182 protein-coding genes, 3 tRNA genes, 2 rRNA genes, 31 pseudogenes and 1 riboswitch (1 of these 219 only partly in view) are annotated in these 230,686 nt (G+C 62.4%); of the genes and pseudogenes, 98 read left to right on the top strand and 120 right to left on the bottom strand.

The annotated features are described in order from the left end of the window. A protein-coding gene (locus tag ACQB61_RS01105) for a DUF4164 domain-containing protein (RefSeq protein ID WP_019965114.1) crosses the window boundary here: on the bottom strand, positions 1-43 show its 5' portion. The gene continues 254 nt to the left of window position 1, outside the view; 43 of the gene's 297 nt are visible here — the first part of the coding sequence; the start codon lies at positions 41-43; the stop codon falls past the left edge of the window. Positions 44-484: 441 nt separating this feature from the next. Here ACQB61_RS01105 and tkt point away from each other — a divergent pair, with 441 nt between their 5' ends. The 11 genes from tkt to ACQB61_RS01050 all read left to right on the top strand — a co-directional run bounded on the left by tkt (position 485) and on the right by ACQB61_RS01050 (position 12,583). Continuing rightward, positions 485-2,473 (top strand): transketolase, encoded by a 1,989-nt coding sequence (gene tkt / locus ACQB61_RS01100; RefSeq protein ID WP_430511136.1) that lies wholly within the window; start codon positions 485-487, stop codon positions 2,471-2,473. 185 nt (positions 2,474-2,658) lie between these two features. Then, positions 2,659-3,669 (top strand): type I glyceraldehyde-3-phosphate dehydrogenase, encoded by a 1,011-nt coding sequence (gap, locus tag ACQB61_RS01095; protein ID WP_019965116.1) that lies wholly within the window; start codon positions 2,659-2,661, stop codon positions 3,667-3,669. A 175-nt stretch (positions 3,670-3,844) separates the two neighbouring features. Next, entirely contained in the window at positions 3,845-5,038 is a 1,194-nt protein-coding gene (locus ACQB61_RS01090) for a phosphoglycerate kinase (RefSeq protein ID WP_430511135.1), read from the top strand. Between the two features lie 380 nt (positions 5,039-5,418). Next, the gene (gene fba / locus ACQB61_RS01085) at positions 5,419-6,486 is read left to right on the top strand and encodes a class II fructose-bisphosphate aldolase (protein ID WP_050472462.1); all 1,068 of its coding nucleotides are present in this window, start codon (positions 5,419-5,421) and stop codon (positions 6,484-6,486) included. Positions 6,487-6,803: 317 nt separating this feature from the next. Further along, positions 6,804-7,448 (top strand): thiamine phosphate synthase, encoded by a 645-nt coding sequence (locus ACQB61_RS01080; RefSeq protein WP_430511134.1) that lies wholly within the window; start codon positions 6,804-6,806, stop codon positions 7,446-7,448. Beyond that, positions 7,445-8,041, top strand: coding sequence for a hypothetical protein (locus ACQB61_RS01075; protein WP_430511133.1), 597 nt, complete (start codon positions 7,445-7,447; stop codon positions 8,039-8,041). Before ACQB61_RS01080 ends, ACQB61_RS01075 begins: the two co-directional genes overlap by 4 nt. Continuing rightward, a complete protein-coding gene (locus tag ACQB61_RS01070; protein WP_430511132.1) occupies positions 8,041-8,799 on the top strand; it encodes a tetratricopeptide repeat protein in 759 nt (252 codons plus the stop codon). Before ACQB61_RS01075 ends, ACQB61_RS01070 begins: the two co-directional genes overlap by 1 nt. Positions 8,800-8,935: 136 nt before the next feature. Continuing rightward, the gene (efp, locus tag ACQB61_RS01065) at positions 8,936-9,499 is read left to right on the top strand and encodes an elongation factor P (RefSeq protein WP_019965123.1); all 564 of its coding nucleotides are present in this window, start codon (positions 8,936-8,938) and stop codon (positions 9,497-9,499) included. 80 nt (positions 9,500-9,579) lie between these two features. After that, positions 9,580-10,374 (top strand): inositol monophosphatase family protein, encoded by a 795-nt coding sequence (locus tag ACQB61_RS01060; RefSeq protein WP_430511131.1) that lies wholly within the window; start codon positions 9,580-9,582, stop codon positions 10,372-10,374. A gap of 181 nt (positions 10,375-10,555) precedes the next feature. Continuing rightward, positions 10,556-11,548: a flagellar motor protein MotA gene (locus tag ACQB61_RS01055; protein WP_430511130.1), complete on the top strand. Its 993-nt coding sequence runs from the start codon at positions 10,556-10,558 to the stop codon at positions 11,546-11,548. A gap of 3 nt (positions 11,549-11,551) precedes the next feature. Beyond that, positions 11,552-12,583: a peptidoglycan -binding protein gene (locus ACQB61_RS01050; protein ID WP_430511129.1), complete on the top strand. Its 1,032-nt coding sequence runs from the start codon at positions 11,552-11,554 to the stop codon at positions 12,581-12,583. Positions 12,584-12,784: 201 nt separating this feature from the next. On the opposite strand, the gene ACQB61_RS01045 is transcribed toward ACQB61_RS01050, so the two are convergent. Next, positions 12,785-13,519, bottom strand: coding sequence for a DUF1013 domain-containing protein (locus ACQB61_RS01045; RefSeq protein ID WP_430511128.1), 735 nt, complete (start codon positions 13,517-13,519; stop codon positions 12,785-12,787). Positions 13,520-13,705: 186 nt separating this feature from the next. Continuing rightward, a pseudogene (locus ACQB61_RS01040) lies at positions 13,706-14,684 on the bottom strand (NAD(P)H-quinone oxidoreductase). Between the two features lie 334 nt (positions 14,685-15,018). Between ACQB61_RS01040 and ACQB61_RS01035 the strand changes: the two are divergent. After that, the gene (locus ACQB61_RS01035; protein WP_430511127.1) at positions 15,019-15,225 is read left to right on the top strand and encodes a DUF1192 domain-containing protein; all 207 of its coding nucleotides are present in this window, start codon (positions 15,019-15,021) and stop codon (positions 15,223-15,225) included. A 375-nt stretch (positions 15,226-15,600) separates the two neighbouring features. Further along, a complete protein-coding gene (locus ACQB61_RS01030) occupies positions 15,601-16,140 on the top strand; it encodes a DUF1465 family protein (RefSeq protein WP_430511126.1) in 540 nt (179 codons plus the stop codon). Positions 16,141-16,224: 84 nt separating this feature from the next. On the opposite strand, the gene ACQB61_RS01025 is transcribed toward ACQB61_RS01030, so the two are convergent. Further along, positions 16,225-17,001, bottom strand: a complete 777-nt coding sequence (locus ACQB61_RS01025; protein ID WP_430511125.1) for a sulfite exporter TauE/SafE family protein — start codon at positions 16,999-17,001, stop codon at positions 16,225-16,227. Positions 17,002-17,216: 215 nt separating this feature from the next. On the opposite strand from ACQB61_RS01025, the pseudogene ACQB61_RS01020 reads away from it, so the two are divergent. Together ACQB61_RS01020 and ACQB61_RS01015 are read left to right on the top strand one after the other, a co-directional pair. Further along, a pseudogene (locus ACQB61_RS01020) lies at positions 17,217-19,132 on the top strand (propionyl-CoA synthetase). 112 nt (positions 19,133-19,244) lie between these two features. Continuing rightward, positions 19,245-20,036 (top strand): SDR family NAD(P)-dependent oxidoreductase, encoded by a 792-nt coding sequence (locus ACQB61_RS01015; protein WP_430511124.1) that lies wholly within the window; start codon positions 19,245-19,247, stop codon positions 20,034-20,036. 63 nt (positions 20,037-20,099) lie between these two features. Here the strand turns inward: ACQB61_RS01015 and ACQB61_RS01010 are convergent, their stop codons facing one another. Next, a complete protein-coding gene (locus tag ACQB61_RS01010) occupies positions 20,100-21,899 on the bottom strand; it encodes an ABC transporter transmembrane domain-containing protein (RefSeq protein WP_430514255.1) in 1,800 nt (599 codons plus the stop codon). A gap of 290 nt (positions 21,900-22,189) precedes the next feature. Here ACQB61_RS01010 and rpmE point away from each other — a divergent pair, with 290 nt between their 5' ends. After that, positions 22,190-22,414 (top strand): 50S ribosomal protein L31, encoded by a 225-nt coding sequence (rpmE, locus tag ACQB61_RS01005; protein WP_430511123.1) that lies wholly within the window; start codon positions 22,190-22,192, stop codon positions 22,412-22,414. Positions 22,415-22,596: 182 nt separating this feature from the next. On the opposite strand, the gene ACQB61_RS01000 is transcribed toward rpmE, so the two are convergent. Then, on the bottom strand, positions 22,597-22,776 hold the full coding sequence (locus tag ACQB61_RS01000; RefSeq protein ID WP_430511122.1) for a YdcH family protein: 180 nt from the start codon (positions 22,774-22,776) through the stop codon (positions 22,597-22,599). Between the two features lie 376 nt (positions 22,777-23,152). On the opposite strand from ACQB61_RS01000, the gene ACQB61_RS00995 reads away from it, so the two are divergent. The 3 genes from ACQB61_RS00995 (at position 23,153) to ACQB61_RS00985 (ending at position 25,150) form a co-directional block, all read left to right on the top strand. Then, complete coding sequence (locus ACQB61_RS00995) at positions 23,153-23,359, top strand: YdcH family protein (protein WP_430511121.1); 207 nt, start codon at positions 23,153-23,155, stop codon at positions 23,357-23,359. Positions 23,360-23,536: 177 nt separating this feature from the next. Next, a complete protein-coding gene (gene purE / locus ACQB61_RS00990; RefSeq protein WP_430511120.1) occupies positions 23,537-24,034 on the top strand; it encodes a 5-(carboxyamino)imidazole ribonucleotide mutase in 498 nt (165 codons plus the stop codon). A gap of 6 nt (positions 24,035-24,040) precedes the next feature. Beyond that, complete coding sequence (locus ACQB61_RS00985) at positions 24,041-25,150, top strand: 5-(carboxyamino)imidazole ribonucleotide synthase (protein WP_430511119.1); 1,110 nt, start codon at positions 24,041-24,043, stop codon at positions 25,148-25,150. 82 nt (positions 25,151-25,232) lie between these two features. Here ACQB61_RS00985 and ACQB61_RS00980 read toward each other — a convergent pair whose 3' ends face one another. Continuing rightward, positions 25,233-26,633, bottom strand: a complete 1,401-nt coding sequence (locus ACQB61_RS00980; RefSeq protein ID WP_430511118.1) for an MATE family efflux transporter — start codon at positions 26,631-26,633, stop codon at positions 25,233-25,235. 394 nt (positions 26,634-27,027) lie between these two features. On the opposite strand from ACQB61_RS00980, the gene rpsU reads away from it, so the two are divergent. Both rpsU and ACQB61_RS00970 read left to right on the top strand, forming a co-directional pair. Beyond that, positions 27,028-27,252 (top strand): 30S ribosomal protein S21, encoded by a 225-nt coding sequence (gene rpsU, locus ACQB61_RS00975; protein ID WP_040678867.1) that lies wholly within the window; start codon positions 27,028-27,030, stop codon positions 27,250-27,252. 215 nt (positions 27,253-27,467) lie between these two features. Continuing rightward, a complete protein-coding gene (locus tag ACQB61_RS00970) occupies positions 27,468-28,349 on the top strand; it encodes a tetratricopeptide repeat protein (protein ID WP_430511117.1) in 882 nt (293 codons plus the stop codon). Positions 28,350-28,359: 10 nt separating this feature from the next. On the opposite strand, the gene ACQB61_RS00965 is transcribed toward ACQB61_RS00970, so the two are convergent. From ACQB61_RS00965 to ACQB61_RS00945, 5 genes are all read right to left on the bottom strand, one after another. Next, entirely contained in the window at positions 28,360-28,977 is a 618-nt protein-coding gene (locus ACQB61_RS00965; protein WP_430511116.1) for a pseudouridine synthase, read from the bottom strand. A 169-nt stretch (positions 28,978-29,146) separates the two neighbouring features. Beyond that, complete coding sequence (locus tag ACQB61_RS00960) at positions 29,147-29,428, bottom strand: aa3-type cytochrome c oxidase subunit IV (RefSeq protein ID WP_430511115.1); 282 nt, start codon at positions 29,426-29,428, stop codon at positions 29,147-29,149. Between the two features lie 134 nt (positions 29,429-29,562). After that, positions 29,563-30,933 carry an ABC1 kinase family protein gene (locus ACQB61_RS00955; protein ID WP_430511114.1) on the bottom strand — a complete coding sequence of 457 codons (1,371 nt, stop codon included), beginning with the start codon at positions 30,931-30,933 and terminating at the stop codon, positions 29,563-29,565. A 101-nt stretch (positions 30,934-31,034) separates the two neighbouring features. After that, complete coding sequence (locus ACQB61_RS00950; protein ID WP_430511113.1) at positions 31,035-31,919, bottom strand: heme-dependent oxidative N-demethylase family protein; 885 nt, start codon at positions 31,917-31,919, stop codon at positions 31,035-31,037. 36 nt (positions 31,920-31,955) lie between these two features. Beyond that, entirely contained in the window at positions 31,956-33,773 is a 1,818-nt protein-coding gene (locus tag ACQB61_RS00945; protein ID WP_430511112.1) for a M3 family oligoendopeptidase, read from the bottom strand. A 189-nt stretch (positions 33,774-33,962) separates the two neighbouring features. On the opposite strand from ACQB61_RS00945, the pseudogene ACQB61_RS00940 reads away from it, so the two are divergent. The 3 genes and pseudogenes from ACQB61_RS00940 (at position 33,963) to ACQB61_RS00930 (ending at position 37,525) form a co-directional block, all read left to right on the top strand. Further along, positions 33,963-35,505: pseudogene (locus ACQB61_RS00940) on the top strand (sigma-54-dependent transcriptional regulator). A gap of 326 nt (positions 35,506-35,831) precedes the next feature. Continuing rightward, positions 35,832-36,722: pseudogene (locus ACQB61_RS00935) on the top strand (DUF882 domain-containing protein); the annotation flags it as partial. 194 nt (positions 36,723-36,916) lie between these two features. Beyond that, complete coding sequence (locus ACQB61_RS00930) at positions 36,917-37,525, top strand: hypothetical protein (RefSeq protein WP_430511111.1); 609 nt, start codon at positions 36,917-36,919, stop codon at positions 37,523-37,525. Positions 37,526-37,649: 124 nt separating this feature from the next. Here the strand turns inward: ACQB61_RS00930 and ACQB61_RS00925 are convergent, their stop codons facing one another. From ACQB61_RS00925 to ACQB61_RS00915, 3 genes and pseudogenes are all read right to left on the bottom strand, one after another. Beyond that, entirely contained in the window at positions 37,650-37,913 is a 264-nt protein-coding gene (locus tag ACQB61_RS00925; protein ID WP_019964827.1) for a DUF2312 domain-containing protein, read from the bottom strand. 98 nt (positions 37,914-38,011) lie between these two features. Next, positions 38,012-38,314, bottom strand: a complete 303-nt coding sequence (locus tag ACQB61_RS00920; RefSeq protein WP_430511110.1) for a DUF1244 domain-containing protein — start codon at positions 38,312-38,314, stop codon at positions 38,012-38,014. Positions 38,315-38,333: 19 nt separating this feature from the next. Then, positions 38,334-39,123, bottom strand: a pseudogene (locus ACQB61_RS00915) (N-formylglutamate amidohydrolase). A gap of 102 nt (positions 39,124-39,225) precedes the next feature. On the opposite strand from ACQB61_RS00915, the pseudogene ACQB61_RS00910 reads away from it, so the two are divergent. The 3 genes and pseudogenes from ACQB61_RS00910 to pyk all read left to right on the top strand — a co-directional run bounded on the left by ACQB61_RS00910 (position 39,226) and on the right by pyk (position 42,495). Then, a pseudogene (locus tag ACQB61_RS00910) lies at positions 39,226-40,528 on the top strand (glycerate kinase type-2 family protein). A gap of 72 nt (positions 40,529-40,600) precedes the next feature. Beyond that, the gene (locus tag ACQB61_RS00905) at positions 40,601-41,062 is read left to right on the top strand and encodes a DUF1036 domain-containing protein (RefSeq protein WP_050472437.1); all 462 of its coding nucleotides are present in this window, start codon (positions 40,601-40,603) and stop codon (positions 41,060-41,062) included. Next, positions 41,059-42,495, top strand: coding sequence for a pyruvate kinase (pyk, locus tag ACQB61_RS00900; protein WP_430511109.1), 1,437 nt, complete (start codon positions 41,059-41,061; stop codon positions 42,493-42,495). The genes ACQB61_RS00905 and pyk overlap by 4 nt, the downstream gene beginning before the upstream one ends. Before the next feature lie 101 nt (positions 42,496-42,596). Here the strand turns inward: pyk and ACQB61_RS00895 are convergent, their stop codons facing one another. The 5 genes from ACQB61_RS00895 to cpdR all read right to left on the bottom strand — a co-directional run bounded on the left by ACQB61_RS00895 (position 42,597) and on the right by cpdR (position 45,198). Next, positions 42,597-43,529 (bottom strand): alpha/beta fold hydrolase, encoded by a 933-nt coding sequence (locus ACQB61_RS00895; RefSeq protein WP_430511108.1) that lies wholly within the window; start codon positions 43,527-43,529, stop codon positions 42,597-42,599. 51 nt (positions 43,530-43,580) lie between these two features. Next, positions 43,581-44,258: a tetratricopeptide repeat protein gene (locus ACQB61_RS00890; RefSeq protein WP_430511107.1), complete on the bottom strand. Its 678-nt coding sequence runs from the start codon at positions 44,256-44,258 to the stop codon at positions 43,581-43,583. Positions 44,259-44,315: 57 nt separating this feature from the next. Then, complete coding sequence (ykgO, locus tag ACQB61_RS00885) at positions 44,316-44,441, bottom strand: type B 50S ribosomal protein L36 (RefSeq protein ID WP_019964836.1); 126 nt, start codon at positions 44,439-44,441, stop codon at positions 44,316-44,318. A gap of 163 nt (positions 44,442-44,604) precedes the next feature. Then, a tRNA-Val gene (locus ACQB61_RS00880) sits at positions 44,605-44,679 on the bottom strand. A 159-nt stretch (positions 44,680-44,838) separates the two neighbouring features. After that, positions 44,839-45,198, bottom strand: coding sequence for a cell cycle two-component system response regulator CpdR (cpdR, locus tag ACQB61_RS00875; RefSeq protein ID WP_019964837.1), 360 nt, complete (start codon positions 45,196-45,198; stop codon positions 44,839-44,841). A 221-nt stretch (positions 45,199-45,419) separates the two neighbouring features. On the opposite strand from cpdR, the pseudogene ACQB61_RS00870 reads away from it, so the two are divergent. Both ACQB61_RS00870 and hisN read left to right on the top strand, forming a co-directional pair. Further along, positions 45,420-46,321 (top strand): annotated as a pseudogene (locus ACQB61_RS00870) (N-formylglutamate amidohydrolase). A 338-nt stretch (positions 46,322-46,659) separates the two neighbouring features. Then, the gene (gene hisN / locus ACQB61_RS00865) at positions 46,660-47,454 is read left to right on the top strand and encodes a histidinol-phosphatase (protein ID WP_430511106.1); all 795 of its coding nucleotides are present in this window, start codon (positions 46,660-46,662) and stop codon (positions 47,452-47,454) included. Between the two features lie 18 nt (positions 47,455-47,472). Here hisN and ACQB61_RS00860 read toward each other — a convergent pair whose 3' ends face one another. Then, positions 47,473-48,411, bottom strand: coding sequence for an alpha/beta fold hydrolase (locus ACQB61_RS00860; RefSeq protein WP_430511105.1), 939 nt, complete (start codon positions 48,409-48,411; stop codon positions 47,473-47,475). 145 nt (positions 48,412-48,556) lie between these two features. Beyond that, positions 48,557-48,949, bottom strand: coding sequence for a hypothetical protein (locus tag ACQB61_RS00855; RefSeq protein WP_430511104.1), 393 nt, complete (start codon positions 48,947-48,949; stop codon positions 48,557-48,559). 280 nt (positions 48,950-49,229) lie between these two features. Here ACQB61_RS00855 and ACQB61_RS00850 point away from each other — a divergent pair, with 280 nt between their 5' ends. Beyond that, positions 49,230-49,679, top strand: a complete 450-nt coding sequence (locus ACQB61_RS00850; RefSeq protein ID WP_430511103.1) for an Hsp20 family protein — start codon at positions 49,230-49,232, stop codon at positions 49,677-49,679. Between the two features lie 183 nt (positions 49,680-49,862). On the opposite strand, the gene ACQB61_RS00845 is transcribed toward ACQB61_RS00850, so the two are convergent. From ACQB61_RS00845 to ACQB61_RS00820, 6 genes are all read right to left on the bottom strand, one after another. Continuing rightward, entirely contained in the window at positions 49,863-50,321 is a 459-nt protein-coding gene (locus ACQB61_RS00845) for a hypothetical protein (RefSeq protein ID WP_430511102.1), read from the bottom strand. 186 nt (positions 50,322-50,507) lie between these two features. Continuing rightward, positions 50,508-51,563: a threonine aldolase family protein gene (locus ACQB61_RS00840; RefSeq protein ID WP_430511101.1), complete on the bottom strand. Its 1,056-nt coding sequence runs from the start codon at positions 51,561-51,563 to the stop codon at positions 50,508-50,510. A 42-nt stretch (positions 51,564-51,605) separates the two neighbouring features. After that, on the bottom strand, positions 51,606-52,181 hold the full coding sequence (locus tag ACQB61_RS00835) for a hypothetical protein (RefSeq protein ID WP_430511100.1): 576 nt from the start codon (positions 52,179-52,181) through the stop codon (positions 51,606-51,608). Positions 52,182-52,298: 117 nt separating this feature from the next. Beyond that, positions 52,299-53,081 carry an HvfC/BufC family peptide modification chaperone gene (locus tag ACQB61_RS00830; RefSeq protein WP_430511099.1) on the bottom strand — a complete coding sequence of 261 codons (783 nt, stop codon included), beginning with the start codon at positions 53,079-53,081 and terminating at the stop codon, positions 52,299-52,301. Continuing rightward, on the bottom strand, positions 53,074-53,973 hold the full coding sequence (gene bufB, locus ACQB61_RS00825; protein ID WP_430514254.1) for an MNIO family bufferin maturase: 900 nt from the start codon (positions 53,971-53,973) through the stop codon (positions 53,074-53,076). The genes ACQB61_RS00830 and bufB overlap by 8 nt, the downstream gene beginning before the upstream one ends. Positions 53,974-54,051: 78 nt before the next feature. Continuing rightward, complete coding sequence (locus tag ACQB61_RS00820) at positions 54,052-54,351, bottom strand: BufA1 family periplasmic bufferin-type metallophore (RefSeq protein ID WP_430511098.1); 300 nt, start codon at positions 54,349-54,351, stop codon at positions 54,052-54,054. 647 nt (positions 54,352-54,998) lie between these two features. Here ACQB61_RS00820 and gltB point away from each other — a divergent pair. Further along, entirely contained in the window at positions 54,999-59,735 is a 4,737-nt protein-coding gene (gene gltB / locus ACQB61_RS00815) for a glutamate synthase large subunit (RefSeq protein WP_430511097.1), read from the top strand. A 123-nt stretch (positions 59,736-59,858) separates the two neighbouring features. After that, positions 59,859-61,288 (top strand): annotated as a pseudogene (locus ACQB61_RS00810) (glutamate synthase subunit beta). 251 nt (positions 61,289-61,539) lie between these two features. On the opposite strand, the gene ACQB61_RS00805 reads toward ACQB61_RS00810, so the two are convergent. Then, the gene (locus ACQB61_RS00805; RefSeq protein WP_430511096.1) at positions 61,540-61,905 is read right to left on the bottom strand and encodes a winged helix-turn-helix transcriptional regulator; all 366 of its coding nucleotides are present in this window, start codon (positions 61,903-61,905) and stop codon (positions 61,540-61,542) included. A 107-nt stretch (positions 61,906-62,012) separates the two neighbouring features. Here ACQB61_RS00805 and ACQB61_RS00800 point away from each other — a divergent pair, with 107 nt between their 5' ends. Continuing rightward, a complete protein-coding gene (locus tag ACQB61_RS00800; protein WP_430511095.1) occupies positions 62,013-62,825 on the top strand; it encodes an SDR family NAD(P)-dependent oxidoreductase in 813 nt (270 codons plus the stop codon). A gap of 127 nt (positions 62,826-62,952) precedes the next feature. Here ACQB61_RS00800 and ACQB61_RS00795 read toward each other — a convergent pair whose 3' ends face one another. The 3 genes from ACQB61_RS00795 to ACQB61_RS00785 form a co-directional block, all read right to left on the bottom strand. Further along, positions 62,953-64,113, bottom strand: coding sequence for an SGNH/GDSL hydrolase family protein (locus tag ACQB61_RS00795; RefSeq protein WP_430511094.1), 1,161 nt, complete (start codon positions 64,111-64,113; stop codon positions 62,953-62,955). A 97-nt stretch (positions 64,114-64,210) separates the two neighbouring features. Further along, positions 64,211-65,473, bottom strand: a complete 1,263-nt coding sequence (locus ACQB61_RS00790) for a lytic murein transglycosylase (protein WP_430511093.1) — start codon at positions 65,471-65,473, stop codon at positions 64,211-64,213. Positions 65,474-65,543: 70 nt separating this feature from the next. Further along, the gene (locus tag ACQB61_RS00785) at positions 65,544-67,058 is read right to left on the bottom strand and encodes an outer membrane beta-barrel protein (protein WP_430511092.1); all 1,515 of its coding nucleotides are present in this window, start codon (positions 67,056-67,058) and stop codon (positions 65,544-65,546) included. Between the two features lie 238 nt (positions 67,059-67,296). On the opposite strand from ACQB61_RS00785, the gene ACQB61_RS00780 reads away from it, so the two are divergent. From ACQB61_RS00780 to ACQB61_RS00770, 3 genes are all read left to right on the top strand, one after another. Then, positions 67,297-68,313, top strand: coding sequence for a KpsF/GutQ family sugar-phosphate isomerase (locus tag ACQB61_RS00780; protein ID WP_430511091.1), 1,017 nt, complete (start codon positions 67,297-67,299; stop codon positions 68,311-68,313). A gap of 123 nt (positions 68,314-68,436) precedes the next feature. Continuing rightward, positions 68,437-69,204 carry a motility protein A gene (locus ACQB61_RS00775; protein ID WP_430511090.1) on the top strand — a complete coding sequence of 256 codons (768 nt, stop codon included), beginning with the start codon at positions 68,437-68,439 and terminating at the stop codon, positions 69,202-69,204. A gap of 27 nt (positions 69,205-69,231) precedes the next feature. Continuing rightward, positions 69,232-70,083 carry a flagellar motor protein MotB gene (locus ACQB61_RS00770; RefSeq protein ID WP_430511089.1) on the top strand — a complete coding sequence of 284 codons (852 nt, stop codon included), beginning with the start codon at positions 69,232-69,234 and terminating at the stop codon, positions 70,081-70,083. A 36-nt stretch (positions 70,084-70,119) separates the two neighbouring features. Here the strand turns inward: ACQB61_RS00770 and ACQB61_RS00765 are convergent, their stop codons facing one another. From ACQB61_RS00765 to ACQB61_RS00720, 10 genes and pseudogenes are all read right to left on the bottom strand, one after another. Next, complete coding sequence (locus ACQB61_RS00765) at positions 70,120-70,575, bottom strand: NfeD family protein (RefSeq protein ID WP_430511088.1); 456 nt, start codon at positions 70,573-70,575, stop codon at positions 70,120-70,122. Continuing rightward, positions 70,572-71,573, bottom strand: a complete 1,002-nt coding sequence (locus ACQB61_RS00760; RefSeq protein ID WP_430511087.1) for an SPFH domain-containing protein — start codon at positions 71,571-71,573, stop codon at positions 70,572-70,574. Before ACQB61_RS00760 ends, ACQB61_RS00765 begins: the two co-directional genes overlap by 4 nt. 130 nt (positions 71,574-71,703) lie before the next feature. After that, positions 71,704-72,783, bottom strand: coding sequence for a ferrochelatase (hemH, locus tag ACQB61_RS00755; RefSeq protein ID WP_430511086.1), 1,080 nt, complete (start codon positions 72,781-72,783; stop codon positions 71,704-71,706). Between the two features lie 129 nt (positions 72,784-72,912). Further along, positions 72,913-74,073: a phenylacetate--CoA ligase family protein gene (locus tag ACQB61_RS00750; RefSeq protein ID WP_430511085.1), complete on the bottom strand. Its 1,161-nt coding sequence runs from the start codon at positions 74,071-74,073 to the stop codon at positions 72,913-72,915. Between the two features lie 124 nt (positions 74,074-74,197). Continuing rightward, a pseudogene (locus tag ACQB61_RS00745) lies at positions 74,198-75,074 on the bottom strand (ABC transporter ATP-binding protein). A gap of 31 nt (positions 75,075-75,105) precedes the next feature. Further along, entirely contained in the window at positions 75,106-76,431 is a 1,326-nt protein-coding gene (locus ACQB61_RS00740) for an ABC transporter substrate-binding protein (protein WP_430511084.1), read from the bottom strand. A gap of 97 nt (positions 76,432-76,528) precedes the next feature. Continuing rightward, entirely contained in the window at positions 76,529-77,605 is a 1,077-nt protein-coding gene (locus tag ACQB61_RS00735) for a branched-chain amino acid ABC transporter permease (protein WP_430511083.1), read from the bottom strand. A gap of 6 nt (positions 77,606-77,611) precedes the next feature. Beyond that, positions 77,612-78,564: pseudogene (locus ACQB61_RS00730) on the bottom strand (branched-chain amino acid ABC transporter permease). Between the two features lie 10 nt (positions 78,565-78,574). Beyond that, a complete protein-coding gene (locus ACQB61_RS00725; protein WP_430514253.1) occupies positions 78,575-79,396 on the bottom strand; it encodes an ABC transporter ATP-binding protein in 822 nt (273 codons plus the stop codon). A gap of 5 nt (positions 79,397-79,401) precedes the next feature. Further along, positions 79,402-81,386, bottom strand: a pseudogene (locus tag ACQB61_RS00720) (AMP-binding protein). 253 nt (positions 81,387-81,639) lie between these two features. Here ACQB61_RS00720 and ACQB61_RS00715 point away from each other — a divergent pair. After that, a complete protein-coding gene (locus tag ACQB61_RS00715) occupies positions 81,640-83,601 on the top strand; it encodes a PAS-domain containing protein (RefSeq protein ID WP_430511082.1) in 1,962 nt (653 codons plus the stop codon). Positions 83,602-83,658: 57 nt separating this feature from the next. Next, entirely contained in the window at positions 83,659-84,360 is a 702-nt protein-coding gene (locus ACQB61_RS00710; RefSeq protein WP_430511081.1) for a response regulator transcription factor, read from the top strand. A gap of 15 nt (positions 84,361-84,375) precedes the next feature. Here ACQB61_RS00710 and ACQB61_RS00705 read toward each other — a convergent pair whose 3' ends face one another. From ACQB61_RS00705 to ACQB61_RS00675, 7 genes are all read right to left on the bottom strand, one after another. Further along, positions 84,376-85,962, bottom strand: coding sequence for a TRAP transporter large permease (locus ACQB61_RS00705; protein ID WP_430511080.1), 1,587 nt, complete (start codon positions 85,960-85,962; stop codon positions 84,376-84,378). 7 nt (positions 85,963-85,969) lie between these two features. Then, positions 85,970-86,503 (bottom strand): TRAP transporter small permease subunit, encoded by a 534-nt coding sequence (locus ACQB61_RS00700; protein ID WP_430511079.1) that lies wholly within the window; start codon positions 86,501-86,503, stop codon positions 85,970-85,972. A 79-nt stretch (positions 86,504-86,582) separates the two neighbouring features. Then, positions 86,583-87,635: a hypothetical protein gene (locus ACQB61_RS00695; RefSeq protein ID WP_430511078.1), complete on the bottom strand. Its 1,053-nt coding sequence runs from the start codon at positions 87,633-87,635 to the stop codon at positions 86,583-86,585. Next, a complete protein-coding gene (locus ACQB61_RS00690; RefSeq protein ID WP_430511077.1) occupies positions 87,635-89,251 on the bottom strand; it encodes a TRAP transporter large permease in 1,617 nt (538 codons plus the stop codon). Before ACQB61_RS00690 ends, ACQB61_RS00695 begins: the two co-directional genes overlap by 1 nt. 20 nt (positions 89,252-89,271) lie before the next feature. Continuing rightward, positions 89,272-89,601, bottom strand: coding sequence for a hypothetical protein (locus ACQB61_RS00685; RefSeq protein WP_430511076.1), 330 nt, complete (start codon positions 89,599-89,601; stop codon positions 89,272-89,274). 205 nt (positions 89,602-89,806) lie between these two features. Beyond that, the gene (locus ACQB61_RS00680; RefSeq protein WP_430511075.1) at positions 89,807-90,280 is read right to left on the bottom strand and encodes a hypothetical protein; all 474 of its coding nucleotides are present in this window, start codon (positions 90,278-90,280) and stop codon (positions 89,807-89,809) included. A gap of 149 nt (positions 90,281-90,429) precedes the next feature. Next, positions 90,430-91,530 (bottom strand): TRAP transporter substrate-binding protein, encoded by a 1,101-nt coding sequence (locus tag ACQB61_RS00675; protein ID WP_430511074.1) that lies wholly within the window; start codon positions 91,528-91,530, stop codon positions 90,430-90,432. Positions 91,531-91,729: 199 nt separating this feature from the next. On the opposite strand from ACQB61_RS00675, the gene ACQB61_RS00670 reads away from it, so the two are divergent. Both ACQB61_RS00670 and ACQB61_RS00665 read left to right on the top strand, forming a co-directional pair. After that, a complete protein-coding gene (locus ACQB61_RS00670) occupies positions 91,730-92,989 on the top strand; it encodes a cache domain-containing protein (RefSeq protein WP_430511073.1) in 1,260 nt (419 codons plus the stop codon). A gap of 138 nt (positions 92,990-93,127) precedes the next feature. Further along, complete coding sequence (locus tag ACQB61_RS00665; RefSeq protein ID WP_430511072.1) at positions 93,128-93,793, top strand: response regulator; 666 nt, start codon at positions 93,128-93,130, stop codon at positions 93,791-93,793. A 23-nt stretch (positions 93,794-93,816) separates the two neighbouring features. Here the strand turns inward: ACQB61_RS00665 and ACQB61_RS00660 are convergent, their stop codons facing one another. Further along, positions 93,817-94,998: a pyridoxal phosphate-dependent aminotransferase gene (locus tag ACQB61_RS00660; protein WP_430511071.1), complete on the bottom strand. Its 1,182-nt coding sequence runs from the start codon at positions 94,996-94,998 to the stop codon at positions 93,817-93,819. A gap of 243 nt (positions 94,999-95,241) precedes the next feature. Between ACQB61_RS00660 and ACQB61_RS00655 the strand changes: the two genes are divergently transcribed. Genes ACQB61_RS00655 through ACQB61_RS00635 form a run of 5 tightly spaced genes read left to right on the top strand, consistent with a single transcriptional unit; the run spans position 95,242 to position 100,547 of the window. Then, positions 95,242-96,402: a CobW family GTP-binding protein gene (locus tag ACQB61_RS00655; RefSeq protein ID WP_430511070.1), complete on the top strand. Its 1,161-nt coding sequence runs from the start codon at positions 95,242-95,244 to the stop codon at positions 96,400-96,402. 33 nt (positions 96,403-96,435) lie between these two features. Next, positions 96,436-97,422, top strand: coding sequence for a WD40 repeat domain-containing protein (locus ACQB61_RS00650; protein ID WP_430511069.1), 987 nt, complete (start codon positions 96,436-96,438; stop codon positions 97,420-97,422). 33 nt (positions 97,423-97,455) lie between these two features. Then, positions 97,456-97,974 carry a DUF2937 family protein gene (locus ACQB61_RS00645; protein ID WP_430511068.1) on the top strand — a complete coding sequence of 173 codons (519 nt, stop codon included), beginning with the start codon at positions 97,456-97,458 and terminating at the stop codon, positions 97,972-97,974. Positions 97,975-97,994: 20 nt separating this feature from the next. After that, positions 97,995-99,584 carry a gamma-glutamyltransferase family protein gene (locus ACQB61_RS00640; RefSeq protein ID WP_430511067.1) on the top strand — a complete coding sequence of 530 codons (1,590 nt, stop codon included), beginning with the start codon at positions 97,995-97,997 and terminating at the stop codon, positions 99,582-99,584. 27 nt (positions 99,585-99,611) lie between these two features. After that, on the top strand, positions 99,612-100,547 hold the full coding sequence (locus tag ACQB61_RS00635) for a LysR family transcriptional regulator (protein ID WP_430511066.1): 936 nt from the start codon (positions 99,612-99,614) through the stop codon (positions 100,545-100,547). A 16-nt stretch (positions 100,548-100,563) separates the two neighbouring features. Here the strand turns inward: ACQB61_RS00635 and ACQB61_RS00630 are convergent, their stop codons facing one another. Both ACQB61_RS00630 and ACQB61_RS00625 read right to left on the bottom strand, forming a co-directional pair. Beyond that, entirely contained in the window at positions 100,564-101,646 is a 1,083-nt protein-coding gene (locus tag ACQB61_RS00630) for a Glu/Leu/Phe/Val family dehydrogenase (RefSeq protein WP_430511065.1), read from the bottom strand. Continuing rightward, positions 101,627-101,947 carry a hypothetical protein gene (locus ACQB61_RS00625; RefSeq protein WP_430511064.1) on the bottom strand — a complete coding sequence of 107 codons (321 nt, stop codon included), beginning with the start codon at positions 101,945-101,947 and terminating at the stop codon, positions 101,627-101,629. The genes ACQB61_RS00630 and ACQB61_RS00625 overlap by 20 nt, the downstream gene beginning before the upstream one ends. Between ACQB61_RS00625 and ACQB61_RS00620 the strand changes: the two genes are divergently transcribed. Next, a complete protein-coding gene (locus ACQB61_RS00620; RefSeq protein WP_430511063.1) occupies positions 101,940-103,829 on the top strand; it encodes a DUF1007 family protein in 1,890 nt (629 codons plus the stop codon). The two genes, ACQB61_RS00625 and ACQB61_RS00620, sit on opposite strands and share 8 nt — an antisense overlap. On the opposite strand, the pseudogene ACQB61_RS00615 reads toward ACQB61_RS00620, so the two are convergent. The 11 genes and pseudogenes from ACQB61_RS00615 to ACQB61_RS00565 form a co-directional block, all read right to left on the bottom strand. Beyond that, positions 103,830-104,587: pseudogene (locus ACQB61_RS00615) on the bottom strand (gamma-glutamyl-gamma-aminobutyrate hydrolase family protein). 161 nt (positions 104,588-104,748) lie between these two features. Beyond that, positions 104,749-105,783: pseudogene (locus ACQB61_RS00610) on the bottom strand (LacI family DNA-binding transcriptional regulator); the annotation flags it as partial. 176 nt (positions 105,784-105,959) lie between these two features. After that, positions 105,960-106,511 (bottom strand): OmpA family protein, encoded by a 552-nt coding sequence (locus tag ACQB61_RS00605; RefSeq protein WP_430511062.1) that lies wholly within the window; start codon positions 106,509-106,511, stop codon positions 105,960-105,962. A 77-nt stretch (positions 106,512-106,588) separates the two neighbouring features. Next, entirely contained in the window at positions 106,589-107,497 is a 909-nt protein-coding gene (locus tag ACQB61_RS00600) for a DMT family transporter (RefSeq protein ID WP_430511061.1), read from the bottom strand. A 182-nt stretch (positions 107,498-107,679) separates the two neighbouring features. Continuing rightward, positions 107,680-108,204, bottom strand: a complete 525-nt coding sequence (locus tag ACQB61_RS00595; RefSeq protein ID WP_430511060.1) for a MarR family winged helix-turn-helix transcriptional regulator — start codon at positions 108,202-108,204, stop codon at positions 107,680-107,682. 112 nt (positions 108,205-108,316) lie between these two features. Beyond that, positions 108,317-108,904 carry an NAD(P)H-dependent oxidoreductase gene (locus tag ACQB61_RS00590; RefSeq protein WP_430511059.1) on the bottom strand — a complete coding sequence of 196 codons (588 nt, stop codon included), beginning with the start codon at positions 108,902-108,904 and terminating at the stop codon, positions 108,317-108,319. Between the two features lie 84 nt (positions 108,905-108,988). Next, positions 108,989-110,394, bottom strand: a pseudogene (locus ACQB61_RS00585) (FAD-binding oxidoreductase). Beyond that, positions 110,391-111,743, bottom strand: a complete 1,353-nt coding sequence (locus ACQB61_RS00580; protein WP_430511058.1) for a cytosine deaminase — start codon at positions 111,741-111,743, stop codon at positions 110,391-110,393. Before ACQB61_RS00580 ends, ACQB61_RS00585 begins: the two are co-directional and overlap by 4 nt. A gap of 1 nt (position 111,744) precedes the next feature. Next, positions 111,745-112,491: an ABC transporter permease gene (locus tag ACQB61_RS00575; RefSeq protein WP_430514252.1), complete on the bottom strand. Its 747-nt coding sequence runs from the start codon at positions 112,489-112,491 to the stop codon at positions 111,745-111,747. A gap of 118 nt (positions 112,492-112,609) precedes the next feature. Next, positions 112,610-113,444 (bottom strand): annotated as a pseudogene (locus tag ACQB61_RS00570) (ABC transporter ATP-binding protein). A 123-nt stretch (positions 113,445-113,567) separates the two neighbouring features. Beyond that, positions 113,568-114,572, bottom strand: a complete 1,005-nt coding sequence (locus tag ACQB61_RS00565) for an ABC transporter substrate-binding protein (protein ID WP_430511057.1) — start codon at positions 114,570-114,572, stop codon at positions 113,568-113,570. Between the two features lie 350 nt (positions 114,573-114,922). On the opposite strand from ACQB61_RS00565, the gene ACQB61_RS00560 reads away from it, so the two are divergent. After that, entirely contained in the window at positions 114,923-115,312 is a 390-nt protein-coding gene (locus ACQB61_RS00560; RefSeq protein WP_430511056.1) for a RidA family protein, read from the top strand. Positions 115,313-115,572: 260 nt separating this feature from the next. After that, a complete protein-coding gene (locus tag ACQB61_RS00555) occupies positions 115,573-116,916 on the top strand; it encodes an 8-oxoguanine deaminase (RefSeq protein WP_430511055.1) in 1,344 nt (447 codons plus the stop codon). A gap of 247 nt (positions 116,917-117,163) precedes the next feature. Here ACQB61_RS00555 and ACQB61_RS00550 read toward each other — a convergent pair whose 3' ends face one another. The 3 genes from ACQB61_RS00550 to ACQB61_RS00540 form a co-directional block, all read right to left on the bottom strand. Further along, on the bottom strand, positions 117,164-118,309 hold the full coding sequence (locus ACQB61_RS00550) for an MFS transporter (RefSeq protein WP_430511054.1): 1,146 nt from the start codon (positions 118,307-118,309) through the stop codon (positions 117,164-117,166). A gap of 108 nt (positions 118,310-118,417) precedes the next feature. After that, the gene (locus ACQB61_RS00545; RefSeq protein ID WP_430514251.1) at positions 118,418-119,020 is read right to left on the bottom strand and encodes a putative metalloprotease CJM1_0395 family protein; all 603 of its coding nucleotides are present in this window, start codon (positions 119,018-119,020) and stop codon (positions 118,418-118,420) included. Between the two features lie 226 nt (positions 119,021-119,246). Next, complete coding sequence (locus tag ACQB61_RS00540) at positions 119,247-119,456, bottom strand: hypothetical protein (RefSeq protein WP_430511053.1); 210 nt, start codon at positions 119,454-119,456, stop codon at positions 119,247-119,249. A gap of 181 nt (positions 119,457-119,637) precedes the next feature. Between ACQB61_RS00540 and ACQB61_RS00535 the strand changes: the two genes are divergently transcribed. The 4 genes from ACQB61_RS00535 (at position 119,638) to ACQB61_RS00520 (ending at position 122,724) form a co-directional block, all read left to right on the top strand. Then, positions 119,638-120,447, top strand: a complete 810-nt coding sequence (locus ACQB61_RS00535) for a creatininase family protein (protein WP_430511052.1) — start codon at positions 119,638-119,640, stop codon at positions 120,445-120,447. Positions 120,448-120,493: 46 nt separating this feature from the next. Next, complete coding sequence (locus ACQB61_RS00530; protein ID WP_430511051.1) at positions 120,494-121,459, top strand: 2-hydroxyacid dehydrogenase; 966 nt, start codon at positions 120,494-120,496, stop codon at positions 121,457-121,459. Positions 121,460-121,532: 73 nt separating this feature from the next. Further along, positions 121,533-121,877 carry a PilZ domain-containing protein gene (locus ACQB61_RS00525; protein WP_430511050.1) on the top strand — a complete coding sequence of 115 codons (345 nt, stop codon included), beginning with the start codon at positions 121,533-121,535 and terminating at the stop codon, positions 121,875-121,877. A 97-nt stretch (positions 121,878-121,974) separates the two neighbouring features. Beyond that, positions 121,975-122,724 (top strand): FKBP-type peptidyl-prolyl cis-trans isomerase, encoded by a 750-nt coding sequence (locus ACQB61_RS00520; RefSeq protein ID WP_430511049.1) that lies wholly within the window; start codon positions 121,975-121,977, stop codon positions 122,722-122,724. 146 nt (positions 122,725-122,870) lie between these two features. Here the strand turns inward: ACQB61_RS00520 and ACQB61_RS00515 are convergent, their stop codons facing one another. Continuing rightward, positions 122,871-123,584 carry a DUF4272 domain-containing protein gene (locus ACQB61_RS00515; RefSeq protein ID WP_430511048.1) on the bottom strand — a complete coding sequence of 238 codons (714 nt, stop codon included), beginning with the start codon at positions 123,582-123,584 and terminating at the stop codon, positions 122,871-122,873. 249 nt (positions 123,585-123,833) lie between these two features. On the opposite strand from ACQB61_RS00515, the gene ACQB61_RS00510 reads away from it, so the two are divergent. Further along, positions 123,834-124,250, top strand: coding sequence for a YcbK family protein (locus ACQB61_RS00510; protein WP_430511047.1), 417 nt, complete (start codon positions 123,834-123,836; stop codon positions 124,248-124,250). Between the two features lie 37 nt (positions 124,251-124,287). Here the strand turns inward: ACQB61_RS00510 and ACQB61_RS00505 are convergent, their stop codons facing one another. Continuing rightward, a complete protein-coding gene (locus ACQB61_RS00505) occupies positions 124,288-124,647 on the bottom strand; it encodes an ArsC family reductase (protein ID WP_430511046.1) in 360 nt (119 codons plus the stop codon). 195 nt (positions 124,648-124,842) lie between these two features. Here ACQB61_RS00505 and ACQB61_RS00500 point away from each other — a divergent pair, with 195 nt between their 5' ends. From ACQB61_RS00500 to ACQB61_RS00470, 7 genes are all read left to right on the top strand, one after another. Continuing rightward, on the top strand, positions 124,843-126,540 hold the full coding sequence (locus tag ACQB61_RS00500) for an adenylate/guanylate cyclase domain-containing protein (RefSeq protein WP_430511045.1): 1,698 nt from the start codon (positions 124,843-124,845) through the stop codon (positions 126,538-126,540). Between the two features lie 108 nt (positions 126,541-126,648). Next, positions 126,649-128,355 carry an adenylate/guanylate cyclase domain-containing protein gene (locus ACQB61_RS00495; protein ID WP_430511044.1) on the top strand — a complete coding sequence of 569 codons (1,707 nt, stop codon included), beginning with the start codon at positions 126,649-126,651 and terminating at the stop codon, positions 128,353-128,355. Between the two features lie 212 nt (positions 128,356-128,567). Continuing rightward, positions 128,568-130,151, top strand: coding sequence for an ABC transporter substrate-binding protein (locus tag ACQB61_RS00490; protein ID WP_430511043.1), 1,584 nt, complete (start codon positions 128,568-128,570; stop codon positions 130,149-130,151). 348 nt (positions 130,152-130,499) lie between these two features. Beyond that, positions 130,500-130,739 carry a heavy-metal-associated domain-containing protein gene (locus ACQB61_RS00485; RefSeq protein WP_430511042.1) on the top strand — a complete coding sequence of 80 codons (240 nt, stop codon included), beginning with the start codon at positions 130,500-130,502 and terminating at the stop codon, positions 130,737-130,739. A gap of 6 nt (positions 130,740-130,745) precedes the next feature. Then, positions 130,746-132,959, top strand: coding sequence for a heavy metal translocating P-type ATPase (locus ACQB61_RS00480; protein WP_430511041.1), 2,214 nt, complete (start codon positions 130,746-130,748; stop codon positions 132,957-132,959). Between the two features lie 159 nt (positions 132,960-133,118). Further along, the gene (locus ACQB61_RS00475; protein WP_430511040.1) at positions 133,119-133,400 is read left to right on the top strand and encodes an SCP2 sterol-binding domain-containing protein; all 282 of its coding nucleotides are present in this window, start codon (positions 133,119-133,121) and stop codon (positions 133,398-133,400) included. 203 nt (positions 133,401-133,603) lie between these two features. Continuing rightward, positions 133,604-134,011: a GFA family protein gene (locus ACQB61_RS00470; protein ID WP_430511039.1), complete on the top strand. Its 408-nt coding sequence runs from the start codon at positions 133,604-133,606 to the stop codon at positions 134,009-134,011. A 74-nt stretch (positions 134,012-134,085) separates the two neighbouring features. Here the strand turns inward: ACQB61_RS00470 and ACQB61_RS00465 are convergent, their stop codons facing one another. Further along, entirely contained in the window at positions 134,086-134,307 is a 222-nt protein-coding gene (locus tag ACQB61_RS00465) for a citrate/2-methylcitrate synthase (protein ID WP_430511038.1), read from the bottom strand. Between the two features lie 95 nt (positions 134,308-134,402). Further along, a pseudogene (locus ACQB61_RS00460) lies at positions 134,403-135,293 on the bottom strand (citrate/2-methylcitrate synthase); the annotation flags it as partial. Positions 135,294-135,375: 82 nt separating this feature from the next. Between ACQB61_RS00460 and ACQB61_RS00455 the strand changes: the two are divergent. Beyond that, positions 135,376-136,482, top strand: coding sequence for a citrate synthase/methylcitrate synthase (locus ACQB61_RS00455; protein ID WP_430511037.1), 1,107 nt, complete (start codon positions 135,376-135,378; stop codon positions 136,480-136,482). A gap of 19 nt (positions 136,483-136,501) precedes the next feature. On the opposite strand, the gene ACQB61_RS00450 is transcribed toward ACQB61_RS00455, so the two are convergent. The 4 genes from ACQB61_RS00450 to ACQB61_RS00435 form a co-directional block, all read right to left on the bottom strand. After that, positions 136,502-138,130, bottom strand: a complete 1,629-nt coding sequence (locus ACQB61_RS00450) for a GMC family oxidoreductase (RefSeq protein WP_430514250.1) — start codon at positions 138,128-138,130, stop codon at positions 136,502-136,504. 79 nt (positions 138,131-138,209) lie between these two features. Beyond that, positions 138,210-138,677: a DUF1203 domain-containing protein gene (locus tag ACQB61_RS00445; RefSeq protein ID WP_430511036.1), complete on the bottom strand. Its 468-nt coding sequence runs from the start codon at positions 138,675-138,677 to the stop codon at positions 138,210-138,212. An 82-nt stretch (positions 138,678-138,759) separates the two neighbouring features. After that, complete coding sequence (locus ACQB61_RS00440; RefSeq protein WP_430511035.1) at positions 138,760-139,497, bottom strand: tellurite resistance TerB family protein; 738 nt, start codon at positions 139,495-139,497, stop codon at positions 138,760-138,762. Between the two features lie 65 nt (positions 139,498-139,562). After that, positions 139,563-140,042 (bottom strand): Lrp/AsnC family transcriptional regulator, encoded by a 480-nt coding sequence (locus ACQB61_RS00435; protein ID WP_430511034.1) that lies wholly within the window; start codon positions 140,040-140,042, stop codon positions 139,563-139,565. A 124-nt stretch (positions 140,043-140,166) separates the two neighbouring features. Here ACQB61_RS00435 and hppD point away from each other — a divergent pair, with 124 nt between their 5' ends. Next, positions 140,167-141,279, top strand: a complete 1,113-nt coding sequence (hppD, locus tag ACQB61_RS00430) for a 4-hydroxyphenylpyruvate dioxygenase (protein ID WP_430511033.1) — start codon at positions 140,167-140,169, stop codon at positions 141,277-141,279. A 51-nt stretch (positions 141,280-141,330) separates the two neighbouring features. Here hppD and ACQB61_RS00425 read toward each other — a convergent pair whose 3' ends face one another. The 3 genes and pseudogenes from ACQB61_RS00425 to otsB all read right to left on the bottom strand — a co-directional run bounded on the left by ACQB61_RS00425 (position 141,331) and on the right by otsB (position 143,551). Then, complete coding sequence (locus ACQB61_RS00425) at positions 141,331-142,089, bottom strand: alpha,alpha-trehalose-phosphate synthase (UDP-forming) (protein ID WP_430511032.1); 759 nt, start codon at positions 142,087-142,089, stop codon at positions 141,331-141,333. A gap of 107 nt (positions 142,090-142,196) precedes the next feature. Continuing rightward, positions 142,197-142,859 (bottom strand): annotated as a pseudogene (locus tag ACQB61_RS00420) (trehalose-6-phosphate synthase); the annotation flags it as partial. A 92-nt stretch (positions 142,860-142,951) separates the two neighbouring features. After that, positions 142,952-143,551 carry a trehalose-phosphatase gene (gene otsB, locus ACQB61_RS00415; RefSeq protein ID WP_430511031.1) on the bottom strand — a complete coding sequence of 200 codons (600 nt, stop codon included), beginning with the start codon at positions 143,549-143,551 and terminating at the stop codon, positions 142,952-142,954. Here otsB and ACQB61_RS00410 point away from each other — a divergent pair. Further along, positions 143,485-143,787, top strand: a complete 303-nt coding sequence (locus ACQB61_RS00410) for a hypothetical protein (RefSeq protein ID WP_430514446.1) — start codon at positions 143,485-143,487, stop codon at positions 143,785-143,787. The two genes, otsB and ACQB61_RS00410, sit on opposite strands and share 67 nt — an antisense overlap. Here ACQB61_RS00410 and xylA read toward each other — a convergent pair. From xylA to xylF, 5 genes are all read right to left on the bottom strand, one after another. Further along, positions 143,771-145,063: a xylose isomerase gene (gene xylA / locus ACQB61_RS00405; RefSeq protein WP_430514249.1), complete on the bottom strand. Its 1,293-nt coding sequence runs from the start codon at positions 145,061-145,063 to the stop codon at positions 143,771-143,773. The genes ACQB61_RS00410 and xylA overlap by 17 nt on opposite strands. Before the next feature lie 24 nt (positions 145,064-145,087). Continuing rightward, entirely contained in the window at positions 145,088-146,533 is a 1,446-nt protein-coding gene (gene xylB, locus ACQB61_RS00400; protein ID WP_430511030.1) for a xylulokinase, read from the bottom strand. A gap of 146 nt (positions 146,534-146,679) precedes the next feature. Beyond that, complete coding sequence (locus tag ACQB61_RS00395) at positions 146,680-147,462, bottom strand: ATP-binding cassette domain-containing protein (RefSeq protein ID WP_334251781.1); 783 nt, start codon at positions 147,460-147,462, stop codon at positions 146,680-146,682. A 3-nt stretch (positions 147,463-147,465) separates the two neighbouring features. Continuing rightward, on the bottom strand, positions 147,466-148,755 hold the full coding sequence (locus ACQB61_RS00390) for a sugar ABC transporter permease (protein WP_430511029.1): 1,290 nt from the start codon (positions 148,753-148,755) through the stop codon (positions 147,466-147,468). Positions 148,756-148,900: 145 nt separating this feature from the next. Then, a complete protein-coding gene (gene xylF / locus ACQB61_RS00385; protein WP_430511028.1) occupies positions 148,901-149,935 on the bottom strand; it encodes a D-xylose ABC transporter substrate-binding protein in 1,035 nt (344 codons plus the stop codon). 247 nt (positions 149,936-150,182) lie between these two features. On the opposite strand from xylF, the gene ACQB61_RS00380 reads away from it, so the two are divergent. The 10 genes and pseudogenes from ACQB61_RS00380 to ACQB61_RS00335 all read left to right on the top strand — a co-directional run bounded on the left by ACQB61_RS00380 (position 150,183) and on the right by ACQB61_RS00335 (position 161,375). Next, positions 150,183-151,451, top strand: coding sequence for an ROK family protein (locus tag ACQB61_RS00380; protein WP_430511027.1), 1,269 nt, complete (start codon positions 150,183-150,185; stop codon positions 151,449-151,451). A 95-nt stretch (positions 151,452-151,546) separates the two neighbouring features. After that, positions 151,547-152,968, top strand: a complete 1,422-nt coding sequence (locus ACQB61_RS00375) for a di-heme oxidoredictase family protein (RefSeq protein WP_430511026.1) — start codon at positions 151,547-151,549, stop codon at positions 152,966-152,968. Further along, positions 152,965-153,312: pseudogene (locus ACQB61_RS00370) on the top strand (hypothetical protein); the annotation flags it as partial. The gene ACQB61_RS00375 and the pseudogene ACQB61_RS00370, both read left to right, overlap by 4 nt. Positions 153,313-153,424: 112 nt before the next feature. Then, complete coding sequence (locus ACQB61_RS00365; protein ID WP_430511025.1) at positions 153,425-154,627, top strand: CRTAC1 family protein; 1,203 nt, start codon at positions 153,425-153,427, stop codon at positions 154,625-154,627. 290 nt (positions 154,628-154,917) lie between these two features. Beyond that, the gene (locus ACQB61_RS00360; protein ID WP_430511024.1) at positions 154,918-156,276 is read left to right on the top strand and encodes an NAD(P)-dependent oxidoreductase; all 1,359 of its coding nucleotides are present in this window, start codon (positions 154,918-154,920) and stop codon (positions 156,274-156,276) included. A 28-nt stretch (positions 156,277-156,304) separates the two neighbouring features. Beyond that, complete coding sequence (preA, locus tag ACQB61_RS00355; protein WP_430511023.1) at positions 156,305-157,615, top strand: NAD-dependent dihydropyrimidine dehydrogenase subunit PreA; 1,311 nt, start codon at positions 156,305-156,307, stop codon at positions 157,613-157,615. Between the two features lie 285 nt (positions 157,616-157,900). Then, positions 157,901-158,117: riboswitch (cobalamin riboswitch) on the top strand. 35 nt (positions 158,118-158,152) lie between these two features. After that, positions 158,153-158,605 (top strand): DUF1636 family protein, encoded by a 453-nt coding sequence (locus tag ACQB61_RS00350; protein ID WP_430511022.1) that lies wholly within the window; start codon positions 158,153-158,155, stop codon positions 158,603-158,605. Beyond that, positions 158,602-159,369, top strand: coding sequence for an ABC transporter ATP-binding protein (locus ACQB61_RS00345; protein WP_430511021.1), 768 nt, complete (start codon positions 158,602-158,604; stop codon positions 159,367-159,369). The genes ACQB61_RS00350 and ACQB61_RS00345 overlap by 4 nt, the downstream gene beginning before the upstream one ends. 10 nt (positions 159,370-159,379) lie before the next feature. Then, a complete protein-coding gene (locus ACQB61_RS00340) occupies positions 159,380-160,321 on the top strand; it encodes an ABC transporter substrate-binding protein (RefSeq protein WP_430511020.1) in 942 nt (313 codons plus the stop codon). Further along, the gene (locus tag ACQB61_RS00335; RefSeq protein WP_430511019.1) at positions 160,299-161,375 is read left to right on the top strand and encodes a FecCD family ABC transporter permease; all 1,077 of its coding nucleotides are present in this window, start codon (positions 160,299-160,301) and stop codon (positions 161,373-161,375) included. The genes ACQB61_RS00340 and ACQB61_RS00335 overlap by 23 nt, the downstream gene beginning before the upstream one ends. A gap of 32 nt (positions 161,376-161,407) precedes the next feature. On the opposite strand, the gene ACQB61_RS00330 is transcribed toward ACQB61_RS00335, so the two are convergent. The 4 genes and pseudogenes from ACQB61_RS00330 to ACQB61_RS00315 form a co-directional block, all read right to left on the bottom strand. Further along, the gene (locus ACQB61_RS00330; protein WP_430511018.1) at positions 161,408-162,571 is read right to left on the bottom strand and encodes a DUF1513 domain-containing protein; all 1,164 of its coding nucleotides are present in this window, start codon (positions 162,569-162,571) and stop codon (positions 161,408-161,410) included. Next, a complete protein-coding gene (locus ACQB61_RS00325) occupies positions 162,552-163,637 on the bottom strand; it encodes an imelysin family protein (protein WP_430511017.1) in 1,086 nt (361 codons plus the stop codon). The genes ACQB61_RS00330 and ACQB61_RS00325 overlap by 20 nt, the downstream gene beginning before the upstream one ends. Further along, a pseudogene (locus ACQB61_RS00320) lies at positions 163,637-165,180 on the bottom strand (di-heme oxidoredictase family protein). The gene ACQB61_RS00325 and the pseudogene ACQB61_RS00320 overlap by 1 nt, the downstream one beginning before the upstream one ends. Before the next feature lie 95 nt (positions 165,181-165,275). After that, positions 165,276-166,559 carry an imelysin family protein gene (locus ACQB61_RS00315; protein WP_430511016.1) on the bottom strand — a complete coding sequence of 428 codons (1,284 nt, stop codon included), beginning with the start codon at positions 166,557-166,559 and terminating at the stop codon, positions 165,276-165,278. A gap of 332 nt (positions 166,560-166,891) precedes the next feature. Here ACQB61_RS00315 and ACQB61_RS00310 point away from each other — a divergent pair, with 332 nt between their 5' ends. Beyond that, positions 166,892-167,374, top strand: coding sequence for a TerB family tellurite resistance protein (locus ACQB61_RS00310; protein WP_430511015.1), 483 nt, complete (start codon positions 166,892-166,894; stop codon positions 167,372-167,374). A gap of 81 nt (positions 167,375-167,455) precedes the next feature. Next, complete coding sequence (locus ACQB61_RS00305) at positions 167,456-168,172, top strand: glutamine amidotransferase (RefSeq protein ID WP_430511014.1); 717 nt, start codon at positions 167,456-167,458, stop codon at positions 168,170-168,172. A 4-nt stretch (positions 168,173-168,176) separates the two neighbouring features. Here ACQB61_RS00305 and ACQB61_RS00300 read toward each other — a convergent pair. Together ACQB61_RS00300 and pyc are read right to left on the bottom strand one after the other, a co-directional pair. Continuing rightward, a pseudogene (locus ACQB61_RS00300) lies at positions 168,177-168,889 on the bottom strand (TSUP family transporter). A 239-nt stretch (positions 168,890-169,128) separates the two neighbouring features. Further along, positions 169,129-172,571: pseudogene (gene pyc / locus ACQB61_RS00295) on the bottom strand (pyruvate carboxylase). Positions 172,572-173,271: 700 nt separating this feature from the next. Here pyc and ACQB61_RS00290 point away from each other — a divergent pair. The 6 genes and pseudogenes from ACQB61_RS00290 (at position 173,272) to ACQB61_RS00265 (ending at position 179,572) form a co-directional block, all read left to right on the top strand. Continuing rightward, positions 173,272-176,342 (top strand): annotated as a pseudogene (locus ACQB61_RS00290) (helicase-related protein). Then, entirely contained in the window at positions 176,339-176,767 is a 429-nt protein-coding gene (locus ACQB61_RS00285; RefSeq protein WP_430514248.1) for an RNA-binding S4 domain-containing protein, read from the top strand. Before ACQB61_RS00290 ends, ACQB61_RS00285 begins: the two are co-directional and overlap by 4 nt. A gap of 197 nt (positions 176,768-176,964) precedes the next feature. After that, positions 176,965-177,303, top strand: coding sequence for a ferredoxin FdxA (gene fdxA, locus ACQB61_RS00280; protein ID WP_334251758.1), 339 nt, complete (start codon positions 176,965-176,967; stop codon positions 177,301-177,303). A gap of 469 nt (positions 177,304-177,772) precedes the next feature. Then, positions 177,773-178,348: a CarD family transcriptional regulator gene (locus ACQB61_RS00275; protein ID WP_334251757.1), complete on the top strand. Its 576-nt coding sequence runs from the start codon at positions 177,773-177,775 to the stop codon at positions 178,346-178,348. Beyond that, positions 178,311-178,985: pseudogene (locus tag ACQB61_RS00270) on the top strand (sigma factor); the annotation flags it as partial. The gene ACQB61_RS00275 and the pseudogene ACQB61_RS00270, both read left to right, overlap by 38 nt. 14 nt (positions 178,986-178,999) lie before the next feature. Next, entirely contained in the window at positions 179,000-179,572 is a 573-nt protein-coding gene (locus ACQB61_RS00265) for a sigma-70 family RNA polymerase sigma factor (RefSeq protein ID WP_430514247.1), read from the top strand. A 250-nt stretch (positions 179,573-179,822) separates the two neighbouring features. On the opposite strand, the gene ACQB61_RS00260 is transcribed toward ACQB61_RS00265, so the two are convergent. Further along, on the bottom strand, positions 179,823-181,232 hold the full coding sequence (locus tag ACQB61_RS00260; protein WP_430514246.1) for a M48 family metalloprotease: 1,410 nt from the start codon (positions 181,230-181,232) through the stop codon (positions 179,823-179,825). Positions 181,233-181,314: 82 nt separating this feature from the next. Next, complete coding sequence (locus ACQB61_RS00255; protein ID WP_430511013.1) at positions 181,315-182,181, bottom strand: hypothetical protein; 867 nt, start codon at positions 182,179-182,181, stop codon at positions 181,315-181,317. 342 nt (positions 182,182-182,523) lie between these two features. On the opposite strand from ACQB61_RS00255, the gene ACQB61_RS00250 reads away from it, so the two are divergent. Continuing rightward, positions 182,524-182,600, top strand: a tRNA-Arg gene (locus tag ACQB61_RS00250). Between the two features lie 158 nt (positions 182,601-182,758). Here the strand turns inward: ACQB61_RS00250 and ACQB61_RS00245 are convergent. The 3 genes from ACQB61_RS00245 to ACQB61_RS00235 all read right to left on the bottom strand — a co-directional run bounded on the left by ACQB61_RS00245 (position 182,759) and on the right by ACQB61_RS00235 (position 185,978). After that, positions 182,759-183,772, bottom strand: a complete 1,014-nt coding sequence (locus ACQB61_RS00245) for a Gfo/Idh/MocA family protein (RefSeq protein WP_430511012.1) — start codon at positions 183,770-183,772, stop codon at positions 182,759-182,761. 141 nt (positions 183,773-183,913) lie between these two features. After that, positions 183,914-184,834: a polyphosphate kinase 2 gene (gene ppk2, locus ACQB61_RS00240; RefSeq protein WP_430511011.1), complete on the bottom strand. Its 921-nt coding sequence runs from the start codon at positions 184,832-184,834 to the stop codon at positions 183,914-183,916. A gap of 187 nt (positions 184,835-185,021) precedes the next feature. Continuing rightward, complete coding sequence (locus ACQB61_RS00235) at positions 185,022-185,978, bottom strand: ABC transporter substrate-binding protein (protein WP_430514245.1); 957 nt, start codon at positions 185,976-185,978, stop codon at positions 185,022-185,024. Between the two features lie 512 nt (positions 185,979-186,490). Between ACQB61_RS00235 and ACQB61_RS00230 the strand changes: the two genes are divergently transcribed. Next, complete coding sequence (locus ACQB61_RS00230) at positions 186,491-187,276, top strand: DeoR/GlpR family DNA-binding transcription regulator (RefSeq protein WP_430511010.1); 786 nt, start codon at positions 186,491-186,493, stop codon at positions 187,274-187,276. Between the two features lie 47 nt (positions 187,277-187,323). Here ACQB61_RS00230 and modC read toward each other — a convergent pair whose 3' ends face one another. The 5 genes from modC to ACQB61_RS00205 form a co-directional block, all read right to left on the bottom strand. Continuing rightward, positions 187,324-188,445 carry a molybdenum ABC transporter ATP-binding protein gene (gene modC, locus ACQB61_RS00225; RefSeq protein ID WP_430511009.1) on the bottom strand — a complete coding sequence of 374 codons (1,122 nt, stop codon included), beginning with the start codon at positions 188,443-188,445 and terminating at the stop codon, positions 187,324-187,326. Further along, positions 188,442-189,140: a molybdate ABC transporter permease subunit gene (gene modB / locus ACQB61_RS00220; RefSeq protein ID WP_430511008.1), complete on the bottom strand. Its 699-nt coding sequence runs from the start codon at positions 189,138-189,140 to the stop codon at positions 188,442-188,444. Before modB ends, modC begins: the two co-directional genes overlap by 4 nt. Before the next feature lie 46 nt (positions 189,141-189,186). Further along, entirely contained in the window at positions 189,187-189,987 is an 801-nt protein-coding gene (gene modA / locus ACQB61_RS00215; protein WP_430511007.1) for a molybdate ABC transporter substrate-binding protein, read from the bottom strand. A 92-nt stretch (positions 189,988-190,079) separates the two neighbouring features. Further along, complete coding sequence (locus tag ACQB61_RS00210; protein WP_430511006.1) at positions 190,080-190,496, bottom strand: winged helix-turn-helix domain-containing protein; 417 nt, start codon at positions 190,494-190,496, stop codon at positions 190,080-190,082. A 50-nt stretch (positions 190,497-190,546) separates the two neighbouring features. Next, positions 190,547-191,218, bottom strand: coding sequence for a DJ-1/PfpI family protein (locus ACQB61_RS00205; RefSeq protein ID WP_430511005.1), 672 nt, complete (start codon positions 191,216-191,218; stop codon positions 190,547-190,549). A gap of 87 nt (positions 191,219-191,305) precedes the next feature. Between ACQB61_RS00205 and ACQB61_RS00200 the strand changes: the two are divergent. From ACQB61_RS00200 to ACQB61_RS00185, 4 genes and pseudogenes are all read left to right on the top strand, one after another. Next, a pseudogene (locus ACQB61_RS00200) lies at positions 191,306-192,297 on the top strand (GlxA family transcriptional regulator). Positions 192,298-192,427: 130 nt separating this feature from the next. Continuing rightward, entirely contained in the window at positions 192,428-192,874 is a 447-nt protein-coding gene (gene msrB, locus ACQB61_RS00195; protein ID WP_430511004.1) for a peptide-methionine (R)-S-oxide reductase MsrB, read from the top strand. A 2-nt stretch (positions 192,875-192,876) separates the two neighbouring features. After that, positions 192,877-193,383, top strand: a complete 507-nt coding sequence (gene msrA / locus ACQB61_RS00190) for a peptide-methionine (S)-S-oxide reductase MsrA (RefSeq protein ID WP_430511003.1) — start codon at positions 192,877-192,879, stop codon at positions 193,381-193,383. A gap of 63 nt (positions 193,384-193,446) precedes the next feature. Beyond that, positions 193,447-194,951: pseudogene (locus tag ACQB61_RS00185) on the top strand (protein adenylyltransferase SelO). 30 nt (positions 194,952-194,981) lie between these two features. Here ACQB61_RS00185 and ACQB61_RS00180 read toward each other — a convergent pair. Next, positions 194,982-197,417: a YbcC family protein gene (locus tag ACQB61_RS00180; protein WP_430511002.1), complete on the bottom strand. Its 2,436-nt coding sequence runs from the start codon at positions 197,415-197,417 to the stop codon at positions 194,982-194,984. A gap of 44 nt (positions 197,418-197,461) precedes the next feature. Next, complete coding sequence (locus tag ACQB61_RS00175; RefSeq protein ID WP_430511001.1) at positions 197,462-199,093, bottom strand: proton-conducting transporter membrane subunit; 1,632 nt, start codon at positions 199,091-199,093, stop codon at positions 197,462-197,464. Between the two features lie 98 nt (positions 199,094-199,191). Between ACQB61_RS00175 and ACQB61_RS00170 the strand changes: the two genes are divergently transcribed. After that, positions 199,192-200,097, top strand: coding sequence for a LysR family transcriptional regulator (locus ACQB61_RS00170; RefSeq protein ID WP_430511000.1), 906 nt, complete (start codon positions 199,192-199,194; stop codon positions 200,095-200,097). A 2-nt stretch (positions 200,098-200,099) separates the two neighbouring features. Here the strand turns inward: ACQB61_RS00170 and nikR are convergent, their stop codons facing one another. Beyond that, a complete protein-coding gene (gene nikR, locus ACQB61_RS00165; protein ID WP_430510999.1) occupies positions 200,100-200,567 on the bottom strand; it encodes a nickel-responsive transcriptional regulator NikR in 468 nt (155 codons plus the stop codon). 139 nt (positions 200,568-200,706) lie between these two features. Between nikR and ACQB61_RS00160 the strand changes: the two genes are divergently transcribed. The 9 genes and pseudogenes from ACQB61_RS00160 (at position 200,707) to ACQB61_RS00120 (ending at position 205,735) form a co-directional block, all read left to right on the top strand. Then, complete coding sequence (locus ACQB61_RS00160; protein ID WP_430510998.1) at positions 200,707-202,299, top strand: ABC transporter substrate-binding protein; 1,593 nt, start codon at positions 200,707-200,709, stop codon at positions 202,297-202,299. A gap of 199 nt (positions 202,300-202,498) precedes the next feature. After that, a complete protein-coding gene (locus tag ACQB61_RS00155; RefSeq protein ID WP_430510997.1) occupies positions 202,499-203,488 on the top strand; it encodes an ABC transporter permease in 990 nt (329 codons plus the stop codon). Next, positions 203,485-204,360 carry an ABC transporter permease gene (locus tag ACQB61_RS00150; protein WP_430510996.1) on the top strand — a complete coding sequence of 292 codons (876 nt, stop codon included), beginning with the start codon at positions 203,485-203,487 and terminating at the stop codon, positions 204,358-204,360. Before ACQB61_RS00155 ends, ACQB61_RS00150 begins: the two co-directional genes overlap by 4 nt. After that, positions 204,357-204,593 (top strand): annotated as a pseudogene (locus ACQB61_RS00145) (ATP-binding cassette domain-containing protein); the annotation flags it as partial. The gene ACQB61_RS00150 and the pseudogene ACQB61_RS00145, both read left to right, overlap by 4 nt. An 89-nt stretch (positions 204,594-204,682) precedes the next feature. Next, positions 204,683-204,778: pseudogene (locus ACQB61_RS00140) on the top strand (ATP-binding cassette domain-containing protein); the annotation flags it as partial. A gap of 90 nt (positions 204,779-204,868) precedes the next feature. Beyond that, on the top strand, positions 204,869-205,090 hold the full coding sequence (locus ACQB61_RS00135; protein WP_430514445.1) for a hypothetical protein: 222 nt from the start codon (positions 204,869-204,871) through the stop codon (positions 205,088-205,090). After that, positions 205,006-205,224: pseudogene (locus ACQB61_RS00130) on the top strand (hypothetical protein); the annotation flags it as partial. The gene ACQB61_RS00135 and the pseudogene ACQB61_RS00130, both read left to right, overlap by 85 nt. Before the next feature lie 101 nt (positions 205,225-205,325). Further along, positions 205,326-205,472: a hypothetical protein gene (locus ACQB61_RS00125; RefSeq protein ID WP_430514444.1), complete on the top strand. Its 147-nt coding sequence runs from the start codon at positions 205,326-205,328 to the stop codon at positions 205,470-205,472. 41 nt (positions 205,473-205,513) lie between these two features. Next, positions 205,514-205,735, top strand: a complete 222-nt coding sequence (locus tag ACQB61_RS00120) for a hypothetical protein (protein ID WP_430514443.1) — start codon at positions 205,514-205,516, stop codon at positions 205,733-205,735. On the opposite strand, the gene ACQB61_RS00115 is transcribed toward ACQB61_RS00120, so the two are convergent. The 16 genes and pseudogenes from ACQB61_RS00115 to ACQB61_RS00040 all read right to left on the bottom strand — a co-directional run bounded on the left by ACQB61_RS00115 (position 205,693) and on the right by ACQB61_RS00040 (position 224,911). Next, complete coding sequence (locus tag ACQB61_RS00115; RefSeq protein WP_430510995.1) at positions 205,693-206,649, bottom strand: NAD-dependent epimerase/dehydratase family protein; 957 nt, start codon at positions 206,647-206,649, stop codon at positions 205,693-205,695. The two genes, ACQB61_RS00120 and ACQB61_RS00115, sit on opposite strands and share 43 nt — an antisense overlap. 102 nt (positions 206,650-206,751) lie before the next feature. Then, complete coding sequence (locus ACQB61_RS00110; protein ID WP_430514244.1) at positions 206,752-207,828, bottom strand: glycoside hydrolase family 88/105 protein; 1,077 nt, start codon at positions 207,826-207,828, stop codon at positions 206,752-206,754. Positions 207,829-207,863: 35 nt separating this feature from the next. Next, entirely contained in the window at positions 207,864-208,172 is a 309-nt protein-coding gene (locus ACQB61_RS00105) for a hypothetical protein (protein WP_430510994.1), read from the bottom strand. Beyond that, complete coding sequence (locus ACQB61_RS00100) at positions 208,169-210,373, bottom strand: hypothetical protein (protein WP_430510993.1); 2,205 nt, start codon at positions 210,371-210,373, stop codon at positions 208,169-208,171. Before ACQB61_RS00100 ends, ACQB61_RS00105 begins: the two co-directional genes overlap by 4 nt. Continuing rightward, positions 210,370-211,545, bottom strand: coding sequence for an HAD family hydrolase (locus ACQB61_RS00095; protein ID WP_430514243.1), 1,176 nt, complete (start codon positions 211,543-211,545; stop codon positions 210,370-210,372). Before ACQB61_RS00095 ends, ACQB61_RS00100 begins: the two co-directional genes overlap by 4 nt. Positions 211,546-211,646: 101 nt before the next feature. Continuing rightward, positions 211,647-212,688: pseudogene (locus tag ACQB61_RS00090) on the bottom strand (ABC transporter ATP-binding protein). Then, positions 212,685-213,749, bottom strand: coding sequence for an ABC transporter ATP-binding protein (locus tag ACQB61_RS00085; RefSeq protein WP_430510992.1), 1,065 nt, complete (start codon positions 213,747-213,749; stop codon positions 212,685-212,687). The pseudogene ACQB61_RS00090 and the gene ACQB61_RS00085 overlap by 4 nt, the downstream one beginning before the upstream one ends. A gap of 14 nt (positions 213,750-213,763) precedes the next feature. After that, complete coding sequence (locus ACQB61_RS00080) at positions 213,764-214,852, bottom strand: ABC transporter permease (RefSeq protein ID WP_430510991.1); 1,089 nt, start codon at positions 214,850-214,852, stop codon at positions 213,764-213,766. A 96-nt stretch (positions 214,853-214,948) separates the two neighbouring features. Then, positions 214,949-215,934 (bottom strand): annotated as a pseudogene (locus ACQB61_RS00075) (ABC transporter permease). A 149-nt stretch (positions 215,935-216,083) separates the two neighbouring features. Then, positions 216,084-217,895 (bottom strand): ABC transporter substrate-binding protein, encoded by a 1,812-nt coding sequence (locus ACQB61_RS00070; RefSeq protein WP_430510990.1) that lies wholly within the window; start codon positions 217,893-217,895, stop codon positions 216,084-216,086. A gap of 213 nt (positions 217,896-218,108) precedes the next feature. Next, positions 218,109-218,894 (bottom strand): LacI family DNA-binding transcriptional regulator, encoded by a 786-nt coding sequence (locus ACQB61_RS00065; protein WP_430510989.1) that lies wholly within the window; start codon positions 218,892-218,894, stop codon positions 218,109-218,111. A 22-nt stretch (positions 218,895-218,916) separates the two neighbouring features. Then, positions 218,917-219,156 carry a LacI family DNA-binding transcriptional regulator gene (locus ACQB61_RS00060; protein ID WP_430510988.1) on the bottom strand — a complete coding sequence of 80 codons (240 nt, stop codon included), beginning with the start codon at positions 219,154-219,156 and terminating at the stop codon, positions 218,917-218,919. A 39-nt stretch (positions 219,157-219,195) separates the two neighbouring features. Next, positions 219,196-220,431, bottom strand: a complete 1,236-nt coding sequence (locus ACQB61_RS00055; protein WP_430510987.1) for a CehA/McbA family metallohydrolase — start codon at positions 220,429-220,431, stop codon at positions 219,196-219,198. Further along, on the bottom strand, positions 220,428-220,721 hold the full coding sequence (locus tag ACQB61_RS00050) for a glycosyl hydrolase-related protein (RefSeq protein WP_430514242.1): 294 nt from the start codon (positions 220,719-220,721) through the stop codon (positions 220,428-220,430). Before ACQB61_RS00050 ends, ACQB61_RS00055 begins: the two co-directional genes overlap by 4 nt. Before the next feature lie 207 nt (positions 220,722-220,928). Further along, positions 220,929-223,249: pseudogene (locus tag ACQB61_RS00045) on the bottom strand (alpha-mannosidase); the annotation flags it as partial. Between the two features lie 291 nt (positions 223,250-223,540). Then, positions 223,541-224,911, bottom strand: a complete 1,371-nt coding sequence (locus ACQB61_RS00040; protein ID WP_430510986.1) for a glycoside hydrolase family 28 protein — start codon at positions 224,909-224,911, stop codon at positions 223,541-223,543. A gap of 653 nt (positions 224,912-225,564) precedes the next feature. Here ACQB61_RS00040 and prmB point away from each other — a divergent pair. Further along, a complete protein-coding gene (gene prmB, locus ACQB61_RS00035; RefSeq protein WP_430510985.1) occupies positions 225,565-226,536 on the top strand; it encodes a 50S ribosomal protein L3 N(5)-glutamine methyltransferase in 972 nt (323 codons plus the stop codon). A gap of 796 nt (positions 226,537-227,332) precedes the next feature. Here prmB and ACQB61_RS00030 read toward each other — a convergent pair. The 3 genes from ACQB61_RS00030 to ACQB61_RS00020 all read right to left on the bottom strand — a co-directional run bounded on the left by ACQB61_RS00030 (position 227,333) and on the right by ACQB61_RS00020 (position 230,523). Continuing rightward, positions 227,333-227,409 (bottom strand) — tRNA-Met (locus ACQB61_RS00030). Positions 227,410-227,476: 67 nt separating this feature from the next. Further along, positions 227,477-227,589 (bottom strand): 5S ribosomal RNA (gene rrf, locus ACQB61_RS00025). A gap of 212 nt (positions 227,590-227,801) precedes the next feature. Next, a 23S ribosomal RNA gene (locus ACQB61_RS00020) occupies positions 227,802-230,523 on the bottom strand. Positions 230,524-230,686: the final 163 nt, after the last annotated feature.

Below are 230,686 nucleotides of genomic sequence, written 5' to 3'. Positions count from 1 at the left end.
CAGCATCCAGAGACTGGCTATGACCTGAGCCCAATTCTGCCATCAAACCGCATCCACTTTCAAAATCCGCCTTCAGGACCCCGGCAAAGGGGTATTACCTGAGCGTAGACCACCAGCGCCCGCTGGCGTGACACATATGGCCCGCCGCAAAAACTAAAGCAAATTGCGAGCATGCGGCAATAACCGGATGACCACACTTAACGGAATTCGCCCGGACCGCCTTCGCGGCATAAAGATTAAGCAATCGTTAAAAGCGCCGTCAATGGCGGCATTCGGCTCTGTAGCGTTTCTCCCCCGCCATCCCGTCATTTCATGCAAGTGCGGCCTTTGTTGACACCACTAGGGTTCCTGTTATTTGTCGGGCTCCCTGCGGGGCTGGTGAAGGCATTCGAGATGGCAAAGGGCCAATCTTCATCTCCTTGGCAGCAGGAAAACAGATTCTCAGATAGCCCTGCGGCGTGCCGCATGCAGCAACGGGATGAACATGACTGATCTTGAAAAGCATCACCGCATGGCGAATGCGATCCGCTTCCTCTCCATGGACGCGGTCGAAAAGGCCAAATCGGGCCATCCCGGCCTGCCGATGGGCACTGCCGACATCGCCACGGTTCTGTTCACACAGTTCCTGAAGTTCAACCCCACCGCCCCGCACTGGGCCGACCGCGACCGCTTCGTGCTGTCCGCCGGTCACGGCTCCATGCTGCTCTATTCCGCGCTCTACCTGCTCGGATATGAGGATTTCTCACTCGATCAGCTGAAGAATTTCCGTCAGATCGGCGCCCGCACGGCAGGCCATCCGGAATTCGGCCACGGCGCCGGCATCGAAACGACGACCGGTCCGCTGGGCCAGGGCCTCGCAAACGCTGTCGGCATGGCCATTGCCGAGAAGCTGCAGGCAGCCCGTTTCGGCGAGGATATCGTCGACCACTACACCTATGTGCTGGCCGGTGACGGCTGCCTCATGGAAGGCATCAGCCAGGAAGCCCTGACGCTGGCAGGCCACCTGAAGCTGAACAAGCTGATCGTCATCTGGGATGACAACAACATCTCCATCGACGGCAAGATCGATGTGACCGATTCCACCGACCAGATCGCCCGCTTCGAGGCCTCCGGCTGGGCCACCAGCCGCGTCGATGGCCACGATCCGGAAGCCATCGCCAATGCCCTGCGCAAGGCGCAGGAAAGCGACAAGCCGACGCTGATCGCTGCCAAGACCGTGATCGGTTTCGGCGCACCGACCAAGGCCGGCACCAACAAGGTGCATGGCTCGCCGCTGGGCGCTGACGAAATTGCGGCCACCCGCAAGGCACTGAACTGGAGCCACGAGCCCTTCGTCGTGCCGAGCGACGTTCTGGACGCATGGCGCATCGCCGGTCTGCGTTCTGCCCATGCGCATAAGAGCTGGGAAAAGCGCTTCGCCGCCAAGGACGCGGAGACCCGTGCCGAGTTCGAGCGCCGCAACCGTGGCGATCTGCCGGCCGGCTTCGACGAAGCGATGCTGACCTACAAGCGCAAGCTGTTCGAGGAGCAGCCGTCTCTCGCCACCCGTCAGGCTTCCGAGCATGTGCTGAACGTGGTCAACGAGGTGATTCCGGAGACGATCGGCGGCTCTGCCGACCTGACCGGCTCCAACAACACCAAGACCGCCCAGACCAAGGCCGTCACGCCGGATGACTTCTCCGGCCGCTACATGCACTGGGGCATCCGCGAGCACGGCATGGCCGCTGCCATGAACGGCATGGCGCTGCACGGCGGTTTCATTCCCTATTCCGGCACCTTCCTGGTGTTCTCGGACTACTGCCGTCCGGCCCTGCGCCTTGCTGCCCTGATGGAACAGCGCGTCATCCACGTGATGACCCACGATTCCATCGGCCTTGGCGAAGACGGCCCGACCCACCAGCCGGTGGAGCATTACGCCGCTCTGCGCGCTATTCCGAACCTCTACTTCCTGCGCCCGGCCGATGTGACCGAGACGCTGGAGTGCTGGCAGATTGCGCTGACCGCCGCCAAGACCCCGTCGGTTCTGGCTCTTACCCGTCAGGCCCTGCCCTCGCAGCGCAAGACCTTCGAGGAGCAGAACCTCTCCGCACGCGGTGCCTATGAGCTGGCGGGCAGCGAAGAAGCTGCGGATGTGACGATCTTCGCTTCCGGCTCGGAAGTGGAAATTGCCATGAATGCCCGCGAGAAGCTGCAGGCCGAAGGCATTGCCGCCCGTGTCGTCTCCGTACCGTGCTTCGAACTGTTCGAAGCCCAGTCGGACGACTACAAGGCCTCCGTGATCGGCGATTCCAAGGTGAAGATCGCGGTCGAAAGCGGCATCCGCCTCGGCTGGGACCGCTTCATCGGCAACGACGGTATCTTCGTCGGCATGCACGGCTTCGGCGCATCGGGCCCCTACAAGGAGCTTTATGCCCACTTCGGCATCACCGATACGGCCGTTGTTGACGCTGCCAAGGCCCGCCTCGGCGCCTGATCCGGCCTTGCGGACACAGGCCCTGCGCCTGCCGCGTCGGAAGACACCAGAACTCTCGCCTCCGCCGTGCGGCGGGGCTCCTGAGCCCGGGCAGGCCCTCTCCTGCCCTTTCGCAAGGCCGGCCCGGTCTGGGCTGGCGAAAGGCGCCTCCATAACGGCGCCACGCATGTATGGGAGTTATTCACATGGTGACCAAGGTTTCGATCAATGGATTTGGCCGCATCGGCCGCAACGTGCTGCGCGCGATCGTCGAGTCCGGCCGCACCGACATCGAAGTCGTGTCCATCAACGACCTCGGCCCGGTGGAAACCAACGCACATCTGCTGCGTCATGATTCGGTGCACGGCAAGTTCCCGGCGACCGTCGCCGTGGAAGGCGACAGCATCCGCATCAACGGCGGCAAGCCGATCAAGGTGACCGCGATCCGCGACCCGAAGGAGCTGCCGCACGGCGAGCTGGGTGTCGATGTTGCCATGGAGTGCACCGGCATCTTCACCGACAAGCCGAAGGCCGAAGCGCATCTGGCCGCTGGCGCCAAGCGCGTTCTCGTCTCTGCTCCGTCCAATGGCGCTGACAAGACCATCGTTTACGGCGTGAACCACGATGCCCTGACGGCTGCCGACCTGGTCGTTTCCAACGCATCCTGCACCACGAACTGCCTGGCTCCGGTTGCTTACGTTCTCAATGCCGCTATCGGCATCGAGAAGGGCTTCATGACCACGATCCACTCCTACACCGGCGACCAGCCGACGCTGGACACCATGCACAAGGACCTGTACCGCGCCCGCGCTGCAGCCATGTCCATGATCCCGACCTCGACCGGTGCTGCCAAGGCCGTGGGCCTCGTGCTGCCGGAGCTGAATGGCAAGCTGGACGGCGTGTCCGTGCGCGTACCCACCCCGAACGTTTCCGTGGTGGATTTCAAGTTCATCGCCAAGCGCTCCACCACTGTGGAAGAGATCAACAGCGCCATCCGTGACGCTGCCAACGGCAAGCTGAAGGGCATCCTCGGCTTCACCGACGAGCCGCTGGTGTCCATGGACTTCAACCATGACAGCCACTCCTCGATCTTCCACATGGACCAGACCAAGGTCATGGACGGCACGCTGGTGCGCATCATGAGCTGGTACGACAACGAGTGGGGCTTCTCCAACCGCATGTCGGACACCGCAGTGGCACTCGCCAAGCATATCTGATGCACCACTGACTGAAGGGCGGGCCCGGTGCCCGCCCTTTTCCTTCTGCCGGGGCAAGTCCCCGATGGCCCGCCGTGATCCGGCCTCCTCCGTGATCCGAAGGCCAGCGCTTCCAGTTCGGGCGCCCCGCATTACGGCGGCGCAGCTTTCAAGCCAGCTCTCAAGGATGAGATCCATGTCCTTCAAGACCATCGACGATATTCAGGAACCTGCAGGCAAGCGCGCCCTTGTGCGTGTGGACCTCAACGTCCCCATGAAGGACGGCAAGATCACCGACGACACCCGCATCCGCGCCGTCGCCCCCACCATCCGCGAACTGTCGGACAAGGGTGCCAAGGTCATCCTGCTCGCCCATTTCGGCCGTCCGAAGGGTGAGGTCGTGGCAGACATGAGCCTCTCGCCGGTCGCCCCGGCGGTTGCTGCCGTGATCGGCCGCCCGGTTGCCTTCTGCGCCGATTGCATCGGCGAAGCTGCGGCCGGTGCCGTCGCCGCCATGCAGGACGGCGATGTGCTGCTGTTGGAAAACACACGCTTCCACAAGGACGAGGAAAAGAACGGCGCCGACTTCGCTGCCGCTCTGGCCGCCAACGGCGACCTCTATGTGAATGACGCCTTCTCTGCCGCGCACCGCGCCCATGCCTCCACCGAGGGGCTTGCCCGCCTGCTGCCGGCCTATGCCGGCCGTTCCATGCAGGCTGAGCTGGAAGCTCTGGGTGCGGCCCTTGGCTCGCCCAAGCGCCCGGTTCTGGCCGTTGTCGGCGGTGCGAAGGTCTCCTCCAAGATCGACCTCCTGGAAAACCTCGTCACCCGCGTGGACATGCTCGTCATCGGCGGCGGCATGGCCAATACGTTCCTCGCTGCCAAGGGCGTCAATGTCGGCAAGTCCCTGTGCGAGCATGACTTGGCTCCGACCGCGCTGAAGATCATGGCTGCCGCCGAAAAGGCCGGCTGTGAGATCGTGCTGCCGGTGGATGCAGTCGTTGCCCGCGAGTTCAAGGCAGGCGCTGACAACGAGACCGTTGCCCTGGATGCGATCCCGGCTGATGCCATGATGCTGGACGTGGGTGCGGCCTCCATCAAGACCGTGAAGGCCAAGATCGACGGCGCTTCCACGCTCGTGTGGAACGGCCCGCTCGGCGCCTTCGAAATCGAGCCCTTCGACACGGCAACCGTTGCCGCTGCCCAGCATGCAGCCAGCCGCACCAGGGAAGGCAAGCTGCTTTCCGTCGCAGGTGGTGGTGACACGGTGGCTGCCCTCAACCATGCAGGCGCAGCCGGTGACTTCTCCTACGTCTCCACCGCTGGCGGGGCCTTCCTCGAATGGCTGGAAGGCAAGGACCTGCCGGGCGTGACCGCGCTTCAGGCCTGAGCCTGACATCCCTTGAAGTCTTGCGGCGCGCCAGTCCAGTATTGGCGCGCCGCATTTCGGCCAAAAGCCCTGCAGGCGGCTTATTTAATTCGACCATCAAATTAAAAATGATCGAATTTTCCTGCGTTTACCGGCATTTAAATTGATTTATGGGCTCCAGCCCCATCTTCCCAAACCGCTGAATTTTGCTAGAACGGCCACGGTTTTGTCGCAGTGCGAAACTTATCTGCGGCCCACGCTGCCTTTGCACGGCCAGCGCGGGAAAACGCTTCGTTCAATTGGCAAGGCCAATGGAACGAACAATCCACGCGCAGTGTTTGAGCAGGCAGGTCTGGAGCCGGGTCAGGGCTTCGCATGGATCTGGAACAGGAGAGATTTCGATGGCACGCATTACACTTCGTCAATTGCTCGATCATGCCGCGGAACACGACTACGGCGTTCCGGCCTTCAACATCAACAATATGGAACAGGCGCTTTCCATCATGGAAGCCGCTGATGCGACCGATTCCCCGGTCATCATCCAGGCCTCGCGCGGCGCCCGTTCCTATGCCCATGACGTCATGCTGAAGCACATGATGGACGCGGTGACGGAGATCTATCCGCACATTCCCGTCTGTGTGCATCTCGACCATGGCAACGAACCGGCCACCTGCATGACTGCCATCCAGGCAGGTTTCACCTCGGTGATGATGGACGGCTCGCTGAAGGCTGACGGCAAGACCCCAGCCGACTGGGCCTATAACGTTGGCGTCACCAAGGCCGTCACCGACATGTCCCATCTGGGCGGCATCTCCGTCGAAGGCGAGCTGGGCGTGCTTGGCAGTCTCGAAAGCGGCATGGGCGAAGCGGAAGACGGCCACGGCGCCGAAGGCCAGCTGAGCCACGACCAGCTGCTGACCGATCCGGAAGAAGCGGTGAAGTTCGTGCGCGAGACCAAGGTTGACGCGCTGGCCATCGCCATGGGCACCAGCCACGGCGCCTACAAGTTCACCCGCAAGCCGGACGGCGCGATCCTTGCCATGCACGTGATCGAGGAAATCCACCGCCGCCTGCCGGAAACCCATCTGGTGATGCACGGGTCTTCCTCGGTGCCGCAGGACCTGCAGGACATCATCAACCAGTACGGCGGCAAGATGCCCCAGACCTGGGGCGTGCCGGTGGAAGAAATCCAGCGCGGCATCAAGAACGGCGTGCGCAAGATCAACATTGACACCGACAACCGCATGGCGATGACCGGCCAGATCCGCAAGATCCTTGCCGAGAACCCGGGCGAGTTCGACCCGCGCAAGTATCTCAAGCCCGCCCGCGATGCCATGACCAAGCTCTGCAAGGAGCGTCTGGAAGCCTTCAACACCGCTGGTCAGGCCTCGAAGATCAAGCGCGTCCTCACCCTCACGGAAATGGCCGCCCGCTACAAGTCCGGCGCGCTGGACCCGAAGATCTCGTAAGGCCTTCAGCCTTCACGAAGAAAGATATCAAGAGGCCGGGGCACTGCTCCGGCTTTTTTGCTACCGGTAAATCCGCACCTCACCGCCCTTCAAAGCGGTCGCCCCATGTCTGCACTGCGTTCCGCCCGGGGGCGACCGCCTGAGCAATTGGCGCGGCAGCGCGCTACTCTCCTGCAGGTATCGTCCCTTCAGCCGCAACATTCCGCAGCCGGAAGCTTCTGCATCCATCTCTGCGCTTGCGTCGTGCTTTTGCCGTCTTTAGGGACATAGGTATGTTCCATGCGCCCGCATACCGGGCCCAACAGACGGATACCGCCTTGAACCGCCCGCGCCTTTATCTGGTTACGCCGCCCGTTTTCGATCTCGAAGCCTTTGCCCCGCGCCTTGAAGCGGCGCTGTCGGGCGGAGATGTGGCCTGCGTGCTCATCTTTCAGCCCGAGGCAACCGCCAAGGCCCTGCAGGAAACGGCTGCAAAGCTGGTGCCCATGATCCAGAAGGCGGAAGCCGCCGCGCTGATCTACCGCGACACGCAGGTGACCGGCCGCACGGGTGCCGACGGCGCCCATGTGGATACCTCGTTCGAAGACATCAAGCTGGCGATGGAAAGCCTGCAGCCGGCACGCATTGTCGGCGCAGGCGGCACCAAGATGAAGCACGAGGAAATGGAGATCGCCGAAAGCGGCGTGGACTATCTGTTCTTCGGCCGGCTGGACCTTGAAGAGCAGCCCGGCGCCCATGCAAAAACACTGGAGCGCGCTGAATGGTGGGCGGAGCTGTTCTCCACGCCTTGCGTTGCCCTGGGCGGCAATGATCTGGCGACCCTCGGCGAAACCGCAGATACGAAGGCGGACTTCGTTGCCCTGAAGGACGCCATCTGGCAGCATCCGGAAGGCCCGGCAGAAGCCGTGCGCCTTGCCAATGAAATTCTCGATCAGCACCCGTTTGAAGAGGATGAGGAATGACCCTCCCGCGCCGGACCATGACCGGAAGCCAGTTTCCCGAAACGGCGGAGGCAATTGCCCGCCCGCCCCTGCGCCGCGGTCTGAGGCCCGGCGCACCGGGTCTGGCTTTGGCAGGTCTGGCGCTGGCTGCGCTTTGCGCAGCCTCGGGCGGCAGCCTCGCGCAAACGGCCGCCCCCGCAACGCCTGCACCCGCCGAAGCGCCCGCCGCATCTCCAGCACCGGCACCGGCAACGGCAACTGAGCAGGCCGCCCCGCCAGCCGCAGAAGCCAAACCTGGCGAAACCCCGGCAGCGCAAGCGCCAGCGGGCGAGGCAGCCGTGAGCCAGCCTCCTGCCACACAGGATGCCGCTGAAGGCACGGCAGCCGAAACGGCGGGCGAGGCCGATGCAGCCGCACGTGCCCTTGCGCGCTATGAACCGGAGCCGCTTGTCAGCCTGCTTGAGGCTGGACCGCCGCTGATGGAGCCGGGTGAGCCGATTGACGCCAACTTCGCTTATGGCGTCTTCCAGCGCGGCTGGTATCTGACGGCTGTTGCCGTTGCCACGCCGCTGGCCGAGGAGGAGACCGTGCTGCCCAGACTCTGCTGGGTGTGATGCATGAAACAGGCCTGGGCGTCGCCAGGGACTGGAAGAAGGCTGCGGAGTGGTATCAGGTCGCAAGCACTTCCGGCGACCCCAACGCAGCCTATCGCCTGGGGCAAATGTATCTGCTGGGCGACGGTGTAGAGGCTGACAAGAAAAAGGCGGCCGATCTCTTCCAGAAGGCCGCTGACGCAGGCATTCCGGGCGCCATGTACAATCTGGCTATCCTCTATCAGGAGGGCGAAGGCCGCCCTTATGACGAGGAGCGCGCTTCCCAGCTGCTGCTGGAGGCCGCCGAAAAGGATGACGTGGAAGCGCAATACGCCCTCGGCCTTCAGTTTCTCGAAGGCGGCGAGAAGGTGCGCGATCCGATCAAGGGCGCGAACTGGCTGGGCCGTGCCGCACGGCGGGGCCATACCTCGGCACAGGTCTACTACGGCATCCTGCGCTTTCAGGGGCGCGGCGTCGAACCGGATGAGGCAGAAGCCGCAAACTGGTTCGAGCGGGCTGCCCGGGCCGGAAATCCGGTGGGCATGAACCGGCTCGCCCGCATCTATGCTTTCGGCCGAGGCCGCCCGGTTGATCAGGTCGAGGCTGCCGCATGGCACTATGTGGCGCGCGCGCTTGGCCTTTCGGATCTGGAGCTGGATGGCTACGTGGGCTCGCTGGACCAGGAAACAGTGACCAAGGCCATGGAGCGGGCAGGCGCCTTGACCGCCACGTTGATCCCCAAACCGCTGGATCCGGCCAATTCCACCCCTGACAAGTAACCGCTTTGCAGGTTTTTCCTTGAATTTGTGCCCGTTTTGTGTTGGACAGGCGCGTCATTGGTGCCCGCTCGCCGCCCTTACACCGCAGAGCGCGGATGCACCGTCAGGTTTCACGCCCTAATCAATCGGTCGTTTCATGAAGATCAACGGTAACGAGATCAAGCCCGGCAATGTTCTCCAGCATCAGGAGACGCTCTGGGCGGTCGTCAAGGTGGACCACGTCAAGCCCGGCAAGGGTGGCGCGTTCGCCCAGGTGGAAATGAAGAACCTCATCGACGGCCGCAAGCTGAATGAGCGCTTCCGCTCGGAAGACAAGGTCGAGCGCGTCCGCCTGGAGCAGAAGGACTTCCAGTTCCTCTACATCCAGGAAGACGTCCTAATTTTCATGGACACCGAAACCTACGAGCAGCTTGAGCTGCAGAAGGACTTCGTTGGTGACCGCGCTGCCTTCCTTCAGGACGGCATGATGGTGACCGTGGAACTGCATGAGGAAAAGCCGATCGGCATCACCCTGCCGCAGTTCGTCACCCTGCAGATCACCGAGGCCGATGCCGTGGTGAAGGGCCAGACCCAGTCCTCGTCCTACAAGCCGGCCATTCTGGAAAACGGCGTGCGCGTCCTCGTGCCCCCGTTCATCACCGCTGGCGAGAAGATCATCGTCGACACCGGCACGGTCGAATACGTCCGCCGCGCAGACTGATCTTTACTCTGAATATCCTTCCGCCCGGCGCTCCCCTGGGGTGCCGGGCTCCCCATTCTAAAGACCCGGCAAGACAGATCATGGCACGTACAGCAATCCTCAACGTAATGGTCCAGGCGGCAATGAAGGCCGGACGTTCGCTCGTGCGTGACTTCGGCGAAGTCGAAAACCTCCAGGTCTCGCGCAAGGGCCCCGGTGACTTCGTGTCAGCCGCCGACCGCCGCGCAGAAGACATCATCCGCACAGAACTGACCAAGGCGCGCCCGACCTATGGCCTGCTGATGGAAGAGTCCGGCGAAATTGCGGGCGAGGATGGCCAGCACCGCTGGATCGTCGATCCGCTCGACGGCACCACCAATTTCCTGCACGGCATCCCGGTCTTTGCGATCTCCATTGCACTGGAACGTCAGGGCCAGATCGTTGCAGGCGTGATTTTCAATCCTGTCATGGACGAACTTTACACGGCCGAGCGCGGCCGTGGCGCCTTCGTCAATGACCGCCGCCTGCGCGTTGCCGCCCGCACCGCCCTGCCGGACAGCCTGATTGGCACCGGCCTGCCGTTCCTCGGCCGCGGCGACCATGGCCGTGCCCTCAAGGAACTGCGCTATGTGATGCCGGAAGTCGCCGGCGTCCGCCGCATCGGCGCAGCCGCACTTGACCTTGCCTATGTCGCTTCGGGCCGTCTCGACGGCTTCTGGGAGCACAGCCTGAACCCCTGGGACATCGCAGCCGGCATCCTGATGATCCGCGAAGCTGGCGGTTATGTCAGCGACATCGACGGCAAGGACACGATGCTGGAGACCGGCACAGTGGTCGCCGGCAACGAGTTCATCAAGGCCCAGCTGCAGAAGCTGCTGAAGAGCGCAGCCGAGTAAGATGACGGACTCCTGAGGGCCGAAACCCTTGGATTTTTCTACAGAAGGCCGGAGAGCGAAGCCGCTCTCCGGCCTTCTGCTTTTCAATTAAGCTTTTGCTAATGCGCGATTAACGGTTTTCAACAAACGGTAAATCGCGCTATCACTGGTGCAGTTGCAACAGGCGGAAGCTCGACGGTTCATGGCACGCGATTTCGATCCCTACAGCCTGTCCAGTCCCAAGGCGTATCTCTCGTTCATGATCATCTTCCTGGTGATCGTTGCCTTCGTCGCCTTCATCCTGAACCAGCAGATCGTCACGGCCTTCATGAGCAACCCCGGCCTCAACGGGATGATCGTGCTGACGGGCCTGTTCGGCATCATGCTGACTTTTGCCCGCGTTGTGCGGCTGTTTCCCGAAATCGCCTGGGTGAACAGCTTCCGCATCGGCGACCCTGGCATTGAAGTGCGCCGCCCGCCGGTGCTGCTGGCGCCGATGGCGTCCCTGCTCGGCAACAAGGTGGGTGAAATGGCGCTGACGCCGACCACCTCACGCTCCATTCTCGATTCGATCGGCATGCGTCTTGATGAGTCGCGTGAGATTGCCCGTTACATGACCGGCCTGCTCGTGTTCCTCGGCCTGCTGGGCACCTTCTGGGGCCTGTTGCAGACCGTGAGCGCAGTCGGCTCCACCATTCAGTCACTGGACGTGGTGTCCGGCGACACGGGTGTGATCTTCGAGGATCTGAAAGCAGGGCTGCAGGCGCCGCTTTCGGGCATGGGCACGGCCTTCTCGTCCTCGCTCTTCGGTCTCACCGGTTCGCTGATTCTCGGTTTCCTCGATCTTCAGGCCGGACAGGCGCAGAACCGCTTCTACACGGAGCTGGAAGACTGGCTGTCCACCGTCACCGAAATCGAGCAGGAAGAAACGCGTGCGCCCGTTGCCGCTGCCCCTGATACGGACAAGCTGCAACTGGCCATCGAGCGGCTGCAGCGCGCCGTCGAGGAAGGCGGCAGCAAGGCCGCCAATCAGGCCATGGCAAACCTTGCAGAAGGCATTCAGGGCCTCGTCAAGCACGTGCGCTCCGAGCAGCAGATGATGCGCGAATGGGCCGATGCCCAGAGCGCCCAGCAGAAGCGGGTGGAGAATCTCCTCTCCTCCATCGCGGCGGCCTTCGACCGCGCCAAGGAGTGATCCATGGCGGGGTTTCGCGGCCGCAGGCGCAATCAGGACATCGACTACTGGCCGAGCTTCGTGGATGCGCTGACCACGCTGCTTCTGGTGCTCATCTTTCTGCTGTCGATCTTTGTCATCGCCCAGTTCGTGCTCAGCCAGCAGCTTTCGGGCCGCGACTCGGTGCTGAGCCGCCTGAATGCGCAGATCAGCGAGCTGACCGAGCTGCTGTCGCTGGAACGGGCTTCCAAGCGCGATCTGGAGTCCACCGTCGCTACCCTGCAGGCCAGCCTCGGCGCGGCTACCAGCGAGCGCGATAGGCTGTCTGGCTTGCTATCCGACAAGGAAGGGGCCGCAGCAAGCGCTGGCGGCGAACTGGCGGCCTTGCAAGGCACCCTCAATGAGGAACGGCAGGTCAGCCAGCGGGCGCTGGCACAGGTGGAATTGCTGAACCAGCAGATCGCCGCCCTGCGCCGCCAGCTTGCGGCTGCCAATGCAGCGCTGGAGGCCTCTGAGGCCAAGGAAAGCGAAAGCCAGGCCCGCATCGCCAGCCTCGGCCAGCGGCTCAATGCGGCGCTGGTGCAGCGCGTGCAGGAGCTGAACCGCTACCGCTCCGACTTCTTCGGCCGGCTGCGCGAGCTTCTGTCCCAGCGCTCTGACATCCGTGTGGTGGGCGACCGCTTCGTCTTCCAGTCGGAAGTGCTGTTCCCCTCGGGCTCCGACGAAATCAATCCGAGTGGCCGGGTAGAGCTGGACAAGCTGGCCGAGGCGTTGCTGGAACTTGAGGGACAGATCCCGGCTGAAATTCAGTGGGTGTTGCGCGTTGACGGGCATACAGACGCCGTGCCCCTGTCCGGAACGGGGCGCCTGCGCGACAACTGGGAGCTATCCTCCGCCCGCGCCACCTCGGTGGTGCGCTACCTGATCAGCAAGGGCGTGGACCCCAAGCATCTGGTTGCAGCGGGCTTTGGCGAGTTCCAGCCTCTGGAACCAGGCAACACCCCGGAAATCAACGCCCGCAACCGCCGTATCGAGCTGAAGCTGACGGAACGGTGAGAGAGCCCTGCCGCGTCGGCACCGTGGACGCAATCAGGCACTAAGTCGCCCCGGCCAAGCGCAGCGCGAGCCGGGGCGACGCCGGGATTGCAGTGTCATCCGGCACCGCGTTGCTACAGACATTTGTTATCCGGTCTTTTCCGCCAAAAACAAAGGCCGCCCCAATGGGACGGCCTTGTCTGATCATGCAGCGATGACGGCTCAGAAGCGGAAGTCGTCTTCTTCCTCGTCCTCGTTCTTCTTCGAGCTCTTAAGCGCATTGAGCTTGGCGAAGACCGCGTCGGCGTCGATCTCTTCTTCCACTTCGCGCTGCGGGCGGTCGCGGGTGAAGGCGGCGGCGATGGCTTCCTCGCTCGTGGTGTCTTCCACAGGCGCCAGCAGCTCGGTGTAGTCGGTCTCGGGACGCGGCGGAGCGTTCTTCGCGGCCTTTTCCACTTCCATGTCCAGCTCAAGCTGGCTGCACAGGCCCAGCGTCACCGGGTCGGATGCGGTCAGGTTGGCGGAGTTCCAGTGGGTGCGTTCGCGGATAGCGGCAATGGTCGGCTTTGTGGTGCCGACAAGGCGCATGATCTGCGCATCCTTGAGTTCCGGATGGTTGCGCACCAGCCAGAGAATGGCGTTCGGGCGGTCCTGGCGGCGTGACACCGGGGTGTAACGCGGGCCGCGGCGCTTGTTTTCCGGCACAACGACCTTCGAGCCCTGCAGCTTCAGCTGATAGTTCGGATCACGCTGCGCACGCTCGATTTCTTCGCGGCTGAGCTGACCGGTCATCACCGGATCCAGGCCCTTGATGCCCTGTGCGGCTTCACCGTCGGCGATCGCCTTCACTTCCAGCGGATGCAGTTTGCAGAAGGCGGCAATCTGAGTGAAGCTCAGCGCCGTGTTGTCCACGAGCCAGACGGCAGTGGCCTTCGGCATAAGGGGCGTGTTCGACATCGGTGTAAAATCCTCCTGTCGGCTTCCTCGCCCGGCAAGGCGAAAAAGCGGTATTCCATGTTCGAATGAATGGGAGATTGACCTCAATATAGGCTGAGACGGCTTAAAAGGCAAACGCGCAAGCACGCCTGCCTCAAAGAATCTCGAGATTTCCTGCCGTAACGTCAAACCGCATCGCGATCCCGCCTAGACCGTCAGGACAATCTTGCCGATATGGCCGGAGCTTTCCATCCTGCGATGCGCCTCCGCCGCCTGCGTCAGCGGGAAGGTCGAGATCCATGACCGGCCGGATCGTGCCATTTGCGATCAGCGGCCACACATGCGTCTCCAGAGCTACCGCAATCGCTGCCTTGAAGTCATTGTCACGCGGGCGCAAGGTCGAGCCGGTGTGAATGAGGCGCTTCATCATCAACCGGTTGAAGTTCACCTCGGTGGCCACGCCATTGAGATTGGCGATCTGGCAGATGCGCCCTTCAACCGCAGCCACCTGCCAGTTCTTCTCGACATAATCGCCGCCCACCATATCGAGGATGACGTGGATGCCCGCCCCGCCCGTGATGCGGCCGATCTCCTCGACGAAGTCCTGGGTGTTGTAATTGATGGCGTGATCTGCCCCAAGCTTCAGTACGGCCTGGCGCTTGTCCTCGGAGCCCACGGTGGTGAAGACTTCGGCGCCGAAGGCCTTGGCCAGCTGGATCGCCGTGGTGCCGATGCCGGAGGTGCCGCCATGCACCAGGAACCGTTCCCCGGCCTTCAGCCCCACCCGGTCGAACACATTGCTCCAGACGGTGAAGAAGGTCTCAGGCAAGGCCGCTGCCTCTACGATGGAGAGGCCCGAAGGCACCGGCAGCGCATGACGCTCGTCCACCTTGCAATATTCAGCGTAGCCGCCGCCTGCCACCAGCGCCGTCACCTTATCGCCGATGTTGAACCGCTCGGCGCCCGGCCCCCGGTCCACCACCGTACCGGCCACTTCCAGGCCCGGCAGGTCCGATGCACCTTTCGGGGCCGGATAAAGCCCCATGCGCTGCATCACATCTGGCCGGTTGACGCCTGCCGCCTCGACCTTGATGAGGATTTCGCCCTTTTGCGCCACCGGCAGATGCCGTTTTTCCGGCGCCAGCACGTCAGGCCCGCCGGGAACCGGAATCGCCATCACGGTCATGTCCTGCGGCAGGCCGGGCGGAATGCTGGACGGAATGGCGGACATGGCAATTCTCCCTGTATCTGTCTGAAGCGGTTCACACTCTCGCCCGGCACTTTAAAGATTGTCCGGTGAAAGTGGAAACCGCTTTTCCCGAAAATCGCACGCGAGGCGCCCCTCCCCCAGCCTGGTCCTTCCCGAGAGACTGACAGACGCAACGCTCTGTCCTATTCTTGTCCGCAGGCACAGGCGGAGCGGGTCTCAGATCGGGACCTGTTCCGGAATGGGCCACACCATTCGTGCCAGCCTGTGCCACTGTGCCCGCAGGCGCAGCAGAATGAGGAGGAGAAGGCAGATGAGTGACGACAATATCTGGGCTACCCCAAAGGCAGCTTCGGCGGTCTTTGTTCCGGGCAGTGATCTCTCGCGCCTGTCCGTGGCCGAGCTGCAGATAGAGATCACGAACCTGCAAGCAGAGATCGTCCGTCTTCAGCGCGAAATTGACGCCAGAAGCGGTGTTCGCGCAGCAGCCGACGCGCTGTTCAAGGCATCATCATCATGACACGAGAAAAAATCTCAGCATCACCAGACTGTTGAAGGTGGATAACGGAACGGCATCATTAAAATTTTATTCATTTACGCGATATTAAGCCTTCCAGACGATAACTGTGTATGTCCAGTTATCTGGATTCCTGAGTGGCTCCTGTCCACTCTGTTTGACGCCTCCCTGTTAATGACTTCGAGCCGCGCGCGCGCGCTCTTTTTTCGCCTTCGTGACATTGTAAGCATGGATTCGGTTCACCGCAGCGCCATGGGCACCGCGGCTGGCACGGCAGTTGCTCTTCATCCTGTCAAGAAATCCGCGCGTTTCAAATCGGAACAGAAGCGGATGGCTGGTCCGGACAAGGACCGGGGTCAAATGAGAAGGCGTTAACCCATGACGGACGAAACCAGGAAGCTCAGCATCGTGCCGGAAACGGTCAGCTTCGCAGACCGCCTTGCCGCATCCCAGCAGTTCCAGGCGCTGTTTCACGAGGGCATGGCTCTCGTCGAAGAGACGGCATCCTATCTGGATGGCGACGGCCGCAGCGAATCCAAGCGTCTGGAGCGTCCCGCCTCGCTCGCCTATGCCACCGAATCCATGCGCCTGACGACGCGCCTCATGCAACTTGCCTCATGGCTGCTGCTGCAGCGCGCAGTCAATGAAGGCGAGATGTCGTCCGATCAGGCCAGCACCGACAAGAACCGCGTGCGCCTTGACCGGCTGAGCAGCGCCAACTCGGGCAATTCCTTTGACGCCCTGCCGCTGCGGCTGCAGGACCTGATCCTGCGCTCCGTGCGCCTGCAGGAGCGGGTACAGCATCTGGATGCCATGCTCTATCCGGTCGAAGAAAAGCCGCAGGAGCCGGTCCCGGCGGAAAACCCGGTGGCTCAGCAGATCGACCGCATTTTCGCGGCTTTCGGCAAGGCTGGCTGACAGTCAGCTTTACACCTCCCCTTCTCAGGCCCGTTCCGGGACGGACACCGTGCCATTCCGGAACAGCGGCTTAGTCAGACCGTGTCAGCCTGCACCCAGAAGTGCAGACATTCCATCCCAGACCAGCTTGGTGCCGACAACAGCCATCACGGCATAGACCACGCCGTAGAAGAGCTGAGGGCGGACAATGCGCGTCAGCCGCCACCCGGCAAGCGTTGCCAGAGGTGCCAGCGGCAATAGCACTGCTGCGGTCGCCAGATTGGTGGTGTCGAACTGGCCTAGCAGAAAATAGGGAACCAGCTTCGCCAGATTGACGGTGGTGAAGAAGATAACGGCCGTGCCCGCAAAGAGCGCCGGAGCAAGGCCACGCGGTACCATGTAGATCTGATAGGGTGGGCCACCCGTGTGGCTGACGAAGCTTGTAAAGCCGGAAAGCGTGCCCCAGAAAATCCCCGAGGGAACACGATGCGGCAGCGCCCCGCCGCCCCCGCGCCCGGGACGGAACCTATCGGCCACAAAAGCCAGCGAGATGACGCCGACCAGCAGCGTCACATGTGCGTCTTCGACGAAAGCCGCTGTCAGCCACCCCAGCCCAACGCCCAGAATACCCGCAGGCAGCAGGATTGCGATGGCCTTGCGGTCAAACGTGCCCCGGTAGGCGGCAAGCCCCACAGCGTCCATGACCAGCAGAACCGGCAGCATGATGCCGGCGGCCTGGATGGGCGGAATGACCAGCGCCATCAGCGGCACGGCAAGCATGCCGATGGGACCGCCAAAGCCGCCCTTGCCAAGCCCGGCCAGAATCACAGCCGGAATGGCCACGGCATAGAACAGCGGGTCGGAAATCGGTGACAGGAGCATGATGGAATATCCGGCGGGAGGGAGGACCAGAACTGGACCTGTCTCTTTGAAGCATAGCCGAAGAGGCTAAGTAAACCCACGCCCCTGCGAATGTCTAAGCCATCGCCCTCTTGCTTGTGCAGCGCAAGCTGCGACATTCTCCACGCGGCCAGCGAGGTACAAGCCGGACATGGCCGCAAGGGATGGAACCGCCGAACTGTCTGGGAGGACAAACAATGGCCGCCAGCCGCTATCATGAAACCTATGATGCCTGGAAACGCGATCCGGAAGCCTTCTGGGCGCAGGCGGCGGCGGAGATCGACTGGTTCCGTCCCTGGGACAAGGTCTTCGATGCGCAGGAAGGTGCCTATGGCCGCTGGTTTGCCGGGGCCGAAACGAACACCTGCTATAACTGCCTCGACCGGCACGTGGCCAAAGGCCGCGCCGGACAGACCGCTCTGATTTACGACAGCCCCATCACCGGGACGCAGGCCGCCTATACATATCAGGAAATGCTCGACCAGGTTCAGGCCATGGCAGCCGTGCTGCAGGACCATGGGATCGGCAAGGGCGACCGCGTCATTCTCTACATGCCGATGATCCCCCAGGCCGCAATGGCCATGCTGGCCTGCGCACGCCTGGGGGCCATTCATTCCGTTGTTTTTGGCGGTTTTGCCGCCCACGAACTGGCCACGCGCATTGATGACGCTGCGCCCAAGGCCATCATCTGCGCCTCCTGCGGCATCGAGCCCGGCCGCGTGATAGCCTACAAGCCGCTGGTGGATGCGGCCATCGCCCAGTCGGCGCACAAGCCGGAGTTCTGCTTCGTCATCCAGCGCGCGCAGCATGCTGCGGAACTCTCACAGGAGCGCGACCGCGACTTCGGCGCTCTGACGGAGGCGGCATTTCTTGCGGCGCGTCAGGTGCCTTGCGTGCCGGTGAAAGCCACTGATCCGCTTTATGTGCTCTACACCTCCGGCACCACCGGCCAGCCCAAGGGCGTGGTGCGTGACACCGGCGGCCACATGGTGGCGCTGAAATGGACCATGTCCAACCTCTATGGCATCGAGCCCGGCGAAGTGTTCTGGGCTGCCTCCGATGTGGGCTGGGTCGTTGGCCATTCCTACATCGTCTACGGCCCGCTGCTGCAGGGCTGCACCACGTTGCTCTATGAAGGCAAGCCCGTGGGCACGCCGGACGCTGGCGCCTTCTGGCGGGTCATTTCAGACAATTCTGTCGCTGCGCTTTTCACCGCGCCGACGGCCTTCCGCGCCATCAAGAAGGAAGACCCTTACGGCAAGCTGATGGAGGATTATGATCTCAGCGGCTTCCGCACCCTTTTCCTCGCCGGTGAACGCGCCGATCCGGACACGGTGCAATGGGCGGAAGAAAAGCTCGGCGTGCCTGTGATCGACCACTGGTGGCAGACGGAAACCGGCTGGGCCATAGCGGGCAATCCGGTCGGTCTTGGCATTCTGCCGGTCAAGCGCGGCTCGCCCACAGTGCCCATGCCTGGCTATGACGTGCAGGTTCTGGATGACGCAGGCCACCCGGTGCCGCACGGCACACTGGGCAATATCGTCATCAAGCTGCCCCTGCCCCCGGCTGCCTGCCCACCCTGTGGAACGCAGACGCCCGCTTCCGCAGCGCCTATCTCGACGAATTCCCGGGCTACTACAAGACGGCTGACGCCGGCATCATCGACGAGGACGGCTATCTGTCGATCATGTCGCGCACGGATGACATCATCAACGTGGCCGGACACCGCCTGTCCACGGGCGCGATGGAAGAAGTGCTGGCCGGACACCCGGATGTCGCCGAATGCGCGGTCATCGGGATCAACGATCAGCTCAAGGGCCAGCTGCCCTGCGGCTTTGTCGTGCTGAAGGCAGGTGTCAACCGGCCACATGATGAGGTCGAGACGGAGCTTGTCCGGCGTGTGCGGGACGTGATCGGCCCGGTCGCCGCCTTCAAGATCGCCGTCACCGTCGACCGCCTGCCCAAGACCCGTTCGGGCAAGATCCTGCGCGGCACCATGCGGCAGATCGCGGACGGACAGGAGTTCCGCATTCCTGCGACGATTGATGATCCGGCCATCCTTGACGAGATCGAGTCTGCTCTCAGGGAATATGGCGTTCTGGCAAGAGCCTGAGCCACAGGGCAGCGGTCAGCCATCGACAGGCTGACCGCAAGGCCCTATTGTTGCGCGCAGAACCGCCCCTTCCCGGGCGGTTCACCCCTTGCACAACAACGAGGATTTTCCCTTGTCCCTCACCAACAAGGTTGCCATCGTCACCGGCGCCTCGCGCGGTATCGGTCTTGCTATTGCACGGCGCTTTCTGAGCGACGGCGCCAGGGTCGTCATCGCAGATATCGACGACGAAGCCGGTGAAGCCGCAGCCGAAGAGCTGAAACCGCTGGGCGATGTGCTCTATGTCAACTGCAACGTCGCCGAAGCACTGGACGTGCGGAACCTGGTGGCCGAAACGCTGAACGCCTTCGGCGACATCGACATTCTGGTCAATAACGCAGGCATCGTCGCCGGCACCGATTTCCTCAACCTTGAGGAAGCCGACTTTGACCGGGTCATTCAGGTCAATCTGAAGGGCTCTTTCCTGGTGTCGCAGGCCGTTGCCCGCCACATGGTGGAGCGCGTTGAGGCAGGCGGTACGCCGGGCTGCATCATCAACATGTCGTCGATCAACGCGGTTCTGGCGATTCCCTCGCAGATTCCCTACTGCGTATCGAAGGGCGGCCTTGCCCAGTTGACCCGCGCCACGGCGCTTTCGCTCGCGCCCTATGGCATCCGTGTCAATGCAATCGGCCCCGGCTCGATCATGACCGACATGCTGGCGGCAGTGAATTCCGACAAGGCTGCAAAGAACCGCATCCTGTCGCGCACGCCGCTCGGCCGTATCGGAGAGGCTTCGGAAATTGCCTCCGTCGCCGCTTTCCTCGCTTCGGATGACTCTTCGTACATGACCGGCCAGACCCTCTACGTCGACGGTGGCCGCATGCCGCTCAACTACACGGTCGCCGTTCCCGACAGCGACTGAGCGCTTCCGCATCAAGACAAGGCAAGCGGCGGACGTTTCGTGAACGTGCCGCCGCAGTCATTTTCAGGCACCGGCCAGCGCATCCGCGCGGCTGGCGTCGAACTGCAGGCGGGCAAGGCGCGCATAGAGCCCGCCTTCGGCGACGAGATCCGCATGTGTGCCCATCTCGACGATGCGGCCGTCTTCCATGACAATGATCCGGTCAGCCTTCAGCACGGTGGCAAGGCGGTGGGCGATGACAAGCGTGGTACGGCCCTCCATCAGCTGCTCAAGCGCCTTCTGCACCTGCACTTCGCTCTCCGCATCAAGCGCGCTCGTCGCCTCGTCCAGCAGCAGCACCGGCGCATCCTTGAGGATGGCACGGGCAATGGCAATGCGCTGGCGCTGGCCGCCGGAGAGCGTCACCCCGCGCTCACCGATGACCGTGTCATAGCCTTGCGGCATGGCGCTGATGAAATCGTGCGCGCGGGCGGCACGGGCAGCGGCATGGATTTCCTCCAGAGAGGCACCAGGACGGCCATAGGCGATGTTCTCCGCCGCTGTCGTGCCAAACACCACTGTGTCCTGCGGCACCAGCGCGATGCGCGCGCGCAGGACCTGCGGGCTGACATCCCGCAGATCGACGCCATCCAGGCACACGCGGCCAGACACCGGGTCATAGAAGCGCATCAGCAGATGGAAGAGCGTGGATTTACCTGCGCCTGACGGACCGACAATAGCGACCGTTTCGCCCGCCTTCACGTCAAGGCTCACCTCCCGCACGACGGGCCCGCCGCCGGTGTGGCCATAGGCGAAGCTGACACCCTCGAAGCTGACCTCGCCGCGCGCAGGGCTTGGCAGGGGCTTCGGATGTGCGGGCGCCTTGATCACCGGTTCGATGCGCAGGATCTCACCAAGGCGCTCCGCAGCGCCTGCTGCCTGCGAAATCTCGCCCCAGACCTGCGACAGCTCTCCCAGAGCTCCGGCGGCAAGGATCGAATAGAGCAGGAACTGGCCCAGTTCTCCGCCGCTCATCCGCCCTTCGAACACATCGCCTGCGCCAATCCACAAGACCGCCACCACGCTGGAGGCGATGATGAAGATGGCAAAGCCGGTGAGAACCGCCCTTGCACCCATGGCGCTGCGTGCTGCACCGAAGGCTTCTTCCACCGCCTTGCGGAACTTGCCTGCCGCGACACTCTCGCTGGTGAAGGCCTGCAATGCCCGGATGGCACCCAGCATTTCCGAAGCATAGGCGGACGCACCGGCCAGCGTGTCCTGCGCCCGGCGCGAGCGCTTGCGCACCGAGCGGCCGAAACCGATGAGCGGCAGAACGATCACCGGAATGGCAGCCAGAACGATGACGGAAAGGCGCGGACTGGTGAAGACCATCAGCGACACAGCGCCGATGAACATCACCAGATTGCGCATGGCGATGGAGGCGCTGGCGCCGCAGGCAGACTTGATCTGGGTGGTGTCCGCCGTCAGCCGCGACAGGATCTCGCCCGAGCGGGCGCTGTCATAGAATGACGGGCTTAGAGCTGTCAGATGCGCGAAGACATCCGCCCGCACATCGGCGACGATGCGCTCGCCAATCCACATGACGAGAAAATACCGGCAGGAACTGGCAAGTGCCAGAGCCGCCGCCACGCCGATCAGCATCAGGAAGTAGGAGTTGACCAGTGCCGGATCGTCTGCGGTGAAGCCATTGTCGATCATCCGCCGCACGGCCACGGGCAGAATCAGCGTGACGGAGGCAGCTGCAAACAGCGCCGCCATCGCTCCGGCCACCATCCAGCGGTAACGCAGCACATAGGGAAGGAGCTGCGTCAGCGGCCGCAGGGAGCGGCGGCGCGCTTCAGCCTCGTCTTTAGCGTCCTGCATTGCCGAATTGCCGTCTCTTGCGCCGTCAAACTGCCCGCTCATTTGCCTGCCTGTCAGCCTTGTCAACCTGTCCTGCCATCACTTGGCCCATGGCAGCGGCAATTCCAAGCGGAAAAAGGCGCCTGCACGCGTTTGCCTGCCCTTGTCTTGCTTGCCGTCTTGGGATATAGCAGCGCCTCATGTTTCAAGGGTCATGCGTGCGAGAGACGTTCGCTGGCTCAAATTTCAGGACTTGCATCTCGCCGGAACGCCTTCACGGGTGTGTGGGCAGGTGCTGGAAAGGACCGGCGATGAAAGCGAACATCCATCCCGATTACCACGCCATCAAGGTCGTGATGACCAATGGTACGGAATACATGACCCGTTCGACCTACGGCAAGGACGGCGACACCCTCACCCTCGACATTGATCCGACCTCCCATCCGGCCTGGACCGGCGGCGACCGTCAGATCATGGACCGTGGCGGCCGCGTTTCGCGCTTCAAGAACAAGTTCGCAGGCTTCCTGGGCTCCTGAGCCCTGCACTGCAGATCTTGCAAGCATCAAAAAACCCCCGGACCAGACTGGCCGGGGGTTTTTCGTGTTTTCTGCGGGCCCCGCTTCAGCCGGATGGCGCTTCGGCCCCGCTTTGCGGCTGGCGGATATCCGCCAGCTCATGCTTCCTGTCACATCACAGTTGCTTCAGGCCAGACCTGGCTTCAGTGCATCGTGGCCTTGGACTGGATTTTCAGAATTTCGTCCTTGAGCTTGAGCTTCTTGCGCTTCATCTCGGCCAGTTCGAGCGTGTCGACGCTCGGATGCCGCAGGGCCGTTTCGATCTCTTCGTCGAGGGCTGCATGGCGGCGCTCCAGTTCTGCAAGATGCGACTGCATTGACATGGATAGTGCTCCTTGTCCTGTTGGCTCAGACAGACAGATGTTGCCACACATTTTGCCGGCTTGTCGAATGCATTTCATGGGACCCGCTCTGCATCTGGCGCATAGTGCAGTGCGAAATAGAAACTACACTTACGTAAGAATTAAAAATGAAGAAATAATAGCGGCAATCTATTCTATTGCACCGCACCATTAATTCGGAATTCATCCACGCCTACAATGTGTTGGGAAAGCCCCTGTAAATTTGGCTCGCAGAAACGAAGGCAGCGGTGTACGGTTTCTCCAACGCGATTGGAGTTGCAAGGCGCGACGGGCCGGGGAGCACTTGTGCCAGGATCAGAGCACTTGAACCCGGTGTGTATTGTGTCTGGGGAGAGCGATGCCGGAAGCTAATGAACAGGCCGTGCGAGTTGAACTGGCGCAGCTGCGCCAGGAGCACCGTGACCTTGATAACGCCATTCAGGCCCTTGCCGGCACCGGCAGCGCAGATGCCTTGCAGCTGCAGCGCCTGAAGAAGAAGAAACTGATGATCCGTGACCGGATCGCCATTCTGGAAGACCAGCTTTTCCCGGATATCATCGCCTGATCCTGCGGGCTGAAAAATGCCGGATGGCAGGTCCTTGCGGCCTTGCGCCACGCCTTGCCGTGCCTATAATCCGCGCCTTCCCGAGCCCTCGTGGAAACCACTCAAGCCCGTGCGGCGCCTGAGCCTTTTCAAGGCTTGATGCGTCAGCATCTCAGAGACTTGGTATAAGGAGACAGCATGGCAAACGGGCCCGCACCGGTCGCAATCATCATGGGCAGCCAGTCCGATTGGCCGACCATGAAACACGCCGCAGACACGCTTGACCGTCTGGGGGTCGCTTACGAGGCCCGCATCGTCTCCGCACACCGCACGCCGGAGCGCATGTTCGACTTCGCCAAGGCTGCACGCGGCAACGGGGTGAAGGTGATCATCGCAGGTGCAGGCGGAGCGGCCCATCTGCCCGGCATGACCGCTGCCCTTACGCCGCTGCCGGTGTTCGGCGTTCCGATCGAGTCGCGCACCCTGAAAGGCGAAGACAGCCTCTTGTCCATCGTGCAGATGCCTGCGGGCATTCCGGTTGGCACTCTGGCGATTGGCCGTGCAGGCGCCGTCAATGCCGCCCTGCTCGCAGCCTCCGTCCTGGCACTCACCGATGAGGGGCTCGCCGGACGCCTGGACAGCTACCGGGCCGAGCAGACGGCCTCCGTTGCCGATTTCCCGAGCGACGAGGCCTGATCCCGCATGAGCCAGTTTCCTGACGACGGCCGTATCCTGAAGCCCGGCAGCACCATCGGTATCCTTGGCGGCGGACAGCTTGGCCGCATGCTGGCCCTTGCAGGCGCCAGCCTTGGCCTCAAGAGCCATATCTACTGCCCCGAGGCAGGCAGCCCTGCCTTTGAGGTGGCGGCCACTCATACGCAGGCAGCCTATGACGACCTTGCGGCGCTGGAAGCCTTTGCCCGCAGCGTTGATGTGGTCACCTATGAGTTCGAGAATGTGCCAGGCCCCACGGCGGCGCATCTTGCCGCCTTCGTGCCCGTCCGCCCCGGCCCGCGAGCGCTCGCCGTGTCGCAGGATCGGCTGAGCGAGAAGGACTTTCTGTCCGGCGCAGGCATTGCCCTGGCGGGCTATGCCGCCGTTGACAGCCTTGCGGATCTCGAGGCCGCGCTCGACCGCTTTGGCGGTCAGGGCGTGCTGAAGACCCGCCGCTTCGGCTATGACGGCAAGGGCCAGGCGATGATCCGCGACCGCACCACTGCGGCCGATGCGCTGGCGAAACTCGGCGGCAAGGATCTGGTGCTCGAGCAGCTCATTTCCTTCACACGGGAAGTTTCGGTCGTCGCCGCACGCGGCATCAATGGCGACATCGCCTGCTACGACATCACCGAGAACCACCACGAGCACCACATCCTCAAGACCTCCACCGTTCCGGCCAGCGTCACGGCTGCCACTGCGGCAAAGGCGCTGGAAATTGCCCGGCGCGTTGTCGATAGTCTGGGATATGTAGGCGTGACAGGCGTGGAAATGTTCGTCACCGGCTCCGGCGCAGACGAGGACCTTCTGGTCAACGAAATTGCCCCGCGCGTGCACAACTCCGGCCACTGGACGCAGGATGCGTGCCTCGTGTCCCAGTTCGAGCAGCACATGCGTGCTGTCGCAGGCTGGCCGCTGGGCAATCCACAGCGCCACAGCGACGTGGTGATGGAAAACCTGATCGGCGCCGATGCCGAGGGCTGGGCCGCTGTTCTTGCCGAGCCCGGCGCAAGGCTGCATCTCTATGGCAAGGCCGAAATCCGGCAAGGCCGCAAGATGGGCCACGTCAACCGTATCCGCCCGGCATCCGGCGCCTGACACAGGCCGCCAGCATTCAAGGCCTAAAAAGGCCCGGTGGAACGCTCCGCCGGGCCTTTTCTGTTTCGTCAGACCTGTCTGATCAACTGCCGGATACCAGTCCCAGCCGCTCGCGTTGCGAAAAGCGCCAGATGGCAAGAACGGCAGTAAACGCGAGACCCGTCGCAAGCCCCCACCAGATGCCGACACCGCCGAGCCCCACGACGAAGGCCAGTACATAGGCCGTGGTCATGCCGACGGCGATGTAGCCAGCGAGCGCCAGCAAGAAAGGCACCATTGTGTCCCCGAGCCCGCGCAGAATGCTGCCTGCGGCCACCTGCGCCCCATCGGCCAGCTGGAAGATCGCAGCCACACCGAGAAACACTGCCGCAAGCTCCAGTACCGGCGGGGTGTCGGGCAGGTTCTCATCAAGGAAAAGACCAACGAGAAATTCCGGCATGGTCCAGAAGGTGATGGCTGCGCAGAACATGGTGACAAGCGCAAGGCCAAGCGTAACCCAGCCTGCCCGCGCCACCCCTGCCCGGTCACGCTGACCTGCGGCGATACCGATGCGGCTCATGCCTGCCTGGCTGATGCCCAACGGAATCATGAAGGTGATAGCAGCCAGCTGCAGCGCAATGCCGTGCGCAGCGAGCGGAATCGTACCAAGCCAGCCCATCATCAGCGTCGAACCAGAGAACAACAACCCCTCCGCCACGATGGTTGCGCCGATCGGGGTTCCCAGTTTGATGATGGTGAAGAAATCCGGCCAATCCGGACGCCAGATGCGGCCGAAAATGGCAAAGCGGCGCAGGCGCCGTTGACGGATCACATAAAGCCCAAGCAGCAGAAAGCCGAAGGTAGAAGTCACCACCGAGGCAATGGCCGCACCCACCAGCTCCAACCGGGGAAAGCCGAAATTGCCAAAGATCAGCAGGTAGTTGAACCCGCCATTGAGAAAGGCGGAGAGCACCGTCACCCACAGCACCACCTGGGTCAGGCCAGTAACCGTCAGGAAAGAGCGCAGCGCCATGACGGCGAGTGCCGGGAACAGCGACCACTGCATGACCCGGACATAGGCACCGGCCGCAGCAGACACCTCGGGCTCCTGACCCAGCAAAATCAATATATCCTTGCTGAACCAGAGCAATAGCCACACGGGCACGCAATAGCAGGTAACGATCCAGAGGCCCATGCGCACGGAGCGGCGCATGGCGCGGGCATCCTTCCGCCCGCGCGCAGCCCCCGCCAGTGGCACAATAGCCTGACACACGCCCATGCCGAACATCCAGAAAAGGATATAAACGTTCTGGGCCAGAACGACAGCGCCCAGTTCGACTGCGCCCAGCCAGCCCACCATGATCACATCTGTGGTGTTGATGGCCATCTGTGCCAGCTGCGCACCCGCCAACGGCAGGCCGAGCGCCAGTGTCGGGCGGATGTCACCGAGCCAAAGGCTCTTCCCTGGAGGGGCGGCAGGGGCATTTTGAGGTGAGATCTGCATGGCAGGCTCCGGAAAGCGCGGCAGGCACGTCTCCCGTCAGATCAATGGCATGCGGGGGCGGTGCGATTAAGGGAAGTCCCACAGGCATAGGGGCATGCCTCTTTGGTGGGCAGAAAGACCTAGCCCCTTTGACAGCCACTGTCCACCCGCAATCCCGCCACACCCCGCGCACAACCAACTCTGCCGTGGTGGAAGCCGTCCGGCTCTTTTGAAAGCACAGAACGCAACCAGAGTGGACATTGTGGCCCAATTCTGATAGTACGCGCGCCAGTGAGCGGTGGTGGCTGCGAGAACAGGCCTTTTATGCCGGAGCGCGCCACAAGTCTTGCTTTCTAAACATCATGTCTACAGCACTCCTGTCTCTGGCAGGATGCGGAACGATAGGGTCAGACGCGTGCAGGTTCTGGTTCGCGACAACAATGTTGATCAGGCGCTTCGTGCGCTGAAGAAAAAGTTGCAGCGTGAAGGCGTATTCCGCGAAATGAAGCTTCGCGGCCACTACGAGAAGCCTTCCGTGAAGAAGGCGCGCGAGAAGGCCGAGGCTGTACGCCGCGCCCGCAAGCTCGCACGCAAGCGTGCCCAGCGCGAGGGCCTTGTGCCCGGCCGCGCCACGCACTGAGAGCCGGTGAAACACCGGCCAGGCGTGCAACGCCCATCTACAGCAGTGCTGTAACCCCTTGTAAAAGACCGGCTGGAATCCTGGCCGGTCTTTTCGTGTTTGCGCAAGTCTGCAAGAACCTTACGGCAGATGCGCAAGACTGGCATTGTCAAAGCGTATCAGAGACGGCAGGGTGAAGCCTCCAGGAGGCCTCTGCATCAGGACGGATGATTTGGATGGGCGATTTTGAAGGCATTCTTCCTCGTACCGGCACGCGGCTGATGGCCAGGCTGGCTGTACGGCTGACAGGCACAGCTGCGCTCTGCCTTGTTCTGGCGGCGTGCCAGACCTCGGACATCTATTCCAATGTCCCGATCGACCGGGCGGCCGGCTCCAGTGCCAATATCGATTCCTTGAGTGCAGTGATCCAGTCGAACCCGCGTGATGCCAGCGCCTACAACACGCGCGGCATTGCCTTTGGTCAGGCGGGACGTCTCGACAAGGCGATGGAAGACTTCAACGCCGCGCTGAAGCTGGATCCCAACTCCTATCAGGCGTTCGCCAACCGTGCGCTGGTGGAGCGCCGCAGGGGCAACATGCCCAACGCCATTGCCGACTACGACCGGGCGCTGCGCATCAACCCGGCCTATGACACCGCCCTGATCGGCCGTGGCAACACCTACCGGCTGATGGGCCGCTACAATGAGGCCCTGCGCGACTTTGACGAGGCGATCCGCCGCAACTCCTACGACGCCCGCGCCTTTCACAACCGTGGCCTGATCTATCAGGCGCAGGGGCAGCACACCTTTGCCATCGAAGATTTCTCGACGGCCATCGTGCTGAACCCCAAGGCGGAAGAACCCTACACGGCGCGCGGCATTTCCTATCTGAAGATCAACGATCCGGCGGCTGGCCTCGCGGATCTGTCAGAAGCGGTCAACCTGGACAAGAACTCAGCCATGGCCTGGGCCGGGCGCGGCGTCGCACTGGAAATGCAGGGCAAGTACACCGACGCTGTGCGCAGCTACAACCGGGCGCTCGGCCTCGACAGCAACAACGACCTTGCCCGCGAAGGCCTGGGCCGCGCCCAGCGCGCGCAGCAGACAGCCTCACGCTAACGCTCACCCATCAGAACGGCGCGGGCGCCTCGAACCGCAGGCGTTCGCCCGTCACCGGATGCGTGAACTCAAGCATCTGTGCATGCAACGCCAGACGCGGAGAAACTTTGCGCGCTTCCTCGTGGGCATAAAGGCTGTCGCCAATGATGGGATGGCCGAGGCTGAGCATATGCACCCGCAGCTGGTGCGAACGGCCGGTAATCGGCGTCAGCAGCATTCGGGTGACATCACCCTCAATTCCGCCGTTGCGCCACAAGGTCACCGCAGGTCGGCCTTCCTCAAAACAGATCTTCTGCTTCGGCCGGTTCGGCCAGTCGACGATAAGCGGCAGGTTCACCTCACCCGCATCTGCTTTGACATGACCATAGACCAGCGCGACATAGGCCTTGTCCGTCTCGCGCCGCTCGAACTGCATCGAAAGCTGCCGGTGCGCTTCCGCATTCAGCCCCATGACCATGATGCCTGAGGTGTCCAGATCAAGCCGGTGGACGATCCGCGCCCCGCGCACCATCCGCGACACGCGGGTAGCAAGGCTGTCATCGCGCCCTTCGCCCTTGCCGGTCACGCTGAGGAGCCCATGCGGCTTGACCACGACAAGCACATCGCGGTCCTGAAACAGGATCTGCAAGGGCCTTGCGGCGGCGTGTAATCAAGGGGAGTGGCTGGCTCTGGTCCATGCCAGAGCGTATGGCGCGGCGCATGCGCATTTGCAAGAAAAAGCCGCGGGCAGCACCACCCGGACATGACAAGACCCGCAGCGTGGGCTGCGGGCCTTGCAGTATCCCGAAAGGAATGGATCAGACGGTCAGGACCGCCAGAACGCCCGTCAGCGCGAAGACGGCGGCAGGCGGGATCCAGCCCTTTTCGCCAAGCGCAAAGCCGATGCCGACGCTCACCAGATTGGCGATCAGCATGATCCAGCCGAGAACCAGCGCAGCCGTTCCGCCAAAGGCGAACATGAGCAGCGTCAGCACGATGGACATGACCGAGATCGTTCCGATCTTCGAAGCGTTGATAAAGCCTTCGTAGGTCCGCTCGTGCTCGGCGTAGTCCATCGAAGAAGAAGTGGTGTTGGACATCAGATTCCCCGGTTCCGGTCATCCTATACTGCCTGCATCGCTCTCACGACCGGCGCTGTCAGTCAAGCCCTGTGGTGCAAAGATATGAGGTTGAAGGGGTGAGGCCTTGCACAGAAATAGCTTGCCGTATCACCTCACTCCACTGCCGCAAGTCCTGCACTTGCCAGGGCGGCCGCCTGACGGGCGGCGACCGTTTCCACCTTGAAGCCGTCGATCTGTTCGTTGAATAGGCGGAAGAAATTCAGCTCGGCGCGCAGATGCAGGAACACCCCGCCAAGGCCGATAGCGGCGCGGTCCATGAAGACGAACTCGCGCGGCACGGTCACCGGTCCAAGCTTTTTCAGTGCCTGCTGGACGCGGAAAGCTTCCTTGCGGCCATATTCGGAGGGGCTCACGCCATCAGCGATCGAGCGCACGCGGTCAGTCAAGAGCGGGCCATAGATGAACCGGGCCCAGATGTTCAGCACATCAATCAGCTCCCGCGTCAGCCCCTTGAAGCCCCAGCGCTCATAGGCCGAGACAACCCGCGCTTCGTCCTCATGCAGAAGACCCAGATAGAGATCCACCACGCCTTCGACAAAGGCAGGCGGGAAGATGCGGATGCAGCCATAGTCGAGCAGGTTGATGCCAGCCGCCTCGCCGTTCTCCTGAAACACAGTGTAATTGCCAAGGTGCGGATCGCCATGGATGACACCGAAATGGCTGAAAGGATGCCACCAGGCATGGAACATGGTGGAGGCCAGCCGGTTGCGCGTCTCCAGATCCGCATCCTTCCAGCTGAGCAGCGGCCCGCCCTCCAGCCAGCCCATGGTCAGCAAGCGGCTTGTCGAAAGCTCCGGCACCACTTCAGGCACGCGGATGCGCGGCTCGTCCCTGAAGATGGTGCGGTAGACCGCCATCTGCTGCGCCTCGCGCTGATAATCAAGTTCCTCGCGCAGCCGCTCGCCGATTTCCTTGGCAATTTCGCGAGTATCGATGGCCGATTGCATGCGCCGGTGCAGGGAGAACAGCACGGAAAGCTGGCTCAGATCCGCCTCGACCGCAGAGGCCATGTCGGGATATTGCAGCTTGCAGGCCAGCGCGCGGCCATCCAGCCCCTCCGCCCGGTGCACCTGCCCCAGGGACGCTGCCGCCGCAGGCTCCTTTTCAAAAATGGCGAAACGCTTCTCCCAGTCAGCCCCCAGTTCGGCGCGCATGCGGCGCTTGACGAAAGCCCAGCCCATCGGCGGGGCATTGGCCTGAAGCTTTGCAAGCTCCGCAGCATATTCAGGCGGCAGCAGATCGGGAATGGTGGACAGAAGCTGCGCCACCTTCATCAGCGGCCCCTTCAGGCCGCCCAGCGCAGCAGCAAGGCTCTCTGCGTCCTTCCTGTTGTCCGCCGCAAGACCGAAGAGCTTGGCCCCCGCCAGCTTGGCGGCAACACCGCCCACATTGGTGCCCACACGGGCGTAGCGGCCAACACGCGCGGAAAACCGGTTGGCTTCCCTGTCATTACCTGCGGACATCAAGGCTTCCTGACATGCTGAACTTCTGTCCTGCTCCCATATGGGACGCTGGCACCTTTCAGCAAGTCACATCGCCAATCCCCGTCACGAAAGGCCGGCTGTCAACGGACACTGGCGAGATCTGCGACAAGCTGGTCGCGGTGCACCATCAGGCCCTTGTAGCGCAATTGCGCCTCATCGAGGCCTCCAAGCTGCTCCGCCAACCCTGCGGCCAATTCCCGCGCCCGTGGCTGTGCCGTCAGAAGCCGCAGGGGATCGTGATGGATCTTGACGGTGAACAGCAGATCCCCGCTTTCCGGAAGCCGTGAAAGAGTTTGCCGCTCCACCCGGATGAAGGCCCCCGCCAGCATCGCCCCCTCACCTTCCGCCATTTGCGGTGACATCTGCTTGGGGCGGGAATGATGCAGCTCCGGACTGTCATAGACTGACCAATTAAGCCGCGCCACAAGCTGGCCGGGCTTCAGATTGTCGAAGATGCGGTCAATCGTCTGCCCCATGCGTCCGGCATAACCGGGCACATGCTCATGGATCTCAGCCATAGGCCGGGAGGCCTTGGCTGCGAGCGACCAGGAGGACGGGAAGCACAGCGAGGCTGCAGCCAGCCGCCAGCCGCCCTCTCCCTTGCGCATCAGCACCAGATCTTCCTGTACGGCACGGCTGACAGTCTGCAACGGTGGCTCGGCTTCCTGCATGTGAAAGGCCGTGCCATCCGCCACCAAGGCAATCCCGCTGCCCTCAGCCCGGTAAAGACCAGGATGCGCCGCAGGCAAGTGCGCGGCCATAAGTGCAAAGGCTTCTGCCTGTGCAGGCAGCGTCTCCGGCTCGCTGTGGATCACCACATCCGGCACAGTTGCCATCAACTCGCGCTTTCGCGCCAGCTGTTCGGCAAAGCGCTCGTCCGGATCGAACCAGCGCTCTTGCGGCACCGGTTCCAGACCAATGGAGAAGGGACGCTTCGACCCGTCATAAGGCGTGTAACGGAACATCCCCTCTCCTCACTTTGCAGACAGCGAGACTGAATCTCAGTCTTCCATTTCTTCCAACTCGTCGATGATGCGTTCGATCACCGACAGGCCCTTCTTCCAGAAGCCCGGATCGCTGGCATCGAGGCCAAAGGGCGCCAGCAGCTCCGAATGGTGTTTGGTGCCACCAGCCTTCAGGAGGTCAAAGTACTTCTGCTGGAATCCGGCCTCAGCCTCCTCGTAAACCGCATAGAGCGAATTCACGAGGCAATCGCCGAAAGCATAGGCATAGACGTAGAAGGGCGAATGGATGAAGTGCGGAATATAGGTCCAGAAGGTCTCATAACCTTCGCCCAGATTGATGGCGGGTCCAAGGCTCTCGCGCTGAACATCCATCCAGATCTCACCGATCCGCTCCGCTGTCAGCTCCCCGTTCCGCCGTTCGGAATGGATACGGCGCTCGAAGCTGTAGAAGGCGATCTGCCGCACCACCGTGTTGATCATGTCCTCAGCCTTAGAAGCGAGCATGATCTTGCGGGTGCGCTTGTCCTCGGCCTTGTCCAGCAGAGAGCGGAAGGTCAGCATCTCGCCAAAGACACTTGCCGTTTCGGCCAGCGTCAACGGCGTCGGCGCCATCAGCGGGCCGTTGGGGGCGGCCAGCACCTGGTGCACACCATGGCCCAGCTCATGGGCCAGCGTCATCACGTCCCGCGTCTTGCCCAGATAGTTGACCAGCACATAGGGATGCGCGCTCGGCACGGTGGGATGGGCAAAGGCACCCGGTGCCTTGCCATCGCGCGCGGGCGCGTCGATCCAGCCCTTGTCGAAGAAGCGCTGCGCGATCTCGGCCATCTCGGGCGAAAAACCAGCATAGGCTGCAAGCACCGTATCGCGTGCCTCGCTCCAGGGAATGACCCTGTTGTCCGCCTTCGGCAGCGGTGCGTTGCGGTCCCAATGGTTCAGCTTGTCCATGCCAAGCCAGCGGGCCTTGAGCGCATAATAGCGGTGCGACAGGCGCGGATAGGCATCACGCACGGCAGCAACCATGGCATCCACCACCTCGCGCTCCACCCGGTTGGCCAGGTGGCGGCTGTCGGCAATATCCTGGAACTTGCGCCAGCGGTCGGAGATTTCCTTGTCCTTGGCCAGCGTGTTGGTGATCAGCGTGAAGACCCGCAGGTTCGCCTTAAAGGTCACGGCCAGCGCATCGGAGGCGGCCTTGCGCCTTGCCGGATCGGCATCCTGCAACAGGTTCAGCACCTGCTCGATGGCAAGACTCTCCCCGCCAACCGTGAAACGGAGAGAAGCGATCGTCTCATCAAACAGCCGGTTCCAGGCACCGCGCCCGGTGACGGACTTCTCGTGGAACAGCTGCTCCACCCGGTCTTCCAGCTGGAACGGCTTTTCCTTGCGCAGATCCTCAAACCACGGGCGGTAATGTTTCAGGCCCGGATCTTCCAGCGCCGCTTCAATCACCGCATCATCGATGGAGTTGATCTCCAGCGTGAAGAACAGAAGGTGAGAACTGGCTGACGTGATCTTTTCCTGCACATCACCATAGAATTTCTGGCGGACCGGATCGGTGGTGTTACCGGCATAAACGAGGCCCGCGAAGGAAATCAGCTTACCGAGCAGATCCTCCAGATCCTCGAAGGACTGGATCGCAGCCAGAAGCCCGTCACGGTCTTCGGCAGCAAGCCTTGCCAGATGCCCCTTGTAAGCACCCTCAAACTGACGGGAGCGCTCGAGTGCCGCAGCGAGATCTGCCTGAACCTGCGGCGCGTCAAGTGCCGGATAAAGGTCTGTGAGATCCCATTCCGGCAAGTCGCCCAGCCCTGTTGCGGCTGCGTGGGAGCTGGCGGCTTCAAAACCCTTCATAAATCCTCCGGTTGCATCCGTGCGATGCGTCAAAGACATGTCTGCAAGACTGTGCTTGTTGAAATTAGGGCCCAAACCCCGTCACAAGCAATCATCATTCTCTCGAATGGCGCCATGATTATGGACGATTTGTTTACTTGCGGCTGCGAATGATGGCCCGAATTGAGACAGCCGAGGCCGGGACGTAAAATGGTAGCAGCCAGCGGACGCATTCTTGTCGTGGATGACGACCCGATCCAGCGCCGCCTGTTGCAGGAGGCCATCACCCGCTTTGGTTACAGGGTGAAGCTGGCCGAAAACGGCGCAGAGGCGCTGAAGGTCATGACGGGCGCAGAGGGCGCCGACATCGACCTCGTCGTCATGGACATGGTAATGCCGGAGCTGGACGGCCTTGGCGCATTGCGCCAGATGCGCGCCCAAAAGATTGCCGTGCCGGTGATCATGCAAACAGCCCACGGCGGGATCGACACTGTCGTCAATGCCATGAATGCCGGTGCACAGGACTTCGTCGTCAAGCCCGTCTCGGCGGAGCGGCTGGAAGTCTCCATCCGCAACCTGATGAAGGTCTCGGCACTCGAAAGCGAAATCACCCGCCTGCATAGACGGGCGTCCGGCACGCTCACCTTCAACGAAATCATCACCCGTTCGGGGGCCATGGAGCGCGTGCTGCGGCTTGGACAGCGCGCCGCGTCATCCAATATCCCGATCCTGATCGAGGGGAAAGCGGCGTCGGCAAGGAACTGATCGCCCGTGCCATCCAGGGCACCAGCGACCGGAAATCCCGTCCCTTCGTGACCGTGAACTGCGGTGCCATTCCGGACAATCTGGTGGAATCGATCCTCTTCGGCCACGAGAAAGGCGCCTTCACCGGCGCTGTCGACAAGCATGTCGGCAAGTTCCAGGAGGCCCATGGCGGCACGCTGTTCCTTGATGAAGTGGGCGAGCTGCCCATGGAAGTGCAAGTCAAGCTGCTGCGTGCATTACAGGAAGGGGAGATCGACCCCATTGGCGCGCGCCGGCCGGTCAAAGTGGACTTCCGCCTCATCTCGGCCACCAACCGCCGCCTGCTGGACCTGGTGAAGGAAGGCGGCTTCCGCGAGGATCTCTATTACCGGCTGAATGTCTTCCCGATCTGGATCCCGCCGCTGCGCGACCGTATCGAGGATATTCCGGCCTTGGCCCGGCATTTCCTTGCACGCTTTGCCGCTGAGGAAGGCAAGCCGCAGGTGCGGGGCATCTCGGCCGAGGCGCTGGCTCTGCTGCAGGCCTACACCTGGCCCGGCAATATCCGCCAGCTGGAGAACACGATCTTCCGCGCCATGGTTCTGTGCGATGGCGATCAGCTTGTACCTGAGGATTTCCCCAGGTCGCAGCCGCGCTTGATCATCCTCTGCCCGTGCCAGAACTGCGAGGCGCAGCTGCCAGCCCGTCACCCGCCGGCGGCGGCGCAGCAACTTTTTCCACAAATACTCCACAGACCGATCAAACTGCTCCGCCGCATCATCAATCTGCCACAAGCACTCCGTATGGCTTCCTGCGCAGTCTCGACGATGATGGCCATTTGCGCAGCCTGACAGCCGTCGAGGAAGATATGATCCGTACCGCGATCAGCCATTACGGCGGCCGGATGACGGAGGTGGCGAAGCGGCTAGGAATCGGCCGCTCTACCTTGTACAGAAAACTTAAGGATTATGGTCTGGAGGACGGAACGGACCAGAGCGGAGACATGTGACGGCGCGGCTGCGGCATAATCGCACCTGTCAACACAAGTTTGACGACGCCGTTTTCGAGCGTCACGCCAGCAGGGGCCCGCGGTTGAGCCTGCATCGAGAGGACAAGACAATGGGAATCAGCCAGTTACCAAACGCGGCATACGCAGAAACAAGGGCTGGATTCCTCGTTGCAGATTCGTCACTATGGTCCGTGAAATGAAATCACGGTAAAAACTTCTTAACCTCGCGCCGGTAACGTCTCCTTCATCATCGGGGGAAGTTCCGGCCGCCAGGCCGACAGAATGCGAGAAGTGATTTGCGTACACGGTTTGCCCGAGACAACGCCATGACCCTGCTGAAGCGCCTTGCGGCGCTCGTTTGTGTTTTTGGCGCCATGCTCCTTGCGCCTGCCCTGGTTGCGCCCGGCCTGTCATCCGCACATGCCGAAACCCGCACCCTCAAGCTCTATAACGTGCACACCAAGGAAAGAGTTCAAATCACGTTCAAGAAGAACGGCCGGTTCATTCCGGGCGGTCTTCGGGATGCGAACCGCTTCCTGCGTGATTGGCGCCGTAACGAGATTACCAACATCGATCCGAAGCTGCTGGATCTGGTGTGGGAAGTCTACCAGCAGGTGGGCGGGCGCGATTACATCAACGTGGTGTCGAGCTACCGCTCTCCGGCGACCAACAACATGCTCCGCTCCCGTTCGCGCGGCGTCGCCCAGAAAAGCCAGCACATGCTTGGCAAGGCGATGGACTTCTTCATCCCCGGCGTTGACCTTGCCACCCTGCGCGCCACGGGCCTGCGCAAGCAGGTGGGCGGCGTTGGCTTCTATCCGACATCCGGCTCTCCCTTCGTTCACATGGACACCGGCAGCGTCCGCCACTGGCCGAAGATGAACCGCCAGCAGCTGGCCAAGGTGTTCCCGGATGGCAAGACCATTCACATTCCGTCCGACGGCAAGCCGATGCCCGGTTACCAGCAGGCGCTCGCCGAGCTGAAGTCCGGCAAGCGGTCCGCACCTATTGTTGTTGCCAGCGCATCCGACGACGACGAAGGCGGCAGCAGCAGCCGCATGAACACCCGGGGTCAGACGCTGACCTCCGGCGATGATGGGCGCCCCGTCCGTCAGGTTTCCAAGGGCGGCAATTTCCTGACTGCGCTGTTCTCGGGCGAGGATGACGATATCGAACAGGCTGCCGCGGAACCGGATGAAGCTCCAGCTCAGGTCCGTCCGGGTGCAGTCGCTGCACGCGGCACTCCGGCCGCGACACCGGTGGCAACGCCTGCCCCGGCTCCCGAGCGCGCTCCGCCCCCGCTGCAGAAGCACCTGTTATCACCGCTGCCGTCACCCCGAAGGGCAAGCCTGAAGAACTGCGCGAGCCTTCCAACATTCCGTTCCAGGTCGCAGAAGCTGCTGCTGGCGGGGTGAATGCGGATGAGGCGCTGCGGCAACCTGTTGCCGTAACCCAGGCTGCAGTGCAGCAGGCTGCGCTTGTGGCCGTACCGCATGCCAAACCGCAGACCGCAGCTGCGAGCGCGATAGCACGGGCGAACGACCCTGTTGCCGCGATCCTTGCTGCGACCGGAACACAGCCTGCTCCCAAGCCCCATCTGGCCGCAACGGCGCTTGCCTACGCCTCTCAGGCAGCCACCCAGCCGCAGCCAAGCACGCAGGATGTTCTGCGCGCCAAGGCTGCCGAGGCTGCCGCGAAGATGGCACGCGACAAGAAGAAGCCGTCCAAACCTGCAGCAACGCTGGCTGGCATTGTTCCGGCACAGATCAAGGACCCGCTGGCAGGCTTTGCCCGCGCACCGGACAAGACATCGCCGGAGATCATCTCGGCTGAATCGACCCTGCGCACAGGCACCTTCGCGAAGATGAGCCACCCCAACCAGCGTAAGCTCACCGAGCTGCTGGAGCCGGGTAACCGCTTCCTGAAGAACGGCTTCACGACAGCAGCCCCGCAGGACATCCGCGCCGACCGCTTCTCCGGAACAGCCGTCGCGGTGCTCCCGGTGATCTACACGCGCTGACTACCGGACAAGCGCAGACTTGAAACAAGAAGAGCGGCCCCATGAGGCCGCTCTTTTCATGTCCGGCTACCACCGGAAAAGAAACGGGCGGCCGAAGCCGCCCGTGATGTCTGTGCCAAGCCGCTCAGCCGTTACCGGCGTAGGCCGACATGCCCAGAGCCTGGAGGTACAGGTCGAGGATTGCTTCCTCTTCCTCACGCTCATGCGGCTGCTTCTTGCGCAGGGAAATCACCTTGCGCAGAATCTTGACGTCAAAGCCGTTGCCCTTGGCCTCCGCATAGACATCCTTGATGTCATCGGAGATCACCTTCTTCTCTTCCTCAAGGCGCTCGATACGCTCGATAAACGCCCTGAGCTGGTCTGCGGCAACGCCACCCGGATCTGACATGCTAGCACTCCTTCAGTTTTGAATTGCGCCTGCCCTGCCACGGCCTGAAGGCCGGGTCAAGCGGCGCTTGATGGGAAGTCCCAAAGTTTGAAGACGGATCAATGCTCCGGACGGCTGGCCTCGAAGGCTGCCTTCTGTTCCGCGGTCGCCTCGCGCTGGTGGAGCCGCTTCCAGTCGTCATACGGCATGCCGTAGACAAGCTCCCTTGCCTCGTCCTTGCTCAGGGACGCGCCAGCTTTGCCAGCTTCTTCCGTCATCCAGTTGGACAGGCAATTGCGGCAAAAGCCAGCGAGGTTCATCATGTCGATGTTCTGCACATCGGTGCGCTTGCGCAGGTGCTCCACCAGCCGGCGGAAGGCCGCCGCCTCCAGCTTTTCCTGCGTTGCTGCATCAAGATCCATCTGTGTCTCTCCGCTTGTTTCAGTCCGCTCGCGAGCCGTAGTGCTGGATCTGGCGCAGATCAGGCATCCCCATCAAGCTGCGCAGAATTGGCTCCAACCGGTCAGCCCACTCCAGCACACCCGCCTCATCCCCGATCAGATCCTGCCGGACCTCGATCAACACATGGGCAAGGCCGCGCCGGGTGCAGTGGCGGTACATTGTGTCGTTTTTCAGGGCCCCATCGTAGGGCTCATTGTCTCCCACGACCAGCGTTCCATCCGCAGACAGGGCCTCCAAGACAGGCGTCACCGCACGCGGATCCTTGTCCCACAACAGCCCTGCATGCCAGGGCCGGGGGTGCCGCGCCAGACCGGCGTATAGCTGTGGATCGACACGACGACAGGAGGCGCGGCAGCTTCAAGCATCGCATCCAGAGTGGCGGCGATGCGGTCATGATAGGGCCGGTGATAGAGCGCAATGCGCCGTTCCCGCTCTGCCGCATCATGGCAGGCATTGCCCAGCACGACGGCGCCATCAGACAGGCGCATCACCAGCGTGGGATCGTCTTCCCCCGGTTCGGATCGATCAGCAGGCGCGAGAAGGTGGTCATCAGCGCCGGAGCCGACAGGCGCCGCGCCAGTTCCAGCGTCAGCGGCCGCACGCCAATGTCATAGGCGATGTGGCGTTCGAACTGTGCAGCAGGCAGGCCAAGATCGCCATATTCGGGCGGCAGGCTGTTGCGGGCGTGATCGCACAGCAGCAGCAGCCCGCAGGCGAGATTCCCGTCAATCGCTTCGACAGGTTCAAATGCGGAAGGGTTCAAGTGCATTGCTCGGGGATGATTGTTGAGAGGATGCGCAATTCGGGTGACGCAAGCGGATCGCTTGCGTAAGGAATAGAACATAGAGGCGCCTCTACCAACAGGTTTTCGATGCCCGTCGCAACGCACACTGCTTCCTTTCTCGAAACCTTGTTTCAGGCAGCCGTTGATGCTGCACTGCCTGGACAGTGCCTTCCCCCGCATTTGCCTGAACCTGAAGAGAACGGCCGGATTGTGCTGCTGGCGGCAGGAAAGGCGGCAGGCTCCATGCTTGAGGCGGCGGAACACCACTACCGTGAGAAGCTGGGGCTGGGACCGGACCGGCTTCTGGGGCTCGGTGTTACCCGCCATGGCTATGCGCGGCCCACAGGCACCATCGAATTGATCGAGGCCGGTCACCCCGTTCCCGATGAGGCGGGCGTCGCAGCAACACTCCGCTGCCTTGAGCTTGCCCGCAACGCTAAGGCAGGTGACCACGTGGTGGTGCTGCTCTCCGGCGGCGGTTCCGCCAACTGGATTGCTCCGGCTGAAGGCGTCTCCCTGGCAGACAAGCAAGCGCTCACAAAGGCGCTGCTGCGTTCCGGAGCAACGATCGACGAGATCAACACCATCCGCAAACACCTCTCCCGCATCAAGGGCGGCCGCCTTGCCAAGGCGATCCATCCAAATGCCCGGCTGACGACACTTGCCGTCTCAGACGTGCCGCATGACGATCCGGCGGTGATTGCCTCCGGCCCCACAGTACCGGACCCGACAACGCTGCAGCACGCCCGCGGCCTTTGCCTTGCCCGCGGCATAGAGCTGCTGCCCTCCATTCGCGCTGCGCTGAATGATCCGGCTAACGAAAGTGTGAAGCCCGGTGACGCCGCCTTTGAAGGCAGTGCCTATACTCTGGTGGCAACGCCGATGCAGTCCATCGAAGCCGCGAAGCGCGTGGCGGAGGCTGCCGGTTTTGAGACCATCATTCTGGGCGACAGCATCGAGGGAGAGGCGCGAGATGTTGCAGCCACTCATGCCGCACTCGCCATGGACCTGAAGCAGAGTGGCCGCCGCTGCGTGCTGTTGTCCGGCGGGGAACTGACGGTGACCATTCGCGGCAGTGGCCGGGGCGGACCGAACCAGGAATATGCACTGGCCCTCGCCAATGCCCTGAAAGGCGCGGAAGGCATTTCGGCCGTTGCTGGCGATACGGACGGCACCGATGGCGGACGCGGCGAGGCAGACGATCCGGCAGGTGCCAAGCTTGATCTCGTCCACCCTCTCGCGGGCGCAGGCTCTGGGTCTTGATGCTGCCGCATTTCTGGCGAGAAACGACAGCACCAGCTTCTTCGAGAAGCTTGGGGATCTGCTGACGCCAGGGCCAACTTTCACCAATGTCAACGACTTCCGTGCCGTTGTCATTGACAGGACATGACCCGGGCCGCAAAAGTCCTCACAAATTATCGGATTAAATCGGTTTAATGATCACGGACAAGGAACGCGAGGCATGAGAGATCCGGCATGGACCGGCACAGGCTTTGCGCGTGCAGCTCTTGCATTTGCGGCTTTTGTTGCTGTTGCTCTCCTCAGCGATACGGCAAAGGCAGATTTGCGTCTGTGTAATAAGACCGAAAGCAACGTTGGCGTTGCAATCGGATACAAGGACAAGACTGATTGGGTCACCGAAGGCTGGTGGAACCTTGCCGCCAACAGCTGTGAAACGCTTGTGCCGGGAGCACTTGTGTCACGCTACTATTACATTTATGCCGTCGATTACGATCAGTTTGGCGAATGGGGCGGCCGGGCGTACATGTGTACGCGCGAAAAAGAGTTCACGATTCGCGGAATTGAAGACTGTGTGGCGCGCGGCTATGAGCGCACCGGATTTTTCGAGATCGACACAGGCGAGCAGAGCAACTGGACGGTTCAGCTGACTGAGCCGGTACAACAGGGAACGGGTGCACAATGAGGCGAAATCGGCGCGTTAAAATTCTTGCAACTCTGGGACCGGCCTCATCCACCCAGGAAATGATCGAGAAGCTGTATATGGCCGGCGCGGACGTGTTCCGCATCAACATGAGCCATGCTGACCACGATCTGATGCGCGAACTGGTGCGCCGCATCCGCGCCGTCGAGGAAAAGGTCGGCCGCCCGATCGGCATTCTCGCCGACCTTCAGGGGCCCAAGCTGCGCGTCGGCAAGTTCGCCGAAGGCCCGGTGATGCTGGAAGACGGCGCCACCTTCGTGCTGGACTCCGACCCTGCTCCTGGCGACGTGACCCGCGTCTATCTGCCCCATCCGGAAATTCTCAAGGCGCTTGAGCCGGGCCACCGCCTGCTGCTCGATGATGGGAAGATCCGCCTCGTAGTGACAGAATGCACCGCCTCTCGTGCCATGACGCGCGTGGAAGTGGGCGGCAAGCTGTCCGACAAGAAGGGCGTCAGCGTTCCGGATTCGGAAATCGGCATGAGCGCTCTCACCGACAAGGACCGCTCCGACCTGACTGCCGTGCTGGAAACCAGCGTGGACTGGATCGCCCTGTCCTTCATCCAGCGCCCGGACGACATCGCAGAAGTGCGCAAGATCGTGCGTGGCCGCGCCGGCATCCTCGCCAAGATCGAGAAGCCGCAGGCCATCGACCGTCTGGCCGAGATCATCGAGCTGTCGGACGCACTGATGGTTGCCCGTGGCGACCTTGGCGTGGAAATGCCGCTGGAGCAGGTGCCCGGCCTTCAGAAGCGCATCACCCGTGCCGCCCGCCGTGCAGGCAAGCCGGTGGTTGTCGCAACCCAGATGCTGGAATCCATGATCACCGCTCCGGTGCCGACCCGCGCTGAAGTGTCGGACGTGGCGACGGCCGTGTTCGAAGGCGCCGATGCCATCATGCTGTCGGCTGAATCGGCTGCGGGCCAGTTCCCGGTCGAAGCGGTCAGCACCATGGACCGGATCGCCCAGCAGGTCGAAACGGATCAGAACTTCCGCACCATCATCCACGCACAGCGTACCGAGCCGGAAGCCACCGGCGCCGATGCCATTTCGGCAGCTGCACGGCAGATCGCCGAAACGCTGAACCTTGCCGCCGTCGTCTGCTACACCTCGTCGGGCGCCACGGGCCTGCGTGCTGCGCGTGAGCGCTGCTCTGCTCCGGTTATCGCCCTGTCGCCGGTTGCCTCCACGGCGCGCCGTCTTGCCCTCGCCTGGGGCCTGCACTGCGTCGTCAGCGAGGATGCGAACGACGAGAACGACATGGTGAACCGCGCCTGCAAGATCGCCAGCCAGGAAGGCTTTGCAAAGCCCGGCCAGCGCGTGATCGTGACGGCCGGCGTGCCCTTCGGCACCCCCGGCTCCACCAACATGCTGCGCATCGCCTTCGTCGGCAGCGACGGCAAGACGGGCCTCTAAGGCCAGTCAGATACCAGACACCGAATGGCCCGCCTCTGGCGGGCCATTTTGTTTGAAGGGCGGGCTAACCATACTGACGGCCTATCCCTGATACTGCCGCCCTAAAGCCCCCGGATCAGCGCAACGATTTCATCCGTATGGCTGTGCTGCGGCATGTGACCGGCGCCAGGCAGTTCGATGAGGCGGCAGTCGGGTAGATCACGCTCCAGCCCCTTTGAGTGAATGCTGGGCCAGACAACCGTATCCTGATCCCCTGTAATGGCGAGTGCAGGCTGTGTGATGTGGCCGTAGTGGCGGGACTGTTCCGCAAGGTGGCGGTTGAAAGCCGCAAGGTCCATGGCATTGGCGCGGAAACTCTCCGGCCGGAACAGCAGATCCACACCGATGGCCGCGTCATAGCCTTCCGGCACGGCAGCAGGGGCAAAGACATTGCGCATGGACGCCGAAGCCAGACGCTCGGCAGCCGGCAACGCCAGCGTGCGGCAGAACAGCTCTCCGATCACTGGCAGTGCCGCAAGCTTGTAATACCACGCGACGCCGCCATTCCAGGGGTGAGTGGCGGGGGCAAGAAACACGAGCCCCCTCACTCTGTCAGGCGCTTCCAAAGCCAGTGCGGCGGCCACAGAGGTGCCAAAGGAATGCCCGACGACAAGCGCAGGCCCGAAGTTCAGCATCTCCAGGAGCGCCGCAATGCGCCGGGCCTGATCCCTTGGCGATGCATCGGGCGGCAAGTTCCGTTCGGAGAAACCAAGGCCCGGCCGGTCAACGAACAGCATTTCGTGCGTGTCCGCAAAATGCGGGGCAAAGGCGAGGTGAAGATCCTGAAGGTTTCCACTCGCGCCATGGATGAAAAGCAGGCGTGGAACATCACCAGAGACAGCTGGAGGCCGGCAATGGACATAGTGCACGTGTGCACAATCAACAAAACCAAGCGTTCCTGCCGGTCTATGGCGGGCGTTGATGCGCCTGCGGCGAAGTTCGGTGTAGAGGGCGAGCAGAATGAATACGGCGAGAACAATCAGCAACAACGACACTCCGGCAGCCGGTTGGGCCTGAGTGCACCGGCAGGAAAATGGTGCCAGACCTCAGATGGGTTCGCCGGCCAGTTCCGTCTCAAGCTCTTCGATAGCTTTACGTGCGCTGTCGAGCCCTGGATGAATCTCGGCCACACGGCGGAACGTGGCCAGGGCCTTTTCCTTTTGTTCCAGTTGCCGCTGGATGATCGCCAAACCGGACAAAGCGCCCCAGTGGCGCGGCTCAAGCGCCAGAACATGCTCGATGTCGGCGAGTGAACGGCCATATTCCCGTTTGACGTAGTAAATGGTCGCCCGCCGGTTCCACGCTTCAGCGAAGTCCGGCTTCAGCCGAAGCACAACATCCATGAGATCAAGGGCAAGACCGTAATCCTCGGCCCTGAGAGCGATGGCGGCGCGCTCCATCAGGAGGTTCACCGTGTCGCTGCCGGATTCAAGATGAGCTCTCTGGATCTTGCGCGCTATCGGAGCTGCATCGCTATCCGATTTTGCAGCAGCAAGGTCCCGGTAGAGGCTGTCGAGCGGCTTCTCGTCAGCCTGGGCGTCAGGCGCCCTTGAGGCACCGGACGAATCCTCCTCGCCTTCCGGCGGCAGGGTGTTGAGATCCTCTGCGGAAGGCGGTGGCGTACCGGGCGTCACATCCTGCGCCAGCGAAGGCTGGAGCGGAAGGGCAAGAAGGAAAGTGTAGAACAGGAAAAGCCGCATGCTGACAAGGATACCTTGCTGCACGCGGCCGTCAATCCTGCAAGTCAAGAAGGGGCTCACGATCCCGCGAGCACCAGCAGCTCAGCCCTGACGGGCCTTGAAGCGCGGGTTCTTCTTGTTGATGATGTAGACGCGGCCCTTACGGCGAACCATGCGGTTTTCCCGGTGACGGGCCATCAGCGCCTTGAGAGAGTTCTTGATCTTCATCGTTCTGTCCCCGGAAGGGCCCTGCTGTTCTACTCAAAGAAACGGGCGCCTGGGCGCCCGCATGGACTCGGTTTCTGGTCAAAAACCCCGGCGCGGATATCGCGCCTGAAGCCTCTTTCCTCACCTGCAGCAAACCGGGCCCTCGCCTTGTCTGCTGCAATAATGGTGGGCGTGACAGGGATTGAACCTGTGACCCCTACGATGTCAACGTAGTGCTCTCCCGCTGAGCTACACGCCCGAAATCTTCGGAACCAAAAGCGCCGGAGCGCTGCGGTGGTCAGCGATATAACGGGGATCGCCGGACTGTGCAAGACCCCAATCTCAGAACCGTCAAACAATTTTTCAGACGGCACTGACCTGTGGAAAGTCATCTCTCCACATCGCTGACCGGCAGCCCTCAGGCTGCCAGCATGCGTTCGACTTCCTGCACAAGGTCCTTCAGATGGAAGGGCTTGGACAGAACCTTGGCATCTTTCGGCGCATTTGAATCCGGGTTCAACGCCACGGCAGCGAAGCCGGTGATGAACATGACCTTGAGGTCCGGGTCCAGCTGCGTAGCGCGGCGGGCCAGCTCGATGCCGTCCATCTCCGGCATGACGATATCCGTCAGCAGAAGAGCGAAAGGCTCTTCCCGCAGGCGTTCATAGGCACTCTTGCCGTTATCAAAGGACACGACATCATGGCCGGCGTTCTCAAGCGCCTTGGCCAGAAAGCGCCGCATATCATTGTCGTCTTCCGCCAGAAGGATTCGCGACATGGTGGACAACCGTCAAACTCCGAAACTCAGGAAAACCACCGCCGGGGGTGGCTGCTCGATGCCAGTTATAATTCCAATCCGCCGTAAAGATAGAGTGAAGCGGGCTTGAACGCCGCGCTTTCTCTCATTTGTGGACAGAGCTGTTGATTCCTTGGCAAGATAAGGAAACGGCAACCCTGCACACATACAGGCTGCCGGAAGAGCGGAAAGCGGTCAGCCCCATGCGCATCATCACCGGCTTCGGAGCGGAGCCTGTCTTTGAACCAGCCTTCGAGATTCTTGCGCCCGCTGACCAGCGCCTGCCGTTCGTGTTCAATTCGCCCCATTCCGGCGTCTGTTACCCGCAAAGTTTTCTCGACGCCTCCCGGCTCGACCGGCTGACAATACGCAGATCGGAAGATGCCTTTGTGGATGAGCTTTTCGCAGGCGTGGTGCCGATTGGCGCGCCGCTGCTGCGCGCCCATTTCCCCGCGCCTATCTGGATGTGAACCGGGAGCCCTATGAACTGGACCCGAAGATGTTCGATGGGCGCCTGCCCGCCTATGCCAATGTGCGTTCCTTGCGGGTGGCCGGCGGTCTTGGCACGATTGCCCGCGTGGTCAGCGAAACGCAGGAGATCTATGCCCGGCGCTTGACGGTGGAAGAGGGCATGGCGCGGATCGAGGCCATCTACAAGCCTTATCACTCCACCTTGCGGCGGCTTCTGGCGCAAACGCATGTGGCTTTTGGCTATGCGGTGCTGATCGACTGCCACTCGATGCCCTCCACCGTGAGGTGCCAGACTTCGGGCATCCGGCCCGACTTCATCCTGGGTGACCGCTATGGCACCTCCTGCCCTATCGAGCTGACGGACATGGCGGCAGACCTGCTCCGCGCGAAAGGCTATACGGTGAGCCGCAACAAGCCCTATGCGGGCGGCTTCATCACCGAGCATTACGGGCGCCCGGCCAAGGGGCTGCATGCCCTCCAGGTGGAAATCAACCGGGGTCTCTACATGGATGAGGAAACACATGAGCGGGGGACGGATTTCGCCCGCGTTGCCGCCGATCTCATGGACTTTGTCCGCGAGCTGACCGCCATGCCGGACAGCGCCTTTTCGGCCTGGTCGATCGCAGCCGAGTAACGCACCTCAAGACAACGCAGGATGACACAGCCCAGAAAAAGGGCCGCACTCAAAAGAGGCGGCCCGAGTCTAGGAGGAAACGCCCAAGGAGGGCGGCGCTACAACGCAACGCGTCGTATCGCGCTGCAATAAGTTCGCATTGCAGCGCACAAACGTCAAGAGGTCCCGCATTTTTCCAAGTGGTTCCCTTTGACGGCATGGCGCAGCGAAGGCTAGAAATGCGGGCACTGCAGCATTTATTAAGTGGCTGAAATAAATGGAAGTCTCCGCGAAAATCCGTATGTTGCGCGGCAGGCCGAGCCTCAAACGGCAAGACATGCAAGGAAGGCATACCTGACATGCAAATTTCTCATGATCTCTATCCCTTCCTCGAAGACCTGGCCAAGGCCTCCAGCGCCGCCATCCTCCCGCATTTCCGCACCAGCCACAGCGTGGAAAACAAGCTCAGCGGCGGCTTTGATCCCGTGACAGTGGCTGACCGGGGCGGCGAGGAAGCCATGCGTGCCCTGATCAACGCCCGGCATCCGGAGCACGGCATTCTGGGCGAGGAGTTCGGCAGCGAGCGCACGGATGCGGAGCATGTCTGGGTGCTGGATCCGATCGATGGCACCCGCTCCTTCATTACCGGCCTGCCCACCTGGGGAACGCTGATCGGCCTGACGACCCACGGCAAGCCCAGCCTTGGCATGATGGTGCAGCCCTATGTGAACGAGGTCTATGCCGGCGACACCCAGTCCGCTTGGTATCGTGGCCCGTTGGGCACGCAGCAGCTGAAGTCCCGCGCCTGCGCCAGCCTTGCTGATGCGGTTCTCTTCACCACCAGCCCGCGCATTTTCAAGCCGGTGGAGAAGCAGGCCTATGACCACATCGAGAAACAGGTCCGCCTGGCCCGTTACGGCACCGATTGCTACGCCTATTGCATGGTGGCCGCCGGCATGGCCGATGTGGTGATCGAGGCTGGTTTGCAGGCCTATGACATTGTGGCCCTTGCCCCCATCATCGAAGGGGCGGGCGGCGTTGTCACCACCTGGACCGGCAGCTCACCGGCCAACGGCGGCCGCATCGTCGCCAGCGGCGATCCGCGCCTGCATGAAATCGTGCTGAAACAGCTGGCAGACGTACCGCAGAACTGAGCCTTGTTGCCTGCGCCTTCATTCCTCTCCGGGGATGAAGGCGTCGAAAGCGGCCCAGAACTGCTGCCTGTAGACGTCCTGTTCCATCAGCAACTCGTGCTCAGCGCCCGGAATATCGATGAAACCGGCGGCCCGGATACGGGTGGACAGCTCTTCCGTTGCCCGGCTGGAGACGATTCGGTCCCGTCCGGCGGCGATCATCAGCACCGGCACAGCCACGGACGGGCCAAACCGCAATTCGCGGAATGACATCAGGCAGCGCACGGCAGCCGCCAGCCAGCCAATGGTGGGCGGACCGATTTCCAGTGCAGGATTTGCCTTGCCGATCTCCACCATGCGCTCAAAACGGCGCAGGTCGCTCGTCTGGCGATTGGTCTCGAAGGTCTCGGCCTTGCCGTTTCCGCGCCCCGGCACTGGCGCAAGGGCAAGACCCAGCATTGCCAAAAGCCGCGCCAGCCGGAAAATCATCCGCTCCTTGCGGCCAAAATCGCTCAGCCCGGTGAAAGGCGCCGAAAGCACGGCTCGGGAGATCTGCGTGCGCAGACGCTCTGTTGCCGATAGGAACACCGCCCCGCCTGTGGAATGAGCCAGCACATAATGCGGCCCCGGACAGTCGGCGAGCGAAATGCCCCCCACCACCGTCTCCAGGTCGACACGATAGCGGGAAAAGCTGCTGACATTGCCGCGCTTCAACGAGCCAGGATGGCTATCGGAACCACCCTGCCCACGCCAGTCGAAGGTCACCACATGGAACCCCCGTTCCTGCAACTCCGTGATGACCTCGAAATATTTCTCGATGAACTCCGCCCGCCCCTGCAGCAGTGTCACAGTCCCCTTCAGCTGACCCGGCTTCGCAGGAAAACGGGCATAGCGCAGCTTGACGCGGTCCGGCGTTTCAATGAAACCGGCCACCGCGCCATCAGGGATCGGATTGCCGGGAATTTCGGTCAGCGTCATCAGGAGAGCCTCGGGCACAAGGGGGCAGGCGCTCCAGAGTTACCTTGACCAGCGCAGCAGCTCAACTGTCTTGGGACAAGATGCCGTAAAGCCAAGGGCCCGGAGAGCGGAACTCTCCGGGCCCTTGAGGTTTGACAACGGCAGCTTACCAGCGGCGGCCGAGGCGCTCGCGGTCAATGATGTTGCCGTTATAGGCGTTGACGGTCAGCTTGACCGGCATGCCCCGGCGGCCCGTGGCAAACACGACATAGACCGGACCGCGTGCACCGCGCACGTCGATGTTCTCAAAACCGCGGTGGCGAAGGCTGCGGTGGATGTCACGCGGGGACAGACGGGCATCCCGGCGGCCCCAATCGCGGCCATGACGGCCACGGTCGCGGTGCCAGCCCCAGTCGCCGCCACGGCCATCAATATGGACGGTTGGGGCGCCCTGGCCGGAGCGCAGTTCGATGGAGAAGCCGGAGGCAGCCTGTGCCGGAACGGTGGCCAGTGCAGCAGTGGCGGCAATCACGGTGGCGGAGATGAGGGTCTTCAGCATGGTATGCTCCTTTCTTCCTGTCTGTGGCTGGCTGCGTTGCTCTTCAGTGCCAACCTGTTGAGAGGAAGATGCGCCCTGCCGCTTGAACCGAAACGGAAGGCCTTGTTCATCCGCCGTTCATCTGCACCGGCAGGACGTACAAACGGGTCTTGAAACCGCCGGAGCCCCTCCCCACCTCATTGCTGCAGGCGCCAGACGGGCCTGCGGAACGGCCGGTTTCCCGCCAGAATTGGGGGAGCACCGGAACATGCATTCAGTTGCTCATGAAGAGGACAGAAACATGCGTCATTTTGATCTCAGCCCGCTTTACCGCTCCACCGTCGGCTTTGACCGGCTGCTTTCGATGCTCGACAGCGCCACGTCCGACACCCCGAGCTATCCGCCCTACAACATCGAGCGGACGGGCGAAAACACCTACCGCATCACCATGGCCGTCGCCGGTTTCGGCAATGACGATCTCTCGATCGAGGCCAAGGAACATGCGCTGACCGTGAAGGGTGAGAAGAAGTCCGAGGAAACCGCCGGTGAAGTGCTCTACCGCGGCATCGCCTCGCGCGCTTTCGAGCGCCGTTTCCAGCTCGCAGAATATGTGAAGGTGGAAGGCGCCCATCTGGAGAACGGCTTGCTGCACATCGATCTCCTGCGCGAAATCCCCGAAGCCATGAAGCCGCGCAAGATCGAGATCAACGCAGCCGGCGCACCGAAGCAGATCGAAGCCAAGGCCCACTGAGGCCAATGTTCGATGAGCTGACTTATCGAGCATTGGTTAGGCCCGTGCGGCGCTTGAGCATCTTCAAGGCGTGATGCGTCAGCATCTCAGAGCCTTGGTATGAGGCCATCGTTCAAAGCGCTCCGCAATGCGCGGAGAGAAGAGACAGGACAGAAGCGCCCGGCCACGCCGGGCGCTTTCCGTTCAGCGTGCCAGTTCAAACTGGATTTCGATACGGCCAAAGCTGGCACCAGCGCCCCGCCAGTCATGATAGATTTCCCGGCTCTGCCCTGAAAGAACGTAACGGGAAGCCTCGATATCCTGCAGCAGCGGACGGTATCCTTGAGTAAAGAGGCTTCGCAGCGGCCCCATATGCACCGCTGAAGCCACCATGACCGGCTCCAGATGCAGAAAATCCAGTTCCCCGTCATAGGCTTCAGCGCCGGAGACGGGCAGACAGATACGCCAGTCGAACTCCGTCTTTCCATCACGCGGCAAGCCCTGTGCAATGAAGATCCAGGGACCGGCAGCGGCAAATCCATACTGGCTGCAGTCAGCTTCAATCAGCGGCGCCAGCTCTGCGGCAGCGGCTCCCACGCCCGGGATCCGCAGCCGCCGGGCAATCGACAAGACACGCATGTCTTCGGTTGGATGAATTTTCATGGAACGATCCCCGCTGGCCGGCCAGATCAAACGGAAGATTCGCGCCGGACTGTTCAAGACCTGCGAGGCTAGAACAAGACTGGAAAAACCAAACCGGAATGGCAGAATACGATTCCAAACTTGCGAGTGAATCCCAAGCTTAAGGAAAAATCATTCCAGATACGGAACAAATGCTCTGCTGGCTTGTCAGCCAGCAGCCAGTGCCAGAAAGCGCTCGACTTCCTCTTCGGTCGTGGCGAAAGAGCAGACGAGGCGCAGCAGCGCTTCATCGGCGCCCGGTGCGGTGTGGCCTTCAAGACCGGCAGGCGGCCATTCGCGGATGACGGCACCTTCTGCCCTCAGCCGGTTGATCACATGGGTGGGCAGCACCGGGAAGACCTCATTTGCCTCAACGGGCCATGCGAGCCGGGCAAAGCCGGAACGGACCAGGCCATCGGCAAGACGGCGGGCCATGGCATTGGCATGGCGGGCATTGTCCAGCCAGTGGCCATCTTCCAGATAGCCCTCAAACTGCGCTGCCACGAATCGGCTCTTCGACAGAATGTGCCCTGCCCGCTTGCTGAGATAACGGAACTGGCTGCCCTCGCCCGGATTGAAGAACACCACCGCTTCCGCACACCAGCAGCCGTTCTTGGTGCCGCCGAAGGACAGAACATCCACACCCGCGCGCCACGTGATATCCGCAGCAGAACCACCGCTGGCGATCAGCGCATTGGCAAAGCGGGCGCCGTCCATATGCACGACCATGCCACGCGATTTGGCCACATCGGCCAGAGCACGAATCTCCTGCGCTGTGTAAACGGTGCCGCATTCGGTTGCCTGGGTCAGGGAAAGACCGGCCACCTGCCCGCTGTTGAGCTCCCCGTCCGGATGCTCGGCCATGGCATTTGCCAGGACGGCAGGCGTGAGCTTGCCATTGGCGCCGGGAAGGCCGCGAATCTTCTGGCCCATGGTCAGAAACTCGGGCGCATTGCATTCGTCATTGGCCACATGCGCCGTGGCATGGGCAAAGACCACCCCGCCGGGCTTCGCGTAGGCCGAGAGCGCCAAGGCGTTGGCGGCCGTGCCGGTCGGGACAAAGAAGACCTCGACGTTGCACTCGAAAAGCTCGCTGAAGCGGGCCTTGACCGAAAGTGTCAGCGGATCGCCGCCATAGGCCGGAACAAGCCCGGTGGAGTGGCGGGAGAGGGCGGCGGCGACCGGTGCGCTGGCACCGGCCCAATTGTCACTGGCAAATATCATTCAAGCACACTATCCGCCGCAGCCGCTGCCTTGCAACTGGTCTCAGTAATATCGCGCCCGGCGCGCAAGGGCGCGGCGCAGAAGCCAGTCGATGGAGAACCGGCCCGGCCCGTAGATGGTCAGCACCAGCAGCAGGAAGCCCCAGAGCAAACGCTGATCGGCAATCATCGACGAAGGATTGCCATCAAACATCGCGCCAATGGCCGTCGCATCTGCGCCGAGCTGGTAGACATCCACGTAGGACATGACCGCAATGAAGCCGATCATGCCGAGGCTGGCCGCCCGGGTGAACAGCCCTACCGTGATCAGTGCTGGCAGGATGAATTCGGCCCAGGTCCCGGCAATGACGATCACATGGTAGGGAAAGAAAGCGAGCTTGCTGGTGTCATAGCTCACCGCTTCCATCATCGACGGCAAGATCTGCGCAAAGGCGCCATCAGACGGGTGAAGGAAGCCCAGAGCGCCCGGCCCGATCTTGGTGAGGGCGGAATTCCAGAAGTAAAACAGCAGGACGCTGGCGAAGACAAAGCGCCCGGCAAGGCCGATCAGCCAGCCGTGGGTAGCCCGCTCCAACCCAGCGAAAAAGCCATTGTACATGCGGATGAAGAAATCGAACATTGTGTCCCTCCCGGACAGTTCCGGGTTTCATACCAAGCACTTGCGGCGTCTGAATATGCTGAAGGTGTGATGCGTCAGCGTCGCAGGGCCTAGTGTTAGAGTGCATCCGGAAAAAATTTACGCAAGGTCAATTTGATATTCAGAGATTGCGCCACTGCGCAGCAACAAGCCGATGGCGGCGGCAAGATCAAAGGCCGGATCAACAGCCAGAGCGCTCCCTGCCGCCTCCGCGAGACTATCGCCAGTTTTCAGCGCCGTCATAAAAGCCACATCCCCCACCGCCTGCAAGGGGTAGAGGACGACATCAATGCCAGGCCGGGTGAGGAGTACACTCTGCCCCTGCCCCGGATCAACTTCCACACCCGCCTCAATCTCGAACCGGTTTGCCCTGACCAGATCCATCACGGGAAATGACGAGACAATGAGGCGGCAGGCCGGATGAAGCGTGAAGCGCAGGGCGCCAAGCTGCTCCGGTGGCACAGCGGCAAGCAGAGCCGCCTCAAGCGGCGCCTGATCTGCTGCATGATAGGCCTCCAGCCATGCCCATTCCAGCCGGGCCACATCCGGCAGATAGGGATAGCCTGCCAGCGGCGGAAAGCCTTCGATGAACTCGGAAAAACTGCCGCCATATGTCAGAAGCACCGGCGATGACGGCGGCTCGGCGCTCACGTAGAGCCGTGCGAGGGCCCGGAAGTAATCTTCCCCCAACAGACGCAGCAGCGCCGGATAGGTGGCCATCAGCGCCTCGGTCAGGCTGACGATGACATTGTTGCGATAGACCCCGAACCGCTTGGGCGCAGGCGCACCGTTCGGGCCGGTCACATCCTCCGGCACCGGCAATTCCGGCTGCATCAACGCTGCTGCAAAGGCCGCGCTGGAAACAGAGGCCTGCTCAGCCATGGCGCCGCAGCCCTTTTGGCAGGGCCAGATGCAGGGGTTGGGCCATGATCTGCTCCGCCTCCTGAACTTGCCCCAGCAGAACCGGCCAGGATGGAACGTTGTTGTCCCACTCGATCAGCACCGGCAGCGGGCCCGTCCGCGCCATGAGATCTGCAAAGAGGCTCCAGACCGCTTCGTCCACCTCCCGGTCGTGAGCATCGATCAGCAGCAGCCCACCCTCGTCGTCAGTGTCTGGCGCATGGCCACCCAGATGAATCTCGCCCACATGCTCAACAGGGAAAGCCGCGAGATAGTCCCGCGCATCGCGCTTGTGGTTGATGGCTGAGACGTGAACATTGTTGACGTCGAGCAGCAACCCGCAGCCCGTGCGCCGGACAATTTCGGACAAAAAGCTCAACTCATCCATCTCGCTGGAGGCAAAGGCCACATAGGTGGAGGGATTTTCCAGCAGCATCCGCCGCCCAAGAACCTCCTGCACCCGGTCAATATGATCACAGACCACATCCAGCCGCGCCTGCGTGTAGGGCAGAGGCAAGAGATCGTTCAGGAAGACGGTATCGTGGCTGGACCACGCCAGATGCTCGGAGAATGAGGCTGGTTCATAGCGCCCGCAAAGATGCTTCAGCCGGGAAAGATGGTCTTCATCCAGCGGGCCATCACCGCCAATCGACAATCCAACTCCGTGCAAGGAGATGGGATAGTCCGCACGGATACGCTCCAGATAATGATGTGGCGCACCACCTGCGCCCATGTAGTTTTCAGCGTGGATCTCGAAGAAGCCGATATCGGGCTTCTGCGACAGAATTTCGCTGTAATGCTCAGGCTTCAGCCCCGCACCGCCGCGCTGCGGCAGGGTGAAACTGAGGTCCGCCGTATCCTGCAGCCCTGTCATGATGGCAATCGCTCCCCGCAATGCGGCTTCCGGCAGCGACCGCCGGAAGCCTTGATCCTTCATTCCAGTCCCGTAGCCTCAGGACTTCGGCAGATCGCGGTCCAGCTCGGTCAGCGAGCCCATGCGGCCATCCGGCAGCTTCATATCCTTGCAGGTGCCAGCGGGGACCAGCGTCCAGGCATTGCCCTGGTAGTCGACCGTGGACGTACCGGCGCAGGTCGTTCCCGGGCCAGCCTTGCAGTCATTCTTGCCGGCGAGCGACACGCCGTAGCACTTTTCCTTGGCCTGTGCGCCGGCTTCCGTCGATACGGTCACACCAGCCACTGCCGCCGCCACGGCGCCTGCCACCATTGCCGCAGAAAGAAGGGTCTTGCTCATTTTCCTACCTCACTTGATCCGTCCCGGCTCCCCCGATGGCGCCGTTTCCCGGATGCCCGGCATATTGCCCCGATCATCTGACGCTAGGAAATCAAAGCGCCGTGACGGCAGAGCCACGTGCCAGTGCCGGGAGTGTGAACGGCAATCGTGAAATTTTGTTGCTCATTCCGTTGCCACCCGTACCGAAAATGAATTCGAGGCTGCAAATGGCGAAACAAAATGAATTTTAATCCTTATAAACGGTCTTGCCCCCCGGGGAAATCTGGCATGTTCCCCCGGCTCGGAATAGGGCAGGAATACTGTCCCTTTTTCGAGCCCCGAGGCAGCTCGCTGGGCCGTGGCCAATCCACGGCAATCGCCGGATATGGGGGAGGCACCACAGACACCGGCACCTCATGCGAGAGCCTGCGGACAGGCTCCAGACTGTACTGCGGCCCCGTGCAGCAGTCAGACAGGGCATCACCGGCGAAGCGGGAGGCTTGCTTTCGCCAGAAGACGGTTCGCTTTGTGGAAGCGAAGCGTTAAAACTACGACAGAGCCGCGGCACAGGCTGAGGGAGATCTGCGTGTCTTGCCCCCAAGGGGGAAAGGTGCGCGCATGCGACCTGAGTACGGCTGCGGAAACACTGGATTACAGTGAGGGCGCATATGATGAAGAGTGAGCTGACCACCAGCACAGCCATGGCCGTAGCAGGGCGCGAGGGAGCAGAAAAAGCTCGCACCGCGACCACTATCGCCACGCGTCTGCGCGAGGCGGCAGATAAAGGGCTCTACAATCCTTCTCGCGAACACGACGCCTGCGGCGTCGGCTTCATTGCGCATCTCAAAGGCCAGAAATCGCACAAGGTCGTCGCGGACGGCCTGAACATCCTTGAAAACCTCACCCATCGCGGTGCGGTTGGCGCCGATCCGCTGATGGGCGACGGCGCGGGCATGCTCGTGCAGATCCCGCATGACTTCTTCAAGGCGGAGCTATCCGCTCAGGGCGTCAGCCTGCCGGACGCTGGCCAGTATGGCGTCGGCTTCCTGTTCCTGCCGCAGGACGCGGCGCTGCGCGCCAAGTGCGTGGAAATCGTCGAGCGCGTTGTCGCTGCTGAAGGTCAGAAGGTTCTCGGCTGGCGCGACGTGCCGGTGGACAACTCGTCCCTGTCCAAGGCGCCGGACATTGCCGCCACCGAGCCCTATTCCCGCCAGCTCTTCATTGGCGCGGCCGATGGCATCGACCAGACCACTTTCGAGCGCCGCCTGTTCATCCTGCGCAAGGTGATCTCGAATGTCGTGCGCGCAGAGAGCGACGCGGTGAAGCACGGCTTCTATGTGGTCTCCATGTCCAGCCGCACGCTGGTCTACAAGGGCATGTTCCTGGCGTACCAGCTGGGCGCCTACTACAAGGACCTGAAGGACGAGCGGTTCACCTCGGCCCTGGCCCTCGTGCACCAGCGCTTCTCCACCAACACGTTCCCGTCCTGGGATCTCGCCCACCCCTACCGCATGGTGGCGCATAACGGCGAGATCAACACCCTGCGCGGCAACGTCAACTGGATGGCCGCCCGTCAGGCTTCCGTGTCCTCGCCGCTCTTCGGCGGCGACATCACCAAGCTGTGGCCGATCTCCTACGAAGGCCAGTCGGACACTGCCTGCTTCGACAACGCGCTGGAGTTCCTCGTCATGGGCGGCTACTCGCTGGCCCATGCTGCGATGATGCTGATCCCGGAAGCCTGGGCCGGCAACCCGCTGATGGACGAGAACCGCCGCGCCTTCTACGCCTATCACGCCGCCATCATGGAGCCGTGGGACGGCCCGGCTGCCGTGGCCTTCACCGATGGCCGCCAGATCGGCGCGACGCTGGACCGCAACGGCCTGCGTCCGGCCCGCTACATCGTCACCGATGATGATTATGTCATCATGTCTTCGGAAGTGGGTGTGCTGCCGATTCCGGACGAGAAGATCGTCCGCAAGTGGCGCCTGCAGCCGGGCAAGATGCTGCTCATCGACCTGGAACAGGGCCGCATCGTCTCCGACGACGAGATCAAGCGCCAGCTTTCAACCGCCAACCCCTACAAGGACTGGCTGCACCGCTCGCAGATCGTGCTTGAGGACATGCCGGGCGTGCGCGAGCGCGCTCCGGTGGCTGGTGAAAGCCTGCTCGACCGTCAGCAGGCCTTTGGCTACACCCAGGAAGACATCAAGCTGTTGATGCAGCCGATGGCGACCGTTGGTCAGGAAGCCGTGGGTTCCATGGGCACGGACACGCCGATTTCGGCGCTCTCCGACAAGTCGAAGCTGCTTTACACCTACTTCAAGCAGAACTTCGCGCAGGTGACGAACCCGCCGATCGACCCGATCCGCGAAGAGCTTGTGATGAGCCTCGTCTCCTTCATCGGCCCGCGCCCGAACCTGTTTGACCTCAAGGGCCTGTCGCACGCCAAGCGCCTGGAAGTCCGTCAGCCGATCCTCACCAATGAGGATCTGGAAAAGATCCGCCGCATCGGTGATATCGCGGACAACCACTTCTCGGCCAAGACGCTCGACATCACCTATTCCGCAGCCCGTGGGGCTGAAGGTATGGAAGATGCGCTGGAGGAGCTGTGCCAGCGGGCCGAAAAGGCTGTGCGGGACGGTGACAACATCATCATCCTGTCTGACCGCCTGATCAGCCGTGCCCGCATCGCCATTCCGGCGCTGCTGGCCACCGCTGCCGTGCACCATCACCTGATCCGCAAGGGCCTGCGCACTTCCGTGGGCCTCGTGGTGGAGACGGGTGAAGCACGCGAAATCCATCATTTCTGCGTGCTGGCAGGCTACGGCGCCGAGGCGATCAACCCGTATCTCGCCTTCGAGACCCTGCTCTCGATGCACCACGAGATGGACTTCCCCGAGGAAGTCGATGCCGATGAAGTGGTCTACCGCTACATCAAGTCGATCGACAAGGGCATCCTCAAGGTCATGTCCAAGATGGGCATCTCGACCTACCAGTCCTATTGCGGCGCCCAGATCTTCGACGCCATTGGCCTGTCCTCGGCCTTTGTCGAGAAGTACTTCTTCGGCACGGCCACGACCATCGAAGGCATCGGCCTGAACGAAGTGGCTCAGGAAACCGTCATGCGCCACCAGATGGCCTTCGAGGATGTCGCCATCCTGCGCCGGTCGCTGGAAGTGGGCGGTGAATATGCCTACCGCATCCGTGGCGAAAGCCACATGTGGACGCCGGATTCCATCGCCACCCTGCAGCACGCCGTGCGCGGCAACCTGCCGGACAAGTACCGGGAGTTTGCCGAGCTTTCCAACAAGGAAACCGGCCGCTTCTCCATCCGTGGCATGTTCCGCATCAAGAGCGCCGAAGAGCTGGGCCGCAAGCCCATCTCCATCGAAGAGGTGGAACCGGCCGAGAAGATCGTCCGCCGCTTCGTCACAGGCGCCATGTCCTTTGGCTCGATCAGCCGCGAGGCGCATACGTCGCTGGCCATTGCCATGAACAAGATCGGCGGCAAGTCGAACACCGGTGAAGGCGGCGAGGAAGCCGAGCGCTTCAAGCCGCTGCCGGATGGCTCGATGAACCCGCAGCGTTCCGCCATCAAGCAGATCGCGTCCGGCCGTTTCGGTGTCACCACCGAATATCTGGTCAACGCCGACATGCTGCAGATCAAGGTGGCACAGGGCGCAAAGCCCGGTGAAGGCGGCCAGCTGCCGGGCCACAAGGTGGACGCGGTCATCGCCAAGGTGCGTCACTCGACACCGGGCGTGGGCCTGATTTCGCCCCCGCCGCACCATGACATCTACTCGATCGAAGATCTGGCGCAGCTGATCTACGACCTGAAGAACGTGAACCCGCAAGCCGACATCTCCGTGAAGCTGGTGTCGGAAGTGGGTGTGGGCACCGTGGCCGCAGGCGTTGCCAAGGCCCGCGCCGACCACATCACGGTCTCCGGTTATGACGGCGGTACCGGCGCTTCGCCGCTGACCTCGATCAAGCACGCCGGCAGCCCCTGGGAAATCGGCCTGGCCGAAACCCAGCAGACGCTGGTGCTCAACGGCCTGCGCTCCCGCGTGGCGCTGCAGGTGGACGGCGGTCTGAAGACCGGCCGTGACGTGCTCATCGGTGCCCTTCTGGGTGCGGACGAGTTCGGCTTTGCCACTGCGCCGCTGATCGCCGCAGGCTGCCTGATGATGCGCAAGTGCCACCTCAACACCTGCCCGGTTGGCATTGCCACCCAGGACCCGGTGCTGCGCAAGCGCTTCAAGGGCACGCCGGAGCATGTGATCAACTACTTCTTCTTCGTCGCAGAAGAGCTGCGCGAGCTGATGGCCTCTCTCGGCGTTGCCGACCTCAACGAGATCATCGGCCGCTCGGACTTCCTCGACAAGGAAACCGCCATCGACCACTGGAAGGCGAAGGGCCTCGACTTCGGCCGTATCTTCTTCCAGCCGGAGGCAGCTCCCGAAGAAACCCGCTGGACCCAGCGCCAGGAGCATCCGATCACGGATATTCTGGACCGCCGCCTCATCGCGGCTTCCCGTCCGGCGCTGGAAGACAAGACGCCGACCATCGTCGAGGAGACCATTTGCTCGGTCGACCGGTCTGCCGGTGCCATGCTCTCGGGCGAAGTGGCCAAGCGCTACGGCCACAAGGGCCTTGCGGCGGATACGCTGAAGATCAACCTGAAGGGCACTGCCGGTCAGGCCTTCGGCGCGTTCCTCGCACGTGGTATCACGATGGAACTGCGGGGCGATGCCAACGACTACGTCGGCAAGGGCCTGTCGGGCGGCAAGATCATCGTGCGCCCCTCGGACAAGGCGCGGATTGTGCCGGAAGAGTCCATCATCGTCGGCAACACCGTGCTCTACGGTGCGACCGAGGGTGAGTGCTACTTCCGTGGTGTTGCAGGCGAGCGTTTCGCCGTGCGCAACTCCGGTGCGATTGCGGTCGTCGAGGGCGTCGGCGACCACGGCTGCGAATACATGACCGGCGGCATCGTCGTCGTCATCGGCCAGACCGGGCGCAACTTCGCTGCCGGCATGTCGGGCGGTATCGCCTATGTGCTGGACGAAGACGGCACCTTCTCCTCGCGCTGCAACCTTGCCATGGTCGACATCGAGCCGGTGGCCGAGGAAGACGATCTGCTGGAGAAGCTGCACCACCATGGCGGTGACATCGAGCACAAGGGCCGCGTGGACGTGACGGGCGACATGACCCGCCACGACGACGAGCGCCTGCGCCAGCTCCTGTCCAACCATGTGGCCAACACAGGTTCCTCCAAGGCTCAGGCGATCCTGGATGCCTGGGATGTGTACAGGCCGAAATTCGTCAAGGTGATGCCCGTCGAGTACCGCCGGGCCTTGCGCGAGATGGAAGAGAAACGGCTCGGCATGGTGGCGGCGGAATAAGCCCGCCACCTGCGCCCGGCCCTCGCGGCAAACGCTGAGGGCCGGCACCACCCGGCAACAGAGCCGCCTCCCGGAGATCAGGTTGAGGCGGCTGAGGATGAAACGAGTTTTGAGGAGGTCACCTTGGGCAAGGTCACCGGATTTTGGAAATCGACCGGCAGGAGCAGAAGTACCAGCCGGCATCAGACCGCATCCGCCATTTCCGCGAGTTCACCCTGCCGCTGAACCAGGGCGAAGTTGAGCGTCAGGCGGCCCGCTGCATGGATTGCGGCATCCCCTATTGCCACGGCCCCACCGGCTGCCCGGTCCACAACCAGATCCCGGACTGGAACGATCTGGTCTATCAGGGCGACTGGGAACTGGCCCTGCGCAACCTGCATTCGACCAACAACTTCCCGGAGTTCACCGGCCGCGTCTGCCCCGCCCCGTGCGAGGAAGCCTGCACGCTGAACCTCGAGGATGCGCCGGTCAACATCAAGACGGTTGAGCAGGCCATTGCCGACAAGGGCTGGAAGGAAGGCTGGATTCGCGCCGAGCCCTCCGCCACCAAGACTGGCAAGACCGTTGCCATCATCGGCGGTGGCCCGGCAGGCATGGCCGCTGCCCAGCAGCTGGCCCGCGCCGGGCACACGGTGCATGTCTACGAGCGCGAACCCAAGGCCGGCGGCCTGCTGCGCTATGGCATCCCGGACTTCAAGATGGAGAAGCGCCACATCGACCTGCGCGTCAAGCAGCTGGAAGAAGAAGGCGTCACCTTCCATTATGGCGTCAACGTCGGTGTCACCGTCACCATGGAAGAGCTGTCCGAGCGCCATGATGCCGTGATCATCTGCGCCGGTGCCGAGCGTCCGCGTGATCCGGGCGTCTCCGGCATGGAGCTGGAAGGCTGCCACTGGGCGATGGACTATCTGGTCCAGCAGAACCGCCGCGTCGGCGGCGAGGATGTGTCGGGCGAGGCGCCGATCTGGGCTGCGGGCAAGCATGTGGTCGTCATCGGCGGCGGCGACACCGCCTCTGACTGCGTCGGCACGGCCTTCCGTCAGGGTGCCCTGTCGGTCACCCAGCTTGACATTCGCCCGATCCCGCCGCTGAAGGAAGACAAGCTGACCGTGTGGCCATACTGGCCGACGAAGTTCCGCACGTCTTCTTCGCAGGCCGAAGGCGCCGAGCGTGAATTCTCCGCCGCAACCCTCGGCCTTGTGGGCGAAGACGGGCACATCGTTGGCGTCAAGTGCGCCCGCGTGGACGAGAAGCGCAAGCCGATCCCCGGCACGGAGTTCATCCTGCGCGCTGATCTGGTGATGGCTGCCATCGGCTTCTCCGGCCCGCGCCTCGACACCTTCATTGCCGAGCTGGACGGCAAGCTGGAGCTGGATGGCCGCACCAACGTGAAGGCCAACACCGAGGACTACAAGACGAGCTATGCCAACGTCTTTGCCGCCGGCGACGTGCGCCGCGGCCAGTCACTGGTCGTCTGGGCCATCCGCGAAGGCCGCCAGGCCGCCCGCGCCGTAGACGAATTCCTCACCGGCTCGTCCAACCTGCCCCGTTGAACGGCAGACGGAAAACACGATCCTCAGGAGCGGCCCCCGGGCCGCTCCTTTTGTTTTGGGGCATGGCCTATACGAAGGCGTATGATGCTGACGCATCACGCCTTGAAATGGCTCCAGCGCCCCAAGGATTTGGCCAACCCTCAATGCGCTGGGCTCCTCAAGAACTGGCGTTTTGGGTGATCTCTCATGCCCGCTCTCCGGCCGAGGCTGCCACCATCCGGTCTGGCGCGCCCAGCCCCGTTGCAAGCTGTCTACGGCTTCGTGTCAAACCGCTCCTGTGCAGCGGCAAGATCGCTTTGATGCGCTACAGCCCAATCGTAAAGAGCCAGAAAGGGATCCTGCAGCGTCCGGCCCAGCGGCGTGATCGAATATTCGACGGCAACCGGCGAGGTTGCTTTCACCGTCCGCTCCACCAGCCCGTTTCTTTCCAGCTTGCGCAGCGCCTCAGTCAGCGCCTTCTGGGTAATCCCATCGAGGCGGCGCTTGAGAGCGTTGAAGCGCTTCGGCTCCTCGCAAAGAAAGGTCAGGATCAGAATAGACCACTTATGGGCTATTTGTTCGAGCACCGGCCTGACGCCAGGAAGTGTTTCGAGAACACGCTCTTCTGTATAGGACATCCGGTTTCCTTGACGATACCTAGGATACATTAAGTGCGTAATTGACACTTAGTACATGATATATACCTGTGTACAGGCAATTCGTCATCCTCATAAGGAAGATCGCCTTGACACATTCAAACCTCAAGAAGCCTGGAACAGCCATCGTGACCGGAGCTTCCTCCGGGATTGGCAAAGTCTATGCTGAGTGTCTTGCGGCGCGCGGATATGACCTCGTGCTGGTTGCCCGGCGGCTGGACCGCTTGCAGCACATTGCCGCGGAATTGCAGCAGCAGTTCCCGGTTTCCGCCAGGGCGCTGGCCGCCGATCTCACCACCGCTGGCGGCGTCTCCGCGGTAACGCAGCTCCTGTCGGAGGATCCTTCCATTTCACTTATCATCAACAATGCTGGCTTCTCTGCTCTGAAGCCTCTCACACAGACACCTGATGCCACAATCGAGAGCATGATCGCCCTGAACATTACGGCCCTGACCGCCCTGTCGAAAGCCGCGCTCTCGGCGTTCAGGGGCCGCAATGCTGGAACAATTGTCAATATTGGGTCCGGCGCCGGTTTCAGCCCCTATCCCGGCATTCCTGTTTATGGCTCCACCAAGGCCTATGTGTTCCTCTTCACCCAGAGCCTGCAGCACGAAGCCGAAGGCACTTCGGTAAGGGTTCAACTGGTACTGCCCGGTGCGGTCATTTCCGAAGGCTGGGAAGTCGCCGGAGGCGCAGACCTTGAGCCTCTGCCGGAGGCAATCGTTATGACCACGGAGGATTGTGTCGATGCGGCGCTCTCAGGTCTCGAAAAAGGAGAAACCATCACCGCACCATCGCTGCACGACACGTCTCTGCTATCGGACTACGTTGCTCTGTCCGGCAGGCTGTTGCAGGCGATGTTTGATGGCAAGCCTGCCGAACGCTACAAGCTGGCCAGATAGCGGCTGCCGGCGCAGCTGGTGACCCCAGGCTCCAGCGGGTTGCGGCAACCGGTGACCTTGTTCAAAGGCTGCCGCAACTGACACCAGGACAGAAATGACCTTTTGAGCGCCAGAACCCGGAATGCCCTCACCCGTCAATTCGCCACGGCGCCCGTGAAATCCACGCGGCCAGGGATGGAGGGGCCAGTGTCGCCTGTTGCAAAGAACTTGCGGGCAAGGCGGGCTGCGGCTTCGGTTTCCACGGGGGCAGGATCTGCGGTTCGCTGGCATCGCCCGCCAGATGGTCTTCCGCTGAAAGGGCGCGGCCGGTCAGGACGATGAAGTTCGGATCATCCGCAACGCCTTCAAAGGCAAGTCCACCATAGCCGCCAAGCACGCGGGCAAGTTCACGCTCCACGAAAAAGGCCACCTTGCGGGCACCGGACCAGGTGAACCCGATCCCGTCATTGGCGCGCAGCCGCCGGCGCTGGCCATCTACATCCGGCCCAAAGGCAGTGTAGGCCTCATTGTCATCCAGAAACACCTTCCAGATGTCCACATAGGTTGACCGGGTCATGGCGGCTTCGCTCTGAAGCAGATCGTTGATCAAGGTAAAGCCCGGATCAAGCCGCGCTGCTTCCGTTGGCGGGAGACCGACAAGCACAAGCGGCTTGCGCTCCTGCCGCATGGCCAGCGCCAGTGCCCGCAGCTTCTTGCGGTACTCTGCCTTGAAGGCATCGCTTCCAAAGGGCACCAGACCACCATCCGGCTGCGGCAAATCCTTGATGTCGGCATAACCGAACACGGCGACAACCGCCTTGACCCCGCCGCCACGGATGCGTGAGACCGCCCGTTCCGTCCATGCGGGGTCCGGTTCTCCCATCAGGCCATCGGCGCGGACGGGCGCTTGTGCCGCCCCGGCACCGCCCTCAGAAGACGCGGCCTGCGAAGCTGCAGGCACCTCTGCGAGAAGTTCAACGCGGATCATCGGCTTTTGCGCGAAGATGAAGCTTAACCCTTCCGCGAGCGACGCAGCCGTTGGCCCACCGAGCACGAGAACCACGCCTGCGTCCGGCTCCTTAGGCAGTTCAGTGACCTTCGGCGGGCCACTGGGGGCGGCGGGCGCCTTCTTGCGCACCACAGGCTTGGCTTCCTGCACCCGCACCTCTGGCCGGGACACGCCGAACAGACGCATCAGCGGACGCAGCGGGTTGAAACCCTCCTCCGATGGGGGAGGCGGAATGGGGCGCCCCTGCGCAAGTACCGCCCCCTGCAGCGCTGGCAGGAAAACCAGCGCAGCAAGGAGCATGGCAAGCCAGCGCATCCTGAACGATAGAAGCGGCACCCGGAAACCTCTCATCTGAACTGGATCAGACTATAGGCAATCTGATGCCGCTCCGGAAGTGTCAGCTGCCGTTGCTGATCCTGGACAGCAGCATCACCGAGGCATAACCGTCCGGGATCAGACCACGCGACTTTTGGAAGGCACGGATGGCCTTACGGGTGGTCGGCCCTGCCAGACCGTCAGGTTCGCCCGCATGGAAGCCCTTGCGGTTGAGGGCCGCCTGAAGCTGCATGGTCTGGTCCTTGTTCAGCGGCAGATGTTCCCGCGCCCAGCCTCCGGCAAAAGCATCACCGCCACGGATCCGGTCGGCCAGATGGCCAACGGCCAGGGCGTAGGCAGTTGCATTGTTATAGCGTTTGATGACGGAGAAATTCTTCAGCATCAGGAAGCTCGGGCCTGCCGCCCCGGCTGGCAGCACGAGCACGGCAGTGTCATCGGCACGCGGGAAGCCGCGGCCGTTGGGCCGGCTCACCCCAAGCCGCGACCATTCGGCCAGCGTCTTGGATGTGGTGTCATCTGCCAGCGAATAGTCAAATCCACGCGGCAGGCTGACCTCGTAGCCCCATGTCTTGCCGGTCTGCCAGCCATGTTCCTTCAGATAGTTGGCGGTGGAAGCCAGCGCATCGGGAATGGACGTCCAGATGTCGCGGCGGCCATCGCCATTGAAATCGGCGGCATAGCGTTTCCAGCTTGAGGGCATAAACTGGGTGTGGCCCATGGCACCGGCCCAGGAACCGATCATGTCCTTGTGGCGCACATGGCCAGCCTGAATGATACCCAGCGCCGACACCAGTTCGCCCTGCCAGAAGTCCCGCCGGCGCGGCGCCTCATAGGCCAGTGTCGCCAGAGCCCGGATCACATCATGGCCACCCATGAAGTTGCCGTAGTTGGTTTCCATGCCCCAGACGGCCAGAACCACTTCCTTCTGCACGCCGTAGCGGGCCTCGATCTCGCGCAGGACAGCCGCGTGCTCGCGCAGCATCTTCTGGCCGTTCTCTATACGCGCATCGGAAACGGCGCTTTCCAGATAGTCCCACACCGGCTTCACGAATTCGGACTGTTTCGACATCAGCCGAACCGTGTCCGGATCTGGGGTCATGCCGGTGAAGACGGCGTTGTAGGTCTGGCTGCTGATCCCTGCCGCCTGTGCCTGCGGCCAGAAATTGCGGACCCACGACTGAAAGCCCGCATCCGCGAGCGCAGAACCAGCCGGCATCATCCCTCCAGCAGCGAGCAGCATGGCAGCGGCAAGGCCGCGAGCCTTTCTGGCGATCCGGCCCATTGGCCGGGACACCGTCTGTCCGGTCAAACCGTTGTTCGTCATTCAGGCCTCCTTAATGCCCGGAATGCCCCCGCACCCCATGTTGGCAAGCTGGTCATCTGGCCTCATCGGCTCACCGGCGTATCCGGACACCCGCCTGGATGCGGTTTTCATCGTAATCCGCACCGGCGATTGAGCTGTCAAAGGTCCGATAGGTATATGTCCCCGTCAAGGCGACGTTGCGTGTCAGGGCATAGGTTGCCCCGGCCAGCGCGCTGGTGGTTGCCTCTTCAATGCCCACACCCTGATAATGGCGCCGCGCGTAACCCGCGCCCGCCTGCGCCACCAGCCTCTCGGACAAGGCATGGGAGACGCGCAGGTCCGCGCTGTAAAGGACCGACCCGGCTGAGCCGGCGAGATCCGACGGGCTGAGTGTCGTGGTCAGGCCCGCCGTAACAGTCGTCAGGCGGGTTGGTGACCAGACGAGCGAACCGTCGATGGTCAGGCCTGCCAGATCCTGAAGCTGGCGGCTGTCGAGCCGTTCTACCCGCCACCCGGCTGCCAGTTCGCCCGCAAGCTTTGGCCCGGCTGCAATGGTGACACCACTGCGCAGGGCATAACCGCTGGCATCACGGCGGATGCACGGGGCAGCGCAATCCTCATCGAAGGAGCGGCGCAGACCCGTCACCTCGGCAAAGGGCTGCAGCATTGCGCCAGTGCGGGCATCCAGCCGCAGCGTCGCGGAATAGAGTGTATTGTCCCGCCCGCTGCGGTCATTGCGACCCTGGCCTTCCGAATACATGGTCCGGGCCACATCACCACGCAAGGTGGCCGCCACAATGCCCGCCTCGCGGGTCACGCCCAGCGAGGCGTTCACCACATTGACGTCGCCCTCTCCATTCGGGTTCTCCGCCGTGGACGTGTCTTCACGCGAATAGGAATGGCCGAGTGAGCTGTTGATCTGTGTGCTGTCCCCCGCATCCAGCCGCAGTGCTGCTCTGGTGTCGATGCTGGGCTGGCTCTGCACAGTGCTGCCTGGATAGGCCGCATAGGAGCCGCGCAACGAGAAATCCAGCTGATGCCGGGACCAGTCCGAGCGGATCTGAAGATCAGGTGCAACGGAATAGAGCGAATTGGAGCGTCCGCTGGAAGAGCCTGCCGCATTGTCCGACCAGCCTCCGGAAACCGTCACTTGCGGCACGATCGTAAAGGTACCAACCCGCAGCCCCAAAGGCGCATCATAGGTGGTTTCGCCGTCAAACACATCGTTGCCCAGGGCACCGCCCTGCCCGCCATTGGCGCTGACCCGTCGCACGGCGTTGACGCGGTCGGAGAAGGGCCGTGTCTGGCTCTGGCGGCCGGTGCCGACAAGCCCGGCGGAACCGGCGTCTGCGGTGCCATCTGTAAGAGAATAGACCTGCGCCTGCGTGGGATTGACCGGAGGCAGGGAGCCTGTTGCGGAAGGCGCTGCGCCGTCCGCCGGCGGCACAGCCTGCCCGCCGGAGCTGTTCGCCGCCGGACTCCCGCCATCAAAGGTAGAGGTGCGCAGTCCGGTTGCTGCCGTGGACGGGCTGCCAGCCACCTGCGCAGCCGCAGGCAAGGCGCCAAATGCGCTCACGAGCAGACAGGAGAGGAACTGGCGCATCATCAAAAAGCCGGACCGGGACCCAATTGGTACAATTCCGCTCAAAATGAGGGGCACATGGTTAACCGCGGGTTTCCGTTTCGTAAATTGACGTTGCCAGAGCGTTACCTCCGACGCCTCCGGGCAGCCATCAACCGTCCGGATGCTTGCACCTCCGTCACAGCTGGCTTAGACAGACGCCAGTCCGCACAGAGCCAGCCCCGCAAATGGGCTCAGGCCCGCAGCGCAAAAGGACAAAGCCATGCACAGCGCCAGCCTTACCGACACCGACCCCTCATCACTTTCCAGTGAGGACCGCGAGACTCTGGCCTCGGCGGACCGCACACTCGGCACGGAGCTGGCGGCTCTCACCTCCCTGCGCGATGCGCTTCAGGACAGCTTGGCCCTGCCCTTCACCCGCGCGGTAGCCCTGCTGCATGGCATTGCCGGCCGCGTCATCATTTCTGGTATCGGCAAGAGCGGTCACATCGGCACCAAGATTGCCGCCTCCATGGCCTCCACCGGCACGCCCGCGTTCTTCGTCCATGCCAGCGAGGCCAGCCACGGCGACCTTGGCATGATCACGCAGAATGATGCAGTGGTTGCCCTGTCCTGGTCCGGCGAAACACCGGAACTGGCCAGCATCATCGCCTATACCCGCCGCTTCAAGGTGCCGCTGATCGCCATCACCTCATCAGCCACCAGCGCGCTCGGCAAGGCTGCCGATATCGTCCTTGCCCTGCCGCAGGTGACAGAGGCCTGCCCGCACGGCCTTGCGCCAACGTCTTCAACGCTGCTGCAACTGGCCATCGGCGATGCGCTGACCGTGGCTCTTCTGGAAGCGCGCGGCTTTACGGCCCAGGATTTCCGCGTCTTCCATCCGGGCGGAAAACTGGGAGCGAGCCTGCGGCTGGCCCGCGACATCATGCACAAGGGCGATGCCATGCCGCTCACGATGGAAGGCACGCGGATGCGTGATGCCATCGTACTGATGACACAGAAGGGCTTTGGCGTTGCTGGTGTCACCGATCAGGCCGGCAAACTCACCGGCATCGTCACCGACGGTGACCTGCGCCGCCACATGAGCAGCAACTTCCTCGACAAGACTGTCGATGAAATCATGACCCGGCGGCCAAAGTCCGTTCCCGGCGATATGCTGTCGGGTGCCGTGCTGGAGTTCCTCAACACGGCGGCGATCACCTCGATCTTCGTGGTTGAAGATGGCAAGCCCGCCGGCATCATCCACATGCACGATCTGTTGCGCATCGGTGCTGCCTGACGCAAGGGTTGCTTAACGCCGAAACCTCAATTCGCCGCCCGATTAGGGATTGATTAGCCTAGTTTCTCTAAGCTCCGTCTCCAGAGTGTTCGGCCTCTCCGGCCTTTGGAAACGGTGCTAGGAATGGATCTGGGTTCAATTATCGGAATTGTCGGCTCTTTTGCGATCGTCATGGTCGCAATCCTGATGGGCGGCAGCTTCGGTCAGTTCATCGATATTCCGTCCGTTCTCATCGTGGTCGGCGGCGGCCTGGCCGCAACCCTCATCCGCTTTTCGCTTGGCGGCATCGTCAGTGCCTTTGCGGTTGGCGCAAAGGTCGGCTTTGGCGCCAAGAACATCAAGCCGCGCGACCTCATTGAGGAAATCAGCGGCCTTGCCGAAATCGTGCGTAAGTCCGGGCCGCTTGGGCTGGAAAACGCCGCCGTTTCGGACCCGACGCTTGCAAAGGGCGTACAGTACATCGCCGATGGCTATGAGATCGAGTTCATCCGCGAATCGATGATGCGCGAGCGGGATCTCACATTGTCGCGCCTTTCGGAAGGCAAGCGCGTGTTCAAGGCGCTTGGCGACAGTGCTCCGGCCTTTGGCATGATCGGCACGCTCGTTGGTCTGGTGCAGATGCTGGCCAACATGGACGATCCCTCTGCAATCGGCCCGTCCATGGCTATCGCCCTTCTGACCACGCTGTATGGGGCGCTAATCTCCAACTGCTTCTGTCTACCGATGGTGGACAAGCTCGACGCCAAGTTCGACGTGGAAGAGGTCAACCAAACCCTCATCATCGACGGCATTCTGCAGATCCGCGAATCCAAGAGCCCGGCGTTGATCCGCGAGATGCTGATCGCCTATCTGCCGGAAAGCGCCCGTGCCGGGCTGATCGACGCGGCATAAGGCAGAGGCCGGAAGGGAGCACAGGTCATGGCACGCAAGAAGCCTGCAGGCGGAGGTGGCGCACCGGAGTGGCTGGTGACATTCGCCGACCTGATGTCCCTGCTCGTCTGCTTCTTCGTGCTGATCATCTCCTTCTCGGTTCAGGACAAGCAGAAGCTCCAGATCGTTGCCGGTTCGATGAAGGATGCCTTCGGCGTCAAGGAGAACTCGCGGCGTCTTGGCGTGATCGAAATGGAAGGCATTCCGATCCGCGACTACATGAAGCAGGTCTCACAGGTTCCGCAGGAACTGGATTCGGACTTTGCCAGCGAGCGTCACGAGAAAAATACAAAACAGGGACCGGAAGCCAACACCCATGACACGGTGGAGGCAGAGATCGAGCGTTCCCGCCAGTTCGCAACGGCAGCGGCGACCCTGCGCCAGGCATTGCAGGAAATGCCGGAAATCACCGAAATCTCCCAGCACATCATCTTCGAGGAAACCGAAGAGGGCCTCAACATCATGATCGTGGATCAGGATGGGCGGTCGATGTTCCGGGAAGGCTCAAAGTACCCTTACGAAACGACACGCCGGATTCTGGCAAAGATTGCCCCTGTTCTGGCCGACATGCCGAACCGGATCGAAGTCACGGGCCACACGACAACCGGCAGCGCCGCCACGGACCCCAACTACACCACGTGGGAACTGTCGACCGACCGGGCGAACATCGCCCGGCAGATCCTCAATGAATATGGGGTGCCGTCAGACCAGATCTTCTCGGTGGTGGGCAAGGCCGATACGGAACCTCTCTTCCCGAACGACCCGTTCCTGGCTGCGAACCGGCGCATCAGTGTCTTGCTGATGCGCGAAGCCCCGCCAATCCCGCCAGGTAATCCGTGAACGGCCTTGCTTGATCCTGCTGGATGTGAGTCTGGCTCAGTCCGCTTGCCTGACCCGCAGGCGCACGCCTTCCACGCCTTCGACTAACACGCGGGCTCCGGCGGGCAGATCCGGCCCGGTGATCTGCCAGACCGTATCGTCAACGGAAAGCCAGCCTGTTCCGGAGACAATCGGGTCTTTCAGAACATAGATGTGGCCAGCGTAGCGGCTGCCCCGCCGGTTGAGACCGGGATCGCCAAAGGCACTTTCCCGCCGCCGCATGAACCACCGTCCGGCAATGACGCTGACGACCGACAGAACGGCAAAGAGGATGATGTTTGTCTGCCAGGCGAGCGGTTCAACCAGATTGACCACGCCAACCAGAATGGCCGCGACGCCGAACCAGAGGAAGAAGGTGCCCGGAACGAGCACCTCCACCCCAAAGAGCAGGATGCCGGCAAACCACCAGCCCCAGGCACCAAATCCCTGAGAAATCTGCTCTAATAGGCTCATGCGCCCTCGCTCTGCCCGGTACGGGGCACCGATGGCAGGCCGGAACCTGCGCTGGAACGGCCCTCGCCATCCTTGTTGCCAAAAGCTTCGCGGGCAATCTCGCCGATGCCGGTCAGCGCGCCCAGAAGCGAAGTCGATTCCATCGGCAGGATCAGGGTCTTCTGGTTGCGCGAGGTCGCCAGCTCCTTGAAGGCCTCCACATACTTCGTCGCCACGAAGTAGTTGATGGCCTGCACATCACCAGCCGAGATCGCCTCACTGACGAGGCGGGTCGCCGTTGCCTCGGCCTCGGCCTCACGCTCACGTGCCTCAGCGTCGCGGAACGCGGATTCGCGGCGGCCTTCGGCCTGCAGGATCAGCGCCTGCTTCTCGCCCTCGGCCTTGAGGATTTCAGCCTGCCGCTTGCCTTCGGCTTCCAGAATCGAGGCGCGCTTGTCACGCTCGGCCTTCATCTGCCGGGCCATGGAATCCACCAGATCGCGCGGCGGGTTGATGTCCTTGATCTCGATACGGGTAATCTTCACACCCCAGGACTCGGTTGCGGCATCCACAACACGCAGAAGGCGGGTGTTGATCTCGTCACGGTTGGACAGCAGCTCATCCAGATCCATCGAGCCCATGACCGAGCGGATGTTGGTCATCGTGAGGTTGAGAATGGCGTTCTCCAGCCCCGCCACCTCATAGGCGGCACGGGCGGCATCCAGCACCTGATAGAAGGTGATGCCGTCCGCCGTCACGGTGGCATTATCGCGGGTGATGACTTCCTGGGAGGGAACGTCGAGCACCTGCTCCATCATGTTGAGGCGGCGGCCGATCTTGTCGATGACCGGAACAATCAGGTTGAGGCCCGGCGAAAGGGTGCGCCGGTAGCGGCCAAAGCGTTCGACAGTGAGATTATAGCCCTGCGGAACAGTCTTCACGCCCGCAAAAATCAGCAGGATGACGAAGAAAAAGAGTGCAACTAGAACAATGTTGAAACCGTAATCGGCCAAGGGCATGCGAGGCTCCCGTCTTATCTGCCTTCAAAACGGGCAGAGTATGCGACGGATCAGCCTGCGATGCCACCCGGAAAGAGCCGGGCAGCACCGCCGCCCGGATCAGGAGCAGTATCCTGGAAGGCCGGAAGGTTCAGAGCCAGCCGGAAAGCTCGCGGCGAACCACCTGTTCCAGCACGGCAAGACCCAGATCGCTGTCATTGAGACAGGGAATGTGGGTGAATTCGCCACCGCCGTTCTCGTGGAAGATCTCTCCGGCTTCTCCGGCAATTTCCTCCAGCGTTTCAAGGCAGTCGGCGACGAAGCCGGGGTTCATCACCGCAATGTTCTTCACGCCGTCCTTCGCCAGCGCCTCGACAGTCTTGTCAGTGTAAGGCTGCAGCCATTCTTCCGGGCCGAATCGGGACTGGAAGGTGACGCGCAGCTTCTCCTTGCTCATGCCCAGCCGCTCGCGCATCAACCGCGTCGTCTTCATGCAGTGGCAGTGATAGGGATCGCCCTTCTTGAAGTAGGACTGCGGAATACCGTGATAGGAAGTCAGGATCACATCCGGCTCGAAATCCAGTCCCGCAAGATGGCGCTCCACCGACTGGCTCAGCGCCTCGATGTAGGCCGGGTCATCGTGATAGGGCGGCACGGTGCGGATGGCCGGCTGCCAGCGCATCTCCAGCAGAGCGCGGCAGACCTCGTCATTCACCGTCGCCGTGGTCGAGGCCGAATATTGCGGATAGAGCGGGAACACCAGAATGCGGTCGCACCCATCGGCCTTCAGCGCCTCAAGGCGCGAGCGAATAGAAGGCTGGCCATAGCGCATGGCCCAGTCGATCTTCAACCGTCCGCCGTGATCACCCATCATCTCTGCCAGCTTGTCCGACTGGTTGCGGGTGATGGTACGCAGCGGCGACTCGTCCAGCTCCTTGTTCCAGATCTCGTCATAGGCCTTGCCGGACTTCTTCGGCCGGGTGATCAGGACGATGCCGTAAAGGATCGGGTACCATAGGGCCTTCGGCCATTCGATGACGCGCTTGTCTGACAGGAACTCGCGCAGATAGCGGCGCATCGGCCAGTAGCTGGTGGCATCGGGGGTACCCAGGTTCACCAGCAGCACACCAATCTTGCCCGCCTTCACCGGCGGATGAGCCTCCGGCAGCTTGATGCTGCGCATGGATTGGCCGGCTTCAGCCAGGGCTTCGGGGGAAAACTGGACGGTCATGACAACTCCGGAAACGGGCAGGCGTGCACACACATATTTGGCCGGAACATAAGACACCAGCCAGCCTTGTCCAGTACGTCAGAACTCAGATCCCGGATCAGTACCGCCAAAAGAAAGAAGAGAGGCGGCTCAGGCCGCCTGTCCCCCATAGTCGCGTTCATCGGAAATGACCTTGCCATCATTCGGCAGGCTGCCTTCCGGCAGGCATTCGATCGCCCCCTTCAGCTTTGTCACCTCCCGCAGGGTTTCGGCAATGGCAGAAGCCGTGTCCGCTGTCGCCGCCTCGACCTGCAGGGTCATCACATCCTGCTCGCTGGCACGCGTGACGACGAGCCGCGCCTTGCGTATTTCCGGATGGCGGGCCAGTACATCCGCGATCTGCACCGGATCGACGAACATGCCCTTGATCTTTGTGCGCTGATCCGCCCGGCCCATCCAGCCGGCAATCCGCTGCCCCGTGCGCCCGCAAGGCGACTGCCCCGGCAGCACCGCGGAAAGATCCCCGGTGCCGAAGCGGATCATCGGATAGGTCCGGTTGAAGTTGGTGACAACCAGCTCTCCAACCTCGCCATCCGCCACCGGCGTACCCGTGCCGGGCCGGACAATCTCGACGATGTAATCCTCGTTGACGATCATGCCGCTGCCAGCGGTGCTTTCATAGGCGATGATGCCCAGCTCCGCCGTGGCATAGCACTGCAAAACGGAAATGCCGCGCGCCGCATAATCCGCCCGCAGCGAGGGAAACAGCGCCCCGCCGGAAACCAGCGCCCGCTTGAGGCTGGACATGTCCCGCCCCATCTCCGCCCCTTTGTCGAGCAGAACCTTAAGGAAGTCCGGTGTCCCCACATAACCGGAGGGCTTCAGCGTCTCAATGGCTTCCAGCAGCATTTCCGTGTTGCCGATACCACCCGGGAACACAGTGCACCCAAGAGCGCGGGCGGCGTGATCCAGAAGGTAGCCACCCGGCGTCAGGTGGTAGGAGAAGGTGTTGATCACCACATCCCCCGCCTCAAATCCAGCCGCCTGAAGGGCAATTGCCCCGTTCCAGGGGTCCTGCCCTTCGGGTTGCGGTTCCCAGATCGGCCCCGGCGACATGAAGACACGCTGCACGCCCTTGAGGGAACCGGCCAGAAACCCGCCAAAGGGTGGCGCCACCTTCTGATGTTGCAGCAGATCCGACTTGCGCAGAACCGGCACGGATGCCAGCGCCTGCCGGGAGGTGACGGCGGCCGGGTCCACGTCTTTCAGGTGCCGCGCCCAGCCGGGCGCCTCCTCGCGCGCATGGCGCAAGATTTCCGGAAGCCGGGCAAAAGCTCCGCCTCGCGCTGATCCGGCGACCGCCGTTCGCGCGCTTCACGATGTTCCGCCGTCATAGCCTGTCCTCGCTTGCCTCGCCTTGAAATATCTGGGCTGCTTACGCCAGCCACCGCTTGCGGCGCTTGTAGTGCTTCACATCGCGGAAGGACTTGCGGCCCTCACCGCCGACACCAAGGTAGAATTCCTTGACGTCCTCATTCTCGCGCAGCGCCTTGGCCTCACCATCGAGCACGATGCGGCCCGATTCCACGATGTAGCCGTAGGTGGCGTAACGGAGCGCGATGTTGGTGTTTTGCTCGGCGAGGAGGAAGGACACCCCCTGCTCCTCGTTGAGCTGCTTCACGATCTCGAAGATTTCCTCAACCAGCTGCGGCGCCAGCCCCATGGAGGGCTCGTCCAGCAGGATCATGCGCGGCCGGCTCATCAGGGCCCGGCCAATAGCGCACATCTGCTGTTCGCCGCCGGAGGTGTAGCCCGCCTGGCTGCGCCGCCGCTCCCGCAGGCGGGGAAGTAGTTATAGACCATCTCCAGATCGGCCTTGATCGCCCCTGCCCCGTCGCGCCGGGTATAGGCGCCGGTGAGCAGGTTTTCCTCGATGGTCAGATGGCCAAAGCAATGGCGGCCTTCCATGACCTGAATGCAGCCGCGCCGCACCAGATCATTGGGGAAAGGTCCTGCACCTGATCACCCTTGAAGGTGATGTTGCCCTTGGTCACATCACCGCGCTCGGCCCGCAGCAGGTTGGAAATGGCTTTCAGTGTCGTGGTCTTGCCCGCGCCATTGGCTCCCAGAAGGGCGACAATGCCGCCCTCGGGCACGGTCAGGGACACGCCCTTCAGCACCAGGATGACGTGATCGTAGATCACTTCGATGTTGTTCACCGACAGGATGGGGCTGCTGGCCGCAGCCGGGCTGGAAGCTTGAAGCACGGGTCTGTTCCTCTTTCCGGCGTTTCCCTGCCGCGGGCGGTTCATGCCCGCGGCAGAAAGCGTCCTTGAACTGACGTCAGTTCGGGCAGGGTTCCGTCCGGGCCGGCCAGGGAGCGTTCTTCTCGGTGTACTCCTTGGCAGCAGCCTCAAGCAGAGGACGCACAGCGTCCTTCATCGGCTCGATCCAGTCGGAAGCCTTCACCCACTTGGTGCCATCCCATTCCTGAATGTAGACAGGATGCGAACCGGTATGGTCTTCGCAGGTCACCTTCATCGGGTGGGCGAAGCCCGTCAGACCGATTTCCTTCAGCCGCTCTTCCGAGAGGTTCAACGACTCAAGGCCAATACGTGCGTCCTCGCCGGTCAGAACCGTCTTGCCGGTCTTTTCCTGCGCGGTGCGGATGGCTTCTGCAATCAGCACGCCATTCAGCACACCGCGATTGTAGAGAACCGTACCGAAGTTGGCCTGTGTCGTCTGAGACTTGCCCGCATCGACAACCAGCTTCTTGATGTCAGCCAATGCCGGGTAATCGGTGCCGATACCGGAGATGTTCAGGGCCTTGTACCCCTTGGCACCCGTGCCGCCCGCTGCGGCATCATCATCACCGCCGGACCACCACACGCCGATCATCTTGTCCATCGGGAAGCGGGTCTTGACGGCTTCCTTGATGGCGGTCGGGTTCATGGCACCCCAGCCCCACATGATCACGTAATCCGGGCGATCGCGGCGGATGTTCAGCCACTGCGAGGACTGGTTCTGCATTTCCTTGGCTGGCACAGGATACTGGGTGACTTCGAAGCCGTAATCCTTCGCGAGCTGTTCCAGCAGCGGAATGGGCTCACGCCCGAACCCGGCATCAAGGAAGATGTAGCCGATCTTCTTGCCCTTGAGCTTGTCCAGTCCGCCTTCCTGCTCTCCGATGTACTTGACGACAACAGACAGACCGTCCCAGTAGGTGTCCGGCACGTTGAACACCCAGGGGAAGGTGTTGCCGATGGCTGCAGCCGACAGGCCGTAGCCCATGGACAGGACCGGGATCTTGTCGACACCGGCTTTCGGGATGATCTGCAGCGTGGTGCCGGTGTTGTACGGGTTGTACATCAGGGCGCCTTTGCCCTTGGTCGCCTCGTAGCACTCCATCCCCTTCTGGGGATCGTAGCCGGTCTCGCACTCCTCAAGGATGATCTTGACGCCGCCGATGCCGCCATCGCGCTCGTTCAGCATTTGCAGGTAGTCATACATGCCGTTGGCGATGTGAGTGCCAGAGCCTGCGAAGGCGCCCGTGCGATAGGTGAGGAGCGGGATATAGTTGCCTTCCGCCGCCGTTGCGGGCTGGGCCGCGAAGGGCGCGGCCACCCCCAGCGCCAGGACGGTGCTCAATGCGATTGCCTTGAAGTTCATGTTGCTTTCCTCCCAAAGAACGGCTGGAGCCCGTATCCGCTTGTCTTTGCCTTTATGGCGGTTGCCGGGTCCGGCCGGATTTGATTGCGTATGGCCATCAGTATGGGAACGGCCACACCCGAAGCTTCTGCTTGCCGATCTGCCAGAGCCGGGCGAGACCATGCGGCTCGGCGATCAGGAAGAAGATGATCAGCGCGCCCACGATCATGTAGGTGAGGTGCTGGATGGTCTCTGCCCCAATGCCGATGCCGGTCATCTCCGGAACGGCACGCAGCACGACCGGCAGGATCCAGATGAAGGCTGCCCCAAGGAATGACCCGGCGATGCTGCCAAGCCCGCCCAGAATGACCATGAACAGGATCTGGAAAGACAAGGCGATGGAGTAGGACGACGGCTCGGCTGCATTGAGCCAGAAGAACACCATCATCGCACCCGCCACGCCGCAGATGTAGGACGATACGGCGAAGGCAAGCAGCTTGGCCCGCAGTGGACGGATGCCGATCAGCTCAGCCGCAATATCCATGTCGCGGATCATCATCCACGAGCGGCCAATCCGGCCACGGATCAGGTTCGACACCAGCACCGCAATGGCGAGCGTGATGCACAGCACGATGAAGTAGCGCGTCAGCGGTGTGGCTTCAGCCCCGGCAATGGTGATGCCGAACATGGTCCGGTGCGGGATCTCGATGGCTCCCGAGGCGTTGTAATTGTAGAGCCAGCCAATGCGAATGAAGCACCATTCGAGAAAGAACTGCGCGGCCAGCGTCGTCACGGCCAGATAGAGGCCTTTGATGCGCAGGCTCGGCAGCCCGAAGATCGCGCCGATACCAGCTGAAAACACGCCCGACACCAGCACCAGCAGAATCACATTCACATCCGGAAAGATGGAGGTTAGCTTGTAGGCTGCATAGGCGCCGACGCCCATGAAGGCGCCCGAGCCAAGGGAGAGCTGACCGGCAAAGCCCGTCAGCACGTTGAGCCCGATCGCCGCCAGCGAGAACACCAGGAACGGGATCATGATCGAGCTCAGGAAGAAATCGTTAGCCAGATAAGGAATGGCAACGAAGGCGCAGAAGATGAGGATCGCAATTCCGATCCGGTCCTGCCGGATCGGGAACAGCGCCTGATCCGCCTCGTAGCTCGTCTTGAACTGGCCTGCCTCACGGTAAAACATGGGACCTCACACGCGCTCGATGATGCGTTCGCCGAAGAGACCTTGCGGACGGAACAGAAGGAAGATCAGGGCGATGATATAGGCGAGCCAGGACTCGATACCTCCGCCCACCAGCGGACCCCAGTAGATCTCGCCGAGCTTCTCGCCAAAGCCGATGATCAACCCGCCAATGATGGCACCGGGGATGGAAGTGAAGCCGCCGAGGATCAGCACCGGCAAGGCCTTGAAGGCGACGATTTCCAGCGCGAAGGACACGTCCGAACGTGCCCCCACATGATACCCGTCACCAGCGCCACGATGCCGGCGGCAAACCAGACGATGGCCCAGATCTGGTTCAGCGAGATGCCTACCGAAAGCGCGGCCTGATGGTCATCAGCCACAGCGCGCAGCGCACGGCCAATGCGGGTCTTGTTGAAGAAGATGCCAAGGCCCGCCACCATCAGCATGGCAATCACCGCTGCCGCGATATCGATATGCTGCAGGATGACGAGACCGCGCTCGCCGAACTCAAAGGCGGTGGAGCCCGTCGGCAGCCACAGTTCCTCGGTGATCATGCGCTTCGGCTCACCGCCGAAGATGAACTCGCCGAATCCGATGAGGAAGTAGGTCATGCCGATGGTCGCCATCAGCAGGATGATCTCCGGCTGGTTGACCAGAGGCCGCATCACCACCCTCTCGATGGTGTAGGCCAGAACCCCCATCACACCGATGGTCAGCAGCAGCGCCAGAAACGCGGGAAACCCGTGCTCATAGAGCCCGACCAGAGTCAGCCCGGCGAAGACCACCATGATGCCCTGCGCAAAGTTGAAAACGCCGGACGCCTTGAAGATCAGCACGAAGCCAAGGGCGATAAGGGCATAGAGAATGCCCGCAACGAAGCCTTCCCAAAGAACCTGCAGCAGGAAATCCGGCTGCTCGGCCATCTGCGCAAAAGGCAGGATGAAGATATCATAGAGCATCGCCGCCTCCTTAATGCGCCACGCCGAGATAGGCGTCGATGACTTCCTGGCTTGCCTGCACCTCGGCAGGAGGGCCATCGGCGATCTTCTTGCCGTAGTCGAGCACGACCACCCGGTCGGACAGGTCCATAACCACGCCCATGTCATGTTCGATCAGGGCGATGGTGGTGCCGAACTGCTGGTTCACGTCGAGGATGAAGCGGCTCATGTCCTCCTTCTCCTCAAGGTTCATGCCCGCCATTGGTTCATCAAGGAGAAGAAGCTCCGGCTCCATGGCCAGCGCCCGGCCCAGCTCTACCCGCTTCTGCAGGCCATAGGGCAGCTTGCCCACTGGCGTCTTGCGGATGGCCTGGATCTCCAGAAAGTCGATGATGTCCTCGACCTTGCGCCGGTGCTCGATTTCCTCGTCCCGCGCCGGGCCGTAATGCAGAAGCTGCCAGAAGAAATTGCGGTGCATCTTCAGTGAGCGGCCGGACATGATGTTGTCCAGCGTGCTCATGCCCTTGAACAGCGCCACATTCTGAAAGGTGCGGGCGATGCCCTGCGCTGCCGCATCATAGGGCCGCATTTTGCTGCGGGCCTTGCCCTTCCAGGTGATGGTGCCCTGCTGGGGATGGTAGAAGCCGTTGATGACATTGAGCATCGACGTCTTGCCCGCCCCATTCGGGCCGATGATGGCCCGGATCTCGCCCTTGCGGATGTCGAAGGAGATGTTGGTGATCGCCTTCACGCCGCCGAAGGAGAGCGAGACATTCTCCACCTTCAGCAGCACATCCGCTGCGGTTGCGCTCACTGCCGCTGGTTCCGCCGGATGCAGGCTGGTTGCTGTCATGGCATTCATTCTGCAGCCTCCCGCATGGCCTGCACCGGGGCGTGCGGCGTCATGTTCCTGATCTCGACCGTCGCCTCGATGACGCCCGTACGGCCGTCCTCGAAAGTGACTTCGGTGCGCACATGGCGCGAGGTGGAGCCGTCATATAGCCCTTCGATAAGCGGCGCGTAGCGTTCCGCGATGAAGGACCGGCGGACCTTCTGCGTGCGCGTCAGCTCGCCATCGTCGGCATCCAGCTCCTTGTGCAGGATGAGGAAACGTTGGATCTGCGCGCCCGCCATCATCGGCTCGGCAGCCAGATCCCGGTTCACCTGATCCACATGCTGCTGGATCATCCGGTAGACGTCCGGATGGGCGGCAAGCTCCTGATAGCTGGCGTAATTGACGTTGTTGCGCTCCGCCCAGCTGCCCACAGCCGTCAGGTCGATGTTGAGGAACACGCCCACGAAATCCCGCTCATTGCCGAAGGCCACAGCCTCCTTGATGTTGGGAAAGAACTTCAGCTTGTTTTCGATGTATTTCGGCGCGAACAGCGCTCCGCTGCTCAGCTTGCCCACATCCTTGGCGCGGTCGATGATCTTGAGGTGGCCGTTGGGAGCAATGAAACCGGCATCGCCAGTAAACACCCAACCATCTTCCGTCTTGGTGGTGCGGGTGGCCTCGTCGTTCTTGTAATAGGCGACGAAGGTGCCCGGCGAGCGGTAGAGCACTTCGCCATTTTCCGCGATCTTAAGCTCCACCTGCGGCGCAGGCTTGCCGACTGTATCGGCAAAGATCTCGCCATCCGGCTGCAGGGTAATGTAGACGCTGGCTTCCGTCTGGCCGTAGAGCTGCTTCAGATTGAGGCCAAGCGAACGGTAGAAGCTGAAGATCTCCGGCCCGATGGCCTCACCCGCCGTATAGCCGACCTTCAGCCGGGTCAGGCCCATGCGGTTCTTCAGCGGGCCATAGACCAGAAGCTCTCCCAATCCATAGAGCAGCCTGTCCTTCAGAGGCACGGACTGGCCATTGAGGATCTTCTCACCGGACCGCCGGGCAACGCCCATAAAGAAGTCGAACATGGCCTTCTTCACCCGGCCCGCATCTTCCATGCGCACCATGATGCGGGTGAGCATGCTTTCGAAGACGCGCGGGGGGCGAAGAAATAGGTTGGAGCGATTTCCAGCCGGTCGAGATCTACCGTGTCGAGGCTTTCCGGGCAGTTGACGCAGTAACCGGCCGTATAGGCCTGTGCCAGAGAGAACACGTGGTCGCCGATCCACGCGAGGGGCAGATAGGCGAGGATGTCTTCGCTCTCATCGAGCTTGTCAAAGGTATTGGCGTTTCGCGCCGAAATGACCAGATTGTCGAAGGACAGCATGACGCCCTTTGGGCGGCCAGTGGTGCCGGAGGTATAGAGCATCACGGCAATATCACTGCCCTTGCCCGTTGCCAGCGCTTCTTCCCATGAGGAAGCAGCTTTTGCATCGGCTGCCATCTGCTGACGGCCAAGATCCTGAACACCGGTGAAGCTGTGAAGGCGGGTATGATCGTAGTCCCGCAGGCCACGCGGGTCGTCATAGATCAAGGCACTCAGGCTCGGCACGCTCTCCGACATGGAGAGAAGTTTGTCGACCTGCTCCTGATCCTCCACAACCGCAAAGCGAACTTCTGCATGACCCAGAACATAGGCCATTTCTTCTGCGACGGAGTCTGCGTAAACCGGAACCGGCACGGCGCCGAGCGCCTGCGCCGCCACCATCGACCAGTAAAGCCGTGGCCTGTTGGCTCCCACTATTGCGATTTTCTCGCCAGGCTTCAAGCCAAGCCGGCCAAGGCCGATGGAAAAGCTGCGCGTCTCGTCAAGAACTTCTGACCAGGTCCAGCTTTGCCAGATACCAAGGTCCTTCTCCCGCACTGCAGTACGGTTCCCAAGTTCTTTTGCATTGCACAAGAGAATCTTCGGAAAGGTGTCAGCACCCTCCCTCGCAGCGCTGGTCAATCTTGCCATCGCGTCGTCCACCCTCCACAGCGCCCCGTTTGCCGGAGTCGCATTTTAGCCCTCATGAAACGCCTTCCTCCCGAAGGGCCGCAAGCTCTTTCTTTGGAGGAGCCTGCGGATGTCTCACCATGGGTTGCATTTGACGGTAGACCCGGCGCATTGCTCCAATATGTTCAGACTGTGACGAATTGTGTCCGGGCCATCCTCCATTCATCCGATGGCTGACTGGTGTTCCCTCCTGCCTTCTGCCTAAACTCACGCCATGACGATCAGCTCCGGCACCACCGAATATATCGACATGCTGCAGGCTGCCCTTGATCATGTGAATCAGGGCTTCTCGGTCTTCGATGCGAACCTGCAGCTTGTGGCCTGGAACAGAGGCCTTTGGGAGATGCTGGACTTCCCTCAGGAGCTGGCCCGGCGCGGCGCGCATCTGGCGGAGTTTCTGCGGGTCAACACGGAGCGCGGGGAATACGGCCCCGGGGATGTGGAGGGCAAGATCCAGCGGCGGCTGGAGCGGGCGCGCCAATTCGTGCCACATTATTTCGAGCGCATCCGCCCCAATGGCCAGGTGATCGCCGTGCGCGGCACGCCGCTGCCGCAGGGCGGATTCGTTACCATCTATTCCGACATCACCGAAGAACGGCGGCGGCAGGAGAAGCTGGAGCGGACCGTGGCCGAGCGCACCCGCGCCCTGCGCCAGAGTGAAGACTGGCTGCGCTTTGTCACCGACAACATTCCTGCCCTGGTCGCCTATATGGGCCCGGAAGAAAGCGCAGGCGCTGGCCCTGTCTTCCGCTTTGCCAACCGGCGCTATGCAGAATGGTTCGGCCACTCCGTTGCGTCGATCGCCGGGCGGGGCGCACGTGACGTGCTGGGAGCAGAACTCTACACCGAGTTACAGCAGCAGATCGCCCATGCCTTCAGCGGCCATGCTGTGTCTTATGAGTACAGCCGCCGCAAGCCAAATGGCGAGCTGGCCTACATGCGCTCCACCCTCATTCCGGACATGACCGTGGACCGGCGCACGCTGGGCGTCTTCGTGCTGTCGCTGGATGCCACAGATCAGAAGCGCAACGAGGCAGCGCTCGCCCAGTCGCAGCGTATGGATGCGGTCGGCAAACTGACTGGCGGGCTGGCGCATGACTTCAATAACCTGCTCGCCATCCTGATGGGCAATCTTCTCAGCCTGAAGCGCAAGGGAAATGACGTAACGCCCGCCGATGTTCAGGCCCACCTTGCCCCCATGCTGCAGGCAGCGCAGCGCGGTGCAGACCTGACCCAGCGCATGCTGGCCTTCAGCCGTGGCCAGTCCTCCGACTTGCAGACCGTGGAACTGGCTCCGCTTCTGGCCAACACCGCGACGCTGCTGCACGGCTCCCTGCCTGGCTCCATCAGCCTGTCCTTTGACCTTGCAGAGGCGCGGCTCGTGGCAAGGGTGGACCCGGCACAGCTGGAAACAGCCATCGTCAACCTCGTCTTCAACGCCCGCGATGCCATGCCTGAAGGAGGCAGCATCACGGTCAGCCTGGCGCGGGAACAGTTGGCGGAGCGCGACCTGCCCGGAGCGGGACTGGCCGCTGGTGCCTATGCCCGCATCAGCGTACGCGATACCGGCCAGGGCATGGATGAAGCGACACAGCAACGGGCCTTTGAGCCCTTTTTCACGACGAAGCCCTTCGGCACCGGTTCAGGCCTTGGCCTGTCGATGGTCTATGGCCTTGCCCGGCAGGCGGGCGGACATGCAGACATTTCGACCGCCCCCGGCGCCGGGACCACCGTGTCGCTGGTGCTGCCGCTGAGCGCCAGTGCCGGTCTGTCTGGAACAGAACCTGATGGCATGCAGACCGCTCTTGCCATGGGCAGCGGCGAACTGATTCTGTTGGTAGAGGACGAGGCAGCAGTGGCCGAAGCTGTCGCCCTGCAGATCCGCGACCTCGGCTTTACGGTGCTGACGGCGGAAAGCCCGGCAGACGCCCTTGAGCTGGCGCGGGGTGTGCCGGAAATCCGGGCTGTCCTCTCTGATGTGGTGATGCCGGGCCAGATGAACGGACTGGCCCTTGTGCAGCAGATCCGGCAGGAGCGCCCGGACATCGGCATTGCGCTGATGAGCGGCTATGCTGACTATGGCGCACCTGTTGAAGGGCCGGGCCAGCCCCCGGCACAGCCGGTTTCCCGCTTCTGGCCAAGCCCTTTGACATGGCAACGCTGTCTGGAACCTTGAGGAAGATCACCGCTCATGACGCCTGAGACGCCCGGCTCCGGAAGCAGCACAACAGCCGTGTCCGGACTTGTTTACATTTGCGATGACGAAGCCGAGATCTGCGCCATTCTGGCCAGCACGCTGGAGGTCTACGGTTTCCGCTCGGTCTGCTTCCAGCAAGCGGGCAAGATGCTGGCCATGATGGATCAGCAGCTGCCAGATGCCTGTCTCATCGACCTTGGCCTGCCGGACATGGACGGCATGAGCCTCATCAACGAGATCCGCAAGCGCACCTCGCTGCCGGTCATCGTGCTTTCCGCCCGCAGCCACTCCTCCGACCGGGTGATGGGGCTGGAAATGGGTGCGGACGATTATGTAGTAAAACCCTTCGATCCGCGTGAGATCGTGGCGCGGCTGCGCTCGGTGCTGCGCCGTTCGTCCGAGCGTCAGGCAGCGTCCTCCGGCAAAGGCAATACAGCCCGCTTTTCCGGCTGGAGCTTTCATCCTGGCGCCCTGCGTCTGGTATCGCCCTCTGGCGAGGAGACGTTCCTCTCCACCGGCGAGGCAACGCTTCTGGAAGCCTTGCTGCGGGCGCCCAAGCGCGTGCTCTCGCGCGACTACCTGCTGGAGCACGGCGGCCGCGATGACAGCCTCGACCGGTCCATCGACGTGCGCATCTCCCGCATCCGCAAGAAGCTGGCGACCGAATCGGACACGCCCCTCATCCGCACCATCTACGGCTCGGGCTACATGCTGACATCACAGGTGGACTGGGCGTAACACCCAGCACCTGCTTCACCCGTAGATCGCCTCCGGCAGCCAGGTGGCAAGCTGGGGAACGAACCAGAGGATCACCAGCATCAACAGCTGGATCAGCACGAACGGGATGATACCGAGATAGATGTCGGAGCTCCGCACAGAAGCGGGCGCAACGCCGCGCAGATAGAACAGGGCAAAGCCGAAGGGAGGAGTGAGGAAGGAGGTCTGAAGGTTCACCGCCATCATCACACCAAGCCAGGCCGGATGCATGGAACTGCCGTCAGGCATGGGCAGCTGCAGCAGTACGGGGGCAACCAACGGCACCACAACGAAAACGATCTCCAGAAAATCAAGGAAGAAGCCCATCACGAACATGACGAGCATGACCGCCAGCATGGCGCCGAGTGCTCCGCCCGGCAGGTCCCTCAGCAGCGAATGCACCAGCTCGTCACCGCCCAGATCCCGGAACACCAGCGAGAAGAACGTCGCGCCGATCATGATCGTAAAGACCATGGCGGTGATCTGCGTCGAAGACTGAATGACCGGCTTCAAGACGCCCGAGCGCAGCACGCGGGCAAGGCAAACCGCAATCCCCCAGGCACCGCCCAGGCACAGAACCGCAGCAAGGCCGATGCCGGCCCATTCCAGAGTGCCAATTTCCAGCCGCGTGATGCGAAGATCCACCACCCGGGACAGTGCGAGTGCTGCCAGCAGGCAGAACGCCCCCGCATAGACCGGCAAGGGCCGGGACACATCGGCCCGGAAGCCCGCCAGAAGCAGCGAGCCCACAGCGCCCACGGCGGCGGCTTCCGTCGGCGTTGCCACACCGGCCAGAATTGAGCCGAGCACCGCAATGATCAGCGCCAGCGGCGGGACCAGCACGCTGACCAGTTCCTGAAGGCTCACCTTCTGCGGTGCGCCGCCATCTGCACCACGCATCGGCGGAGCCTTGTGCGGCGACAGAAAGGCGACGGTCATCTGATAGGCAATATAGAGCCCGACCAGACAAAGGCCGGGGATGAGCGCAGCAGCAAACAGATCCCCCACGGAGAACGGATCCGGCGACCAGTTGCCAAGATTGCGCTGCGCCGTCTGATAGGCGCTGGAAAGCTGGTCAGCCAGAAACACGAGCACAATGGAGGGCGGAATGATCTGTCCCAGCGTTCCGGCAGCGGCAATCGAGCCGGTGGCAAGGCGCGGGCTGTAGCCATTGCGCAGCATCGTGGGCAGCGACAAAAGCCCCATGGTCACCACTGTGGCACCAACGATGCCGGTGGAAGCGGCGAGCAGCGCGCCGACGATGGAGACCGACAGGCCCAGCCCGCCGGGCATCTTGCCGAAAAGCCGCCCCATCGCCTCCAGCAGGTCTTCCGCCACCTTGGAGCGCTCCAGCATGACGCCCATGAAGATGAAGAGCGGCACGGCAATCAGCGTCTCGTTCGTCATGATGCCGAAGATGCGCAGAGGAATGGCGCCAAGCGACAGGGAGGCGCCGGAGAAATGCCCCAGCAGCGCGAAAATGAGGGCAACACCCGCCAGCGTGAAAGCCACCGGGAAACCGGCCATCAGGCAGACGACGGCCGTGGCGAACATAAGGATGTCGAGGATGGAAATCAGGTCCATGGTCGTCTCAGCCCTCTTTCCGGGCGAATGTTTCAAGTGCCGGAGCGTTGCCCGAAAGGGCCGCGGCTGCGCGCAGCATCAGGGCAAGCCCCTGCAGCGCCAGCAGGCCGGCATAAATGAGGATGGCCGTCTTCAGCACATAAAGCGCCGGAATGCCTGACGTCTCGCGCGAGCCCTCCCGAATCATCAAGGAGACCTGCACGAAGGGCCAGGCGTGCCAGAGGATGACAGCACACATGGGCATGAGGAACAGCGCGGAACCCGCCAGATCCACCAGCGCTTTGCGGGCCGGCCTTGCATCCCGGTAGAACACATCGACCCGCACATGCGCATCAATGGCAAGCGCGTAGGCGGCCGACAGCAGAAACAGGAAGCCATGCATGTAGAGAATGCTTTCCTGCACCCAGACCGAGCCTGCGCCAAAGACATACCGCAGAATGACCACAGCGAACTGCACCAGTACAATGCCCAGCATCAGCCAGGATACAGCGCGGCCAATAGCCGAATTGAAGGAAGTGATCACCTGGGCGGTGCGAAACATCGCGGGGACCTTCTGGAAAAACGAAAGGCGGGGGTGACCATCAGTCCACCCCCGCCTTCCATTCGTCAATAGCTTGCCGTCAGAAATTCAACGACACATCCCGGTGCACCGACAGACAAGGCGCCAGGGCAACCGCCACTTCATCCGGCAAACGCGGCAGCTGGCGCAGGCCGATCGTGCCGCTTGTGACAGCATCATAGGCACGGATCTTCGGCAGCAGCTCGTCGAAGGCGCGCTGACGCCAGACGAGATCTTCCTTGAGCGCTGCGATGGACTTATCCACCTCAGCCACGGCTGCCTGCGGATCAGGGGCATTGGACCGCATGATCTTGCGAGCCTCGTTGAGGCCCTTCCGGATCTCGGACGTGCCCTCCAGTGCGGAGATTTCGCTGCGCAGAAGGTCGATCTGCTCCTGCATCTCGGCCACAGGTTTGGAAATGATCGCATCCTGCAAGCTGGCGAACTTGGCCTCCATTTCCTGCAGGGCAGGTGCGGCCTCAAGCGCAGCAGTCACCTTCATCACAGGCTCAGAGGCATTGTCCACGAGGCGGCGGTAGGCAAGGCGGGCCTTGTTTTCCGCATCCTGAACCTTGGCAAAGCCGGTGTGAAGCTCTTCCCAGTTTGCCGGGATCTGCGCCATCAGTGCATCATGCGTGGCCTGCAGTTCCGCCATCTCCGCCTTCGCCTCTTCTCCGCGTTCAGCAGAGTAGATGCCAGTCGAACCAGAGCGGGAAATGATCACTTCCAGCTCCTTGATGTCACTCTCGATCTTGCGCGCATCACGTTCGATCGCACGGACCTGCACCAGAACCGGTCGATAGGTAACGGCAGCCTGCGTAACCGCAGCCACAGCGGCATCAATCTCTGCCATCTGCGGGATGGCCTTCTCGGCATTCTGCAAGCCGGACTTCAGCTCCTGCTGCAGACCAGAGGGCAAGCTGCTGATATCCGCCGCCTTGAGCTGGCTGATGGCACCAGCGATCGCCGCCCCGTTCTGACGGAACTGCTCGCTGGTATAGGTCTCGATGCAATATTGCAGACGCGGGTTCTTCGGCGGGGGCGCGGTCTCGGACAGCAGAGAGGACCGGTTCGGCAGATAGTTGACGATCTGAGGATTGAAGCCAACGATCATCAAAGCCAGCAGCTGTATGCCGATAAAGGCGAGAACCCCTTGTAGATCTGCACCGTTTTCACCACCGCCGGAGCGACACCGCGCAGGTAGAACAGTGCGAAGCCGAATGGCGGGGTGAGGAAGGATGTCTGCAGGTTGAGGCCGAACATCACGCCAAGCCAGACGGCAGTGACGTTTGCAGACGGATCAGCCAGCAGGATCGGCGCCACGATCGGCACCACAACCACGGCAATCTCGATAAAGTCGAGGAAAAAGCCGAGGATAAAGACCACCAGCATCACCATGAAGAACTGCGCCCAGAAACCACCGGGCAAGCCTTGCAGGAAGTCCTTGACCAGCTCTTCGCCGCCGAAGGCACGGAATGCCGATGTCAGCATGGCTGCGCCGATCAGAATGATGAAGACAAGGCACGAGCCCTTGGCCGTTTCCATCATCACTTCACGCAGGGTGTTCTCCGTCACCATGGTGCGCCAGCCGCTCCAGATGACAGCGAAAACCAACAGGGAGACCGCGATGGCGGCGATGACGATGCCCGTCACATCGCCGCTGGACGCCACCCGCTTGATGTTGGTGTCATAGAAGCTGACCGCGACGGCGATGCCCAACAGCGCGAGAATAGCAAGAATGGCAGGTGTATAGCGCCCGCCGTTGCCATTGCCCTCACGCAGACGGTAACCGGCCATGACCATCGAGCCGATCGCACCAACGGCACCAGCCTGGTTCACCGTGGCAATGCCCGCCATGATCGAACCGAGCACCAGCACGATGAGCGCCAGCGGCGGCACCAAGGTGATGAAGACCTGAAACAGGAACTGCCGGTCCATCTTGCCTTCACCGCGCACGGCAGGTGCGGCCTTGGGATTGATGAGGGCAAAGCCCAGCATGAACACGATGTAAAGCCCAACGAGCAGAAGCCCCGGCAGGATGGCCCCGAGGAACAACTCGCCTGCACTGGTGGAAGCAATGGCAAGATCCGAGGGCATCTGCCCCGGCCCGTTGGCATCACGGAACAGAGCCTGACGCAGGTTACCGGCCTGATCGACACTGGAAGACAGCTGGTCAGCCAGAATGATCAGCACGATGGACGGCGGAATGATCTGGCCGAGCGTGCCGGAAGCGGCAATCGTGCCGGTGGCCAGCGGAACGGAATAGTTGTTGCGCATCATCGCGGGCAGCGAGATGAGGCCCATCGCCACCACAGTGGCCCCGACAATGCCGGTGGTCGCAGCCAGCAGCGCACCCACCAGAATGACCGAGATGCCCAGGCCGCCCGGGACCGGTCCGAACAGCCGCGCCATGGTGATCAGCAGGTCTTCAGCAATCTTGGAGCGCTGCAGCATGATGCCCATGAAGATGAACAATGGAATGGCTATGAGCGTGTCACGCTCCGCCTCCCAGTAAACTCCGCGGAAGTTCGTGACACCCGCACTCAGCCACTGGCTTGGTCCGCCATGCGCGAAATAGGCATCCACGCTGCCGGCAAAAAGATAGCCGGAAATACCGGCAAGGAAGATGGTGATGATGGCCGATCCCGGCAGGGCGAAAGCGACGGGGAATCCCGAGCCCAGCGCCGCCGCCATCAGCACGATCAGCAGAATGAGAAAGAAAAGATCCATGATGCTGGTCCCGCAAGCCTTCAGTGCTGGATGACGGCAGAATGATCGCGCCCGCCTTCATCACCGCGCGCATCGGCAACGGAAGCGAAGAGGTAGCTGACAAACTGGATCATCATGGTGACAGCAAACACGCCGAGAAACCCGGCCATGAGATACTTCACATACATGCCGAACCCGGCCTGCGTCGTCTCGTAGGCCAGCATCGGGCTGACAATGATCGACTGACGCGAAGCAAGACCGACGACAAGGATGGTCCAGCAGAACGTGAGGCCAAAGAAGATGCAGCCAATGATATTGGCATAGCCCTTGGCCCGTGCCGTGAAGCCGGCATAGAGCACATCCACCCGCACGTGCCCTTCCTCCACCAGCGTATAGGCGCTGGCAAAAGGAAAGCGGCTGCGTACCAGAAGCGCACGAGATCGGCGAGGAACGCCTGCTCATAGGAAAAGACGAAGCGCCCGATCACGATCATCAGTTCCGCGACCACGACCATCAACCCCAGCCAGTGAAAGCCAACGGTGCGGGTGAAGGTCGCGGCCAGGAATGACAAGGCAATCAGCGGCATATGCACGTAGGCGCCGCGGAATTGAGCCCGGCCGAGGTCAGAGGCAAGCTGCCCCCGGTCACGGCCTCAAGCATCCCCTCAACGCGCAGGAAGGAGATCACACCGTCCGTGAAGCCGACGATGACGACGGCCCAGAACATCCAGCGCACGATGAAGGTGTTGATGCGTGTGACACGCTCGCTGTCCTGCCTGAGGGTCATGCCCCGGCTGCGCTGCACCATCAGCACGGCGATGAGCGGCAGCAGCACATAAAGAGCCGCCTGCCCCATCGCAGCCGCCGGTCCTGACAGGCTGGCGCCTGGCAGACCCGCCCAGAAGGTCAGGTAGGTGTTGAGGAGATAAGCGGCCATGACAGCCAGATTGATCCAGCCGAACATCCTGACAGCGGTTACGCTGCCGGGCTGGATGGACTGCGCGTGCACGCCACCGGGTGCAGCGCCTTGAACGTTGTTCAAGGCCATCATCTTCAAACGCCTCGTGATTTCGGTATCAAACAAATACGGGGATGGAACAAAGTCCCATCCCCGGATGAATCAGATGCCCGAGATCAAGGCACCGGGATACGGATGCATCCCACCTTGAAATGGCTCAGGCATCACCAGGGCTGGATCGTTCAGACCTTGATGCCGAGCACACGGTTGCGCTGCACGGTGTAGCCCGTGTCAGCCAGAAGCATCCAGCGGCCGACTTCCGAACGGGCCTTCACGAAGCTCTCGTGAACGCGCCGGGTCAGGTCACCTTGCTGAATGGTTTCCTCGAACACGGCAGCCGATGCATCGCCAAAGGCGTCATAGACTTCGTCCGAGAACTGGCGCAGCACGACACCATGCTCATTGATGAGCTTGTCAAGATAAGCGCCGTTGAAGCCGTTCGCTTCTGCCATCGAGAAAGCGTTTTCCTCGTTGCACGCCGCTTCGACGATCATCTGGTCAATCTTCGACAGCTTCGAGAACCAGGCCTTGTTGCAGCCCAGCGCCAGCATGGAGCCCGGCTCATGCATGCCCGGATAGTAGTAGTATTTGGCGGCTTCGTAGAACTTCATGAAATAGTCGTTCCACGGGCCAACCCACTCGGTGGCATCGACGGCGCCGGAGACGAGGTTTTCATAGATCTGGCCGCCCGGCAGGGACACCGGCGAGGCACCCAGCTTGGCCATGACGTCGCCGCCAAGGCCCGGAATGCGCATCTTCAGACCCTTGAGATCGTCAGCAGTTTCAATTTCCTTGTTGAACCAGCCGCCCATCTGCACACCGGTGTTACCGGCGTTGAAGTTCTTGAGGCCAAACTGGTCGGCAAGTTCGTCCCACAGTTCCTGGCCGCCGCCGACCTTGATCCAGGCGTCCATCTCGGCATAGGTCAGGCCAAAGGGAACCGCAGTAAAATAGGACCAGGCCGGGTGCTTGCCCTTCCAGTAATAGTCGGCGCCGATGTAGGCCTGAGCGTTGCCCGAAGCCACTTCGTCGAAAGCATCAAATGCACCGACACGCTCACCGGCGGCGAAATACTGCACATTGATGCGGCCCTCGGTCAGTTCGCCGATACGGGCGGCAAGGCGCTGCGCGGAAACGCCGAGACCGGGCATGTCGCGCGGCCAAGTGGACACGATCACCATGTCGGTACGGGACTGCGCGATTGCCGGAGCGGCAAGTGTGGATGCGGCAGCAATACCGCCTGCGCCAATGCCAGCCTTCTTGATAAACGAACGACGATCCATAACGATATCCTCCCAGATATGGCGAGTGCTCAGCCAACTTGGAGCCTTGCACTGTCACCTGTCTGTGTCTAGGTGATCCTTTGAATGAGGCGCTAGTCGTGTTTCTGCGCATCTTTTCCGTAGTACTACTGAAAAGACGCTGCTTTCCGTCAGTTTTATTGCGGAAAGCGGGTCACACACGGAATGCAGGGGGCCACCGGTGACATTCAAAACAAAACTGCTCCTCATCACCATCTTGCCCCTTGTAGCTGTCTCGGGGCTGATTGGCGGCATCACCTTCTTTCAGGCATCACGGCTCATCGAGGCCCAGACCCGAGCCGTTGAGGAACGCATCCTCTCCAGCAAGCGGCAGGAAGTGCAAAACGCAGTTTCACTCGCCCTGACCTCCATCCAGAAGCTCTACGAGGAGGAGCATGGCGGACGGGAGGCAGCCCAGAGCGAGGCAAAGCGCATCCTCAATGACATCACCTTCGGCGAGGACGGCTATTTCTTCGTCTACCTGAGAGACGGCACCAATATCGTGCACCCCAAGCTGCCAGAACTGGTTGGCGGAAAATGGTGGGATCTTCAGGATCCCAATGGAAATTACGTCATCCGGAACCTTATGGCCGCAGCGGAAGCCGGCGGCGGCTTCCACCGCTATGTCTGGGACAAGCCGAGCGCGGGCATGAATGCCGAAAAACTTGGCTATGCCGTGATGCTGGACAAGTGGGGCTGGATGGTCGGCACCGGTCTCTACATCGATGACATCGCCCGGGAAGTGGCCATCGTCCGCGCGGATTTCACAACCAACGTGCAGCAGACGGTGCTGGTGATCTTCCTCATCACCATGATCGCCATCTTGCTCAGCCTGACTGCAGTGGCAACAGTCAGCTTCTCGGAGCAGAAATTTGCCGATGGCAAGCTGAAGGAACTGACTCACCGGATCGTCGACGTGCAGGAGCAGGAGCGCAAGCGCGTATCGAGCGAGCTGCACGACAGCATCTCGCAACTGCTCGTCTCCGTGCGCTATGGCATCGAAATGCTGCATTCCAGAAGCCCGGAGAACGGCGAATTGCAGGTTCAGGCCGAACGGTGCCTGCGCATTCTCGATGATGCCATTGCCGAAGTGCGGCGCATTTCAAAGGATCTGCGTCCAAGCATCCTGGATGACATGGGCCTGTCCGCAGCACTCATCAGCCTTGCCAAGGATTTTGAGGCACAATCGGGCATCACTGTGGAGATTTCCGCCGACCGGTGCCGCGACAGGCTGCCGGAATCGGCCAAGACCGCCCTTTACCGCGTCGTTCAGGAAGCGCTGACCAATGTGGCCCGGCACTCGGCTGCGGGACAGGTCAGTATTCAGCTGGTCGCAAGGGAACGGTCGCTGACACTCACAATCGAGGACAATGGGGTCGGCATTCCCCTGCCCTTGCCCCAACTGGGGGCCTGGGAATCCGCAATATGCGCGAACGCATAGAGACACATGGCGGCACCATGGTAATGTCACGGGTAGGTGCCCATGGCACCATAATCCGGGTAACCATGCCCATGCTGCCGGACACAGAAAACCGGACAGCCGCATGAGCCGCCGTGGCCCGAGCAGGAGAAACGCTGCATGACCAGCCCGCAAGCCCGCAAGGACGAACTTCCGCGCAAGGTGCGCGTGCTGCTGGCAGATGATCATGAGCTGGTCCGCGCCGGGATCAGGGCCCGGCTTGAGGGTGTTGCCCCCTTTGAGATCGTGGGCGAAGCCACGGACGGACGCATGGCCGTGCAACTGGCCGATATGCTCAAGCCCGACATCATTCTGATGGATATCTCCATGCCCGGCCTGAATGGCCTGGAAGCAACGGAGGCCATACGCCGCAAGAATCCAATGATCAGCGTTCTGGTGCTTTCGATCTATGACAATCCGGAATATGTACGCGGTGTGATGCAATCCGGCGCCAGAGGCTATCTGCTCAAGGACATCTCCGCGAAGGAGATGATCAACGCCATTCTCGCGGTCGCAGACGGCGGCTATTACTTCTCGTCCCGGATCGGCCCGGCCCTGATGGAAAACAAGCCGGCTCCCTCACCCGCCAACCCCTATGGCCTGACAGAGCGCGAGCGGGAAGTGCTGCAAGGGGTCGCCCGGGGACAGGCCAACAAGGAAATTGCGGCACATCTTGGCATCAGCGTGCGAACGGTGGAGTCGCACCGGCTCAACATCCGCGACAAGGTAGGCAGCGGAAACGCTGCCCACCTGTACCGTATTGCCCAGGAGCTGCGGCTGGTCTGACGCCAAAGGCACCGCCTGCCTCCTTACGCTGGCTTTTCGCTCTCCAGAAACTCCCGGATCCGATCCAGCGCAAGGCTGATGTTTTCGCGGGAATTGGCGTAGGAAAGGCGGATGTAGCCTTCACCCAGAACGCCGAAATCCGGGCCGCCGATGGTGGCAACGCCTGCCTTTTCCAGCAGCGCGGAGGCCAAGGGCTTCGCCTTCCAGCCGGTCGCCTTGATGTTGGGGAAGGCATAGAAAGCGCCCAGCGGCGTACGGGCGGAGATTCCGGGCAGCGCATTCAGCCCCTCGACCACCAGCTTGCGGCGGGCATCGAACTCCGCGACCATGGACCTGACAGCATCCTGAGGGCCGGTCAGGGCCGCAAGGCCGCCGAACTGGGCCGGGGAATTGACGCAGGACCAGCAATTGACGGCAAGCTTGCGCGCCTTGGTGATCAGGGCATCGGGCCACACCGCATAGCCCATGCGCCAGCCGGTCATGGCATAGGTCTTGGACCAGCCATCGAGCAGGATCACCCGGTCACGGATCGCTTCGAACTCCAGCAGCGACACATGCTCATGCCCGTCATAGGTCATCTGGCCATAGATTTCGTCCGAGAGGATGGCGATGTCCGGCCGCTCCGTCAGGCCCTTCACCAGCTTCTCGATCTCGGCGCGTCCCGTGATGCCACCGGTCGGGTTGGCGGGGGAATTGAGGATGACAAGCCGCGTCTGCGGCGTCAGCAGCGAAAGGGTTTCCTCTGCCGAGAAGCCGAAGTCATTCTCCTCGCGGATCGGCACCGGCACGGGCCGGGCGCCGGTGAATTCGATCATCGAGCGGTAGATCGGAAAGCCAGGATCCGGATAGAGGATGTCGACGCCCGGTGCACCAAACATGAGGATGGCCATGAACATGGTGACCTTGCCGCCCGGCACGATGACCACATTGTCCGGATTGACGGAAACGCCCACACGGCGGTGGATGTCCGCGCTCACCGCCTCGCGCAGGGGCAGGATGCCGGTGGCGCCGGTGTAGCCATGCTCGCCGTCGCGCAGCGCCTTGATCGCGGCCTCGACGATATGCTCCGGCGTCCTGAAATCCGGTTGGCCAATGCCCAGATTGATGATGCTGCGCCCCTGCTGCGCCAGCTCATTGGCACGGGCGAGCACCGCAAAGGCGTTTTCCTCTCCGATCCGGTCAAAGGCTTCGATGGTCCTGAGCATATCCTCTCCTTCGCGTGCGGCGGTTCCAGTCCTCCCCGCCTGTTGCGGCGCAGAATCATGGCAGGCAAGCCGCTATGCAAGGGCGGAAGGGCTTCTTTGTGTTCGGCAGTTACATTGAAGTGGTGATCTTTGCATCCGGACTACCTATATTGCCGCCAAACGCATCACCTCTTATGGTTCGCCGCTGCCGCGCCAGTTGCCGCTGGCAGCCGCGATCCGCTTCAGGAAACAGGACTTCACGCCATGAGCACCGATGCCAGCACCGCGTCCAAGCAGATCCCCGTTACCGTTCTCACCGGGTATCTTGGCGCCGGCAAGACGACGCTTCTCAACCGTATTCTGTCCGAGAACCACGGCCAGAAATATGCAGTGATCGTCAATGAGTTCGGCGAAATCGGCATCGACAACGACCTGCTGGTCGAGTCGGACGAAGAAATCTTCGAAATGAACAACGGCTGCATCTGCTGCACCGTGCGCGGCGACCTGATCCGCACCGTGCAGAACCTGATGAAGCGCCGTGGCAGCTTTGATGCCATCATCGTCGAGACAACCGGCGTGGCTGATCCGGCCCCGGTGGCCCAGACCTTCTTCATGGATGACGATGTGCGTGCCGCCTCGCGTCTGGATGCGGTAGTGGCAGTGGTTGACGCCCGCCACGTGCTGCAGCGTCTTGCCGACACCTCCGAGGCGGAAGACCAGATCGCCTTTGCCGATGTCGTCCTGATCAACAAGACCGACCTTGTAAGCCCTGAGGAACTGGCCACCGTCGAGGCGCGCATTCACAAGATCAACCCCTATGCCGTGCGTCACAAGACTGAGCGTTGCAGCATCGACATTGCCAAGGTGCTGGACCGCGGGGCGTTCGACCTCGACCGCATCCTGACACTGGACCCGCAGTTCCTCAACACGGGCCAAGATCATCATCACCATCACGGCCATGACCATCATCATGACCACGGTCACGAATGCGGACCGGATTGCGGTCACGATCATCACCATCACAATGATCACGGCCATCACCATGGTCACGCGCATGACCATGATCACGGCCATGACCACGTTTGCGGTCCGGACTGCGATCATGACCACCACCACGATCATGATGACCCGCATTCGGTGCGCAGCATTTCGCTTCGTGCCGGCGAACTGGACCCGCCTGTTTTCTTCTCCTGGATCAACCGGGTCACCCAGACCGATGGCGCCAAGATCCTGCGTCTCAAAGGCATTCTCGCCTTCAAGGACGATCCGCAGCGCTATGTCATTCAGGGCGTGCACATGATTGTCGAGGGCGACCACCAGCGCGACTGGAAGGAAGGCGAGCCGCGTGAAAGCCGCCTCGTCTTCATCGGCCGCGAACTGGATTTCGACGTCCTGAAGCAGAGCTTTGAAGCCTGCGCCGCCTGACGGACAGCCACGAGAGCCATTGAAGGACTGACCGTGCCGACACTTGCAGCGACTGAACTCACCGGCTTTGCCGTCAAGGCCGGGTTCCTGAAGGATATTCCCTATTTCGCCCTCGGCAGCGGCGAGGTGGTGCTGGTGGAAGGCGGGCAGAAGACCATCCGCCTGCACTCCGGAGGCCTGCTGGCGGCGGAGGAGCGGGTGGAGGCTTCGGGCTACGCCACGGCGCTTGTCACCGGTGGTGACGACGGACTTGTGATGGAACTGAGCGCTTCGGGCGAAGTGCGCCAGCTTTCGGAGCGTCCGCGCAAATGGATCGACCTGGTGGCCTGCGGCCCTTCGGGGGCGACAGCCTTTGCCAGCGGCCGCACCGCCTGGGTGCGCCTTGCAGATGGAACCGAAAAGGAATTTCCGCATGAGCGGGCGGTGGGCGGTCTCGCCTTTGCGCCCAAGGGCCTGCGCCTCGCCGTCGCACGCTATGACGGGGCGACCTTGTGGTGGGTGAACACCCAGGGCCAGCCGCAGATGCTGGAATGGAAGGGTGCTCATCTGGCTGCAAGCTTCTCGCCGGACGGCAAGTATCTTGTCACCTCTATGCAGGAAGCCGCGCTGCACGGCTGGCGCCTCACCGATGCGCAGGACATGCGCATGACCGGCTATCCATCCAAGATCAAGTCCATGAGCTGGTCGGTGAAGGGCCGCTATCTGGCGACTTCCGGCGCCAATGCCGCGATTGTCTGGCCCTTCTTCGGCAAGACCGGCCCAATGGGGCAGGCTCCGCTCCAGCTTGGCACACGCGGTGATGTGCTGGTGACATCTGTCGCCTGCCACCCGAAGGAAGAGGTTGTGGCTGTCGGCTACCAGGACGGCATGATCATGCTGTGCCGGTTTGGTGACAATGCGGAGGTTCTGCTGCGCCGCAGCTCGAAGTCTCCCATCTCCACAATGGCCTGGGACCGGGCGGGCGTGAGGCTTGCTTTCGGTACGGAAGATGGCGAGGGTGGCGTTATCACACTCGAATAGCCGCTGCGTGGAATGACCGGGAAGGAGGGGAGAATGATGCTGGCGAGGCCCGTTGCGCTTGCGTTCGGTTTGCTTGCAGGCATTGTCTCCTCGCAGGTGCCGGAGTTCGCACAGCAGTACCGCCAACGGCTCGGCGGAGCGATCGACGCCCTGCAGACCGTCATGCTCCAGGCGGCAGAGGATGCACAGCGTTCCGGCCTCGATGTGGAAGGCGCCATTGCAAGGCTCAAGTCCAGCGGCGACCAGCTTGTTGCCGCGCAGGGCCGGAGCCTGGAGGAGATCGGCGACCGGCTGGCCAATATGCGTGCCGAACGTGAGGCCTATGCCGAGGCGGACGAATTTGGCCGCCTGCTGGTGTTCCTCAGCAGTGCCGACCAGGAACTTGCAAGGCGCACCTATGACGACTTTGAGCCTGCGGTTCCGGTGACGGCAGAGGGCATTCTGATGGGCATTCTCGGACTGTTTGCGGGCCTTGGGGCCCTGCGGGTCTCCGGAGCCTTTCTGCGCGGCCTGTGGAAAGTGTTCGGCCCGCGCCGGTCCGCCGCCCGCTGATCAAGCTGACAGGAGAGAACATGGACACCGTAACCTCGTCCGGCGGCATGGTTGTTGCGCCCCATATGGCGGCAGCAGAAGCAGGTGCAGAGATCCTGCGCGAAGGCGGTTCGGCCATAGAGGCGATGATTGCCGCCGCAGCCACAATTGCCGTCGTCTATCCGCACATGAACGCCATCGGCGGGGATGGCTTCTGGCTGATTGCCGAACCAGGACAGGACCCGAAGGTGATTTCTGCCTGCGGCCCAGCCGGATCAGGCGCGACGATTGCCGCCTATAACCGCGCCGGGCATGGCACTGTGCCAACGCGGGGCCCGCTGGCAGCGCTGACAGTTGCTGGCACCGTGGGTGGCTGGCAGAAAGCATTCGAGGCAGCGGCAAGCCTTGGCGGGCGCATGCCCCGGCGCGAGCTTCTGGCCAATGCGATACGGCATGCAAAGGAAGGCTGCACCGTTTCGCGCAGCCAGCAGCAGCTGACGGAAGAAAAGCTGGCCGAACTCAAGGATCAGCCAGGCTTTGCTGCTGTGTTCCTGAAGGATGGCAAACCGCTCGAGGCTGGCGGCCTGATGCGGCAGGAGCGGCTGGCCGACACGCTGGATCAGCTTGCCGTTGCAGGGTTCGATGACTTTTACCGGGGCGACGTGGGGGCCGAAATCGCGGCCGATCTGGAGCGCATCGGTTCTCCCGTCACCAAGGCAGATCTGCAGCGCTATGAAGCGCGCATCCGCAAGCCACTGAAGGTGGCAACCAAGGCCGGGACCATCTTCAACGCGCCGCCGCCCACGCAAGGCCTCGCCTCGCTGCTGATCCTCGGCCTGCAGGACCGCCTGCCAGCAGCACGGCCGGAAAGCTTTGCCATGGTGCATGGGCTGGTGGAAGCAACGAAGCGCGCCTTTCTCGTACGCGACCGTGTTGTGACCGATCCTGACCGCCTGCCAGAGCCCGTATCACCTTTCCTCGAAGAAGCCTGGCTCGAGCGCACGGCGTCCGACATCAGCGCCAACCGTGCGCTAGACTGGCCCGTAAAATCCACGCTCGGCGACACCATCTGGATGGGCGCCATTGACGCCAAGGGCTGCGCCGTTTCCTTCATTCAGTCGGTCTATTGGGAGTTCGGCTCGGGCTGCGTGCTGCCGCGCACCGGCATTACCTGGCAGAACCGCGGCGCCAGCTTCTCGCTGCACCCGGAGGCGCTCAACGCGCTGGAGCCGGGGCGTCTGCCGTTCCACACGCTCAACCCGGCGATGGCGCGGCTTTCCGATGGGCGGCTTGTCACCTATGGCACCATGGGCGGCGAAGGCCAGCCGCAGACGCAGGCAGCCATTTTCGTGCGCCATGTGCTGAACGGAATGCCGGTGGGCGAGGCCATTGATGCGCCGCGCTGGCTGCTGGGCCGCACCTGGGGCGATGCCAATACCTCGCTCCGGCTCGAATCACGCTTCGATCCGGATCTTGTCGAGGCGCTGAAACGGGCGGGGCATGACGTGGTTGTGATGAATGAGGCCTATTCCGATACCATGGGGCATGCGGGCATGATCGTGCGCGGCTTGCGTGGCGGCTTTGAGGGCGCGCATGATCCGCGCTCGGACGGCGGGGCGGCTGCGGCCTAGGGCACGCACCGGAAGGAGAGACGACATATGGATGCCATCACGCGCATGCGCTGCTTCATTCAGGTGGTGGACAGCAACGGGTTTTCCGCCGCTGCCCGGGAAATGGGCCGCTCCAAGGCGCTGGTGTCCAAATATATCGGCGAGCTGGAAGACGAACTGGGCGTGCGGCTGCTGAACCGCACCACGCGGCAGATCTCCCTGACCGAAGTGGGTGAGGCCTATTACAAGGAAGCCAGCGACATCCTGCAGCGTATTGATGACCTGCAGGCTTCCGTCCAGTCCACCCACCACGAGGCGCGTGGACGCCTGCGTGTCTCGGCTCCGCGATCCATGGGCGATGGCTTCATCAATCAGGCAATCATGGAGTTTCTGGTGGCGGAACCGGCCATCACCATCGATCTGCGGCTGGATGACAGGTTCGTCGATCTGGTGGAAGAAGGCTTTGACCTGGCCATTCGCGTGACGGATCTGGAGGATTCCAGCCTGATCGCCCGCAAGATTTCACCCTTCCGCACGGTCGTCTGCGCAACGCCGCAGGTGCTGGCGGACCACGGCACGCCAAAGCACCCTTCTGAACTGTCCAACATGCCCTGCATCGTGGACACGAATTACCGGTTCAAGTCGAACTGGATTTTCATGGACAAGGGAGACAGGGTCACTGTTCCCGTGAAAGGGCGGATTGAAGTCAACAGTGCCTCTGCGGCCCGCGACGCTGCCATGTGCCATCTGGGTTTTCTGCGCACGCCGATGATGTTCGTCTACAACGACATCAAGGCAGGCGGGTTGCAGATCGTGCTGGAAGACTATGAGCATGACGGCCCGGCGATCTATGCCGTTTACCCGCACCGCCGCCATCTTTCCGGCAAGGTGCGCTCTTTCGTCGATTTCCTCACCCAATGGTTCGGCAACATGCGCAAGGCGGGCAAAGCTGCTGAGGGGCAGCGGCGGAAGCTGTCTTCCTAGCCGCTGCCCCAGCCTCTTACTTGCCCGCAGCCGCAAGCCGTTCTTCGGCGAGGCGGTCTGCGACCGTCTCCGGGGGCAGGCCTTCAGCATCAGCGCGCTGGAAGATGCGGGTGAGGGTTGTGCCGATGGCGAGCGTTTTTTCACGGACCAGTGCATCGTCACCGCCCGGCGTTGCCAGTGCGATGGAAATGACGCCGCCTGCATTGATCGCATAGTCCGGCGCATAGAGAATGCCGCGGTCCTTCAGCGCCTGACCATCCGCCGGAGTGGCGAGCTGGTTGTTGGCGGCACCGGCGACGATCTTCGCCTTGATCTGCGGAATGGTGACGGCATTCAGCACCGCGCCAAGGGCACAAGGGGCAAAGACATCAGCTTCCACGGCGTGGGCCTCTGCCGGAGAGACGGCCACGGCTTCCAGTTCCGCCACGGCGCGGTCTACGGCTGGCTGGTGAATGTCGGAGACGATGAGCCGGGCCCCGGCAGCCTTCAACTGGCGCGCCACATCAAAGCCCACATGGCCGAGCCCCTGAACCGAGACGGTGCTGCCGTTCAGGCTGTCCGTGCCGTTGACATGGGCGAGCGCGGCGCGGATGCCGGCGAAGACACCAAGCGCCGTATAGGGAGACGGGTCGCCAAGGCCGGTGGCGCGGGTGCCACGCACATGCGCCGTCTCGCGGGCCACTTCTTCCATATCCTCTGCCGAAACGCCAACGTCCTCTGCCGTGATGTAGGACCCGTTCATGCACGCCACATGGCGGCCGAAGGCGCGCATCAGCGCTGGCGTCTTGTCCTTGCGCGGATCGGCAATGATCACCGCCTTGCCGCCGCCCAGATCAAGCCCGGCAAGAGCATTCTTGTAAGTCATGCCGCGTGACAGCCGCAGGGCATCGCGCAGCGCGTCCTCCGACGTCGCGTAGTGCCAGATGCGGCAGCCGCCGAGCGCCGGACCCAGGCGGCTGTCATGAACACACAGAATGGCACGCAGACCGGTTTCCCGGTCATGAGCAAACACGACCTGTTCGTGACCGGAAAATTCCGGGTGATCGAAGGCGGTCATCCCTTGCGTGGAAAAGGGAGCGTTACGGGACGGGGCGTTCATGATCCTCACTCTCATGCCAGGTCCTGTTCTGCTGACGCAGAAGGCCGTTGAAACGAAGGCTGATGAGGGAGAAAATGTCCGATCTGACCGGAAATTTGTAACTCATCTTGCGACAGATCAGCCCCGCTGAGGAAAACCATCTCAACTGATGCAAAAATCCGGAAAAAAGCTGCGATTCTTTTTGCCGCGACGCAAAAGACGCTTGCGGAATGTCACTGTCCTGCCCCTTCTCAAGGCAATGAGCCTGTCCAGAATCAGGCTGGAAACTGGCCGGAAGCAAAATGGAATCGCGCATGCCCATCGCTGCAAGCTCCGCTGTCACCATACATGCTGCCCACACGCCTGCGGCCCTATCCTTGCCGGGCCGCGCCGCTGCAACGATGGCTGGCATTGTGCTGATGATATGCCTGTTCCTGCTGGCTGCCGGCAGTGCCTCTGCCCATCCTCACGTCTTCGTCGAGGCCCGCTCAAAGCTCGTGGTGAATGACGATGGCCTCATCACGGCAGTGGATCAGGTCTTTCGCTTCGATGACGCCTACACGGCCTTTGCCATTCAGGGCTTTGATGCCAATGGCGATGGCATCTTCAGCCGGGAGGAGTTGGCAGACCTTGCCAAGGTCAACGTGGAAAGCATGGAGGAGTTCGGTTTCTTCACCTTTGGCGACAACACCAAGGTGGAGTTCGACTTCAACAGGCCGGAGGTCTACTGGCTTGAGGTGGTGGAAGTGCCCATCACGGAATACTGGGCGATGAAGCAGGAAGACATCGACGCCATCAAGGAAGATGCCGAGCGCACCGGCAAGCCGATGATGACGACGGTCAAGCTGCTGGAACTGCATTTCCTGCTGCCGCTGAAGGAGCCGTCGGATCTCGCCAATACAATCACGCTCGATGTCTATGATCCGACCTATTACGTCGACTTCCGTTTTGCCAAGGCGCCCGATGCGACGGGGCTGATCAACGCTCCGGCTTCCTGCACGGTCACCCGCCGCGAGCCGCCTCCGCTGGATGCTTCCACGGCCGCTGCGCTTGCACAGGTCGGCGCAGACCAGCGTGAGTTGCCGCCGGAGCTGGCCGATGTGGCTGCAGCTCTCGTCAATCAGATGATCGTCAATTGCGGACAGAACGCAGCCGGTGCCGTTGCATCCAAGCCGCCGTTCCCGCCAGTTACGCCGCTCAACGGCCAGAGCCAGAGCGAGAGCCAGACGGCTGCTGCAGAAACCAACGCAGATGCGCCGGCCGCAGACCGTCAGGCAGAAGCTGCGTCCCAGATGCCATCAGCGCCCATGGAAGGCGTGCCGTCCACCGCGCTCAAAAACAACGCGCTCGTCGGCAGCTTCTTTGCCGAAGTTGCCCGTTATCAGACGGAGTTCTATCAGAAGCTCATTTCCGCCCTGCGCAGCTTCCGCAACAGCCCGGATGCGGGCTGGCTGCTGGCGTTCCTGTCTTTCGCCTATGGCATTTTCCATGCGGCGGGGCCGGGCCACGGCAAGGCGGTGATCTCTTCCTATGTTCTGGCCAGCGAGGACACGCTGAAGAAGGGCATCATGCTCTCCTTTGCCTCGGCTTTTGCCCAGGCGCTGACGGCCATTCTGATCGTCTGCGGCGTTGCTGTGGTCTTCAACCTCACCTCGATTGCGATGCAGAAGACGGCGCTATGGCTGGAAATGGGTTCCTATCTGATGGTCACCGCGATGGGCGCCTGGCTGCTCTGGGTCAAGGCGTTCCGTCCGCTCGTGCTTGGCACGCCTGCGGGGCATGATCATGTGCATCTGCCGGGGGATGATGGCGCCTGCGCCACCTGCGGCCATGTGCATGCGCCCACCGCAGACATGGTGGCCGGGCGTCTGACGCCGGGCCGTGCGCTCTCGATCATTCTGGCCATTGGTCTCAGGCCCTGTTCGGGTGCGCTGATCGTGCTGGTCTTTGCCCTGTCGCAGGGCATGATCCTGGCTGGCATCGCCTCTACCCTGACCATGGCCGTGGGTACAGGCATCACCGTGTCGGTTCTTGCCACGCTGGCTGTCGGGGCCAAGGGGCTTGCGGCGCGTCTTGCCGGATCCGATGGGGTGTGGGCCTACCGGGTGCACCGGGGCATCGAGATTGCCGCCGCTGCAGCCGTGTTCCTTCTGGGCCTCACGCTGCTGATTGCCATGATCGGCTGGGGCACTGTCCCAGCCTGATCAGCCTTCGCCGCGCTTGCGGCGATAGGCTTCCACGGCTTCGCCAAAGGCGGCGAACAGCTTTTGTGAGGGTGTGTCGCAGCTGACCCAGTATTCCGGGTGCCACTGGGTGCCGATGGCGAAGTTCCGCGCCCCTCCACGGAGACGGCCTCGATGGTGCCATCCTCGGCAGTGGCTTCCACCACCAGAGCCTGACCCAGAACGCCGAGGCCCTGACGGTGCAGCGAGTTCACCTTGAACTGCGCTTCCCCAATGGCTGCCGCAAGCTGACCGTCTGCGCGGGCCTCGACCGTGTGGGCGAGAGCGAAACGTTCTTCCTGCTTGTCCGAGACAGGAGCCCGGTGATCGCTGCGCCCGTCCATCTCCTGAATTTCCGTCAGAAGTGTGCCGCCGAAGGCGACATTCAGCTCCTGCATGCCCCGGCAGATGGCAAAGACCGGCAAGCCCTTTTCCAGCGCCCGGCGCAGCAGCGGCAGGGAGGTGGCATCGCGGTCCGGATCATAGGGACCGTTCTCCTCCGTGGCGTCGCCGCCATAAAGGTCCGGATTGACGTTGGAGCGCGAACCGGTAGCCAGCACCCCATCCACCCGGTCCAGCACCGCGTCAATATCCAGCGCACTGCCGAGAGATGGCAGGATCAACGGAATGGCGCCAGCGCCGTTCAGCACGGCTTCCAGATAGGTCGAAGGAGCCGCATGCCAGCGGTAGCCGTCAACGGGTTTCACATCGGCGGTGACAAGAACAATCGGCTTGGACATTCGGGGCTTTGGAACCTTTGGCCACAGAACATGTTGGGCGCCAAGCTTTGCACGAACTGCACGTCCGCGCCAAGGGGGCGGAACCGGGCATATGGCACAGCACGGCCCTCATCCCAATTGCCGGATGGAAAGCCTCTAAAGCTTGCTGCCGAGACGGACGCCGGGGGCGGGGAACTGTCGCGGATCTTCAGATCAGGCGGGATCAGATGCAGCGTGTTGGACACGCGCTCGCCGCCGATCTGGCGCAGGATGAGGTCAGCGGCACGGCGGCCGATTTCATCCGGGTGGCTGGCGATGGTGGTGAGTGAAGGCGTGCGTGAGGCCGCGCCGTCCACATCGTCGTAACCCGTGACCGCAATATCCGGCCCCGGCTCCACACCGGCACGGCGCAGCGCGGGCATCATGCCGAGCGCCACAAGATCATTGAAGCACATGACAGCGGTTGGACGCTCGCCAGTGGAGAGAATGCGCGGGGCAGCCTCACGGCCATCAGCCTGGGTCATGAGTTCGGGAATGTCGATCTGCGTATCCGGGTCGATGCCAGCTTCCGCCAGCGCCTTGCGCCAGCCCGCATTGCGGTCACGCCCGGTGGAGCTGCCGCGCCGTCCGCCAGCCATGGCGATATGGCGGTGCCCCTGCGCGATCAGATGCCGGGTGATCATCTCGCCGCCCAGTTCGTCGTCGCCGCGCACGGCCGGGGCCCTTGCCCCTTCCACATCACGGCACATCAGCGTGACCGGGATGCCCTGATCGGTCAGCCTGTTGATCTCGTCCGCCGTGGTGCCCACCGATGAGCACAGGATCAGCCCGTCAGCACGGTGCTGCATCAGCGCATCCACAAAGGCGCGCTGGCGCTCCACGTTGTCGCGGTGATTGCAGATGAAGACCATCTGCCCCTGCGCTTCGAGAACATCTTCCAGCGAGCGGAAGATCTCGGCGAAGTAGGGATTGATGATGTCATGCACCGCAACGCCGACGATCTGCGTCTTGGCGGTGCGCAGGGAAGCAGCCGAGCGGTTGTAGATATACCCGACCTGACGGGCCATTTCCTTGATCTTGTCGCGCGTGGCCGAGGCCACCAGCGGCGAATCGCGCAGGGCAAGGGACACCGTGGCCGTGGACACACCAAGCCTGTCGGCAATGTCGCTGAGTGTCAGCCGTTTGCCGCGCGGCGTGTCGTCGCCATCGCCACCCATTTCGTCACGGGGCGTGTCTGCACCCATACGCGCCGTCCCTCACATGCGCCAAAGCAATTCCGGCCCGCTTGCGGGGAACCAGCCAGACAAAAGGCTGATAGACCGGCAAGGCCCTGAATCGCAAGTTCTATCGAGCATGCGGGGCATCAACGGGAAGTGCAAGCCATGCGGCGCACTTACCGGCCAAACCGTTTGAATTGCGGCGCACTGTCGTCAAACTCATTACGCAGATTGACCGTGACCTGACGGCTCATCCGGGCACAATCCTGAGGATCACAGTCGGTTTCCGGCCGTTCGATGCCATAGCCCTTGAACCACAGCCGCTGCGGATCCACGCCCAGGGCCACCAGCTTTTCGAAGACGGCCTTTGCCCGCTGCTCGGACAGGCGCTTGTTGGCAGCTTCTCCGCCAGGATCATCGGCGTGCCCCTGAACCTTGGCGAGCCACTGCGGATAGGCATTGAGCCAGGCGGCCTGCCGGATCAGGATAGCTTCGGCCTCAGGGGAAATGGCCGCCGAGCCTTCGGCGAAGTGGATGCGGCGGCCCGCATTCAGCATGAACTCTTCCTCGCTGCCCGGCTGAAACCCGGCCGCCTGGGCCGGCGTTGCCGGTGCATCGCCGTCCGTCAACCCGAGGCCGGCGCAACCGGCCAGCGGCATTACGAGCACCAGCGCCCGCAGTCCTGATAAGCCCCATCTTTGCACGAGAACGCCCCCGATCTTCGCCAAGCCCTTGCAGGAATTTCAGAGCATTCCTGCCGCGAGGCGTCAACGGAAAAGACTGGGGAGATCCGGCGAGCGGAGGCCTACCGCTTTTTGACGATCTGCTCGCGGTAGAGAATGTAGAGCCCGGAGCAGACGACGATGGACGCACCGATCAGGGTGGAGCTGCCCGGCAGGTCAGAAAAGACGAGATAGCCGAGACCGATCATCCAGATGATCTGCACATAGGTGAAAGGCGCCAGCACCGATGCGGGCGCACGGCGGTAGGCGCTGATCAGGATCCAGTGCCCCAACCCGCCAAATACGCCAGTGCCAAGCATCAGCCCCCAATGGAACAGGCTCGGCGGTGCCTGCCACACGGAAATGCCGCCCGGCGCCATCGCCAGAGACGCCACGGCGGCAGGAATGATCAGCATGCTCAGGGTGGAATCGGTGGTCGAGAGCATGCGCGTCAGCAGCGTGTAAAGCGAGTAGCAGACCATCGACAGCAGCGAATAGATCACCGCCCAGTTGAGCGGGCCGGAGCCGGGCTGCACGATGACCAGCACGCCGATGAAACCGACAAACACGGCCGCCCAACGCCGGGGTCCAACCTTTTCACCCAGCATCGGCACGGCCAGCGCCGTCACCAGAATGGTACCGGCAAACATGATCGACATGGTTTCGGCCAGCTGCAGATGCCGCATGGCAAGGAAATTGAACGAGGTGTTTCCGAGCAGGCAAAAGCCGCGCAGGATCATCAGCACTGGCCGGTCCGTGCGGAAATACTCCGGATGCGCCCAGATGCGGAACAGGAAGAAAGCCAGCACCATATGCGTGACAAAGCGCACCCACACGACCTGAAAGGCCGGCAGGTCGCGGACCAGATATTTGGCCGTGGCATCAAGGCCCGCAAAGAGGAAACAGGCAAGCAGAAGCATGCCGATACCGATGAGCTGGCTGCGCGATTCCTCACGCTGCCCTGAGCCGGATCCATCCGGAATGCTGGTCATGGATTTTCTTCCAGAAACGCCCGCGCCCAAAACGGCGCCGCTTCAGCACCTTAGAGCGAGTGTCCGGAGAACGGAAGCCCACAAACAGACCGAACGGTACGGTTCGCCCTGCCCTTTCGGTATGGCAGCCTTGCAACGAGCTGCTGTTCTTCTGTGAACGGCAGCTCAAATTGGGAAGGGTCTCAGCTTTCCGCCGCGGCCAGCGCGATCACGGCTGCCTTGGGCGCATCGTCCTCATCCGGCTCCAGCAGCTCTTCGTCGCCATCATCATCATCGAGAGACAGGGAGAGGTTTTTCTCGATCTGGCGCAGCAGCTTCTTCAGGCGCTTGCGGTCCTTGTCGTCAAGACCGGCGATGGCTTCCTTCTCGAGGCGCTTCCAGGCCTTGTCGACAGCCTCGATCCGGTCACGCCCCTCATCGGTGAGGAAGACGCGGGCAAGGCGCCCGTCCGTATCGGAGATCTGGCGGCGGACGAGCCCTTGCGCGGACAGGCGGGTGACCATCTTGGTCACGGTGGGCGGCTGGACGCCGAGCGCCAGCGCAAGCTGGCTCATGGTGCGGCCATCGCTGTCAGCCAGCACCTTCAGCACAAGTTCCTGGCCCGGATGCAGACCCGCGCGCATCAGATGGGTCCCGGCCCGCGCCCGCTGGGCCTTGGCAGCCTGCAGCAGCCGGAAGGTGACGCTCTTCTTGTAACTGAATGCCATGATCGCTCGCTCCGCAGTGGAAATGGCCAGCACGGCGCACCGGAAGAGAACGCCGTTTCGCCGGCACCCTAGCCGCGTTGTTTAACCGTCAAATGACACTCTGTGCCCCGGCTCAGAATTTTGCGAGCTTTGCTGCAACTTTTTTCACATAGCGGCCGCGGCTTTCCGGCGTGGAACTGTCCATCCTGTAGTGGGCAAGGTAAAGCGTCTTGCAGCGCGGTGCGCAGAGCGCACGCAGCCCCCGCATGATGGTCTTGCGTCCCGGCTCGCCCATCAGCTTGGAAACAAACCAGCTTGCCCCGCAGGTGGTGACGATGGCGATCTTGCGGATATGCTGCATTTTCGGCCGCATGCCGGTGTGCTCGGACGGCATCTCGAAGGTGACATGCGGCACCCAGACCCGGTCAAACCAGCCCTTGAGCATGGCAGGAAGCCCGAACCACCAGGTCGGATAGACAAACACCATCATGTCGCACCACAGGATTGCTTCCACATGCGCCTTCACGGGCAGCACGTTGCTCTCCAGATCGTGATAGCCGCGCCGCTCTTCCGCGCTCATGGCAGGGTCAAAACCTTCGGCATAGAGATCGATCAAGCGCACCTCATGCCCGGCCTGTTGAAGCACCGAGACAACATGATCACGCATTGAGGCATTGAAGCTTTCCGGAACGGGATGCGAATAGACGACGAGTGCCTTCACCTTGATGCCTCCGGCATCCCGGCCAGCACAACAGCTGGCCGGATCAAATGACTGGTCAAGTGGAGAGGGGCCGCGAACCGCATCTCAGGCGCGGGCAAGGCCCGGAAAGAGGAACACCTTGCCACTGCGGAAATCGTAGGACGGGTCTTCCCAGGCAATCATCTTGCCCGGATTGAGCAGGCCCTTGGGGTCCGCCTGCCGCTTGAAGGCAAGCTGCACCTCGTCGGTCTGCTTCATGCCCCTTCTTCCAGCGTGTAGCGGTGCGGGTTGAAGATCGGGCAACCGCCCTCCTCGTGAAGGCGGATGATCTCGTTCAGCCGCTCTTCGGAGGTGTAGCGCACGATAGGCAGGCCAAAGCAGGTGATCTTGCCGTCAAAACGCACGAACTCCAGATGCCCCGGCACCTCATCACCGAAGAGCTCACACATGCGGCGCACCTTCTCCACGTGATCGGGGAAGGGATAGAGCACCTGCAGATAAGTGATCGAGGGATCAACCCTCAGCCCGCGCAAGGTAGTGTGGTTCCAGGCCAGCTCATAGGCCGGCGGCAGAGACTTTCGCGTCGCCTCATCGGCCAGATCCGAACGGTAGAGGATCGAGGCGCGCCGGTCCGCTGCGGTGAAGGCGGCAAAGGCATCCATGGCGAAGGAGGCCACCATCACCACCACCACCGACTGATCGCGCCGGATATATTTCTGATGCCGCAGGAAATAGTCATGCGGCACGGGCGCGGCGATGGGGGCGATTTCCTTGACCAGCAATCCATCCTGATTGCCCAGCGCATCGGCAAAGCGCACGCCGTCCATAAAGGCATCGAAGCCGACGACCACGTCCACCCAGTCATAAGAAGCCGTCAGCGGCATCTCCACCTCGGTGATGACGCCGTTGGTGCCATAGGCATGCATGACCTTGTGCAGGTCATGGCCAGTCATCTCCAGCACCTTCGGCTCGGCCTCCATGGTGATGACGCGCAGGCGCAGCACATTGCCAAGATCGCGCAGCCCGCCCCAGTTGATTGAGCCGACGCCCCCGGAGCCGCCCGCAATGAAGCCACCGATCGTGGCCGTGCGATAGGTGGAAGGGTGCAGCCGCAGTTCCTGCCCGGAATGGGCGCGGGTCTCGTCATCAATCTTCGAGATGATCGCCCCCGGCTCGACCACCACAACGCCGGGACGGATGGACTTCACCTTGTTCATTTCGGCCAGATTGAGAATGACACCGCCCGACAGCGGCATGGCCTGGCCGTAGTTGCCGGTGCCAGCGCCGCGCACCGTCACCGGAATATCGAGGGCGTAGCAAGCCTTCAGAACCTCGATCACCTCCGCCTCGGACTTGGGCGTCACCACCAGATCACCCGTCACGTGGTCCAGCTGCTGCTTGAGAACCGGCGAATACCAGAAGAAATCGCGGCTCTTCTGTTTCACGATCTGCGGATTGTCCTCCATGGCAATCCCGGCGAGGTCCGCCTTCAGCTTTTCGAGCGCACTCATTCAGCAGCTCCCCGTTCAAGTGTCACGGCATTGGTCATCAGAGGGTCAAGTTCGCGGTAGTCCGGCAAGGTCATGTCGATGGTCCGGCCATGGCGCAGCACCGCCTTCAGCCCATGCGGACGGGACAGAAGCTCACTCCAGTTGCGCGCCCGCAGCAGCACCATGTCGGCCGGCGCGCCTTCCGTCAGCCTGCCCAGATCAGACCGGCCAAGCAGCTGCGCCGGTGTCCGCGTCACCGTGTTGATCCAGTCGCCTACCGGATGATCCAGTTGCAGGATGCGCGTTGCCTGGGTGTAGACCTCGATCAGGTTCATGTCGCCATAGGCGTAGAAGGGATCGCGGGTGTTGTCGGAGGCAACGGCCACCGGAATGCCGCGCGCCTTCATCTCATGCAACAGCGTAACACCGCGCCAGCGCGGTGTGCGCCCTGCCTGCCGGTCCTGCAGATACATGTTGCACATGGGCAAGGACACGATGCCAAGCCCGGCCTCTGCCACCAGATCCAGCGTGCGGCCGATCTCGTCCGGTTCCTGCAGCGCGAGGGAGCAGCAATGCCCCACCACGACCTGCCCCTTGAAGCCGTTGCGGATGGCCGCTTCGGCAATATGGTGCAGGGTTCGGGCACCGGTGTCTCCGGTCTCATCCGCATGGAAGTCGAGCGGCAGGTTCCGTTCGGCAGCGGCACGGAATATGGCGTCCAGATGCTCGTTGAGGCGCGGGATCATGTAGGTGACAGCCCCGAGCACGCCACCAGCGCGGGACACCCGGTCTGCGATTGCGGTCAGATAGCCATCATCCGCATCCAGCCGGTCAATGCCGAAGAGGCAGGCGGCCTGCAGCTCGATCCGGCCTGCCCAGTCCTCGCGCACTTCCTGGAACACGGGCCAGGAAATCGTCTCCTGAGGCGGCAGGCTGTCGAGATGGGTGCGGATCATCACCGTGCCCTGCGCATAGGCACAGCGGAGCGAAAACTCCATGCGCGCCCGCACATCTGCCGCCGTCCAGTTGGCCATGCGATCAAGCCCGACGGACGTCAGCGCTCCCATGAAGGTGCCATCCGGATTGGGACGGCGCGGCGTGATGTGGCCCTTGTCGAGATGGGTGTGCATGTCGATGAGGCCTGGCAGAACCATGCCGTCATCCAGATCATGGCAGTCACCGCAGGGCGCCGCCGGAATACCGCCGGAGGGGCGGATCATCTCGATACGGCCATCGCGCACTTCGATATCGACCTGCACCAATGCAGCCGGATCGCTGCCTGCCACGTGGTCCGGCAGGAGGGAAGCGGGCACTCTTGCGCGCTGGAAACGGGCGGTGCCGCGCACCGGGGCCTTCAGCAGCCAGGTCATGTCAATTCTCCCTGCGGATGGCGCTTTCATGCCAGCGCCGCAGCAACAGATGCGAAACAAGGCTGGTTGCTGCAAAGATCACAACACCCGTCAGGGACAGGAGGATCAAAGCCGCAAAGAGCCGCGGAATGTTGAGCCGGAACTGGCTTTCCAGCAGGCGGTAGGCAAGGCCGGACTGCGCACCGGCTGAACCTGCCGCAAACTCGGCCACCACGGCAGCAATCAGCGCCAGTCCGCCTGCGATGCGGAGGCCAGCCAGAAAATAGGGCAGCGCGGCGGGCAGCTTCAGATAAAGCAGCGTCTGCCAGCGGCTCGCGCCATAAAGCTCGAACAGGTTCAGAAGGTTATGATCCGTCGACTTCAGCCCTTGCGTCGTGTTGGACAGCACCGGAAAGAAGGCGACAATGAAGGCGCAGATCAGCAGCGCAGTCTGTGTTGTTGGCGCATAGATGAGGATCAGCGGCGCAATGGCGACAATCGGCGTCACCTGCAGGATTACCGCATAAGGGTAGATCGCGAGCTCGATCCAGCGCGACTGCGTCATCAGCACTGCCAGCCCCACGCCTCCGGCAAGCGCCAGCAACAACGCGGTGAGCGTGATCTTCACCGTGACCCAGAGCGCTCCGGACAGGGTGCCCCAGTCATTGTAAAGCGACTGAGCAACCCGGGCCGGGCTGGGCAGAATGTAATGCGGCACGTTATAGGCGCTGACATACCAGGCCCAGGCCAGCACCAGCAGCCCCAGCATCAGCGCGGGAACACCGATACGCAGCAGCCTGCCCGCCAGATCCGGCACTCCGGAGACAGGCGGAAGCTCCGAGCCCCCATCGCCGCGCTGTCAGCCGTTTCGCTCTTCTCAGCTGCCGTCATAGGTGGTCCCTCACATCCATGGCCGCATGCAGGGCCGCCGAGGTCTGGCGGCAATAGTCGTTGTAGATGGACGACGTGCGGAACTCCTCATCCCTCGGATAGGGCGCATCCACCACAAGATCACTCACCACACGCCCTGGCCGGGCCGCCATGACGACAATGCGGTTCGACAGATAGACACTCTCATAGACCGAGTGTGTGACGAAGATGACTGTCCAGCCGAACCGCTCCCACAGGCGCAGCAGGTCATTGTTCAGCTTGAAGCGGGTGATTTCATCGAGCGCCGCGAAAGGCTCATCCATCAACAGCAGCTTTGGCCGCGTCACCAGCGCACGGGCGATGGAAACGCGCATCTTCATGCCGCCGGAAAGTTCCCGCGGATAGGCCTCGTGGAACTGGCCCAGCCCCACCATCTCCAGCGCTTCGCTCACCCTTTCGCGCGCGGCGTCCTTTGAGACCCCTTGAGCCGCAGCGGCAGCCAGACATTGGCAAAGACCGTTGCCCAGGGCATCAAGGTCGGCTCCTGAAAGACGAAGCTGATTTCCGGATGCGCCTTGCCCAGCGCGTCATGGTCCGACGTTGGCCAATCCAGCGCGCCGGAGGAAATGTCGCCAAGGCCCGCAATGATGCGCAGTGCCGTGGATTTGCCACAGCCGGAGGGGCCCAGAAGGCTGATGAACTCCCCTGCCCCACATCCAGCGTCATGTCCTTCAGAGCAACGGTGCCACTGGAGAAGACCTTGGAAATGCGATTGAGACGTACAAGCGGACGGGAGGACCCAACATGGGGCGCAGCTGCGGCGAAAGCGGCAGAATGAGACAATTCGGACATGCCCTGACACAGGCTCCCTGACAGATAGACAACAGGACACCGGCTCACGGATGCATCGGCTGCATCACATGAGCGGCGGCTGGCAGCAGGCAGCATGCGAATGCCGCCTGCTGGAGCAGAGTGTCACTTCTTCAGGTTCATGCCCACGCCCTTGCAGACGAATTCGGTGGTGTAGATCGACTTGATGTCGATCCCGTCCTTCACCACGCCCGCCTTGACCATGCTGTCATAGAAGGCCTGCTGCTTGGCGTCCGTCATGCAGCCAATGCCCTTGTCCAGCGCCTCGCCCGATTCCACGAGACCGAAGGACTTCATGGTTTCGATGGAGAAGGCGATCTGGTCGTCCGTCATCTCCGGGTTGTCTTTCTTGATCAGCTCGTTGGCCGCCGTGTTGTCCCCGTAGAGATAATTGTACCAGCCCTCGATGGTGGCATCGACAAAGCGCTGTGTCAGATCCTTGTTGGCCTCAACGTAATCCTTGCGCCCCTCGATGAGGGTGGAATAGGTCTCGAAACCATAGTCAGCCAGCAGGAACAGTTTCGGCTTGATGCCGCCTTCCTTTTCAACGGCATAGGGCTCGGAGGTGATATAGCCCTGCTGCGCCGATTGCTTGTCGGCGAGGAACGGACCGGGGTTGAAGGCATATGGCTTGTACTGCTCATCCTTGAAACCCGGATAGGCCGACTTCATCCACTGGAAGTAGGAGGCAAAGCCATCCGTGCCCATAAAGATCGTGGGGAGCTTCGCCAGATCCTCGAATTTTTCCAGCCCGGCATCGGGATGGGCGATCAGAACCTGAGGGTCCTTCTGGAAGATGGCCGCCACTTCAACGACCGGAATATCCTCGGCCAGCGCATTGAGCGGCTGCAGCATGTTGCCGGCCATGTAGAACTCGACCTTGCCTGCCAGCATCAGCGCCCGGCTGGCCGCCTGCGGGCCGCCTTGCACGATCTCTACCTTCAGGCCGTATTTCTCATAGGTCCCATCGGCGACTGCCTGATAGAAGCCGCCATGTTCGGCCTGAGCCAGCCAGTTGGTGGCGAACTTGATTTCATCCAGAGCAAAAGCCTGACTGGACAGCACGAGGCCAAGGGCTGCAGCCCCGCCAAGAGAAGTCAAAAAGCGCATGTTGTCTTCCGCCTCCGTATTGCTTTTTAAAGCTCTGCCGCTGTGCCTCCTCAGGCCCTTGGAGCGGTTCAGGCAATCACGCTGAACTGACGCTGCAAGCCCCATGCCAGCCGTTGTCCGGCTGTAACTTGCAGATTCAATGGCGGCTTCCCGTCATCTGTCTGCCGCTTGGGCACTTCCGCCCCCGCTGGATCGGCTCCAGGCGGTTGCAGGCTTGCACAATCTGCAGGCATTTGCCACTCGGATCAGCATGCGCAACTCTTGCGCAGACGCAGTCCCGGCGGCACTCTGGCCTTCACAAGCGCCCAAACCACCCGGCAGCCATCCGGCTGCGACCCGCCAGAGGCTTCATGACACACTCCGTTACGCCAGCCACCATCCGTCCACCTTTCGCCCGCTACAGCCACGGCATCGAAGTGCCTGCCGGACACCGGCTGGTCTTCACTTCCGGCCAGCTTGGCATTGGGCCGGATGACGTGATCCCGCCGGGCGTCGAGGCCCAGACGCGGTTATGCTTTGGCAATATCCGCGAGATCCTCGCGGCCGCAGGCATGAGCCTTGCCGACATCGTGCGTATCAATGCCTTCGTCACCGGACGCGAGCACATGCAAGGCTACATGAAAACCCGCGACGAGTTCACCGCCACACCTCCTCCCGCCTCCACACTGATGATCGTCGGCGGCTTCACGCGGGAGGAGTTCGTCGTGGAAGTGGAAGTGATTGCCGCCAGGGCGGACTGAGATGCAACGAAAGCAGCCATGTTCAACAGAAACAATTTTTGTTGAACATGGCCGAGAAACGGCAGCCCAGACTGGAGAGACAGCCTCGACAGAAGCCTTGAAGCCGTGCCAGAAACCCGCGTGCGCATTCATGACTGCCTGTAGCACTAAAGGCTTGCAGTGACCGGTTGCGCCCCCGGTGAAATCCTGTGCGGAACTCGGGCAGGCAAGTGCCTGCTATCCAAGCCCGCAGGTCCAGCTTCAGAAGGACCAGACCGGACATGCGTTTGTGGATCAAGGACCCGATTGCCATTCTCGCCGAAGGAGCGGAACGGGGCATCGTCGTGGAAGACGGCGTCATCGTGGAACTGGTGGGGAAGGGCCGCGAGCCCATGCTGCCGGTTCAGGCCACCTTTGATGCCTCACGGCACGTGGTCATTCCCGGCCTCATCAACACCCATCACCACTTCTACCAGACGCTGACCCGCGCCCACCCGCAGGCGATCAACAAAGAGCTGTTTCCCTGGCTGCAGGCGCTTTACCCCATCTGGGCGCGCAACGTGACGCCGGAGACCTTCCGCCTTGGCACCCGGCTTGCGCTGACCGAACTGTTGATGTCCGGCTGCACCACGGCCTCTGACCACCACTATGTCTATCCGGCCGGCCTTGAGGCGGCGATGGACATTCAGGCCGAAGAGGCCGCGCGCCTTGGCATGCGCATGACCATCACCCGCGGCTCCATGAACCTCAGCCAGAAGGATGGCGGCCTGCCGCCCGACAGCGTGGTGCAGGATCAGGATGAGATCCTGGCCGATTGCGAGCGGGTGCTTTCGAAGTTCCATGACCGCTCGAAGGGCTCGATGCTGCAGGTGGCACTGTCACCCTGCTCGCCCTTCTCGGTAACGCGGGAACTGATGCGCGAAAGCGCGGCGCTGGCCGAACGTTTTGACTGCCGCCTGCACACCCATCTGGGCGAAACCCACGACGAGAACAGCTATTGCGTCGAGAAATTCAGCTGCCGCCCGGTGGATTATCTGGAAGACTGCGGCTGGCTGACCGGCCGGGTGTGGCTTGCCCACGGCATCCATTTCACCGATGACGAGGTGAAGCGCCTCGGCCATGCCTGCGTCGGTGTGTGCCACTGCCCCACCTCCAACATGGTTCTTGCCTCCGGCCAGTGCCGTACGAAGGAGCTGGAAGCGGCCGGATCGCCCGTTGGCCTTGGCGTCGACGGCTCGGCCTCCAATGACAACTCCAACCTGATGGAAGGCCTGCGCCACGCGCTGATGATCAACCGCCTCACCTATGATGCAGCCTCGGTCACCCATCACGACGTATTCCGCTGGGCAACGGAAGGCTCCGCCCGTTGCCTTGGCCGCGATGACATTGGTGCCATCCGGGTGGGGCTTATGGCGGATCTTGCCTTCTACACGCTGGATGAGCTTCGCTTCTCCGGCGCGGGCGATCCCCTGGCCGCCCTCATCCTCTGCGGCGCCCATGCCGCCGACCGGGTGATGGTGGGTGGAACCTGGCAGGTAACGGACGGCCAGCCCCACGGCGTGGACACGGCCCGCCTGCGCCACGAGCACGGCAAGGCGGCAAAGCGGTTTCTGGAGAGCTTGTAGGGCATAGGCGCAACGCCGCGCTTGTAACAGGCTCCGCCCCTTGCCTCGGCGCCGCCCCGGGCGAAGCGAAGCGCAGACCCGGGGCCTACTCGCTTGCAGAGAGGGCAAATGATGCGCCATGCGGGCGGCTCTCGTAAAATCGCGTTACCGCACCCTTTCAGACAACAGCTACGCTCTGGAAGCGAGTAGACCCCGGCTCGAAGGCCGGGGTGACCGCCTCGTGAATGGCTCCGCCGTGCGCAGTCCTTTAGGCCTCGCGGCTGACCTTCAGCGTTCCGGCCAGAAGCGGGATCAGCAGGGCGAGCAGAGCCACAAGCAGGAAGGATGTGCGCAGCGACAGGGCGTGGCCGATGAAGCCCAGAACCGGCGGGCCGAAGAGGAAAGCTCCATAGCCCAGTGTGGCGACGGAAGCCAGCGCCGCGCCCTTGGACGTGCCCGGTTCCGCCGCAGCGCGTGACATGGCCAGCGGAAAGATCACCGCATTGCCAAGCCCCATGATCAGGCAGCCTGCCCAGATCATCCAGACGGGACCGCCTGCAACAAGAAGCGCCGCACCACTGACGGCGGCAATGCCGCTGATCCGGGCGACCGGCACAGGGCCGAAGCGGGCAATCAGCTGATCGCCGGACAGGCGCATCACCACCATGGCCACAGAGAACACGGCAAAGCCGACCGCCGCCGTGGAATCGTCAATGCCGAGCTCCTGAATCTGATAAAGGGCAGCCCAATCCGTGATGGCACCTTCAGCCAATGCGGCCACCAGCGCCATGACACCGGCAAAGAACAGTGCTCCGCGTGGAATGGCAATCAGCGGTGCCTTTTCGCCGCCCTTCTCAGCCCGTACCGACACCCAGGGCGTGCGGAACACCCAGAGGATGACAGCCAGCAAAAGCACGCTCCAGCCCAGAAAATGCTGCGGCACCGTCAACTCCAGCATAAGGGCGACAGCACCCGCGCCAGCCCCAGCACCTGCGCCAAGGCTGTAGAGACCGTGATAGGAGGACATGACAGGCCGTCCCAGCATCTGCTCCACTTCCGCGCCCCAGGCATTCATCGACACATCAAGGCAGCCCATGGCAAAGCCGAAGAGAAAGACCACGGGCGCAATCAGCGCCACCGACGTGCCGAAGGAAAGGCAGGCAAACAGCGCCAGCGTCACAGCCACGGCCAACTTGGCCATGCGGGCAGCGCCCCAGACATCGACCATGCGGCCCGTGACAGGAAGAGAGATGAAGGCACCGGAAGCCATCATCAGCAGCACCATGCCGAAGCCGCTCTCATCCACCCCCAGAATGATCTTGATATCCGGGATGCGCGAAGCCCAGACACCAACCATCGTACCGAGAACAAGGAAAACCACGCCAACAGCGTAGCGCGCGCGGAGAACGGACATTGGAAATGTTCCTGAAAAGCGGCCGCCAGCAATCCGGTGGCGGCAGGGAGGAGCCTGCTAGTTAGGCAACTCGGGGAAACCTTTCAAGTGAAGATATGGTGACGCGGATCAGGCCACAAGCCCTGGCTGGCTGGAAGAAGCTGCACCGAAAAGAGAGCGAGCCTGCTCATAGGCGGCACGGGCGGAGGCCCGGTCAGCACGGCGGCTGTCCCCCGCGCCTTCATCTCCCGAAACGGAACCCCGCTCCTCCCCGGACGCGGGAGTGCCCCGGCCTGATGCCTGCTCACCGCTGTCCGCTTCCCCCTGCGCAGAGCGGGAAGACACGTCAGCGCTGCCCGCATCTTTCGCCTCGTCACCACCACGCAGTTCTTCCGCCGACTGAGCCCGTATCTCCGCTTGCGCTTCCTGCAATGTGGCACGGGCCTGCTGGGCGACGCGCAGATCCTGTGAAGAGGGTTCGGCAGGCGCGGTTGCCGCTCGAATGACGATCTGCATCTTTCGGGCAGTCGCCTCCGGTGTCCGCTCGGCGGAGGTGTCGATCTGCACCTCGCCGCCAATGGCATAGCGTTTCTTGTCCGGCCCCTGCTGGAAAGTGTAGCTGGGCGCACCGGCATGAGCACCGCCAACCCGTGCGTGAGCCTGCTCATGCGCCCGGACTTCCCGGTCGCGGGCCTGCAAGTCCTTGACCTGCTTCTGTTCTTCTTCTGTCAGGTTTTCGCCGGACGCATCGCTGCCACCGGAGCCGCCGCCCTCTTCTGCTGCCGGGGAGCCCCCTGACCAGCAGCTTTCCCGCCATCACTCTGCCTCGCCCCGGCAGAAGCCGCTTCTTCTTCGCCGGCAGAGCCGCCGCGACTACCCGTTGCAGATTGGGCCTGCGGCTCTTCACCCTCTGCACTCTGACTGCGCCGGACGTTGCGCAGGCCGCTGCCGTCTTCATTCAAACCTTGAAGAAACTGAACTGCATCCGCGCGAAGCGTCGGGGATGCACCGGAGAGCGCGGCTGCGGCTTGGGGCTGGCCGCACTGCGGCGTGCAGCATCGCCCCGCCCCTCGCGTTCACCTTGAGGAGCAGCATCCCGTATGGCAGCCGAGGCCGGATCGGCACGGGAGCCGATGCCGGCAGAAAGGCCTGCGAGCACACTCACCATGCCAGGAAAATACCTCTCCCCGATTGCCCGTTTCTTAACGGGCGTTAAGTCATTTGATCAGAATTGCGTGAAGCAAGGCAGGGGCAAGCCTCTCCTGATGCAACAAGGGGCATGACGGCAGGCTTGCACCCGGCTAGTCTGGCAACCCTGTCCTGATTGTCCCTTCAGAAGGTTTCACGAGATGCCCGCCCTGCCGCGCCGTTTCTGGCATGAAATGACCACGGCCGAATTTTCCGGCTCCGACACGCGCAACTGGATAGCAGTACTGCCTGTGGCCGCCATCGAGCAGCATGGCCCCCACCTGCCCGTATGGACCGACACAGCCATTGCAGAGGGGCAGATTGCCCGGACGATGGAGCTTCTGCCCGATGACCTGCCGGTCACCTTTCTGCCCGTGCAGCAGATCGGCAAGTCGAACGAGCACATTTCCTCGCCCGGCACGTTGACCATCTCCTGGGAGACGCTGACCCGCGCCTGGATCGACATCGGCGAAAGCGTCGCCCGTGCGGGCATCCGCAAGCTTGTGCTGGTCAACTCCCATGGCGGCAACGTGCCGATCATCGACATCGTGGCGCGGGAACTGCGCATCAGCCACGAAATGCTGGTGACCGCTACCGCCTGGTCCCGGTTCGGCCAGCCGGAAGGCATCTTCCCGGCGGATGAGTTCACTTACGGCATCCATGGTGGCGACATCGAAACCTCGATCATGCTGCACCTGCAGCCGGATCTGGTGCGCATGGAGAAGGCCGCCGACTTTCCGTCGGCGCAGCAGGACTTCATCAAGGAGTTCAAATACCTGCGCGGCCACGGCCAGCAGCAGTTCGGCTGGAAGGCACAGGATCTCAACCCGGCAGGCGCCGTCGGCAACGCGGCCCGCGCCACCGCAGAGAAGGGTAAGGCCTCTCTGGACCATGCCGCCAAAGGCTTCGTGGAATTGCTGAAGGACATTCACGCCTTCGATCTCTCCCGCCTCTGGTCTCCCGGCGCCTAAACGGCTCCCAAACAGCAAAATAACAGCCAGCTTCCAAGGAAACGTCATGAGCAAGCCCGACATACTCATCCCGTCCCCGCTCAGGGACATGATCATCGATGGCCTCGAGCCGCATTTCACCCTGCACAAGCTTTATGAAGCCGAAGACGCGGAAACCTTCCTCAAGGAGCGTGAAGCCATCATCCGGGGCATCGCGGTCAGCTTCTTCCACGTGGACCAGCCCTTCATCGACCGGTTCCCGAACCTTGAGATCGTCTCCAATTTCGGTGTCGGCTACGACAAGGTGGACGCCCGTCACTGCGGCACGCGCGGCATCATCGTCACCAACACGCCGGACGTGCTGACCGAGGAAGTCGCCGACACGGCCATCGGCCTGATGATCATGACCATCCGCGAGCTGTCCGCCGCCGAGCGCTGGCTGCGCGATGGAAACTGGGAGAAGAAGGGCGCCTACCGCCTTACGCCGGGCACCCTGCGCGGACGCACGCTTGGCATCTTCGGCCTTGGCCGCATCGGCAAGGCCATTGCCACCCGTGCCGAGGCCTTCGGCATGAGCGTGCATTACCATGGCCGCAGCCAGCAGGCGGGTGTGGACTACACCTATCATTCCAGCCTCGTCTCACTGGCCGAAGCGGTGGACACGCTGATGATCGTTGCACCTGGTGGCCCGGAGACCGAACATATGGTCGGCGAGCGCGTGCTGGAGGCACTGGGACCGCAGGGCGTGCTCATCAACATTGGCCGCGGTTCGGTCGTCAATGAGTCCGTCCTGATCGAAGCTTTGAAGAAGGGCACGATCATGGCGGCCGGCCTCGACGTGTTCGAGCATGAACCGCATGTGCCGCAGGCCCTTCAGGATCTGCCGAACGCTGTGCTTCTGCCGCATGTGGGCTCGGCTTCCGTCGCCACCCGCGATGCCATGGGCCAGCTGGTGGTCGATAATCTCAAAAGCTGGTTCAGCGTTGGCAAACCGGTAACCCCAGTTGCAGAAACGCCATTCCCCCGGATGTGAAACGCTTGATCGGCAGCTCTAACGCAGGGTAACCCTATGAAAAATCCATCAACCAGAAGATGGAGCCAACACAGTGCCCGCTGCCCAAGAGTTTACCGAAATGCGTCGTCATAAACGGCAGAAGACCCGGCTTCGCGCAGGCCGCATTGTCGATTGTGACAATAACTTTCTCTGCGACTGCGTGATCAGTGACATGTCCCCCGGCGGCGCAAGACTTAAGCTGCCGGTGGATGTTGCATTGCCTGAGGAGATCATCCTCTTTGATGAACTTGAGAACACGGTAGCGCTGGCCACATTGCGCTGGCGCGCCGGGTCCAATGCAGGCATCGAATATGATGTACCGCCTGCCAAGGCGGCCCTGTTTTCAATGAACCGCCAGCGAGCCCTCGCACGGCGTTACTACGCTTTGAAGGACTGAGACTGCAGACGGCCTGCCCTTGACTTGAGCGGCCGGGTCTGAACAGTTCAGGCCAAGAGCCGGTTCATCGTGACCCGGCGTTAGTCGTGAGGCAGTCATGTTGAAGCCACTGGTGGCCGCAGTCTTTTCGCTGATGCTTGCCCTGACGGCACAGACCCAGGCAGAGGAAATGCAGATCAAGGATATTCAGATCGGCACCGGCACCGAAGCAGATGTCGGCAACACGGTCTTCGTGCATTACACCGGCTGGCTGATGGACGGCACCAAGTTTGACAGCAGCGTCGACCGCGGAACACCTTTCAGCTTCACGCTTGGCGAGCGCCGTGTGATCCCGGGCTGGGAACAGGGCGTTGTGGGCATGAAGGTTGGCGGCAAGCGCGAGCTGACCATTCCGCCGGAACTGGCCTATGGTCCGCGCGGCGCCGGCGGCGTCATTCCGCCCAACGCAACCCTGCGCTTCGAGATCGAACTTCTGGACGTGAAGGCCAAGAGCTTCACCGACCTCGATAACAATGCCCTGAAGGCCCGCATGGCCGCGGGCGTTCCGGTGATTGACATCCGCACCGAGGAAGAATGGCGTGAAACGGGCGTCATTCCCGGTTCGCACCTCGTCACGTTCTTCGATGCGGCCGGTCAGGTGAACCCGGACTTCGGCCCGGAGCTGGAGAAGATCATCGCGTCTCCGGATGATGAAGTCATCCTGCTGTGCCGTTCCGGCAACCGCAGCGGCATGCTGGCCAAGTATCTTTCCGAGCAGGCCGGCCTGACCAAGGTTGCGAATGTACAGGAAGGCATCATGAGCTGGATTGCCTCCGGCGGCGAAGTGGAAGCACCGAAGCTGCCGTAAGGACCGGATCTGGTCCAACGCTGATATCAGGGCCGGATGGCGTCAGCATCGCCAATCCGGCATATAATCTGCGGCCCGCCAGACTTTGTCCGGCGGGCCGCAGTCATGTTCAGGTGCCTGATACGGAGCTTGATCCGGTGCTGGGATCACGTATCGGTGGAGATATCGTCCCAGTCCTGCCCCATGTAGCCGATCAGCCAGTTCAACGTGTAATGACGCTCGTAGACTGTACTGGCATTCAGAGATGCAGGAGCCGGCTCGCCGGCCACCCGGGCATTCACAATAGCCCAGTGATACCGGTAGATCAGATCGGTAGCGTCCAGAATCTCTTTCTGCGGCCGCAGCCTCGCCTTCTTGCGCAGACCATCAGGTCCCAGATCCCGCAGCGTTGCAGCAAGCAGCGGCACATCCGTTATTGTGTCAGGCTTGCCAAGCTCATCATAAATGCCAAGCGCCCAGAGCAGCACATGCACAGACTCATAACGCCAGGTCAGTTGGTTGCGGTCATGTTCAGAAGGTTCGGGATTGTCGATGAAAGCCTGTTCGGCGGGGGAAAAATAGCCTTTCGCCCTGAACTGACGGACGAGCGCCTGCGACATCGCATGGTCTCCGGTCTCACCTTTCACCGCGACGATAGCCAGTGCGATCATGCGCCGGACGACCTCTTCCTCAGTGCGCCGCAGGCTTGTCCCGGTGGTTTCGATGACCGGAAGGTGATCTGTGTATTTGACCCCCTCCTCTTGCAGTATCGCAATGGAGCGCGCCTTCCGGTCTTGCGCCTCATCGGCAAGTACAGTGCTATTGGCGGCTACCAGCGATGGAAAGAGAAGCACTTTCAGGAAGGTAAAAAAGGATCTCATTCGTCAATCCCTGTTCTTTTTCAAAAATGGCATCAAGAACGGCATGAGAAAGCTTCATGCAACATGGATGGGCAAAGCCATATTGGCCGAACCTGTCCAGAAAATGTCATCAACCTGCACCTGATCAGAGTTCCGGGCAGAAACGGAGGATGAGCATTAGTTACCTGTTAACCTTGTTTTTCATGACAATTTTAACTTTCGGGGACGAGTCTGGCAAAGGGGGCAAACAGAGTTACGAAGGCCAGAACCATGACCCGCCGGCTGTCCGCAAAAGCAGTTCTTCTCGTTGCCGCCCTTTCGCTCGGCGGCTGCGGAACGGTTTCGGGGATCACCGGACTTGGCTGGATCACCCCATCGTCGGACAGGATCACCTACAACGACACAAAATGGTGCGTTCCGCGTGACCTCAAGCATGTCCTCAACCGCGTGTCGGACCGTTTCGGGCGGGTGACGGTGATGTCCACCAAGCGCTGGTGGCTGGAAAACTGGTGGAAGGGCGGTGCTGGCAATTCCTACCATCTCAATTGCCGCGCCGTGGATTTCCGCGTCAACGGCAATCCGCAGGAAGTACTCGCCTTCCTGCGCGCCCAGCCAGAGGTTGGCGGTTACAAGCGCTACTCCAGCGGCTTCTACCACATCGACAACGGCCCCCGCAGGACATGGTAGGCAAGCCGGGGCCAGGCTGCCCCGGCCTTTACTGGCATCAACCCAGTTCGCCCATTTCCAGCGCCATCTCCCAGGTCACCGGATCATAGCCCAGCAGTGTGCGGCCCTTGGCTTCTGCAATGGGGCGCTTGATGGTTGAGGGATGCTCAAGCATCAGGGCGATGGCGCTGGCATTGTCCTTGACCGCGTCCTGCACCTCATCCGGCAGCTTGCGCCATGTGGTGCCACGGCGGTTCAAAACCTGCTCCCAGCCGAAAGCTTCGACAAACTGCGCCAGTTTCGCCGCGTCCGCACCGTCCTTCTTGTAGTCATGGAAGGTGTAGGCCACACCGGCAGCATCCAGAAAGGCGCGGGCCTTCTTCACCGTGTCGCAGTTCTTGATTCCATAGACGATCATACGAGTCTCACTTCACGTTGATGGACATTGAGGGCCTCATAGCAGATTCATCAAGATATGGCGCGCCTGCGGCTGGCCTGATTGAAAGCTGCCGTATTCTGCCGTTTGCATCATTCCGCTTGCATGTTTCCCGTGCAGGCCCAAACTGCAGCAGCTTACGTGTATTTGCTCAAATCCCTTTTTCAAGAGAGTTCCATGGCACCACGGCAGATGCGCACGCCGCCCGGCAACGGATCACTGCAACAGCAGCTGCGGCTTTATTCCGGGCTGATCCTCTTTGTCTTTGCCAGCACCCATTTCCTCAACCACGCCCTCGGCAACATATCGCTGGACTGGATGCAGAAAGGTCAGGATCTGCGCCTCATCGTCTGGTGGTCATGGCCGGGAACCGTCGCCCTCTATGGCGCGCTGGCGGTGCATGTGGGACTTGCCCTGTGGCGCATCACAGCGCGGCGCACCTTCCGGATGCCCCTTTGGGAAGGGGTACAGATCCTTCTAGGCCTGTCCATTCCCTTTCTGCTGATCCGGCACATCTATATGACGCGTGGCGCGGTAGAGATTTACAACGCGCACATGGACTATCAGCATGAACTGTCCACGCTTTGGCCCGCCTCCGGCATCACCCAGAGCCTGCTGCTTCTGCTCGTGTGGCTGCACGGCTGCGTCGGCATTCATTTCTGGCTCCGGTTGAAGCCCTGGTATCCGCGCTGGAGCGGCACGCTTCTGACGCTGGCGGCAGCTGTGCCGCTTCTGTCGCTTACGGGCTGGATCAATGGCGCAAGACGGCTGGTTCTGGAAGGTCAGTACCAACTCAAGGTTACGGCGGAACAGACTGCTCAGCTGCAGGTCTACACCGATATCAGCCGTGTGGTGTTCTTTTCACTTCTTCTGCTGGCCTTGATCGTTTCGGTGGCCCGCCAGCTGGCACCGGCAGGGCGCAAGGCCTTCACCGTACACTATTTGGGAGAAAAGACCGTCCGTGCCAGACCCGGTCCAACCTTGCTCGAAATCAGCCGCATGCGCGGCGTACCTGTCATGTCCGTCTGCGGCGGGCGCGCCCGCTGCTCCACCTGCCGCACGCTGATTGTCTCTGGCAACGCAGGACTGCACGCCCCCGGCGAGACAGAGACGCATGTGCTCAAGCGCATACATGCAGGCAAGAATGTCCGCCTCGCCTGCCAGATCCGCCCAGAGGCGGACCTGGTTGTCCGTCCGCTGCTCCATGGAGGAACAGCCATTCCGCGGGAAGGCCTGCAGGACCGCTACCGCTGGGGCACGGAACAGCCGGTGGTCGTCATGTTCGTGGATCTACGCGGCTTCACCTCCTTGAGCGAGGGCAAACTCCCCTTCGACGTGGTCTTCATCCTCAACCGCTACGTCGACAGCGTGGTGCGCGTGATCCGGAACCAGAACGGGATGATCGACAAGGTGATGGGCGACGGCATCATGACGCTGTTCGGCATTGAAAGCACCTTTGAGCAAGGCTCCCGCGATGCTTTGCAGGCGATTGTGAACCTCTCTGCCGAGCTCAAGCATGTAAACCGGGATCTGGCTGCCCAGCTGAGCGGTCCCTTGCGGATTGCCGTCGGCCTGCATGGCGGCCCTGCCATTCTGGGCCGTATCGGCCTTGATGGGCGCAATGGTGTCGCTTCGGGCCTGACGGCACTTGGGGATGTGGTCAATGTCGCCAGCCGCCTGGAAGGCGTTGCCAAGGAACACAATGCGACCTGTGCCATTTCGCGCGATGTTCTGGCGGCTTCGGGCCTGTGGCTGGAGCCGTTGCGGCCCTTCCTCCATGTGCCGATCCGCGGACGGAAGGAACCGCTGGAGGTGGCCTGTGTGGAGAACCTGGCGCTGCTGCAGAGAGCCCTCGCAGGCAACAAGGCGGCCTGAGACGTTCAACGCAGGTCTCTGACAGATGGCTTGACGGGTTGTTGACTTGCCCCTCGCACATCCGGCGGCATAAAAGCCCGGACGATGATGGAGGACCCGGAGAGGGACATGGCGAGCCGTGAGTTCAGACTTCTGCAGGGCAGCACACCTGCCCTGCAGCGGATAAGGCTCGTCTCGGGCCTGATCCTCTTTACCTTCGCGTCCCTGCATTTTCTCAATCATGCTCTGGGGCTCGTGTCGCTGGAGGCGATGGAAGCCGGTCAGCGCTGGCGCACATTGCTCTGGCAGTCGCTTCCCGGCACGGCGGTGCTCTACGGCGCGTTGCTGGTTCATGTGTCTGCCGCGCTCTGGCGGATTGCCGGGCGGCGCACTTGGAAAATGCCTGTCTGGGAGGCCGCGCAGATTCTCCTCGGCCTCGTGATTCCCATCCAGCTGATCCAGCACATCGCCGTGACGCGTGGCGCGGCAGAGATTTTTGATGCCAGCAGGAACTATCAGAATATCCTGATGCTCATGTGGCCCGGCGCCGCTGTTGCGCAGACACTCCTGATGCTGGCGGTCTGGCTGCATGGCTGCATCGGCATTCACCACTGGCTGAAGCTGAAAGCCTGGTATCCGCGCTGGCAAATGCTGCTTTACGGGCTGGCAGTGGCGGTTCCCCTTCTGGCCACCAGCGGCTGGATCAATGCCGCACGCAGCCTGGTAGCTGACGGCAAGACGGCAACCTGGCTGCGAAGAGACCAACTGGATACACTGGCAACCTATATCGCGGCGGGAGAAGCCATATTTTTCATCGCTCTCGCCCTGGTCGCGGCGTGGCTGTTCTGGAGCCAGACCTCGAGCCGGATCGCACGCAGTCTGACGATCAGCTACGCTGGCGGGAAGACGCATAGAGTGAAGCCCGGAGCCACGCTTCTCGAAATCAGCCGCCTGACGGGCGAGCCGGTCCTGTCGGTCTGCGGCGGACGGGCGCGCTGCTCCACCTGCCGCACGCTCATCATCGAAGGGGGCGACTCCCTGCCGCCGCCAGACCAGGCCGAATTGCAGGTGCTCAAGCGTGTACAGGCGCCACCGAATGTGCGGCTCGCCTGCCAGATCAGGCCCCACGCCGATCTGACAGTCCGTCCGCTGCTGCGCGGCACCGGCACACAGATTGGGGATGCTGCACCAGAGAATCTGCGCTGGGGCACGGAGCAGCAGATCGCCGTGATGTTTGTCGATCTGCGCGGCTTCACGGCCCTGAGCGAGGGCAGACTGCCGTTCGATGTGGTCTTCATCCTCAACCGTTATGTGGACAGCGTCGCCCGTGTCATCCGCAGCCACGGCGGACAGGTCGACAAGGTCATGGGCGACGGCGTGATGGCCCTATTCGGCCTCAATGAGGGGCTCAGCAAAGGAGCTGCATCCGCCCTGCAATCCATTACTGCGCTTTGCAGCGAACTGGACGTCCTGAACCAGAGCCTAGCTCCCCAGCTGAGCAGTCCCTTGGAGCTTGCCATCGGCTTGCACGCAGGCCCTGCCATCCTGGGTCAGATCGGACTGGAGGAGAGCGCCGCAGGCGGCGGCTCGCTGACCGCGTTGGGTGACGTGGTAAATGTCGCCAGCCGCCTTGAAGGCGTGGCCAAGGATGCAAACGTGCTGGCGGCGATCTCACTGGACACTCTTGAAACTGCAGGCATCCGGCTTCCAACCTGTGAGTCCGTCAGGACTGTCAGCGTCAGGGGCCGCAGCCAGGCCATATCCGTGGCCTGCATCAGCAACGCGGCCTTGCTGCAAGAAGCACTGAACCTCACGCAGGAAGGAGATGCTGCCTGACTCAGGCCGTACCATGGGCAGATGGCGCAGCATGCCGCTTTAAGGACAGGAAAAGCGAGAAAATACAAATTTCTAGCTATGGACGGCCTGCCCCTCCATTGCGATGATGGGCTGAGCGGCAAACAGGCCGCCGGCCCCAGCTCACCCGCTCGAATATCTGCGGCCCGGAGGCTTGAGGCAGGCAGGCAAAACAGGACTCGGGCAGAGCACCCATGATCGCGAAATATTTTCTGGCAGGCGGCTTGTTGGCTGCCACGGCAACGGCTCTCCATGCGGAGGGCGTTACATTCCGTTATGCCTATCAGGGCGGACTGAACAGTCTTGACCCCTATTCGCTCAACGAAACCTTCTCGCTCTCCGCCCTCGGCAATGTCTATGAGGGGCTGGTGCGGCGGAACGAGAAGCTGGAGCTGGAACCAGCGCTGGCAGAGAGCTGGGAGATGCTGAGCCCGGTCCACTGGCGCTTTCACCTGCGCAAGGACGTTCACTTTCACGACGGCGGCACGCTGACAGCAGATGACGTGGTGTTTTCAGCCACACGTGCCCAGTCGCAGGGCTCTGACGTGGGTACACGTCTGCCCGCAGGCACACAAGCTGTGGCCGTTGACAGCCATACAGTCGACTTCCACCTGACGTCCCCTGCCCCGGCGCTGCCCGCCGAGTGGGAAACCTGGTACATCATGGACAAGGAGTGGACGGAGGCAAACGATGCTGTTCCGGTCACCTCAGCGTCCAGCGCGGCGCCGGGCGCCGCCGCCTTGAAGGCCAATGGCACCGGCCCCTACCGGATCATCAGCCACGAACCCGGCCTGAAGACCGTCTATGAGAAGAACCCCGCCTGGTGGGACGCCACGACAGGCTTGCCGGACCGGGTCGAGTTCTCCGCCCTCACATCCGGCCCCACCCGTGTTGCTGCCCTGCTTTCAGGCGAGCTGGACATGATCTATCCGGTGCCGGTGCAGGACATTGCACGCGTGGAACAAAACCCATCCACCCAGGTGCTTAGCGGCCCGGAATTGCGCACGCTGTTTCTGGGCCTCGATCAAAGCCGGGACGAACTGCTTTACGCCAGTGTGAAGGGCAGCAATCCGTTCAAGGATGTGCGGGTGCGCAAGGCCGTCTATCAGGCCATAGACGTGGATGCCATCAGCAGCAAGATCATGCGCGGCACAGCCGAACCTGCCGCCCTTATCGTCAGCCCGGCACTGTTCTCCCGCTCCGACGAGTTCTCCCGGCTGCCTTTCGATCCGGAAGCTTCCCGGCGCCTGCTTGCAGAAGCGGGATATCCGGATGGTTTTTCGCTGACACTCGATTGCCCGAATGACCGGTATGTCAACGACGCCAGCATTTGCGAAGCAGTGGCGTCCATGCTCTCGAAAGTTGGCATCAAGACCCGAGCGGATATCCAGCCCAAGGCCAAATACTTCGGCCGCATCCTGCCCACGGGCGGCTATGACACGTCCTTCTATCTGCTCGGCTGGACTCCGGCTGACTTCGACAGCCTCAGCCTGCTGCAAGCGGTTGCCATGTGCCGCAACACAGCCACGGGAGAGGGGGCGTTCAACATCGGCGGTTACTGCAACGAGCAGGCAGATGCCCTGATCCGTCAGCTTGCCGGCGAGGAAGACAAGGACCGGCGCGCAGACCTCACCGCGCAAATCTACACTCTGCTCAACGCAGACGCAGCCTATATCCCGCTGCATCAGCAGAAGCTGGCCTGGGGCGTCTCAAACCGCTTCCATGTGGAGCAGCGGGCCGATGACCAGTTCCTGTTCCGCTTCATCCGGCAGCAATAACCGGCCAACGGAGCTTTAGCGCCCCGTTATCGAGACAAAAAAGAGGGGAAGCACCTAGCCTCCCCTCGATACCTCATGCCCGTTCAATCGCTTGCACTAAGAACCGGCCCTTAAATACGTCAGGCCCACTTAAATTCCGTAAGGTCATGCTACCGCATCGCACCATAAAATAAAGCCTCAACTTGAGGAAATTTTGAGCAAAATCAGCCAGAAACTGCCGAAAATTGCTGCATTGCAACACCTCTTGACCTTCCAGCGACTGGAAGCCCTACTTTGGGCAAGATCACGCGATTCAACGTACCGGCTGGCAATCGCCAGGGGCCGGTACAGGCAAAAGGAACAGCAGTCATGACATCCGCAGATCTCTCAAGCCCCCGCCAGCTGATGCTCGATGTGTCCGGCATGACTTGCGGCGGCTGTGCCGCAAGTGTGCAGCGTCTTCTTTCTGGTATGGACGGTGTCGCTGACGCCAGTGTCGATCTGGCCGCCAAGAGCGCGACCCTGACCGTGACGAAAGATGTCCCTGTGCCGGACATGATTACCGTTCTCGAAAATGCCGGCTTCTCTGCCCAGCTGCGAGAGGAATGACCCGAAATGTCCCCTGCAAACTCCCGCCGCACTCAAGAACTGACGCTCGACATCTCGGGGATGACTTGCGGCAGCTGCGCCGTGCGGCTTCAACGCTCCCTGTCAGCCGTTGACGGTGTGGCAGAAGCAAATGTGAATCTTGCGCTCGAGAATGCCCGGCTGGCGCTGGTCCGGGACATTCCGGTGCCGGAGCTGATCGCCGCCGTGGAAAAGGCAGGCTTCTCGGCCCGCCTGCATGAGGATGAAGTTGCCAAGGCACGGGCAGAGCGTGAGAAGGCAGAAGCCGCCGCACGCGCGGAGGACCGGAAAGCCTTCCTGTTGTTCGTGATGGGAGCCGCGTTTTCCTTGCCGCTGGTTGTCTCCATGGCGCTGATGCCTTTCGGCATTCACTGGATGGTTCCCGGCATGCTGCAGCTGCTTCTGGCAACCCCGGTGCAGATTCTGCTGGGCGCCCGCTTCTATCGCGGCGCATTCAAAGCCGTGCTTTCGGGCGGCGCCAACATGGACGTGCTGGTCGCCCTTGGTACGTCTGCCGCCTATGGCTACAGCCTTTACCGCATCTTCGTGCCGGACCCGTCCGGCGCGGAACATCTTTATTTCGAAGCGTCCATGGTCATCCTGACGCTGGTTCTGCTCGGCAAGCTGCTGGAAAACCGCGCCCGGCGCGCCACCTCTGCCGCCGTGCGGGCTCTGATGGCGCTACGCCCGGAGACAGCCAACAAAATTGAAGGCGATACAGTCACCACCGTTCCCATTACGGAAATCCGTCTGGGTGACAGGGTGCTGGTGCGCCCTGGCGAAAGAGTGCCGGTGGACGGCCAGATCGAGAAGGGCAAGAGCGAGCTGGACGAGACGCTGATCACCGGCGAAAGCCTGCCCGTGACCCGGGCAGCCGGCGATCACGTCACCGCAGGCACCATCAACGGCTCCGGGGCTCTCACGGTTGAAGTGATGGCGCTTGGCGAGGAAACGGTCCTCGCCCGCATCATCAAGCTGGTCGAGACGGCGCAAGGGCGCAAGGCGCCGGTGCAGAAGCTTGTCGACAAGGTGTCCGCCATTTTTGTGCCGGTAATCATCGTGTTTGCTCTTCTCACCTTTGCCGGATGGATGCTCTGGGGCGGCAGCCTTGATGCAGCAATCGGCGCCAGTGTTGCCGTGCTCGTCATCGCCTGTCCCTGTGCCCTGGGCCTTGCCACACCCACGGCCCTTGTGGCCGGAACAGGTGCTGCGGCGCGGGCGGGCATTCTCATCCGCGATATCGAGGCGCTGGAAGTGGCGCACCGGCTGAAGCTGGTGGCCTTTGACAAGACGGGAACCCTGACGCGCGGCGCCCCTGCGGTCACCGATGTCGTCGCCTTTGACCGGGACAATGACGGCCTGCTGGCCGCTGCCGCCTCTGCCCAGCTCTCCAGCGAACATCCGCTTGCGCGCGCCATGGTGGAGGCTGCCAAGGCCAAGGGGCTGCCACTGTCCACGCCGGAAGAGTTCGAAGCGGTGCCGGGCGAAGGCATTGCCGCAATGCTGGGCGGGCATTCGCTTGTCATCGGCAACCGGACCCTGATGGACCGCTTGAAAGTGGAGAGCATCACCGCCGAATCCATCCGCAAGTCTCTGGAGGGCGAAGGCAAGACCAGCGTTCTTGTAGCGCTTGATGGACGTGCCGTGGGTGTCGTCGCCTTTTCTGACACGCTGCGTGAGACCTCTGCGCAAGCAATCCAGGAGCTGCGGGAGATGGGCATCCGTACGGTGATGATCACGGGTGACAGTGAAACCGTCGCTCGCAAGGTGGCCGCAGAGACCGGCCTTGACGAAGTGCGTGCAGGCGTGCGCCCCGATGGCAAGGCCAAGGCGATCGAGGCCTTGCGTGCGGAAGCAGGCGGTGCTGTCGGCATGGTGGGGGACGGGCTGAATGATGCGCCTGCACTCGCCGCCGCCGACATTGGCATTGCCATGGGCTCGGGCGTTGATGTGGCCATGGAAGCGGCAGGCATCACACTGATGCGCTCGGACCCTCTGATGGTGGCAGCGGCCGTGCGTGTTTCCAAGGCGACGCTGGCGAAGATCCGGCAGAACCTGTTCTGGGCCTTTGCCTATAATGTCATCGGCATTCCGCTGGCGGCGTTTGGCATGCTGTCACCGGCGCTGGCCGGGGCTGCAATGGCGCTCAGCTCGGTTTCCGTTGTGACCAATGCAGGCCTGCTGAAGCGCTGGAAACCTTGAACTTTTTGCAAGGTTCCCCAAGCATACTCGTTTCAGCTGACCGATTGCCCACTTGACGGTTACGTAAACGGTATGCTTGGGTCAGCGCAGAGGAAATTGAAGCCTCATGACTTTTACGGCAGGGCGAAGAGCCGCCCTGCCCCATGGGAGATGGACCGAATGAGCCTGCAGGAACTGACTGAAGCCGTGCGTGCAAAAGTGGCTGGCGGCGGCATTGATGACACCGTGAAATTTGACTGTGGCAGCGATGGCGTCATTTTCCTCGACGGTTCGACCGTCACCAACGAGGACAAGGATGCCGACTGCACCATCAAGATCTCGTCGGAAAACCTCGCCGACCTGCTGGCTGGCGAGCTGAATCCGACGATGGCCTTCATGACCGGCAAGATCAAGGTCGAGGGTAACATGGCCGTCGCCATGAAGCTCGGCAGCATCGTCTGAAAGAAGCGCCCGGAACCAGAAGAGGCGGCTCCGTCCCTGGACGGGGCCAAGCCCATCGGGGCAAGTCTTTCCATCGCCATATCGGGCAGGTGAGGTGAGATCCTGTCTCTGTGCCTTGAGCACGGGCAAAAGCCACGCCCCCTAACAGGGCAGACCGTGGTCTATGATTCGCCGTCTCATTCACAAAACATGAGCTTGTCGCCATGCCTCAAATCACAACCGGCTCCTGTCAGTGTGGCACCGTTGCATTTCAGATCTCAGGTGAGTTTGAAAGTTTCTTTCTGTGTCACTGCAAGCGCTGCCAGAAAGACACCGGATCGGCACATGCGGCCAATCTGTTCTCGACATCGGCGGCCATAATCTGGGTCTCGGGCCGTGAGAGCATCCAGACATACCGGGTTCCGGAAACCAGACACGAGAAGAGCTTTTGCACCAAATGCGGGTCCCCTGTTCCAGCTGTGCATCAGGAGGGTGCTCTGCTGCAGGTGCCCGCCGGGAGCCTTGATAGTCCAGTCACCATCCGGCCCAATGCGCATATTTGCTGCGCAAGCCGTGCGGATTGGGACAATGGCCTGGAAGAGATCGCGAAGATCGACGGACTGCCAGGTTAGCTTGGGGCAGGTCAGCTCAAGGGCCTACGAGAGGCCCTGACAGCGCGATTCCGTTTAATCAGCGCCTTCTGTCCTTAGTCGCGGGGGCGTTCCCCGGTGTAGATGGCACGGGGGCGGATCTGCTCATGGGCGGCATATTGCTCTAGCGCGTGGGCAACCCAACCCACCATACGGCCGGCACAGAAGATGGTCTTGCCCGCTTGTGGCGGCAAACCGAGAGCGCGCCGCAGCACAGCAAAGGCAAAGTCGATGTTCGGCTCCAGACCGAACAGATCCCGCGCCAGCTTGCAGACCATGGCCGCCAGTTCTGCGGCAGAACCGCCCCCTTCTTCGCTTTCAGCATGTCCAGCAACATGTCTCCACGCGGGTCCTTTCCACGGTAGACCGAATGGCCGAAACCATGCAGCGGCTCGCCCAGCATCAGCCTCTCGTGCAACACAGCCTCTGCATCTGCGGCTGACTGGATCTGATCAAACCACAGGCCAACCCTGTCGGACGCCGCCCCATGCCGGGGGCCGGTGAAAGCCCCTGCACCTGCAATCAGCGCCGCATGCAAGGGCGCACGGGTGGAGGCGGCGCAGCGTACGGTGAATGCGCTGGTATTAAGCTCATGATCGGCGGAGAGAACGAGCGCCGCCCGGATCAGATCCGCTCCATCTGCAGCAGAAACGTCCCCTGAGCCAGAACGGCCGGGCACCAGCCAGCAATCTGCCAATTGCTCATGCACCGGCAGGCTCGACACTTCCGCCCTGCCCAGCAGCGCCGCAGCCGCCACACGCACGAAAGCGGCCCCTTTTCGCACCAGCAACTGGGGTGAACGCGTGTAAGCGGAAGGATCCGACACAGGCCATGCGGCCAGAGCCGTCATCAGCCGCTCCACCGCACCCATGCCGTCCGGAAAGAACGGCATGGGCATGCTGATCTCCCCGGCGAAGGGATCATCCTCGCAATCCCAGAGCAGCGCCGCCGTCGCCTCAAGCGTCAGGCTTTTTGCAAGATCGGTAGCACGGTGCCCACGGTACCAGGGCCCATCCGCAGCAATGTGGGTCAGCCGCGTTTCCAGAACAGGATCGCCGGACAGTGGCCTTGCCCCACCCTGAGGCTCGGGCCTGTCGCGCTGCACCAGCAGCTTGCGGATGTCACTGGCATCATAGCGCTTCTGCTTGCCCGGCCCTGGCACGGAGCGGATCAGGCCACGGCTGACATAGGCATAGAGGGTGGCCGGCTGGATGCCGAGCTCGGCGACAGCTTCACGGGCGGAGAGATAAAGCGTCTGGTTCATATATTGATTGTATCTATCAATATTGACCACATCAAGCATTCCTCCTTTCATGACGGCCAGACAGTCTGAAAGGGAGTTTTCCATGACGATCGCTTACCCCAACCCGGTTTTCACCGGCGCGCAGGCCGAAGGCCTCGATGGCGTGACCGCAGCTGCAACGATCCTCAGCGAAGTGGATGGTGCTGGCGGACGGCTGGTGCTGCGTGGCAGACCGATCGAAGATCTCGCCGGAAAGCTCACCTTTGAAGAGGCGGCCAGCTTCTTCTGGGCTGATATCCTGCGCGTGCCGCGCGGCGCGGAGCTGACGGCCCGCTTTGCCGAGGCCCGCGCAACGGCGGCCCGTGCCCTGCCCGTGCTGCTGGCTGCGTCACCGAAGCTCGGCACCTATGAACTGATGCGTCTGGGCCTTTCGGCGCTCGCCAACGAAGGCGCGGATGAGGACCCTGTGGTGCTCTGCGGCAGCCTGCCCGTGTTTCTGGCCGCAGGCTGGCGGATCAGCCAAGGACTTGCCCCGGTGATGCCCGACCTCAGCCTGCGCACCTCGGAAGACATGTTGCGCATGCTGACACGCAAGGCATCTGACACACGCGCTGCAGCAGCCATTGACCGCTATCTCGTGACCATTCTCGACCACGGGTTCAACGCCTCCACATTCACCGCCCGCGTCATTGCCTCAACAGGGGCGGACATGGCTTCTGCCATCATTGGCGCCATGGGGGCATTGAAAGGCCCGCTTCACGGCGGAGCACCCGGGCCCGTGCTTGACATGCTGGATGCCATCGGCACATCAGACCGGGCAGAGCCCTGGATCGAACGGGCACTGAAGGAAGGCAAGCGGCTGATGGGCTTCGGCCACCGCATCTACCGCACCCGTGACCCGCGCGCCGATGTGCTGAAGGCAGGCCTTGCGGAACTGCCCTCCAACGCCGGCCGGCTGGTGCTGGCTCAAGCGGTGGAACAGGCGGCGCTTGCTGCACTCGCCCGCCATAAACCGGACAGGCCCTTGCAGACGAATGTTGAGTACTACACAGCCGTGATGCTGGAGGCTGCGGGTCTGGACCGCAGCCTGTTCACGCCCCTGTTCGCCGTGGGCCGTGCCGTCGGCTGGTGCGGCCATGTGGCGGAGCAGCGCGCGACCGGCCGCCTCATTCGCCCGGCTTCGCGCTATGTGGGGCCAGTAGCAGCCTGAGCAAGCAAGCCTCCTGCCGTCAGGCGGCGGCGGCCGAACGTGCCTGCCGCCGGTCCTCCCGGATCATCGCCGCGCCCTTGTCCGCGATCATCACAGTGGGCGCGTTGGTGTTGCCGGAGGTGATCAACGGCATGACGGAGGCATCCACAACGCGCAGGCCTTCAATGCCCCGCACCCGCAGCCGGCCGTCCACCACGCTGGCCTCGTCCGCTCCCATGCGGCATGTGCTGGTGGGATGGAAGATGGTGGTGCCGATATCGCCGGCCGCCCGCGCCAGTTCCTCATCACTCTGGAGAGAGGCACCAGGCAGGTATTCCTCCGGCCGGTAGCGGGCCATGGCCGGGGCCTCCATGATCCGCCGGGTCAGGCGGATACTGTCCGCCGCCACCTGCCGGTCAGCCGCAGCGGACAGATAGTTCGGCCGGATCTCTGGCTGGTCCTTTGCATGGCCTGTCAGCGCATGCACGTGTCCACGGCTCTCGGGCCGCAGATTGCAGACGCTGGCGGTAATCGCCGGGAAGGGATGCAGCGGTTCGCCGAACTTGTCGAGCGACAGCGGCTGCACGTGATACTCGATGTTGGCCGTCTCGAAGGACGGATCAGACTTGGCAAAGACGCCAAGCTGGCTTGGCGCCATGGACATGGGGCCGGAGCGGTTCAACGCATATTCCAGCGCGATGCGCGCCTTGCCGAAGATGTTGCCCGCCATCTGGTTCAGCGTCTTTGCCCCATGCACCTTGAAGATAGTACGCAGCTGCAAATGATCCTGAAGGTTCTCGCCGACCTCCGGCAGGGAATGCCGGACGGTGACACCGATGCGGTCCAGCACGTCCGGATTGCCAATGCCCGACAGCTCCAGAATATGCGGTGACTTCACGGCCCCCGCTGCAAGGATCACTTCGCCCGTTACCCTTGCCGTCGCGGGCTGGCCCTTCACCGTCAGGGCAACACCGGATGCACGGCGGCCGTCCATGAGGACGCTGCTCACTTCCGCATGAGTGACCACGCGCAGGTTGGGCCGGTTCAGCGCCGGGCGCAGGAAGCCCTTGGCCGTGTTCCAGCGGATACCGTGCTTCTGGTTCACCTGAAAATAGGACGAGCCGAAATTGTCGCCCCGGTTGAAGTCATCCACCTTGGGGATGCCCGTTTCGGCGCAGGCCTCACGGAAGCTGTCCAGCACGTCCCAGGACAGGCGCTGCTGCTCCACGCGGAGCCCGCCGCCCTGTCCATGCAGTTCATCATTCCACTGATAGTGGTCCTCGCAGGCGCGGAAATGCGGCAGCACATCCTCCCAGCCCCAACCGGCGAGGCCAAGCTGGCGCCAGCCGTCATAATCTCTGGCCTGCCCGCGCATGTAGATCATGCCATTGATCGACGAACAGCCGCCCAGCACCTTGCCACGCGGATAGTTGAGTGCCCGCCCGTTCAGCCCCGGTTCCGCCGCCGTGCGGAAGCACCAGTCGGTACGCGGATTGCCCATGCAGTAGAGATAGCCGACGGGAATATGAATCCAGTGATAGCTATCGCGCCCGCCCGCTTCCAGCAGAAGGACCCGGATATCCGGGTCCTGCGACAACCGGTTCGCCAGAACGCAGCCCGCCGAGCCCGCGCCGACGATCACATAATCCCACTCGCCCAGATCCTGCATGTTTCCACCCGTGTTCTTTGGCACAAGTGGAGACACGCGGGCGCGGTCCGGTCAAGACCGTCAAAGGGTGAGGCTTGCTTCAAGCTCGGCGAACACACGCCGCATAACAGCCGCGCCCCGGATAGTGCAGATGGATGTACTCAACTTCAGGCACATCGAAGATGCTGCCTATCGTGTCCGCAAGCTTCTCTCCCGCGACAAGCCGCCCATCAATAATTCTGTGCCGTGCGTCGAAGGCCCGCACAGAGAGCATGGGAACCTGAAGAGAGTTTGGCACTTCCCCAACCTTCGGCCACACACTCTCCGCCCCTTGCACGATGTAGATTGCGTGAGAAGCACGGTAGGGCGTGTCATGGGGAACATGCTCATAGTTCACCAGCAACAGCCTTTCGCCCGCCTTGGCAAAACGCAGCCCCAGCCTGCAAGGATACCCGGCGTCCGCATCTGCGACATGAACTTCAATGTTCCGGGCAGCCAGTTCTTCATCATCTAAGGAAAAGAGCGGCAGGAACCGCTCTGCCGAAAGCGGCTCAATCTGAAAGGTCATCAAGAATTCTCCTGCTTCAGTGCTATGCACCAGCAGAAGAATGTTCAGACCACCCCGGCAGAGCGACCCGATAAGCGAGCCATCACGCCATTTCCTGTTCGCGCACGGCCATTTCGATCTCGTCTACCAGCGCCGGATCGAGGTTCAACCGGGCGGCCAGCATCTGGAGATAGGCCTTTTCCGCCGCATGATCGGGGTCGATGGCAAGCCGCGACGCGGCGTAGATTTCGGCGGCAGTTTCCGGCGAGGTGGCGCTCCTGACGATCTTGTCGAGGTCGAGCGGAGCCCGCAACTCGTCCATCAGGAAGGCCTTGGATTCGGAATCAAGCCCCGCCTCATCCATCTTGCTGAAGATGCGGCGCTGCTCTTCGGCGTCAATGTGCCCGTCCGCCTTGGCGGCGGCAATCATGGCGCTGAGCAGTGTCCGCGCCACGATCTGGCTGCCGCCGGGCGCGCGCTCAGGATCAAAGGCCGTACCGTGCGGGGCTTCCAGTTCCAGCGGAGCACGCTGCTGCGGGCTTGGTGGCTGACCGCCGTTCTGCTGGCCGGTCTGGTAGTCGCGGTAGGCTTTGTAGGCGAGACCGGCAACCAGCGCGAGGCCGCCATAGGTCACCGCCTTGCCGCCGATCTTGCGGGCAGACTTGCTGCCAAGCAGAAGCCCGGCAAGACCGCCAGCGGCAAGACCGCCCGCGTTCGACGTCAGGAAATCCTTGCCACGGGACATCAGGTCACCGGAGCCGCCCGTCTTGCCACCTTGTGCAAGACCGGAGCGGGAGGCCGCCCCCATCACCTGATCGAGAAGGGATTTCGCATCGAACATGTCTGGAGGCTCCTTGGTAAACCTTGCGTCAGCCTCAGATGGTGGCTCCCCGGCGTGGCTGCAAGTCACTTGACGGCAGGAGCATTCTCAAGCGGCAGAAGGTTGTCATCCTTCAGGGTTTCCATGGCGATGGAAGAGCGCACATTCTGCACCGCCTCATGCGGCAGCAGGTCGTCATTGATCACCCGGCTCAGCGCCTTCAGGTCCGGCACCACGATCTTCAGCATGTAGTCCACATCACCCGTCAGTGTGTGGGCCTCCTGCACCTCGGGCATGGCCTGCACCATGGCACGGAAACGGCGGGCATTCTCCCGGCTGTGCGCGCCAAGGGTGACCCCCACAAAAGCCGTCACCGAAAAGCCCAGGCGCTCTGTCGCCAGATCTGCCCGGTAGCGGCGGATGATGCCCTCTGCTTCCAGCGCCTGACGGCGGCGGGAGATCTGGCTGGCGGACAGACCGATCCGCTCGCCCAGCTGCTGGTTGGTGAGGGCGGCATTTTCCTGAAGCGCGGACAGAAGCCGCAGATCAAAGCTGTCAAGCTGCACGGAGATGCACCGATCATGAATTTCATGCACAAAACTTGCGTCATCTTACGGGATTTTACGTCCTTTGCACACACATTGCGCGCCTCCAGGTGCAAGCTTTTCTCACCATCAAGAGGAGGACAGCATGGGACCTTTCCCGCACGACGCACCGCCCGCCACCATTACGGCAGAAAACCCGGCAGGCACCGACGGCTTCGAGTTCGTGGAATTTGCCCATCCGGAGCCTGAAAAACTGGACGCCCTGTTCCGCCGCATGGGCTACAGCCCCGTGGCAAAGCACAAGACGAAGAACATTACCGTCTACCGTCAGGGCGACGTGAACTACATCCTCAACGCCGAGCCCGGCTCCTACGGCATGCGCTTTGTCGAGGCCCACGGCCCCTGCGCCCCGGCCATGGCCTGGCGCGTGGTGGATGCACAAAAGGCGTTTGACCATGCGGTGAAGATGGGCGCAACGCCCTATGAAGGGGACGGCAAGACGCTGGATGTGCCGGCCATCATCGGCATTGGTGGCTCGCTGCTCTATTTCATCGACCAGTACGGGGCAAAGGGCTCAGCCTATTCGGCGGAGTTCGAATGGCTCGGCCCTGTCGATCCGAAGCCGGAAGGCGTCGGCTTCTATTACCTCGACCACCTGACGCACAACGTCTACCGGGGCAACATGGACAAGTGGTGGGACTTCTACCGCAACCTCTTCGGCTTCCGGCAGATCCACTATTTCGACATTGACGGCCGCATCACCGGCCTTGTCAGCCGCGCCATCACCTCGCCCTGCGGCAAGATCCGCATTCCGCTGAACGAGTCCAAGGACGACACCAGCCAGATCGAGGAATATCTGCGCAAGTACAAGGGCGAAGGCATCCAGCACATCGCCGTGGGCACGGATGACATCTACAGCGCCACCGACCGTCTGGCGGACAACGGCCTGAAATTCATGCCCGGCCCGCCGGAGACCTATTACGAGATGTCCCATGCGCGCGTAAACGGCCACGACGAGCCGCTGGAGCGCATGAAGAAGCACGGCATCCTCATCGACGGCGAAGGCGTGGTGAACGGCGGCATGACCAAGATCCTCTTGCAGATCTTCTCCAAGACCGTCATCGGGCCGATTTTCTTCGAATTCATCCAGCGCAAGGGCGATGAAGGCTTCGGTGAGGGCAACTTCCGCGCCCTGTTCGAATCCATCGAGGAAGACCAGATCCGCCGGGGTGTCATCAAGGTGGACGCCGCCGAATAAGCGGCACAAAGAGGACTGGCCCTGCGGCAGAACTGCCGCGGGGCTGTTTCGTCAGGCGGCCTTACTGGTCTCCTGACGTGCCGCCTCAAGATCGGCAACGAAAGAGGAGGACCAGCTGTGCGCATCCTCCCGGCAGAGCCTGTCAAACATGGCCTGCCAGCGGTCGCGCCGCTCTTCAAGCGGCATGGTGAGAGCGCGCTGCAAGCCACGGGCAACTTCCTCATCCGAATGCGGATTGACGATAACCGCCTCTGGCATTCCCTCCGCAGCTCCAGCAAAGCGCGAGAGCACCAGAACCCCTGGATCTTCCGCCCTCTGCGCGGCGATATACTCCTTGGCGACAAGGTTCATGCCGTCGCGCAGCGGCGTAACGAGGCAGGCGCGGCTGGACCGGTAGATGCCAGCCAGAACCTTGCGCGGGAACGCCTTGGCGATGAAGCTGATCGGCGTCCAGTCGAGCTCCGAAAAGCGGCTGTTCACATGGCCGGTCAGCCCCTCCAGCTCGCGCCGGATGTCGATATAGGCATCAAGCTCCGCCCGGGAGGGCGGGGCGATCTGCATCAGCGACACTTGCCCCCGGTTCTCCGGATAGTCCTCCAGCAGCCGGGCAAAGGCCCGGAAGCGTTCCGGCAGACCCTTGGTGTAGTCGATCCGGTCCACCCCAACGACCTGCTGGCGCCCGGCGAGCCGCTTGCCGATGCGCGCCGAATTGCGCACCGCTTCCGGCGACATCGGGAACTTCGAGAAAGCTTCTGCGTCAATGCCGATGGGATAGGCACGGGCCAGAACCTGCCGCCCCTGAAGGCGCACCAGGCCGCCTTCCCCTCCGAGCCGCCCAGTTCATCCACCACAAAACGGCGGAAGTTCGCCGCATCGCGCGAAGTCTGGAAGCCGATTACGTCATAGGCCAGCATGGACCGGACCAAAGCTCCGGCATTGGGCAGAGCCGCCAGAATTTCGGGAGCCGGAAAGGGGATGTGGAGGAAGAAGCCGATGGGCGCCGTAACGCCCATTTCGCGCAGCGTCGCGGCCAGCGGCATAAAATGATAGTCATGCACCCAGATGAGATCATCGGACTGCAGCAAGGGCTGCAACCGGGTCGCAAAGCGCTCGTTCACATGACGGTAGCCGCTTTCGAATTGCCGGTCGAAGACTGCAAGATCAAGCCGGTAGTGCAGGATTGGCCAGAGCGTCCTGTTGGCATAGCCGGCATAGAAACTATCGTGATCAGCCTGGTTCATGTCGATCTGCACAAGCTGGACCGACTTTGTTTTCTGCTGCTGAAAAGGGCCGAATGTGCCCTCTTCGGAGACCTTGCCGCTCCAGCCGAACCAAAGTCCGCCGGAGCTTGTCAGCGCATCGACCAGAGCCACAGCGAGCCCCCGGCCTTGCCTGTGTCCTTCATCGGGCCTACCCGATTTGATACCACAACAAGCCGTCCCATGGCCTTCGTCTCCTTTTCTGATTGATGCGCCGGACACCTGACAACCGTCAGGCAGGCAGCAAATGAAATGCCCTCTCAAGACACAATGAAACCAAGGCGCCGGGATGCTGGCGCACCACGCCTTGAAATTGCTCATGCAGCGCCAAGCGCCATTGACTGAACAGTCAGGGCGGCAAAGAGTTCCCGCGATGGGTGTTCGAGGCTTCCCTGAAGCCCCGAATGCCGGATTTATGCGGCCAGATGGCGCGCCTGCTGCGCCAGCCAGTCCGTAACGGCGGCAACATCCGGCAGGCGTGCGGATGCGCAGCTTGGACCCTCGCCCACCTTCAGCGCGCTGCCGCCAAGGGCGAGCGCGGCGGCCATGGCATCTTCATCCGTCACATCATCGCCTGCAAAAACCGGAACCCGCCCGCGGAAGGGCGGCATATCCATGAACTGGCGCAATGCCAGTCCCTTGTCATGGGTCGCCGGTTTCACTTCCATCACCATCTTGCCGCGCAGGACATGCAGGTCCGGCAATCCAGCCAGAATACGCGCAAGATGGGCATCCAGCGCCTCCTCAAGATGAGGAGCCGACCTGTAGTGCAGTGCAATGGCCGCGCCCTTGTCTTCCAGCAGGACGCCTTCGGCCAGCAGTCCGCTGGCTTCAACCGATTGCCGCAGATAGTGCAAGTCCGGCGAGGCTTCGGCACGGACAGAGGCGCAAGCTGCGGTCTTGCGCCACTCAAGGCCATGCAGGCCTGCGGCGGGCAGAGTGAGGGGTGAAGAAAGCCGTCGATTTCGGAGATGGGTCTGCCGGTAATGATGGCAACAGCACCATCCAGACAATCATTAATCCGGCTCAGCAAGCTGATCACTTGGCTATCAACGTCTACAAGCTCCGGACGCGGCGCAAGAGCAGCCAGCGTGCCATCGAAATCGAGAAAGAGAGCACTATCGGATTGCAGACGGACAGAATTTCGCATGTGCACAATTTAAGGCACAAGACGGAAAAGTCCACCCCTGCCCCGGATTTTCTCCAGAGCAGGGATGGATGCTTGCAAGACGTCACACGAAGAGGTTGACGAGACTTTCCAGATATTCCTGACGGCCGGACTTCGGCTGGGGCTCGAGATCCGTGGCGTAAACGCGGTCAGCCAGAGCCTCGAGCGACACTTCACCCTTGAGGATTGCCGCGTTTTCCGGCTTGGACCAGCCCGCGTAACGGTCTTCGACAAAGCCACCGAGACGGCCATCCTCGATCATCGCGGCAGCTGCCAGCAGGCCACGGGCGATGGCATCCGCCGAACCGATGTGGCCCTGGATCAGATCCACGGCGTCGATCGACTGACGGCGGATCTTGCTGTCGAAGTTGGTGCCGCCGGTGGTGAACCCGCCGCCTTTCAGGATCTCGTAATAGGCCAGCGCCAGTTCCGGAACGTTCATGGCGAACTGGTCCGTATCCCAGCCCGACTGGTAGTCGTTGCGGTTCATGTCCACCGAGCCGAAGATGCCCAGCGCATTGGCGAGCGCCAGCTCATGCTCAAAGGAATGACCGGCAAGGATCGCGTGGCCCTGTTCGATGTTCACCTTCACTTCGTTCTCCAGGCCATAGGCCTTGAGGAAGCCGAACACGGTGGCAACATCATAGTCATACTGGTGCTTGGTCGGCTCCTGCGGCTTCGGCTCGATCAGGATCGTGCCCTTGAAACCGGTCTTGTGCTTGTACTCGACCACCATGGACAGGAAGCGGCCAAGCTGGTCCAGCTCGCGCTTCAGGTCGGTGTTGAGCAGGGTTTCATAGCCCTCGCGGCCGCCCCACAGCACATAGTTCGCACCGCCCAGACGCTTGGTCACATCCATGGCGTTCTTCACCTGGGCTGCCGAATAGGCGAAGATTTCCGGGTCCGGATTGGTGGCAGCACCGCTCATGAAGCGGCGGTTGGAGAACAGGTTCGCCGTGCCCCACAGCAGCTTCACGCCCGTCTCGGCCATCTTCTTTTCAAAGATGTCGGCAATGGCGTTCACATTGGCGTTGCTCTCGGCCAGCGTCGCCCCTTCCGGTGCGATGTCACGGTCGTGGAAGGTGAAGAACGGCATGTCCAGCAGCTGGAACATCTCGAAGGCAACGTCAGCCTTCAGGCGGGCCTGCTCCATCGGATCGCCTGCGGCCATCCACTTGCGCTGGAAGGTGTCGCCGCCGAACGGATCACCACCCGGCCAGCAGAATGAATGCCAGTAGCAGATGGCAAGACGCAGATGGTCTTCCATGCGCTTGCCGAGAACCACCCGGTCCTTGTCATAGAAGCGGTAGCCGTAAGGGTCCTTGGCATCAGGACCAACAAAACGGACCTGCTCCAGCCCGTCAAAAAACCAGTAGCCACGTCAGATCTCCTTCACTGCGGGATAGAGTTTGCGCCAGCGGGCATAGGCCTCGCCATAGGCGGAACGAAGAGCGGGGTTGGGGTCGATGGCAGCAGCCATCGGCGGGGCGCTGAAGAGCGCATCGGAATAGCCATCCGCCGCCGCCTGACCAAGGCGGGCAGCGCCCAGCGCGGCGCCGAAGTCGCCATCCTGCGGCAGATCGACGGTGACGCCCAGAACGGTGGCGATGATCTCCAGCCAGGCACGCGAGCGCGAGCCGCCGCCCACGGCGGTGACACGCTCCACCTTCGTTCCGGCAGAGGTCAGCGCTGCAAGGCAATCCATCAGGGCAAAGGCAACGCCATCCAGCACCGCATGGGTCAGCTCCGCCTCATCCGTGTCATGCGAGATGCCAAAGAAACCGCCCCGGATCGCCACATCATTATGCGGCGTGCGCTCTCCGCCCAGATAGGGCATGAACATCACATCCGAAGGACGCTTCAGATCCGTGACGAGCCCCGTCAGCTCCTGCGCCGGGCGGCGCAGCACCTTCGACAGCCAATTGAGACTGTCGGTGGCAGACAGGATCACACCCATCTGGTGCCATGTGTCCGGCACCGCATGGCAGAAGGCATGCACGGCGCTGCCCACATTGGGCGAGAACCGGTCATTGGTGACAAAGAGAACGCCGGAGGTGCCGAGCGAAACGAAGGCCGAGCCCGGCTTCACCGCACCCGTACCACAGGCCGAAGCCGCATTGTCGCCACCGCCACCAGCCACCACCGGGGCTGAGGCCATGCCCCAGCGCTGGGCCAGTTCCGGCCGCAGGCGGCCGCCGGCATCCGAGCCTTCGACAAGGCGGGGCATATGGCTGCGGTTGAGGCCGGTCGCCTCCAGCAGGGCATCGGACCAGTCGCGAGCGGCCACATCCATCCACAGCGTGCCGGCACCGTCGGACATATCGCCCACATGCTCGCCGGTCAGGCGCAAGCGGACGTAATCCTTCGGCAACAGTACCTTGGCCGTGCGGGCAAAGATCTCCGGCTCGTTCTCACGCACCCATTGCAGCTTTGGCGCGGTGAAGCCGGGCATCACCCGATTGCCGCCAAGGCTGAGGAACCGGGGCTCGCGCGCTTCCAGATCCGCGCATTGTGCAGCGGAGCGGCCATCATTCCACAGGATGCAGGGGCGCAGCGGCTTGTCTGCCGCATCCAGCAAAGTGGCCCCGTGCATGTGGCCGGACAGGCCAATGCCGCGCACAGCAGCCATCTCCTTGGGATGGGAGGCGGCAAGCTGGTCCATCGCCTGTTCCAGCGCCGTCCACCAGCTGTCCGGGTCCTGCTCCGACCAGCCGGGGTGCGGGCGCTCGACCGTGAGATGGGCACTGGCCGAGGCAAGCACCGCCTGGCTGTCGTCCATCAGGATCGCCTTCACCGAACTGGTGCCGATATCAAGACCGATATGCATGAGGTACGCCCCTCAAAATTGATCCGAAAGAACCCCGGAGCAGGCTGCGCTTATGTGCGCGCCCGTCCGGGGACTGCTTCTTCTAGCCGATGACGGCGGTTTCTGCCAGAGCTAGCAATGCCGCAGGCTCCCGCTTGGACAGGCTATCAGGCCGCTGCTGCATCATTCAACGCGCCCGGCCCCGGCGTTGCGCCCGGAGGGCACTTGCCGAGGATGATCATGCCCAGCACGTCATCATCGGTCACATCCGTGGTCTTTGCCGTGCCGACCAGCTGGCCGTTCTTCATCACGGCAATACGGTCACACAGCTTGAACACGTCGTGGATGTCGTGGCTGATGAGGAAGATGCCGAGGCCCTGACGCTTCAGCTCCTCGATCAGCTCCGCCACCATTTGCGTCTCGTGTACGCCAAGGGCAGCCGTCGGCTCATCCATGATCAGGATGCGGGCGTTGAAATAGACCGCACGCGCAATGGCGACGGACTGGCGCTGGCCACCCGAGAGGGCCTTCACCGGCGCCTTGAACTTTTTGAAGTTCGGGTTGAGCCGCGCCATGATCTTGCGCGTTTCCGCTTCCATCCGGTCATCATCGACAAAGCCCAGCGGCGTCACCAGCTCGCGGCCCAGGAACAGGTTGGAGGCGGCATCGAGGTTATCGGCCAGCGCCAGCGTCTGGTAGATCGTCTCGATGTTGTACTTGCGCGCATCACGCGGGCTGTTGATCGTGGCAGGCTTGCCGTCGATCAGGATCTCGCCGCTATCCTGACGGTAAGCGCCGGACAGGATCTTGATCAGCGTCGATTTGCCCGCACCATTGTGACCCAGCAGACCCACGACCTCGCCGGGGTTCAGATCGATGGACACGTGATCCACCGCATGCACCCCGCCAAAGGAGATGCAGATGTCTTTCATTTCAACCAGAGGCGCCATGGATCAATCCCCCGTGCGCTTGCGGTAGATGATGTCGACGTAGACTGCAAAGACCAGCACGATGCCGACGACGATGTTCTGGAGCGGCGCATCCACGCCCACCATGGCCATGCCGGACTGCAGCGACTGCATGATCAGCGCGCCCAGAATGGCGCCATAGATGGTGCCAACGCCGCCAGACAGAGCCGTGCCGCCGATGACGGCTGCGGCGATGACGCGCAGTTCGTCCAGCGTGCCGATGTCATTGGTGGAGAAGCCGAGACGGGCTGCGGCCACGGCGCCGGAGATGGCGCAAAGGCCTCCCATCAGTGCGAAGATCTTCACCGTCAGCAGGCGGGTGTTGATGCCCGACAGCTCGGCTGCGTCCGGATTGCCGCCGGTTGCAAAGATGTAGCGGCCAAGGCGGGTGCGGCGGGCAAGGATGGTCATGGCGACAGCCACGACGATCAGCACCAGCACCGAGATCGGGATGCCGTAGCCCATGCGGAAGCCTTCGGGCATGGTTTCACCACGGTCGGCAAAGATGCGCTGAACGCGCTGCACCGGCATGTCATAGGCATTGAGAACGGCCACGAAGCCAAGAATGGAAGCGCAAATCACCGCCGCGATTACGGCCTCTGCCCAGGCAGGCTTGACCGAAAAGCCATGCGAGGCCCGGCGTTTACGCGCCGAGAACAGCAGCGCCATGGACACAGCAACGCAGACGATGCCGAAGACCCAGGACCAGGTTTCGCCAAGCGAACCGCCCGTGCCTCCGAGCAGCAGGAAGGTCTCATCCAGCGGGCCAATCGTCTTGCCGTCGGTGATGAACCACGCAACGTTGCGCCAGACCAGCAATCCGCCGAGCGTGACGATGAAGGCCGGAATGCCCAGATAGCCGACCAGCCAGCCCTGCGCCGCACCAATGGCGACACCGGCCACGAGGCCAGCCACGATGGCAATGATCCAGATTGCGGGGTGGCCGAGGCCGAGCGACCCGGGCAGGATCTGCGTTTGCACGACCGCCATAACTGCTGCGACCGTCGCCAGGAGCGAGCCGACGGACAGGTCGATGTGGCGGGTGACAATGACGAACACCATGCCCGTTGCCATGATGGCGACGGAGACGGTCTGGATCGTCAGGTTGAAGATGTTACGCGGTGTCAGGAAACGCCCGTCCGTGACCACGTTGAACACGAGGCAGAGGACGATGAACGCCCCGATCATGCCCAGCAGGCGCGTGTCCAGCTGAAGCGCGGATACAAACGAGCGGGCCGCCGGGGTCTTTGTCCCGGACAGGTCTGCATTCGACATCGAAGTGCTCCTGGTTGAAAAGCCGGTCCTGATGTGCCGATAGGAGCGCGTGGCCAAAGGTCAGTCAAGCAGGCGCTGCGGCATTACATCGGAAACACTGCCCCGAAATCATCCGGGGCAGTGCAAGGTCTTGACCGGTCAGGCCTTAGTTGCAGGGAGCCGGGCCGCCGGAAACGCCCTGGCAGAGTGCGTCCTTGGTGATCCAGCCCGCGTCCACGACAACGTTGAGGTTGTCCTTGGTGATGGCGATCGGGGTCAGGAAGCGCGCGGTCATTTCAGCGCCGCCCGGCGAGGTCCACTTGCCAGCGCCTTCGACGCCGTCGAGCGTGCCACCCTTGGCAAGGGCCACGGCGATTTCAGCAGCGGTCTTGCCGAGTTCGCGGGAGTCCTTCCACACAGACACAGTCTGGGTGCCCTTGGCGATGCGGTTCAGAGCGGCATGGTCGCCGTCCTGGCCGGAAACCGGAATGCCTTCCATGCCCTGGGCTGCCAGAGCTGCAACGGCGCCGCCGGCGGTGCCATCGTTGGAGGCGACAACGGCATTCACCTTGTTGTCGTTTGCGGTCAGGATCTGTTCCATGTTCCGCTGGGCGTTGGCCGGAAGCCAGCCATCAGTGTAGGCCTCGCCCACGATCTTGATCTTGCCGGAATCAATCGCCGGCTGCAGCACTTCCTGCTGGCCGCCGCGCAGGAAATCGGCGTTCGGGTCCGTGGAGGAGCCCTTGATCATGACGTAGTTGCCTTCCGGCGCAGCCTTCAGCACTTCGCGGGCCTGCATGCGGCCCACTTCCACGTTGTCGAAGGTCAGGTAGAAGGCACGCGGATCTTCGATCAGGCGGTCATAGGCGACAACCGGAATGCCTTCGTCAGCGGCAGCCTGCACGGCCGGGCCGATGGCCTGGGCGTCCTGCGCAAGGATCACGAGGGCGGTAGCGCCCTGTGCAATGAGAGCTTCGATGTCGGACAGCTGCTTGGCAGAGGAGCTCTGGGCGTCAGCGGAAATGTACTTGGCACCGGCAGCTTCCAGAGCGGCCTTGATCGCGCCTTCATCGGTCTTCCAGCGCTCTTCCTGGAAGTTGGACCAGCTGACGCCGACGACGACTTCCTGCGCCTGTGCGGCAGCAGTGAGCGCGGTCGCAGACATGAGTGCGCCCGCAAAAATCATGGCAATCTTGCGCATTGCGTTGTTTCCTCCTGAAAGGCGTCACCCTTCTCCCGGCGCCGCCTCCTAAACCCCGGGAGCGTCAAACTCCCGTCTCCGCGGGCGGACCTTTATTTTTTGGCGCCCGAAAAAAGTTGCTCCAAAGCTCGCCGCCTGTCAACATGCTTTTGGAGACCGGAAACGGTTTCATCTCGCTGAAGGCCATGCTGGCGGCATAAAGACTGGCAGGCCAGGGACGGAAACATCACGGGAACTACGTCAGGACATGACGCAGACAGCGAACAGGGACCAGATCCGCAGGCGGAACCGCAGCCTCATCCTGCAGACGCTGCGGCGTGAAGGACAGATGGCGCGCATTGATCTGGGCCGCGCCACGCGCCTCAGCCCGGCGACGATCACTGCCATCACCTCGGACATGCTGGACGAAGGCCTCATTGCCGGGATCGAGACAGAAGAACCGCGCGCGGCCCAGTCACGCGGCCGTCCGCGCAGCATGCTGGCCCTCAACGGCGCGGCAGCCAGCGTCATCAGCTTGCGCATTTCGGTCAACTGGATTGATCTGGCGCTGGCCGATTTCACCGGCAAGATCATCTTCAGCCGGAAGTATCCGTTCGACACCACGCGGGCCGATGCAGAGAGCTTCCCCGACCTTCTGTGCAGCACCATCACCAGCTTCGTCGAGGAGTCAGGTGCCAATCCGGCCACCGTGCAGGAAATCGGCGTCGCCTCGCAGGGGATCGTGGACCGGGTGCGCGGCGAAATCGTCTGGAGCCCTGCCTTCAACGGCCGTGACATCCCCGTGGTCGCGCCCATCCGCACCCGGCTGGGCGCACGCTGCTTCCTGACCAACGACACCAACATGATCACCGAGGCGCTGCACTGGTCGGAGCCAGAGCGCTACAGCGGCACCTTTGCCGTGGTGATGGTGGACTACGGCGTCGGCATGGGGCTGTTTCTCGATGGGCATCTCTTCGTCGGCGCGACAGGCGCAGCGGCGGAAATCGGCCATGCGAACCACATTCCCGGCGGCGCCCTGTGCCGTTGCGGCAAGCACGGTTGCCTTGAGGCCTATCTTGCCGACTACGCACTGCTACGGCAGGTGCTGGAGCTGCCCGAAGACACGGACCCGCGCTCCCTGCCGGTCAACAGCCAGACTTTTGACGACCTTTATGCAAAGGCAAAGGCCGGGGACGCCCATGTGCGTGCCGTCTTCGATGGCGCAGGCAGGGCGCTTGGCATTGGCCTTGCCCGGCTGCTGGCCATCATCGAGCCGGCGCGCGTCGTGCTGACCGGTGCAGGCATAGAAGCCTTCGAGTTCATGGAAGCAGGAATGCATCAGGCGCTTGAGGAGGCACTGGTGGAGGACCTGCGGCGGCATCTGGTGATCGACGTGGTGGAATGGAACGAGGATTTCATTCGCCGCGGCCTTGTCGCGCAGGCCATGCGCCGGCTGGACGAGAACCTGACAGGCGCACCGGAAGGCAACCGCCTGAAGGCGGGCGCGGCCCGGCAGGAGATACGCGAAGGGATCTGATCGCTGCGGTACATGCGAACCGCAGCCGGGGGAGTGACGGCATGAGGGGGAGAAACAGGCAGGAACGGGGCGCCATCCGGCAGCCTTTTGCAGCCATGTTTGCAACAGCAGGCGCGCTCTGGCTGGGCCTTGCTGCATCCGCTGGCGCGCAAAGCTGGAGCGAACGGAACGTTGATAACACGCCGCCGCTGGAGGATATCCGCGCCTCTCTGGACGAAGCCCGCAAAACCGGCAGCCCCGCTGCGCTGGAAGCCCTTGCCGAAGAAGGGCGGCGACTGTTCGAGGCACGTTTCATCCGCGAGGAAGGCGCCGGACGGCCCATGGCAACGCAGGCCATCGTCCCGACGAAGCGCAAGCGCGCCGTCGAAAACAGCTTCAACCGCATGCCCGGCCCGGATGCCGCTGCCTGCTCCGGCTGCCATCACCAGCCGGTCATCGGCGGCGCCGGGGATTTCACCGCTAATGTCTTCGTCTCCGAAGGCTTCGAGAGCGCGGATTTTGACACCTCCGACCCGCAGTTTTCCAATGAGCGCGGCACCAATATCCTGCAAGGCTCGGGCCTGATCGAACTGCTGGCGCGGGAGATGACCGCTGAGCTGAAAGCCCAGCGCGCCGCAGCCGTTCACAAGGCACGGGCGGACAAGATGCCGGTGACGGCGGCGCTGGAGACAAAGGGCGTCAGCTTTGGCAAGGTGACCGCCCATCCTGATGGCACGATTGACGTCTCCGCCATCGACGGCATCGACCCGGATCTGGTGCTGCGGCCCTTCAGCCAGAAGGGCGTGTTCGCTTCCCTGCGCCAGTTCACGGTCAACGCGCTCAACGCCCATCATGGCATGCAGGCGCAGGAGCGCTTCGGTTCCATGTGGACCGGCACGGCGGATTTCGACATGGATGGCGTTGCCGATGAAATCCGCCCCGAGCACGTCTCCGCCCTTGTCGCTTTTCAGGCAACCCTGCCCGCGCCGGGCCGCAAGCAAGATCTTCCCGATGACTGGAAGGCTGCCGCGGCAAGGGGCGAAGACCTCTTTGCGGCGACCGGCTGCACCGCCTGCCACCGCCCGTCCCTGCCGCTGGAAAGCCTCGCCTTCGAGGACCCGGGCCCGGTGGAGGGAGCAGGCACTTTGCGGCGGCAGGATGTGGAGACGCCGCTGGTGCTGGATCTTTCCACGCTTGCCTGGGTGAAGGCCCTGCCGCGCGACGGCAAGGGCCGCGTGCTGGTGCCGCTCTATGGCGACCTCAAGCGCCACCAGATTTCCGGCCAGCGCAACAACCGGCTGGGCAACGAGCTGCTAGGCCAGCGCTTCGTCGAGCGGGACGTGTTCATCACCGCCGAACTCTGGGGCGTGGGCAATACGGCGCCCTATGGCCACCGCAACGACATCACCACACTGAATGAGGTGGTCATGGCCCATGGCGGCGCGGCGGAGGACACGCAAAAGGCCTATGCCGCCCTTTCCGAAGAAGACCGGCAGGCGGTGATTGCCTTCCTGCGCAGCCTGGAGGTTGGCCAATGATCACGACCCGCCATGTCTCCATCTCCATCTCCATCTCTCTCCTCGTCCTGCCGCCGCTTGCCGCCACCGCTGCGCTGGCACAGGAGCGCAAGGCCTCACTCGCGCCCGTGCCGCATTTTGTGGAGGAAGCGGAAGCTGCGGGCATCCGCCAGAGCTACGAAGGCCCCTGGGAATATTTCGTCGGCGGCGGCGTTGCCATTCTCGACTGCAACGGCGATCGCAGGCCGGACCTGTTCATTGCAGGCGGCAAGAACCCCGCCGGGCTCTTCATCAACGAAAGCAGCACCGGCGGGCCGCTGAAATTCGCCAGCAGCAACAGCGGTGTTGACGAGCGCAGTCTGACCAAGGTTCTGGGCGCCTATCCGCTCGATTTCGACAATGACGGCGAACCGGACCTTGCCGTGCTGCGCGAGGGGAAAACCTGCTGCTGCGCGGCAAGGAAGCTGCCAGTTCGAGGTGGCCAACCGCTCCCTCGGCTTCAAGGGCGGCAACGAATGGACAACCGCCTTCTCCGCCGTGTGGGAAGCTGGCAATGCCTATCCAACGCTCGCCTTCGGCAATTATGTGGACCGCTCGCTCCCCGGTGCCCCCTGGGGGACCTGCCACGACAATTTCCTCTTCCGCCCGCAATCGCAGGACCGGCCGGACTATTCGCAGGCCGAGCGGCTGACGCCCGGTTTCTGTGCCCTGTCGATGATGTTCACCGACTGGAACCGTTCCGGCGAAGCTTCACTGCGCATCTCCAACGACCGGCATTACTACCGGGGCGGTGAGGAACAGCTCTGGGCCGTGCCGCCGGGCCGCCCTGCCCGGCTTTACCGCCGGGCCGACGGCTGGCGCAGCCTCACCATCTGGGGCATGGGCATTGCCAGCATCGATCTGGATGTGGACGGCCAGCCCGAATATGCGCTGACCAGCATGGGCGACACCAAGCTGCAGACGCTGGAAAAGGAAGGCGATGAGGTGGTTCCGGTCTATGCGGACATTGCCTTTGACAAGGGCGTCACCGCGCACCGGCCCTATACGGGCGGAGACCTGCGCCCCTCCACCGGCTGGCATTCGGAATTTCAAGACATCAACAACGACACCCTTTGGGACCTCTACATCGCCAAGGGCAATGTCGAAGCCATGCCGGACTTTGCCGCCTTTGACCCGGACAACCTGCTGCTGGGCCAATGGGATGGCAGCTTCACCGAAACCGGCGACCTTTCCGGCATTGCGCTGGAGCGGCGCGGACGCGGGGCGGGACTGGCCGATTTCAATCAGGACGGCCTGCTGGATCTGATAGTGGTCAACCGCAGCGCGCCCGTCAGCCTGTTCCGCAACACGGGCGCTGGCACAGCCGAAGCGCCGCGCCCGCTCGGCAACTGGATCGCCGTGGAGCTGAAACAGCCGGGCAAGCCCAACCGCAACGCCATCGGCGCAAAGATCAGCGTGCGGGCAGGCACCAAATCCATCGAGCGTGACCTGCAAATCGGCGGCGGCCACGCCTCCGGCCAGCTCGGCTTTGCCCACTTCGGCCTCGGCGTCTCCGAACGCGCCCAGATCCGCGTGCGCTGGCCGGATGGGGAATGGAGCCACGCCTACCGCGTCTTCGCCAACACCCACGTGGTCATCGAGCGCGGCGCGGAAGAGGCGAAGCTCTGGCTGCCGGAGTAGATAGAATGCCGTCTCAGACACGTCCTCGTACCATGATAAGTGATGGCACGAGGACGTGAACGGCTGTCACGGGCGTTTTAAAGCCAGATAGGCGGTGATTCTGGCAACTTTCACCCCAAATCATTTCAATTAGTTAGCACCTGCAAAAACATGACTATCATGTTCATATAATTGATCTTTCGAAAAATATTTGACTGTTTGGACAAATTTTCCTTCAATGGGAGCGGATAAGCCTGTTCGCAAAAGAAACGGGCGCCGAACATAGATCGCCACCTTCCGGAGATCCTCCCATGACTGAGACCAGACCTGGTCCGGACATTGCGCCTGCGCGCCTTCCGGCTGACCAGTATGCACAGAACTTCTGTGACCTGCACCCGCGCCTCGATCCGCATGAGGCAAGGGTTGAGAGTGACCGCTGCTACTTCTGTTATGACGCGCCTTGCGTGAATGCCTGCCCGACCAGCATCGACATTCCGCTGTTCATCCGCCAGATCTCGACCGGCAACGACACCGGCGCGGCGCGCACGATCTTTGCGCAGAACATCCTTGGCGGCATGTGCGCCCGCGTCTGCCCGACGGAGACCCTGTGCGAGCAGGCCTGCGTGCGCAACGAGGCCGAAGCCAAGCCGGTAAAGATCGGCGAGCTGCAGCGCTTTGCCACCGACCATTACATGGAAACCCACAGCACCACGCCCTTCACACGCGCAGCCGAGACCGGCAAGCGTGTGGCCGTTGTGGGCGCGGGCCCGGCGGGCCTGTCCTGCGCCCACCGGCTCGCAGTGCATGGCCATGCGGTAACGCTCTATGATGCCCGGCCCAAGGCGGGCGGGCTCAACGAATATGGCATTGCGGCCTACAAGTCGGTTGATGACTTTGCCGCGCGCGAGGTGGATTTCATCCTCTCCATCGGCGGCATCACCGTGGAGCATGGCAAGGTGCTGGGGGAAGACCTCTCCCTGTCCGCGCTGACGAAGGATTTCGACGCGGTATTCCTCGGCATCGGCCTTGCCGGTGTCAATGGCCTGTCCGTTCCCGGCGAGGAGCTGGAGGGCGTGGTGGATGCGGTCGCCTATATCGCCGAACTTCGGCAGGCGAAGGATCTTTCCACCCTGCCCGTCGGCCGGCGCGTGGTGGTGATCGGCGGCGGCATGACGGCGGTGGACATTGCCGTGCAGAGCAAGCTGCTGGGCGCCGAAGAGGTGACCATCGCTTATCGGCGCGGCAAGGAGCACATGAACGCCAGCCCCTATGAGCAGGACCTCGCCAAGACCAATGGCGTGCGCATCCTGCACTGGGCTGCTCCCAAGGCGATGCATGGTGAAAACGGCAAGCTGACCCGCATCGAGCTGGAACGCACACGGCTCGACAACTCGGGCAAGCTGGTGATGACCGGCGAGACCTTCAGCCTTGAGGCCGACATGGTGTTCAAGGCCGTGGGCCAGAAGCTCAACCCGTCCGGGCTGAACGGTTCGGCGGCGGCGCTGACCCTCGACAAGGGGCGCATCGTCACGGACGCCACCCGCGCAACAACCATGGCCAGGGTCTGGGCCGGCGGCGACTGCATCGCCGGCGGGGAAGACCTGACCGTGGCCGCCGTCGAGGACGGCAAGGTTGCCGCCGAAGCCATCCATCAGGCGCTCAGCGCCTGAGCCAGCCGTTCTTTGCGGAGATCCCGTCATGGTTGATCTGAGATCTGATTTCGTGGGCATCAAGTCGCCCAACCCGTTCTGGCTCGCCTCTGCGCCGCCAACGGACAAGGAATACAACGTGGTGCGCGCCTACAAGGCGGGCTGGGGCGGCGTCGTGTGGAAGACGCTGGGCGAAGACCCGAATGTGGTCAACGTCAATGGCCCGCGCTATGGCGCCATTCATGGCAAGGACCGCCAGCTCATCGGCCTTAACAACATCGAGCTGATCACCGACCGGCCGCTTGAGGTGAACCTGCAGGAAATCAAGCGCGTCAAGCGCGACTGGAAGGACCGCGCCCTTGTCGTGTCCCTGATGGTGCCCTGCGAGGAGGCCAACTGGGCCGCGATCCTCAAGCGCGTGGAAGAAACCGAGGCCGATGGCGTGGAGCTGAATTTCGGCTGCCCGCATGGCATGAGCGAGCGCGGCATGGGCTCGGCCGTGGGTCAGGTGCCGGAATATATCGAGATGGTCACCCGCTGGGCCAAGAAGCACACCCGCATGCCGGTGATCGTCAAGCTGACGCCCAACATCACCGATGTGCGCAAGCCTGCACAGGCCGCCAAACGCGGCGGCGCGGATGCAGTGTCGCTGATCAACACCATCAACTCCATCGTGGGTGTTGATCTTGACCGCATGGCGCCAACGCCAACCATTGACGGCAAGGGCTCGCACGGGGGCTATTGCGGACCGGCGGTGAAGCCGATTGCCCTCAACATGGTGGCGGAAATTGCCCGTGACCCGGAAACCTATGGCCTGCCCATTTCCGGCATTGGTGGCGTCACCACCTGGCGCGATGCGGCGGAGTTCATCGCGCTTGGCGCCGGCAACGTGCAGGTCTGCACCGCCGCCATGACCTATGGCTTCAAGATCGTCGAGGAGATGATCGAGGGCCTCAAGGACTGGATGAGCGGGGCCGGTTACGAGCGGATATCGGACTTCTCCGGCCGTGCAGTGCCCAATGTCACCGACTGGCGCTACCTCAACCTCAACTACATCGCCAAGGCGAAGATCGACGAGGACCTCTGCATCAAGTGCGGCCGCTGCCACATCGCCTGCGAGGATACCTCGCATCAGGCGATCACCAACATGGTGGACGGGGTGCGCAAGTTCGAGGTGATCGACGAGGAATGCGTCGGCTGTAATCTCTGCGTTTCGGTCTGCCCGGTGGAAAATTGCATCACCATGGAACCAATGGCCACCGGAACCGTTGATCCGCGGACGGGCCGTTCCGTCTCTGGGGACTATGCCAACTGGACGACACATCCGAACAACCCCAGCGCCCGCATCGCCGCCGAGTGATTAAGCCCGTGCGGCGCCTGAGCGTTCCAAGTCTTGATGCGTCAGCATCTTAAGACTTGGCGTAAAGGCACAGACTTGCGACGGCACCCCAGCCCCCGGGATGCCGTTCACCCCAGCTCGATGAGAGGCGACTCCCCTGGCTGCCCGGCATAGGCAGCCGGGGATTTTTGCCCGGTTGAAGTCATTTTTGATTTGTAATGTTATCTTATAACAATTATCACAATCGCCGTATGAAAACCCGATCCGGTTTTATGATGACGGACCTTGACAGGAAGGGCAGCGGCTTTGATCATCTGCAGCGATGGTTCCCGGCTGGCAAAGCCTTGGCCGGGTGAAAAGGGAACACGGTAAGGTGTAGCCAACAGGCGCCAAGTCCGTGACTGCCCCCGCAACTGTAGGCGGCGAGCGACCCCGGAGAATCCACTGTTCCACCGAGGAACGGGAAGGACCGGGCAAGCGGCGACCCGCAAGTCAGGAGACCTGCCATCACAGCAGACCTCAAACCGCCGGGCGGGGTGTCCCGGAAGGAGCATATCCATGACCATTCAGGGACCGGTCCTGGCCGGAACACCTGCGCCTGCGCTTGTGCAGGCCATTCCCAAGACGGAAGGTATCTCCCCTTCCCATCATCTCACCATCTGCGTCACCTGCCGTGACAAGGAAACCGGGGAGCGGCCAGGCCATGAGCTCGGCACCGCCCTTGCCAGCGCGCTGCAGGCCGATGCGGACTGGTCCGTCTCCGGCGTTGAATGCATGGCCGCCTGTGGCCAGCCCTGCGCTGTCGCGCTGACGGCACAGGCCAAGACCGGTTGGCTGTTCGGCAACCTGACACAGGAGGACGTGCCGGACATTGCCGCCTTCGCACGCCAGTATCACGGCCTTGCCGATGGCTGGTGCAAGGCATCCGAGCGTCCGGGCCGGATGGCGAAGACTGCGCTGGCCCGCATTCCCGCACCCGGCCGCACAACCGCCTTCGAGTTCGGCATATGAGCGCGCCGTTCTTTGAAGCGGACAATCTCGGCTGGGGGCCGCGGGGGAACCTGACGCTCCTCTCCGGGATCAGCTTCACCGTCAATCAGGGTGAGATGCTGGCCATTTGCGGTGCCAATGGCGCTGGAAAATCATCACTGTTGCGGCTGCTTTACCGCTTCCACAAGCCGCAGACCGGTGATGTGCGGCTGGAGGGTACGAGCCTTTGGGCCATGTCGAGCCGCGAAGCAGCCCGCCGCATTGCCGTGGTGCTGCAGGAGCAGCCAACAGATTTTGCCCTGACCGTGCGCCAGATCGTCAGTCTGGGCCGCTTGCCGCATCAGCGCGGCCTCGCAGGCGCCGGGGCTTACGATGGCGAAGTGGTGGACCATGCACTGGCCCGGCTGCATCTGACGGCGCTGTCCGGGCGCTCTTTCGGCACCCTGTCCGGCGGCGAGCGCCAGCGTGTGCTGGTGGCCCGTGCGCTGGCGCAGGAGCCGCGCCTGCTGATCCTTGATGAGCCGACGAACCATCTCGACATCCGCCACCAGCTGGAACTGATGGCCCTGCTGCGCGGCCTGCCGCTGACGGTGATCACCACCCTGCACGATCTGACGCTGGCCGCAGAACATGCGGACCGGGTGCTTCTGCTCGCCAACGGCACCGTGCTGGCCATGGACACGCCGGAAGCGGCGCTGACCGAAGCCAACATTGCAGGGGCCTTCTCCGTCCGTTCACGGATCGATACCTCCGGCCATTCCCCCCGTTTTTCCTTTCACTTGTGAGATCTGACCGATGCGTATAGCCCTTGCTTTCGCCGCCCTTCTGGCCGCAACCGCCAGCGCCTTTGCCTATCCGGTGACGGTGAAAAGCTGCAATCGCGATGTCACCTTTGACGCAGCCCCCACACGCGCCGTCTCCAACGACGTGAACCTCACCGAAATGATGCTCGTGCTGGGCCTGACGGACCAAATGGCCGGTTACACCGGCGTGTCCGGCTGGAAGACGCTGGACCCGGAAATGCGCGAAGGGGTGAAGGAACTGCCGGAACTCGCCGAAAAATACCCCACCAAGGAAGTGCTGCTGGGTGCAGAGGCGGACTTCTATTTCGCAGGCTGGAACTACGGCATGAAGGTGGGCGGAGAAGTGACGCCGGAAACCCTCGCCCCCTTCGGCATCAAGGTCTATGAACTGACCGAAAGCTGCATCCACATCGGCCCCAAGGAGAAGGTCTCCATGGCCGACATGTACAACGACCTCTTGAACCTCGGGACGATCTTCGGCGTCGAGGACAAGGCCAGGGCACTGGTCGCCGGCTACGAGGCAAAGCTTGCCGAAGTGACGGCCAGCGTGAAGGAACCGGGCAAGGAGCCGCTGCGCGTCTTTGTCTATGACAGCGGCGAGGACACGCCCTTTACCGCAGGCCGCTATGCCATGCCCACCGCCCTCATCGAGGCCGCAGGCGGGCGCAACATCATGGATGATCTCGACAAAAGCTGGGCCACCGTCGCCTGGGAACCGGTGATCGAGCGCAATCCGGAAGTGGTCGTCATCGTCAACTACGGACAGGTGACGGCGGAACAGAAGATCGCCTTCATGAAGTCCAACCCGGCCTTCGCCAGCATTGATGCCGTGAAGAATGACCGCTTCGTCGTGCTGGAATATGTCGAGGCGACGCCTGGCCCCCGCAACATCCGTGCCGTGGAGAAGCTCGTTGACGGTTTCACACGCAACTGAGGCCGGCGCACTGGCTGGCGCTCAATCCCGGCACCCGCTCAGGCTCTGGCCGGTGCTGGCCATCGCGGCCCTGTGCTTTGCCCTTCTGGCCATGGCGGTGATTGCCGCCCTGGCCGTGGGCGCCGTCGCCGTGCCGCCTGCGGATGTCGCAGGCATCCTTTTGTCAAAACTCTTCCCCGGATCGGTGGAGAAGACCTGGAGCGCCGCGCGCGAGGCCATCGTCTGGGACGTGCGCTTTCCACGTGCGCTGCTGGCTGCCCTTGTCGGCGCGGGCCTTGCCATGACAGGCGCCGCCCTGCAATCGGTCACCCGCAACCAGCTGGCAGACCCGCATCTGCTCGGCATTTCCTCAGGCGCTGCCTTCGGCGCCATTCTGGCGCTGCTGCATACCGGGCTTTTTCTCGGCATGCTGACCGTGCCACTGCTCGCCTTCTTCGGCGCACTGGGGGCCACAGCCATCGTGCTCTGCGTGGTGCGGATCACACGGGCCGGATCCCCCGACCGGCTGGTGCTTGCAGGCGTTGCCGTGTCCTTTGTGATCATGGCCTGCGCCAACATCCTGATCTTCCTGGCCGATCCCAAGGCCACCCACACGGTGGTGTTCTGGATGCTGGGCGGGCTGGGCCTTGCCCAGTGGAGCCACCTGCTCTACCCGCTGGCCGTTCTCCTGCCCTGCGGGATCTGGTTGTGGCTGAAGGCTGGCCAGCTGAACGCCATCACGCTGGGAGACGAAACGGCAGCAACGCTCGGCATCGCGGTCAGCCGGCTGCGGCTGTCTGTCTTTGTGGCAGGCGCTCTCATTACCGGTGTGTCGGTCGCCTTCTCCGGCATCATCGGCTTCGTCGGCCTGATGATGCCGCATCTGGTGCGGCTGGTGGCGGGCGGTGACAATGCCCGCGTCCTGCCGCTTTCAGCACTGGCTGGCGCCCTGTTCCTGATCCTTGCGGACATCTGCGCCCGCGTGGTCATGGCACCGGAAGACATGCCCATCGGCATTGTCACCGGTCTTGCCGGTGGCCTGTTCTTCATCTGGCTGATGGCGCGGCAGAGGTGAGTTGACGGACAGCAGACAGGACGTCTCGGCCGTCAAAGCGCCAGCATATGGTTGTCCCAGGAGACCCCCGGAACGAAGGCGAGCGATTGCGCACGCGTGCCGGGGTCTTCGGCGAGACTGAGACCGCCGTTTCCGTCGGAGACAAGGAAGCCATGTTCATCGATAGCAGCAAGGCCGCAGCCGTCGGTGATGCTGTCCAGCCCAAGCAATGCGCCGCTGTCTGCCGCCATATAGAGAATGCGCCCGCCACGCGGACAAGACAGTGCCACCACGTCGCCGCCGGCATTGACTGAAACCGAGCCGATGTAATTGTCGAGCTGGGCCAGAACATCGCCTTTCAGCGGCATCAGCTCCATCGGGCGGTCCCGCTCCAGGCGGACGACCAGCTGCGGATAACGGCTTTTCTCGCCCTCGAACTGGCCACCCACCCACACCTGACCGCGCCCGTCCAGCGCCATGTGGCGCAGCGAGAGCTGATGCAGGTCCTCCGGCAGCGCGTGCTGGGCGAGCAGCGCACCGGAAGCTGCATCGAGGTAGACGATGGAGGGCTTCATGGTATCAACATTGAGCATCTCGCGTCCGGTGACCGGATGGGTGTCGATGCCGCCATTGGCGACCACCAGCACGCGGCCCTGCTCGGCCAGCAGAATGTCATGCGGGCCAACGCCATGGGTCTCGAACTCGCCGATGCGCTTCAACGTGCTGCCACTGGCATCATAGACGCCGACGCGGCCCTGCGTTTCCTCACCCACTTTGCCGAAAGCATTCTCGACCGCATAGAGCAGCCGTCCATCAGCCGAAAAGACGCCGTGGCCATAGTAGTGACGGCCAGGCTCAGCCTCCGTCAGCTGCGGCGGGGTTTCGCCGGTCCGGTCGATCACCATGATGAACTGGCCGGGGCGGCGGGCGAAGGCGGCCAGCCTGCGCCCATCCGGCGACAGCGCCACGCCGTGGCCGCGTGCGGGCAGCGGCACGTCCATAACGTCCCGCCCGTCCGCCGTCAGGATGGCAACCGAATGGCTGCCGTCCGCGTTCCGGCGCGCGCTGGCAAACAGCGGCTCATCCAGGTCCGCGCCAAGGAGCTTGACCGCAGCTTCTGCGGGCAAGGTCATCAGCGCGGCGGCGGTTGTCAGGCCGAGGCCTGCCAGAAACCGCCGCCGGTTCAAAACAAGTGCATCAGTCGCCGTCCAGCGCATTGAAGCCTCCTGTCATGTTGAGCGAGCCTGCCAGATTGAGCGCGACGAGATCGCGCAGGCCTTTCAGCGAAATCAGCATGTCGGACAAAGCCTTGTAGCCTTCAGGAGTCTTCACCGTCTCGCGCATGGGTTCACCGGCGCGGGCCAGCGCCTTGAGCGAGGTGGCCACCTCGAACTCAAGGCTTGCGGGAATCCACTCGCCTTCGCTGTCCACGCCCTTTGCATAGTTCGAAGCGCGGATAAAATCGCGGATGCCGGTCAGCTCACTGGCAATATACGCCTGTCCGAAGTTGGCGCGGGAGAAGGGAATACGGTTGGGCTTTGCGGAGGCTAGGTCATTGGCCAGCGCAGGAATGATATTCTGATCCCGCACGACCACCAGTCCGGTCACCAGCGCATTGAACAGGGTTTCGGCGGCCTCCTTGCTGCTGCGGAAGCGCGGATGGTCAGGCCCTGCCGCTTCAAGCTGGCCACTGAAACCGTCCGGAGCCTCCCAAAGGGCAGCTACTTCACCGGAGAGCTGCGCCAGATTGACGGCCAGAGCCTGTGCATAGGCACAGGTATAGGCGCCGGTCTCATCCGAGCCTCCCAGTGTCACCAGGCCATCTTCATCAAAGGCTGCCAGCTGAAGCGCGGTCAGGCCCTGCACCGCCACGCTCTTCGCGGCAAGGCTTTCAGGAGTGGTGGCGCTTTCATCCCGGTCCGCCACCAGCTTGCGGATCTGCCGTTGCGCCACGCCGCGTGCGTCGGGCAAAAAGGCCAGCCGCTCCAGGCGGCTTTCTTCGGCCAGCGGACCATAACGCAGGAAACTGATCCGGCCGAAGGCGGACACCGCCGCACCATAGGCAACGCGAAACTCATCCGCTGTATCTGTGCCAGGGCTCTTGCAGGCATCCTCAACAGCCGAAGGCAACCGATTGGCGGCAGTGGCAAAAGCTCTCGTTTCCGGCCGGATATAGCCCTCGACCGCCGCCTTCACATAATCCGCATAGCCTGATTTTTCCTGCGCATGCAGAGGCAGAATGGAACCGAAGCTGGCAAGGGCAAGACAGGCAATGCGGCGCATCAGAGGGACTCCAGAAAATGGATCAGGGCGGCGCGGTCCTCAGGCGGCATAGCCACCACCGCATCGCGTGCGGCCTGTGCCTCGCCGCCATGCCAGAGCACGGCCTCCAGCAGCGAGCGGGCCCTTCCGTCGTGGAGGAAACGGGTATGGCCGCTCACCGTCTGCGTCAGACCAATACCCCAAAGCGGCGCCGTCCGCCATTCACGCCCGCTTGCATCCCCATCGGGCCGGTTGTCCGCAAGGCCCTCGCCCATGTCATGCAGCAAAAGATCAGTGTAGGGCCAGATGAGCTGGAAGCCGTGCGCCGGGTTTTTGCGTCCTTGCGGGTGACAAATTTCGGCACATGGCATGAAGCGCAACCGGTGCCGTAGAACACCTCCTTGCCCTTCAGCACCTCAGGATCAGCCATGTTCCGCCGGGCCGGAACGGCAAGGTTCTCCGAATAGAAGGTGACGAGATCCATCACCGGGTCCGGCGCTTCCGTCTTGCCCAGCCTGTCCTGCTCGCCCGTGGGCAGCGCGCGGCACGCCGTTTGTGCTGCCGTGCAATCGCCGTAAGGGTCCGGATGCTCCGGCGTGGAGATGCCGATGTCACCAGAGAAGGCCGCAGCGCTCTGCGCACGCACATCCGGCATTGTGGCCTTCCAGCCGAAACGGCCTGGCACAAGCTCACCACTTGCCGGATCGCGCACAAGGCTGAGACGGCCCGAAATGCCATCGCCATCCGTATCGTCCAGATCGGCCAGAGCCTCAAGATCCGCTGGATGAATCGCCTCCAAAAGCCCCAGCCCGATCATCTGCGGAGCCACACGCGGCGACATCATCACGTCTGCGCGCATGGGACCATAGGCAAGGTTCACCGCTTCATACTCGGGCTTTTGCAGGAGCACGGTCTCCCCGCCCGAAAGCACGACAGGCATATCTTCATAGGTGATCTTCAGGTCCCCTTCCGGGGCAAGACCCTGCACGGCAAAGGTCTGAAACTGGCCGCCATAGACAGGCTCCGGCAGCGTCGCCATCTGCCGGTCAGCCAGCCCCGCCTTTTCCGCCTCTGTCGCCGGCGGCACCGAAAGCCGCAGGAACAGGGAGACCGCGAGTTCACCCGGTGCAGGCGGCGCACCACGCCCGTCCTTCAGATGGCAGCCCTGACAGGAGCGGGCATTGTAAAGCGGCCCCAGCCCGTCGGAGGCCTGTGTGGACGAAGGGGACGAGACCCAGAACTTGCGGAAGATGCCGTTGCCGACCCGGAAGGTCTGCTGCTCCTCGAAGGTGAGATTGGCGGAAGGATGGGAAAAGGCATCGCGGTTGACACGCTTGCGCGAGGTCGCTGCTCCGCCAGCCATGTCCTCGAAAGGCTCGGGCGCCACGAAACTCTCAGGGGCTGCCAGAACTTTCTCGGCCTTCTCCCGGTCACCTTGCGTGAGATCATCCCGGTGATCAAGGGCACGCGTCTGCGCGGCCGCAATGCTGGCTCCCGCAACAAGGCAGATACCGGCCGCAAGCCGGACGGGAGCGGCGAGGCGTCTCCATCGCAAGAATATCATGCTGTTCCTCTGGCTGTTCAGGAAAGACCAGCCACACCCCTCTGCAGCGGTGGAGAGGGAAGCCTCCCTCTCCACATGTTGTGTCCAGTCCGTGCTTACTGGAAGACGGCACCTGGATTATCCAGACTGTCAGAGCCCTCGAAGGCGATGGACTCAAGCCCCAGCACGCCAACGGCGCGCTCGATCGACTTGGTCTGATCGATCAGGCTGTCCACGGCAGCCTGCACGACGGCATTGCCCTCAGCGTTGCCTTCACCGATCATCTGGTCATAGGCCTCGACCGTTTCAGCGCGGGTCTTGAGCTTGTCGAACGCGGCGAGGGATGCATCAAGCTTGCCCTTCAGCTCGTCCGCCACGGCCTTGTCCTTGGAAGCCACCAGATCCGCCAGCGACGGACCGGAGACCTTGCTGCCATCGAGGCGGGTGTAGGTGCCGAAATAGACATTCCGGATGCCAACGACGTCGTTGTAATGGGACATGTGGGTGTTGTCGGAGAAGCAGTCATGCTCCTCTTCCGGATCGTGCAGCATGAGGCCGAGCTTCATGCGCTCGCCTGCAAGCTCGCCGTAGGAGAGCGAGCCCATGCCGGTGAAAATCGTGGCAAGGCCACCAGCCTCGCCCTTGGCAGCCAGTTCCTCGCGCGCCGCGCCACCCGGAGCCCAGGCCGCAGCCATGTCTTCCAGATCCGAGATCAGCAGTTCAGTGGCTGCCTGGAGATACTGGATGCGCCGCTCGCAATTGCCGCCCGTGCAGTTAGCCGGATCAAAATCCGTGGCCGGGCGGTTGCCCGCGCCGGGGCCCGTGCCATTGAGATCCTGCCCCCAGAGCAGGAATTCGATGGCGTGGTAGCCGGTTGCCACATTGGCTTCGACCTCACCTGCCTCCTGCAGCTTCTCCGAAAGTAGCGCCGGAGTGATGACAGTTGCGTCGATTTCCTCACCGTTCAGCTGCAGCTTCGGATTGGCAATGACGTTCGCCACATAGAGAGCGTTCTCTTCCGAGCTGTCGCCGTAGGACACATCCACGTAGTCGATCAGGCCTTCGTCCAGCGGCCAGGCATTTACCTTGCCTTCCCACTCGTCAACGATGGCATTGCCAAAGCGCAGAGCTTCGGTCTGCTGATAGGGATTGCGGGCTGCAAGCCATGCCTTGCGGGCAGCAGCCAGTGTCTCATCACTGGGCTTGGCAACCAGCGCATCGACGGCCACCTTCAACGCCTTGGCGGAGATGACGGAATCCGCATAGGCCGCAGCGGCGACATCCTGATAGGTGGCCAGAACATCGGCCGGCTTCACATCCGCTGCATGAGCGGAAAAACTGGCGGGAAGAGCGATCATCGCAGTGGCTGCGAATAGAATGGCTTTGAACGAACGGGTCATGGGCAATCTCCCTGGACATCGGACGGCCCCAGCGCCGTCCGGCGACTGCCCGGCATAGGTGCCCCGGATCTGGAGAAAAAGGGGCAAGCGCCTGCGGCAAGTCTCGGCGGACAAGACAATTCCTGAACGTTTGTGTCAAGTTACAAAACGGCACAAACAGCGGTGCAAACGCACAACACCTCACGCGCTTGTGGCCAAAAGTCAGGTTTTCGGGTGGTTTTTCCGCCACGTTCTCACCTATATCTCAGGGAAGATACGGATATCCGGCGGCGAGAACCCAGAACCGCTACGGTTGACGGGTCCGCGCCCAAGAGTTCAGGACGGATGATTTTATGCTCGATGCCTTCAAGCGCTTCATCAAGGACGTCACCTTTGGCGACAGCGACAATCTGACTTTCGCCGAGGATGATCACCGGCTGGCCGTCGCCGCACTTCTCGTCCATGTCATCAGCGTGGACGGTGAAGTCGATGACGTGGAAAAGACCAAGCTCACCACAATCCTGAGGACTCATTATTCGCTAAGCGACAGCGAAACAGCCGAGCTTGTTGCCCTTGCCACGGACAAGGACAATGAAGCCGTCGACATGTATGGCTTCACATCCGTCCTGAAGCGCAAGCTGGAAGAGGACGAACGCCAGAAGATCATCGAGCTGATGTGGCAGCTTGTCTATGCGGACGGGCATGTGCACGAGTTTGAGGACAACACCATCTGGCGCGTCTCGGAATTGCTCGGCGTCTCCTCGCGAGACCGGATTGCCCTGCGGCAGAAAGTTGCCCGCGAACAGGCCGCAAACGTCTCCGAAGATGAAAAATGATCACGCAAGCGCCTGATTTACGGGCGGATTGCGCAGGAATAGATCTCGACGGCGGCCCATCTGTAAAGCTATCGTGACAGCATGAAGTCTGACCCTGCTTCCCTGCACCGGCCGCGCATCCTGATCGTCCTGCATCAGGAAACATCGTCGCCCGGCCGTGTAGGACAGGAGCTTGTAAAGCGTGGTTTTGCGCTTGATATCCGCCGGCCGCGCTTCGGCGACGCCCTGCCCCATACATTGGAAAATCACGCGGGCGCCGTCATCTTTGGCGGACCGATGAGCGCCAATGATCCGGAAGCCTTCATCCATCGGGAGATCGACTGGATCGGCGTGCCCCTCGCAGAGCAGAAGCCCTTTCTCGGCATTTGTCTTGGCGCGCAGATGATGGTGAAACATCTGGGCGGAAAGGTCGGGACCCATCCGCAGGACCTTGTCGAGATCGGCTATTATCCGCTGCACCCAACAGAGACCGGCAAATCCCTGATGCACTGGCCTGCAAAGGTCTATCAGTGGCACAGGGAGGGCTTCGACCTGCCGCGAGGCGCCGATCTTCTGGCCTCCGGCGATACCTATCCCAATCAAGCCATCCGTGTTGGCCCGGCAGCCTGGGGCATCCAGTTCCACCCGGAGCTCACCCACGCCATGATGGTGCGCTGGACCACAAAGGGCGCCCCGCGCATGTCCCTTCCCGGCGCCCAGGGCCGCCAGGACCATTTCGCCGGCCGCTACGTCTTCGATCAGGCCTTGCGCAAATGGCTGGATGACTTCCTGGACATCTGGATAGGGCGGGCGGGGTAAAACCTCACCAAGGCCAGACGCTGATGAGTACGCGGATGCTCATGGCAAAGCACACGATCACCGTGATGGGCCGGATGATCTTCGCTCCGCCACGGAAAGCGAAATGGGCGCCGATATAGGCTCCGGCCATCTGCCCCAGCACCATGACACCGCCCGCCACCCAGGCGATCTGGCCGAAGAAGATGAAATAGAACAGCGCACCCAGGTTGCTGGTCAGATTGAACAGCTTGGCATGGGCAGTGGCGTTGCGGATACTCATACCGCGCAGAAGCACCAGTGAGGTGGAGCTGAAAGACCCCGTGCCTGGGCCGAAGAACCCATCATAGAAGCCGATGGCAGGCGCAGCCGTTACCGCATAGCGCTCAGCACTCATACGCGGCACCCGCTCCTCATCAAGGTTCTTGGCAAAGAACAGGAAATAGAGACCGATCGACACCAGCAGCACCGGGATGAACAGCACAAGCAGGTCTGCATCAATCTGCTGCAACACCCAGCCTCCGAAGATGGAGCCAAGCGAAATGGCGATGATCGGCCGGATATTTGCCCTGACGGACACGGCCCCCGGCGGATGAAGTAGGTCGCGGCTGTCAACGTACCGGAGCTGCCTTGCAGCTTGTTCGTCGCCAGCGCCGTTGCGGGCGGAAGACCGGCAAGCAGCAGCGCAGGGATCGTGATCAACCCGCCGCCGCCTGCAATCGCATCAATCCAGCCGGCCATGAGCGCGGCAAGAAACAGGAGGCCGAGAACCTCATAGGACAGTTCCATGGACAGGCACCGGATGGAGCTGGGGTCCTGCCGTCTCATGTAAGGCTGCGGCACGGATCAGCATCAGGGAATGGGACGCCTGCGATGCCACGGAATATGGCAGCTTGCAAGGGCGGTTTGCGGGTTGAACCCGCTTGAAGCAAAAGGGAGACCGAAGCCTCCCCTTCCGCATTTCATGTCTGATGCTGCGCTCAGGCCTTGAACACCACCAGAAGATCTTTTGCGTCGATCTGGCTGCCGGGGGTGACGAGCACCTCGGAGACCACACCATCACGCTCGGCATGAAGGGCCGTTTCCATCTTCATGGCTTCGATGGACAGCAGCACGTCACCGGCTTTGACCTCCTGGCCCGCCGCGATGGCAACGGTGGAGATGACGCCCGGCATCGGCGCGCCCACGTGGGCCTCGTTGCCGGCCTCGGCCTTGCGGCGGGCGGCATTGCCTGCCGCACCGTGGGCCCGGTCCGGCACCTTGATGATGCGCGGCTGACCGTTCAGCTCGAAGAACACCTTCTTCTCGCCCTGCTCGTCCGTCTCGCCCACCGCCTGGCAGCGGACCACAAGCGTCTTACCCGGCTCCAGCTCGACGAGGATTTCCTCGCCCACCTCAAGCCCGTAGAAATAGACCGGCGTCGGCAGAACCGAGGTCGGGCCGTACTGGCTCTGAGCCTTGGCAAAGTCTGTGTAGACCTTCGGGTACATGAGATAGGACGCCAGATCCATGTCGCCGATCTCAAGACCAGTCTTCTCAGCTGCTTCCTTACGGCGGGCTTCCAGATCCTCCTGCTTCAGGAGCGAGCCGGGACGCACGGTGATGGGCGTATCGCCCTTCAGCACCTTGGCCTGCAGCGCCTGCGGCCACCCGGCAGGGGCTGCCCCAGATCGCCGCGCAGCATCTGCACCACGGAATCGGGGAAGGCCACATCCTTGGACGGGTCCACCACGTCTGCCACCGTCAGCCCCTGGCTGACCATCATCAGAGCCATGTCGCCCACCACCTTGGAGGAAGGCGTCACCTTGACGATATCGCCGAACATCATGTTGGCATCGGCATAGGCTTGCGCCACTTCGTGCCAGCGGGTTTCAAGACCAAGCGAGCGGGCCTGTTCCTTGAGGTTGGTGAACTGGCCGCCCGGCATCTCGTGCAGATAGACTTCGGAAGCCGGTCCCTTCAGATCGCTCTCAAAGGCCGCATACTGGCCGCGCACCGCTTCCCAGTAGAAGGAAATGCGGCGGATAGCCTCCGCCGAAAGCCCCGGATCGCGGTCCGAGCCCTTCAGCGCCTCGACGATGGAGCCAAGGCAAGGCTGCGAGGTGTTGCCGGAGAAGGCATCCATCGCCGCATCAATGGCATCAACGCCCGCATCCACCGCAGCCAGCACCGTGGCGGCGGAAACGCCGGAAGTATCATGCGTGTGGAAGTGGATCGGAATGCCGATTTCTTCCTTCAGGGCCTTGAACAGGATGCGTGCGGCCGCCGGCTTCAACAGGCCGGCCATATCCTTGACGCCAAGGATATGTGCGCCTGCCTTTTCCAGCTCCTTGGCAAGGTTGACGTAGTACTTCAGATCATACTGCGGCCTTGCGCTGTCGAGCAGGTCGCCCGTGTAGCACAGCGCACCCTCGCAGAGCTTGTCCGTCTCAAGCACGGCGTCAATGGAGACGCGCATGTTCTCCACCCAGTTGAGGCAGTCGAACACGCGGAACAGATCGACACCGTTCTGCGCTGCCTGATGCACGAAGAAGCGCACCACATTGTCCGGGTAGTTGGTGTAGCCAACGCCGTTGGAGCCGCGCAGCAGCATCTGCAGCAGGATGTTGGGCGCCTTCTGGCGGATGAGGCGCAGGCGCTCCCACGGATCTTCCGTCAGGAAACGCATGGCGACGTCGAAGGTCGCCCCGCCCCAGCACTCCAGCGACAGAAGCTGAGGCAGACCGGAGGCATAGGCATCGGTGATGGCGGCGATGTCGTGGGTGCGCACGCGCGTTGCCAGCAGCGACTGGTGGCCATCACGCATGGTCGTGTCGGTCACCAGCACCTGCGGCTGCGCCTTCATCCAGTTGGCAAAGCCCTTCGGCCCCAGCTGTTCCAGCAACTGCCGGCTACCATCGGGCTTCACGCTGCCAAAATCCGGCACGACGGGGGCTGCCGCTTCCCGGCCAGGGCGCGGGCGCGAGCGGGTTTCCGGGTGGCCGTTGACGGAGACATCGGCGATATAGGTCAGCAGCTTGGTCGCGCGGTCCTGCCGCTTCACCTGTGCAAACAGTTCCGGCGTGCCGTCGATGAAGCGCGTCGTGTAGTTGTTGGCGCGGAAGTCCGGGTGGCCGATGATGTTCTCAAGGAACACAAGGTTGGTCGCCACGCCGCGGATACGGAATTCACGCAGGGCGCGCTCCATGCGCTTGCAGGCTTCTTCTGCACTGGGCGCCCAGGCCGTCACCTTTTCCAGCAGCGGATCGTAGAAACGGGTGATCACCGCGCCCGAATAGGCCGTGCCGCCATCCAGGCGGATGCCGAAGCCGGTTGCACCGCGATAGGCGGTGATGCGGCCATAGTCGGGGATGAAGTTCTGTTCCGGATCTTCGGTGGTGATGCGGCATTGCAGTGCGTGGCCATTGAGCCGCACATCGCCCTGAACGGGAACGCCGCTCGCCTCGGTGCCGATGGCGGCCCCGCCTGCGATACGGATCTGCGCCTTGACGATGTCGATACCGGTCACCTGCTCGGTCACCGTATGCTCCACCTGCACGCGCGGGTTCACTTCGATGAAGTAGATGGCACCCGTATCCGAATCCATCAGGAATTCGACCGTACCGGCTCCGCAGTAGTTCACAGCCTGGCCAATTTTCAGGCCATAGCCGCACAGTTCCTGCCGCTGGGCCTCGGACAGATACGGCGCCGGGGCACGTTCCACGACTTTCTGGTGGCGGCGCTGGATGGAGCAGTCACGCTCAAACAGGTGCACCAGATTGCCGTGCGAATCGCCAAGGATCTGCACTTCCACATGACGGGCCCGCTCGACCAGCTTTTCCAGATAGATCTCGTCCTTGCCGAAAGCGGCCTTGGCCTCGCGCTTGGCGGCGACGACTTCGCGCACCAGCGTGGCCTCATCACGGATCACGCGCATGCCGCGCCCGCCACCGCCCCAGGAGGCCTTGAGCATCACCGGATAGCCAATGCCGTCCGCCTGAAGCTTGATCTCCTCAATGTCATCCGGCAGCGGATCGGTGGCTGGCATGACAGGAACCCCCGCCTCAATGGCGAGATGCCGCGCTGCAACCTTGTTGCCAAGGCGGCGCATGGTTTCCGGCTGAGGGCCGATGAAGATGATGCCGTTCTGGGCGCAGGCCTCGGCAAATTCCGGGCTTTCCGACAGGAAGCCATAGCCGGGATGAATGGCATCGGCGCCCGAAAGTTTGGCAACCCGGATAATCTCGTCGATAGACAGATAGGCCTCAATCGGGCCCAGGCCCTTGCCGACCTGATAGGCCTCATCAGCCTTGAAGCGGTGCAGCGCCAGTTTGTCCTGCTCGGCAAAGATGGCGACTGTTTTCAGCCCGAGCTCATTCGCGGCACGGAACACGCGGATAGCGATTTCAGATCTGTTGGCAACGAGAATCTTACGGATGGCCAAGCCCATACCTCCCCAATATGAAAGCGACTGAGTCATACAAAGGGATGAGGGCAAAGAAAAGAGCCAACACTCTTGACCTATTCGCTCTGGCCGCCTCAACAGTCATCTGGCCCAGAATGGGACACATTTCTTTACGTTTTCGATCGTTCAATTGGTTGCTGAGAGCAACCAGTCTTGCGCATGTTCCGCTATATCGTGCCCAACGCTGACGAACACTACAATCTGTCGTACGAACAAAACAAAAACGCATAACGGTCAGCGATTCGTGCATGAGTCGTTCCGCATTGGTGCTGATCCTTGCACCACGGGTCCTGAAAATTGCTGATGCGGTTAACCGTATCTGCACGATTGTCTGTGCCAGGCACGATTCCGGAAAACAGCATCCAGCCTGCCCTAAATCCTTGCCCTGATTCAGCATTTCGTAGCCACCACCAGAACGGAAACCACATGTCGTAGGGAACAAAAACGGACTCAGGGCTTGTCTGCGATTCGATCAGCCTTTGTTCCAGACTCGTTCCTTTGTCCGATTTTGCTCGCGCATTCGCTCCCGGATTCGCCGCCCCGTTTCAGCCACGGCACTACGTTAGAACAAGCACCGAAAATCGTGAGGGACAGGGTGGTGGCCCTATGCTAGACAGCCCTCCGCACCCCTGACCTTGGTGAGGGCCAAGACACCCGGCCAAACGAAGCACTCCGCGCGATGCCTCCGATCCAGATCACAGCCTTGCCGCCAGCCGCCCGGTCCCGCACCGTGACGGCCGTGCTGGGCCCGACCAATACCGGCAAGACCCATCTTGCCATCGAACGGATGCTGGCCCAGCCCTCCGGCCTCATTGGCTTGCCGCTGCGCCTGCTGGCGCGCGAGGTCTATGGCCGTGTCGTCGAGCGCGCAGGTGAGGCCGCAGTTGCCCTGATCACCGGCGAAGAAAAGATCGTCCCCAAGGCGCCCCGCTTCTGGGTATCGACGGTCGAGGCCATGCCGCTCGATCTCAACACCGAATTTGTCGCCATCGACGAGGTGCAGCTGGCCGCCGACATGGAGCGTGGCCACGTCTTCACCAACCGCATTCTGAACCTGCGCGGCCGCTCTGAAACGCTGCTGCTCGGCTCTGCGACCGCCCGTCCTCTTCTGGAAAAGCTCATTCCCGGCCTCAATGTGGTTACCCGGCCGCGCATGTCGGTGCTGACCTATGCAGGCTCGAAAAAGATCTCCCGCCTGCCGGCCCGCTCTGCCGTCGTCGCCTTTTCCTCCAGCGAGGTCTATGCGATTGCTGAGCTGATCCGCCGTCAGCGCGGCGGAGCGGCGGTGGTACTGGGCTCGCTCAGCCCGCGCACCCGCAATGCGCAGGTGGAGCTGTTCCAGAACGGCGACGTGGACTATCTGATCGCCACCGATGCGATCGGCATGGGCCTCAACCTGGACGTGGACCACATCGCCTTTGCCGGAAACCGGAAGTTCGACGGCTATCAATACCGCAATCTCAGCCCCGCCGAGATGGGCCAGATCGCCGGTCGCGCCGGACGCCACATGCGCGACGGCTCTTTCGGCGTGACGGGCCGTGTCGATCCGCTGTCCGATGATCTCGTGGAGATGATCGAAAGCCACCGGTTCGATGCCCTGAAAGTTTTCCAGTGGCGCAACTCACAACTCGATTTCACGTCGATTTCCAGTTTGCGTGACACACTGGACCTGCCGCCGCGCGAAGAAGGACTGGCCCGCGCGCCAGCCGCCGACGACGCGCAGGCCCTCGAATATGCCGCAAAGGATCACGGCATCCGCGACATGGCGTCGTCCCCTCGCGGGTGACGCTGCTCTGGGATGTCTGCCAGGTGCCGGACTATCGCAAGATCGCCCCGGCTAACCACGGAGACCTGCTTATCCACCTCTACACGTTGCTCGTGCGCAACGGGGTGGTCGATGAAGACTGGTTTCAGCGTCAAGTGGCTTTCGCAGACAGGGTGGATGGTGATATCGACACTCTTGCGAACCGGATTGCGCACATCCGCACCTGGACTTTCGTGGCAAACCGTGCCGAATGGCTGAAAGACCCTGTTCACTGGCAGGGTGTCACCAGAGGCATTGAAGACAGACTGTCGGACGCCCTCCATGACCGTTTGACCCAACGGTTCGTGGACAGGCGGACAAGCGTATTGATGAGACGTTTGAGAGAGAACGCCATGTTGGAAGCGGAAATCACGCAGACTGGGGACGTCCTTGTGGAAGGCCAGCACATCGGCCGCCTGCAGGGGTTCCGGTTCGCGCCGGATGCGGTTGCGGACAGCCCGGAAGGGAAGGCCGTACGCGCAGCAGCCCAGAAGGCACTGGCGAGCGAGATCGAAGCCCGTTCCGACCGGCTGTCGCGCGCACCCAATGAAGATTTCGTCCTGAGCACGGACGGCACCATTCGCTGGCAGGGGGAACCTGTCGCCCGTCTCACCGCCGGTGACGACACGCTGGCGCCCGGCTTCGTGCTGCTGGCCGACGAACACCTGACGGGCCCTGCCCGTGACCGGGTGCAGGCCCGCGTTGACCTCTGGGTCAAGGCACATGTCGGCACGCTGCTCAAGCCGCTGATCGACCTGAAGGATGCCGAAGGGCTGGAAGGCCTCGCCCGTGGCATCGCTTTCCGCATCTATGAAGCGCTCGGCATTCTGGAGCGCCAGGATGTGGCCAATGATGTGCGTCAGCTCGATCAGGACATGCGCGCCTCTCTGCGTAAGCTTGGTGTCCGCTTTGGCGCCTACAACATCTATGTTCCGGCGCTGCTGAAGCCCGCGCCGAGCCAGCTCCTCGCCCAGCTCTGGGCGCTGAAGCACGGTTCGCCCGACATGCCCGGCCTCGTCGAACTGCCGCAGCTTTCGGCTTCAGGCCGCACGTCTATTACCGTCGATCCTCAGATCGACAAGGCGCTCTACAAGGTCGTCGGCTTCCGCGTTTGCGGCCCGCGTGCGGTGCGCGTCGACATTCTGGAGCGTCTGGCAGACCTCATCCGCCCGTTGATCGCCTGGAAGCCGCTGGATTCCAGCGTCACCCCGCCCGATGGCGCCATTGCTCAGGGCGGCGGCTTCACCGTCACCGTGGCCATGACGTCGCTGCTGGGCTGCGCAGGTGATGACTTTGCCGAGATCCTGAAGTCCCTCGGCTACCGCAACGAAAAGCGCGAGATTGAACGCCCGGTTGCCGCACCTGCCGCAGCCGCCGTTGAAGCAGCTCCCGCAGCAGCAGTCACAGACGAAGCGGCCCCGGCGGAAGCCGAAGCTGTGACGGAAGAAACGGCTGCTGCTGAAGCTCCGGCAGAAGCTGAAGTCATTGCCGAGCCGGTTGCTGAAGAAGCTCAGGCCGGTGAAGCTGAGGCCAGTGAGGCCGTTGCCACTGAGACCGTCACCATCGACGTCTGGCGCCCGGGCCGCATCGGCGGGCGTCCGCGTCAGGGTGGTGAAGCTGGCGAGCGCCGCGGCGGTGACCGCAACAAGGGCGGCCGTGGCCGTCAGCAGCAGGGCAAGCGTGGCGAGGGTGAGGGCGCTGAAGGCGGCCGTAACCGCTCCGGCGGCGAGCACCGTGGCAACCGCGAGGGCCGCCGTGATGACAGACGGGATGACCGGCGCGAAGGCGGCAAGGGCGGCAAGCCGCATCATCAGGGCCAGAAGCAGGGTCAGGGCCATGCCGGCCAGCGCGACCGTGCCCCGCGCCCGGAGAAGCCGATTGATCCAAACTCGCCCTTCGCAGCGCTGCTGGCTCTGAAGGCCAACATGGAAAAAGGCAAGTCCTGAGCGCCAAAGGCACATCAGACTCGGCCCCGCATGCGGGGCCGTCCGCCTCGCAGCGGATCGACAAGTGGCTCTGGTTTGCCAGGGTGACGAAATCCCGCACCCTGGCCCAGAAACTGGCCACCGGCGGGCATGTGCGCGTCAACCGCGAGAAAATCGACAGCGCCAGCAAGGCCATCCGCATTGGCGATGTGCTGACCATCACGCTGGAACGGCGGGTGCTGGTGCTGGAAGTCGCCAGCCTTGGGACGCGGCGGGGCCCTGCTCCGGAAGCGCAGCTTCTTTACAAGGATCTGACACCGCCGCCCGCCCCGCGCGCGGATGTGCCCCCTGCCCCCGCGCAGCGGGAGCCAGGATCAGGCCGCCCCACCAAACGCGACCGGCGCCGCATGGACGCTTTTCACTCCGGGTTCGAGGATCCGGAGTAAGTTGATCCCCTGACAGTCAAAAGGACGCATGCGCTTTTCTTCCCCGGGCATTTCCTGCCCTTACTGTGCTTGCCACAAAGGGGCAAAAGCGATAGGCAACGGCCCTGAAACGGGAAGCAGGCTCTGCCGGTCCGCCGTAGCTGAGGGAGACGGCGCGAGGACAGGCTGATACCGCCAGCGCCATCAAGAGGAACGCGATGACCTACGTCGTCACTGACAACTGCATCAAGTGCAAGTACACCGACTGTGTCGAAGTCTGCCCGGTCGATTGTTTCTATGAAGGCGAGAACATGCTCGTCATCAATCCGGACGAATGCATCGACTGCGGCGTGTGCGAGCCGGAATGCCCGGCCGAGGCCATTCTGCCCGACACCGAGCCCGGTCTCGAAAAATGGATCGAGCTCAACGCCGAGTATGCGGCAAAATGGCCCAACATCACCGAGAAGAAGGACGCGCTTCCCGAGGCTCCTGAGTTTGACGGCGTCAAGAACAAGCTGGAAACACACTTCTCGCCCAACGGCCCGGACGGCGCCTGAGCCATTACAAGCCTAGGTGCATCAGCATCCCGGTACCGTGAAAAAAGCAGGAAATCCTTGACCTGAAGCATGGCGGAAGCCTGCAGGTTACGATACGGAAGCAAGTTGCCAGAGCGGCCGGCATAACACCCGGTCGCTTTCTGCTTTGGTTTTTTGCGTTTTTGTGATAGGTTCTTCAAGTAGTCGTCGCAGTCTTGGTTCACCCCTCCCCCTGGAGGTTTTTTTATGGTCGCAGTCCACCGCTGGATCGTGCGCGAGATCAAGTTTCTCCGCAGCCATGCACATGTGAAATGCGGCCCATTTGAACCGGCGAGCACCGGCGGCTGACCACCCAAGACGTACAGACAGGTCCGGTGCTCATTCGTGGGCAGGTTCCGGTCAGGTTTGCGTTACCACAGGAACAACGGTCCGCCCCGTGGCGGCCCGGTACGGCTCATTCAGCCGTAACTGCGCAGGAGTTACGAAGCGTATGGCAACCCCCACCAAGAAGACCGCGCAGCGTCAGGGCTTCAAGACTGGCGAACATATCGTTTATCCCGCTCACGGTGTCGGCCAGATCACGGCCATCGAAGAGCAGAGCGTTGCGGGTTATGCGCTGGAACTGCTGGTCATCAGCTTCGAGAAAGACAAGATGACCCTGCGTGTCCCCGTCGCCAAGATCGCCTCGGTCGGCATGCGCAAGCTTGCGGATGCCGCTGCTGTCAAGAAGGCTCTGGAGACCGTTCGCGGCCGCCCGCGCGTCAAGCGCACCATGTGGAGCCGCCGCGCCCAGGAATACGAAGCAAAGATCAACTCCGGCGACCTGCTGGCCATTTCCGAAGTTGTCCGCGACCTTTACCGCTCCGACGCTCAGCCGGAACAGTCCTATTCCGAACGTCAGCTCTATGAAGCTGCACTGGACCGGATGGCCCGCGAAATCGCAGCCGTGAACAAGTGCTCCGAGACGGAAGCTGTCAAGCAGATCGAGCAGAACCTCGCCAAGACCCCCGCCCGCGCCAAGAGCGCCGATGAGGAAGAAGGCGAGCAGGAAGAAGAAGCCGCCTGATCAGGCCGCATCTCGTCACGATCAGGAAGGGCGTCCGGCGCAAGCCGGGCGTCCTTTTTCATTTTCCGCTCTTTGCAGCCATTACCATGAAAGACGCTGCGGCCACATTTTCGTGATGCGCCTGCGTCAGAATGCGCCAGAAACTCGGACCAGCGGGAAGGACAAAAGGCGCCCAGCAGGCAAAAAGCCTTTTCAGGGCAATGATTTGCGTCATCGGCAGCTTTGCACGCCTCAGGCCGGCCGGTCAGCGCGGCCCTCCCCGTCTGCCATGCCGCTGCCCAAACCGGGCGAAAACGCTGATCTGGAGCGCCGCAAGTGGCGTAACATCTCCGACAGCAACAGGGAGCCTGCCATCATGAGTACATCGATGAGCACCCGGCGCCAGATCGTCAAGGCCGCCATCAACGCGCCGTACCTTAGCCGTGAGGAAGAACAGCAGCTCGCCGTCAAATGGCGGGATGAACAGGATCAGGCCTCGCTGGACCGCCTGTCCCTTTCGCATATGCGTCTCGTGATCGCGGTGGCTGCCCGCTTCCGCAACTTCGGCCTGCCGATGAATGACCTCATTCAGGAAGGCCATGTCGGCCTGCTGGAAGCCGCAGGCCGGTTCGAGCCCGAGCGGGATGTACGCTTCTCCACCTATGCCACCTGGTGGATCCGCGCCTCCATCCAGGACTATATCCTGCGCAACTGGTCCATCGTGCGCGGGGGAACATCCTCGACGCAGAAGTCGCTCTTCTTCAACCTGCGCCGTCTGCGCGCGAAGATCAGCGCCGAACAGCAGGGCATCAACGAAAGCGAGATGCACCGGCAGATCGCCGAAACCATCGGCGTGAAGATCGCGGACGTGGACATGATGAGTGCCCGCCTCTCCGGTCCGGACACCTCACTCAACGCCCCCTGTCAGATACAGAAGGCAGCAGCGCCGACAGACAGGATTTTCTTGTCTCCGACGCGCCGCTTCCCGATGAAGTGGTTGGTGGAGAAATTGACGGAGAGCGTCAGCGCAACTGGCTGCGTGCTGCCATGAATGTTCTGACAGAACGCGAAAGGCAGATCTTGCGCGAGCGGCGCCTCAAGGAAGACAGCGCCACCCTGGAAGCCATTGGCCAGACCATGGGCATTTCCAAAGAGCGCGTCCGCCAGATCGAGAACCGCGCTCTGGAGAAGCTGAAGGCAGCCCTGCTCAAGGCCCAGCCCGACCGTCTGGCGCTAATGCCGTGAAGGACGCATGCTCCCAGGGTGGGCTCGCTTTAAACCACGCCCCCTGACAATGCACTGAGCCACCCCGGCCAAGCGCAGCGCGAGCCGGGGTCTGCTCGCTTGCAGAGCGCTCCTGTCATCCCGAGCCTTGGCAAGGGGTTTGCTGCCGGAAGCACCAGTCACCGCCCAGCGAACGAGTGGTCCCGGTTCTTCGCTCCTCTGCGTCCGGGACGGCGCCGGAGCGCAGATGCAGGCTCCGATCAAGCCCGCCTCAATCCACCACTAGCTTTACAGACGTTCCTGCCGGAATCGCATCATCCGGGGCAAAGCCATTCAGCACCGAGAAATACTCGAGCCGGCGCGACGGCTCGATGCCGCTCATGCCGATGGCGAGGCTGCGCGGGGTATCTCCCTCCCGGCTTTGTACCACCTTGATACGCAGCGACTGCAACCGCGCCCGCTCCGTCGGAGACAACTGACGGAAGCTCTGGATCGTCTGGTCATAGTCACGGGTGAAAGCCCCGCCAGGATCACGGCTGGCGAAGATGAAACGGTATCCATTGCGGCCAATCCGCACCACGGCAATGCGGAAAGACCAGCCCTGGGTGATTGCAGAGCCGACAACGGCCGGCAGACCGTTGATCGTGGTTTCCTTCACACTGTCGGGAATGAGGCCGTTGATCCAGCCCGCATTCATATAGCTGCGCAGGCTGTCATAGCCGGTCAGATCCGCCCCGTCGAAGCGCATGGCCGTACCCGAGCCATTGCTGGCAAGCACCGCTTCAGGGGAGTTTTCCAGCACATAGCCAGCAGGCACCGAGAAGCCGATGCCCAGCGCCTTGTGCAGGAAATCACGTCCGCGCACGAAGCCTTCCAGCGGATCATCGCCAAACAGCATTCCATCAATCTTCGACAGATAGGCGGTCCGGTCGCGCTCGCCGATGCCCGGCGCGCTGATGGAGCGGGCTTCCTGAACGGCCAAATTCATGCGCTCGGGCGTGCTCGGATGCGAGGAAATGAAGTCCGGGGCGGAGGAGCCTTCCTTGCGGGCGCTTTGCAGCGCCGCAAAGGACGACATGGAGTTGAGGAAGCGCGCCGCCGCAAAGGGATCAAACCCTGCCCGCGCCAGCGTGCGAACGCCGATCTTGTCCGCCTCCAGCTCCTGTGCCTGAGAGAACCGGGCAAAGGAGAGCTGCGAGGAAATGACGGCTTCCTTCACCTTCTCCGGGTCTTTCACCACGTTGCTGACAACGCGGTTGGCCAGCTCCGTCGCCTCGGCCTTTTGCTGACGCTGGATGGCGTGGTTCGCCGTCACGTGCGCCATCTCATGGGCCAGAACGGCGGCCGCTTCGGACGTGTCATTGGCAAGCGCCAGAAGTCCACGGGTGATGTAGAGATAGCCGCCTGGCAAGGCGAAGGCATTCACTGCAGGCGAGTTCAGGATGGTGATGCGATAGCTCTGGCTGGGATCTTCCGAAGCGGCGACGAGGCGGCCGACCACAGCTGCAATCGCCCGCTCCGCGCCGGGATTCTGATAGACACCGCCATAGGTCGCAACCACACGCGGATGCTCACGCGCACCAATGTCTGCTGCAAGGCCAGGCCGCAAAGTGCCCGGCGCCACGACGCCCACAGACGCCGAATTGCCGCCCAGCATCTGGCAACCCGCGAGACTGGCCATCAGGCCTGCCGTCAGCAGGGTGCGGAGCGCCTTGCGCACCGGATTTGACTGGTTCTTCACTGGCACTGTTCCAACCGGCAATTCATTCACCGCCCGACACTCTGTCTCTGGTCAAAGCCTCTATCTGGACCGGTTCGCTCACCTCAATCAGAGGGCCGTCCCTGTCCTGCAAAATTCCTCTCACCCGGACCCAGGCACCTTCCAGCGCCTCCGGCGCAATCCCTTTGGCAGCAAGTTCGGCATCCAGCCGGGTGTCAATTGTGACTGTAAAATCCGAAGCCCAGTGACGGCCAAAATTGAGATAGCGAGTCTTGCCACTTTTTCCAAGAGATACAACAAATCCTTCAACGATCGTGAAGAGCCCCGTGCGCTCCGAAAGTCCGGCCAGATCACCCGAACGCAGCCTGACGCTTTCGCCCCAGTCAGCACCGAGCTTCTTATGTGCAACGCTTTCGCGGAGCTGGAGTTCCTTCAGGCACTCAGCAGAAACCTGCGGGCTGCCATCTCCCCTGTCCTTTGCAGGCGGGAAGACGAAGGCAAGACCATCAGCCAGAAGCCGGCCCTGAAGCCAGCCACCGGGCGCTTCCACCTGCGCCGCCTCACGGCCCCACCGGTCATTCGGGGCGGTATCGCGGATTGTCAGCTCTGTTCCCGGCGCCAGCATATCCTTCAGGGCATCACGGCCGGACGGCGCCAGCCAGACGCCCGTCAGCACAATGCGGCGTCCATCCTCAAGCGTCAGCTCACCAGCATCCGAAACAGACGCAAGCCGCACGGCCTCAGCCTTGTCTGCACTGCCATGGCAGGTCATTTCGGACGGCAGTCCGCCGGCCTGCGCAAGTGGCGCAACAACAGGCTGCAACAACAGGCCCAGCCCGCAGACAAGCGCGCCTCGTCCTGCCCGGCACCAGGCATGATCTCCCAGCCGCATCACCCCACTCACCTGCATCTGCCCTCCAGCCCACGAATATGCCGCCAGCCACGCATACCTGCAGCACAGACCGGCAATACGCCTGAAAACAACCGCGTATCCGGACAATGCATGCCTGTCCGTTACGCGAGGAATACGGCCCATAAATGGCGGAAAAGGCACAAGATTTGAGCAGTGCGCGACAACCTGTAACAAGCCCCCCAGGTTCCGGGCGCGCATTCATTTTCGACTGACGGTTTTCAAGGCTGACGGAAGCTATCCTGAGAATACTCAGGCACCGCACAGGCCGCCCAAAGCCCCTGAAAGAAGCTCATTCAGAGTTGGTCTCGGCCGCAAATCATGCTATGCGCATCCCCGGCTGGTCCCGTAGCTCAGCAGGATAGAGCATCAGATTCCTAATCTGAGGGTCACAGGTTCGAATCCTGTCGGGATCACCATTTTTCAGACAATTCAGACTGCTCTTTCGCCCTGGCCTAGCTAGTCTCGGCCATTTGCAAGACGTTGACTTGTATAGATCCCCGGCACCAGACCGAGGATGACGATGGAACGGCTGCAGGTCTATGGGCAGACTGGATGCCTGCCCAGGCTCATGACCTCACACCTTCACCCACGCCCCTGCCTTGTCCGATGCAAACAGCGCGTCGAGGATGACCATGTTCTGGATGGCGTCTTCGGGGCCGTAGGGGAACGGGGCTTCGCCGAGGATGGCACGGCCGAAGGCGTCGATGAGTTCGGCGTATTGATCGGCAGGCTCCGCCTCGATCCGCTGTGCGGCGGCATCGGCGAATTGGGAGCCGTCATCCAGCAGCAGGGACACGGACCCGCCCTGCGGGGCGTTGTAGGGGATGGTGATTTCCAGTCGCTTCTTCGTGCCCACAAGCTGCAGCCGCTGATAGGGCGTGAGCTGGGTGGCGACGGTGAAATCGAGACGGCGGCCACCGCCAAAGTCCAGAATGCCGCTGGAAAGGCGGTCCGTACCAAAGGCCGGGTCCCGGTCGATCATCGACAGAGCGCGAACCGGCTCGGCCTCGAAGAAGAAGCGGCCAGCCACCATCGGATAGCAACCGATATCGAGCAGCGCGCCGCCGCCGATGTCAGCCCGGTTGCGGATGTTGTCCGGGTCGGCGTTGAAATAGCTGAAAAAGGACTGGATGGCCCGCAGCTCGCCAAGCTCGCCCGAGCGGACGATCTCGCGCGCCTTAAGCCACTGCGGATGCCAGCGCACCATGAAGCCCTCGGCCACCAGCGGACCGGATTTGGGCAGAGTGAGCAGCTGGCGCGCTTCTTCGGCATTGAGCGCCATCGGCTTTTCGCACAGGACGTGCTTGCCGGCTTTCGCGGCCTCGAGGGTGAGCGGCACATGCAGGTGGTTCGGCAGCGGGTTGTAGATGGCGTCGATGTTCGGGTCAGCCAGCAGGGCCTCGTAGCTGCCATGTGCCACCTGAATGCCGAGCTGGTCTGCGGTTTCCTGAGCCTTGGCCGCATCGCGTGAGGCAATGGCCACCAGCGAGCCGGTGCGCGATGCGCGAATGCCGGGAATCACCTTCTCACGGGCAATCTTTGCGGTGGACAGGACACCCCAGCGGATGGGCCGTGAAACCAGAGACATGACGTACGCTCCTCAACGTATGGATGGCCACTCTCCCAGCGGCTGCGAAAGAGTGAAATGGCGGGACCGGCAGAGTGGCAGGCTTTGCGGCCGAAGGCCAGAGGCATGAGCCGCAAAACCTGCCCAAACTGTGCCGCTCTCTCAGTAACGCTTTGGTACGTAAAGCTCTTCCGGCAGCGTCATGCGCTCGTAATCCGGGTTGAATACGCGGTCCGGCAGCTTCACCGGATCATGCGGGATCTCCTCATAAGGCACCATGGACAGAAGGTGCGAGATGCAATTCAGCCGCGCCGCCTTCTTGTCGTTGCCTTCCACGATGAACCAGGGCGCCTCAGGAATGTTGGTGCGGGCGAAGGTCTCTTCCTTGGCCTTGGTGTAGGACTCCCACCGCACCCGCGACTGAAGGTCCATCGGCGACAGCTTCCACTGCTTCAGCGGATCATGGATGCGCATGAGAAAGCGCAGCTGCTGCTCCTGATCGGTGATGGAGAACCAGTATTTCACCAGCTTGATGCCGGAACGCACGAGCATGCGCTCGAACTCGGGCACGTCGTGGTAGAATTCCTCCACCTGATCATGGCTGGCGAAGCCCATGACGCGCTCGACACCGGAGCGGTTGTACCAGGAGCGGTCAAACAGCACCATTTCACCGGCAGCCGGCAGGTGCGGCACGTAGCGCTGGAAATACCACTGACTCTTTTCACGTTCGGTCGGGGCAGGCAGCGCCACGACGCGGGCGACACGCGGGTTAAGCCGCTGGGTGATGCGCTTGATCACGCCGCCCTTGCCGGCTGCATCACGGCCCTCGAAAATGACGACGAGCTTGTAGCCGGTGTGCTGCACCCAGTCCTGCATCTTCACAAGCTCGGCCTGGAGGCGCAACAGCTCGTGGAAATAGATCTGACGCTCCACCGTGGACTTGTGTTTCAGCTCGGAAATGAACGCGAGTTCGCGGGCCAGCTCCGGTGACATGAGCTGGTCATCGATTTCCATTTCCAGCTCTTCGTCCAGGCTGTCCAGCCATTCCGCCTGTGCCCAGCTCATTTCCTGCTTTTCGTCCATGACCGTCCCGTCTCCAGCTCCGGCGGCGCCGCCGCCCTTGATGCCGGCAAACTACACGCGGATTGCGACAGATTGCCGAAGGTCCCGGATCCATGTGGTGATTTTTATGGAAGCCGGAAGATGAGCCGGAAACGAAAACGGGCGGCAATGCGCCGCCCGTCCTGACTTTCTGAACCGCTTTGCAAGATCAGAGCTTGTCGGTCACCACCGTGGTGGTGGCGCCGGAGGGCTCCTTGGTGATGACCGGGTCGGAGCCGCCGGAGAGCAGCGACTTCACGGTGCGCTCATAGGCGCTCATGTCGAGCTTGCCGTCCGAGCCATCCACCAGCTTCACCACTTCGCCAACCATGCGCTTCTGGTGCTTCTCGGTCTGTGCGCCGGTCGCATCGTTCTCCAGAACGATATCCGCCGCTTCATCCGGGTTCTCGGTTGCATAGGCCCAGCCCTTCATGGAGGCGCGCACGAAGCGGGCATATTTATCCACCATGGCCGGATCCTTCAGGCTGTCCTCCAGCACATAGAGCCCGTCTTCCAGCGTGGCGACGCCCTGATCCTCATACTTAAAGACCACCAGATCCTCAGCCGGAATACCGGCATCGATGACCTGCCAATACTCGTTGTAGGTCATGGTGGAGATGCAGTCCGCCTGCTTCTGCAGCAGCGGATCGACGTTGAAGCCCTGCTTCAGCACGGTAACGCCATCCGGTCCACCTTCGGTGGGCATGTTCAGCTGGCTCATCCAGGACAGGAACGGATATTCGTTGCCGAAGAACCAGACGCCCAGCGTCTTGCCCTTGAAATCGGCGGGAGAGGTGATGCCGGTTTCCTTGCGGCAGGTCAGCATCATGCCGGACTTCTTGAACGGCTGGGCGATGTTGACGAGCGGCACGCCCTTCTCGCGCGAAGCAAGGGCGGAAGGCATCCAGTCGATGATGACATCAGCGCCGCCACCAGCAATCACCTGCGGCGGAGCGATGTCCGGGCCGCCGGGCTTGATGGTGACATCAAGGCCTTCAGCCTCGTAGAAGCCCTTGTCTTTGGCCACATAGTAGCCCGCAAACTGGCCCTGCGTCACCCACTTGAGCTGCAGCGTCAGCTGGTCCGCCGCATGGGCCGCGCCCGTGGTGAGGGCTCCGGCCAGCATGGTGGCGGCGGCGAGGGCCTTTACTGCGAAATGCGCCATTCCCCTTCTCCTCTTGCATGCCCGGAGCTGAGGCTCCGGTCTCTGGAAGTGTCATGCAGGAGCAGGCGCGGCAGAGAAAAATCGGCCAGCCGGTTGCCGGTGGCGCGTTCCCCCGTATCCTTCGCCTCCCCTCCGGGCCCGTTTGCCGGGCCATCTTCTTGTCGTCACCTGACCAATTGGTCAAAAAGCCTAGGAAACCTGCGGCCTTCCGGTCAAGGTGATTATTTACGCAGCGGCGGCTATTTTCTGACCAGCCGCAAGGTCAAGAGTGCGCGGCTTTCTAGGCCGGGTCAAAGGGATTCCATCTCCGCAATTGGATGGATTGCAGGCAAGCCACTGTCATTTTATGTTCATATGAACGTCGCTCGCGGTTCATATGAACGGAATATGGGAGAGAAACCGCTTGGTGCACATGGCCGGATAATGGCCGGTCGCCGGGCGTGATGGGCGGCAACCAGAGTGGTGACAGGAATATGCTCGGTCAGCAGGACTTAAGCAACAGGCAATCCGAGATTGCCGATCTGGTGCAAAGCCACGGCTTCATGTCGGTGGAGAACCTTGCCGAACGTTTCGACGTGACGACCCAGACCATCCGGCGCGACGTGAACCGGCTGTGCGAGCTGGGCATCCTGCGGCGCACCCATGGCGGGGTGGAACCGCCGGTGCCAGGCGGCAACGTGCATTACAGCACCCGCCGTATCATGAACCTGCCGCAGAAGCGCCGCATCGCGCGCATGGTGGCGAGCATGATCCCGAACGGCGCATCCCTCGCCTTTTCCATCGGCACCACGCCGGAACTGGTGATGCAGGAACTGGTGCGCCACGAGGGGCTGCGGGTCTTCACCAACAATCTCTATGTGGCAGTAACAGCTTCAGAGAATCCCGGCTTTCACGTCACCATTGCCGGCGGGCGGCTGCGCTCGGGCGACAGGGACGTGCTGGGCACGGTGACGCAGGATTTCTTCGCCAGCTACAAGGTGGATTACGGCATCTTCGGCGTCGGCGGCGTGGATGAGGATGGCACGCTGCTGGATTTCACGGAAGAGGAAGTGGCAGCGCGGCAGGCGATCCTCGCCAATTGCCGCAATTCGCTGCTGGTGCTGGACCAGAGCAAATTCGGCCGCGTTGCCCATGTGCGCGGTGGCCACCTCAGCCATGTCAGCCACGTGGTCTGCGACGGCCCGATCCCGGACGCCCTTGTGCCCTTGCTCGAAGCCTCGGGAACGCAACTGGCCGTCTGTCCGCCGGAAGAAGACTGAGCGGGTCAAGCCCGTGCGGCGCTTGAGCAATTTCAAGGCGTGATGCGTCAGCATCTCAGCGCCTTGGTATAACTGCCTGCCTGTGCGCCCGCGATTACCGCAACGGACTTCAGCACCATGAAGCAGGGCACATCCGGCGCAAGCTCCAGCTTTGCCGCGGAACGGGCAGTGATGCGGGCGAGGAACAGCCGCGAACCTGAGGCCAGTTGCACCAGCATGCTGCCGGTTTGCGCCTCCGTCAGACCGGTTACCTTAGCAGGCAGCACGTTGAGCGCTGACAGCCCCTGCGGCACCTGACGGGAGAGAAGAATGTCCTCTGCCTCGATGCGCAGCCGCACCCGCTCGCCCGGACCCGCCGCAAGACGGGGCAGCAGAAGACGGCTTTCGGCCCCCTCACCATCGGGCAGGCCAACTTCCGTCAGACCATCTTCCGTATGGGCGCGGACAATCCCCTCCAGCAGCGCCCCGGCACCTGATGGCCCCAATGCGGAAAGGGATTGCGGGTCAGCCAGCACATCGCCCGGCGTCCCGGCATGGCGGACACGGCCCGCCTCCATCAGCACCACACGGGAGGCTAGGCGGGTCACCTCCGCCAGCGAATGACTGACATAGAGCACCGGCACATCGCTGGTCCGGGTCAACCGCTCCAGATAGGGCAGAATCTCCGCCTTGCGCGCTTCGTCCAGCGCGGCCAGCGGCTCGTCCATCAACAGAAGACGCGGGCGGGAGAGCAGCGCCCGGCCTATCGCCACCCTCTGCTTTTCACCGCCCGAAAGCGCCGCCGGACGGCGGGAGAGCAGTGGGGCGAGCCCAAGCAGTTCGACAATCCTGTCCAGCTCCACCGCCCTGCCGCCTCCGTTGAAGGCATGGCCATAAAGCAGGTTCTGCCGGACGGTGAGATGCGGAAACAGGCGCCCTTCCTGAAACACATAACCGATGCGTCGCCGGTGCGGCGGAATGAAGATGCCCGAAGCACTGTCCCACAGCACCTCCCCATTCAGCCGCACATGACCGGCATCGGGCCGCAGAAGACCGGAAACGGCCTGCACCAGCGTCGTCTTGCCCGACCCTGAGCGGCCAAACAGCGCCGTCACCCCGGCACCGCCGGTGAAGGCCGCATCCAGCGAGAAGCCCGGAAAGGCATGACGGATGGAAACATCAAGCGTCATCGGCCGGAAATCCTGTGGGCGACCCGTGCGGACACGAATTCGGACAAAAGCAGCGCCGCCATGGCAATGGCGATGGAGACAAGCACAAGCCGGAAGGCAGAAGACTCGCCATCCGGCACTTGCAAAAAGGCATAGATGGCGGAGGGCAGCGTCTGTGTCTGGCCGGGGATGTTGGAGACAAAGGTGATGGTGGCGCCAAACTCACCCATCGCCTTGGCAAAGGCGAGAATAGCCCCGGCGATGATGCCCGGCAGGATCAGCGGCAGGGTGACGGTGAAAAATACCCAGAAGCGCGAGGCACCTAATGTCGAAGCCGCCTCTTCCAGTTTCACGTCCACCGCCTCGATGGACAGGCGCATGGCCCGCACCATCAGCGGAAAGGCCATGACCGCTGCAGCAAGAGCAGCTCCCGTCCAGCGGAAGGCAAAGACAAGGCCGAAGGCTTCCTCCAGAAAGCTTCCAACCGGGGCCTTGCGGCCAAAGGTGATGAGCAGCAGATAGCCGGTGACGACTGGCGGCAGGATCAGCGGCAGATGCACAAGGCCATTGAGAAGCTGCCGCCCGTAGAACCGCCCCCGCGCCAGCGCGAAGGCGGCAGCAAGACCAAAGGGCAGGCTGACCAGCGTGGCCCAAAAGGAAACCTGCAAGGAGAGCGCAACAGCACGCCATTCCTGCGGACTGAGCCATTCAGTCATTTCAACTCCGTCTGCCCGCGCCTGCCCTGCAGGGATTGCCGTCCTGTCACTTCGCCAGAACGGTGAAGCCCTCAGCCTTGAACACGGCGCTCGCCTGCTCGCCCTTCAGATAGGTGAGAAAAGCCTCTGCCCCGTCACGGGCGGAAGCGGTGAGCCCCGCCGGATAGACAATAGGCTCATGGCTGCCTTCCGGGAAAGTACCCACGATGCTGACCTTGTCATCGGCGGCTGCATCCGTGCTGTAGACGATGCCGAACGGCGCTTCGTCCCTTGCAACGAGCGCGAGCGCGGCACGCACATTGTCAGCCTGCGCCACCTTGGGCTCCACCGAGGCCCACAGGCCCTGCGAGGTCAGCGCCGCCTTGCCATAGACACCCGCTGGAACGCTGTCCACCAGCGCCATGGCCAGCTTGCCGTCGCCAATCATGCCGGAGAGATCCAGCGCCGGGGTGATCTCCACCTTCGGCGCATCGCCGCCGTGGGCGATGAGCACCAGCGTATTGCCAAGCAGGTTCGACCGGCTGCCCGCCTTGATGAGGCCTGCCTTGTCCAGCTTGTCCATCCAGTCCGTGCTGGCGGAAATGAAGATATCCGCAGGCGCCCCTTGCTCGATCTGCTTGGCCAGCGCCGAACTGCCTGCATAGGACACCGTGACAGGTGCACCGCCGCCCGCCTGATAGTCCGCCGCGATCCGGTCCAGCGCCGTCTTGAGGGAGGCAGCCGCAAACACCGTCACCTCCTGCGCCTGCGCGGCAAGGCTGGAGAGGGACAGGGCAGCAACGGCGGCCACGGTGAGCATGGCACCACGCAGGCGCCCCGCCTTGCTGCGGCGAAGATGGGTGGTCATACGTCTCTCCCTGACAGACAAAAGGCAGCGGTCAGCTGCCCGCCGTTATGTTCTGCGGAAAACATCGCAAAGCTCACCCTCCGAGGCAAGCGTTATTTCTCAGCGGGAATATCCCTCAAGAGGGCACAGATGGCGTCAATCTCAGGCGCGCCTTCTTGCGCGAGCCGCTCCACAAGGCGGTGATAGTTCGCCAGAACCAGTTCCCCCGCTTTGGTCAACCGCGCACCGCCACCCTTTGCCCCGCCGCGTGCGCTGTCCACCAGCGGCTCGCGGAAGGCAGCATTGAGATGCTCCACCAATTGCCAGGCGCGCTTGTAGCTCATGCCCATGCGCCGGCCGGCCCCGGCGATGGAGCCTTCCTCACGGATCAATTCCAGAAGTTCGGCCTTGCCCGGCCCCAGCATCGCGTCATTGCCGAAGACCAGCCGCAGCCGGAGGCGCGGCCAGGGCTCATCAGATGCAGTCACGGCAGCATCAGGGGCGGTGGCGGAAGGATCATCTTGCATCATCCCGCCACCCTGCAAACCGCCCGCCGCTTTGGCAAGAGGAAAGCTGCCCGTCAGCTCTTGAGACTACCGATAATCTGCTCCCGCTCGCTGCGGGATTTCGCCATGCGCTGACGTGCGGCCGCGGTCAGTTCAGGACCGGCGGCGGCTGGTGTGCCTGCATCAAAGGGCGGCGCGGGCGCGTATTCGATGGCGAGCTGGACAGTTTTGGCCTCGTCCTCTCCAAGCAGTTCCGCCACCACGGTCAGGCCGAAGTCGATGCCGGACGTCACGCCGCCTGCGGTGATGATGTTGCCGTCGCGCACACTGCGCCCTTCCTGCGCGGTCGCGCCCAGGAGCGGCAGAAAATCCATAGCATTCCAGTGGGTCGCGGCCCTGCGGCCTTCCAGAAGGCCAGCTGCCCCCAGAACCAGCGAACCGGTGCAAACCGAGGTGACATAGCGGGCACCAGCCGCCTGCCGTCGGATGAAATCCAGCACCTCTTCGTCCTGCAACAGCGCGTTGACGCCCGCACCGCCGGGCACGCAGATCACGTCCAGCTGCGGACAATCTGCAAATGTCATGTCCGGAATCAGCTTCAGCCCCGTGGCCGAAGTGATGGGCTCGAGTGTCTTCCAGACAAGGTGAACCTTCGTGCCCGCAGCGGAGGCGAAAACCTCATAAGGGCCGGTGAGGTCCAATTGCTGGACAGCGGGAAAAGCGAGAAGGCCGATCTGCAAGGTCATGGCTAGGCTCCTGTTGATTTCCGCAGGATAACAGTCCACCCTCTGGCGTGATTGCCAATTACCCCTCGCTTTCCGCCAGAGGTGCAGATGCGGATCGAAGTTCTGACCTTTGACAGAAGCCAGCTTCTGGATGTCACCGGCCCGCTGCAAGTCTTTGCCTCCGCAAATGATCAAGAGCGGCTGAAAGGCAGGCCCGCGCCCTATGACCCCGTTGTGGTGAGCCCGCCGGGCGGGAAATCACCTCTTCCGGCCTTGCCATTGGCGCAATGCCGCTGCCAGACCCGGCTATGCCGCTGGACACGTTGATCGTCGCGGGCGGCTGGGGCGTCTCCGATGCCTGCAAGGACGAAAGTCTGCTGGACTGGATCAGGCAGCGGGCAATCACAGCCCGGCGCACGGCTTCGGTGTGCAGCGGCGCCTTTCTGCTTGCCTCTGCCGGATTGCTGGACGGGCGTAAGGCGGTGACCCACTGGCAGCGCTGCGATGAATTCCGCCAGCGCTTTCCGGCCGTGAAGCTGATGCCCGACCCGATTTTCATCGAGGATCGCGGTATCTGGACCTCGGCGGGCGTGACCGCAGGGATCGACCTTGCGCTGGCCATGGTGGAGGCTGACCTTGGCCGCAGCCTTGCGCTGGCGGTGGCCCGCCAGCTTGTCGTCTTCCTGAAGCGGCCCGGTGGCCAGTCGCAGTTCAGCACCGCGCTCACCTTGCAGGACAACAGCCAGAACAACAGCCAGAACAACAGCCGGACAGGCGCCGGGCGCTTTGATGCGTTGCATGGCTGGATCATGGAGAACCTTGCCCGCCCGCTGACCCTCGAAGACATGGCGGAACAGGCAGGCATGAGCAGCCGCAGCTTTTCGCGCCATTATCTCTCCGCCACAGGCCGCACCCCGGCGCGGGCGCTGGAGCATCTGCGGATGGAAAACGCCCGCCGCCTCTTGGAACAGGGCGCACCGGTGAGCCAGACCGCCCGGCGCTGCGGCTTCGGCACCGAGGAGACCATGCGCCGCAGCTTCCAGCGGCATCTCGGCATCAGTCCGCAGGATTACCGCCAGCGTTTTTGCGCCAGTGCCTGATCGGTACACAGCCGCTCACATTCCAGTGCAAGGCAGCCCACGGGCTGGGCAAGCGGGGTGGGACACTCCATATTGCATCCGAGGCCTTGTGAAGGCACCCCTTTCCCGCCTGACATTCAGGAGTTCATCCATGACACGATACGAGAAGTCGCCCGATGCCATTTCAAAGCTGACGCCCGAGCAATACCGCGTGACCCAGCAGAACGGCACAGAGCGGCCGGGTACGGGCGAATATCTCTACAACAAGGAGCCGGGCATCTACGTGGACATCGTCTCCGGCGAGCCGCTGTTTGCCTCCTCGGACAAGTATGAATCCGGCTGCGGCTGGCCAAGCTTCACCAAACCCATCGAGCCGGCCAACGTGGCGGAGTTGCATGACACGTCCCACGGCATGATCCGCACCGAGGTGCGTTCAGCCCATGGCGACAGCCATCTGGGCCACGTGTTTCCCGATGGCCCGCGCGACCGGGGCGGCCTGCGCTATTGCATCAACTCGGCCTCGCTGCGCTTCGTGCACAGGGACGACATGGAGCGGGAGGGCTATGGCGCCTATCTCGACCAGGTGGAGGAGATCTGACGATGACAGAGAAAGCCATTCTGGCAGGCGGATGCTTCTGGGGCATGCAGGATCTGATCCGCAAGCTGCCGGGCGTCCTCTCCACCCGCGTCGGATACACCGGCGGGGATGTGCCCAACGCAACCTACCGCAATCACGGTACCCATGCGGAGGGGATCGAAATCATTTTCGACCCGCAGCAGATCAGCTACCGGCGGATTCTGGAGTTCTTTTTCCAGATCCACGACCCGACCACGCCCAACCGGCAAGGCAATGACGTTGGCATGTCCTACCGTTCGGCCATCTACTATCTGAGTGATGAGCAGAAGCAGACTGCAATCGACACTGTAAAAGATGTCAATGCATCAGGCATATGGCCCGGGAAAGTGGTAACGGAGATCGAACCTGCCGGTGACTTTTGGGAAGCCGAGCCGGAGCATCAGGACTATCTTTTGCGTTACCCGAATGGATATACTTGCCACTATCCACGGCCCAACTGGGTCCTGCCCCGCCGCCCGGCTGGGACATGACGATGCTTTGCATCGGGCACAGTGACAGTGCCCGATGCCCCGCCCCTTGCTTCCGGAATACCCATGACCGAACCGCTTTTCCGCTTTGACAACAGCTACGCCCGTGACCTTGAGGGCTTCTATATTGTTCAGACGGGAGCACCGGCTCCAGCGCCGCGCATGTTGAAGTTCAACGCGGAACTGGCGAAGACGCTGGGTCTGGATGCTACGCGGCTGGCAGGTGGCGAAGGCGCACAGATCTTCTCGGGCTCCATGGCGCCGGAAGGCGCGTCTCCACTGGCGCAGGCCTATGCCGGGCATCAGTTCGGCGGCTTCTCGCCGCAACTGGGTGATGGCCGGGCGCTTTTGCTGGGCGAAATCCTCGACCCGGACGGAAGACGTTTCGACATTCACCTGAAGGGCTCCGGCCGGACGCCCTTCTCCCGGGGCGGCGACGGCAAGGCCGCCGTTGGCCCGGTGCTGCGGGAATATGTCATAGGCGAAGCCATGCATGGGCTCGGCATTCCGACCACGCGGGCGCTGGCGGCTGTGGCAACCGGAGAACCCGTGCTGCGGGACAGCGTTCTGCCCGGTGCCGTGCTGGCGCGGGTGGCCTCAAGCCACATCCGGGTGGGCACGTTCCAGTTCTTCGCCGCGCGCGGCGATATTGCCCGGCTGAAACGGCTGGCCGCCTATACGATTGCCCGCCACGACCCAGACCTTGCCCCGGATGGTCAGGTGACACCGGAAGCTGCGCTTGGCCTTTTGGACCGGGTGGTCCGGCGGCAAGCCTTCCTGGTGGCGCAATGGATGCTGGTTGGCTTCATCCACGGCGTGATGAACACCGACAACATGACCATTTCGGGCGAGACCATCGACTACGGCCCCTGCGCCTTCATGGAAGGCTATGACCTCAGGACCGTGTTCAGCTCCATCGACACCCATGGCCGCTATGCCTATGGCAACCAGCCGGCCATCGCTCAGTGGAACCTCGCCCGTCTCGCCGAAGCTCTGCTGCCGCTGATGGGCGATGATGAAGATGAGGCCATTGGCAAGGCAGGTGCCTGCGTCAATGGCTATGCAGATCACTTCCAGACCGCCTGGCTCAACGGCGCGAGGGCAAAGCTTGGCCTTGCCTCCAGCGAAGAGGGCGACGAGGACCTGGTCAAATCGCTGCTTTCTGCCATGAGCACGCCGCAGGGCGCGCCGGGCCAGCACGCAGCGGATTTCACCGGCACCTTCCGCGCGCTCTGCCGCTTCGGGGATGAGGAGAGGCTGCCCTCGCCCCGCTCTTCGGCGGCACGGAGCGTATCGCAGACTTCGTGCAGGCCTACACGGCGCGCCTTGCCCGCGACGGCATGGCACCCGCGCAGCGCCGGGCAGCGATGGAAGCCGTAAACCCCATCTACATCCCGCGCAATCACAAGGTGGAAGAAGCCCTCTCCGCCGCCACAAGCGGCGATCTTGAGCCCTTCGACAAGCTGGTGGAAGTTGTCTCCCAGCCCTTCACCGAACGTCCGGGCCTTGAACCCTTCGCCGAACCCGCCCCCTCCAGCTTCGGCCCCTACCGGACGTTTTGCGGGACGTAACGGGGGAAGGCAGCAGGTTACCTCCTCCTCTCACCCCAGCGGCGCAAAGCTCAGCCCACCGGCATAGCGGCTGACCGGTCTGCCCTCGCCATCCAGCAGCAGCAGGTGCAGCCAGCGCTGGTCGAACAGGGCCCCCACGCCGGGATGGCGGGAGAGGATGTCCAGCACGGCCTGTTCCGGTGCTTCCACCATCACGGTCAGCCGCAGCGGCTCGTGCATCAGCTTTTCCCCGTCATGCACCGACTGCCAGGTAAGACCGGTGCGCAGCAGGCCGCCGTTGCCTTCCACCACGCCCATGCCGCCAGCGGCATTGTGCAGCAGCTTGTTGCCGGCGCCGAAAAGCTGCGGCACCACGGCTGAGCCGTAATATTGCAGACTGATCCAGCTGGCGACGACAACCGGCGCGGTGAGGATCAATTCCAGCACCCGGAAACCTTCGTCCTTTTCTGCCACATAATCGTGCAGGAATACCCGGCCGCCGAGATCAGCCCCGGCGCTGTGCTGGCGCGGGGCGGCGATGAAGGCGGCACAGCCCGCAAGGCCCCATTCAGGCCGGGTCTGTGCCCAGTCCCGCGCCCGCGCGCCCATCGCCTGCTGCCGCTCGGCACCCGGCAGCTTCTCTGCCCGTTCCGCCCGAGCCAGAGCCCCGGCCGATGCCAGCCATTGCTTCAGCTGTGCCAGATCCTCCACATGGGCAGATGCATCTACATCGCCCTCATAAAGGGTGACGCCATCGGAGGCGGTGTCATGCAGCCCGGCGAGGAACAGGGTGTCCTCAGGAATGCAAATACCTTCCCCTGCCAGTCCCGTCCGCACCGCCGGATCATTCAGAAGCCCCGCCAGAAGCCGGGCATTGACCTCGCCGGAATGGCCGCCACAGGCGCCGCATTGCAGGGCGCTGGAATGCAGGTTGTTGCGCACATCCGAACCATGGCCAGCTATCAGCACGATCCGGGCAAAACCTTCCGTCAGCGACATGGCCCGCAGCACCGTGGCCGCCGTTGCAACCGCCTGATCCGGTGCCAGCGGCGGGTCAAACCGGGGTGCTGGCGTGGTATCGGCCGCAGCCTTTGCCGGCAGCAGCGCATCCTTGATCAGCTTGGCCGCATAGAGCGGGCCCGCCGCTTCGACAAAGGCGAAGGACGACACCGCCGCCTGCCGGAACCGGCCAAAGGCCCGTGAGGCACGAGCCGCAATCCGGCTGCTCCGGTCTGCCTTTTCCGCGCCTTCCGGCGTCGAGCAGGAAAACCGGGCTGGCTGCAGCAGCACAGGCAACCGCTTTTCCGCCCGGCTTGATGCAAAGCCCCGGTGGCTGGTGCCGATGCCGAAGAACCCTGCGAAGCCAAGGGTCCGGATGGCAGGGTCAAGCGACTCCAGTGCCCGCCGGAATACTTCCGAACGCACGTCGATGCAGAAGGCAGCCTGCACGGCGGGCCGTTGCACGGCGCAAGAGGCAATTGACGTTTTGCGGGCGGCCAGCTTGCCAGCCAGCTTCCGCTGAGCCGCCCGCTCAGACGCTTCCTGCAGCACCGCATCAATGATCATGTCTTCAGAGGGCACGGCAGGCTGGGCATGGATGGCAGCGGTCTTGCTCCATTCGGCTAATGCAGCCACACCCTTGCTCCCCTGCCCGGCCAGATGCAGGAGCAGCGCCTCCTCCCACACCAGCCGGATGGCCAGCAGATCTATGAGCGTGGCATCCGTGCCGCCGGCAAGCTCTGCCTCCCACAGCCGGTAGCGGGCAGCCTGCGCCCAGCCGCCAAGGCCAAGCAGCAGCTGATGGAAATAGCTTTCCAGCGCCTCACCCGTCAGCCCCAGCGTCGTCACTGCCCGAACGAGTGCGCCCTGCGCCGTATCCGGTGCGGCGGCAACAAAGGTACCAAAGCCGGTCAGCCCCATGATTTCAGGTGTCAGGTCGTGCGAGCCGTTGAGCTGCCAGCTGGCATAAACAGAACGCCCCTTCGCCAGCGGCCAGAGTGCCTGCCCCTCATCAAACAGCGCTGCGCAGAAGGCGCCCATCCGGTCGCTCACCAGCGCCTCGAAATCCCAGTCCCCCAGCGCCGTTGCGAGTGTGGCAACTGTTGGCAGAGCCTGAGGCCCGGCAGGCTCCGCACCCAGCCGGGCGATGACCGCCCCGGCATCAAGAGCCAGAGGCTCCGGGCTTGCGGCAAGCGCCTGAGCGATGTCATCGCGTGTCAGATCACCATCTGCAAGCTTTGCCGCGAAAATGCTGCGGGGCGGAGTAATGCGCACACCAGCCAGCCGGCCCAGCCGGGCGGCGGTCTGGGCAAGGGTCAGCCCCGTCTGGCCGAGGAACGGATTCACGGCAACGGTTGCCGCCAGCGGAAAGGCAGGCGGGATCTGCCGCTGGGCGGCCTGCGCAGCTTCCATTATGGCGGCGAGCGGCAGGGCGGGCGATGTGTTTCCAAGATGGGCGGCTTCAGCCGGGTGCATGTGCAGAGTCATTTCAGGTCTCCCGTTCGGAGAGAAGGACAAAGGGCATCAACAGGTCAGGAGCGCAGGGCAGGACGTGCGAGCCAGCGGTCCAGCAGCGCATTGACGTAAAGCCCGTTGGCAAGATGCACCCTGAGGCCAGCGGCAGCCGGGTGCGCGGCCCAGAGCGGGAACATCGCCTGCGTGACCGCGATCACCCCAAAGGTTGCCAGCGACAGCAGCAGAAGGGCGGTTTCCAGAGGGCTGGGCTGCGGCACCGGCGGCAGGGTGCCGCCGTAGATGGCTGTGGCCACACCATGAAAGGCGAAATAGGCCGCAGCGGTAGCCAGCGAGGCGGCAATCGTGCGCAGCATCAGACCGCGCGGCGCGGCACCGGCAAGGCCCTGCGCCATCAGATAGGCCACACCGAAGATGAGGATCACGCCAAGAGCCAGCGCCTGCGGCGGCTTGTCCGCCCAGCCGAAGGCCGCAGCCGCCAGGGCATAGACACCCACCGCCAGCGCAAAGGCCCGCCCCACGGCTTTTGCTTCCGGCACAGCCACAGGCCCCGGCCTGGAGGCAGCGATCACCGCTTCCACCGCGGTGCCGGAAGACAGGAAGGCATGGGCCTTGTAGAGCGAGTGCGCCACGATGTGCAGCAGCGCCAGATGGAACAGGCCGAAGCCGCATTGCAGGATCATGAAACCCATCTGCGCCACGGTGGACCAGGCGAGTGCAGTCTTGACGAGCGGCTGCGTCAGCATCACCAGCGCACCGAAGAGCGCCGTGAAGCCGCCGATCACCACCAGAAGCGCCAGCACGCCGGGACTGAGCAGCATCACATCGGCAAAGCGCACCAGCAGGAAACCGCCCGCATTGATGACGCCCGCATGCAGCAGGGCAGAAACCGGGGTCGGAGCTTCCATCACTTCCGTGAGCCAGCCATACAGCGGGAACTGGGCCGACTTGAGGCAGGCAGCAAGGGCAATGAGAGCCGCCGCCGCAACCGCCAGCGTGCCGCCTTCGCCCATCCGGGCCTCAGCCAGAATGGCGGCGATATCGCCTGTGCCATAGGTGAAGCCCAGCGCGAGCACGCCAGCCAGCAGTGCCGCATCGCCCGTCCAGGCGCTCAGCCGCTTTTTCGCCAGCGCCTTGGCCACACCGGGCCGTTCCGGATAGAACCGCAACAGCCGCATCAGTGACTGGCTGGCCATCACCCAGGCGAGCCAGATCTGCGCCAGCGTGGCAGCAGAGACAAGCAGGATCACCGCAGCGAGCGTCACACACAGCCAGCCGGTGAAGGCTCCTTGCCGGGCTTCTCCATCGAGATAGCTGCGCGAATAACGCAGCACGATCCAGCCGATGAAACTGACCAGCACCAGCATGGTGACCGAAACCGCATCCAGCCGCAGGCCCGGCATGAGAAGATCCGCCAGCGGATGCCCCGTCTGCACGATGACCTGCTGCGGGCCAGTCACGAGGAAACCAGCCAGAGCCGCCAGCGCCAGAAGGAACGTGCAAAGCCCCGCAAGCTCGGCAAGGCGCGGCAGCGGATGAGGACGGCGGCCGGGCATGAAGGCAGCTGCGGTGGCGGCAATCGCCAGCAGGGCGGCGGCGGCAGCCACGGCCAGCACGGCATGCGGGGCGGCAGACACAAGCACAGCAGGCAGGGGTGCAGCAGGCAGAAGCGCGGCGGACATCTCAGGCATCGGAACCTCCGGGTTACTCGGATGCCGCTGGTGGTATCAGCCTGAGAAATTCAATAAAAATACATTGTTTATACGTTTTCGTTCTATAAAATAGAACTATGCCTGACCTGAACTATCATCACCTGCGCTATTTCCGCGCCGTCGCCCATGACGGCAACCTGACCCGCACGGCGGAGCGGCTGAACCTGTCGCAGTCGGCCCTGTCCGTGCAGATCCGGCAGCTGGAGGAGAGGCTGGGTCATGCCCTGTTCGAGCGGCGCGGACGCCAGCTGCATTTGACGGAGGCCGGGCGGATCGCGCTGGATCATGCCGATGCCATCTTCTCTGCCGGTGAGGAGTTGATCGCCACCCTGCGCCACACCGGCACCACCCGTCAGGTGCTGCGGGTGGGCGGCATGGCGACACTGTCGCGCAACTTCCAGATTGCCTTCCTGCGCCCCGTGCTGGGGCGGGCGGATGTGGAAGTCGTTCTGCGCTCTGGCTCACCTGCGGAATTGCTGCATCAGCTGGAGACGCTGAACCTTGACGTGGTGCTTCTGACGCGCCCGCCAGAGAACAATGCGGACCTGCCCTTCATCGCCCACAAGCTGGCAGAACAGCCCGTCAGCCTGATTGGCAAGGCAGATGCGGAAACGGCGGGGCTGAGCCTTGGCGAACATCTCTCCCGCTCGCCACTGATCCTGCCGACACGGGACAGCAGCGTACGAACAGGCTTTGATGCACTGGCCGCAAGGCTTGATGTCAGCCCGCAGATCGCCGCCGAAGTGGATGACATGGCGATGATGCGTCTTCTCGCCCGGGAAGGGCTGGGCCTTGCCATTATGCCGCCCATCGTCGTGCGGGACGAACTGGCAAGTGGCCTCCTGCGCGAGATTGACCGGTTGGAGGGGCTGACGGAAAGCTTCTACGCAGTCACCCTGTCGCGCCGCTTTCCCAATCCTCTTCTGCGCGATCTGATCACCGCCCGGCCCGGCGACTTTGCCGCCGGGAATGATGCAGACTGATCTTAGAAACTGTCCCGCACCTTGAGGTGCACATGACTGTGGCTTGAGCCATCGCCATGCTGATGCACCTCCTCTTCCTCGCTGATAGGCACAAGCGACAGCGCACCGTGGCGAACGCCCCGTTCGGTGAAGAGACCATTGGCGTAGTTCTCGACCGTCTCCACCGGCCCGCGCATCACCGCTACTTCCACCGCCACCGTATGGTCCAGCGGCACGGAGAGGGCCGCAACGGCCATATGGTGATGCTCGTGACGGGATTGAGGCACCCTGCGGCCAAGGTCGCGCATCGACAAATCCACCGTATAGCTGATCACGCCGACGCATTGCGCATCGCCCGCAGCCTTGCGCGCCAGCCCGCGTCTCAGAAGATCGCGCAGGGCTTCAGAGCGGTTGGTCGCACCGGAACGCGCCATGAAGGCGTCCAGCTCGTCCAGAAGATCATCCTCGATGCTGATCGTGATCCGCTGCATAACCCCTCAACTCCGCACAGTGACTATTCATGCCGTCTTTTTAGGCAAGACAGCATATCAAACAGACTTGCACCGGTTTGCCACCAATTGCAGTATGAAAAAATAACAGTATTTTCATACCGCTCAGGATCTCTCCCGAATGCGTCTGCGCAGCTGCCAGTTTGCCACCGCCTCTGCTTTCGCTTTCGGCCTGCTTCTGAGCCCCGCCAGCGTGAATGCGCAACCCGCGCCCCCGGCTCTGGTGCTGGCTGTGGGCGGCGAGCCGGAAACAGGGTTCGACCCCATTGCCGGGTGGGGCTCCTACGGCAATCCACTGTTCCAGTCCACCTTGCTGAAGCTCGATACAGATCTCAACCTGGTGGGAGACCTTGCCACCGGCTGGACGCTGTCAGCAAACCGCAAGACCTGGACGCTGACACTGCGCGACGATGCAAGGTTGCCGGATGGCACCGTTTTGACGGCAGAGGATGCCGCCTTCACTTACAACACGGCGCGTGATGCAGGCGGCGTGGTGGATCTCACCAATCTGCGCGAGGCGCGCGCCACCGGCCCCTTCACGCTGGAAATCGAACTGAAGAAACCGCAGATCACTTTCACCAGCCATCTTGCCAGCCTCGGCATTGTGCCGAAGGCTTCCTACGGCCCGGACTATGCCCGCAAGCCTGTTGGCTCTGGCCCCTTCAAGCTGGTGGAATGGCGCGAAGGCGAGCAGCTGGTCGTGGAGCCGAACCCGCATTGGCATGGCAAAAGTCCCGCATTTTCACGGGTCAGCCTTGTTTTCGGCTCGGAAGATGCCGCTGTCAGCCTCGCCCGCACGGGAGCAGCCCAGCTTGTGGCCGTGCCCTCCACGCTGGCCGATGAGGCTCCGCAGGGCATGACGGCCCTGCATCTGGAAACCGTCGACAATCGCGGTGTCATGTTCCCCATGGTTCCCGATACCGACGCGAAGACCGGTGAGGGCTATCCAATCGGCAACAGCGTGACCGCAGACAAGGCCATCCGGCTGGCTCTGAACGAGGCGCTCGACCGGCAGGCGCTGGTGGATCTCGCCCTCTCCGGCCACGGCCGCCCGGCCTATGGCCCGGCTGACAGCCTGCCCTGGGACAATGCGAAAGCCAATGTGATGGGCGCAGACATCGAAGCGGCCCGCGCCATATTGGCCGCAGGCGGCTGGCGGGACAGCAATGGCGATGGCGTTCTCGAAAAGGACGGCAAGGATGCCGCCTTCACGCTGCTCTATCCAGCTTCTGATTCCACCCGGCAGGCACTGACGCTTGGTGTCGTGGAGCAGGCCAAGGCCATCGGCATCCGCATCACTCCGCAAGGCAAGAGCTGGACCGAAATCCGCACCCTGATGCATTCCAACGCCGTGCTCTTCGGCTTCGGCTCCCACAGCCCGGCGGAAATGGAGCGGCTGAACGGCAGCGAGCATGCGGGCGCGGGCTATTACAATCCGGGCTACTACAGCAACCCGGCTGTTGACGCCGCCTTTACCAAGGCCGAAAGCGCCGGAAGCGTCGAAGCCTCCCTGCCCTTCTGGCAGGCCGCGCAATGGGACGGCGCCACCGGCTTCGGCTCCAGGGGCGATGCCGCATGGGCCTGGCTCGTCAATCTGGAGCATTCCTACTGGGTGTCGGACTGCCTCGACACCGGCCGCCCGCAAATCCAGCCCCACGGCCACGGCTTCCCCATCACCCGCAACCTCGAAGACTGGCGCTGGACATGCAAGTGAGAGCTGAACATTCCGGTCTGACGGGCAGCTTGAGAGGAAAAAGGCCCTCTGCCTTTTCCGCAGCGCCCCTCTCCCCCTCGAGGGGGAGAGGAGTTGGCGCGTGACCGAGAGTCCGCTGTAAACACTGCCACAGAGCGGGCCACTGCGGCCATGGGCAATGCCTTCGTCCCTGCAATCCGGGCAAAGGAAGGCTGCCATCATGACTGACTGGCTGCTGCCTTTGCTGCGTGACCGTTTGATCCGGCTTGCATGGATGGTGCCGGTGGGGGCCTTTGGCCTGTTTGCGCTGGTTTCTCTTGCACCCATTGATCCGGTGCAGAGCTTTGTCGGCGCGAAAATCATGCAGGTTGGACCCGGGCAGAGGGAGGCGATTGCGGCGGCCTGGGGATTGAACGAGCCCTTTGGCGAGCGGTTTCTCCTCTGGGCAGGCAACGCGCTCGCTGGCGACTTCGGCAACTCCATCACCTACAATGCACCGGTACTCGACATAATCCGCGACCGGTTTCCCGCCTCTCTGGCGCTGATTGCGGTGGCCTTTGCCTTTTCCTTCGTGCTGGGTCTTGGCCTCGGCACAGTGGCGGCGGCCACGCGCGGGCGTTGGCCGGACCGGATCATCCGGGGGTTTGCAGTGATGCTTGCCTCAAGCCCCGGCTTCTGGGTGGCGCTGCTGCTGGTGGCCGTGTTTGCCGTGGGTCTCAACTGGCTGCCTGCCTGCTGCGCCGCCCCGCCGGGGCTGCAGGCAGATGAAGCCACCCTTGGCCAGCGGCTGTGGCACATGATCCTGCCAGCCCTGGCACTTTCCATCGTTGGCATTGCGCCGCTGATCCTGCACACGCGCCAGAGCATGATTGCCTTTCTCGAAAGCCCCGCCGGACGGCATCTGACGGCGCATGGCTGGGGCAGCCTGAGGCTTGCCTTCGGCCCGGGGCTGCGCCACGCACTCGGCTGCGCCCTGACCGTGCATCTGGCCGGTGCAGGCGAGTTGTTTGGCGGCTCCGTGCTGGCCGAAACAGTCTTTGCATGGCCGGGCCTCGGGCAGGCAACCGTGCGGGCCGCAACGGGCGCAGATGCGCCGCTGCTGATCGGCATTGGCCTTGCCACGCTGCTGTTCGTCTTTGCCGGAAACCTTGCAGCAGACATTGCTGCAAGACTGCTCGACCCGCGCCTTGCAAGGAGGAACCCGGCATGAGCCTTGCCCAGACTGGCGAAGCCATTGCCCGGCAAACGGCTCCTGCCCGCCCTCGCCGCAACCGGCAGAAGCACACCACGATTCTGTGGCTCGCCGCCCTTGGGCTGATCGCCATCATCGGTATTGCTGCACCTCTGGTGCCCGAAAGCTGGCATGCGGTGAACCCGGCTGCACGCGGCCTAGCGCCATCACTCGCCCATCCCATGGGCACCGATCTTCTGGGCCGGGACATGGCAGCCTGCACACTGGCAGCCCTTGGCCGCAGCATCTGGGTAGGCTTTTTCTCTGCCGCCCTTTCAACACTGATTGCCCTCGCCATCGGTCTTGCCGCAAGCCTCGACCGGCGGGCAGACCGGCTGCTTGGCGGCGTGACTGAACTCGCGCTTGGCCTGCCGCATTTCGTGCTGCTGATCCTTGTCTGCTATGCCGCGGGCGGCGGCACCACGGGGGTGATCCTTGCAGTTTCCCTCACCCACTGGCCGCGCCTGTCCCGCGTGCTGCGGCATGAAGCGCAGACGGTGCTGACCTCGGACTATGTGATGATCTCCCGCGCCCTTGGCCGTTCGCCGGGGTGGATTGCCCGCCGGCATCTGGTGCCGCATCTGCTGCCGCAGCTGGCTAGCGGTTTCGTGCTGATCTTCCCCCATGCCATCCTGCATGAGGCGGGCCTCAGTTTCATCGGCCTTGGCTTAGAGCCGCATCTGCCCTCCATCGGCATGATGCTGGCAGAATCCCTGCGCGGGCTTATGGCCGGGAAATGGTGGATCGCAGCGGGCCCCGGCCTTGCCCTTATGCTGGTGGCGCTGTGCTTTGAACGTCTGGGCGAGCGCCTGCGCAAGGCGGCAGACCCGCGCGCGGTGGATATCGCATGAGTCTCTCGGTCATCAATCTGACGGTCAGTTTCAGCAGTGCGGATGGTCAGCCGGTGCAGGCACTCAATGGCCTGAGCCTGACAGTGGAGCGCGGCGAAGTGGCAGGGCTTGCGGGCGCATCGGGTGCGGGCAAGAGCCTCGTGGCCGAGACGCTGATGGGCCTTCTGCCGGGCAATGCGCTTGTCAGCGGCCACGTGACCGTGGACAGCCGGAAGCCGCGCCCCGGATCGCTTGCCCTGGCGCCGCAGACCATTGACGCGCTGGACCCGCTCGCCCGCATCGCCCCCAGCTTGCGCGCTTCGGCAAGCCATTTGGCCGGGCGGTGGACACGGCAAGGCTGCTTGCAGATGTTGGGCTTGAGCCAGACACCGCCCACGCTTTCCCGCATGAGCTTTCCGGCGGCATGGCCAAGCGGGTGCTGCTGGCAGGTGCTCTTGCCACAGGTGCCGGCTTCATCATCGCTGACGAACCCACCAGCGGGCTCGACCCGGATAATGCGGACCGCATCATGGCGCTGATCGCAAGTCTCGCCCGAAAGGGCCACGGCCTTCTGGTCATCAGCCACGACCTGAAGCGCCTTGCCGCCATTTCCCGGCGCATCACCGTGATGCAGGACGGTGCCATCGTCGAAACAGCAGATGCGGTATGCTTTGCCAGCGAAGGATCAGCCCTTTCCGCCCCTTACACACGCGCCCTGTGGCGGGCGCAGGAGATCTACGGCACATGCTGAGCGCGGAAAGGCTGAGCCTGAAGCTGGGGCAGAAGCAGGTGCTGGATGGGGTGAGCGTGATCCTTGAGCCGGGCAGCGTGACCGGCCTTGGCGGGCCATCGGGGGCAGGCAAGACAAGCCTTGGCCGCTGCCTTGCGGGCCTCATGTCTCCCGCGTCCGGGGCCGTACGCCTCAACAGTGCCGCTCTGCCCCCTTGCGCGCCGAGCGACCGCACCCTGTGCAATATGTGCCGCAGATGGCAGAGCTTGCCGTCGACCCACGCTGGCGCATCGGCGATATCCTGCGCAACGGCGGGGAGCCTGATACTGAGGTTCTTGCCGCCCTCGGCATTGATCCGGCCTGGGAGACGCGCCATGCGGGGAAGTTTCGGGCGGGGAACTGACCCGTGTTTCGCTGGCGCGGCTGATCCTTCCTTCGACCCGCGTGCTGATCCTCGACGAGGTGACAGCCCGGCTTGATGCACTTTCGGAAGATGCCCTGTGGCAGGCGCTGCTGCCGCTGGCAAAGACACGCGGTCTGACCCTGCTGATCATCAGCCACAAGCAGGGTCTGCGCCAGCATCTGTGCAGCGCGAGCTATGTTCTGGCAAATGGCGAGCTGGTTCAAGAGACCGGATTGCCAACCTCGGCAATGCGCCGGTCCTGAGCGCCCAGAGCCTCCAGTGCTTCCAGCGTTGTCTCGGCGGGCACCCAGCCCAGCGCCATCAGTGCGGCGGGGCTGGCTGCAAGCGAGCCGCCCAGCCGTTCGGCCATCTCGCCCTTGCCTGCCAGTTTCAGCCCGAGTTCCAGAAGGACGGGCGGCACCGGCAGAAGACCTGGCCTGCGGCCAAGGCCGCGCCGGTAGGCCGCAATGATCCCGGCCAGCGTTACCGGCTCCGGGTCCGCCACGATCAGCGGCCGGTTGGGGGCTTCCGGCAAGCGCATCACGCAGTCTACGGCGCCTGCCAGATTGGCGAGTGAAATCAGCGAACGCTTGCCGGTGAAAAGCCCAAAGGGCAGCGGCACGGGCTTGCGGGCCAGCGCAAAAAGCGCTTCCAGATTGCCACGGGCACCCGGCCCATGCACCAGCACCGGACGCAGCGCGGCATAGGGAATGCCTGTCTCGGCAATCGCCACCTCGGCCTCCAGCTTGGAGCAGCCATAGGCATCGGTGGGCTGCGCCGCATCGGCTTCCGTCAGCACATGATCTGCCGCAGGACCAGACTGGGCCCGGATGGAAGAGAGAAAGACAAAACGCTTCACCCCGGCCTTGCGGGCCGCCTGCGCCAGTGCCGCTGTCGCATCGCGGTTCACTGCCCGGTAGTCATCCTCCGGCTTGCCGGACATGGCATGGGCAATCCCGGCGGAATGGACCACGAAATCCACGTCCCGCATTGCCTGATCCAGATTGCGCGGACGAGCGAGATCACCGATGAACTCCTGATCCGCACTCGCCGCATCGTCAACAGGACGGCGCAACAGCAGCCGCAAGCGGTAGCCACGGCGGATCAGATCGCTGGCCAGATACTGACCGACAAAACCGGTGGCACCGGTCAGGGCAACAAGCGGGGCTTCGGTCATGGCGCTTCTCCGGTCAGCTTGCGTGAACGGGACAAGCGGTACTGCACCCGTCCCGCCGACACAAGCCCCGCCCCAAAGCAGCGCGCCCGGCCCTAGCAGCCGTCAGCTTCGGCCCTCAGCCAGAGCCCGGACGAGCAGCAGCATGACGAGCGCCTGACCGTAAGGCGCGGGTACGTTCGGGATCTGGCGGTAGAAGTCCAGCGTGTGGCCCATGGGCGTACCATCCGACACTTGCAGCACGATGCCGCTATCATCGATCCGCTCCAGCACCGCCGCCAGCGCCCGGTCTGCCACCGGACGGTAGTCTTGCGGGAGCAGGCCAAGGTCGATGCCGCGCAGGATGCCATAGGCAATGGCGGCAGTGGCCGAGGTTTCCTCCGGCGACTGCGGGTCCAGCACCAGCGTGCAAAACATGCCGTTGTCCCGCTGGTTTGCCGCCAGAGTGCGCACCTGCGCTTCCAGAATGAAGGTGAGATGCGCCTTCAGATGGCCAGGTATATCCTTGACGAGGCCGAACAGCTCCGGAATTGCCACGGTGATCCAGGCATTGCCGCGTGCCCAGAAGGCCTTGGCGAAGTTGTGGTTTCCGTTGAAAGTCCAGCCATGATACCACAGTCCGGTGACAGGATCGGCGAGGAACCGTTCGTGCACGAGGAACTGGTAGAAGGCTTCCTCGATCCAGTCCTGCCGGCCGAAACGCTGCCCGGCGCGGGCCAGGAACAGACACGTCATGAACAGCGTGTCGTCCCAAAGCTCGCCATCGTTCATCCGCTCCTTCACCACATGCTGGAAGCCGCCGTCGCGGGTGCGGGCAAGGCTGGTCATCAGCCAGTCCGCCCAGTCCTTGACCAGCGCCTCGAAATCCGGGCGGTCCACGTGGTCAATCAGCACCGACAGCGGCAGCATGGGCGAGGAGGAATTGACCTGGCGCGGCGGGATGCCTTTGGAGATCTGCCAGTCATACCAGCGGGCAATCGCCTCGATCAGCGACCGGTCACCCACCGCTTCCGCATGGCGGATAAGGCCATAGATGCCGACGCCCACTTCCCAGTCCCATTCCTCGAACTGCAGGTCATAGGCATCTTCGGAAATGGCAGCAGTTTCGTTCATGCCCTTGAGGCGGGCGAGGCCGACCGCCACGCGGGACAGCGTCGCGGACAAGGTGTCAGGATTGATCATCAACATGGCGGGGTCCTGTCAATCGGCGGATCAGATCAATGGGAGACGGCAGGAAACTGCCGGATGAGCGGGTCGAGGCTGCGGTTGGGAAAAGGCATCGCTGTGCCATCCACGACAAGGCCGGAGCCCCAGGAAAGAGCGAGGGACGGGCGGCCGGCCCCTTCGAGCGTCAGGGTGAGGGCATCCGCATCAAAATTGAGGCTGAGTGCCTGAATGCTGGAGCGGAAGCGGGCGAAGGCAGCGGCGGGATCTGCATCACCAGCAGCCTCCCCCATCAGAGCCGCCCAGCCACAGCGGCAGGCATGAACGCGGAACTCGATATCCGCGCCCGGCCCTTCCGTCACAGCCTCAAGCGGGGCGCTGGCCGACAGGGCGGCAAAACCGGCACCTGAGCGCAGGAACAGCCAGTTGCCTTCCTGCCGCACCTCATCAAAGGCAGAGGTTTCCACATAGGCGTGGGTGAAGCCGATGCGCGGGGCCTCGCCCAGATCAAACACGAGCAGCGCGGCGTTGCCGTGCTGGCCAACACGGGGCATGACGCCATTGCCCGCCCAGTAGGACGGGCGCTGGCCGCCCCAGGGATCATCGGCACCGGGATGATTGACCCAGGCACGGGCAAAGGGATGGGCGGCAAAGCGCAGATCCACCTGATGCTGCTGGTGGCCCTTTTGCCAGGCTCACCATCCACCATGGAGGAGAGCTGCACATGGGCGGACTTGTAGAGCGCCAGCCGGGCCGCCTCGTCATGGCCCTGCACGTAATGGGCTGTCAGCGCCGTTCCCGGAGCCGGGCTCACCACGTCAAGAGCGCGTTGCGGCGGGGCGTAGGAGCCTGCTGCCAGCATCGGCAAGGCGGCCACACCATCGTTCAGCCAGCCCTCGCCAAAGCCAAGAGTGGCGAAGGGGGCAAGCTCGGTCAGCGGACCGGCGCGCAGTTCCTTGTCATAGGCACGGCCCATGGTGCCGGCCGGAACGCCGCCCAGCGTGTGCAGGCCAATCATCAGGAACAGCCGGTCCAGCAGCTGCGCCGCCCGCTCGCGGATAAGGCCATCGCCCAGATGCTCCAGCGCCAGCAGACCGATGAAGTCGATCGGGTAATAAGCGGCAGAGTTCCACTCGGCGAGGCCATGCGCCTCCACGCTGTCAAACCAGCGCATCAGCCGCTCTTCGCCAAGCCGTGCCTGCTCCGCGCCCTTGCGGCCGGAACATGTGAAGGCGGCATCGGGATAAAGCCGTCCGGCGAGATATTGCGAGACGTGGAAGCACAGCACGTGGTTCTCGCTCCAGAACCACATCACGTCATTGCCCGGTTCATCGACCCAATAGCGATAACCCAGCACCGAGGCATCAATGGCGCCGCGCAGATCCTGCGGCAGCCCCGCGCCATAGTCCGCCGCCAGCCAGAGCAGCGGCACCATCACGAAGTCGGAGCAATCACGCCGCTCGTCAATGGCGGCCAGCGTGTTGGCGATGATCTCGCGGAAGGTATCATCCATGGGCTTTCCAGCCGCCTGCATGGCGATAGCCCGCCCGGCGCGCATTTCGCCGTGGTCAGCCAGAAACTCCAGCACCTTCGGCTTGCGGTCAGCAAACGGCAGGGTGCGCCAGTCGAGCTTCTTCAGTCTGTGCGTTGCAAAGGCGATGTGCCGCTCCACCCGTGCCGATCCAATCGCAAAGGTCAGATCCAGCGGATGATAGGCATCAGGCAGCGCCCCGGCACCCGGCAGGCTCAGACGGGTTTCGCCCTTGCGCAGCACGCCAGTGGATTGCAGCAGCGGCGGCTTATCGCGCATGTGAACGCTGGGCTGGATAAGGGCGGTCACGCTGACATCCACATCCAGCGCATGAGCGAAGACAAGCGTCAATTCGCCGGTGGTGCTGTGGAAGGGCGCCGGGCGCACGGAAGTGGCCAGCTCCATCAGCGCTGCAATGTCCACAGATGCCACATCCACCGGCAGCACCGCCGCAATGGCGGCATCGGAAAGCAGCGTCAGCTCGAAGAACCAGATGGCATCGCGCTCGGCCAGCTCTTCGGTCAGCACGATCACCTCGCTGCCTTCCGGCTTGAGGCTCAACTCAATTTCCGTGCTGCTTTCCTTGTTGCGCTGGAAAGGCTCGAAGGAGACGGCTTTCTCCCCGTCCACCCAAATGGTGACGCCGCCGCAGGTGGAGAGACGAAAGCGGCATGGCTTAGGCGAAGAAGGCACCAGACGGGTCTTCAACCAGCGCTTCAGCCGGGTTGGCCGGTGCCAGAAGCTGGAGAACTCCACCCTCCGGTTGAAGCCCGGCAGGTTCAGCGCCTCCACCTCGAAAGGCTCCAGCGCAACCTTGCGCGTCTCGATCTCCTCCCACAAGGCAACACGGCAGGGCAGATCACCCACATCCACGAAGCCGTTGATGAAGCGGTATTGCACCCGGTCTTCGGCCAGGGCCGGCGTGCCGGGATAATAAGCCTGATGCACCGGCCCCATGGCCCAGGCGGTCACGCTGCTGCCTCGCGTGACAGGAAAACCGGCGCCAGAAGATGCGATAAGGGGCGCGCTCATTCATCCTCTCCTTCGCCGGGCAGTGGCAAACTAAGTTCGATCTTCTCCAGCAGATCCGGCAGGCGGCCGATCTGGTTGAAGGTCAGCAGCGGGCGCTCCGCCCGGGTGCCATGCTTGTGGCTGCGCCGGGTGGACCATTTGAGGAAGATGGAGATGAGGCCGAAGCGGTTGGCGCCCAGAATGTCCCGCTCCAGATTGTTGCCCACCATCACCGTGCGCGCCCGGTCGCCATCGGCAAGACCCAGCGCCTTGCAGGCAGCAGCAAACATCTTCGGCGAAGGCTTCAGCTCGCCGATGTCACCGGAGATGATGTGAGCCTCGAAGCAGTCCCACAGCCGGTGATGCTTCAAAATGTTCTCGAAGGTCGCACGCGGGCCATCAGCCACCAGCGCCAGCCGGTAGCCGCTGCGCACCAATTCGTGCAGCATGTCGCCAGCACCGGGAATGAGATCGGCGCTGGTGACCACGTCCGTTCCGGGGATCTTCACCTCGGTGCGCTCGTCCACCAGGGTGTCGCCGCAGTCCAGAAACACCGCGGCCAGACGGGGCACCCGGGTTTCCAGACTGGCAACGAGCGCCTCCACCCGGCCCGGCACCCAGCTATCGAGCATGGACCAGGGCATGAGGCACACGCCGCCCTCCTCGTCACTGGAGCGGGAGAACTGCCAGGACGGGGAGAACGCCATGCGCTTCAGGGCAAGGCGCGCCAGACGGCAGCTCAGCGGGGAGGCCGAGATGCGTCCGGCATCAGAGAACCGGTTGGAGAGATGCACGCCCCCATCCCCGGCAAAGGAACCGCACATGGCGGCAATGAGAGGCCCGGCGTTGCTGCGCATCTCAATGTCATTGGCCCAGTGGGCATGCTTGCCCGGCTCCAGATAAAGGACCGGACGTCCCGCCTCCACCGGCAGCGAACCATCGGGCCGCAGCATGCGGCGGCGTGAGCCGTGGCGCGAGGCCTCGACCTTGGCAATGCTGCCATCGGCCTCCACATGCACCCAGACATGCTCAAGGTCATAAAGGTGCTGGATATCCCAGTCATACCAGAAGGCATATTCGATCACCGTGCGGCCGCGTGGGCGGATGACGAATTTCGAAGACACAGAGCGCGCCTCCTCCCGGTAGACCGCATAGCCTGCGGCCAGCGGGCGGAAGGGCTCCGCATCATCCATGCGCAGCACTGGCAGATAGCGGGCGGCAAGGGCGAAATCAGGCGCCTGATCCGCATCCTCCGGAAGACCGGAGAGCGGCAGGCCGGCAAGCAGGTTGCGCATCAGCCATGAACTCCGGTGAGGGTGAGACTTTCCGCGTGATGGCAGCGCACCTGCCGCCCCCTCCACCGTGCGCAGCGCAGGAACCTTGCTGCGGCAGCTTTCATCCGCGTAGGGGCAGCGTGGATGGAACGGACAGCCAGAGGGCACATTCATGGCGTCGGCAATTTCACCCTTCAGCGGCACGCGCTTGCGGATGCGGTTGCCGCGCGGGTCCGGTTGCGGCACGGCGGCAAGCAGAGCTTCGGTGTAGGGATGCAGCGGGCGGGCAAACATCTCCTCCGTGGGCCCAACCTCCATCAGGCGGCCCAGATACATCACGCCGATCCGGTCGGAGATATGCTCCACCATGCCCAGGTCATGGGTGATGAAGAGATAGGTGAGGCCCAGCTGCTCCTGCAGGTCCTGAAGCAGATTGATGTTCTGCGCCGCCACCGACACGTCCAGCGCCGACACCGCTTCGTCCGCGGCAATGAAGCTGGGATTGAGCGCAAGCGCACGGGCAATGCCGATGCGCTGGCGCTGGCCACCTGAGAAGGCATGCGGATAGCGCTGCAAATATTCCGGACGCAGGCCGACAAGGCGCAACAACTCCGCCACCCGGTCGCGGATTTCGCTTTCCGAGCCTGCTCCATGCACCACCATGGGCTCGCCAACCAGTTCCAGCAGCGTCATGCGCGGGTTGAGCGAGGAATACGGGTCCTGAAAGATCATCTGCATTTCGCGGCGGATGTCGCGCATCTCCCGGTCGGAGAGGCGTGAAATATCCACCACATCGCCATTGTTGCGGCGGAACAGGATTTCCCCGCCGGTCAGCTCATAGGCACGCAGGATGAGCCGGGCGATGGAGGACTTGCCCGAGCCGCTTTCGCCGACGAGGCCGAAGGTCTCGCCCTTGCGGATGTCGAAGGTGATGTCGTCCACTGCCTTCACCGCCCCCACCTCGCGGCGGAACCAGCCTTCGTAGACGGGGAAATATTTCCGCACGCCCCTGACGGAAATGAGGATGTTCTCGTCCATGATGAGATCCTGAGCGGCGGTCATTCGGCAGCCTCCGCAATGCCGGCAGTTCCGGCAAAATGGCAGCGGGCGCGCTGGCCGCTGGGGAAGACGGCATCCTCCGGCACGGTGACATCGCAAGTGCCGGCCACCCCATGCATGCAGCGCGGGTGGAAAGAGCAGCCGCCGGGCACGTTGTAAGGGTCCGGCACCATGCCGGAGATGGTGCGCAGGCGGCGGCCATGGCTTTTGCCAAGACGCGGAATGGATTGCAGCAGCGCCTGAGTATAGGGGTGCTTGGGCTCGTAGAAGATTTCATCCACGGTGCCGGTTTCCACCACGCGGCCCAGATACATCACCGCCACCCGGTCAGCGATATCAGCCACCACGCCGAAATTGTGAGTGATGAAGACAATGGCCATGTTCAGCTCTTCCTGGAGCTGCTTCAGCAACTCCAGGATCTGCGCTTCCGTGGTCACATCCAGTGCCGTGGTAGGCTCGTCGGCGATCAGCAGCGCCGGATCACAGGCCAGCGCCAGCGCGATCATCGCCCGCTGGCGCATGCCGCCGGACAGGTGGTGCGGATAGCGGTCCACGATGTCGGCAGGACGGGGCATCTGCACGCGCTTCAGCAGCTCGATGGCCTGATTGCGCGCTTCGGCCTTGGACACCTTTTTGTGCAGCATGACCGTGCGCATGATTTGCGTGCCGATGGTGTGCACCGGCGACAGGGCCGTCATCGGCTCCTGAAACACCATGCCGATTTCCCCGCCGCGCAGCGAGCGCATGGTGCGGCTCTGCCGGTCTTCGGAAGAAATCAGCACCTCGTCACCGGAGGCGCGGCGGAAGCGGATGGTGCCGCTGGCATTGAGTGCATTGCGCGGCTGCAGGCGCATGATGGAGCGGGCCGTCACCGACTTGCCCGAACCGCTTTCGCCGACGATGCCCAGCACCTCACCCCGGTTGACATGGTAAGACACGCCGTTGACCGCCCTCACCAGCCCGTCACGGGTGGGAAAATGCACGCCGACATTGTCCAGCTCCAGCAGCCGCTCGGGCGGCATGGGGGCAAGATCGGGCCTTGGGGCTTTCTGCTTGAAAAACATGATGGCTCCTCCCCTCAGTGGCCGTAAGGATCGGCGGCATCGCGCAGGCCGTCGCCAATGAAGTTGAAGGCAAGGACAACGAGCACGACCGCAATGCCCGGGGCCAGAAGCCAGGGGGCCAGGGAAATGGTGCGAAGGTTCTGGGCGTCCTGCAGCAGCACGCCCCAGCTGACGACCGGCGGGCGCAACCCCAACCCTAGGAAGCTGAGTGCGGTTTCACCCAGGATCATCTCCGGGATCGCAAGCGTCACGGCTGCAATGATGTAGCTGGTCATGGCCGGCAGCATGTGGCGGGTGACGATCCGGTATTCCGAAGCGCCCGCGAGCCGTGCCGCCAGCACATAGTCTTCCGTTTTCAGCGAGAAGAAGCGTCCGCGCACCACACGGGCCAGATGCGTCCAGCCGATCAGCGACAGGATAATGGTGATGAGCACATAGACGAACAGCGGGTCCCAGGCGATGGGCAGCGCTGCGGCAAGGCCCATCCACAGCGGGATCGTCGGGATGGAGCGGATGAACTCCATCAGCCGCTGGATGGCACCGTCGATCCAGCCGCCGTAGTAGCCCGACACCGAGCCCAGCGCGAGGCCGAGGATGAAGGCAAAGGCAACACCGACAAGACCAGCCGAGAGGGTGACGCGGGCGCCGTAGAGAAGCCGGGTAAAGAGATCGCGGCCAAGGGAATCTGTGCCCAAGAGGTTGATCTGCTGTTTTCTGTCCTCGACACCGAAGAGGTGGACGCTGGTCTCGACGAGACCAAGAAGGTTGTAGGTTTCCCCTTCAACGAAGAAACGGACGGGCAGCGGCTTCGTTGTGTCTTCCTCATAGATGACACGGGCCGTTTCCGGGTCGCGCTTGCGCTTCAGCGCATAGATGAAAGGCCGCTGCAGGCTGCCGTCATGGAACAAGCGCACCACGTTGGGCGGCGCAAAGGTGTTGAGGCGGCTGATCGTTTCGGGCCGGTAGGGCGAGACGAAATCGGCAAACAGCGCCAGCAGCCCGAGCACGCCCATAAAGACAAGCGAGATGACGGCGAGCTTGTGCTTGCGGAAACGCCACCAGATGAGCGTCCATTGTTTCGCCGTGGAAAGCTGCCCGCCCATCACCTCCTCGCGGGGGCAAGCGGCGGCAGGGGCGGCATTTCGGCGGCGGTGGCGGACAGCGTCTGATCGAGGGTCTGGGTCATATGGCCTTGCTCCTCACGCAAACCGGATGCGCGGATCGGACAGCGCAAGCAGGATGTCGGACACCACCGTGCCGATGACGGTGAAGACACTGAGAATGAGAATGAAACTGCCGGCCAGATACATGTCCTGCATCTTCAGCGCCTGCAGCAGCAGCGGGCCGGTGGTGGGCAGGTTCAGAACCACGGCGGTGATCACGTCGCCGGAAAAAGCGCCGGAAGCGCCCAGCCGACCGTGGAGATGAAGGGGTTGAGTGCCACACGCACCGGATAGCGCCACACAACGGTGCGCTCGGTGAAGCCCTGGGCATAAGCCGTTTCCACATAGGGCTTGCGCAGCTCGTCCAGCATGTTGGCGCGCATGACGCGGATCAGCCCGGCGGCACCGCCCGTAGCGAGCACGACAAGCGGAATCCACAGATGCTCCAGCAGGTTGATGACCTTGGCCACCGTCCAGGGCTGGCCTTCGAACTCCGGCGATATCAGCCCGCCCACATCCATGTGCAGCCAGACGAAGGCCATCCACATCAGCACCAGCGCCAGCAGGAAGTCCGGGATGCCCTTGCCGAGAAAACCGAAGACCGTGAAGAGATAATCGAAAACCGAGTACTGGCGCGTTGCCGAGTAGACGCCCACCGGAATGGCGATGAGCCAGGTGAAAATCATGCTGAGGGTGGAGATGACGAGCGTCAGGCCGAGGCGTTCCCAGATGAGGTCGCTCACTGGCGCATTCCATTCCAGCGAGCGGCCAAAATCCCCATAGAAGACAATATTGGAGATCCAGCGCCAGTACTGCACCAGCAGCGGATCATTGAGCCCGTACTGGGCCCGCATCAGCGCCTCTTCTGCTTCGGTGACATAATCGCCGCTATTGCGCAGCTGCGCGGCATAGGCCGTCACGAAATCACCCGGCGGCAACTGGATGATGACGAAGGAGATGAAAGACACGAAGATCAGCGTGGGTACGGCCCAGGCCAGACGCCGCAAGATATAACCGAGCATGAACACCCTCCAGTTCCGCACGCACCCTCACCATGGAGACCGGCGGCTTGCCACGCGGGCGGGAACAGGATTTCAGAAGAACCGGATCCGGCGCCCCCAGCCATCCGGCATCGGGGGCGCCGGTCTGAACGTTGCAGCCGCAGCCGCCGTTACGGCTTCATCCACATCTGCTGCGTCGCGCCAAGGCCGATGCCGCGGGTGATGTCGTCCTCGATGAGGCCATCACGGAAGTTGTTGAAGTCGTTCTTCACGATGGAAATCGCAGGCAGCTCGCCCACCACGCCGATGACCCAGCCTTCGGTGACGAAAGTCTTGATCAGGTCGTTGAGCGCGCCATCCGCCTCCGCACGGCTGGCAGCCTTGGCAGCCTTGTCCCAGTCGGTGAAGATCTTGCGGATCGGATGATCAGCAGGCGGCTCGATGCCGGACGCGCCCTTGGTCGAGTACCAGATGTAATACTGGTTGGCGTAGGAGTCGTTGCCCATCATGATGCGCGGATCAGCCGCCACGACCGACAGCCGGTCGAAGGGATACCACTGCATCTGGAACTCGTTGTTGTCGCGGTTTGCATCCCACTGGGTGCGGTCGATGATGCGCGGCAGCAGCTCGACGCCAATATCCTTATAGTTGTCGGCAATGATCTCCATGGTCTTGGGACCATTGGCATGCTGCATTTCGACAACGATGGACAGGCGCTTGCCATCCGGGCGCAGGCGGAAGCCCTGCGCATCACGCTTTTCGAGACCAGCCTTGTCCAGCAACTCGTTGGCCAGATCCGGATCATATTCGGCCCAGTGCGTTTCCAGCTCCGGGTCGAAATTCGGAGACCCGGACACTGGCGAAGCCTGACGGGCTTCAGCAAGGCCTGAGAAGATCAGCTCATTCACCGTCTCGCGGTCAATGGCAACACTGAGTGCCTGACGCACTTCTGCGGTCTCGAACAGGCCGCGCAGCACCTCGTCCTTGACGTTGAGGTTCGGCACCAGCGCCCAGACCTGCGCTTGCGTCCAGCGGCGGACCTTGTAGTTACCCTTGACCTCGTTCTCCTTGTAGAAGGTGAAGTCCTGCGGCTCGACATAGCGCATCTGCATGTCGATCTGGCCCTGCACCACCATCAGGTTGAAGGCTTCCTGATCGCTGAAAAGCTTGTGCGTGATCCGGTCGATATAGGGCAGCTGGTTACCCGCCTGATCAACAGCGTAGTAGTAAGGGTTGCGGACCATCGTCACCATTTCGGATGGGGCCGGGGTCTCGATCTTCCAGGCAGTGATCACCGGCAGGTCCGGGTTCTGCCACCAGGCCGTTGCGGCGCCCTTGGAGCCCCACAAGTCGCTCCACTTTTCGACACCGAACTTCTTCGCGGCGGCCTTCAGCTCCTCTTCGGAGGCATATTTGTTATTGAACTGCTTCAGGTAGTGCTTCGGAAAAAGGAAGCTCGGGCGGTCGAGGCTCGGATTGCCGGTGGAATCCTTGGCCAGGATTTCTAAGAAATAGACATAAGGATCCTCGAAGCTGACCTTGAAGGTCTGCTCGTCGATGATCTCCAGCTTCATCGGCTTGCCGCCGGGCGCAAGGGTCTGGTCGATCTCGGCCAGGATGTCCTTGTTGAGATAGACATCCTCATACCAGAAGCGCACGTCTTCCGTGGTGACCGGGTGACCGTCTGACCACTTCAGGCCCTTGAGCAGGGAGAAGGTGAACTCGCGCGAGTCGTCGCTGACCGAATAGGACGAAATATAGCCCGGCACCAGCTCCAGCGGACCACCAGCCTTCTGCGCCCACTTCACCACGCGCTCTTCCATGAGCTTGGTCGGGCCCCAGCGGTCGCCCGGCCCCTTGTAGGCGCGCTGCCAGTTACCGCCGTACTGCCCCACTTCAACCGCTTCGATGACAGCCGGCTTTTCCGGCAGGCGCTGATCCACCGGCGGCAGCTTGCCTTCCTTCACAAGCGCCGCAAGCATTGGCGATTCCTGGAATGCATAGGCCGAGCTGATGGCTGAGCCTGTCAGAAGAACCACTGACATTGCTGTGAAAATATTTCTATGAATCCTCATCTCAATCTCCTCCCAGAGACGGAAACTCTGCTGCAAAGGCAGTATTTAGCTTCCAGATAATTCAACGAAGGAGACGATCACGCATTGAAAGCTCGATTTCAAGAATAAAAATAATTTCATTCAACTGCGAGCTTCACCCGCACTTTCACGGATGATGAGCTGGCAGGCCAGTTCGGTCCGAACAGGAGGGAAATCGGGCGCATAGACGGCAAGACGGTTCTCAAGCGTCTGAACGGCAGCGGCAGCCAGATGATCCAGCGGCACCCGGACGGTTGCCAATGGTGGTGTGGTCAGCTCACCGATGGTCACACCGTCAAAGCCGATGACGCTGACCTCTCCGGGGACGCCGATACCATTGGCGCGCAGCGCAGTGAGCGCGCCAATGGCGAGATTGTCGGCGGCGCAGAAAATTGCCGTATTGCCCCCCATGCCGCCCCGGGCTGCGATGAACCGTGACAGCGCCGCCTCCCCGTGCCCGGGTTCATAGCCATCGGCATAGAGCACCTCGCAGGCATCAGGTGAAAGGTCCCTCGCCAGCAACGCATCTCTCACCCCGTCAAGACGGCGGCGTATCGTGCTGCGGCCTCGCCAGGTGAGATGCAGGATGCGCTGGTGCCCGCGTGACAACAACCAGTCTGCAGCAAGCCGCGCCCCGTAACGGTTGGACGGCACCACCGTGTCGATGGACATGGAGGGATCATCGCCGTTGAGCAGCACTGTGGCGATGCCTGACGTGGCCAGTCCCTTGATCAGGCGCGGCGTGTGATCGTGCACAAGGATAATGCCATCGGCCCCACAGGCCCGCGCCCCGGCAATGATTTCCGGCGCGCTCAAATCCCCTTCGCTGGCATGCGGCACAAGCTTGATGGCCCGGCGCTCGCACTCCCGCGTCAGGCCCGACAGCATGGTCCAGGAAAAAGGTTGGTGTTCACATGCGGCAGATTGGCATTGGGCACCGCGAGGTAGAGCGTGGAGAGCGAGGCAATCGCCCCCTTTGCTGGCGCTTGGCGAGATACCCGAGCCTGCGGGCTGCATCCAGCACCCGTGCGCGCACCTCGGCACTGATCGGCGCCGTGCCGTTTAGCACATGGGAGACGGTGCTGAGCGCAACGCCTGCCTCCTGCGAGACATCCTTGATGCCGACTTTGCCCGGCGTCTTCTTCTCCATGCAAGCTCCTCCAAGAGCACACAGCAGCAGGTGCGGCTTTCAGCCTGCGTAATAGGGGTTGGTGAAGAGCCGCGGCTCGCTGCCGTTCCAGATCTCATAGCGCAGGAAGCGGCTGGCGAAAGCTGTCTCATGGGTGAGTTCATGACCAGAGGCCGGAAGCGTTTCCACCGCTCCCTTGTCCGTGATCACCCGCAACTCGTCTCCGGCGGCAAGACCGGTGAAGGTAGTGACCAGTTTCTGCCCGGCCCTTGCCTCTTCGCCGAATTGCGGCCCGGCCTCATCCGCCGGCTTTGCCATGCGGTCATCGGGCCCTGCGGCCACCACATTGCGCCCGGCGCGGATGGCCTCCAGAATGCCTGCCATCGTGTGGCTTTCCGCCAGCAGCCGGTTGGAGGGATGGCCATGACGGCGGCGGTTCTTGAGGTGAAAATCGCTGCCCGCCGTCACCGGAATCCGGCGACCAGCACAAAGCAGCTCCTGCCAGAAATCAATGGCTTGCTGGTTCATCGGCGTCCAGTTGCCGTTCCAGATTTCCATGGCATCAAAGGCCACATCAAAGCCCGCCTGCCAGCGACCACCATCCGAGTTCTGGAAGGGATGGTTGATCACCACCGTTGCGCCCTTTGAACGGGCCTCTGCCATCTTATCCGCCACATCCTGCGGCGAGCGGCAGCGCCAGTCATTCACCGGACGCTCCAGCCCGAAGAAATTGGTGTGGCCGTAGAAAGAGGTGAGTTCCATCGCCGGGATCACCAGAATGTCCGGATCATCCGGGCGGATGATGTTTTGCGACACGGTGTTATGGTCGGTGATGGCGACGAAATCGAGCCGCGAGGCACGGGCGCGGTGGATGGCGTCAAGCACCGTGACGCCGCCGTCGGAATGTTCCGAATGGCTGTGAATGTCGCCCACCAGCCACTTCCTGCGCTTGGGCACGAGGCGAACGCGCAAGTCCGTGTAGCAGTTGGGACCGATCTTCACGATGCCCAGCACCACATCCCAGCGGCCCGGCAAGGCCCCAAGGTCATAGCCCGGCGTCGCCCGGTCTGCCGCCACATGTACATGGCCCCGCTCGGAGCCCGACCAGCCACGCATGCGGCCATTCTGGGCAAGGCCAATGTCAATGACACTCCCGCCGCTGCCAGCCGGGAACACATAGCTGACTTCGATCCGCTCGATGCTGTCATCGACGGTGAAGGGAATTTCGATGAAGGACTTCTCGCCTTTGGGAAATTCGGTGATACGGCGGGTGAACTCGTGCAGCGGCTGGGTCATGTCAGGCTCGGTATTGGAGAAGTGGCAACAGCGCTCCGCGACAGGCTGAGCGTCAGGATTTCGAACGGTGCAAGAGAGAGACTGACAGCGCCATCCTCCACCGTCAGGGCTTCAGGCTCGCGCTCCAGAAGGTCCGTGCGTGCGACAGCGGTAATGACCGGGTCCAGCCGCAGCCGCGCCTTGCGGCGGGCGCCGGGAACCTCCCACAGACGCAGGATGATGGCATCTCCATCCTCGGCCTGTTTCACCGCCTCGACGCAGAGCCCCTCGCCCTCCAGCGTGAAAGGCATGGCAGCAGAGCCGCTGGCGGCACTACCCGCAGCAGCAACGAAGCGCAGCGGCAGATTGAAAGCTTCCGCCGCCTGATGCACCGCCACCTTGTCCCCGTCATGCAGCATCACCGCATAGCGCAGGTGATGTGCGCCCTGATCGGCATCGGCCCAGGGCCAGGTGGGCGAGCGCAGCAGCGTCAGCCGCACATCGCTGCCGATCGCGTCATAGCCATATTTGCAATCATTGAGGAACGCGGCACCGAAGTCCGGCTCGCTGACATCGATCCAGCGCTGCATGGAGCACTCGAAGCGGGCCTTGTCCCAGGAGGTGTTGCGGTGAGTGGCGCGTCGCACGTGGCCGAACTGGATCTCCGCATCGATTGCCGCCGTGTTGAGCGCCAGCGGGAAGGCTGCCTTCACCAGCGTGTTGTGCTCGTGCCAGCCGATGAAGCAATCAACCTCCACCTGCCGGGCACCTGCCTCCAGCGAGATAACCTGCACAATGCGCGAGGATTCATAGCGCCATTCAAAGCGGATGGCCGCACGCAGGGGCCCTGCTCCACCACGTCTGCCGAGACAAGATCATCGATCTCGAAGACCTGATCCTCGAAATCCGCATCAATATCCCAGGCATCATATTCGGCGGGCATGTCGCGGAAGGCCTGAAGCCGGTTGGCTTTCGCGCCCGCTTTCAGAACCTGCCGCCCGGTCTTGCGGTCCAGAAGCGACACCATGCGGCCTGCCTCATCGAACAGCACCTCGACATGATCATTGGCAAGCCGCCCCGGCGAGACTTCCAGCACGTCCTGCGGTGCAGGGGCCGTATGCGCCTCAAGGCTGACAAGGGCCAGCGGCGGCACTGCGCCGGCGCGCAAGGCATAAGCCGCCGAGCCATCAGCGCGAACAACAAGCTGGCCACCCGCCACACCCTCTGCATCCGGCAGCAGGACAAGCCCGCTGCGCGCTGCGCCAGAGGGATTGAACACCCGCGCCCCGCCGCCCGGCAGTGCCGCAACCAGGCGCGCTCTCAGCTCATCCGCATCCGAGAACAGGCGCGCATAGTCCGCATCGCTGTCCTCATAGACCGCACCAATGGAGGAGCCAGGCAGAATATCGTGGAACTGGTTCAGCATCACGATGTCCCACAGGCGGCGCAGCTCTGCCGCCGGATAGGCTTCGCCATGCTGCGTGGCCAGAACAGCCAGCAGCTCCAGCTCCCGCAACTCAGCTTCCGCCAGCCGGTTGCTGCGCTTGTTGCGGGCAACGGATGTCAGCGTGCCGCGATGGAACTCCAGATAAAGCTCGCCCACCCAGGTGGGATAGTTCTCCGGATTGTCCGCCATCCGCTTCAGCAGCCGCTCGAAGAAGGGGCGCATGGGCGCATGTTCTACCTTCGGACAGCCGGGAATGCCGCGCTCCATGCGGCGGATGTTGTGCAGCATCTCCCGCGTCGGACCGCCGCCGCCATCGCCATGGCCATAGACGAGGAACAGCTCCTGGCTGAGATGCTGCTGCCCGTGCCGCCGCCAGGTGCCCATCACATGGGTGGGCTTCAGGTTGGGGCAATAGGTCGTGCCTATACTCTTGGAATCATACGGCTGCGTCGTCAGGAAATAGGCGGCCACCTTTGTGCCGTCGATACCCTGCCAGAACAGGCTTTCCTCCGGCATCCGGTTGGTATCGTTCCACGACAGCTTGTGCGTGACGAAAGTATCCAGCCCCGCCCGCTGCATGATCTGCGGCAGAGCAGCGGAATAACCAAAGGTGTCCGGCAGCCACACCATGCGCGGGCGCACGCCATAGGTCTGTTCGTGATAGCGCACGCCATAAAGGATATGCCGCACCAGCGACTCGCCGCTGGAAATGTTCACATCCGGCTCCAGCCAGAGCGCCCCCTCGATCTCGAAGCGCCCCTCCTGAACGCGCGACGCAATGCGCTGTGACAGTTCGGGATAATCCTGCGCCAGATAGTCGAGCAGGACGCACTGATTGTACATGAACTGATAGTCGGGAAACTCGTCCATCAGCGTCATCGCGGTGGCCATGGAGCGGGCCATCTTCTGCCGCGTCTCGCGCACCCGCCACAGCCAGGCCACGTCGATATGGGTGTGGCCGGTGGCCGTGATCACCGGCTTTTTCTCGAAATCCTGAGCCGCATAAATTTCGCCCGCATGATAGCGGGCAAGCGCCAGCGAAGCGTGGAAGCGGGCGTCGTTGCCGGGGCGAAGATCAATCGCATCCACCGCCGCATCCAGCTGACGCAGGATGAAGGACCGGCGCGGATCATCCTCCGCCAGGAGCCGCGCCACATCGAGCGGCACCCGCAGATCGTAATAGGTTTCCTCAACATCAAGGTCATGGCGGACCAGATGGCAAGCAAACCCGAGCTGACGCCGGTCCTCAATGGTTCCCGCCTCGATGAGGATATCGAAGGCCTCGCCGGGGCGGGCCTCGCCGGTCAGCGGAAACTCCCGGTGATTGCCATCCACACCCTGCACGATGCGGCCATTGACGCGCACGAGGCACTGCGGATCGGACCGGCCCATGACACTGCCGAAGGCCGCTTCCACATGCACGGCAAGACGCTGGCCGATCAGCTCGTCAGCCAGCGTGATGCTGCCGCCGAACCAGTAATAGCCATCCGGCTCACCCCAGACGAGATCGCGGGTGACCGGCGTCCAGTCCTGCCGCGTGGAGGCAACCAGAGCGGCGCGGGTCTCGGCGGAGCCTGCACAATAGCGCAGGGGAATGGTGTGGCCGGTGCGGGTGTAGATCCTCTGTTGTAAACGCGACAGCAGATGATCCAGCTTGCGGATAAGCTTGCTCACGGCGGTTCCTCAGAGACCGTAGACAGACCAGACGGGCGGCATCCCGGAGACAACAACCTGCTCCTGCTCATGCCATCCCAGCGGCAACGGCAAGGGGCGCTCGATCACCACATCCTCAAGCACCAGCCCTTCCACGTTGTGGGCATAAAGACCGGGCATGCCGCCCGGATAGGGCACAAGGCCGATGACCTTGCCATCAGGACCCTTCACCCAGGCATTGGCGCGCCCGGCAGCATCGGACGAAGGAGCCAGATCGGCAGCGGTGGGGCGGACGTCATAGTAATGACCGCGCCAGACCCCGTCGGCCTGCACAAGCCGGATGTGCGACAGCTGCAGGCCGGAAATGGCACCGGGCTTGTCGGCAATGAGGTTCACCGCCCCTTCCATGCGTCCGGAAATATCCTCGAACACCACATCGCGCACATCGCCCGCAGCCTTGCCGCCGGGCGTGCCCAGCGGGCGGCGGTCCAGCACGGTGATGGTAACCGCCTCGCCCGAGCCCCAGAAACCCTCCGGCGTTTCCTCGCAGGACAGGCCGATGCGGCGGAAGGCAATGTTGCGCACCTTGCCGCCATCGCGCGAGAAGATGCCAAGCGCCCGGTTGGACCCAAGGATACGGCAATCGCGGAACTCAATACTCTCGAAATCGCCGTGGCTTTCCGTGCCCAGCTTCAGCGCGCAGCTGCGGCTTTCGATGTCGCAATCAGCCACCACGATATCGCGGCAGGCACCAGCCGGCGCTCCGTCCAGCCGGGCGCTGGTCTTCAGCACGATGCCATCGTCAGCGGTAGAAATGCGGCAGCGCTCGACCCGCACATCCCGGCACGCATCCAGCACCATGCCGTCAGTGTTGGGCATTTCCAGATCATTTGCGACCGACAGGCCGGAGATGCGCAGGCCCTCGCATTCCACGAAATGCAGCGTCCACATGGGCGAAGCTTCGACAGAGAAATCCCTAAGCGTCACGCCCTTGCAGTTTTCCAGCACCATCACCCGCGGCCGGGCAGCGGCGGGAACGAGTGTGCCCATATCCTCAAGACGGCCCGTGACATAGGCGGGCCCAGGCGCGCTGATGAGGCCGGGGCCGGTTATGGAAATATCAAACGCGTCCTTCGCCGTGATCATGGCGCGGCTGGATTGCTCCGCCTCGATGCCAACTTCATTGGCCGCATAGGCCTCATAGCTTTCAGCAAAAACGAGCACAGCACCGGTGCTGAAACGCAGATCAAGCCCCGAAGGCAGCCTCAGTCCGGCGCAAGAGTAACGCCCCGCAGCCAGCCGCAGCGCCTCGCCATTTGCTGCAGCAGCCTCCACGGCCGCCTGCAGCGCAGCCGTTGCGTCGCCCTCGACGGGCGTAAATAATTTTTCACTTGCGCGCAAAGCATCCTCCCATCCGCCACCCTTCCAGCAGCGAAATATGCAAAAGGATTAAACGGATTTATGCAGCAATCAAGAGCACGAGAGAGAGCAATTGAAATTCCGGAACGGAAATGAAAATGAAAAAATTTCATTTTCTATCGTTTCTCAGGTTTCCCTGCCCACTCTCCGCGCCGTCCCGGCCTCCGTGCCGGGACCTGTCAGGGACGTGCAGCCTTTCCGCCTCCTCGGCCGTCACCCCGGCCTTCGAGCCGGGGACCACTCGCTTCCAGAGCGCAGATGACCGGCATGAAGCTGTGAGGCATATAGCGGTCAACGGTCTGGTGCACGGCTCGCGGTAACGGCATCTCTCTGCAAGCGAGTTGACCCCGGGTCTCCACTGCATTCCGCCCGGGGTGACGGCGGAGAGGCGGAGCATCCCTACAGGCCCCGGCCCAAGGCCGGGGCGGCGAGGTGGATGAAGGCTGCGCGAGAACTATACGGAGCAGCTGAGAATCCGGGCACACCTCACCCAGCACCTCCCAGACAAAGCCCCGGGAAACACAGCACCAACCGGAAACCGGCTCCCCCTTCCCCCAGAAATGCGCTAGAGCAGGGCAACGTTTTGAATGGCCGGTTGCCGGTGATAGGCAGCGCCTCACTTCAAGGATATCCAGATGCCCGAAGGCACTCCGCTGAATGCCCCCTTTGCCGAACTGACCAAGCCGGACCTGCGCCGTGAGATGGCGGGAATGGTGACCCTGCGCGATGCTCTGAGGCTTGCCATCAGCGCCTTTCAGGAGGCTGGGCTCTACTATGGCCACGGCTCGGCAACGGCGGTGGATGAGGCAGTGTTCATGATCCTTGAAAGCCTCAACCTGCCGGTGGACGACTTCAACGCCTTCGCCGATGCGCGCCTGACCGACCGGGAAAAGACGCTGCTGGGCGAACGGCTGGCGCTGCGCATCGAAAAGCGCCTTCCGGCGGCCTACATCACCGGCCGCAGCTATCTGCTGGGCCTGCCGTTCCGCTCCGACGCCCGTGCGCTGGTGCCGCGCTCCTATATTGCCGAACTTCTGCGCTCACCGCTGTTCGACGGCTCGGAACCGGCACAAAGCCTCATTGGTGATCCGTATGAAGTGACGTCCGTACTGGATCTTTGCACCGGCGGCGGCTCGCTGGCCATCTTCGCCGCCTATGCCTTCCCCAATGCCACGGTGGATGCCGTGGATCTTTCGCCCGAGGCGCTGAGCCTTGCTGCAGAGAACGTGCGCGATCACGGGCTTGAGGACCGTATCACCCTGTTGCAGGGCGACCTCTTTGTCCCCGTCAAGGGCAAGACATATGACCTCATCATCACCAACCCGCCCTATGTGGGACCGGAGGTGATGGAGGTGCTGCCCGGCGAATTCCTGCACGAGCCGCAGATGGCGCTGGCAGGCGGCGGCGGCGACGGGCTGGATCTGGTGCGCCGGATCATCGAAGAGTGCCGCGCCCACCTCAACCCGGAAGGCGGCATGCTCTGCGAAATGGGCGAGGACCACGAGATCCTCGACGAGGACTATCCGGACTGCGAATTCCTGTGGCTCGACTCCGAAGACTCCGCCTCGGAAGTCTTCTGGCTCCCCGCCACCCCGCAGTGGAGCTGAGAAAGGCCTCCCGCATATGGGGGGCTGAGGCTTCAAAAGGTACAGCGCTGCGCCCTGCGATTTTGATCTTGGGCGCAGCACTGTTATTTTCCGGACAGAAACGGCCGTTCAGTCCGCACACAGATGATTGCAGAACGGAATGAGTGCAGCAGGCTTTGCACTCCGTCAACGTCACTGCTGGCACCAACGTTTTGAGAATGCCCACCGGGCGATGATGGGCGGCTGATCCTTGTCAATCATGTTGACCGGCAGGCACGACAATTGCGCGAACGCGGATACTTATACGCCGGCTCCCCCATCTGAATGCTCGAACACCAGACGCTCCAGCTTCAAGCAGCAGACATGATCACAATGCCCCGCCACGCAGACCAATACACCTCCTACGTTCTGTTATTTGTGGTCGTTTTTTACGCGTTATGGGGCGGCTTGAGCGATCTGGGGAGGTTGTTCATTTGATTGCGGATTTGATTGAAGATCTTTCACCGCTGCTTTCTGGTCTCGGCCGGTTTGGGGGAGAGATTTCTGCCCTTGGCGGGACGGCTAGTACGGCGGATTGTTCTGGTTTTGTGGCGGGAGGATCTGGGTCCCGGGATCTGCGAGATGAGGGCAGGCTTTTATTCCGGAGCCGTGATTTTCATTGATTATGTTGTGTAGGTGCCTTCGGAGTATTTTGGCCTGCTGCGCAGTGTTTTGGCTTGTTTTTGTTTCTGTTTTGTTCTTATTGTTATGTGTTTATGTATCATACGCGAATATCCCCGCCGTGTTTTGGCGAGGTTTTTTTGTGTTTTTTTTGATTTGGTTGCGGGGGCAGGATTTGAACCTGCGGCCTTCAGGTTATGAGCCTGACGAGCTACCGGGCTGCTCCACCCCGCGTTGAGGTGTCTTGGCGGTTTTTGCCGCGGTTTGTTGAAGAGATTGATTATTTATCTGCGTTTTGCAGGCCTGGCAGCGACCTACTCTCCCGTGTCTTAAGACAAAGTACCATTGGCGCTGGGGGTTTCACGGCCGAGTTCGGGATGGGATCGGGTGTTGGCCCCCGCTGGGGCCACCAGGCCGGCGAAACGCAGATATGAGGAACTGGTCTTGTTTCAGCGAGTGCTGATCGATGTGTTTTGGCGTGTTTCCCTGAGTAGTTAGGGACGTTACGAACCTATGGTTCGCAAGCGCGACGCGCGCCGGCCGGTCAGGCCGCCCTTCCGGAGGGGCAGGCGTAAGCCGTGCGCCCCGTGAGGGATTTAGAATGGAATGGACATTGATTAATGAGAGTGATCAAGCCGAACGAGCTATTAGTAAGGCTCAGCTTCACACGTTGCCGTGCTTCCACATGCCTCCTATCGACGTGGTGGTCTACCACGGCTCTTCAGGGAGAACTTGTTTTGAGGTTAGTTTCCCGCTTAGATGCCTTCAGCGGTTATCTATTCCGAACATAGCTACCCTGCACTGCGGCTGGCGCCACAACAGGTCCACCAGAGGTTCGTCCATCCCGGTCCTCTCGTACTAGGGACAGATCCTCTCAATTCTCCTACACCCACGGCAGATAGGGACCGAACTGTCTCGCGACGTTCTGAACCCAACTCACGTACCGCTTTAAATGGCGAACAGCCATACCCTTGGGACCTGCTCCAGCCCCAGGATGCGATGAGTCGACATCGAGGTGCCAAACAACCCCGTCGATATGGACTCTTGGGGGTCATCAGCCTGTTATCCCCGGCGTACCTTTTATCCGTTGAGCGATGGCCCTTCCACGAGGGACCACCGGATCACTATGGCCGACTTTCGTCTCTGCTCGACTTGTCAGTCTCGCAGTCAGGCAGGCTTATGCCATTGCACTCGACGAGCGATTTCCGACCGCTCTGAGCCCACCTTCGCGCGCCTCCGTTACCATTTGGGAGGCGACCGCCCCAGTCAAACTACCCGCCACACACGGTCCCGGATGCTGTTACATCGCGGTTAGATATCCATGACGACAAGGGTGGTATTTCAAGGATGACTCCACGAGAGCTGGCGCCCTCGCTTCGACGTCTACCACCTATCCTACACATGTCGACACGAATACCAGTGTGAAGCTGTAGTAAAGGTGCACGGGGTCTTTCCGTCTGACCGCAGGAACCCCGCATCTTCACGGGGAATTCAATTTCACTGAGCCTATGCTGGAGACAGCGGGGAAGTCGTTACGCCATTCGTGCAGGTCGGAACTTACCCGACAAGGAATTTCGCTACCTTAGGACCGTTATAGTTACGGCCGCCGTTTACCGGGGCTTCAATTCGGAGCTTGCACACCTCCTCTTAACCTTCCGGCACCGGGCAGGCGTCAGACCCTATACGTCGCCTTACGGCTTCGCAGAGCCCTGTGTTTTTGATAAACAGTCGCCACCCCCTAGTCTGTGCCCCTCCTGACCGGTTGCCCGATCAGAAGGCTCCCTTCTCGCGAACTTACGGGAGCAATTTGCCGAGTTCCTTCAGCATAGTTCTCTCAAGCGCCTTGGTATGCTCTACCTGTCCACCTGTGTCGGTTTAGGGTACGGTCTATAATGCGGGGGCTATTTCCTGGAACACCTTCACCGCATCCCCAATCCAGTAAGGGGATACGATACACGGCATCCGTCACCACCCGCAGGCTGCAGAATATTAACTGCATTCCCATCGACTACGCCTTTCGGCCTCGCCTTAGGGGCCGGCTAACCCTGCTCCGATTAACGTTGAGCAGGAACCCTTGGACTTTCGGCGAGCGGGTCTCTCACCCGCTTTGTCGTTACTCATGTCAGCATTCGCACTTCCGATACCTCCAGCAGCCCTCACGGGTCTGCCTTCATCAGCCTACGGAACGCTCCGCTACCGCGCACTTACGTGCACCCGCAGTTTCGGCACATGGCTTGAGCCCCGTTACATTTTCGGCGCGGAACCCCTTGTTTAGACCAGTGAGCTGTTACGCTTTCTTTAAATGATGGCTGCTTCTAAGCCAACATCCTGGTTGTTTTGGGAGTTCTACATCCTTTCCCACTTAGCCATGATTTGGGGGCCTTAACTGGCGGTCAGGGTTGTTGCCCTCTCCACAATGGACGTTAGCACCCACTGTGTGTCTGCCAGATAGTACTTCCTGGTATTCGGAGTTTGGTTAGGATCAGTAAGACGGTAAGTCCCCATAGCCCATCCAGTGCTCTACCCCCAGGAGTATTCGTCTGACGCTCTACCTAAATAGATTTCGCGGAGAACCAGCTATTTCCGAGTTTGATTGGCCTTTCACCCCTAGCCACAACTCATCCCCGACTTTTTCAACAGGCGTGGGTTCGGTCCTCCAGTGCGTGTTACCGCACCTTCAACCTGGTCATGGCTAGATCACCCGGTTTCGGGTCTAATCCAACGAACTAAGGCGCCCTATTCAGACTCGGTTTCCCTACGCCTACACCTACCGGCTTAAGCTTGCTCGTTAAATTAAGTCGCTGACCCATTATACAAAAGGTACGCTGTCACCCTCTCGGGCTCCAACTGTTTGTAGGCATCCGGTTTCAGGATCTGTTTCACTCCCCTCGTCGGGGTGCTTTTCACCTTTCCCTCACGGTACTTGTGCACTATCGGTTAGCAAGGAGTACTTAGGCTTGGAGGGTGGTCCCCCCATGTTCAGACAGGATTTCACGTGTCCCGCCTTACTCAAGGACTTGCAGTCTCTCTACCCGTACGGGGCTGTCACCCGCTGAGGCCCGACTTTCCAGACGGTTCCGGTTCTAAACTGCAAGCCACTGGCCTGGTCCGCGTTCGCTCGCCACTACTAGCGGAGTCTCGGTTGATGTCCTTTCCTCCGGGTACTTAGATGTTTCAGTTCCCCGGGTTTGCTCCCTTGCGGGTACTCCATACGGAGTGGGTTGCCCCATTCGGAAATCGCCGGATCAAAGCTTATTCGCAGCTCCCCGACGCTTATCGCAGCGTATCACGTCCTTCATCGCCTCTTGCTACCAAGGCATCCACCAAATGCCCTTAAGACGCTTGATCACTCTCATTATCGATGTCCATTCCATGTTCAAAAACCAGCTTGCTTGCGCAAACCAGCTTGAACAGGTCATCGATTTTAAGACCAGTTTCTCGAGGCTCTTTCAACGTTCCGCGCGGTCAAGTGCGGAACCATCGCTTTCGCAACACCTGAGGAACAACCCCA

Source organism: Pannonibacter phragmitetus, assembly GCF_050510895.1.
Taxonomy (GTDB): Bacteria; Pseudomonadota; Alphaproteobacteria; order Rhizobiales; family Stappiaceae; genus Pannonibacter; species Pannonibacter phragmitetus_B.
This window is presented reverse-complemented; position numbering and strand designations above follow the sequence as displayed.

Coding starts and splice junctions, on each gene's coding strand:
- tkt (WP_430511136.1), top strand. CDS start 485: ATGACTGATCTTGAAAAGCATCACCGCATGGCGAATGCGATCCGCTTC.
- gap (WP_019965116.1), top strand. CDS start 2,659: ATGGTGACCAAGGTTTCGATCAATGGATTTGGCCGCATCGGCCGCAAC.
- ACQB61_RS01090 (WP_430511135.1), top strand. CDS start 3,845: ATGTCCTTCAAGACCATCGACGATATTCAGGAACCTGCAGGCAAGCGC.
- fba (WP_050472462.1), top strand. CDS start 5,419: ATGGCACGCATTACACTTCGTCAATTGCTCGATCATGCCGCGGAACAC.
- ACQB61_RS01075 (WP_430511133.1), top strand. CDS start 7,445: ATGACCCTCCCGCGCCGGACCATGACCGGAAGCCAGTTTCCCGAAACG.
- ACQB61_RS01070 (WP_430511132.1), top strand. CDS start 8,041: ATGCATGAAACAGGCCTGGGCGTCGCCAGGGACTGGAAGAAGGCTGCG.
- efp (WP_019965123.1), top strand. CDS start 8,936: ATGAAGATCAACGGTAACGAGATCAAGCCCGGCAATGTTCTCCAGCAT.
- ACQB61_RS01060 (WP_430511131.1), top strand. CDS start 9,580: ATGGCACGTACAGCAATCCTCAACGTAATGGTCCAGGCGGCAATGAAG.
- ACQB61_RS01055 (WP_430511130.1), top strand. CDS start 10,556: ATGGCACGCGATTTCGATCCCTACAGCCTGTCCAGTCCCAAGGCGTAT.
- ACQB61_RS01050 (WP_430511129.1), top strand. CDS start 11,552: ATGGCGGGGTTTCGCGGCCGCAGGCGCAATCAGGACATCGACTACTGG.
- ACQB61_RS01045 (WP_430511128.1), bottom strand. CDS start 13,519: ATGTCGAACACGCCCCTTATGCCGAAGGCCACTGCCGTCTGGCTCGTG.
- ACQB61_RS01035 (WP_430511127.1), top strand. CDS start 15,019: ATGAGTGACGACAATATCTGGGCTACCCCAAAGGCAGCTTCGGCGGTC.
- ACQB61_RS01030 (WP_430511126.1), top strand. CDS start 15,601: ATGACGGACGAAACCAGGAAGCTCAGCATCGTGCCGGAAACGGTCAGC.
- ACQB61_RS01025 (WP_430511125.1), bottom strand. CDS start 17,001: ATGCTCCTGTCACCGATTTCCGACCCGCTGTTCTATGCCGTGGCCATT.
- ACQB61_RS01010 (WP_430514255.1), bottom strand. CDS start 21,899: ATGCAGGACGCTAAAGACGAGGCTGAAGCGCGCCGCCGCTCCCTGCGG.
- rpmE (WP_430511123.1), top strand. CDS start 22,190: ATGAAAGCGAACATCCATCCCGATTACCACGCCATCAAGGTCGTGATG.
- ACQB61_RS01000 (WP_430511122.1), bottom strand. CDS start 22,776: ATGTCAATGCAGTCGCATCTTGCAGAACTGGAGCGCCGCCATGCAGCC.
- ACQB61_RS00995 (WP_430511121.1), top strand. CDS start 23,153: ATGCCGGAAGCTAATGAACAGGCCGTGCGAGTTGAACTGGCGCAGCTG.
- purE (WP_430511120.1), top strand. CDS start 23,537: ATGGCAAACGGGCCCGCACCGGTCGCAATCATCATGGGCAGCCAGTCC.
- ACQB61_RS00985 (WP_430511119.1), top strand. CDS start 24,041: ATGAGCCAGTTTCCTGACGACGGCCGTATCCTGAAGCCCGGCAGCACC.
- ACQB61_RS00980 (WP_430511118.1), bottom strand. CDS start 26,633: ATGCAGATCTCACCTCAAAATGCCCCTGCCGCCCCTCCAGGGAAGAGC.
- ACQB61_RS00970 (WP_430511117.1), top strand. CDS start 27,468: ATGGGCGATTTTGAAGGCATTCTTCCTCGTACCGGCACGCGGCTGATG.
- ACQB61_RS00960 (WP_430511115.1), bottom strand. CDS start 29,428: ATGTCCAACACCACTTCTTCTTCGATGGACTACGCCGAGCACGAGCGG.
- ACQB61_RS00955 (WP_430511114.1), bottom strand. CDS start 30,933: ATGTCCGCAGGTAATGACAGGGAAGCCAACCGGTTTTCCGCGCGTGTT.
- ACQB61_RS00950 (WP_430511113.1), bottom strand. CDS start 31,919: ATGTTCCGTTACACGCCTTATGACGGGTCGAAGCGTCCCTTCTCCATT.
- ACQB61_RS00945 (WP_430511112.1), bottom strand. CDS start 33,773: ATGAAGGGTTTTGAAGCCGCCAGCTCCCACGCAGCCGCAACAGGGCTG.
- ACQB61_RS00925 (WP_019964827.1), bottom strand. CDS start 37,913: ATGTCAGATCCGGGTGGCGTTGCCGCAGACCAGCTCAGGGCGTTTATC.
- ACQB61_RS00920 (WP_430511110.1), bottom strand. CDS start 38,314: ATGGATCTTGATGCAGCAACGCAGGAAAAGCTGGAGGCGGCGGCCTTC.
- ACQB61_RS00905 (WP_050472437.1), top strand. CDS start 40,601: ATGAGAGATCCGGCATGGACCGGCACAGGCTTTGCGCGTGCAGCTCTT.
- pyk (WP_430511109.1), top strand. CDS start 41,059: ATGAGGCGAAATCGGCGCGTTAAAATTCTTGCAACTCTGGGACCGGCC.
- ykgO (WP_019964836.1), bottom strand. CDS start 44,441: ATGAAGATCAAGAACTCTCTCAAGGCGCTGATGGCCCGTCACCGGGAA.
- cpdR (WP_019964837.1), bottom strand. CDS start 45,198: ATGTCGCGAATCCTTCTGGCGGAAGACGACAATGATATGCGGCGCTTT.
- hisN (WP_430511106.1), top strand. CDS start 46,660: ATGCAAATTTCTCATGATCTCTATCCCTTCCTCGAAGACCTGGCCAAG.
- ACQB61_RS00860 (WP_430511105.1), bottom strand. CDS start 48,411: ATGACGCTGACCGAAATTCCCGGCAATCCGATCCCTGATGGCGCGGTG.
- ACQB61_RS00855 (WP_430511104.1), bottom strand. CDS start 48,949: ATGCTGAAGACCCTCATCTCCGCCACCGTGATTGCCGCCACTGCTGCA.
- ACQB61_RS00850 (WP_430511103.1), top strand. CDS start 49,230: ATGCGTCATTTTGATCTCAGCCCGCTTTACCGCTCCACCGTCGGCTTT.
- ACQB61_RS00845 (WP_430511102.1), bottom strand. CDS start 50,321: ATGAAAATTCATCCAACCGAAGACATGCGTGTCTTGTCGATTGCCCGG.
- ACQB61_RS00840 (WP_430511101.1), bottom strand. CDS start 51,563: ATGATATTTGCCAGTGACAATTGGGCCGGTGCCAGCGCACCGGTCGCC.
- ACQB61_RS00835 (WP_430511100.1), bottom strand. CDS start 52,181: ATGTTCGATTTCTTCATCCGCATGTACAATGGCTTTTTCGCTGGGTTG.
- ACQB61_RS00830 (WP_430511099.1), bottom strand. CDS start 53,081: ATGGCTGAGCAGGCCTCTGTTTCCAGCGCGGCCTTTGCAGCAGCGTTG.
- bufB (WP_430514254.1), bottom strand. CDS start 53,973: ATGACAGGGCTGCAGGATACGGCGGACCTCAGTTTCACCCTGCCGCAG.
- ACQB61_RS00820 (WP_430511098.1), bottom strand. CDS start 54,351: ATGAGCAAGACCCTTCTTTCTGCGGCAATGGTGGCAGGCGCCGTGGCG.
- gltB (WP_430511097.1), top strand. CDS start 54,999: ATGATGAAGAGTGAGCTGACCACCAGCACAGCCATGGCCGTAGCAGGG.
- ACQB61_RS00805 (WP_430511096.1), bottom strand. CDS start 61,905: ATGTCCTATACAGAAGAGCGTGTTCTCGAAACACTTCCTGGCGTCAGG.
- ACQB61_RS00795 (WP_430511094.1), bottom strand. CDS start 64,113: ATGCTCCTTGCTGCGCTGGTTTTCCTGCCAGCGCTGCAGGGGGCGGTA.
- ACQB61_RS00790 (WP_430511093.1), bottom strand. CDS start 65,473: ATGACGAACAACGGTTTGACCGGACAGACGGTGTCCCGGCCAATGGGC.
- ACQB61_RS00785 (WP_430511092.1), bottom strand. CDS start 67,058: ATGATGCGCCAGTTCCTCTCCTGTCTGCTCGTGAGCGCATTTGGCGCC.
- ACQB61_RS00780 (WP_430511091.1), top strand. CDS start 67,297: ATGCACAGCGCCAGCCTTACCGACACCGACCCCTCATCACTTTCCAGT.
- ACQB61_RS00775 (WP_430511090.1), top strand. CDS start 68,437: ATGGATCTGGGTTCAATTATCGGAATTGTCGGCTCTTTTGCGATCGTC.
- ACQB61_RS00770 (WP_430511089.1), top strand. CDS start 69,232: ATGGCACGCAAGAAGCCTGCAGGCGGAGGTGGCGCACCGGAGTGGCTG.
- ACQB61_RS00765 (WP_430511088.1), bottom strand. CDS start 70,575: ATGAGCCTATTAGAGCAGATTTCTCAGGGATTTGGTGCCTGGGGCTGG.
- ACQB61_RS00760 (WP_430511087.1), bottom strand. CDS start 71,573: ATGCCCTTGGCCGATTACGGTTTCAACATTGTTCTAGTTGCACTCTTT.
- hemH (WP_430511086.1), bottom strand. CDS start 72,783: ATGACCGTCCAGTTTTCCCCCGAAGCCCTGGCTGAAGCCGGCCAATCC.
- ACQB61_RS00740 (WP_430511084.1), bottom strand. CDS start 76,431: ATGAACTTCAAGGCAATCGCATTGAGCACCGTCCTGGCGCTGGGGGTG.
- ACQB61_RS00735 (WP_430511083.1), bottom strand. CDS start 77,605: ATGTTTTACCGTGAGGCAGGCCAGTTCAAGACGAGCTACGAGGCGGAT.
- ACQB61_RS00725 (WP_430514253.1), bottom strand. CDS start 79,396: ATGACAGCAACCAGCCTGCATCCGGCGGAACCAGCGGCAGTGAGCGCA.
- ACQB61_RS00715 (WP_430511082.1), top strand. CDS start 81,640: ATGACGATCAGCTCCGGCACCACCGAATATATCGACATGCTGCAGGCT.
- ACQB61_RS00705 (WP_430511080.1), bottom strand. CDS start 85,962: ATGGACCTGATTTCCATCCTCGACATCCTTATGTTCGCCACGGCCGTC.
- ACQB61_RS00700 (WP_430511079.1), bottom strand. CDS start 86,503: ATGTTTCGCACCGCCCAGGTGATCACTTCCTTCAATTCGGCTATTGGC.
- ACQB61_RS00695 (WP_430511078.1), bottom strand. CDS start 87,635: ATGATCGTTGGCTTCAATCCTCAGATCGTCAACTATCTGCCGAACCGG.
- ACQB61_RS00690 (WP_430511077.1), bottom strand. CDS start 89,251: ATGGATCTTTTCTTTCTCATTCTGCTGATCGTGCTGATGGCGGCGGCG.
- ACQB61_RS00680 (WP_430511075.1), bottom strand. CDS start 90,280: ATGATGGCCTTGAACAACGTTCAAGGCGCTGCACCCGGTGGCGTGCAC.
- ACQB61_RS00675 (WP_430511074.1), bottom strand. CDS start 91,530: ATGGATCGTCGTTCGTTTATCAAGAAGGCTGGCATTGGCGCAGGCGGT.
- ACQB61_RS00665 (WP_430511072.1), top strand. CDS start 93,128: ATGACCAGCCCGCAAGCCCGCAAGGACGAACTTCCGCGCAAGGTGCGC.
- ACQB61_RS00660 (WP_430511071.1), bottom strand. CDS start 94,998: ATGCTCAGGACCATCGAAGCCTTTGACCGGATCGGAGAGGAAAACGCC.
- ACQB61_RS00655 (WP_430511070.1), top strand. CDS start 95,242: ATGAGCACCGATGCCAGCACCGCGTCCAAGCAGATCCCCGTTACCGTT.
- ACQB61_RS00645 (WP_430511068.1), top strand. CDS start 97,456: ATGATGCTGGCGAGGCCCGTTGCGCTTGCGTTCGGTTTGCTTGCAGGC.
- ACQB61_RS00640 (WP_430511067.1), top strand. CDS start 97,995: ATGGACACCGTAACCTCGTCCGGCGGCATGGTTGTTGCGCCCCATATG.
- ACQB61_RS00635 (WP_430511066.1), top strand. CDS start 99,612: ATGGATGCCATCACGCGCATGCGCTGCTTCATTCAGGTGGTGGACAGC.
- ACQB61_RS00630 (WP_430511065.1), bottom strand. CDS start 101,646: ATGAACGCCCCGTCCCGTAACGCTCCCTTTTCCACGCAAGGGATGACC.
- ACQB61_RS00620 (WP_430511063.1), top strand. CDS start 101,940: ATGCCCATCGCTGCAAGCTCCGCTGTCACCATACATGCTGCCCACACG.
- ACQB61_RS00625 (WP_430511064.1), bottom strand. CDS start 101,947: ATGGGCATGCGCGATTCCATTTTGCTTCCGGCCAGTTTCCAGCCTGAT.
- ACQB61_RS00600 (WP_430511061.1), bottom strand. CDS start 107,497: ATGACCAGCATTCCGGATGGATCCGGCTCAGGGCAGCGTGAGGAATCG.
- ACQB61_RS00595 (WP_430511060.1), bottom strand. CDS start 108,204: ATGGCATTCAGTTACAAGAAGAGCGTCACCTTCCGGCTGCTGCAGGCT.
- ACQB61_RS00580 (WP_430511058.1), bottom strand. CDS start 111,743: ATGACCTGGCTGCTGAAGGCCCCGGTGCGCGGCACCGCCCGTTTCCAG.
- ACQB61_RS00575 (WP_430514252.1), bottom strand. CDS start 112,491: ATGCTGGGGCTGCTGGTGCTGGCCTGGGCCTGGTATGTCAGCGCCTAT.
- ACQB61_RS00565 (WP_430511057.1), bottom strand. CDS start 114,572: ATGCGCTTTTTGACTTCTCTTGGCGGGGCTGCAGCCCTTGGCCTCGTG.
- ACQB61_RS00560 (WP_430511056.1), top strand. CDS start 114,923: ATGACACACTCCGTTACGCCAGCCACCATCCGTCCACCTTTCGCCCGC.
- ACQB61_RS00555 (WP_430511055.1), top strand. CDS start 115,573: ATGCGTTTGTGGATCAAGGACCCGATTGCCATTCTCGCCGAAGGAGCG.
- ACQB61_RS00550 (WP_430511054.1), bottom strand. CDS start 118,309: ATGTCCGTTCTCCGCGCGCGCTACGCTGTTGGCGTGGTTTTCCTTGTT.
- ACQB61_RS00540 (WP_430511053.1), bottom strand. CDS start 119,456: ATGGTGAGTGTGCTCGCAGGCCTTTCTGCCGGCATCGGCTCCCGTGCC.
- ACQB61_RS00535 (WP_430511052.1), top strand. CDS start 119,638: ATGCCCGCCCTGCCGCGCCGTTTCTGGCATGAAATGACCACGGCCGAA.
- ACQB61_RS00530 (WP_430511051.1), top strand. CDS start 120,494: ATGAGCAAGCCCGACATACTCATCCCGTCCCCGCTCAGGGACATGATC.
- ACQB61_RS00520 (WP_430511049.1), top strand. CDS start 121,975: ATGTTGAAGCCACTGGTGGCCGCAGTCTTTTCGCTGATGCTTGCCCTG.
- ACQB61_RS00515 (WP_430511048.1), bottom strand. CDS start 123,584: ATGAGATCCTTTTTTACCTTCCTGAAAGTGCTTCTCTTTCCATCGCTG.
- ACQB61_RS00510 (WP_430511047.1), top strand. CDS start 123,834: ATGACCCGCCGGCTGTCCGCAAAAGCAGTTCTTCTCGTTGCCGCCCTT.
- ACQB61_RS00505 (WP_430511046.1), bottom strand. CDS start 124,647: ATGATCGTCTATGGAATCAAGAACTGCGACACGGTGAAGAAGGCCCGC.
- ACQB61_RS00500 (WP_430511045.1), top strand. CDS start 124,843: ATGGCACCACGGCAGATGCGCACGCCGCCCGGCAACGGATCACTGCAA.
- ACQB61_RS00495 (WP_430511044.1), top strand. CDS start 126,649: ATGGCGAGCCGTGAGTTCAGACTTCTGCAGGGCAGCACACCTGCCCTG.
- ACQB61_RS00490 (WP_430511043.1), top strand. CDS start 128,568: ATGATCGCGAAATATTTTCTGGCAGGCGGCTTGTTGGCTGCCACGGCA.
- ACQB61_RS00485 (WP_430511042.1), top strand. CDS start 130,500: ATGACATCCGCAGATCTCTCAAGCCCCCGCCAGCTGATGCTCGATGTG.
- ACQB61_RS00480 (WP_430511041.1), top strand. CDS start 130,746: ATGTCCCCTGCAAACTCCCGCCGCACTCAAGAACTGACGCTCGACATC.
- ACQB61_RS00475 (WP_430511040.1), top strand. CDS start 133,119: ATGAGCCTGCAGGAACTGACTGAAGCCGTGCGTGCAAAAGTGGCTGGC.
- ACQB61_RS00470 (WP_430511039.1), top strand. CDS start 133,604: ATGCCTCAAATCACAACCGGCTCCTGTCAGTGTGGCACCGTTGCATTT.
- ACQB61_RS00465 (WP_430511038.1), bottom strand. CDS start 134,307: ATGGTCTGCAAGCTGGCGCGGGATCTGTTCGGTCTGGAGCCGAACATC.
- ACQB61_RS00455 (WP_430511037.1), top strand. CDS start 135,376: ATGACGATCGCTTACCCCAACCCGGTTTTCACCGGCGCGCAGGCCGAA.
- ACQB61_RS00450 (WP_430514250.1), bottom strand. CDS start 138,130: ATGCAGGATCTGGGCGAGTGGGATTATGTGATCGTCGGCGCGGGCTCG.
- ACQB61_RS00445 (WP_430511036.1), bottom strand. CDS start 138,677: ATGACCTTTCAGATTGAGCCGCTTTCGGCAGAGCGGTTCCTGCCGCTC.
- ACQB61_RS00440 (WP_430511035.1), bottom strand. CDS start 139,497: ATGTTCGATGCGAAATCCCTTCTCGATCAGGTGATGGGGGCGGCCTCC.
- hppD (WP_430511033.1), top strand. CDS start 140,167: ATGGGACCTTTCCCGCACGACGCACCGCCCGCCACCATTACGGCAGAA.
- xylB (WP_430511030.1), bottom strand. CDS start 146,533: ATGCATATCGGTCTTGATATCGGCACCAGTTCGGTGAAGGCGATCCTG.
- ACQB61_RS00395 (WP_334251781.1), bottom strand. CDS start 147,462: ATGGCGCCTCTGGTTGAAATGAAAGACATCTGCATCTCCTTTGGCGGG.
- ACQB61_RS00390 (WP_430511029.1), bottom strand. CDS start 148,755: ATGTCGAATGCAGACCTGTCCGGGACAAAGACCCCGGCGGCCCGCTCG.
- xylF (WP_430511028.1), bottom strand. CDS start 149,935: ATGCGCAAGATTGCCATGATTTTTGCGGGCGCACTCATGTCTGCGACC.
- ACQB61_RS00380 (WP_430511027.1), top strand. CDS start 150,183: ATGACGCAGACAGCGAACAGGGACCAGATCCGCAGGCGGAACCGCAGC.
- ACQB61_RS00375 (WP_430511026.1), top strand. CDS start 151,547: ATGTTTGCAACAGCAGGCGCGCTCTGGCTGGGCCTTGCTGCATCCGCT.
- ACQB61_RS00360 (WP_430511024.1), top strand. CDS start 154,918: ATGACTGAGACCAGACCTGGTCCGGACATTGCGCCTGCGCGCCTTCCG.
- preA (WP_430511023.1), top strand. CDS start 156,305: ATGGTTGATCTGAGATCTGATTTCGTGGGCATCAAGTCGCCCAACCCG.
- ACQB61_RS00350 (WP_430511022.1), top strand. CDS start 158,153: ATGACCATTCAGGGACCGGTCCTGGCCGGAACACCTGCGCCTGCGCTT.
- ACQB61_RS00345 (WP_430511021.1), top strand. CDS start 158,602: ATGAGCGCGCCGTTCTTTGAAGCGGACAATCTCGGCTGGGGGCCGCGG.
- ACQB61_RS00340 (WP_430511020.1), top strand. CDS start 159,380: ATGCGTATAGCCCTTGCTTTCGCCGCCCTTCTGGCCGCAACCGCCAGC.
- ACQB61_RS00330 (WP_430511018.1), bottom strand. CDS start 162,571: ATGCGCTGGACGGCGACTGATGCACTTGTTTTGAACCGGCGGCGGTTT.
- ACQB61_RS00325 (WP_430511017.1), bottom strand. CDS start 163,637: ATGCGCCGCATTGCCTGTCTTGCCCTTGCCAGCTTCGGTTCCATTCTG.
- ACQB61_RS00315 (WP_430511016.1), bottom strand. CDS start 166,559: ATGACCCGTTCGTTCAAAGCCATTCTATTCGCAGCCACTGCGATGATC.
- ACQB61_RS00310 (WP_430511015.1), top strand. CDS start 166,892: ATGCTCGATGCCTTCAAGCGCTTCATCAAGGACGTCACCTTTGGCGAC.
- ACQB61_RS00305 (WP_430511014.1), top strand. CDS start 167,456: ATGAAGTCTGACCCTGCTTCCCTGCACCGGCCGCGCATCCTGATCGTC.
- fdxA (WP_334251758.1), top strand. CDS start 176,965: ATGACCTACGTCGTCACTGACAACTGCATCAAGTGCAAGTACACCGAC.
- ACQB61_RS00275 (WP_334251757.1), top strand. CDS start 177,773: ATGGCAACCCCCACCAAGAAGACCGCGCAGCGTCAGGGCTTCAAGACT.
- ACQB61_RS00260 (WP_430514246.1), bottom strand. CDS start 181,232: ATGGCCAGTCTCGCGGGTTGCCAGATGCTGGGCGGCAATTCGGCGTCT.
- ACQB61_RS00255 (WP_430511013.1), bottom strand. CDS start 182,181: ATGCAGGTGAGTGGGGTGATGCGGCTGGGAGATCATGCCTGGTGCCGG.
- ACQB61_RS00245 (WP_430511012.1), bottom strand. CDS start 183,772: ATGTCTCTGGTTTCACGGCCCATCCGCTGGGGTGTCCTGTCCACCGCA.
- ppk2 (WP_430511011.1), bottom strand. CDS start 184,834: ATGGACGAAAAGCAGGAAATGAGCTGGGCACAGGCGGAATGGCTGGAC.
- ACQB61_RS00235 (WP_430514245.1), bottom strand. CDS start 185,978: ATGCTGGCCGGAGCCCTCACCACGGGCGCGGCCCATGCGGCGGACCAG.
- ACQB61_RS00230 (WP_430511010.1), top strand. CDS start 186,491: ATGCTCGGTCAGCAGGACTTAAGCAACAGGCAATCCGAGATTGCCGAT.
- modC (WP_430511009.1), bottom strand. CDS start 188,445: ATGACGCTTGATGTTTCCATCCGTCATGCCTTTCCGGGCTTCTCGCTG.
- modB (WP_430511008.1), bottom strand. CDS start 189,140: ATGACTGAATGGCTCAGTCCGCAGGAATGGCGTGCTGTTGCGCTCTCC.
- modA (WP_430511007.1), bottom strand. CDS start 189,987: ATGACCACCCATCTTCGCCGCAGCAAGGCGGGGCGCCTGCGTGGTGCC.
- ACQB61_RS00210 (WP_430511006.1), bottom strand. CDS start 190,496: ATGATGCAAGATGATCCTTCCGCCACCGCCCCTGATGCTGCCGTGACT.
- ACQB61_RS00205 (WP_430511005.1), bottom strand. CDS start 191,218: ATGACCTTGCAGATCGGCCTTCTCGCTTTTCCCGCTGTCCAGCAATTG.
- msrB (WP_430511004.1), top strand. CDS start 192,428: ATGACACGATACGAGAAGTCGCCCGATGCCATTTCAAAGCTGACGCCC.
- msrA (WP_430511003.1), top strand. CDS start 192,877: ATGACAGAGAAAGCCATTCTGGCAGGCGGATGCTTCTGGGGCATGCAG.
- ACQB61_RS00180 (WP_430511002.1), bottom strand. CDS start 197,417: ATGACTCTGCACATGCACCCGGCTGAAGCCGCCCATCTTGGAAACACA.
- ACQB61_RS00175 (WP_430511001.1), bottom strand. CDS start 199,093: ATGCCTGAGATGTCCGCCGCGCTTCTGCCTGCTGCACCCCTGCCTGCT.
- ACQB61_RS00170 (WP_430511000.1), top strand. CDS start 199,192: ATGCCTGACCTGAACTATCATCACCTGCGCTATTTCCGCGCCGTCGCC.
- nikR (WP_430510999.1), bottom strand. CDS start 200,567: ATGCAGCGGATCACGATCAGCATCGAGGATGATCTTCTGGACGAGCTG.
- ACQB61_RS00160 (WP_430510998.1), top strand. CDS start 200,707: ATGCGTCTGCGCAGCTGCCAGTTTGCCACCGCCTCTGCTTTCGCTTTC.
- ACQB61_RS00155 (WP_430510997.1), top strand. CDS start 202,499: ATGACTGACTGGCTGCTGCCTTTGCTGCGTGACCGTTTGATCCGGCTT.
- ACQB61_RS00150 (WP_430510996.1), top strand. CDS start 203,485: ATGAGCCTTGCCCAGACTGGCGAAGCCATTGCCCGGCAAACGGCTCCT.
- ACQB61_RS00135 (WP_430514445.1), top strand. CDS start 204,869: ATGGCGCTGATCGCAAGTCTCGCCCGAAAGGGCCACGGCCTTCTGGTC.
- ACQB61_RS00125 (WP_430514444.1), top strand. CDS start 205,326: ATGGCAGAGCTTGCCGTCGACCCACGCTGGCGCATCGGCGATATCCTG.
- ACQB61_RS00115 (WP_430510995.1), bottom strand. CDS start 206,649: ATGACCGAAGCCCCGCTTGTTGCCCTGACCGGTGCCACCGGTTTTGTC.
- ACQB61_RS00110 (WP_430514244.1), bottom strand. CDS start 207,828: ATGATCAATCCTGACACCTTGTCCGCGACGCTGTCCCGCGTGGCGGTC.
- ACQB61_RS00100 (WP_430510993.1), bottom strand. CDS start 210,373: ATGAGCGCGCCCCTTATCGCATCTTCTGGCGCCGGTTTTCCTGTCACG.
- ACQB61_RS00095 (WP_430514243.1), bottom strand. CDS start 211,545: ATGGATGATGCGGAGCCCTTCCGCCCGCTGGCCGCAGGCTATGCGGTC.
- ACQB61_RS00085 (WP_430510992.1), bottom strand. CDS start 213,749: ATGTTTTTCAAGCAGAAAGCCCCAAGGCCCGATCTTGCCCCCATGCCG.
- ACQB61_RS00080 (WP_430510991.1), bottom strand. CDS start 214,852: ATGGGCGGGCAGCTTTCCACGGCGAAACAATGGACGCTCATCTGGTGG.
- ACQB61_RS00070 (WP_430510990.1), bottom strand. CDS start 217,895: ATGCTTGCGGCGCTTGTGAAGGAAGGCAAGCTGCCGCCGGTGGATCAG.
- ACQB61_RS00065 (WP_430510989.1), bottom strand. CDS start 218,894: ATGCTGTCGGGCCTGACGCGGGAGTGCGAGCGCCGGGCCATCAAGCTT.
- ACQB61_RS00060 (WP_430510988.1), bottom strand. CDS start 219,156: ATGGAGAAGAAGACGCCGGGCAAAGTCGGCATCAAGGATGTCTCGCAG.
- ACQB61_RS00055 (WP_430510987.1), bottom strand. CDS start 220,431: ATGACCCAGCCGCTGCACGAGTTCACCCGCCGTATCACCGAATTTCCC.
- ACQB61_RS00050 (WP_430514242.1), bottom strand. CDS start 220,721: ATGCCTTTCACGCTGGAGGGCGAGGGGCTCTGCGTCGAGGCGGTGAAA.
- prmB (WP_430510985.1), top strand. CDS start 225,565: ATGCCCGAAGGCACTCCGCTGAATGCCCCCTTTGCCGAACTGACCAAG.